The organism is Halobacterium sp. CBA1132 (assembly GCF_001485535.1).
Classification (GTDB): domain Archaea; phylum Halobacteriota; class Halobacteria; order Halobacteriales; family Halobacteriaceae; genus Halobacterium.
The window spans coordinates 1-228,187 of record NZ_BCMZ01000002.1 but is presented as its reverse complement, the minus strand read 5'-3'; the positions used below and the strand labels follow the sequence as shown (position 1 = coordinate 228,187).

The window sequence follows — 228,187 nt, the reverse complement described above, 5'->3', positions numbered from 1 at the left end:
ACGAAACATCCTCGTCGACGAGGTAATTGTCAGGCCAATACCGTCGCCACATCTGTGACTCCGTGGTTAGTTCACGGAGCTGAGCAACTTTGGTATCGGCGTTGGTTCTGCTACTCTCTTCATCACGTAATTGGGTGAACTGTACGACTCGGTTAGTCAGTGGACCAGTTGCCGGAGTCTCGCTCTGAGAGACAGAGTTATGACTCCTGACTCTGATATTGTTGCTTGCTGTCATTGCTGTGGCAGCACGATTCCTCCGGCGTCCCTGCGCCGGGGGAGTTCCCCAGAATCGTGCTAGTCCAGTGGACGAGCCATTGTGACTTTTATATCTGGGTCACAAAGCTCTCACGGAGTATTCGTGTCTTTGAACGCCTATACCGAACAAATAGGTCTACTATTTTAATCACCTACTAAATCATACTTCGCCATCATCGGTAGATAAAAATAATTTACTCTTTCAGCTACATTCACATTCACAAAACTGATCATGACTATGGTCTGCCAATATACTCTAATTTCATTATTCTATTGTTGCGATAGTAGCGGCAGAGGCACAGGCCGTACATATCCTGTGGACATCTACTTCTGCGCTTCCACCTGTTGTCGCCGGATTCTGTGGACGGGATTTAATCTGATCTGATGTCTCTACTATGTAGATCAAGTAGAGGTTGGCCTCCACTATCGTCAAGCCAGAGTATGATATGGTCGCTACCAGGCGGCGAATGTAGCGCCCCCTTGGAGTCTTCATCAGCTTCGAACAGACTATGCGGGTATTCCTTCTCCAGTAATGAGACGGTACACAGAGGCTGCCTCAGCCGACCCGTCAACATCTAAAACATCGAATAAATCTCTCGCAGAGATTCACTCTAAATCGCGCCGAGAGCCCACCAGATGTCAGCCGAAACTAGGTCGTTCGGGTCATGATTGAGACTTCCTTGAACGGCCTCACGCAACCGGCGATACCCAACTCTCTCGAAATTAACTCTTTCACGCCAGCACGGACTATGCAGTGCGGTCAATAGCTATTCTTTTTTCTCGGCGTACGACTCAAGGAATGTCGGCATCGCCTTGAGGATCTTGCGTTTTTTCGTGGCGGTGTATTGGTCGTAGATTGCCCTGCTGCCCCCACCTGTATCCCCACGCATATAGTCCGTCAATGACTCTGACTCTAGCTGGTCTTGATACCAAGTCGTAGCCCAATGTCGCCAATAATGTGGATTGATATTGTCGTCGTCATGGGGTCCGTACCAGCAGGTCAATTGGCACTCGTCATCGTCCATCTCGGTGAGCGTCTTCGACTTCCTTCGTATCATATCGCTAATCCCCGCCGCACTCAGTCGCGTATAGAAGGTGTCAAGAAACAACGGTTCATCTGGTGACTCCGGATCTGGCCTGATGGCGAGATACCAGATGAGTGCATCCCGAAGTTCACGATCTAGCGGATATTTTGCCGTTGTTGCTGTCTTATTCCCAGATTTCCGCCCCTCCTCCCTTGCTTTCTTGTCGGCACGAAAGAGGATGTGGTCGTCCCAATGACGCACGTCTGGATGCGGTGTCCAGTCGCATCCAGGATGATCGAGGTTGACATCCTCAATATCGAGGTTACTAATGCCGCCTGCTCGCCGGCTCAGCTTCGCCAGTAGCAGGTTGATTGTTGTCCATTTTGGATGCCCCCACGACCGGATGTAGATCCGTGCATCTTCGATAGGAATGATATAGGCATCACGACCGCTTGGACTGTCCAAAATGTTCTTGTTCAGAGTATTCAGAACGTATCCGAACGGGTCGTCCTTAACAGGTTCCGTCTCCCGGCGGCACCAAGCATAAGCTTGACTAAGAAATGCTGCCGTCGTCTGTTGGGTATCCGGAGAAAACTGTGCTTGGAGGTCGTGCAGGAACGCCTCTGCTTCATCCTCGGTAACCTCCCGGGGATTTATCATCTTGCCCGATGAGACGTTCTCAAGATCAATATCTGACCAGTGACACTCGTGTTTGTACTCTCCTTCAGTGGCAAGCCATCTCTCGAATCGCTTGATTGCATCACGACTAGTTTTCCTTGTTGACTCCTTACCATTATCGTGGTAGTTATCGTACCAGTACCAGAGGACACTCCCGTCTGGGTTTGCCTCGTCAGTAGTAACGGACATGGTCACCGACTCAAGTAGTAATTCCCGCGCCCATCAGTCTCAACCGCTGACTGGTCATTATTTGCCATTTCATGGAGCCGGTCAGCGAGAACGTTCTCAAACTCTAGGGTGAGCTGTTCGACAACTGCGTCAAACTCTTGCTTCTCTTGTGAAAGTTCGTTGAGGATGACTTTGTCATTGAGTGCTTTCGCAGCAGCCTCGACTGTCTCTACTTCCTCAAGATTCGACTGCCCCTCCCCGGACCGAGGGTCAAGGTCGGCAATCCGTGATTCCCCTACATGAATCATCGCTCTAAGGTACGTTGACTGACCGCTGTACTCATCGTCTTCGGCAGCACGTTTGGCCCGGTTTTTCATCTCGGGAGTTATTTTTATATCTATCCGCTCGCTCAATTTACTGTTTTGATCGTTATGTGTCATTAATAGGATCAACCAGGTTGAATTCTGCTATGGTACTCAAATGCGGTTGATGTCCCGCCAACTTGGTATCAATTCCACTGCTACTTAGATATGGTATCACGCTTAGGATACTCGTATGTATCCAAGTCAGAAAGTACTATGACGAAAAATTGTCGTTATTTGCTTGTATATATAATATCAGATTAGGAATGCGCAAGAATGCGCCGGGGTACGAAATAGTACTTTGCTGGGGTAACCAGGTTTTTCAAAGCAGAGTAGTTCATAATACCTCCAGGTCTCTATTGTAGTCTGTCCAAATTTACTTGAATCTAATTGCGTTAGCTTTTAACGGCCTCCTAATACAAATGGTGGATAATGGGAGAAGATGCTGGCATCGTCACCTTGAGCAACTCCGGTGCCGTAGTTATCCCCGTCGAGGTGCGGGAAGTCCTCGGAATCAAGAATCAGGAGGCATTAATTCGCCTTCCCGAAGTCGAGGTTGCTGAAAAAACCAAGGGTCACACTCCTAACCGAACCGAATCAGCTGGCGTCGTTCGCATCAGCGAGGATGGCGTCGCGGTAATTCCTGTTGAGGTTCGTGATCTTTTGGGAGTCGATAATACGAAGGCGTACCTCCGGCTGCGGGATATCTCGGTGGCGAAAAAACTAGATGAAGGTGACGTGTAGCTGACACTGGTTGCCGCAGGAATTCGGCGTCGCTGCCATAACCTCCTTCAAAGCCGAAATTTGTTGTGGGAACCGGGTTCTATATTCAATTTCTCAAGTCTGGTTGGTCGAGGCCGAAGCCGTCGCGTACGTCGTCGGGCGGTACTGTGAGTTGGACACCAGCGGGTCGGCGTTCTACCTCGCTGCGTGGGAGTCGGATAACCCCGAGGTCGTTCGCGAGCGGCTCGGACGGATCAGTTCCACAGCAGAAGAGCTCATCGACGTGCTCGAAAGCGAATCTTTGTCCCAATCTAGTTAACCAACAGAGTGATGGATTCCTTCCGCTCTGTTGGTTAAGTTTTTCAGCGCCCGCGGAGGGGCGGAGGCGCGTTCTGACCTCCGTCGAATGATGACTGAACCCTATCTCACGACGGTCCTCGAGGAAGCCGAGCACGTCGCCGAGCAGCACGATCAGGTCGCTCGAACGACAGACAACCAAGCCCAGGGGTACCTCCGATACGCCGTCCTCCGGGTCCTCGAAGGCGAGGCGGACCACCTCCCAGCAGACTGGACGCCGATCGATGGCGTGACAGTCGGCTACGGGAGCGACGAGGCGATGTACGACAGCTGGAGCTCCAGCGAAGACTGGTGGGTGACCGTCCCGCCGCAGGAAGCGTGTACCCGCTTCCGGGTGTTCTTCCCGGACGACCACCAGACAGTTCCCCGTGACATCGTCGACGTGATGGCTGCGCTGGGTGCCTGGCGCGTCTGGACTGGGTGCGCAGCCGCGTGCGGCTCCTACGACCATCGTGAGCGCCGCGAGGTCCACTACCTGTGGTCGGAAGGCCATCCGGTGGAGGAAGTGCTCCACGAGCGGCTCAGGGGGCCTGCGGAAGCCGTCGCTCCCGACGGTGGCCGAACGGGCGACGTTCGCGACCGACTGGTCGTCGACGAGAACGCACAGTCGGAGGACGACCTTGAGCCCCGCACGAAGCGTGCCGTTGCCGAAGCGATGGACGTCTCACTTCTCTCGAAAGGTGGCCGCTACGAGGTACAGTCTGCGTCCGGGAACCGGTACGAAGTCGACGTCATCGACGAATCGTGTACCTGTCCCGACTGGCAGCAACGTTCACCCGAAGGCGGCTGCAAGCACCTGCGCCGCGTCGATCACGAGATCAAACGGGGCCGCGTTCCCCGACCAGACGGCCGCCTTCCCTCCCCGTAGTCGTGGCCAGACTACTCCACGGGACGGACTGTGTCGCCATCCCGACGGACCCGGTCGAACGTTGAGAGATACGCGATCCGGTCGTGAACCTCCTCGTCATCCAGCTCCAGTTCCGCGGCCAGTTCGTCGACGGTCATCGGTTCATCGAGTGCCTGGAGGACTTCGAGCCCCCGGTAGTACCTATTCGTCAGTTCCTGAACGCGGGCCTCGATCGGCGTGGTCACTCCGTACCGCTCCTCGAGTTCGACCAGGGCCTCGTTCGCGAACGTGGCGAACTGATCGTCCCCCAGGCGTTCGATCTGGGCTTCGAGTTCAGCCCGGACGACGTCGCCTTCGTCTTGCCCGAACGGTGTACGAGCTGATCGTCGACGACACAGACATCAAAGCCCCGCCCGTCGACGCAGCTCTATTGAATCCCTATTAATCAGATACGGTTCCCAGTGAAACGACTGGTTGGTAGGTGTGCAAATCAATCGGAATTGGCTGGGGTTGTAGTTGAGACAGCCAACATCAGCTAGCTGTATTCAAAGTGCGGGTGCACGCTTTAAGGAAATCGTGACGGGCAACAGTCCGCCTGTTTGGACTGTTCGTATTCAGTGAACGCCGACTACAACGCGGCGAAGAATTTTGCTCGCAAACTGGTGTTACAACTACAGCGAGGTTAGAACCCTCACTGGGCGTGTTATATAGATCCGCCTAAAGCCGAGGTGCTGACTGTGAACGCTACTGGAGTGGCGTCCGATCAGTATGTGTCGGTAGAACGGGGGTCCACCGATAAGCCAACGGCTTCAGCAGTTGGTCGCTGACGGACCGATGCACCTCGAAGAGGAGATTGGTGGTCACTCAATTCCGGTTAGCGCTGAGGCTGTAAGTAGAGACAGGGATGTCCACACAGCCAGCGAAAACACGCTTGCAATCGGTGAGGCTGCACGAACCGTCATTGTCACTGCCGGTTCGACAGCATACGTCATCACAAGTCCACGGTACGCACTTAATGGACTGGCTGCGAGCGCTTCGCTCAGCCCTCGTTCAACGATCCAACCTTGCCCGACCCCAGCAATCACCACGAGGTCAAACCCGATGACGACTACAAGTAACAAGCCGACTGCCGACACGAGTCCACGACGTGCAGACCGAGCCACCGACGAAAGTAACAGCGTGATAGCAAGGATAACACCTGCGAACACCATCGTCAACGCGACGAATCGTGCGTAGTACACCGGCGAGTCTAACCCGCCTGATTGTGCGAGCACGTTCGGCGTCCCCCCCGAGAGTGGTACAACGAACCCTGCTACGAGCAGCGTCATGACGAGAATCCCGAGTGCGACTGCGAGTCGGCCACAATAGACGCCAAGCCCGTACCGAATGGGCGTTATCGGGAACGTATCGAGGACTTTCAGTTCACCCCGCAATCGGTCGCCGAGAATCGTTCGATATCCGAGCGCTACTACCAACACTGGGACCAAGACCTCGACCGGCGTGAGCAGCGCCAGTACGAGCGGCACGTAGCCGGCTTGCCCGCCGAGTACTGCAATCGCCACGATGAGTGCGAAGAACCCGACGGCAAGCAGCCAGACTGACCGCGACCGTGCGAGTGCTCGCAACTCCCGTTCGAAAACGGCGGTGAACTGCTGGGTAGCGTCACTCACGACCATCCCCTCCCTCGGCGGTGACCGTGCGGCCACGAACGGCGGCCTCGAATGCGTCCTCTAAGGTGGTTGTCTCCGTGTCCGCAAGCACTTCTTCTGGGGACCCAGCCGAGACGATGCTGCCATCGGACACCACGAGGATGTAATCGGCGTCTGCTGCGCGCGAAAGGTCGTGGGTCGTCAACACGACGGCTTGGTCGCGCTCGGTCAACCCCGCAATCACGTCGTACACGTGGCGAGTCATCTCCGGGTCGAGGCCGCTCGTCGGTTCGTCGAGAACGACTAGGTCTGGTGCCCCCAGGAGGCTCACCGCGATTCCCAGGAGGCGGCGCATACCTCCGGAGAGCGCATCCGTTCGGCGGTCGGCCGCGGCTTCGAGGCCGACCCGAGCGAGTGCGGCATCGACGTCGGTCTCTCCGGCGAGCAGTGCCGCGTAGAATGCGACCGTCTCCCGGACCGTCGCCGAGGGCTGGAACCGCGGGTCTTGGGGGAGATACCCGACGGGTCGCTCCCCGCCGGCGTAGAGTGTGAGTTCGCCCGCTGTCGGGCTCTCTACGCCCGTAACGAGTTCCGCGAGCGTCGTCTTCCCGGATCCATTCGGCCCGACAATCGCGGTGACCGCATCATCCGGTATCGAAAAGGAGAGTTCGTCGAGAACATCGATATCACCGAACGATTTCGAGAGTGCCGACGCCTCAACGACAGCCGAAGCCGACGTCTCAGTATCGTCGTCACCTTGGGTTTGCCCCCCACGATCACCCATTACGGATAGCGTTCCCGTGCCACGCGAAAAAGTGTACTGCCCCATCATTCTTTGCGGCTCCCCCCGTATCGCCGTCTATGGAATTCTGGCACGTGGCTGCTGCAGGCCTCCTCGTGCTCGCGGCAGTCGTCGGGCCATTCGCCGTGGGCGGTGGGAGCCAGCAGGCGGCTGCGGTCCCGATGTCAGATACGAAGTCAACGGGTGTTCCAGAAAGCGTCGTCGTTAGTGCCTACGAATCGACGATCGCGTTGCCGACTGGACAAGTCTCGTTCTCCCAGTTCAAATTCACCATCGGATACTACGGCATCACGTCGATGGTCGCAGGACTGCAGGAGAGCACGGAGCGAGAATTCGGGCGGCCGATGGCTGTGTACGTCTCGGATTTCTCCGGCACTGGCGTCTACGTCGGAGAGGATGGGTTGCTCAGAACACCGATGGACGCAGATACTGAGTGGATCCCAGCCAGTACAGCGTACTTCGTCGTCAACAGTACGGCCAGCATCCCGACGCGGGAGCAGGCGCTGGTGCCGTTCTCGAAGCGGAGTGATGCGACGGCGTTCGTTCAACAGTACGGTGGTCGGATCGAGCAGTGGGACGCCGTCCGACAGTTGGATGTCGGCGGTGCGGGCCGTAGTTCAGCGGAATGGGTGCGCACGAGTGAAGCACGGAGCGAGCGTGCGAACAGAACGGCCGCCCGTGCGCGGTCGCTACTCGAACGACCGGTTCCGACTACGGTAGAACCAAACGAGTCGCTGACCGCAGCGATCCGGCGTGCCGCGCCCAACACGACCATCCAACTGGCAGCCGGGAATCATTCTGTCTCCGATGTCACGGTGGACAAACCCCTGACGATTCGTGGCGATGGGGTCAACCAAACGCGCATCATCGGGGACGAAAACCGTAGTGTCGTCTACGTGAACGCATCACGCGTTGCGATTACGGATGTTTCGATGTCCGGCATCGGCACAGTGCGGACCCGCGACCGAGCGAACATTACGGGTGTTCCGGTCAGGAATGAGTCGTTCCGGGAACGCTACTGGACGACGCATGGCTACGGTGACGCGGGTATCGTCTTCGAGGAGTCCACCCGATCGCTGGTCTCTGACGTTCGAATACGAACGCGCGCAAATGGAGTTATCGCGCGGAATAGCCCGAATCTCACCGTTTCAAACCTCACGGTTCGGGGAACGCGAGACTGGGAGGATGGATTCCTCGGGGTCTCGATTCTCGGCGCGCCCGCACTGGTCCAGAACTCGACGTTTTACGGTGGGAAAGTCGGAGTCTTCGCCCACGACACGCAGTCGTTCACTGTTCGAGATTCCTCGATGGAGGGGATGATGATCGGCGTGTTCAGCGTGTTCGCGCAGGGCGCGTTCGCCGCTAACAACGATATCGAGGACACGTACGTCGGCGTCTACATCCACGACCGATCGAACCGAAACGTTGTGACAGGGAATATCGTCACGAACAGCAAGAACGGCGTTCTTGTGTTCGGGCGGTCGAGCTACGTCGCGGAGAATGTTGTGACGCATAACCAGCACGGCGTCGTCGTGCAAGGCCAATATTCAGTGTATGAGGAGAACGTCGCGGCGTTCAATCGGGTCGGCATTCGAGCGATGTCGCTATTTCCGACGAACCGCGTCACCGACAACGACATCGCGTATAACCGGCGGTACGCCGAGACCGCACGGTTCAACGTGTTACACGTCTGGAAGGGGAACTACTGGCGGGGCGCACCCGGTATCGACACCGACGGTGACGGCTCACTCTCACGGTCGTTCCGTGCGACAGGACCGGTCGGGATGGTCGCAGACGGTGGAGCTGGGGCACCGACGTTGGCACGAGCACCGGCACTCAAATTGATACGGCAATTACAGCAGACGATGCCGGGGATTCGGTTTGGGGGCATCGTGGATGAAGCGCCACGAGAAAATCCGGTCCGTCCAGCTGTATTGGCGCGGCTTGAAGACACCCAGAATTCGCCGGGCCAGTTCGACGATGAAGACGAGTGGGACTACACATTTTAATCTGGTCCGACCAGACTGATATGTGGCCCTACAGACCTTGCTGATGTCGATGCTTTTTCCGCGTCCAGTACGTCCGACGCGCTATTCGAGTGAATTATCTAACATATTCTTCGAGAAATACACCAAAAGTCGTTTAGTCTCTGTAGCAGTCTAGATTATCGTATCCCGAGGTGCCCGCGTTCAGATGGCCGTTCTCAGCCGTTGGCGGGGCCAAGCACGGTAGTATCCCACATGTCTAACACTCGTGTCACAATTACAAAGTCGATCGAAGCACATCCCGGCCTCCATTTTAACGAGCTTGTTCGACGCCTCGAGCTTGCTCCGGGCCAACTCCAGTATCACATCAAGCAACTGCAGTCCAGCGAGGATGTTATCGCAGAATCGATCTACGGGAAGACCCACTATTTTCCGCCCGAATACAATCAATGGGAGCGGACGGCACTGGCGCTGCTTCGCCGGGAAACAGCTGGAGAGATCGTTGCCTATCTCTTGACTGAAGGGGATACGCCGCCAGCAGCCGTTGCGGAGGAGCTTGATATTGCGCGCAGTACCTTGGAGTGGCATTTGGATCGCCTCGTCGAACAAGGCTTGGTCAAGAAACAGCGAGATATCTCGAACCGAGTGACCCTTACCGTCCGGAATGCTGATCGAACGGTCGAGTTACTCCGTGAGGCCGATCCGACGTTGGGCGAACGGATGGTTGATCGGTTTACCCGCTTGGTCGATAACCTCCTCGACGGGTGAGTTTGCTTGATGTCTCATTGGATTCCAAATCACTACTGGCCGGTGCTCGTAGTGGTGTTGGCGCTTGCGACGATCGGTACAGTCATTTTGTTCGGGATTGGGTTGAATGCGTACTTTCAGCGTCGATCTCGCCGGTATCTGCTCGTTGCGGCGGTCCTTGCTTTACTCGTCGGACGGACGATTGTCGGCATGGGGACGCTGCTCGGGTTCGTGCCGATGGTCTTCCACCACTTGATTGCGCACTCGATAGACCTCTTGACTGCGGCGACACTTCTGTATCTGGTTTACCAGTCGCCTCGTGACGCCTCGTAGTTGTTTGTGGTTCATTCCTCGAACCGATTCGAGTATTGTACCAGTGCCACTATATTATAGTAAGGGGCATATTCAGATGGAAGCCGGCCCCACGAAACTACGCCAGTCCATCTATGTCTCCACACTCACCCAACGAGCGCTGTCCAAACCACGAATCCCACCCACAGCAAACCACCCCGGAAGACGGCCGGACACCAATCACACGACGGCAATTCGTTGTTGGAGCAACCACGGCAGTAACTGCTGGTCTCGCCGGCTGCCTCAATAGTGGCAGAAACAACGATGCGCCGGCCCCAATTACAATTCCCACTACCGCCACGTGTGACGTCTGCGGAATGACGATCACACAGCAACCCGGGCCGACTGCTGAGATTTTCTACGCTGACGCACAGCCGAACGACCATGACAACCCTGCCCGCTTCGACAGCACATGGGAAGCGTTCCAGTTCGACTTCCAGCACGACAACTGGACGCGTGAGGCCTTCTACGTCACGGACTACTCGGCCGTCGATTACGACATCCAAACTGATGGCGGCCAACAACTACTCTCCACACACTACGAGAAAGAAGCGTTCGCTGATGCAACTGATATCACGTACGTTGTAGGCTCGTCAGTCGTCGGTGCGATGGGAGAAGATCTGATCGGATTCTCCGACCGAACAGATGCCGAGGCGTTCCGGGAGAAGTACGGCGGCGACCTTGCCACCTTCGACGACGTGACGCCGAGTCTCATCTCGTCGCTCGGGATGTAGTATGCTCGGACGTAGCCTACCGGCCGTACTCGTTGTCGTTCTCGTCCTGCTGAGTTACTCGCTTATTGTTCCGATAGGCGACGACACCGTTGAGCCCGCCCAGTCCGGGAACACGTTCGACCTCGGACTGACCGACGAAACCATTCGGGAGGTCGAGCAACGCGACCTGTCGATTCCCCGCGTCCAAGTATACTATTCAAGCTACGAGTACGTCGTCGGCTTCAACACCATCGAATCATTCCTCGTCGAGCAGAATCGATCGGGCCATCAACGACAGTTCGGGCAGCCAGTTGAAATCTTCGTCTCAGATTATGCAGGCACGAACGTCTCCCTCACCGAAGACGGCTACCTAACGGCATCCCGTCATGTCGGCCTCGTCGATGCCGAAAACACGTTTGTCGTCGTCGATAGCCGCGCTCGGCTCACCAACGGGCCGGTCGCCGTGCCGTTTGCCGACCGCGACGCTGCGGACAAGTTCGCCACCGAGTACGGCGGCGATGTCGTTCCGTGGGCAGACGTAGACGAGACCATGACTCCTGAGCAATCGCTCACCCGAGGCAACTTCCAGGCGGCCATGGATAATCGGTCCGCATGGGCAGACGCAACCGTCGCCACTGCCCGCAATCTCACCGACAGACCGACGTCTGTTGTCGTCGGCGAAGATGTATCGTCGCTAGCTGCCGCGATTGACGCTGCACCACCGAACACGACTGTTCGAGTGCCATCAGGAACGTACCGGACAGACGGACTTACGGTGAACAAGTCACTGACGATTCTGGGGGCAGGCCCAGACACTCGAATTCGCGGTGACGAGAACGGGACTGTCGTTCACGTCACCTCACCCCGGGTTGCGCTGGCGAACCTCAGTATTGACGGCGTCGGCGACGTCGGGAGCAGGCGAAGTATGTTGAATGCGTCCCGGCTCGAACAAGCCGGCTGGTCTGAGAATATCGAACTTGCGTATGGTCGCGGAGATGCTGCCGTACGGTTGGTTAATGCCTCCGCGTCAGTACTTACAGGGGTTCATATCGAGACGCCGTCGTCGGGTATCATCTCCCTCAATAGTAGCAACTCCGTCGTTCGTGATGTCGAACTGAACGTGACAGAGGGCGACGACGAGGGGTTCATGGGGTTAGTTGCGATGTACGGTCCGCTGGTCGTCGAGGACAGCCAGTTTGCAGGCGGCCGCGACGGCGTGTACACGCATCGCGCTGACGGGATCGTGGTCCGAAACAACACATTCCGGGACAGCCGCTTTGGCGTCCACGAAATGTACACTTCCCACTCGCTTGTTCGCAACAACACCGTCCGTGACACACGAATTGGAATCATCATCATGACACGACCGACAGGCAACATCGTCGTCGATAACGACGTCCGCGCGTCACAGGTTGGACTCTCAACTGCCGGGTCGAATTCCTACTACGCCGGCAACGTGCTGACTGACAACGTCCGTGGTATCGATGTTCTCGGCTTCCAGTCACTCGTTGAGCGCAACACGATTACCGACAACACCGTTGGGATTCGCAGCGGCCCGGGACTTCCGACGAATCTTGTCACCGCGAACGACATCGTCGGCAACGAGCAGGCAGCGACAGCTGGCCTTGGTCCACTTCGCGTGTGGACCGTCGATGGCGAAGGGAACTACTGGGGGCCGATGCCGGGGGTAGACGGAGACGCTGACGGCTACTACGAGCGGTCATTCCGCCCGAATAGCCCTATCGACGAACACCTCCACGACGCGCCAGGCGCATGGACGCTTGCACAGTCGCCTGCAATTACACTGGTCCGGAGCGTTCAGGACACCGTTCCGGGGCTGCGTTCAGCTGGCATCGTCGATACAGCGCCACGAGTCACGCCGGTACAGCCCAAGACACTGAACACTACGCAAGCGTCGAATAACGTGACGGGGGTGGCAACATGACCGAACAAAACGCCCGCGCCACGGACGAGCCACCACTTGCGTTCACGGACGCATCGTACGCGTTCGGAGACGTAACCGTCCTCCAAGAGGCATCCGTCGAACTCCAGTCAGGCGAGTTCACAGCACTCGTCGGACCGAACGGATCCGGGAAGACGACGCTCCTCGAATTGTTCGCAGGCTTGCGGTCACTCGACACCGGGACAGTCACGCGGCCAACAGCATCGGGCCGAACTGTCGCATATCTGCCCCAAACACCCGGCTTTCGGTCGGGGTTCACCGCCCGTGAGACGCTGGGCTTCTACACGGATCTCGTGGAGGAAAGTGCTAACCCTGACAGCCTGCTCGTTGAAGTCGGTCTCGATGACGCCGCTACCCGTGGTGTAGATGAACTGTCGGGAGGTATGACTCGCCTCCTGGGCATCGCGCAAGCGCTCATCGGTGACCCGCCTATCGTCATTCTCGACGAGCCGACCAGCGGTCTTGATCCAGATGTCGCCGACCATATCTTCGACGTGATCGAAAGCATCGCCAGTGATGGGCGACTCGTTATCACGGCGAGCCACGACCTCGCAGCTATTGAAGCGCGCGCTGACCGCGCGCTGTTCCTCTCAGACGGCGAGTTCGTTCTCGATGGTGATCCCGAGAGCATTCTGGAGGCGACTGATACAGAGACGCTACGTGAGGCGTTTGCGGCGGTGTTTCGCAGGAAAACTAGTGGTGTTACTCGTCCGGGTGCGAACGGAGGTGAGCGCTGATGCAGCGACGTGATTGCGTGTTCGCCATTATTGAGCGGGAACTCTGGACGCTCCTCCGCAACCGGGTAGTCATCGCTGTCGGCATCGGCTTTTTCGGTGTTATTGTGGGACTTAGTGGGGTTTCGATGGGGTCTCCCGGCGGATATGTATCGCTAACCTATGACTTGCTACTGCCGGTGGAGGTCTTGATCCCGACGCTTGCGTTTGCGTACGTCTATCGGTCTATTCGTGGTGATGATGAACGCGGGGAGTTAGATGTTATCCGAACGTACGACGTCTCACGACTGGAATACGTGGCAGGCGTCTTCATCGGACGGACCGCAGTCTTACTCGTCGTCGTGCTCACGACACTCGGTGTCGCTGGCGTTGTTGCTAGTCTGGGGGCAACCCCAGCCGTCGAATTCTTCGCGACGCACCAAGCAGGCGACACACCGGTTGTATACCTTCGATTCATGATGTTTGCTGCAGTCTACACTCTCGTTGCTTCCGGTATTGCGCTTACCGTGTCTGCAGCAACACGAACGAATCGAGAAGCGATCGCCGCCAGTGTTGGCATGCTGCTCGCCCTCGCAATTGCGCTCGACCTCGTCGTAGTCACACTCGTGTCGACGAACATCATCGACGCCGGATCAATTGCCGTTTTTACGGGCCTCAGCCCGGCAAGTGCGTTCCGTGGCCTCGTCCTGGAGATGGCAATTCAACCTGCGCTGGCGGTTAGCCCATCTGTTGCCACCGCTTCTCCACTTACAAGCGCCGTCAGCCTTCTCAGCTGGCTTGGAATGAGCATCGGTATTGCAACAGTCGCAACATGGACGGAAACAACCTGAGGAGCCTCCTCTCGGGTTTTCCGAGACCGCCATGATTGAACGCCTTCGTTCTCGGCCTGGCTTTCAACCCCATAATATCTTAACCAACATCCTGCATTTTTGCTCGAGAAGTTGGTTAAACCTGAGTAATCAATAACGTCTCGAGACCATACTCTTATATACGTATAGTTTACTGTGAGGTGATTTACTCATGGGTAAACTGCTTGGTGCCAGAACGTGTATCGTACTGTATGAGCACCGATCTGGGGACTGGTGAAGAGATGGAATCCCGGGAACTCGTCCATTTCGTCACCCAACAGACGCGGTTCGCGCTAATCAACAACATCCTCCAGCACCCCGAGCAACTCCCCTCGATGTACGAGCTTGAGGAGCTCAACCCCAGCGTCAGCGACGCAACCGTCTACAAGCACATCCAGAAGCTCATCGACGCCGGCATCGTCAAAGAAGTCGCCCTAAACGATGACCAGCGCCGACAGGGCTACCCCTGGAAGTTCTACGGACTCACCGAAAAGGGACGGGCATTCCTCGACGACCACAACCTGCTTGCCGCAGAGGAGACGCTCCAGCAGATCTACGACACCCTCTCAGACAAGCCTGAGAAGATGGTCAAATACGAGAACGCTCCCCGACCGGAAGAAGCGTAACTCCCGACAGTTCGCCCCAAATTAGCACTTAATCAGGATTCGATTTTGTAGTCAGCCGCCAGCTTTTGGAACTCGTCCCACTCCGGGAGTCGGTCGTCGTCGACCTCGCCGTGCGTCTCGAGGTAGCGGAGCAAGGCGTCGATATCGTCTTCGAGGCCATACTTCGCCGCCTGCTCTCGGAGGTCCGCCTCGTCGACGCTGACGTGGCTGAGCAGGAGGAGACAGTACGAGCGGTAGCGGCTGCCGTCGTCGATCAGCAGCGTGTGACAGCAGAGCTCCGCCGGCGAGACTGCGTCGAGGTCCTCGGAGTAGACGTAGTAGCGATGGCCGGTGAGCAGGAACTGGAGGTCGAAGGCCGTGAATCGAGCGAGGCCGGTTTCGTGGAACGGCTCCGCGTCGATCTCCGTCTCGGTCTGGGTGAGGAATTCGTCGTAGTCCTCCCAGAGAATCGTCCCCTTCGGGGCGACGGCTTCGAGGCGCTGGCGATGCAGCTGGTGTGTGAGTTCACGGGCGAACTCGTGAAGGCGGTCGAAATCGGCGTTGAACTCGTAGTGGCCGTCGACGGTCCCGACGAGACCACGGTCGCGAAACCGCTTGAGGACCCGGTTGACCGTGTTGCGGTAGTTGTTGCTCCGGTCAGCGATTTCGGAGACGGTTCGCGGCTGGTCGAGGTAGTACAGCACTTCGAGTGCCTTGCCCGTCAGCAGTTCGGGGAAGTCGATATGGGAGTGCTGGCGGACGAGGTCCCGGTAGAGTTCGACGGCGCGAGCATCCGACGGGATGACTCGTTTTCGGCGGCCGTCGCGTTCCGTGTAGACGAGTCCCTTTTCGACGAGGTCGGCGACGGCACGCGAGAGGTAGCTCTCGCTGTGGTTGAGCTTCGTCGCGAGTTCGGAGATCGTGTCGCCGCGGTCGACTGTGGCGAGGACCTCGAGTTCGATACGCCGGAGCACGGTGTAACATAGTACGAAACTTGTATATAAAGAAGTTTCGAGTAGTGTTACAGTCAGCAGGCACGAGAGTTGTCTCCATCGTATTAACCAACAAAACTATGGATTCGTGGGCTGTGTTGGTTAACACGAGAGTAGCCGATGTCCGACGAACCCCCGACCCCACCGGCGAACCTCCCGACGGAGATCGTCAACACGCTCAACGAGTCGAACCCGGAGCAGCTCCGAGACGTTGCGACGTACGCTGAAGCGCTCGCCGAGCACAAGGAACGAGAGGCCCGCCTCGAGGAGTCCACAGATCAAGAAGAAGGCGAAGAGCGACCGAGTGACCTCCCGGACGACGTCCCTGCTAAAGCGACGATCACGATCAAGGAGATCAACGACAATCGCTACTACTACTGGCAGTGGCGGGAGGGAGAGAAGATTCGTTCTCAGTACAAGGGCCCGGTCAACCCGGACGAGTAGTGGACTCTGCTATCATAATGGGAAACTTAGGTTGGTGCAATCAGATCGGTCGGATATCTTTCGGTGTTTCAGAGGCTATTCTCAGGGGTAGTCGAATGCCACTATACACTTAGAACACCAACGGTAACTTCACCTCCATTACCTATTCGAAATTCAAGTATCTCGGATATCATGTACTAAAATACCGGATGGGGCGAACCGTGGATATATACCTGCACAGTTGATTGGTCACATATAGCATGAACTCATGCGGATGTGTCTCCACGGAGGTGTTGGAAAACAGCCCCTGCCACCCAACTCTGGCAGCCTTTCCGACGCTACAAGCCGGTAACGGAGGGCAAAGATGACGCTCCTCGACGTTAACGACTTGGTGGTCCGTTACGACACCGAAGAAGGCCCCCGCCACAGCGTTAACGGTGTCTCGTTCACTATCGAGGACGGCGTCAACTACGCACTGTCGGGCGAATCAGCGTCAGGGAAGTCGACAACTGCGAAGGCAATTCTGGGGCTGCTACCCGACTGTGCAGCAATCGAATCCGGGGAGATCGAGTTCGAGGGACGGGACCTGCGGTCGATGACCGCGGCGGAGCGCCGCGACTTCCTCTGGGAGGAGATCGCGTTCATCCCGCAAACCGCCATCGATGCACTCGACCCTGTAATGACGGTCGGCGCGCAGATCCGGCAGGCTATCCAGACTCACCGCGACGTCTCCGAACAGCACGCTCATCGCCGGTCCCGTGAGCTATTCGAAACCGTCGGACTGGATCCCGAACGGATCGACGAGTACCCTCATCGCTTCTCTGGGGGCATGCGCCAGCGGGTCGTTATTGCAATGGCGCTCGCACTCGACCCGAAATTAATCATTGCCGACGAGCCGACGACCGGCCTCGATGTCGTTGTGCAAGATCAGATCATCGATAACATCCTCCAGATTCAGGAGGAGACGGACAGCTCGCTCCTCCTGATCACTCACGACCTGAGTGTCATCGCTGAAGCCTGCGACGAGATGTCCGTGCTCTACGGTGGCCAAGTCATGGAGCAAGGCCACGTGGATAACGTCCTGCTCAATCCATCGAATCCGTACACAATGGGGCTCAAGCAGGCCTATCCTGCACAGGACGCCGATAGCGACGAGCTAATCTCGATGTCCGGCGAACCGCCGATGCTTGACGAGGCCCCTACTGGGTGTGCGTTCAACTCACGATGCCCCTTTGCGGACGAAGAGTGTGAGACCACAGAGCCGCAGCTGGAGAAGCTTCCATATCGAAACCAGCGAGTTGCCTGCCACCACGCTGAACGTGCGACCCGAATGAGAAAACGGGCTGACGACCCATCAACGTGGGGAAGTCCTGAACACGAAGCAGGGGCCAGCAACAGCGAGGTCCTCCTTGAAGTTGAAGGATTGACCAAGTGGTACGAGAACAACAGTTCCCTCCTCGGCAGGCTTCCCCTGGAGGGGGGGTCACCGTCGATTACCGGGGTCGCAAATACACTTCGGAAAGCGTATGAACGCCAGGGAGATGTCCTCCGTGACGTCTTCGACAGCACAGAAACACGCGTTCGTGCCGTCGATGATGTGTCGTTCTCGGTCGCGCGTGGCGAAATCCTCGGTATCGTCGGTGAATCCGGTTGCGGGAAATCGACACTCGCAGAGACACTGGCACTTCTTGAGGAGCCCAGCGCGGGTACATTCACGTTCGACGGGCACTCTCACGACCACTATCAGGATGGGAACCTCCAGTCGTTCCGCGAGCGAGTTCAGGTCATCTTCCAGAATCCATACGACTCCCTGAACCCCCGCATGACGGTCAAACAACTCGTCAAGGAACCACTGACAATCCACGGATACCGCCTCGACGAACGGGAACAGGCCATCAAAGAAACGCTTGAACGCGTCGGCCTGGCGCCAGCCGAGCATTATCTAGACGCATACCCGGACGAACTCTCCGGCGGACAACGCCAGCGAGTGGCGCTTGCACGAGCGCTAGTTATCGACCCCGACCTGTTGATCTGTGATGAGCCCGCCTCGATGCTCGACGTCTCGCTGAAAGCAGATGTACTGAACCTCCTCCGGGAACTGGTCAACACAGAAGAGATCGGCGTCCTGTACATCTCCCACGACCTGCCCAGCCTCTCTTATATCGCCGATCGTCTGGCAATCATGTACCTCGGTCAGTTCGTGGAGCGGGGCGATACAGCACGAATCTTCACAAGCCCAAAACACCCGTACACGGAGGCGTTGCTGGAAGCAATTCCGGAGATGGACCCGCGCGGGACCCGTGATCGGGTCACCCTTGAGGGGAAGCCAGCTAGCCCCGCGACGAGAACGACTGGCTGTCGGTTTGCCTCACGCTGTCCGAAGTCCACTGACCGATGTTACAGCGAGGAGCCCACACTCGACACGTGGGTCGGAGAGAACCACGAAGCGGCGTGTTTCCACCCGAATGAGGACCCCCTCGACGAAAACCACGCACAGATCGACAATCCAATCGAAAACGACTGACGGGAGAGTTCACCGCTACAGCGTCGGTCGTTAGCGGGTCGCGCGAACCAGCAGTTTGAGGTTCGCGAATGACTCGATCCCATCGTCTGTGTCCGTGATTTCAAACGCCTCAGTTGCTTCGGGGGGCCGATCGGCGAAGGCAGCCTCGAGGCGTTTGCGCCGCTCAGTGGACAAGTCGACATTCGCGACCCATTCGTCGTAATCGAGCGTCTTCGTGACAACGCGTGAAGCCTCGACAGTCAGGCCTGCAGTCTCGAACCAGCGGAGCCAGTCGCCAACGCGATGCGAACGGACGTGCGTCGGATCACGGATTCGCTCGACGCGGTTGAGAAAGTCGTCGAGTACCTCGTCGTCGGGTGCGACGTTGTCCTCGAAGGCAAGCGTTCCACCAGGTTTGAGGACTCGAGCCACTTCCGCCACGAAATCCGTCGGTTCGGGGAAATGGTGTGCAGCGATACGGCACGTCACCGCGTCAAACGAATTTGTGGCGAACGGCAACCGTTCGGCATCACAAATAACGCCGATGTCACCGGGGAACGCTTGCGTCGCCGTGGCGACCATCGTCGGTGCAGCATCAGCCGCAACAACCTGATTGGCCCCGCCTTCAGCAAGTGCGCCGGCGGTGTGGCCCGCGCCCGTGGCGACATCTAATGCGCGATCAGCGGCGCCGACCCACTCAACCAGCTGGTCGAGGTCGTCTCCGACTCGGTGGACACGACTATCCAGATAGGCTGCGGCCTGTTCGTCGAACAGCGCGGCTGTTGACCGCTTCTGCTCGGTTCCGTCGTCCATATGTTCGCATTCAGCCAAGCTGTCAAAGCCATTCGGGTGGCGATAGGGTTTTTCTTGCTGCCTATGTGACTCCTACTCATGGTCCAGCGTTCGCTGTTATACTGTCCAGGTGACGAACCAGAGATGATGCGGAAGGCGGTTAATTCAGGGGCTGACGCGGTAATATTCGACCTCGAAGACGCTGTGGCGCCAGCAGCACGTGAGGACGCTCGTCAGGCTGTCCGCGAGACGATTGATGCACTGGACGATGCCACGCCCTCGATTAGCGTCCGGATCAATCCCGTGAACCGCGATGGATTACAAGATGTCAACAGTGTACTTCGGGATGGCGAGTCACTCCCTGACAGCGTCGTTCTCCCGAAAGTCGACCGCGCTGAAACGGTTGCGACGCTAACGAGCCACCTCACAGACGTAGGCGCAGCATCGGTCGATGTCATCCCACTGATTGAGACGGCCGCGGGACTGGTGGCTGCAGAAGAAATCGCGGCTGCACCAAGCGTCGTCGCTATCGCCTACGGCGACCAGGACTACACGGCCGATATTGGGGCAACTGTCACCGATGAGAAAACGGAGTCACTGTACGCTCGCCAGCGTGTCGTCGCTGCTGCAGGTGCGGCCGGTGTCAACGCACTGGACACCGTCTACACAGATATTGACGACACTGATGGGCTCCGCGAGCAGACCGGGACAGTCATGGAGTTCGGGTTCGATGGGAAACTGGCCATTCACCCCGATCAAGTCGACGTCATCAACGACGCGTTCACACCGGCCCCCGACGAGGTCGAGTGGGCTGAGAAAGTGATTACAGGCAAAGAGCGTGCCGACGAAGCCGACAGCGGTGTGTTCACCGTCGAGGGACAGATGATCGATCCGCCCCTTGTTGACCGCGCACGGACGATCCTCGATCGGGCCGACGCTGCAGGGGTTCGCTGACTCGCACACTCCTTGTCGTTGCTACTCCCATAGGTTGCTGAATCTGACTCCATAGGGCTATCCCACGTTTTCGCCGAATTGTTCGGCTCGACCGTGCGCAACGGCCAGACATTACCCCGGGTATAAAGCATGAATGTGATTGACCCGGTTCGGGAGTATGATATTACCCTCAAGAGGGGAACTCGATAGTATGTTGAGCGACGAAACGGATGATGCGGGGAGTCCGTCTACTGGGTCGGTGTCGATTCCTGAGCTGGATCCGCTGTTTGACCCCGAGTCGGTTGCGGTCGTCGGCGCAAGCCCTGACTCATTCTACTCCGGGAACCTCGTGGAGAACCTGCTTGAGTACGGGTTCGACGGGACGCTCTATCCGGTCAACCCCGGACGAGACGAAGTCTGGGACCGGGAATGTTATGACCACATCGCAGACGTCCCCGAGACAGTCGATCTAGCAGTTGTCAGCGTCCCACGAGAACACGTCGTAGATGTCGTTGAATCCGCAGGAAATCGGGGGGTCCCCGCCGCACTGGTTCTTACCGCGGGATTCGCCGAAGCCGACGACACGGGCGCCGATCTCGAAGCAGAGCTGGCCGCCACGGCGACCGAAACCGGGATTCAGGTCGTCGGGCCGAACTGTATCGGCGTCATGGCCAGCGAGGGCGCGACGCTGACAGCAACATGTTCGCGGGAACCACAACCTGGCGGGATTGGTCTCGTGAGCCAATCCGGCGCCCTAGCGTTTACGACGTTCTTCGAGCGCGCAGCCGACAGTGACGTCCACTTCAGCCACATCGTCTCGACCGGCAACGAGGTCGACCTTACGGCTGCTGACTACGTCGCCTATCTCGCTGAGCAAGACGATGTCGACGTCGTCTGTACGTATATCGAAGGAGTCGACGAACCCGAACGATTCTTGCGAGTCGCGGAACACGCCGTTCGGAACGGGACGCCGGTCCTTACGGTGAAAATCGGTGCCTCCGAACTAGCGGAGGCAGCGACGCTAAGTCACACCGGGTCGCTCACCGGCGATGACGACGGCTGGACAGCGGCATTCAATCAGGCGGGCGTCGAACGCGTCCCCGACATCCCCGACCTGCTGGCGCGCGCAAGCGCCCACACTGCGTACGACGACCCCGACGGGAACCGGGTCTGTATCGCCTCAACCAGTGGTGGGCTTGCGAGCCTGTTGGCCGATATGGCCGCCGAACGGAACCTCGCCCTTCCGGATATCGATGGCAAAGCTGAACAGCAGCTCCTGAACATCGAGGAGTTGCTGACGTACGGCGGGTTCAACAACCCTGCTGATATTCGCGGCTATGGCGCTCACGTTCTCCCTGAGATTGCCGATGCCGTGCTCGACGACGACGCGTTCGACGCCTACGTCTTCGCCATCGGGCTGCCCGGCGTCGACGAGCGTGCGGAGACCATCGCCGATGACCTAGCAACGATCACTTCTGAGGCTGACGACCCCGTCTACGTGCTCTGGACCGGACGCAAGGAACCCGATAAGCCGACGGAAACACCGCCGTACGCACGTCTCCGTGAATCGATGCCCGTTTATGAAGACCCCAGCCGCTGTCTGGATGCGCTCGCGTCGACGGTCGACTTTGTCACTGCACAGACCCACTTGACAAACCAGCCGTCACGGACTGATCTGGTCGTCGACGCGCGCGAGACCGCTATGAGCGTCGACGTGCCGCGTGGTCGAGTGCTCACATGGCAAGAATCCAAACGCTTGCTGGACAGCTACGACATTCCGGTCGTCGAAACCTATCTGGCAACCGATGTCGAGGAGGCGGTCGCAGCAGCTGAGGACGTCGGATTCCCGGTCGTGCTCAAAATCGACTCGCCGGCACTCCCCCACCGCACTGATGTCGGCGCCGTGCGGCTCGGCGTCGACTCGGCTGAAGCCGTCCGTGCTGCCTACGAAGACGTGATGGATGCTGCACTGGCATCCGTCGAGGAGGACGATATCGAGGGCGTGCTTGTCCAACCAATGGTCGACGACGGCGTTGAGGCGATTACGGGCATCGCGCCCGACGAGGTGTTTGGGTCGCTCGTCTCTGTCGGTCCAGGCGGTGTTCTCGTGGAGGCGCTCGATGAGAGTGCCACACTAGTGCCCCCATTCTCACGGGCTGATGCAAGAGCAGCCGTTGAAGAGACAGCGCTGGCGTCGCTCCTCCGGGACCGCCGTGAGGGTGACGCGCTATCTGTCGATGCTATCGTCGACTTCCTCACCCGTGTCGGTGAGTTGGCGGCCAGTGTCGACACAATCGCGGAGCTGGATCTCAACCCGGTCGTCGTCACCGAGAATGGGCCCGTGGCTGTGGACGCTCTCATCCGGACTCGTGAGTAGAGCATCAATGCAAGTCCCGACCGACTACCGGCGAACGTCGGACGCGAACGGACAGCTCTGCGTCTCGACCACCGACGGGCGAGACCACTTACTTGGATTATGACGAGCGATGATGTCACGATGGGACGACTCGGTTCGTTGTCTCGCTTCCGTCGCTACGACGCGCTGGCGCTGACCGCGCTCGTGTGGTTCCTCGGGAAATTCCTGCGATACGCGTTCCCGCCCCTGTTTGGACAGTTCGAAACGATATACGACGTCTCACGGACTGATCTCGGCCTGGCGTTCACGGGACTTATGCTCGTGTACGCCGCGATGCAGTTCCCATCGGGGTTCATCGCTGACAGGTCGGGTTCAGTAGACGTCATTACTGCCGGTGGCGTCGTAACTGGGATCGGCGGGCTCGCACTGGTGGTGAATGCGCCGTTCGCAGTGTTGGCGGGCGCGATGTTACTCGTCGGTGCCGGAACAGGGACCTACAAGACCGTCGCAATTGAGTTGCTATCGCGGATTTACCCCACGGAAACCGGACGATCGCTGGGTGTCTTCGATACGGTCGGTAGTCTCGCCGGCGTCGCAGCGCCTGCCGCAGTCGTGGCCGCGACCTCCTTGCCGGGGGTGTTCGGAGCCCCGTGGCGGACATTATTTTTGGTGGGTGGTCTCGCAGCCCTGGTGGTCGCTCTCGCGTTCCTCATCCGCGTGCCACGTCACCTAGAGCGAGAGCCCGCAGCCACTGAGAGTGACGGCTCGCCCCAGTTTCGAGAGTACGTCGACTTGTTCCGCCGGCCGAAGTTTTCGGCGTTCGTCATTGTTACGATTCTGTTCTCGTTCGTGTACAACGGTCTCGTGGCTTTCCTGCCACTGTATCTCATGGGCGCGGGAAACCTGCCATCGGTAACCGCTAATCTGTTGTTCAGCGGTCTTTTCGCGGTCAGTCTGGTCCAGCTGGTTACTGGAGAAGCGAGCGACCGTGTCGGCGTTTTACCCCTCGTTGTGGGGACTCTTGTCACTGCGACGGCGGGACTCGTCGCCCTCGTCGTGCTGTCGGGCACCACAGGGGCAATCGGCCTCGGAGCGTCGGTAATCGTGCTCGGCATCGGCGCTCACGGATATCGGCCAGTACGTGGCGCTTACCTAGTTACTGTGCTTCCAGAGAGTATCGCGAAGGGGTCTCTTGGAGTGGTCCGGACGCTGTTAGTCGCCGCAGGCGCTGTTGGGCCCGCAGCAGTGGGATACCTCTCCGATGTGCGTGGATTCCGAGTGGCGTTCGGTGTCCTGGCGGTGATACTCTGCATCGCGACTATACTGACGGTGATTCTGTGGGTGGTCGACTGATGGCGGAGAGCGCGATTTCCCCCATAGATACGCCGTGCGTAGTTCCATACACGAACCGTGCTGGCGAAACGTGGCCGGACTGTTTCGCCACGGCGAGCCTTGACCGACAAGCGATGCAGTCGAGGCCCGATGAAATCCAGCGCCCACATCGGGACATGGTCTTGCCGCTGATGGAGGACCATGTCCACTGTCATCCGGTGACGTCGGTATTCGGTGGGCGTTGCAGTCTGCAGCCCCGAAGAATCGTGCCGCACGAACGACCGACTGCTGCCAGACAATCATGACCGAAGACCAGACCACAACGACGTACGACATCGAACTGATTCCCGGCGACGGCATCGGACCGGAAGTCGTTGACGCGGCCCTCCCGCTTTTCCGGGATGTGGCCGACGACTACGGGTTCGAATTCGATATTATCCGGCGTGACTGGGGGACCGAGTATTACCTCGAACATGGGGAGATGATGCCTGAGGACGGACTCTCTCAGCTTGCCGACGCCGATTCGATTTTTCTGGGAGCCGTTGGCCACCCCGAGGTCCCCGACCACGTGACACTCCACGGTCTCTTGCTGCCTATCCGAAAAGGACTCGACCAATACGTCTGCAAGCGGCCGAACGTCCTTTTTGAAGGTATCGAGAGTCCACTCAAGGGATACGAAGCCGGCGAAATCGACTTCGTAGTCTACCGGGAAAACACGGAAGGCGAATACGCCGATATTGGAGGTCGCGAACACCGTTCCCTCAATCATGAGACGGCGATTCAGTCAGCGCTGTTTACCCGACGGGGAACAGAACGCATCGTTCGCGCGGCGTTCCAAGCGGCGGCCGAACGTGAGGGGCACCTCACTAGTATCACCAAATCCAACGCACAGGCCCACAGTATGGTGTTCTGGGATGATATCGTTGAGGAAGTGAGCGAGGAATATCCCGATGTGACTGTCGAGCGATTGCTGGTTGATGCGGCCTCGATGGACTTAATTCGGCGCCCTCACGAGTTCGATGTCCTCGTCGCCTCGAACCTTTTCGGAGACATCTTGACCGACATCGGCGCCCAAATCACCGGGAGTATGGGCCTCGCACCATCCGGAAATATCCATCCGGGTGACGAGTATCCGTCAATGTTCGAGCCCGTTCACGGGAGCGCGCCCGACATCGTCGGTGAGGGAGTTGCGAATCCGTTGGCATCCGTCCTTTCGTGGTCGATGCTACTCGAGGATGTCGGAGAAGTAACCGCCGCTAATGCACTTTGGAGCGCCGTCACCGACCAGCTGGCTGACCAGTCCGCTCCACGGACCCCAGACCTCGGCGGTGACGCGGGAACTGAGGCGGCCATCAAAGACCTGCAATCGCGCCTGTAATCCGGCGAAAGGTCTGCTGAAGTGGAAGTTTCCGGAATCGGCTGGTGGGCTCCCTCTGGATGCTGTAGAGGTCAGTCGGCGCCGGTTGACGAGATGGTTCTGTTGTATTTGTAATAATAATTGAATAGATTTATTGTACGTCGTGAGAACGGGAGCGATAGCGGTGAGCCAGGGTGATTCAATATTCTTCGCATCGAATTTGAGACGAAGCGGTCCGGGGTTGCTGACCTGCTCGCGTCAGAAATCCCGGAAATACGGCGTATCGAGTTCGAGAACGCCTTTTACGCCGCCGAAGGCGACTGGATCGAGTCACTACTAGTTATCTCGGAGAGCACGTTCGATCCGGAGGCAGCGCTGGCATCCCTTTCACGGGTCGAGCTATTCTACTCCGAGCGGGTCTCCGACGACCAAAGCGACCAGCAGGCATACCGGCTGACGGTGGTCGCTCACGAACCGTATCCATTCCTCCTGGGTCTGATTCTGCGAGAGAAGGCAATTCCGAATCGGTTAGTGCTCACTCCGGACTGCTTTAATGGTGTCGCCACGGTTGCTGAGTGGGACGATTTCCAGCGACTCGCCGATAAACTGCAAGAACAGTTCGGGGAATTCGAGCTCCTGAGCGTGAATCAGGTTGAGACGACGGGTGCGCCGCTAGGAAGTGGCCAGCTCGGCCGCGTGGTCAGAAACGAACTCACCCGCGATCAGCTAAACGTCCTCCAAACTGCCCACGAATTGGGATACTTTGAAACGCCACGTCAAGCGTCGGCAGACGACATCGCGACCGAACTTGGCATCGCCCAGTCGACGCTCAGTGAACGTCTACGACTCGCGGAAAACCAGTTGTTTGACCTGATCTTCTCCGGCGACCAAGACACGAACGAGACCGGTTGAGTTCGCCGGTGCTGTGGTAACTCGTCTCCAGTGACGGTACGAGCGTTTCGTCCATGCGCGCGGAATATTCCGGCATCTACTGCTGTTGGTGGCTACCATTACCGAGACGTGTGGCCGCCGGTTCGTTTGTCCTGACGGTGGCTTCGGTAGCCGCGAACCGGTCGTTCGCTTCGATTGACTCGCTGTTGGGGAGACTGTGTGGCTTGCCGAGCCCTGACTTGTGGGCGCGGGTTGTTGCCCACTATTCGGGTTGTTATCCGAACGATGGTGTGCCATGATACGTATTCCCATATAAAGAATGATGATGATTGTCGGATTTCGGGGCCAAGTTCAGGCAGGTATGGGAGAAAGAAGGGAGTGGAATGTCGCGAGAAAAACCGCTCGAAGTCACGAAAGGAGAGGTGTCGCGTCGGCGATTCATCAGCGTCGCGAGCGCAACGGGGATTTCGGCGTTAGCCGGCTGCGGTGGCAACGGCAACCAAAGTAGCAATGACCAGCCCAGTGGCGATGGTCGCTCCATCGAATCGCGGTTCTGGGAGGAGTGGCCTGTCGAGACGAAAGGTGTGTCAGCCAACGACGAGGCGGTCCAGTTCGAGTACACGGCGGTCGAGGGCCAGTCGGTCCCGTCGGTCACGACCCATTTCGCGCAGTCGGAGACGCCGTGGATGCGCGAGTTCGCCTTGACGGTCCAAGATTCGTTCAACTCCATCGGGGTGCCAACCAATCTCGTTAACGTCCAGCCAAGCACGCGCTACGGTGAGTTCTGGCGGGCCGACATCGGTCATCCGGCCCCGGTCGTGATGAACCTCCACGGGCCCGACCCCCAGCGCGGACTCGACCCGAATCCGTTCCTGATGCGTGCCCACCCGGAGACCGGGGGGAACTACTACAACTACAAGAACGACGAGATCACTGAGCTGCTTGACGAGCAGGCCCAGACGATTGGCGACCAGCAAGCACGGGCCGAAATCTGTCACGAAATCCAGCGCAAGCTCAGCGAGGACGCCTACATCATCGCCGCAAACTTCCCCGACGTCATCAACGTCGCCAACACGGCAAACTGGGAAGGGTACGTCCCCACGCCCGGTAACGGGACGACCCGGGACTCGTTCATCTGGACGCAGGTGAACCTTCAGCCGCGGGGCGACTCAACGACGTGGGTCAAAGGCGTTACCGCCGGCATGCAGGGGACGAATCTCCCCTGGTCGACCGGTGGGATGGAAGAGAAGCGCCTCTTGAACGTCTACGACGGGCTGTATGACGCCTCACCACAACTGGAGATTGTCCCCGGTTTGGCGACCGGCCACGAGGTTGTCGACGACACTACCGTCGAAATGGACCTCCGGGAGGGAGTGACGTGGCACGACGGCGAATCGTTCACTCCCGAGGACGTCAAGTTCAGCGTCGAACAGTACAAACAGCACACTGCGCCCCAGCAGGGCCCGTTCTACCGGACCATCGAGAGCGTCGAAGTGGTCTCGACCAGCGGCGGCGGCCGCGTGCGGTTCAACCTCACTGAGCCCGACGCCTCGTTCGTCACCCAGCGCGCTGTCCGCAGTGCCATCATTCCCAAGCACCGCTGGGAGGACGTCGACAATCCTTCCGAGTACAACCCCGACAACCCCATCGGGACCGGTCCGTTCCAGTTCGAGAACTGGTCGCAGGGCCAAGAGCTGCGCCTCTCGAAACACGACGACCACTGGCTGTGGGACGAGGACACGCGGCGGGAACTCGTCGGCGAGGAACACTTCGTCCCCGGCGACGGCATCGACGAGATGGTCGAGGTCAACGTCGGGAACGTCTCGACGCTTATCGGCGCGATGCAGTCTGGCGACATCGACGCTATCGGGATGACGGTCTCCAACCAGCAAGCTAACCGCGCGGCACAGGCCGACGGCGTCGAGAAACAGACCTCGCGGAACTACGTTCCCACAGACGTCCACCTCAATCACATCGTTCCGCTGTTCCGAGACAAGACGTTCCGTGTCGCACTGAGCCACGCCTTCGACAAACAGAGCTTCGTCGACAACGTCCTCTCCGGACAGGGACAGGCTATCGACGGCCAAAACCTACTCACTCCACTGATGACGCCCTTCTACGGGGAGACCGAGCCCTACGAATACAACCCCGAGCAGGCCAAGACGATGCTCGAGCAGGCGGGCTACACGTTCACCAGCAACGACATGCTCGTTTGGCCGGAAGGTGACGCCTGGGAGGCCTTCGACGAGCGCGTCGAGCACGGCCACGCAACGCGCTCCGAGCTTGACCAGCCCGACTTCTCGTAAGCACCATCGCACAACATGAGTTTTCGAAGATTCCTAATCAAACGGACGGCGATCGCCGCGCTATTGACCCTGGTGGCCGTCAGTATCATCTTCGCGACGCTGCGATTCCTGCCCAGCGACCCGTTCAGCGGGCTTGTCGCTTCCGGGTCACTAACACCGGAACAGGTAGCGGAGCTGCGCGCGATGTATGGCCTCGATGAGCCGATCTGGGTCCAGTACCTGAAATACATCCAGAACCTGTTCACGTTCCAGTTCGGGCTCTCGCTCACCCAACAGCGGCCGGTCTGGTCGATTCTCGGGCCTGCACTGACGAACACGCTGGTGTTGCTCCTGCCCGCATTGGTAACGACCGCAGTCGTAAGTTCCCTCGCCGGGATGTATGCCGGCTGGAACCGCGGATCGTGGTTCGAGAAAGTCGGCATCATCTCAACGACGTTCTTCCGCGCCACCCCGATTTTCGTCACCGGCATCCTCCTGTTAATCATCTTCTCCTACGGGTTAGGCTGGTTCCCAGCGTTCGGAATGCGGAGCCCAATCGCGAACCCGAAGGGATTGACGAACACGTACATTTCGATTGACTTCCTGAAGCACTACATCCTCCCGTTCACGGCCACGGTGCTGTTTTACAGCGGGGACTTCCTCATGCTCGCGCGGAACTCCGTCGTCGAGCGCAAGGGTTCGGAGTTCCTCAAGCTCCACCGGGCCAAGGGCCTGTCGGAGATGGAACAGCTAGCTCGTGCCGGGCGCAACTCGCTGCTCCCGCTCGTGACGTACTTCGCGCTCCGGACCGGGATGCTCTTCCAGGGCGTCATCACGCTTGAAGTGGTGTTCGCATGGCCGGGTATTGGTCGGGCGCTCGTCCAAGCGATCCTCAACCAGGACTACCCGACGGTGCAGGCCGCGGTGTTCATCATGGCGCTTGCTGTCATCGTGATGAACCTCGCAGCGGACATCGCCTACGCGAAACTGGATCCGACCGTCGAAGCAGGTGATGTCTAATGTTGGGATACGCACTTGACGTCGAAACCGCGAAAGATCGCCTTCGAGAAGAACTGTCGCGGGCTGGTAGTACTTTGAGAGTGGTTCTCGAAGACACTTCAGCCAAAATCGGCTTCGCCATCATCATGGCGTTCGTCTTTATTGGCTTGTTCGGCCCGTATCTGGCACCCCATCATCCCATCGAGCATACGATGCGCTCCGGTGGGTCGATGATGCGTCTCGAAAGCCCTACCGCGAAGGCACCGATGGGAACGACGTCCTACGGGAAGGACATCTTCAGCCAGTTCCTCGCGGGTGCACGCCCGACGCTAATTGTGGGGCTGTTCGGCGGCATCGGCACCGGCGTGCTGGGCTTCCTCGTGGGTCTCACGAGCGGGTACTTCGGTGGCCGTGTCGACGAGGTGCTGATGCGGCTGACCGACCTGACGTTCGCGCTCCCGTTCCTACCGATGGCGCTGGTCATCCTCTCGTTCGTCTCCCCGAACATCTGGCTAATCACCGCCGTGCTCGTCGTCTTCCTCTGGAAGATGCCCGCACGGGTCATCCGATCCGAGGTCATGACCGTCAAAGAGCGGACCTTCGTCAAATCCGCGCGAGCACGAGGCGCGGGGCACATGCGGACGATGTTCCTGCACGTTGCCCCGAACGTGCTCGGTATCGGGTTCCTCTACACCGCTTACGCGTTCGGTTGGTCGATTGTTGCTGGCGCGTCGCTGGCGTTCCTCGGCTTCGGTGACCCGACGATGACCTCCTGGGGGCGGATGCTCGAGCAGGTCTTCCGCGCAGGTGCGATGCGGGTTGCGTGGTGGTGGGTCCTCCCGCCAGCCCTCGGTATTGCAGCCGTTACGACCGCCGTCTTCCTAGTCGGCCGCGCGTTCGAGGAACTAGTCAATCCGGATCTGCAAACGGAGCAAGAATGACGCTACTCGAAGTCAACAACCTCAAGATCACGTACGAAACGTCGGAGAAGGACATCCACGCCGTCAACGATGTCTCCTTCTCCATCGGCGAACAGGACAACTACGGCCTCGTCGGCGAGTCCGGATGCGGAAAGTCGACCATCGCGAAGACCATTCTCGGTCTGCTGGACGACAACGGTGAAGTCCAAGCGGGCAGCGTCCAGTTTAAAGACCGCGAGCTGGTCGATCTGTCGGAGAAGGAGTGGCAGGACGTGCGGTGGGAAGAGATCTCCTACATCCCACAGAGTGCGATGGACTCACTGGACCCCGTGATGACCGTCGGTGCGCAGATCCGACAGGCTATCCGGAAACACAAGGACGTCTCCAAAGCAGAGGCCAACGAGCGTGTCGACGAGGTCTTCGAAATCGTCGGTCTGGACCCCGCGCGGACGAACGACTACCCCCACGAGTTCTCTGGCGGAATGCGTCAACGCGTCACCATTGCGATGGCGCTCGCCCTCGAGCCAGACCTCATCATCGCCGACGAGCCGACGACTGGCCTAGACGTTATCGTTCAGGACAAGATCATCGACAAGCTCCTAGAAATTCAGGACGAAGTCGATAGTTCGATGCTACTCATCACCCACGACGTAGGGGTCGTCGCCGAAACGTGTGACGAAGTGTCGGTTCTCTACGGGGGGAAGGTGATGGAACAGGGCGCGACCTACGACGTGTTCACGAACCCGACCAACCCCTACACGATGGGGCTACAGAACGCCTTCCCGGAGGTCGACGAATTCGACAAGCAGGCGATTTCTATCCCAGGTTCACTACCTGACCTGACGGAGGAGCCGACCGGGTGTGTGTTCCGCAACCGGTGCCCGTTCTCGACGGAAGAGTGCGAAGAGGGGCACCCGCCGTTGACCGCGAACGGCAGTCAGCTATCGGCCTGCTACTACCCCGAAGAAGCCGACGACATGCGTGAGGCAGCCACTGACCCCGAGACGTGGGGCATAGAGACGGAGCAAGACGACGAAACGTCCCGTGAGGCGGGGGATGTCATCCTCGAGACCGAGGACCTGGAAAAGTGGTTCAAACAGACCCAGTCCATCTTCGATGACCTGCGCGGCGCCGAGCCGGACTACGTCAAGGCCGTCAACGGTGTCGACCTCACAGTCCGTGAAGGTGAAATTCTCGGCGTTGCGGGAGAGTCAGGGTGTGGCAAGTCCACACTGGGCGAAGTCATCGCAGCACTTCAACCACGGACTGGCGGAGATATCTACGTCGACGGTACGCCTGTCGACGACCTGCTCGAGGAGAGCACCAAGAAGTTCCGCTCGCAGGTACAGTTCATCTTCCAGGACCCGTTTGACTCGCTGAACCCACGCCAGCGTGTCAAGGATGCCGTCTCCGAACCGCTCAAGATTCAGGGCCACGACAAGGAGACCATCGACCGACGGGTCCGAGAAACCGTCTCCGACGTTGGTCTCAACCCGCCCGAGAAATATCTCGACCAGGTGCCCGCTCAACTATCCGGTGGGGAGCGCCAGCGCGTTGCCATCGCGCAGGCGCTTGTATTGCAGCCGAAGCTTCTCATCTGCGACGAGCCCGCATCGATGCTAGACGTGTCGCTGAAGGCAAACATCTTGAATATCCTGCGAGAGATGGCTGACAAGCGCGACATCGGCATCGTCTACATCTCGCACGACCTCGCTAGTCTCACGCAGATCGCCAACCGGTTAGCGGTGATGTACCTCGGCCGCGTCATCGAGACCGGCGACACCCGCGAAGTTGTCGAAAGCCCCAAACACCCGTATGCAGCGTCGCTACTGGCTGCATCACCGAAAACAGACCCCAGCATCGATCGTCAGCGGGTGCTGTTACCGGGCGAACCACCCAACCCGGTCAACCTCCCTGAGGGGTGTAATTTCGCGCCGCGGTGCCCGAAAGCCAGCGAGGAATGCCGGACGACTAACCCCGAACGATCCGCGTTCAAAGACGACGACCACGAAGCAGCCTGCCACTTCCCGGTCGAGGACGTCGAGAGCGAACTACTGGCACAGTACGCTCGCAAACGCGCCGGGCAGGAGGTCCAAAGCGTTGATGGAGAGCCGGTTGAGGAGTCGGTCGAGGAGGCGTAATCGATGCTAGGCCCCACGATGGCAGAATCGTTGGTCGAGGTGGCGCCGCTGGCAGTCCGAGTCGGTGGCGTTGCCGTTCCGGATAGTGCCATCGCTATCGGTGGGGTCGTCCTTATCGGCTCTCTGACTGCGCTCTCCGCGTTCTTCTCCTCGTCGGAGATTGCGATGTTTTCGCTGGCTGACCACCGCGTGGAGGTCCTTATCAACGACCGGGTACCTGGGTCTCAGACGCTGAAGGCGTTGAAATCTGACCCGCACCGGTTGCTCGTGACGATCCTCGTAGGCAACAACCTCGTCAACATCGCGATGTCCTCGATCGCAACCGGCTTGCTGGTGATGCTCGGGTTTGGGCAGGGCCAATCGGTCGCCTTCGCGACCTTCGGTATTACTGCCCTGGTCTTACTGTTCGGCGAGAGTGCACCCAAATCCTACGCAGTTGAAAACACGGAATCCTGGGCACTACGCATCGCCAGACCCCTCAAAATCGCCGAGTACATCCTGCTCCCGCTGATCGTGGTCTTCGACTACCTCACGCGCGTTATAAACAAAGTTACGGGCGGGCGTTCGGCTATCGACACCTCCTACGTCACCCGCGAAGAGATTCAGCAGATGATTGAAACCGGCGAACGGGAGGGAGTGCTTGACGAGGGGGAGCATGAGATGTTCCAGCGAATCTTCCGATTCGACGACACCATCGCGAAGGAAGTGATGACGCCGCGACTCGACGTCACGGCGGTCAATCGAGACGACGACATCGACGAAGCGATCGCGACGTGTATCCGGAGTGGTCACCAGCGCCTCCCAGTATACGAAGGCAGTCTGGACAACGTCATCGGCGTAGTGACACTTTCGGACTTGGTGCGGGAGTGCCGGTACGGGGAAAGCGACCTCGAATCTCTCGACCATTTCGTCGAGGAGGTTCTCCAAGTACCGGAAAGCAAGAGTGTGGATGACCTGTTCGAGGAGATGCGCCGTGAGCCGATCGAGATGGCTATCGTCATCGATGAATTCGGCACCACTGAAGGAATCATCACAACTGAGGATCTCGTCGAGGAGATCGTTGGCGAGCTTCTCGGTGCCGAAGAGGAGGGGGAGATTACGGTCATCGACGAGACAAGTGTCAGTGCTCGTGGCGATGTGAATATTGAATCGGTTAACGACGCGCTCGGCATCGACCTCCCAGAAGGCGAGGAATTCGAAACAATTGCGGGATTCATCTTTAATCGAGCTGGACGGCTAGTTGAAGAGGGGGAGTCATTCAGCCACAATCACGTCGAATTCAGTGTCGAGCGGGTTGGTGGTAGCCGTATCAAGCGGGTTCGAATTACTGAACAGAGCGACCAATCATCTGCGGGCCAATCAGTTGAGTCAGTAAGTTGATGACACTGATTGCCTCGCACCGACCTACCAACGGAGAAAATACATGACGATACTCACAGCGGTTGGACAAGAACTGGAATCGAACGAGATACTCGAGCTCGGGTACGGCCTCGCGACGGCGTACGACGAGCAACTGCTAGTTCTCCACGTCATTCCAAAGGAGGACTTCAACGAACACAAGGCAGCGCTCAAAGGCACGCCGGCATCCGAGAGTTTCACCATCAGCCGCGAGGAGCAAAGCGCTGCCGAGATTGCCCGGCAGGCCGTCCACGAATCTCTCGACGAGTACGACTCCGATCGAGTCGAAACGCAGGGACGCATCGGCGACCCGACAGACAAAATCCTGGCAGAAGTCGAGCGCACTGACCCCCGGTACCTCGTTATCGGTGGCAAAGGAAAATCACCGGTTGGAAAGGTCATCTTCGGGAGTACCGCACAGAGCGTACTACTGAACGCCGCCTGTCCCGTTGTCCTAGCGAGCAGATAGCCAGAATATTAGCCTTTCCGCTGCTGCGTCGCTCGACACCACCGGTTGGGAACTGCTTTTCGGCCGAGCGCGGAACTCTACCGCAACCGAACTCACAGCCCCCAGCCGGCTTTGTGCGCGAGGGAGGGCGGAACGTCAGTTAGGCGACGCGGTTCCGGAGCGGGACTCCCGATTGATACTGGTCGAATATCTCTACAACCAAGTCCGCGAGGTCGTGGTGGTAGCGATTCGTTGACGACCCCTCGTGGGGAGAAATGATGACCTCCTCGAAGTCCCACAGCGGGGACGTCTCCGGAAGCGGTTCGGTATCGAACACGTCGAGGCCAGCGCCAGCGATAGCGTCGTTCTCTAACGCGCCGACGAGCGCGTTCTGGTCTACGACCGGTCCTCGAGCGACGTTAATTAGATAGGCGTCAGTGCGCATTTGCCGGAACTCCGCCGTCGAGAACAGTCCTTCTGTCTCCGGCGTCTTTGGAACCGCCGCGACGACAAATCGGGCCTCGCCGATAGCCTCGTGCAGGTCTGCCGGCGAGTAAATTGTCGAGACGTGCCGCACAGCCTCGTCAGACCGTCGAACACCGATCACGTCCATACCGATGCCGTCGGCATACTCTGCGACGCCCCGGCCGATGGTCCCGAGCCCGACGACACACACCGTTTCACCAGCAACAGTGAACGGCTGATCGTACGGCGGATCGTACCACTGCCGCTGATTCTGCTGGTCGCGGTACACGTGCATTCGACGCGCGAACATGAGCATATATCCGGCTACGAGCTCGCCGACTGTCGTCGCATGAATTCCCGTGCTATTCGTCAACGGCGTTCCGCTGCTCTCGTACGCGTCTGTATCGAATTCATCGTACCCAGCCCGGAGACAGTGGACCCAGCCCGCAGCGAGAAAACACTCGCGAGGACGATAGGAAGCGACAGCATCCGTCTCCTCGAGCTCTGCGTCGTCGTCAATCACCTCAACAGGAACCGGGAGGTGGTTCAGCGCATCGACAAACGAGCCGATGGGGACCTTTTCGTCGATGCTTTCGTGGACACAGAGGCGTTCCAACGGCTCGGTGTCGGACATAGTGGCTCCACACCGCGTCGGGTATTCAATCTTGTCACGCTCGAGTGGCCATGCTCGGGGACGATTTAGGGAGCTTGCCGAGCTGCTGGATGCAGCGTTCCGCCATCAGGCCCTGGTATCGAAAAATTCCGACACGGCGAGTAGAACGCCATTATACACAGCCCACGGATTGGTCGTTCATGTCATACGTGAACTCTATCTGTCGTGGGTGGAATGTGTCGTCCATGAAATTCGACCTCGACAGCTTCAGTGGCCGTGACTGGGAGGAGCCAACCGACGCCGAGCCGATCCGATTCGCCATGGTCGGGCTCGGCTGGTGGACGCGCGAGCAGGCGATTCCCGCCGTCGAAGACGCAGACTACTGCACGACGACGGCGCTGGTCAGTTCCAGCACGGAGAAGGCCGAGGACGTCGCGGCCGACTTGGAGGGCATCGAAGCGACGCTCACGTACGACGAGTACGCCGACGGCGAGGCGAGCGACGCGTACGACGCGGTGTACGTCTGCACGCCGAACGGGTTCCACCGCGAGCACGTCGAAGCCGCGGCCGCACAGGAGAAGGCGATCCTCTGCGAGAAGCCCTTGGAAGCGAGCGTCGAGGACGCGCAGGCGACCGTCGACGCCTGCCGCGAGGCGGACGTGCCGCTGATGGTCGCCTACCGGCTCCAGACCGAACCCGTCGCTCGCCGCGCCCGAGAGCTGATTCGAGAGGGCGCCATCGGCGACGTCGTCTCGGTGGTCGGGCACATGTCGGACACGATTCTCGACTCCGTCGACGAGACGAGCTGGCGCTTCGACCCGGAGCTGGCGGGCGGGACGACGCTCAACGACATCGGCGTCTACCCGCTGAACACGATTCGGTTCATCCTCGAGGAGGACCCGCAGGCGGTGTACGCCCGGACGGAGTCCGAGCAGCCCGCCTACGAGGGCACTGACGAACACGGGGCGTTCCAGCTTGAGTTCTCCGAGGGCACGCTCGCGTCGTGTACGGTCTCCCACAGCGCGGCGCTGTCGTCGAGTCTCCGGTTCGTCGGCACGGAGGGCGAACTGAGCATCGAAGGGCTGTTCTTCCCGAACACGCAGAAAGTGCTGCGGGTGTCCGGACCGGGCATCGAGGGCGAGTTCCGCCCGGAGCCGGTCGACCAGATGCGCGAGGAGTTCGACTACTTCGGCAATCGCCTCCTGCGCGGGCTCGATCCCGAACCGGACGGCGAACACAGCATGGTCGACATGCGCGCCATCCGCGCGCTCTACGAGTCCGCCGAGCGCGGCAGCCGCGTCGAACTGGACCACTAACGGTAGTTGCTAGCGCGGTTTCTTCATTCGATAGATACGGTGAAACGCGCGGTTAGTGGAGGAAACAATCTGACACGAAATACGCCGCCCCATCCACTAACTGGTAAGATCCCGATGTAAGATATAGAGCGTGTATGCAGCAGCTATCTGCTTCACCTTCTACCGTTTCCTTTGCACGAGAGTATCTGTTGCGATCCAAAGCCGCAAATCGGTATGGTAAAATTATCAAACTTTAAATCAATAAGAGAACATATTAGATTAGGATATCAAAATGGAAGACTACATTAAGGAGTCAGATTACCAACGTGGCTACGAAAAAGCTGCTCAAGCAGCTGAAATACTAGAAGCAGATATAGAGGAGGGAATAGCCGAAGATCCGAAGGATAGCCCGATGCACAAACCCTCACCTGAAACAGCAGAAAAACTACTTGAGCTTGTTACTGAAATAGAAGAGAGTATTTGGCTACCACCAGACTATAAACGTGACCCGGAGTCAGTCGATAGTTTCTCACCAGATGGGCGAGACTCAAGAGCAACCACCCACGGTAACGCTGTCCGAACCCTCTGCCATGTCGGAAACGAATTAGAAACGAGAGAACCCTCTGATATCAACGTGAGCAATAGTGGGCCAAGCGGCGGACTGATCAAGCGTATTAGGTACGTGCGAGATAGACTTGAGGCTCTCCGATAATGACCTCCAACAAGCTTGAAACCGGCGAAGTAGTTGAAATCAATGACAAACAACCTGCGATTGTTATCCACGGCGGTGATCCTACAGGTCGCACCGATACTGTCCCGGTGGTTGTGAGCGAGCGAGGTAGTCACCGTCGAATCAAAGCCCAGAATTGGGGTCCGATAGACGAAGGGATGGACCACGAAGCCAACTATATCGCCAAACCTCTCGATAAGGCCATCGCGGCAAACCGTTATGCGAGTCTATATGAACAAGCGGTCAAAGAAGCATCAGGTTCTATCGATACCAGCGAGCTTGAATACCAAGCTGAGAAAACGATTAAAGAAGTAGTCGAAGAAACATTCGGGAAATGCCCTGACTGTGGGAAATCGGTGATTAATTGGGCGAATACAACCTTCACCGGAGTTAGATTGTATGGCGAACTTAGCAAATTGGGGAATCCTGAGAAGATCATCCGTGGGAAAATTAAAGACTATATTGCAGAAGAGGCAGCTCAGAAAGTCACCGAAAGTATCCTCCAGAATATCTCAAACAAAGAGGGGCTCCTCGACCTGGAAAAGAACAAACATGGGGAGTACGTTCATGCATCCTGTTCTAGGGGAGGAGAGTCACCAGTGCATTATCCTACGGGCTCGATGATTCGTTCGATTGACGACTTCATATAGTCCGTCCCGACTCCTCCTCCAGTTTATTTTCATCTCGGTTAATAGCTGTTAATACCGTCCGAAGTTGATGCTACATATGCGCCCTACATCTTGCGCGTCGCTCTAAGCTTCATCTGAAACTGGTAGGGCTCACAGCGGTCAATACGTATCCCTACTTACCGATTCAGTCACTCCAGCTGCAGGGGCATCTCCGTGAATAAGAAACCGGTCGAGGGACTGCTGCTAGCCGAGACGCAACCGTTTCGCGGTCCGAGATGCGGAGGCCGCGACGACTTCAGCAATCGGCGACCGTCGATAGTTCGCGGGTTCGGTCGGCCCACGCTCGGAGTGCCGCGAGTGCCTCGCGCTCGCGCCGTGAGACCGGGTCGTCGGTGCCGAGCGACTCCCCGTCGTAGGCGTTCAGGACCGCACAGCGAGCCTGCTCGCAGTAGGTCGCGAGCCGACGCGGGGCGATGACGTCGGCTTGGAGGGGGATGGTCGCGTCGTTGACGAAGACGGCAGCGGGGTCGTCGGGCGCGGCGTCGAGGAGACGGGTCGCGCGGTCCGCGTTGTCTGCGGCGAGCGCGGCGGCCTCCGCGTCGGTCTCGCCCGCAGTTCGCGGTGCGTGCGCGTCCAGAACGCCGTGCCAAGCGTCGTCGGGGACCGGCGTGAAGCGGTCGAGGCGGCCGCCGAGCAGCGCCCCGTCCCGTTCGACTTCGGGCGCGAATTCGAGGACGACGACGCCGGCGGCGCCGTGCCGATCGGTCCACGCGTCGAGGGCGCGGGCGGTGCGTCGGGTTTTCCCGGCCTGCGAGGGGCCGACGAGGAGTGTCGACCCCTCGAGGGGGACGCAACAGTCACTCATTGGACGCGGCGGGGCCGGCCATCGACAGGCGAGCGTACTTCGCGACGAGCGCGACCGTCGCGGCGGTGAGGACGACGGCGAACGCGAGGATGGCCCCCGAGAGGGTGTCGACGCCGCCCGCGACCTGTTCGGCGACGAAGTTCGCGGCGAGCGCGCCGGTGACCGCCAGCAGCGCGAGGCCGCCGAGGTTCGTGAGCGTCGAGGGGGCCTCGGGGACCGCCGCGGAGTTCAGGAGGTAGAGCACGACTACGACGGCGAACGGCGTGCCGACAGTGCCGATGGCGAGCACGAGCGCCAGCTGGCTGAGGACCGGGCCGCCGATGAACACGCCCGGGGCGGACAAGAGTGCGGCGGCGACCAGCAGCCCCCGGTAGCGGTCGTCCTCGACGGTGGTACCCCACCCCAGCTTGTCCGCGACGAGGAACGGCGGGGCAATCGTATTCCCGCCGAGCGTCGAGACGGCGGCGCCGAGCAAGCCGAAGAGGAACAGCCACTCCGCGTACCGGCCGGCGAGCGGGCCGAGCGCGCGAGCGGCCTCGACGGCCGAGAGGTCCCCGGTGGTGAGGACGCTCGCCGTCACGAGGAACACCGCGACGCTGTAGACGCCGAACGCGACGAGCATCGACGCGCCGACGTCGAACGTCGCGAGGCCGTACTCCTCGACGGTCCACTCTCTGGCGCGCATCGTGTACGAGTGCATCGTGATCAGGGTGATGTGGACGGCGCCACCGAGGACGCCCGCGGCGACCAGCGCGCTGCCGGCTGGGAGCGCGGGGACGAGGCCACGCGCGGCGGCGCCGGCGTCGACGGGCACGACGAGCAGCGACGCGAGAAACGCGAGGACGACGCCGGCGACCAGCGCTTTCGCCACCGTTTCGAGGAAGCGATAGCCCCGGGTGGCGAGGCCGACCGCCAGAACGCCGGCCCAGACGACGCCCCAGAGGCGAGCGTCGACGCCGGTGATGGTCTCGGAGACGGTCGCCACCGTCTTCATGATGAGGAGTTGGGCCGCCCCAGCGGCGAGCACGACGTCCAAGACGAGCAGCCACGCCCAGCCGTCGCCGAGGTGGGCTTCGACGACCGCGACGATGCCGCGTTCAGTGAGCAGCCCCAGCCGCATCGCGAGGTACTGAGCGAACGCGCCCGCGACGGCCGACAGCACCACGACCCAGAACAGCGCGTAGCCGTACGCGCCACCGGCCGTGATGAGTGACGCCAGCGACGCCGGGCCCGCGGCGACTGCGCCGGCGACCCACGACGGCCCCATCCGTCCCAGCGACTCCCGCAGCGTCTGCACGGCCGCCACGCCACCCGTCCGGTCGCTCACCGGCGACCACCCCTGTAGTCGCGCGCGGGACCGGACATCTCGGAGGCGAAGGTCACAGCGACCACTCCTCCTGTCGCCAAGCGGCGTCCCAGAAGCGGTACTCGTAGCGCGCCGACGTTTCGAAGCGGTCGCGGTAGCGCTCGCGGTCCGCGTCCGTCGCGTCCGCGGCGATGTCGTCCATCAGCGCCTTGCACCACTCGGTCAGCTCGGTGAACTCCGCGCCCGCGTACATGTCCACCCACTCGGCGTACCGGTCGTCGTCTGGGGTGCCGCGCTCGGCGAGCCGCTTGCCGGTCTCGTTGAACCCCCACATGCAGGGGAGAAGCGCGGCGACCAGGTCGCCGAACGTGCCGGTCGCCGCGACCCGCACGAGGAAGTCGGTGTACGCCCGGGTCGTTGGGGACGGCTCGGTTGCCGCCAACTCCGCTTCCGAGACGTCGAACGCCGCGGCGTACTCGCGGTGGAGGTCCATCTCCGTGTTCAGCGTCGAGTCCAAGAGCTCCACGAACGTCCCCATTCGGTCGAGCGTGGGGGCTTTCGCCGCGCCGTGGGCGAACACTCGCGAGTATTCGATCAAGTAGACGTAGTCCTGCCTGACCCAGTACCGGAACGGCGCCTCGTCGAGCGTGCCGTCGCCGAGCGCTTCGACCATCGGGTGTGACGCGATAGCGTCCCAGATCGGGTCCGCGACCGCTTCCAGTTCGTCCGTGAATCTCATGTAGAGGCCTAATGAGGCACCCAGTGAAATATATACGCGGTACCACCGGGTAATACACCGGGCGTGGCGACCCAGCGCTCGCTCCACAGCACACCACCGCAGACGAACCCGAGAAAACCCACGAGGACAAGGACGCGCCCCGTCCGAGTGGGTCACTGCCGAGCGTTCGGGCCAGACGAGCGCCCGAGGGTAGGGTTGTAGCGGCCGGGCTACAGCTCGTCTCGCGAGTCAGGGCTTTCGGTTGGCTCAGACTGTGAAAGACCGGATTCGTCGTCGAGCGGTTCGATTGGAACGACCTGCGGGCCGTACTCCGTCTCAATGACGGTCGCCTCGATATCGAATACGTCCGCGAGGAGCGGTTTCGTGATGACCGCCTCGGGCGGGCCGCGGGCGTACACCGAGCCGTCCTTGAGCGCGACCACGTTGTCGGCGTACCGCGCCGCTTGCGCGATGTCGTGGAGGACGAGTACGACGGTCATCTGGCTGCCGTCGCGTAGCGTCTCCACGATCTGCATCACTTCGAGCTGGTGGTGGGGGTCGAGGAACGTCGTCGGCTCGTCTAGCAGCAACACGTCGGTGTCCTGGGCGAGCGCCATGGCGATCCAGACGAGTTGCGTCTGTCCGCCGCTGAGCGTGCCGACCTCGCGGTCTCGGAGGTGCTCGACGCCGGCCATCGCGATGGCCTCGTCGACGGCTCGCTCGTCGCTGTCGGTCTGGGATTCGAAGAACCCGCGATGGGGGTAGCGCCCGCGCTCGACGAGCTCTTCGACGCTGATGGTGTCGGGGGCGGTATTCTGCTGGGAGAGCCGACCGAGCCTCCGCGCGAGTTCCTTCGACTCGAAGGAGTCGATGCGCTGGCCGTCCAAGAGGACGCGGCCGTCGTCGGGCTCCAGTCGGTTCGCGAGCCCTTTCAGCAGCGTCGACTTGCCGCTGCCGTTCGGCCCGATGAGCGCCGTCACCTCACCCTCGGGGACAGCGAGCGTCTGGCTGTCGATGACCGGCTCGTCGGCACTCGGATAGCCGACGACGAGGCCGTCTGCGTCGAGGGCCGTCGGCGGCGCCGTCTCGTCTGCGTCAGCACCCCCGGAGTCGCGGCGCGGCACGGGCTCGCGTGGCCGCTCGTTGTCCTGCATCACACTTCACCCAAGTTCTCGGTCTTCCGCATCAAGTAGAGGAAGTATGGCCCGCCGACCAGTCCCGTGATGATGCCGACCGGGAGTTGGATGGGGTTGAGTGCGAGGCGCGCGCCGACGTCGGCACCGACCAGCAGCGCCGGCCCGAGGAACAGACACCCGAGCAAGAGCTGCCGCGAGTCGCTGCCAACGACGTTCCGGACCATGTGCGGAACGATGAGGCCGACGAAACCGATGAGGCCCGCGACTGCGATGGCCGCCGCTGTCGACAGCACGGCGATGCCGGCGACCGCGAACCGCATCTTCTCGACGGGCATACCGAGGGAATCCGCGGTCTCCTCTCCGAGCGCGAGTACGTCCAGTTCCTTGGTCACCACGAACGCGAGCGCGAGCGCCAGTAGCGTGAACGGGAGCGCGATGCGGACCTCCCCCCAGTCGGTGTTCAGCAGCGACCCGGAGAGCCACGCTTGTGCGGACATCACGGTGCTGAGGTCGTCGATGAAGAAGAACAGCGCGCGCTGGACGGACCCGAAGACGGTGCCGACGATGACGCCCGCCAGCACCAGTCGGACGGGGCTGGTGCCGTTCTTCCACGCGATGACGTACACCAGCAGGAAGGCCGCGCCGCCGCCGATTGCCGCCAGCACCGGCACGAGCGGGAGGAACTCGGAGAACGCCGTCAGGACGCCCAGTACGACGAGTCCGGCGCCGTCGCTGACGCCGAGGATGTAGGGGCTGGCGAGCTCGTTCCGCGTGATGATCTGGAAGATGGCGCCGGAGACGGCGAGGTTCGCGCCGACGAGCACGCCGACGAGGATGCGCGGCAGGCGGATGTTCCAGACGATGTGCTGTTGCTGGGTGAACCACTCGGGGTTGTCCGCGCCGAGCAGGAACGCCCGCCACGTTTCGAGGCTGAACAGGATTTCCGGGTCGAACACCGCGCCCCACGACTCCGAGAGGGCCAGCGGGAACGCACCGAAGCTCACCTGCAGGAGGGTCGCGCCGACCAGCACCGCGATGCTCCCGAGGACGACGCCCGCCAGCGCCGAGTCGGCGTACCAGCGGCTGGCTGCCGCTCGGCGGTCCGCGAGCCGGTCGAACAGTTCCGCCATCGGTCCTACAGGTCCCCGTTGACGATGTCGACGAGGCGCTGGCGGTCGAAGAGCTGCTCGCTCTCCGGGACGTCACCGACGGCGCCGGGCCACTCGCCGAACTCGTCGGGGTAGACCTGCTTCGCGACGGCCTCCGTGGAGAACATATCGACGATAGGGCCCATATACTGGCCGCCGCTCCGGATGACGTTACCGTTCTGGACGGCACTGAGCCGCTGGCCGTTCTCGTTGTTCTCGAACGGCTCGACGACGGTGTTGACGAACTCCTCGTGGGTCAGGGAGGTGAGCCCGCCGACGGCGCCGATGTAGTCGGGGTCGGCGCGGAACAGTTCCTCGTAGCCGACCGGGCCGTCCGGGTACTGGCCCTCGAAGGCGTCCCGCATGCCGAGGCGGTAGTAGGACTTGGTGTTGTTGCCAAGGCGGTGCAGCGGCGCGATGCGGAACCGGCCGGAGTCGGGGGCCACGCCGCGCCAGATGGCGGCGACCGTGGGGCGTTCGTCCGCCGGCGGGAGGCCGTCCTCGATGGTGCTCATGAGGTCGTCGTGCAGCGACTGCCACGCCTGAAACTGCTGTTGGCGCTGGAAGATCTTCGCGACCTTCTCGAAGGCCTCGTACATCGTGTACGGGTTCGGTTCGTCCTGCACAGCGGACTGGGGGGCGAAGCGGAGGGTCGTCCCGAGGAACGGCCCGGTCTGGGATTCGACGTCCTCGAAGTCGGAGTCGTCCCAGCTGACGTAGCGACCGATGTTGTTCCGCGAGATGAGCCAGACGTCGGCGTCGGCGGCGTAGAAGTTCTCCTTGTCGTAGCCGGACTCGGCGTCGCTGGCAATCTTGGTGACTTGACTCTCGTCGAACCCGAGGTCGAGGAGGTCGTAGAACTTCAACGGCGCGCGTTCGAGACCGGTGGTCGCTGTCGGGTGGATGCCGAGCGCCATCCCCATGTCGATGAAGGGGCTAGTGCCGACGCCGTACGTCTCGGGTATCGCGTCGAACGTGTAGGGGTCGTTGGGCTCCATCTCGACCGTGTACGGCGTCGGGTCCGACGCCGCCGCTTCGGAGTCCGCCGTCTCGCTGGCGGTCCCGGCGTCGCCCTCCGTGCTCGTCGGCTGGTCCGTGCCGTCCGCGTCGGTGGAGTTTCCGACGCAGCCGGCGAGACCGGCGGTGATGAGACTGGCGCTACTCGCGAGCAACTGGCGTCTGCGTGCCATGTCATTTAGGCACGCCTAAAGCGGCTTAGTGATTCCCGCTGTTCGATTCGACCCGCCGCGTACGCTGTTCACGGCGTGTTACAGGCAACCCGTCGTGTTCACTCCCGTCAAGTCGCGTCGCTCGTCCGGTCGGCGAGCGGTACCGCACGGTCGCGATACTCGGCGATTACCCGGTCGGCCCACGCGACGACGTCGGGATGCGAGCACGAGATGATGTCGAACCCGGTCTCGTGCTCCCGGTCGACGGTGAGAAACACCGTTTCGCCGTCGACGAGGTCGACGGTACAGGGGACGCGTTCGTCGAGACTGAAGTACACGATCGAATCGGTCTGAGACTGGATTTCCCGCCACTTCGCGCGCAGCGAGGGGTCCTCGACCATCGTGTCAGTGACGTTCGAGTCGAAGACGACGCACACCTCGGGGTCGGTCCCGTTCTGGATGGCCTGTTCGTACCCGTACATCGGGAGCGAGGTGAACGTCCCGACGAGTGACTCGCAGGAGGCTCCGCCCCTGATGGCGTTTGCGATGACGCGGGCGGCCGCGAGCGGGTCCTCGCTGTTCCCGTGGACGTGTTCGCCGTCGGCGAGACAGCGGAGGTCGAAGTCGAACCAGTCTGTGGGGAGCCGCGAAATCAGCCGGGGGTAGGTCTGCCCGACCGTTATCGTGTCCTGCAGCCGCACGAGGTCGCGGTGGACGGCTTCACCGAACGCGGACAGTTCGTACTCCCTGTCGAGGGTTCGTCGCCGGATGAGCTCCCGGTCTTCGAGGTCGCCGAGAATGCGGCTCAGGGTCACTCGGGTGGCGTCCAACTGGTCGCGCAGCGCCTCCCGGGAGCGGGCGCCGTCCGCCAGCAGGTTCAGGACGTGAAAGCGGTGTTCCGAGCGGGTGAGGAACGCCACGTACTCGACCGTGCTCTCGGCCAGCCGGTCCTCCCCCGCACCCCTCGTTTGCGTTCCCGGGTGTTCGACTGTCATGAGACGCCCATTATTTAGGCTAGCCTAAATCGCTTTTGCATCCGGCTCCGCGGCGTTTCTCAGCGGTGGAAAGGGAGTCGGCAGCACCGGCTTAACCAACAGAACTTTGAGAAGCGAGCGATGTTGGTTAAGACGAGAGCTGCCGATGTCCGACGAACCACCGACCCCGCCGGCGAGCCTTCCGACGGAACTCGTCGACGCGCTCGACGAAGCCGCGGCAGAGCAGCTTCAAGACACCGCTCGCTACGCCGAGGCGCTGGCCGAGCACCGAGAGCGAGAAGCTTGTCTGGACGAGGACGGCGACGAAGGCGAGATGGCGGAGCGCCCGAGCGAGCTTCCGGACGACGTCCCGGCCAAAGCGACGATCACAGTCAAGGAAATCAACGACAACCGCTACTACTACTGGCAGTGGCGGGAGGGGGAGAAGATTCGCTCCCGGTACAAAGGCCCGGTCGACTCGGACGAGTGAACCTCGAAAGCGGAAGACGCCACCCTACGTTTCCGTCGTAACTGGGACTCGGCGAGTAGAGAGCGGTCTATGCGTCGTGTTTCGGGGCGAACCCCGAACACCGCGCGCCGGACGATAGCGATGGTTGTGATACGTAGCACTCAACAGAGCCACTATCGTAAGTAGGCGCAGTGATTCAGGACGCCCTTACCGGTCTCTTCGGCGACCCATTCGCGGTGATGAACACAATCGGGCTGGTCGCGTTCGCCCTCGTCGGGTCATCGAAGGCGATTCGCGAGGAGTTCGACGTGTTCGGAATCGCCATCGTCGGGCTGGCGATGGCGTTCGTCGGTGGCGCGACTCGCGACTTGCTCGTCACGCGAGTGCCGCTCGTCCTGCAGTCCCCGATCGAGGTCGCGCTGGGGCTACTCGGCGTCGGGTTAGCGATTACGCTGAGCGTCGGCTTGGAGTCCCCCGACACCCATCCAGTCGTACTCATCGCGGACGCAATCGGGCTCGCTGCTTTCGCCACGACGGGTGCTATCGTCGCCACCGACGTGGGCGTCTCGGCGTTCGGCATCGTCGCAATCGCGACGATCAACGCCGTCGGCGGCGGGGCGTTCGCGGACATCCTCCTCGATCGAGCCCCGTTCATCCTCTTCGAGGACTTCTACGCGAGTTGCGCCGTCCTCGGAGGTGCGGCGTACTGGCTGACCGGCATAATCGGCGCGAGTGGCAGCACGGCCGCTGTCGCGTGTGCAGTAGTGACTGTGGGAACACGATTGGTCGCGGTCACGTACGATTGGCACCTCCCGACCGTCGAGGAGTTAGCACTACGTCGCGAGTGATGGGTCGGAGGAGCTACGGCCAGAGCCCGCGCGTTTCGTGGGCTTCCGCTATTCGTGAGAGCGCAACGATGTACGCCGCGTCGCGCCACGTCACGTCGCGCGTCTCGAATTCCTCTCGAACGTCCTGCCAGGCGGCCAGCATCTCCGTTTCCAGTTCGTTGTTGACGCGTTCGAGCGACCACGCGCGCCGATTGATATCCTGAAGCCACTCGAAGTAACTCACGGTGACTCCACCGGCGTTGGCCAAGATATCCGGGACGACAGGGACCTCTCGCTCGGCGAAGACCGCGCTCGCGGCGCTCGTCGTCGGCCCGTTAGCGCCCTCGATGATGATGTCGGCCATCACGTCGTCGGCATTCGCTTCCGTCAGGACGTTGCCGATTGCCGCCGGAATCACCACGTCGACGTCCAGTTCGAGTAGCTCGTCGTTGGTCACCGTCTCCGGGGCCTCGTGGGTCATCACGGCTTCGGGCTCCTCGTGGTGAGAGGGGATCGCGTGCGTATCGAGGCCGTTCGCGTCGTAGATGCCGCCGTTGACGTCGCTCACGGCGACGACGTTGGCGCCCCAACTGTCGAGCAGTTTCGCCGCGTTCGACCCGACGCTCCCGAATCCCTGCACGGCAATCGAGGTCTTTTTGATGTCTTTGTCGTAGTAGTCGATCGCTTCGCGGGCGATGATCGCGACGCTCCGGCCGGGCGCTGCATCACGACCCTTGCTGCCGCCAACGATCGGTGGTTTGCCGGTGACGACGCCAGGGATTGTTTCGCCTTCCTGCATCGAGTAGGCGTCCATCAGCCACGCCATCGTCTGCGGGTCCGTCCCCATGTCTGGTGCGGGGATGTCCGTCGTCGGACCGATAACTGAGCGGGTCTCGTCGGTGAAGCGACGCGTCAGCTGTTCCTTCTCGTCTTCGGTGAGATCTTTGGGGTTGACGGCGATGCCGCCTTTCGCGCCCCCGAAGGGGATGTCCATCACGGCGCACTTCCACGTCATCCACATCCCGAGCCCGACGCACTCCTCGCGCGTCACCTCGGGGTGATAGCGGAGGCCGCCTTTGAACGGGCCACGGACACTGTCGTGTTGTGCGCGATACCCGGTGTACACCTCCACGTCGCCGTTCTCTCGCTCGATTGGAACCGTGACTTCGTGGACTTTCTTGGGGTGTTTGAGTCGCTCGACGATGTTCGGGTCGATGTCGAGGTGGTCGGCGGCATGCTGGAGTTGTCGACGCGCCGTCTGCAGTGCCGACTCCGGTTCACTGGCTTCCTCGGGGGATTCGTCGTGGTGTGTTGATGTCGAGGACATGTTATTCGATTGGGGTGCGGCGGTTTCGCATGTTCCCAGCGCAGTCGGGGCACTGCCCTGGATTATCCTCCGATAGCACGACGTTTCCGCACTCGAAGCACTCGTACGGCGATTCCTCGGCTGAGTTCTGGTTGACGTCCCTCATGGATAGGTGAGCGTCCCGGCGGCGGGCTGCGGGGGCGCTACATATAGATAATGAGTGTATAAGGGAATACGCGGGAGTTGAGTACCGAACCGCTGGCCGTCAAGCGTCGTTTACTATTCAACAGCCCGTGGCACTGAACGGGGAAGCGCTGCTGGCGGGCAATTACCCGAAAGAGCGGGCGCGATTAGTCCGCACGTCGAAAGACCACCGGCGCGTGCTCGTCGATCAACGCCGCGAAGAGCTTCTGCTGGACGGTCCGGACGTGCTGGTAGAACGCCTGCGGTGAGATATCCAGCGACTCCGCGACGGCTTCCCCAGTCACCGTCCGCGGCGACTCGAAGAACCCGCTGTAGTACGCCGTCTCCAGGACTTCCAGCTGTCTGTCAGTCAGGCTGTCAAGCACTGACGCGTAAAAGCCGTGTTCGGACGCCTGCTCGCGCGTCTGCTTCGCCGTCAGCTCGACGTCGTCGAAGCGCTGGGTGACGAACTGCGTGACGTTTCTGGCCTCAGCGTTCCCGGGGACGTCGATGACGAACTCCGTTCCGGCCCGTAACGCCGTTGCACTCTGCAGGACCGCGCCGTGGTCGGCCAGTTCCGTCGCGAGGAACGGCTCGGTCAACTGGAGTCGCAACACACCCCCGGTGTCGCCACCGCGAATCCGCTGGGCGTCTTCGATAGTGCGGAGACCGGCCGCCACGTCGACGACCGCGTCTAGCGGGGCGTCCTCGACGGTGACGAACACGTAGTTTCCGCTAGCCGTCTGTTGGACGCCCCCCTCGTAGGCGACTGTGCAGTCGGCCGCGTGAGCGAGTTGTGCGAGCACGAACGACGGGTCGGCAACCGTGTACTCGACGCGAGTCATCGACGTGGTGAGCAGCGCTCGCTTGCGTTCGCTCGCGCTGATTGCAGAGGCGATCGTCTCACCGAGCTCCGCGAGCACGGTCTGAATCGTCTCGTCGAAGGCGTCGGGCGTCTCCGCGTACACCGTCAGAACGCCGTACGAGAGGTCGTTGTAGACGATCGGGATGCTCAACACGGACAGCAGATCGCGCGAAATCGCGTCCTTGCGCCACGGGGCCGCTCGGAGGTCCGCCGCGACGTTCGAGACAAGTGTCACCTCGCCAGTCGCCGCAGTCCGACCCGCCGGTTCGACGGCGTCAGCGGCGACCGGGAACGCCCCCGTATCGAGATACCCGTGGTCGGTTCCCGCCCACGCCTGGGGCGTCACGGTCTCCGTCGTGCTATCGAGGGCCCCGATCCAGGCGAACTGGAAGCGCCCGTCGGCGGTGAGGCGTTCACAGACCGTGTGGTCGATCTCCTCGCGGGTCTCCGACTGCACTAGCGCTTGGTCGATCTCCCGAATCGTCTCGTTGATCTGGTTGAGCGTGGTGAGTCGATCGTTCTGCCGCTGGAGTTCGCGGTCCTGCTCGCGGAGCTGGGACTCCCTGTCGACGCGGTCCAGCGCCGCCTCCGCCGTCGCCGCCAGCAAGTCCGCGAGTTCGCGCGTCACGTCGTCGAAGGCGCCGACGTCGGTCGACCCGGCGACGAACACGCCGTGGTTGCCGAGTGGGATGTACGCGACGCTCCGGAGGTCGGTCGCGGGGTTGGCGAGGCGGTCGGCGTCGTGGACATCTGCGAAAAATCGAGCTTCGTTCTCGACGAAGCTGTGACTGGTGAGGTCGCGGCCGTCCGCGTGAACGTCTGGCAGTGGGCCGTGGGCGTCGCGCATCGCCTGCGAGTGCGCGGTCGGCTGGAGGTGGTTGTCGTCGGCGTCGAAGAGATAGACGGCACTCGCATCGAGGTCGAGAACGTCGGGGGCGTCGTCGACGACGTGCTGGGCGATCTCCTGGTGTGTTTCGGCGTACAGGAAGTCCCGCGCGGTCTCCTGGAGGGTCGTGAGTGCGCGTTCGCGCTGTTTGCGCTTCGTGATGTCGCGACAGCTGTACAGCAGCGTGCCGTCCTGAATTGAGACTTCGCGAACGTTGACCAGCAGCGTATGCTCGCGGCCGGCTTTGTCTGTAGCCGTCGTCTCGATGTTTTTCAGGACGCCGTCGTCAGCGAGTTTCTCGCGGTCGAACAAGTCCTCGCCCAGCAGGGCTTCGATCGTTCCCAGCTCCCGAATCTCCTCGGCGGTGTATCCAAAGATGAAGTGGACGTTCGGGCAAACGTACGTGTATTCGCCGTCCTCGTCAGTCATGAGGACGGTGTCAGTCATATTGTTGAGCGTGACGCGGTGCAGTTCCTCGGACTGCCGGAGTTCCCGTTCGAGGTCGACGCGGTCGGTGATGTCGACGCTGTCGACGATGATCGAGACGAGGTCGCCGCGTTCGTCGGTGACCGGCTGGACGGACAGCTCCAGCACGCGTTCGCCAGTGACGCCGTTCTGCGTGACGACAGCGTGCCCGAACTCGCCGCGTTGCGCTGTCTCGACGAGGCGACGGATGTCAGCGCGCGTCTGGCTCTCGTCGGGCCACCACGGTAGCGTCCAGAAGTGATCCCCGACGACGACGTCGGCGTCCACGTCGATCATGGCGCGGGCTGTCTGGTTGACGCGCTCGAGTGCACCATCGCGGTCGAGGACCCACGTCGCTGATCTGGTGTCGTGGAACGCCGCGTCGAACTGCCGCGCACGGTCGCGCTGTGTCATCGCCCGTTGGGCGTCCCGTAGGGCCTGCTCGGTTCGCTGGAGAGCGTCGGTGATAGTGTCGTCGACCGGGTCGGTAACAGCGATGTAGTCAGTGACGTCGGCCTCAATCGCCGTGCTGGCTATCGTCTCACTCCCGTCGGCGGTTCCCAGAATGATCGGAAGCGTTGCAGTCGTCTCCCGAATGCTGCGAACGAGGTCGACCCCTGTTGTCTCGGGGAGCCTGTAATCAGTAACGACGCAGTCGATAGCCGTCTGTTGGAGCGTCGTTCGAGCGGCATGCGCCGTAGACACGCGGTGAACGGTCGCAGCAAGCTGTTCTTCGAGGGCATCGACGTACGCCGTTAGCCACGCGGTGTCGCCGACAACGGCGATCGTAGACGTTTCGAGGATGCCCGGGGATTTTGGGTTCATCTGTGGAACACTCAGCCCCATCACAGAGCGCGAGACCGGACGCGTGAGGCGGTGATGGTTGCACTATCCACCGCGGACGCAAAACCCCCGCCATTTACTATTCAACCCTCGTCGGTTCTTCACGTTTCAAAACCAATGGCGGGTAGGATCTCGGCGATGCTGTGACGCCGTTGCCACGGGTGATTGCCGGGACGTCGAGAGGCCGTGAGAGACCGCAGCACGAACACATCGATAGAGGTGTGTGGTGAAGCCGGAACACTTCGATAGAGGTGTGTCCCCGCGAACGGTCGTATTGACAGACTACTCACAACGATTCGGCGGGAATCGCCCAATTACGCCGGTCGAGTGAACAGACGAGCGGCGAGGCACATCCTCGTTCTTTACAGATAGAAGCGTTTTACCCGCCAATCACACTTCGATAGAGGTGTGTGGGATCGCGAGAGAACGGGGATTTAGCTCGTTCGGAGTCGCTCCCGCACTGACCCGCTGCGGTCGTGTGACGTTCGAACACGCCAATACACATCGATAGAGGGGTGTGCGCGGAAGCCGGGTGCCACCGCTCTATTCGAACTCGCGAACAATCGACCACGGAGCGAGCAGAACTGAGACAAATCCGACGGGACCGGGTCCGTTAGGCCTCGTGGCGGACCTGCGCTCTCACGACCGACTCGACTTCGTCCGTCGAGACCATCTCGATGCGGGAGTCCTCGCGCAGCGTCTCCAAGATGGTCTCCGGGCGCTCCCCGAACTGGAACTCGAGGAACATCCCCGAACTCGGGCCGTGGCTGCGGCGCTCGAAGTCCACCAGCGAGTACGTCGTCAGCTCCTTCATCTTGTTCACGTACGTCTCCTGATGGTACTGGTCGGCGTCGATGGACTCCGTGAGGTACTGGTAAACCTGATAGCCGGTCGTGCTGCGAGCGGTCCCGCCGTCCGTCTGCGCGGCGACTGACGCCGTCGCGTACAAGCAGAGCTTCTTCTGGGTGCTGATGCCGCGGACGACTTCGAGGACGCGGTTCTTCTCGACTTTGTCCTGAGCCATCCGGACGTGCTTCTCGCGGACCTCCGCGTCGCCCTCGCGCTCGGCGAGTTCGCCGGCCACCCGAATCAGGTCGATGGCCTTCCGTGCGTCGCCGTGAGTCTGCGCGGCGAACGCCGCCGCCAGCGGAATTACTTCCTCTTTGACGACGCCGTCGTGGAACGCGTCTTGGCGCCGGCGGAGAATCGACTGGAGCTGGTTGGCGTCGTAGTCGTCGAAGTGGACGTCCTCGGGAGTGAACGAGCTCAGCGCGCGGCTCCCCACCGATTCCATCATCTTCGTGTCGTTCGAGATCGCGACCACGGAGATGTAGGCGGTGAGGTCGTCGCTGGCGCCGGCCCGCGAGAGCTGGTAGAGCAGCCGGGAGAACGCGGGGTCCTGTTTGTCGCGGCGGCCGACGAGCATGTCCAGTTCGTCGAGGACGAAGACGACGGAGTCGAAGTTCTCGTTGACGATGCGGTAGAGCTCGTCCCACTTCTCCTTGGTCGCGACGCCGTGTTTCGGCACTTCGACCTCGACGCCGGCCTCGTCGGCGGCCTGCTGGGCGAGTTCGTAGACGGCCACGCCGAGCGTGTCCAGGTCCTGGCAGTTGACTTCGACGGTGCCGAACTGGATGTCCCGGGAGTCGCAGATGCGGCTGATGTTCTTGCAGACGGCTTTCGTGATGAGGGATTTGCCCGTGCCGGAGGGACCATACAGAAAGAGGTTCGGCGGGCGGTTGTCGCCGAGCGCGACGCGAAGCATCTTCGTGACTTCTTGGAGTTGTTCGTCGCGGCCGACGATGCGGTCCTCGGAGACGACGTAGTTCGGGTCGAGGAGCGAGCGGTCGCGGATGAGGCCTTCCTGTTCGTCGAACTCCAGCAGCATGTCCTCGATCGATTGAGAAGGGCTTTCGCTATCCTCGTCGGTGGCTGTGTCAGAAGCGCCTTCGGAAGCAGAAGACTCCGTGGAAAGATCCGTCTGTGTAGAGTCGTCTAGAGACTCCGGATCAAGAGGGGAGCCATCGGAGTCGTCGATACCCATGTACGACCCCATACAGAGCAAGAGTAAAAATGTTCCCCACCCCTATCGAAGTGTGATTCGGGTAGTGAGGTGTTTATTCCCGGATATAGCGCCAGTATAGCTCGTTACGACGGTTATTTCCAAACGCGCCTAACGAAGTGTTCCAAGAGCGTCCGTCGGCGAGCCCCTCGAGGAGTTGCTGAAGAGACACACCCCTCTATCGATGTGTTCGTGTGATTCGGCGTGGGGACAACTCGAAGGGATTCAGCCGATTTGAGACCAGCGACGAGACGTCCCATATACGCCGATATCCAGGGATTCCGTCGAGAAAAGAGCTGAGTCAGGAATATTGGGACTCCAGAAAGTGATTGTTCTTCTCTTCTTCTCTTCTAGCTTTCTAGAACAAACACACACACACCTCTATCGAAGTGTTCGAAGTCTTCTGCAACCGCTGTTATCTGTTGTCTTCTGCTGCACACAACTCTTGGCCGCCTCGTGTCGTTGAATCCGCCATGTATCGTCTCGTGAACCAGCTGAACCAGTCCAAAGGGCTCTGACATCCGCCAATATCCTCTTCTCGCTCGGTTTTTCGCTCGTACCACCCTGAACTGAACACATCGATAGAGGGGTGTCTGTCTATAACCGGTCTATCCCCTCGAGCCAGACCACTCCCAGCATTCTCTCTATCTACTTGGATTCCCATGAGGAACACATCGATAGAGGGGTCTCCATCCGTATTCCGACGATTCGTATTGAACCGCCCCGAACTTAACCAACAACTTCTGTATTATCGAGGTTCTGTTGGTTAAACCATCCTGCAGTAAGAGAGCGGTTCCGTGGGCAGTCCTTTCGTTGGTTAAGCAGCGCTACTTCCTCTCAGAACTCGCTTGCTATCGTCTACTCCTCTAGGTCGATATACTGATTCTCCCACTCACGGCGGGCTGCAATTTCTCGCTCGCCACGCCGCGTTACTGTGTAGACGTTTGTTCGCTGGTCGAGCTCCCCCTTGTCGACCAAACCTTTGTCGACGAGTGTATCGAGATTCGGATAGAGGCGGCCGTGGTGAATCTCGGACTCGTAGTACTCCTCGAGTTCGTCTTTTACAAGCGGTCTAGGAGAATGCCCCGGGGCTTGACCCCGGGGTTGAATCCGATAGGCAGGGGTACAAACCATTAAGTGGAAACATCGCTAATCAAGAGACAGCGATGGAGTACAGTCACCGCTACCCCGCATACCCAACACAAGAGGTAGCGGCTGAACTGGAACGTCACATCGACATTCATCGCCAAGCGTACAACTACACCCTGTACGAGTACGAGAACGTAGACGCTGATGACATCGGTTCCGCGTACAAACACCACTACCGACTTCCTGACTGGAAAGACGAGTTCCCCGTCTTCTCGGAAGTCAACTCGAAGGCTCTGCAACGAACCGTCACACGGTTCTACCAGAACCTCGACGGCCTTTCCGAGCAGAAACAGAACGGGAACAAGGTGGGGAAGCTCAAATGGAAGTCACCGAGGGGGTTCCAGAGTATGACGTACTCGCAGTCCGGCTTCGAACTCAAAAACACGAGTGGCCGACACGCGACACTCTGGCTCTCCAAAATCGGCGACATCAAAATACGCTACCACCGCGACATCTCCGACAAAGCGGACATCAAAGAAGTCACGTTCAAAAAAGAGACGACCGGTGACTGGTTCGTCTCATTCGGTCTCGAAACCGACGACGCTGACTTACCCGAGAAACCCGACGTAGACTCGCTCGACGCGAGTAACAGCGTCGGGATTGACCTCGGAATCCAGAACTACGTCCACACCAGCGACGGCAAGACGGTGGATTGGCTCGACCTCGAAGACGAATACGACCGACTCCAACGCGAGCAACGCAAACTCTCACGGAAGGAGCAAGGGTCGAACAACTACGAGAAACAGCGTCGGGAAGTGGCGAAGGTCAAGCGTCATATCAAACGGAAGGTGCTGGACTACCAGCACAAGATTACGACGTGGCTCGTCCGTGAGTACGACGCGGTGTTTGTCGAGGATTTGGACGTGAAGAGAATGTTGGAACAGTCGCACAACGCTCGCAACAAGCAGGACGCGGCGTGGCGACAGTTCATCACCCTCCTCGAATACAAAGCCGACCTGTACGGCTGTCACGTCAAGCAGATCGAAGCGCGAGGCACCACCAAGGAATGTGCGTCGTGTGGGGTGGAGACAGCGAAGTCCATCTGGGTACGGGAACACTCCTGTCCGTCGTGCGGATTCGAGACGGACAGGGACGCGAACGCGGCGATGAACGTCCTTCAACGCGGCTTTTCTGAACTAGGGCTGGGATGGCCCGAAGATACGCCCGTGGAGACTGCGCTCCCTACGGACACACCTGACTTTCAGCGTGTGTCTGCAAAGCGCGTCGTGGAAACGGGAAGCCTCGGGGCTTGACCCCGAGGCGATTCACTGCGAGCCCATGTGGTTCATCTAAGCCGGCGATGACGTAGAGGAGGTCTCGCTGAAATCCTGTGAGATCGTACATATTCCTTATCGAGTTTTTGAACTGAATGATTGTTATTCTTCCCCTCTAAATCTGTAGGCCCGATGTACGTATGTATTCTATCTATTCCTGAAGCGTTACTTGAACAAATTCTCGTCCTATCTTTGAGTTGGTAATCCTCCTGCTTCTCACTGAACCCCATCTCGATCCACTTCTGGACGAGAAAGTCCAGACATGCTCCCCTGATTTAACCAACACACTCTCGATTTCTCAATATTGTTGGTTAATCTTCATCGATGCACGCAGACAAACTCGTGTCTCGAGTCTCAGCGAGTTCCCGGTGGATCTCCGTTCGGTTCCATCCGAGCGGTGAAAGCACGCTCTCGACCGCTCTGACCAGTTGCGTCTCGTAGTACGAGGCGTCGTAGGTTTCGATGACCAACGAAACAGATTTTGGACGGGTTTGGTGCGTGAAGTAGAGGAACGCTGGGTTGAGAGGCTGTATCGGTAAGTTACTGCGGACATAGTGGGGTAGCCATCTCCATCGACAGAACAGCGGACATGGTGGAGTAACCGCTGTGACGTGTCCTACCGAACGAACTGTTGACTGGCTGGTCTGTCGAAATATTCCCAACCTATTCAGTTCACCGCGGTCAGCGCTCGGGTCGAGGTGCTGTCTCGTACCGTTTGATGTCCTCGGTCTTCTCTACGCGGTCGTATATCTCTCGAAGCGTATCTTGTGGCCGGAGGAGCTTGTGTTCCTCAAGGAATTGCCGGCCGCTCTCGCTAATCCCGAAGAACTTGTACGGACGATCATTTTTCCGACGGTCCTCGGGCAGAAGCACTTCCTCGATGACGCCGGCGTCGACGAGCTGCTGGAGGTGCTGGCGAATCGTCGTCCGGCTCTTGCTCGGGTTGACGTAGTCAAGTTCCTTTAGCGTCGGTAGTTCCGACGGATGCCCGAGGATGTCCTGGAGAAGCGCGAATCGCGTCTCCTGGGTGACGACGTTGAGTCGCTCCCGAACGGATTCGAGCTCGCTTGGCGGCTGGTCGGAGGGACTCATTACTTCGTTGTTTGAGTAGTGTGCAAAAGCGTTTCGCCTAAATACGAATCGGCTGTAAGCGAACGAGTCTATGATGAGGTCGCCACAGTGAACTACCCCACCCTACTCGCTCGCCACTACCGTGGATCGCTCCTTGAGGGCGGGGCTTCCTGTGTCAACGACGGCACTTGCAGGAACTACGTCCCGGTGACGGCGTCGCCGACGACGGACAGTTTCTCGTAGACGTCGTTGCTCGTTTCGGTCACCGGAACGCTGAGCCGGAGCGTCGACAACTCGCTTGCCGGCGTCGGATCGGCGCCGGTCTCCAGACAGTACCGGAACTCTCGCGAGAAGTCGACGTTGAAACAGGCGAGATCCCCGACTGGATAGTCTGACAACTGGCGTGCCTGCCGGGCGAGTGGGGTGACGCGGTCGATGTGGGAGACATCGACCGCGAGAACGGCCTCCTCGTCTCGTCGAAAGCCGGGGCGTCGCGCAACCATTTCGGTCGCGACGATGTCCGGGTGCTGGTCGTACACTGACTGGAGTGTCGTGAGGTCGAGGTCGGCCGCTGGGTCGCGAGCGGCGACGTAGAAGCGTGGGGTGTAGTCATCGCGCTTGGTCGCGACGGCGCCGTCGGCGGTTGCCTCCCACTCCAGGACGCGGCCGTCGTCCAGAAAGTCGATGGTAAATGGCATTTTCCAACTCCCCATTCTCCGGAAACACGGCGCTGTCTCATAGCCGATGGCGTGTCGATTCCGGATTTCGGAGAAGGGAGGGATTACTCCGCACGCCGCCGAAGTTCGTGGTTAGCGTCTGTCGGACTAATTTCCAGCTTGTTTCCAGGATGCCGGTTTGGCGTGACGGCACCAGCTCTCGATATATGTGAATCTGCACTGTAATCTGGCTCTGTTTGGCCGATGACAAGCAAAGGCCTATATATGCTTACTAGATTGTCATATGGTGAATGGAACGGGCGACTCGGGAACGTGAAACGGAATCGCGTGAGCAAGCACAAACGAACGACGAGACACAGCAGTGTCCGGAGTGCAACTCAGCCAACGTGATCACCGACCAGAGCGAACGAGTCTGTGAGGATTGCGGGCTTGTTCTTGAGGACGACCAAATTGATCACGGCCCGGAGTGGCGGGCGTTCAACTCCTCGGAGCGCGACGAGAAATCACGCGTGGGCGCGCCGACGACGAAGACGATGCACGATAAGGGGCTCACGACCCAGATCGACTGGAAGGACAAGGACGCCTACGGTCGCTCACTTGACGCGAAGAAACGCAACCAGATGCACCGCCTCCGCAAATGGCAGGAGCGCATCCGCACGAAGGACGCGGGCGAACGCAACCTCCAGTTCGCGCTGTCGGAGATCGACCGTATGGCCTCCGCGCTTGGCGTCCCACGGTCGGTGCGGGAGGTCGCATCGGTCATCTATCGGCGCGCGCTCAAGGAGGACCTCATCCGTGGGCGCTCTATTGAGGGCGTCGCGACTGCCTGTCTCTACGCCGCCTGCCGCCAGGAGGGCATCCCGCGAACCCTCGAGGAAGTGACGGAAGTCGCCCGCATCGACCAGAAGGAGATTGGACGGACGTATCGCTATGTCGCCCAGGAACTCTCCCTCGAAATTCAGCCAACCGACCCCAAGGAGTACCTCCCTCGTTTCGCGAGCGACCTCGACCTTTCTGAGGAAACCATCGCGAAGGCCCGCGAAATCATCGACACCTCCGCCGAACAAGGATTACTCTCCGGAAAATCACCATCCGGATTTGCCGCCGCCGCCATCTACGCGGCAAGCCTCCTCTGCAACGAGAAAAAGACCCAGCGCGAAGTCGCCGACATCGCGAACGTCACCGAAGTCACCATCCGCAACCGCTATCAAGAACAGATCGAAGCGATGGGCTTGGGCGTGTAACTCCTATTCGCGTCCACCCGAGAGACGTTCCCTGTGTTCAAGCGCGTCGTGGATCTACTGGCCCAAACCTCGATCAACCTCTAGTCCGTATTGCCCGCGATCGGCAACGCCGAGCAGTTCCTCGATAGCGACTATCGCTCGCTCGACGATAGCCGTCCTGCCTGAGCAATACATCGAACCCCTCACCAAGGCCAACGGCGATTCCGCACTAGCTTCGTTTCCTCTGTGGAACTAGGGACATCCCAACCTAAATGGCGAGTTTACGTCGAAGAGTGGATCGAAACGCTGTGGGAACGGCAGTAGGCAGCCAAGCGAACAAAATATTGTCCCACAGATTATTATGCTGCCTTCCCGTTGTTTGGTATATCATGTCCGAGGAGATGGCCCCGGCCGGTCGAATGATCCCTGATGGAGGGACCGAACACCGCGATGTAAACGATGTCGTGGAAGAAGAATGGATTGAGGAGACGACGCCGTTTGAACGAGTGTACGAAATCATCCGCACTACCTACAACCCTGCGTCCGCCGGCGAGATCGCCGACCGCGCCCGCGTCTCGGCAACCACGGCACGAAAGCACTTGCGAACGCTCGAAAGCGCTGGCGAAGTAACGACCTCCCAAGACGGGCAGACGACGTGTTACCGACGATCGGAAACAGCGATTGTCACCGAACATGCACAGTCGCTGCTCGCGGAACTGTCCCCGGAAGAGATCGCGTCCGGGGTTGCTGATATGAAGGCGCAGATACAGGAATGGCGTGAGGAGTATGGTGTTGATTCACCCGAAGAATTCGCCCGTGAACGAGACGTCGACGACGTCGATAGCGACTACGGTGCCCTCCTCACAGAATGGCAAACGACGCGACGCAACCTCGCACTCGCACAAGCAACACTCGCAATCGGTGAAGCAAGCAATACCGGCCACCTTACTGGCACAGATACCGACGATGAGAGCGATGACGATGCATCCGTCGTCGTATGACCGGCGACGAGACCTCTTCTGGACATTCTCACCCGGTCGAGCAATCCGAGATATTTGGACCGATTGACGCCGGAGCGTTGCGCGAGATTCGAGACCTGATCATGGAGCAGGAACCGCTGGCCGAGACAGCCTCACTAGACGACCCGCTGAATCCACAGACACTCTCGGTCGAGTTGTCTGATGGAGTCGGTGCAGCGTCAACTGCTCGGATCGACATCCGGTGGAGTCTCACCGAAAACTATGCGGTCCACTACACGGACGACCGGAATCAGAACTTCCGGTTCGATTGCCACCCGAAACCGGACGCGCCGAGACGACACTTCCATCCACCACCTGACGCTCCCAGTCGTCCCGTCGAGGAATCCTGTATTGCTGTGTCCGAGACCGGCCTTGTGACACGAGCGATTCTCCAACGATGGCGATACGCCTATACCAACGAGACGTTCGAGGGAATCAACGACGCTGAGAACCCGCCATAGCTCACTCTTAGACGATGGGCGTGTCTTCCTTATCCAACTGGCGGGGGACTCGTGTTTTCGAACGGGTACAACTAGCCCTCACACGATTGGTTCGAGCGATTTCATCGAGAAATCCGACTTCGAGCAATACCGTTCTGCAAGCTCCATCAACGCTCGAGTCCGTCGGATATCGGCGACGTTGTGAGTGATGAGTGGCTCGTAGGCGCCATCCTTCCATGCGGTGACTGCCTCGCTACTGTCGGTGAATGGATCCAGGTCGTTCAATCCGGCGCCGATCAGTTCCTCGTAGACGCCACTCAGTGTGTCTTCACTCGTATTGAAGCGTGTCTCGAAGACATCCATCATGTCGACGTATGGCAACGTGCCAAACGGCCAGTCGAGCCCGTGCGTACAGAGCCGTGTGCGAAGGAACGGGAGGTCGAATCCTCCGTTCCACCGCTCACCGTTGTATGCGACGAGCTTTGCATCTCGTTGGGTGAGTGTCGACGTGACGAACGTCGCTAGTTCGTTCAGGAGTTCCTGTTCGTTGTCATGGAGTGAGAGCTGTACCGGTGTCTGGAGGGCATCGCTGAGCCGATCTGCGAGGCCTGCTTCTGGTGTCGTCCCGGTATGGAGTAATACCCGCGACGAGACCGCTGAATCGAACCCAACTACTGTGAGTTCATCACCGGTCTGAAATCCCGTCGTTTCGATATCGAAGGCAATCGTCGTCAACTCCGTCATTCTACACCTCCAGTGGTACCTTCGGCGGACGATTGCTGCTGTTCGATCACAGTTTCAGAAAGCCGTTGCTCAAGCTCTGATAGGCGTTCCTCGTGGTCGTCGAGGCGGCCCTCCTGTTCGAGATCGATGCTGAGCAGCGCCGGCAGTAGCGGGTTCTGGTGGTTCAACAGGCCGCTCGCGTCGGCGTGCTTGCGGGCGTACTCGAATAGCCGGTCGAAGCGCGGCTGGTCGCGACGCCGCAGTGCCCGCCGGAACTCCGTCCATCGCTCTTCGATGGCCCGCAGCGCATCTCGGTAGGTTGGGTTCGTACGCCCCATCGCTATCGCCCTCCTGTACCGCTCGCCGTCCACGCATCGAGCAAGGGGTCCGCGGTGGCCGACACGGTCTCACCGTCAGCGGTGACGCTCGTCCCGACACCCTCCGGAGTCGGCGTCGACGGCGCCGGCGTCGTCGGTTCCACGCCGACCTGCGTGGCGCGTGCCGCGAGCAGCTGCCGCCAGTACGCGAACGTCGTCTGGTAGTACGCGCCGTCGTCGACGGGATAGACGAGCGTCTCGAAGTCTTTGCCGACGACCCGTGGCCCCATCCGCGTCTGCTCGCACTCCAGGTGGTGGTCGGCGACCGTCGCGACTGACTCGGTGAATTCGTTTCGTTCGTTTCGCGTAACGAGCACCGGGATGTCGTATCCGTCGGCGTAGGTCGCCAACCGGGCGAGGGTGCGGGCCTGGAGGGTTTTCGCGTGGGTTTCGCCGAGGGTATCGTCGGCGCGGTACTGGGCGTCGACGGCCGGCACGACGATGAGGGCGGGGGTGTGGGGCGACGTGTCCTCGTCACGACCTGGTGCCCCTCGACCGGCCACCCCGGCGTCGGTGGTGGACATCTGGATCGACTTGTTCACCGCTGCCGGGAGATCACAGACGGTGCCGTAGTGCTGGTAGGCAGTGAACCCGCGGGCGACGTGGATTCGGTTGAGCAACCGCTGGCTAGGGGCGATCTGGGCGAGTGTCGTCGTCGTCGCGTGGCCGTTTGCGTCGACCCAGAAGGCGGGCCCGTCGTGCAGGAGGAGGTGGTCGAGTACGAGCGACTGCAGGATTGGGACGCCGCGGCCTCCCTCGACGTCGAGCAGCGTGATGCCGTCGCCGAGTGACGGCAACAACATCCCGTCCGTAGCTGGATCGGCCTGGTCAGCGAGGGACCGATTGCGGTCAGCATCCCGTGTCGGTTGGTCTATTGTCAATCGGTTCGATGTTGCGTGTTCTCCCATACTCGACTAGTTGTCTACGTTCCCGATAAGCCGCGGCGTGGCGCTTCCGCGTTTCAGGGAAGGCACGAGACAGGTGGGAAACTTGTTCCCAGTCGTCGAGTTTCTGTGGATAGCTAATGGTTTCCGAGAACGTTTCCAGAACTGAGTTTCCCCGTATTGGAGAGTTAACCAACAAAACGAGTTTTTGCGTATTCTGTTGGTTAATATATTACAGTTTGTTTCGCTGCTCGGCCAGGAACGAAACGAGGCTGTCAACTGCGTCTGCTGGCAGTTCCTCTTGTTGAAAGACGCCCTTGAACGAGTCTTCGAACCCATCCTCTTCGAGTCGGTTCAGGACCATCTCGATCTGTCTATCGAGCTTCTCCGGGTCGCCCCGATGGACGTGTCGCTCGATGCGGTCGAAATCCGCACGCAAGCTAATCACGACGAGGTCACGGGTATCGGCCTTTCGCCCGCTGTGGAGTTTCATCGCGAAGAGCAGGGCTGGTTCCGGGATTCGCCCGTCGAGGTCTTCGGCGACGTCAAGTGATTCGATGGTACTGTGTTCGTGCAGATAGCGGTACGACCACTCTGCGTCCGTCTGTCGACATCCCATCGCATCCACGAGTGCTTCGAACTTGACGGTGTTCGCTCCGACGTCCTTTGTGTACTGAATCATTCGCCCGTTGTACTCGTTCGAGACGTCTTGCTCGAACTGTTTCTCGTATCCGAGGTCACGAAGGAGGATGTCGTAGTCGTCGAGTGCAGTGTCCGGAATCACGGTGTCGATATCGGTCGTGAACCGTGTTTGGAACGCGGATACTGCCCATCCGCCAACGAGAACATACGGCAGTTCGGCATCCTGGACCGCGCGATGCGTATCAATCAGCTCGGATTGTCGCTCGGGAAGACTCATTCCATCTGTTCGTTCGCACTCATGGCACTGTGATGTGCCGCATCGATGTCCCTGTCGTACTCGTCGGCGATGATCTCCAAGGCAGGCTCGTACGCTGGCCGATTCTCCATCATCTGGCTGACGGTCTCGTCCAACGGGATGACGGGGTTACCGTCGACCCACTCAGCGTCGATTTCGCCGGTCTTGGGGAACAACACGTAGTGAACGTTCCCGTCGATATCGCTGGCGTCCGGGCGCTCGTTGATCGTCGTGGCGACGCCAAACTGCTGGAAGAACGCAAGCCACCGTTCGACGTCACGGTCGTGCACGTCGATGAACACCGGATAGTCGTCGTGGCTCCGCGCAATCTGGAAGCCGCCGTGTGTCCAGACGTATGCTGCGTCAATTTCCGTGTACGCGAACTCCATTCCGGCGAAGTGTGGAATGACGTACGCGTCTTCCTGCGAGATGGTGTCGCGGCTGTACAACGCAGCCATCATCTCGGCGTACTGCTGGCGCATCTCGTGATCGACGATCTGGATTCCATTATCGGTATTAGCGATAACATTTGTGTCATCTAACCGCTCAACCCAGTCGTACACCCACGAGTACGAGACGTCGATCTTGCTCGCGATACGGTTGATAGAATCGCCGCGCTGAACTGCTAACACAATTTTCGCAGCTGTGGCATCCATTAACTCGTTCATTATTGAAATTGCGTCTTGCTCACGCTGGCGTTACCCGTTCTAGCTATCTCTAAAGAGATACCAATACATAGAATTTCCGCCTAGGTCGGCTACCTGCGGGATGTGCGTATGCGACCCTCATACGGTCACTGCATCGGTGACGCAGCCGCTGAATCGACGAGTGAGTACTCTCGGTCCCGACTCGTCCCCTCCGCCTCGACGAGATTGTATTGCTCCATTTTCGAGAGGTACGTCCGGACGGTCCGTTTCGTCCGTGGGTCGTCAACCTCCTCTGTGTAGCGTTCGTGAATCTCGCTTGGTCCGACCGGGCCGTGCTCGCGAACGATATCGTAGACTGCCCGCTGATGGGGCGTGAGCGAATCGAGGCTTCGCTGTTTGATCTGGGCACGGGCGTCGTCGGCCGAGTCGCGGAGGATGTCGTCAGTAATTTGTTCCTGATTTTCGCGGTCGGCCGTGCTGGCGGCCGTTCGAAGGATGCCGATTGCGAGGCGGGCGTCGCCGGCGGCCGCATCGGCGATCCGGTAGAGTTGGTCGTCGGTGATGACGTCCTCATCGAGTCCCCACTTTGCCCGCGCACTCAGAATGTCGTACAGCTGCTCGTCGTGGTACTTGTCCATCCGGACGTGCTCGCTGGAGCGCAGCCGGCTCACGAGGCGGTCGTCGACGCGGCTGAACAGCTCCTCTTCCTTGTTCGCGATGCAGATGATCGCGAACTGCGGGAGGCTGTGGAGGTCGTAGATGACGCTGGGGTCTTCGAGCTGGTCGACCTCGTCGAGGATGACGACCGTTCGCGGGCCGTCGTATTGTTGGAGGCGGTCGACGAGTTCGTCGTGGGGCGTCGACTGGCGGTGGATGTCGATGGTCGCGCCGAGATCGTCGAGAATCTGGTAGAGCGTGCGGAACCGGGTGTAGTTGCGCCAGCAATTCACATAGGTACTCTCAATATCTAGCGCTTCCTCACGAAGGCGTTCAGTGACGAATTTCGCGATGCAGGTTTTGCCGGCCCCGCTGGGTCCAGTTACGACAGCCGAATCGGCAGGTTTGCCGTTTGTGATGGGCTCGAGAACGCTGGAAAGATGATTGACCTCGGCGTCGCGATGCTCAATTTCTCGTGGTACGAAGCCGGCACGAAGGACGCGAGCATCGCGGATCATCGTTGCTTGATAGACCGGTTTTCTGGCTAGTACTAAAAACGTGATTGGGTTGTTTCCGGAGACGACTCAATTGGCCCTCTCTGACCTGTGGTAATTCCCGCGCAGTATCGTGGTTCGGTTTGTGGAAGACCCAGGTTTCCGGGAATTTCCGTAATTCGTTCATGAGCAGAGCGTGTGAAGTCCGAATTATCCAGTCAGCGACATTCACTCCAGCTAAACTAACCGATATTAGAGGTCGAGGTTGCCCTCCTCGTGATCAGGTTATCCATATCAACTAAGTGGTGTGGATGGTTCGAGATGAGATATGACTCTCCGCACCGACGGGAGGGGAACTTCCCTACCGTCGCTCGACTCGACATTTTCTCACGACGAGGTGTCGATGGCTCTCACTAGATGCGGACTTCTCGTGGATAGAGCAGAGATACTCGCTCGGCTGTACGCCCAACATCGAGACTGGACGGTCGTCGAACAGAAATGGATTGAAGAACGCTTCGACGAGCGCAGTACGCGTGGAAGTTCGAAGGGAATCTACCGCGCTCTCAGTTCCCGGTTCAAGACCGCTGGTAGCGAACTTCCATCGATCGTCCAACTACCTTCTGTCCTCGACCAGTGTGAGACGATGCGCGACAAAGCGCAAGTACTGTACTTCTACTTGCTGGAGGACGACCCTCTCGTGAAGTACACCGTTCACCGGTACGTCGACCGGATTCAGGAGTCCGGTGTCGACGGTTTGGATTTCGAGCAGGAGACGGTCGAGCGTCTCCTGAACGAGTTTCACTACGACGACGGAAGTGAGTTCGACTATGCAGAATCGACGACGCGTCGATGGGGAGAAGGGCTCCGATCGGTGATGCGAGAGATCGGTGTTCTCGACACACAGCAGGCGCTTAAAGGCCAAATCCCCAACCTCGGTATGACGCCTCTGCTCGTTGCGTCAGGTTACTCGTGGGAGGTTCACGGGGACGAATGGCTCTCTCAGCCGACTGGCTGGCTCTACCTATTTCAGTCGGAACAGTACTGGGACTCCTTGGCCGAACGAGTGAGTGACGATCCGAACTGGGAAGCGAGCGGGATTCACGGTGAGCTGAGACTCCAGCCGGTGGACGATACATACGACTGGGCCGAACCGTGGGAGGGAGAAGTATGACTGACGAGAACTGGTTCGCTGCCGATGTTGGGAGCGATTTCGAGGAGTCCGTCCGTATCGACCGCGAGGATGACGGTCGCGATCACCGACTGGAATCGATTGATACCTACCACGTGACGGAGGAGTCCGAAGACTTCATGTCCGACTTCTTCTCGCGCCTACTCGGCCGTTCCGAGGATATGCGGTCGGGCGCGAACTACTGGCTCTACGGGTACTATGGGAGCGGGAAGAGCCACCTCCTCAGCGTGCTTCGCGGCTTGCTGGATAGCGAATGGCTTCGAGAGCGCGAGGATGTCTGGGAACAGCTAACCGATGGTCGTGAGCTGGAGACACTCGAGTCCACGTGGTCATCGATACACGATGAGTACGAGGTCATCCCGATCTCGGTGAACCTCCTGAAGCATCAGGGCCAGAAGAAACTGAGCTTCAGCGAGATTGTCCTCCGCAGTGCTCACACGTCGGCACGGCTCACCGGTGCCGATGGGGGGCTCTCGTCGCAGCTCGACGTCGCATTCTTCGAGGACTGGTACCGGACGACCGACGCGTGGGATGACCGGACGACCAACACCCAAACAGCACTTCGGAGTACGGTTAATACCCCCGAGAAATACGATTGGGAAGACGTTCAGCAGTACAACGCTCTCGCGGACGCCGTTCTTCCCACGCTCTTCGAGCAGGAGACCGGCACGGTGGATGGTTTGGACGACCTGATGCCGTCGGATCTCGACCCACAAGCGATGGTCGAGCGTCTCGAACAGTTGCGGAGTGATCGCGAAGAGGAGCTCGGCCGTCCAGTCAAACTCGTACTACTGCTCGACGAGGTCAGCCTCTTCATCGGGACGGACTTCGACCGCCTCACCGAGCTGCAGACCCTCGCGGAGAGCGTCGATGAGACCGGTGACGGCGACATCCAACTGGTGGCGACGGCACAGGCCAAAATCGAGGACGTCCAGCCGCAGTTCGCGGCTCGTGGTGCCGACTTCAGCATCGTCAAGGATCGGTTTCCGCACCGGTTTGGCCTTCCGAGTCGACACGTCGGCGAAATATCGACCCAGCGGTTGCTCAAAAAGACGGTGGACGGGAAGGAGGATACGGAACGCGTCCTCGACCGAACCAGCAACGAGCCCGAGACGTTACTCGTGTACTCGGGCATCGAACAGAACACCGAACCACCGCTCGACAACATCGACCGTGAGCGCCTTGTCGAGTTCTATCCGTTCCTTCCGTATCAGCCACCGCTGTTCCTCGAGATCCTCTCGAACCTCCGGCAGGCAGCACACGACCCGGCGAAGTCGATCTTCTCGGGAACTGCACGGGCGATTCTGGCTCTCGTTCACGGACTCCTCCAAGAGTGGATAGAGGCTGGCGAGGAGACCAACGTCATTTCGCTGGTCGACTTCTACGACCTCATCGAACCCGAACTCGATGACATCACGCCACAGGACGTGGGGGTCATTGAGGAGATTGAGGAACAGCACGAAGCAGGCGAACTGGAGGAGATCGACGTGGATGTCGCGAAGGCGGTGTTGCTCCTCCAGCACATTCCGGATACGATTCCGATGTCCGAGCGGAATCTCGCAGTCGCCGTGTTGAGTGACCTCGACGGCCCGACTCAGTTCCAGATGGAGAACCGCGTCGAGGACTCGCTCCAACGGCTTCGAAAGTTCATCCGGCCGACGCACGACGAAACCGGGCCGAAGTACGCGTTCACTCATCCGGAGGAGCGCGAGATCATCGAAGCCTCCGAGGAAAACCTCGACAACCCGGACTGGCAGTCCATCATCGAAGCCGTGGACGGGTATCTCTGGGAGGACATCGTGCGCGACCTCTCACTCCCGACATCGGCTGAGTACCCAGACACCGGCGAGCAGTATCCGGTTCGCTACGAATTCAGTATCGACGGGATCGAACTCGATACAACCGTCGACGCTGAGGACGCCCTCGATGTCGAGGTCGCCGTCGAAGGGATTTCTCCCGCCGCAGCAGACATCAGCTACGACGGCGACCCGCTCGAATGGACGATCGGACAGGACGGACTCGACGATCTCCGTGATAGCCTCATCGAGTGGTGGTCGCTCAGAGATGCCGTCGGAGACCACACGCTCCCACAGTCCGTCGAGCGTGACCTCTCCGACCGCGCAGCTCGCGTCCAGAGCAAACTCGTCGAGGCGCTCAAGAGTGGGACATTCGACGTCAAGGATCGTGGCGATCAGATCGGGGGTATGGTTTCGGGAGTCGAGGAGTATCTCGACGTCAACTACCCCGACGACTTCCACCCCGTAATGCTGCAGGTCGGCGATGAGCACTTACAGGAGCTCCGTGGACTTTCCGCACAAGATCCGCTCCCTACGTGGGCCCAGCAGATCGATGTCGCGACAGAAGACCCCGAAACGCACGAGGGGTCGATCCAGAACAACGTGCGTGCATTCACCGGCCGACAGTTGAAGCAACGCGGCGGGAATCTCGCGATGGCGACGATCCTTGACGGAATCATCGAAAAGAAGCCGATCTACGAGGACGCTCGCCCCGCGCTGTGTGCGATTATCTGGGGCCTCTGCCGGAAGGGAGACTTCCTTCCTATCGACGAGACAGGTAACTCCCTCGAACTCGACGATGTAATCGACCTGAACAAACTGACGACGACGCGTCTGAAGATTGCGAAAGGTGACAGTGTAGGAAAGATCCTCCGCGAGGGAGGATTCATGGACTCGACGGAGACGATTCCGGACGGAATCGTCAGGCTCCAGTCCGCGAACGACACGCTCGCGGGTCGACTCGGTAGTCTCGTAGAAGACGTCAGACTGGTCGCCGAGAGTGACATCCAAACACGCGTCGTTCGCAACCTCCTCGAGTCGTTCGTGGAAGCGCTTGAAGCCGAGCAGCAGAGTGCGATCGACCGACGAGAGGCTGTCAAATCACGTGATACCGACTGGGAGGATGTCGTCGAAGCAACCAACGACGCTCGGGAGTGGTACGACGACGCCGAGGAAGTGTGGAGTTTGCGCCTCCCCGCGCTCACACGAATTGACTCGCAGTTGACTCTTGCCCAGCAGTCGTACGACTGGCTGACCGAAGAGGTCGAAACGGCCAGCCAGACGCTTCGCGAGAGCATCGGCGGTTACGAGGGTGAATGGTGGACACACGATGGCTGGGATCGGTTCAACGACGCTCAAACTACCTCGCCGGCCCTCGACGAGGCGATCGAGACCGCGTGGGACTCGTTCCGAACGGAAACCGGGGTCGATGCGTTCGTCGACGAGTTACAGGAGCATCCGTGGATTCAGCCCGCAAATGAGTTTGAGTCGAACGTTCGGCCGGCCTTCGAGAGCGAATACATCACACCCCTCCGTCGGGCCGCATCGTGGTACGACGATGTCTCGGACGCGGTATCGACGGTGACTGGCGGAACGACCAACACCGAGGCTGATGACTTCATTCGAGCAACGAACACACTGCTCGACAGCGAACCCCTCGCTGTGGTTGCCGGTAGCGACATCGACGAATTACGAGATACGTTCGAGGAGCTACAGGCACTCGTTGGGGATCAGTCTCCCACAGACATCACGGCGATCGGGGTTCTTCCGTCGGATCGCGAATCGCTGGACTCGGAACTGGAACGGCTCGTCGAACGCCATGATCTCAGTATCGAGCGGACTGAGACGGGGGTGATCATCCGATGACGACCAACCGTCCCTTCCACGACTTCACGGAGCGACTCGCACAGTTCGCCGACGGACGACGCGGCATCCGAAACCCGTTCGTAATCGTCCCCGTCCAGCCGAAGTACGAGCACCGGGTTGCCGAACGGCTCACCGAGTGGGCGGCGAACCCGCATCGTACCGAGGAGTTCCCAGATGACGGAACCGTCCAAGTCCTTCGACTGGACGAGCTGTTCGTCGAAACCGATGTCTTCGAACTCGCGGTTGACCTCGGCGAGAACAGCCAACCCGCGACGATCACTGAGACGATGCAAGACCGATTAGCGGAGGAACTCGTCGCAGTTATGGTCGAGAAAATCGATGCACCAGCCCAGCAGCGACACGTCGTTCTCCTCACGCACCTCGGGAGCCTCTACCCGTTCACGCGTGCGTCGGAACTGCTCGACGAACTCGACCGCCGCAACGTCCAGTCTACAATCGGCATTCCGTTCCCCGGAGACATCTATGGTGGCAATCTGAACTTCTTCGGCGAGGAATCACGCAACTACTACCCGGCCCACCAGATCGAAGGCCGAGTTAAGGGGGTGCATCTCCAATGAGCGACATACACATTCACGACATCTTCCAGCAGTCACCGACTCGCGAGCTCGAGGAAGTCCAGAAGGTCAACGCCAGAGCGCAGGCAGAAAACGACGTCCGCGAGTTCTACGAGACCGACAGCGCTCGCGATGTGCTCACCACGCTCGGGAACCTCGTCGACAAGTACCCACACGAAGAACCGCGCTTCCTCTACATCTCCGCGACGTTCGGGTCGGGGAAGACGCACCTCCTGAAACTCATCGGGTTCGCTGCCGACACCGAATCGGAGTTCGCCGACCTCGGAGAAGAGTTGGCAAATCGATGGCCGGGCTTCCAGTCGTTCCGACAGAGCGTCGCCAACTCTCACGTCGACCGCCTGAAACCCGTCTTCCTGAACCTCCTCAACCGGGACGCGTCACAGGAACCGCCACTCCCCTACCTCATTTACGAGGCAATCGGCCGCGAGCTCGGGTATCCCACCGACCCGAATTGGCTGCTCGAGTGGGCGTGGCAGCTCGACATGAACCACGGTGACTGCTGGGAGCGACTACAGGAAGTCGAGCACGACGGACAGACGTTCGAAGATGTGTACGACGAGCGGGCGTCACTGCGGAGCTGGCTCTACGAAGCCGTTCCGACACTCGATGACTCACCGTTCGCGTCTCAGGAGGAGGTCAAGCAGTCGATCGACGACGCCATCGAGGAAGTCGATCCCGACGAGTTCGACCCCGACGAACTCGTCGAGCGCGTCGAAACGGCCCAAGAGTCGCTGAGCACACCAGAGACCGAGACGGAGTTGCTGATCGGACTCGACGAGGTGGCGCTGTTCATCGGCGATGGCCGCCATCGCTACAGAGAGCTCCAAGAGACGATGGAAGCGCTGACGGAGTTGGGTGTCGGGCCCAACCCGCCAGTCATCGGGACTGGACAGTATCCGATCGAGCGTATCCACGGCGAGTTCGACGATACCAAAGTCACGGAGCAACCGTGGTACGGGGCTCAAGAACCGCTGGAGGGCGCCGACACCGAGATAATCGTTCGGAAGCGGTGGCTGCAGAAGGACGCCGAGGGTGGACAGGCCGTCGAGTCCGCTCTCCGGGAGATGCCCGACCTCACGCTCGACGCATACTCCGATATTGCCGGCGCCGACCCGGACGCAGTCGAGTCATACCCATTCCGCGAGTACGATCTCGGGTTGCTCCGGACGGTGATTCAGCAACTGATGCCACGTGGACGCGTGACCGAAGAAGAGTACGTGCAGGGTCGGGCGTTGCTCATCCTCGTCCGCTCGCTGTTCACGCGGTTCGAGTGGGGAGACAAGCAGGTCGGAGCGCTCGTCACGTGGGACGAGCTGTACGACCTGCTGGTCGAAGAGACAACCTACATCCCGCTCTGGGTGCAGGAGATGGTCGAGAACAAGCTCGTCCCCTCGGCTGGCGGCGACGAAGACGCGTTCTCGGTTCGCGTTGCGAAGGCGCTGTACCTGCTGAATCAGGTGCGTTCCGAAGTGCCGTCGACGCCGGCGAACCTCGCCCGGCTGATGGTCAAGTCGACTGACGAGTCGTTCGACTCCGTCCGAAGCGATGTCGAATCGGCGCTCTCCGACCTCCTCGAGGATCGGAAGGTGCTAACGGAGACGAACGACCGCGGTGACGAGGAGTACCTGCTGGTCTCCGAGGAACAGGAGGACATTCTGACGCGAGCGAAGACCCGTGCACAACAGATCCCGTCGCATCGGCTTTCGGCCAAGTTGGAGAACTCCCTTCGGGAGGGAAGCAACCTTCTGCTCTCTGAGGGCAGTCGACACGAGGTGGATCTCGAGGGGGAGCGCAAAGTCCCACTCCGGTTCGGCTACTCTGTTCTCGACCCTATCGAGCAAGCACCGACGCCGGAGTTTGACGCCGTGCGTGTGCGGCTGGTCGCGGGCCGCGACGAGGAGGTTGGCGATCAGGTTGATGCATGGCAGTCGACGAACGAAGGCCGGGACGGGGGCGAGCACGTCCTCATCGCCGTCGATCTACAGGGATCGACGATCAACCGCCTGCGGGACGTGATGGGCATGCAGGAGGTGCTGTCAGAGGAAACGGAAACGTATCCGGACTTGGAGTCCGACCACCGTGACGAACAGCGGGCGCTCGAATCGGCGATTCGCGAGCAACTCGAGGAAGCGGACGTCTACGTTCGGACGGGTGGGACGAGAGGACGATACGAGGACGTGTTCGAGCAGGTCGTGGAAACGCAAGTCCAGTCTGTGTTCAGTGGGACGCGTTTTGTCCTAACCAACGGAATCACGGAAGTCAAGGACGCCAAGCAGATGGCGAAGTTCTTCCGCGGCGTCGACGACTGGCCGCTTTCGAGCGAGGACGCAGTCACGCTCGGTGTGGATACCGACCGCGCCGAACTCGCCGACGGCTGGTGTCAAGAGTTCCTCGACGAGCACGAGGACACCCAATCGCTTCGTGCTGAGGACTTGCTTGCCCAAACTGTCCAGCGTGGAGGCACGTATTGCGGGACTCCGCAAGAATCGATTTCGGCCCTGCTGATCACACTTGCAACAGCAAACGAAATTGCGCTACGTAGAGACGACGAGTACATTACCGAGCCGAACGAGATCGGCCGAGCAGTCAGAAACAAGACGAATCTGACCGACGTACAGGTTCGCTTCGAGTCACTGGATGGAATCAATCCCGACCAGATTCGGGAAACCGTCGAGACGCTGATCGGTGAGGAGCCGGACGGAACCGATCCCGACGCGTGGCTCTCGGAGTTGGCTAACTGGGTGGACGAGAACAGCGTGCTGGTGAAACGCATCTTGCGAGGCGTCAGCAGAGAGTTCGGTGAAGGCGCTTCGCTGGACGAACTCGAAACGGCTCTCCAGCCCGCACTCGGAGGCGAATCTCTCGAAACAGACGACTTTGCGTCCGACGAGATCGCACAGCAGTCCGAGCGCTTCGCTCGGGCAAGAGGACTCTTCCGGTCGGTTGAGGATGGCGACTCTCTCTGGGAGCAGTTCAGCCAGCGAACGACGGAGATGCAGCGGCTCTACCCCGGTGCGGAAATCACGGGGGAGATGCAAGCGATCGTCGGTGGGGATAAAGTGCCTGATGCCGATCGGCTCCGAGCAACGATTGACGAAGCCGACGCTCACAGACGAACCGTCGTCCGCGAGCAGTACGAACGCATCACGGGAGAGTCGCCATCGGACGAGGAACCCGAGAGCGTAGTCTCCAGTCTCGCGACGTGGCTCTACGCTCACGATGGGAGCAGCAAGGAAACTGCTGACCGCGTCGCCGTCGAATTCGGCGGTGTAACCATCGACGATCTCTATGATCTCTTCGAGACGGCGTGGAACGGTGACTCGTTCTCAGAGGAAGACCTCGTCGACTCGACGGTCGTTCAGCAAGCGAAGCGATACGAACGGGCACGGCGACTCCTCGAAGCATCTGACGGCGAGGCATCGCTCTGGTCTCAACTTCGTGATGCGTCAAGCCGACTCGAGGAAGAGAGTCCGAATCATCCGGTCACAACCGACGTGAGCGAGATGCTCAGTCGATCTCAGCCGCCGAGCGTTGACGACGTAGAGCAACTTCTTGACGAGGCGGAGAACCCCTTCGAACTCTACGAACGACTTGAAGAACTCGCTAGCAAACTTCAGTCCGAGTATCCCGACCACGATCTCACTCAAGAGGTCATCGGTGCAGTAGAGGGATCGAGCACGCCGAGTGAGGAACGCATGAATGAACTGATCGAGGATGCCGAACAGTTACTCAACGGGCAGTTGCGGCGGATTCGGGAGACTATGGATGAACTACCGGATGGCTCTGTGATGGTGATCGAGTCGCTTGACTGACGATCTGGTGTTGCAAAACACCGAATTAATTTATATCCAATTCGCAATTACGCAACACTGGGCCGTAACCACCGTCGAACCGACGTGCCCGTCTAAATTCTCTCCCATCGTCTATTGGCGGCTCCAAAGAATTATCATGCGTCTGTGACTCTATCTCGACAACATGCTTAGAGTCGGGGACAAGGAAGATGTTTCCACGTTAGAAACGGTCTCCCTGAAGGAAGAGGGGTTTCGTGAGGATGACCTCCGCGAGTGGATTATCAATAGTCCCGAGAGCATCCTCGGAGAGGACTTTCGACTTGTTGGACGGGAAGTTTCTGTGAAGCAAATTGGGGATGGCATCGATCTTCTCGCCATTGACCGAGACGCCAACGTTGTCGCCATCGAACTCAAACGAGGCGCATTGAAGCCGAAGGTCGATTTTCAGGGACTAAAGTACGCCGCCTACACCTCGCACTGGGATTACTCCAAGCTCCGCGACCAGTTCGAGAAGTTCAAGTCGACGTCATGGGGTCGGACGCTCTACGAGGAGGAAACCACGTTTACCGAGGTACTCGACGAGTTCTGCAACGAGGACTACACGCTCAATCAGGATCAGCGAATCGTCTTCGTCGGAGAATCCGTCCGCGAGCGGCTGGACATCGTACTCCGGTGGCTCAGCGACAGATCGATCGACATCTCCGTCATCGAGTTCCAGCTCCTGAAGGATGGCGACCGGCTGTATCTCGATGCAGAGCAGACGATCCCGACGCCGGAGCACACCGTGACGGACGTGAGTCCGGACACCTCTGACGAACCGTGGAAGGAAGACGGACAGAGTTGGCACCTCAACGAGCGTTCAAACGAGGAAACAGCCGATCTGCTGGAAGACGTTACAGCCGCACTGCAGGAACTGGAGTTCCTCAATGGGCCGGAGTGGGGGCAGAAGCACTACGTCGCGTTCAACAAGGGACGAAAACGTCGTATCGCGATCCGGACGAAGCGGACGCTGTTCCACATCGACCTGTACGACGTCAATACGGCTTCGCTGGACGCTGCGGAGATTGCGGACGTACTCGGAATCGATGCTGAATCGGTTGCGGTTAAGCAGGATATGCGAGGAAGTGGTCGAAGCGGAGTGAGAATCACCTGTAAGCCGGATCAGGAGATCGATTTCGACGCGCTTGAATCACAGGCTCGGGAGATACTCGACAAGACTACTGAGTGAGAGAGGGCAGCAGACGGCGCAGCTCCACTCTTTTCGAATCTTGACCCAGCACTGGGTCGGCTTTCGCTGTGTCGGCCTTCTGTTCACGGAACATGCTTAGAATGCAGTACTGTGGCAGTTAGAATCCGCGATTATCGGCCAGTTCCAGAGCTTTAATCCCCATAATAAGCATCAGCGCGATAATCGAGAAGAACCCTGCAAGCTCAAAAAGCGCCATCGGGTTCTCTACGAACCACCAGAAGATTGGTTCGAGAAACTCGATCCCGTAGAAGTCCGCGAGTATCTTCGAGATCACGGCTCCGAAGACAGCTATCAACAGCAGATACAGGAAGTATCGAATCTTCCGAGGGCCGGCAAACTCACCAACCATACACCAGATTTGACATTTGGGTATAAATGCTCCGTGGAGGGATACCCCTGTCGGCTCATTTTCGAGTTCTGACCCTACCGCCGTCCCAGAGTATATGGACAATCTTCAAGACACCTCAATGGCTCTGCTTGTAACATCACTGACTCTCGCATGGACGAACAATCTACCCAGCCCCGCAAGGCCCAGCTCGACAAGGAAGAGCGCGAGCATCTTGAGGACGTCGTCACCGAGATGCGCGACCGCGTCGAGGCGAACGTTCGCTACCAGCTTGAGGACGAGTACGACCTTGACGAGAGGCCGGACGACGACGCGTCCCTGAGCGAAGAGCAGGAAGACCTCGTCGAGGCTATCGAACTCGAAGCCGCCGATGGTCACAGTTGGGACGAAGCCCACGAGCAGTACATCACGGGTGTCGGCTACACGATCGTCAATCGGCTGGCAGCGCTCCGCTGTATGGAGGTTCGGGACTTCATCGACGACGAGGTCACGGCTTTTCGCGACGACGGCCTCACGCCGGCTGCCGACCGGCTGGTTACGGAGGAGTTCATGCTCGAGGAGGAGGCCGTCCTCGAAGCCTATCGGAACGCATGTGACGACCTCGCTGAGGAAATCGAGATTCTCTTCGACCGCTCGACCGTCTACAGCCTGATCGACCCCGACGACGACACGTTCGAAGATCTTTGCGGAATGCTCGACAAGGTCTCCGACGAGGTCTGGCGAGGGGACGACGTACTGGGCTGGGTGTACGAGTACTACAACCGTCCTGTCGTCGAAGCGCTCGACGCGAAGAACACGCTCGAACCGGAAGACGTGGGGCCGGCGAACCAGTTCTACACGCCCCACTGGGTCGTCCGGATGCTCACCGACAACTCTCTCGGGAAGCTCTATCTCGAAGCCAAAGGACAGGAGTCGGCAGTACCGGAGCCGGAAGCGCTCAGCCCCGAGGAGCGCAAGGAACGCTTAGTCACGCCGGAGGACAGCCCGACCGTTCCCGAACTCTGTACGTACCTTATCCCAGACGAAGAGGCTGGCGACGCACCTGAGTTCGACCATCCTTCAGAACTGCGAGTCATCGATCCAGCCTGTGGAAGCGGGCACTTCCTCCTCTATGCGTTCGACGTGCTGGAGCGAATTTGGTGGGAAGAAGAAGACGGGCTCGACCGAGCGGAGATCCCCGCGAAAATCCTCAAACACAACCTCTACGGCGTCGACATCGACCTGCGCTCGTGTCAGCTCTCGGCGTTCAATCTGTATCTGAAGGCCCGGACGCGTGCCGAGGAGGAAGACGGCCAGTTCGAGATGCCCAACGTCGACATCGTCTGTGCGGACGCTCGCGTGGCAGAGGTCGAGGAAGGCGCAGAAGTGCTGGACGAGATCACTGGAGAGGGGACTGATCTGCGCGAGGCGCTGAGCGAGATCATCGATACGTTCCAGCACACAGAAGCCCTCGGGAGCCTGCTCGACGTAAGTGGGACGCTCGAGGAGGTGTTCGAGAGTGGGCAGACGGGCCTCTCGGATTGGGGTGATGGAACACACCAGTCTCTGAACTCATTCCTGAAAGCACTACGACAGGCAGTTGACGAACGTTCGTCTGATTCGTTTGGCGAACAGAACCTCAGAAGCTTCCTGAATCTATTGGTAGTGCTGAGCCAAGAGTACGATGTGGCGCTGATGAATCCTCCGTATGGCTCGGGAGGACGGATGCCGGATAACGTTCAGGAATATATCCGGGAAAGCGAGAGCTACAAATACACTACTGAATATTACATCAACTTCTTCGAAGCTTGTGATAGGCTGGCGAAGACCGATGGGCGGACAGGTATGCTCGTTCCGTGGTCGTTCATGTTCAACAAGTCCTTCCAAGACTTCCGAGAAGACTTCATCGGGGGACGTGGAGCCTTCGACTTCTTCTCTGAGTTTGGTTACGACATTCTTGACAATGCAACCGTTGGGACAGTAGGAACTGTTGTTAGATCCGAGACCAAAAGCGGCCAATCAGGGACTTTCATTCGATTGCCGGATGTAGAGAAGGGCGAAAAGGAATCGACATTTATTCAGGCATCTTTCGATAGCGAATACAGTGGAATTCAGCGTTTTTACTACCGCGACCTGCGCGAATTCGATACTGTCCCGGGCACACCACTATCATACTGGGTTCCGAAGGAGCTACGCTCCCTCTACGATTCAGCGGTTGTCCTCGATGCAGAAAATGGAGACGTAGATGCGGAAAGTCTTGGTTCAGCTAAGGTAGGCCTTCAGACAGGCAACGATGGCAGGTTTACGCACCGTTTCTGGGAGGACTTCCATTCTTCCGACTGGGTACCCTTTGCTAAGGGAGGTGCTGATTCTTGGCTACTGCCAAGGACTAAACGAACTCTACTTTGGGGCGCAGCAGGACAAGAGGTGAAAAGATACGGGGGATCATACCCACGTAACGAGGATAGCTACTTTACAGAATCTCTGACCTACACGGTCGCGAAGAGAAGTGGCCGCAGATTCGGATACCTCCACGAAGAATCAATCTTCGGTCACAAGGGCTCAGTCCTGATTCCGAAGAGGGCTACTTGGAACGCTCTCTCCTACACCAACAGTCACCTCTTCACCTATCTAATGCTTACACAAACCTCTGAGCGGATGTGGGAGGTCGGATTCGTTTCGAAAGTACCGTGGCGTAATGAGCTTGAGGATATTGACGAACTAGAGAAACTCTCACGGGAAGCTGTTGGTCAGCTCATCTCGAAACGTCAGTACGACTTCGTTTCCCCCTACTACGATGGGCCTGTCTTGCTTGACGTACTCGGTGTGAATGATCCACTATCTCAGTACGATCACCCTCACCGTGAACTTCGGAGTGAGCTTTCGGTCGATAACCCTTCACAAACGGTGTCCACGACAGCCTCCCTCAGGGAGGTCGGCATTGCCGCCGCTAAACACTTGGAGCAGGTCGAACAAGACCTCCAATCCTGCGCCGACGACATCGACGATGCTGTGTTCGAGTGCTTCGGTATTACTGATGAACAGCGCGAAACAATACTTCAAGAGATCGCTCTTAGAACGATCGAGGATCCTCGCGAACAGGAGGACTATGATCCTGATACCGTTACGGAGCCTTCAGAAGACTTCCCCGAGCAGGTCAAAGACCTCCTTCTACACTTCACGCTTCAAGCCATCGACGGCACCGATGACGGCATCATTCCCCTCTCTAAAATCGATGGTAAGGACGATCTCCTAACCAACATCGAGGCCGAGTTCGAACGCGTCTGGGGCGAACACGCAACTGACCGCCTCGCAGAGGTCGACGAGGTGCTTGGAAACCGGAGTGCGAGCGATGAGGCATATCCGAACCTCCGCGCGTGGCTCGAAGATGACCTGTTCGAGTACCACGTCTCGAAGTTCGATCGGACGCCGATCCTCTGGCGCTTCTCGACCGAACGACTCGTCTCCGACCCAGAGGGAGAGGGCTTCGGTTGCCTTGTCGACTACCACCAGTTAGACGCGAGTATCTTCGACCGCCTGCAGAACCAGTACCTCGAGCCGCGACGGACGCACCTCCGGGAACGAAGGGCGGCGGCAAACAGTCGCCGTAACGACGAATCGCTCTCGGCCTCCGAACGCGCCGACGCCGCCGAGGAGTACGAACGGTGCGAGAGCGGCCTCGAACAGCTCAGCGTGTTTGAAGAACAGCTGGGCGAACTTGCCGAATCCAACCCTCGCGAGTGGCCCGAAGAGAATCAGGAGCGCGCCGCCGAGGCAGCCGAACGCGTCGGGGAGTTCCGGGAGCGGACAGCGTCACGGCTTGACACCCTCGAAACGCTCGCCGATCTGGAGGACGTGGATATGGAAGACCTGTTCAGCCCCTCGTTCTACGAGACTGTACAGGAGAACAAAGACGAGTGGATCGACGCGCTCGACGACCTACAGGCTGCCTTCGAGGCCTACGCCGAGGACGGTTCCGAACCCGTCGAGGCTCATCTCTATGACCTCTTCGAGTACTACGACGATCTCGTCGGCTCCTCCCACTACGCGAGCAACGGGATTCTGTTCATGACGTACTACTTCGACCAGTTCGAGGACGCCGGACAGGCGCAGATCGGAGATGCCGGTGTCTCTGAACGTCAGCGGCTTCTCTCGGAACTCGCCGCCGACGTTGACGAGTACACGCAACTGGCCGAGGAGATTTCTGACGATTGCGACGAGGTCGCTGCAGACATCCCCAACGATTGGGAAGATCGGGCGCTCTCAGAGGTGACGACTACCGGCTACCAGCCAGTCCACAAGCACGGCGTCGCGATCAACATCATGCCGCTCGCGGAGAAGGACATCGTCCCGGAGGTCGTCGAGGACAAGGTGCTGTAAGTAGGAACGATGAGCAACGAAGTCGAATTTCCGATCGGGAAAGCGATTCTTTCGATGCTCTTCGGAGCATCGCTATTCCCGATCACCTACCCTGTCTCGTACTTTTTCGGTTACCTCGGCGTACTGAGTTGGGACTCCGTCGTGATGTGGGGATTTCTTGGCCCGATGTTCTTCATCGGCATTCCAGTCGTGCTGTATGATTTCCCCGAGCGGTTTGCGGAGAAGCTGACTGGTTACTGGCTAATTGTAGCTGGCATCGGATGGGTTACACTCATCATTACAATGCAATTTTTCAATTCGGACGTTCCAGAGTCACGCATGAATGTCTACGCTATGGGGGCGACGTTGCTCGTTGTTGTTTCAACTATCTCGATAGCAGCCTACCTTGACTACACCAACGCACCGGTAGAAGAGTATCTCGACGGTCTCCTTACCAACTGACTATGCAAGCTAAACAGACCCTCCCCGACGCCGCGAAAGATACCATCCGTAGCGAGTTTGACCGAGCCGAGTCGTCCGACCCGATCGTTCTCTGGTGGGACGACGGGAACTACCTCGAGGACATCATCGAGCAGGCCTGTAACGAACTCGGCGTTCACCTGAAGGTCGCCGAGGAGACGCCGCTGGAACTTCGTTCCGATCCAGCCGACGGCGAGCAGGTCTGGTACGTCCCACACGTCAAGGAACCCGAAGACGCCGAGGGCGACTACGACTGGTTCCGCGACGTCGAGCACACGGGTGGCGAGGTGGAGATGAGCATCGAAGACCTCACCGTCCACGCGTTCGAGCGCGGGCAACTCGATGCGTGGGAGCTGAAAACCGCGACGCAGGCGGATGATCCCGCAAAGCGCCGCGAGATCGCGCGGATCCTCCACGACCAGCTCACCGGCGGACAGCTCCCGACGCTCGAACAGCTCCGCACGCAGATCGTCACCGGCGGCTACACCGATCCCGTCGCGTTCGTGCTGGAAAACGGCTGGGGAGACATCGACGACAGCCCCGACACTATCGAGCAGATGCAGGACTTGCTGACCAGCGAGGGCGTCGACGCGGTCGCCAGCGAGGACGAACCCGTAGGGATCGTCGCGGCGACGCGTCGATGGGCCGTCGCCGAGTGGCTGATCCACGCCGGCGCCGACGCCGAACGCTTCCCGAGGGAGTTCCGCGCCGAGACGGCTGGCGATCACGACCTCCCCGAGATCAAGTCGCTTCTAAACAACACCACCTCGGCCAGCCTCCTTGCCGACCGTTACCTCGGCGAGGCGATCTGGCCCGACGTCGTCGCGGACGTCGACGACCCGTGGGAACTCGCGGACTGTATCGTCGACGCCGCGCTCGAACGTCGCCTCTGGGAGGAGTGGCACGCGTCCTTCGACGCTGGCGATTACGAGACGTGTCTCGAGCGCGCCGAGGAGCGGCACGACGCTCTGCTCGGGAGCGAGGACTTCCGCGGCACCTACCGCGGAGCCTACGGCCCGGACAGCCCGTGGACGCGGACGTGGGAGCAGGCCGCAGAGATCGCTCGCCTCGCGCACCAGCTCGAAACGTGGGACGAGAACGCCACCGACGACGTCGTCTCGCTGTACGCCGACCCGGACGACGGCACATGGCAGATCGACAACGCGGTGCTCAACCTCGTCGTCGCCGGAGAGCCCGAGACCGACCTTCCCGACGATCATCCCGCGACCGCTGCGCTTGATGACCTCCGGACGCAGCTCCAGTCAGAATACGTCGAGTACCTCGAAGACCTCGGCGACCTCGTCACCGATACCGTCGAAGCTGGCGCTCCGTTCGTCGACGAGGATCACTCCTACCAGTTCTTCACGAAGGAATCAGACGGCCTCGAAAGCGGCCAGACTATTGCGCTGTTCGTCATCGACGCCCTTCGGCTTGACCTCGCTCGTCGCCTCGCGGACGAATTGCGTGACTACGTGTCGACGCTCCCGTCCGATGCTCCCGAGTTCGCCATCGACGAAGATGTCTGGCTCGGAACGCTTCCCTCGGAGACCGAGTTCGGGAAGGCTGCACTCACGCCGGGAGAGATCCAGATGTTCGACGTCTCGCTGGTCGATGGCGAGTTACAGCCGCTGCGAAACAACCGTCGGGTGACGACCAACCGCCGCGAGTCGCTGTTGGGCAGCGACGGCTGGACAGTCACTCGCGAGGAGGAGGACGACGGCTGGCAGTCGACGCGTGTCGCCTACTTCAAGAACGACATCGACGACATCGGCGAGAAGGAACTCAGCGACCTCGAGGCGATGCTGGCGCGACGCGTCGACTCGCTCGCGGAGTTCATCGGCACGAAACTCAAACAGGGCGAGTGGGATCAGGCCTACGTGCTGACCGACCACGGGTTCGTCCTGCTCCCGGACAACGCGTCGCCGGAGAAGATCTCGCGGCCGACGGAAGCCTCCGACTCCGGGCGCCGATGGATCGCCGGGGAGGATGTGGACGAGGATTCGCCCGGCGTGCTACTTGACTCCAGTTCCCGACTGGGGTACCTCGACGCCAACGTCAGCGTCCTTGCGAGCCCACTCAAAAGGTTCAGAAAGCAAGGCCTCGGTGACGCGCGGTTTTACCACGGCGGACTTCTACCACAGGAGTTCGTGCTTGACTTTATCAGCATCACGCAGGGCTAATCTCTCACGAACTTCGCATCTATGTCATCACAGGAAATAGAAGAAGCGACCACCGCTATTCGGAGTTACATCATCGACTTTCTGACGACGCTCGACGATCAGATGGACGAGCCGCGGCTCAGTGAGATCGTCGAGGCAGACGGCACACTTCAGAGCAAGAATCTCGGCCAAACACCCGAGCGGTGTGTCGAAGATGCTCTCATCTGGCCGATTCTGGAGACGCTCGGCTACGAATACACACCAAGACCGTACTATCCCGTCGGTGATAGCGATGAGCAGCCGGATTTCCGTATCGACAATCTCTCTGATACTGTTATCGGAGAGAACAAATCGGTCAACAACTTCGAAACCGCGCAGGGTGACATCGAGGGCTACCTCGACTCACGCCGATACGAGTACGGGCTTTCGACTGACGGATTCCGATGGGGAATGTACGCTGTCGAAACGGGTGAACGCGGTCGAGCAGACCTCGTCACCGTCGTCGAAGAGCAGAATATCGCACCAGCGGTACGGCGGATCGCCCGTAATCAAGGATTAGTCAGTTACACCGAAGAGCTGCAGGAAAACGGCACCGTCGAAGGAGTGTTGGGAGACTTCTACCAGACGTTCAACCACTACGGTATCCGGCGAGCTATCGGCGGACTGACCGAATTTTACGACCTCTACTTGGAGGTGACTACCGGCGGCGGTGAATACAAGCATCTGGATGCTGCTCTGGTTGACGCAATCGAGCAGCCGCCAGACGCCTCAAAGTCGGAGAAACTGGCCTTCGCGACACTACTCGTTGATCGACTCGCCTTCGTGAAACTGCTGGCAGATCGCGGTATCCTCAACCGCGTCGCGCTCCACTCTCAGTGGAGCGAACATAATCAGGGGCTCAATCGATTCCGGGGTAGCTTCTACTCTCAATACCTCCAGCCGTTGTTCTACGATGCGCTTTCGACTCCAAAACAGCAGCGCGACGCCGAACTTCCAGAGATGTTCAGCGACGTACCGTACCTCGGCGGAAGACTGTTCGAGTCGATACTCCCGGCCGAGCGTGCCTTCGACGTTCCAGATTCGGTAATGAAGCTAGTTCTCACGCAATTCATCGAGAACGAGGAACGGACGTTGGTCAACGAAGCCGCCGCGGGTTCCATTCTGGAGACGTACACCGAGGAGTTTGAAAGTCGGGAACTGGCTGGACAGATACCGCAGTACTACGCCGACATCGTAGATGCCTACAGTGCAGAAATCGAATACGTTGAGTCGGAGATCGAACGTACCCTACGGTCGTTCGCCGCAACGGAGGCTCGATAATGCGCGGACTGACAATCTTGAAGACGGCGTGCGGTCTTGACACAGACATCACTCGATGACAAACTCTACCCAGTTCTCTCCGGGGCAGCGGGTGATTCTCAATGGAGCGCCGGCTGAAGTCATCAAAACCCAAACGGTCGGAGAGATCGAGTACCTAAGAGCATACATCGACGGCGAGGGCGCTAAGACGGTCTGTCTCGACGATGTCGAGATTCAACCCCATCGATCTGGAATCGAGGAGCTGTCCAACCACCGAATCGATGATCTTCATCCAGACCACGACGCGGTCTCGGCGCAGTGGTTCGACCTCCACACACAGGCGACGAAACTCAAGCTCGCCCACGAACAGGGGCAACTCCTGAGCATCTCGAACTCGCTCGTTCGACTGGAGCCCTACCAGCTCGAAGCCGTGAATTGGGTGATGCAGAAGCTCCGGCAGCGGGCGCTTATCGGCGACGACGTCGGCCTCGGGAAAACGATAGAGGCCGGACTCATCCTCAAGGAACTCGCCGCCCGGAATCGCGCCGACCGCGTCCTATTCGTCGTTCCCGCTCATCTCCAGAAAAAGTGGATTCGGGATATGGATCGCTTCTTCGACGTCGATCTCACCGTCGCAGACCGGGCATGGGTCGAAGGTGAGCGCCGACGGCTCGGGGAAGAGGCCAACATCTGGAACCAAGACCAGCAACAGCTCGTCACCAGCATGGCGTTCCTGCGACAGGACGAGTTCCAGCCCGCACTCCAGGACGCGTTCTGGGACGTCGTCGTGGTCGACGAGGCACACAAGGCCGCAAAGCGGGGCGACTCGCCCAGCAAGACGGCAAACATGGTTGATACCATCACGGGGAACTCCGACTCGCTGCTGCTTCTCAGCGCGACGCCGCACGACGGGAAGGGCGAAGCATTCCGCTCACTGGTCGAGTATATCGACCCGTTCCTCGTCGGCGAGAACCGGGAACTCTCTCAGGAGACAGTCGACCGCGTAATGATTCGTCGCGGGAAGACCGACATCTACGACGAAGATGGTGAACGCGTCTTCCCAGACCGGGAGGTCAACTCGGTCTCGGTCTCGATGACGCACGACGAGCGGCAGTTCTACCGGGCGGTCACCGACTACGTCAAAAACGTCTACAATCGCTCGGAGAAGCTGAACGAACCCGCGGTCGGGTTCGCGATGGCGCTCATGCAGAAACGGCTGGTGAGCAGCGTCGGCGCGATTCACGCGACACTCCGTCGACGACTGGACGATCTCCTTGACGAGGAGGCGGAAACGGATGGTCTTTCCGAGGAAGCGCGGGCCTACCTCGACGGCGAGGATTTAGACGAGGACGACAAGCAACACGCGGAAGACGAGGTCGCCGGCCTGACTGTCACCAGCACTGACGAACAGCTCCAAGAGGAGATCGATACCCTCCGCGATCTCGTCTCGCTGGCGGAGGATTTGCCGGTCGACTCCAAGGCCCAGAAGGTCAGGCGGTTCATCTCCCAACTCCTCGAGGAGCAACCGAACGAGAAACTCCTGCTATTCACGGAGTACCGAGATACGCTCGACTACCTCCTCGAATTCGTACAGGATGAGCCGTGGGCTGACGAGATTCTCGTGATTCACGGGGACGTGGATAAGGAGGAACGAGCGCGGATCGAAGACGAGTTCAATCACGGCCAGTCGCGGCTCCTGTTCGCGACCGACGCAGCGAGTGAGGGGATCGACCTCCAGCACAGCTGCCACATCATGGCCAACTACGAGCTTCCGTGGAACCCGAATCGGCTCGAGCAGCGGATCGGGCGCATCCACCGCTACGGGCAGGAGGAGGAGGTCAAGGTCTGGAACTTCCTCTTCGACAACACTCGCGAGAGCGAGATCTTCGAAATGCTGCAAACCAAGGTCGAGGAGATTCGCTCCCAACTCGGGAACACGGCAGACGTGCTGGGCATCCTCGACGACATCGACGTGGACTCGCTCATCATGGAGTCCATCGAGAACGACGAACCGCCGAGTGCGACCAAAGAGGAACTGGAGGAGATGATCGAGGAGCGTCAGCGAACGCTCGAGGAGTGGTACGAGCGAAGCCTCGTCGATACGAGCACGTTCGATGCCGAGAGTCGCCGGCAGATTCAGGAGGTCGTCGACGAGTCAGAGGATGTCTACGGGAGCGAGGGCGACATTCGCGAGTTCTTCGAGCGAGCAGTCGAAGCCTTCGGAGGCGAATTCGAGAAGCGCGGCACCAATCTCTATCAGGCTGAGTTGCCGGACGGGATTAATGCGCCCGGCCAAGATTCGACGTTCGGCCCATTCACGTTCGACCGCGACTTCGCGATGGATCACGAGGACATCACCTACCTCGCCCCCGACACGGACGTCCTGCAACGGCTCATGGCACGCGTGTTGGAGGACGAGCGCGGTGAGGTCGGACTCAAACTGCTTCCGTTCGTCGATACGCCGGGTATCACCTACAACTATCGCGTGGCGTTCGAGGACGGCATCGGCGACGTGATTCGCGAGGAGACCATTCCCGTCTTCGTGGATGCTGCGCAAGAGGACGCTCAGCAGGCGCTCGGTGAACGTGTTGTCGAGGGTGACTCGGTAGCAGCAAAGCCCGACGTCGACGACCTTCGGATAGTTCTCGACGCTCAATCCGATTTACGGACCGCTGCCGATCGGTATGTGAGCGTGCGGGTCAACGAGATCAAGAACCATCTTCAGGAGAAGCGCCACGAGGAGACCGATCAAGAGCTGGAGAACCTTGAGGAGTACGCACAGGCGGAACGAGAACGGATCGAGTCCTTCATCGACGAGTACGAGCGTAAAGCCGACGCCGGATCGGATATGGACATCGCGATCAGAGGCCAACAGGAGCGTCTTGAACAGCTCGAAGAGCGAATTGAGACACGTCGCCGTGAATTAGAGCGTCGAGAACAGATCATCTCACTGGCGCCCGAGGTTGAGAACTACTGTTTAACTCTCCCATTATGAGTATGTATAGAGCTTTAGCTAGTGCCGCTTCAAACGCGACGGGATAGATCCCCGCAGTGCAGCGTCTCCAATTTAATTCTGGCAGCCCAGGCTTGACACGCCAATAGAGTCACTTCGGAACTCCATTTACTGACGAAACTGTCTCGCCAAGAATGAAGTGAGATGGACCTTTTGTTGAGTAGTATTCGATGAATAATACGCTTCTAACTGGCTCCCAACATTCACGTTTAGAGCAAGCTGCTTTTGAACGGGCGGACCAGGTGGCTGATGACCTTCTTGGCTCTGTTCTGTATATAACCCGGAACGACGCTCGTCGAAGTTTGGTCGAGGACCGTTGGGCCGCGTCGCACGATCCACTCTGCCTTCGCGCTGAGACGCTTGATACGGTCGTTCGTGAGTGGTACGAGGACCTCCGGGGCCCGGTTCAACCCCTCTCTGGGCAGTTGAATCGCCGGCTTGCGGAGTACGCACTTGACAGAACGACAGCCGAAACAAATGGCGCTCTCGCCGGCGAACCGGCCTCAGCTGCCCTCGCGGATTCGTTCAGCAGCCGCTTCTCACTCTTTGATGACGCCGGCGTTGAGGATGCCGACGCACTGGTGGCGGAGTTCGAGGGCTCAGATCTCGATGACCGTATCGCAACAGCCACCGTCGACGCGTACCGACACTACCGGAATCTCCACGCTGACTACGTCGACGAGTGGGTCTGTACCCGGGGAGAAATGTTCGACGCCGTGGCGACGGCGGAGCAGTCACTATCGGCGTTCTCCCCGGAACTGGATGTCGTCGTCCTCTCCGGGTATCACGAGTTCCGTCCCGTCGAACGCCGCCTCATCGAACGCCTCGTCGACGAACTTCCGATGATCGCACTGCTGCCGCTCCACCAAGATGGCCGAAGCGGAGTCGACGCCGTTGCGGAGGACGCCTTGGAGGTCTATGAAGCACTTGACTTTGAGACAGTAGAACTCGATCCCGTCGACGAGTCAGGGCGGGCCTTCGGAACGATCACCGAGTCGCTCTACCGCCCGGACCCGGACACTGTCCCTGCTCCAGACGACCTCCAGTGGCGTGAACTCCCGACGCCCGAGCGCGAGATCCGCTTCGTCGCTCGCGAGCTCCGAGCCGAGTTGGCCGATGGCCGTGACCCCGACGACCTGGCTGTCGTCGTCCCGGGGACCGAGGCCTATTCGGGGTACGTCGAGGACACGTTCGATACGTTCGACATCCTGCACGTCACGACCGCCGCCTCACAGCTGAACCGGACGTTCACCGGGAGCATCGTACACGATCTCCTGAACCTCGCCGAACCCGAGCCCCGTGCTGAGGACCTCACGTCCCTGTTAGCGAATCCATTGGTCAACGTCGTCGATACCGAACAGGCCAACGCCGTCACGGCAGCTGCTCGCCGGCGCGACACGGTTTCTGTATCACCCCTGCTCGATGATGTCGACGACCAGGCGGCGGCACTGATCGAGGAGCTGCTGGCCACGCTGGAGACGCTCCGAACAGGCGACGTTGAGGACGCAACCGAGACGCTCCGACGACTGTTGGATGACCGATTCGACCTGGAGGGGGCGACGGAGGACTACGCCAGTGGCGCCGAGCAAGCCGTCGAACAGCGAGCTTACGACCTCGTAGACGAGGTTCTCTCCTCGTTCGAGTCGCTGGCGGCGGTCAATAGCGATCTCTCCCCGTTAGCACTGTTCACCCGTGCGTTCGATGGTGTGCCGATCCGGGTTCCGCAGCGCGCTGCCGGCGGCCACGTCGAAGTGATGGGGTTGCTCGACGCTCGGATGCGCTCGTTCGAGAAGGTGTTTCTCGTGGGACTGACGAGCGAGCACTTCCCGGTGACGCCGGAACGCCCGGCCTTCTTCGAGGAGATGACCGACGCCCACCCTCGGTTCGACACCGGCGACGAGCGCCTCCGGGGGCGCTACCTCTTCGCGACGCTCCTCGCGAACGTCGATGAACTCACGATCACCACACCAGAAACGGGCGATGACGAGTCCGCCGTCGTCCGGTCGCCGGTCCTCGACGGACTCCAGCGCGTGACCGGCATCGAACCCCAAGACGGGGTCGACGACCGCGTGGGCTCCCGCGAAGACCTCCAGCGCCACGTCGCTGCAACGGCCGACCGGCGTGCGGCAGTCAGCCGCGCCGGCGACCGAGGGGACCTCTCCCCCGAGCAGACCAAGCGCACGGATCGGGGACTCTACTGTGCGGACAACAGGGGAACGGCTGGCCTCTCCGAACACGACGGCGTGTTAGAACCTGAGACCGTCGCTGAGGTCTATCCTCCGTTGGAACGAGAACCCTACAGCGCGAGTCGGATCGAGCGATACGTCGAGTGTGGGTTCAAGTTCTACGCCGACGAAGTGCTCGGAATCGAGGATCCCGACGACGTCGAGGTCGTCCCTACGCCCCTCGAAACCGGGTCGTACGTTCACGATGTCCTCGAACGGTTCTTCGCGGCTCTACAGGACGAAACCGAAGATGGTGTCGACCTCACCGAGTTCGACCGGAACGACCTGGCGATACACCTTCGTGAGATTGCCGTCGAAGAACTCCGGGATGCTGACTTCGAGTACGACGGCCTGTTTTACGAACGGTGGAAGGCGGAGCTGTTCGCGGGTCTGGGTGACGGCGTGAGCGCTCCGCACGAGGCTGGGAGCAAACCCCACGACGCACCGGAACAGGGGTTGTTCGCTACGTTCCTCGACAACGAGCTCTCGCGGGACGGCGCTGACCGCCCACACTTGTTCGAGGCCCCGTTCGGCGAGGGACTTCCCGACTCGGATGCTGGGCCGTTCACAGTTGAGCGACCGGACGGCTCGACTGTCTCGATTCGGGGATACATCGACCGCGTTGACGTGAGCCAGGGTGGCGAACAACCGACGCTCACGCTCTACGACTACAAAACTGGTCGAGCACCGTATATGACGAAGACGACCGGCGGCACGAAGTTCCAACTCCCCATCTATCTGCTCGCTGCCGCCGAGGTCGTCGACGGTGATCTCTTCGAACAGGGCTCGCTCTCGGCGACGTACTATCAGGTGCGACCGCCAAACGACCTCAAGGTTCCACGCGGCGTCGAATCGAAGTTCGATTCAGAGGTCGAACTTCGACGGTTCCTGAACGATGTTGTTCCGGAATGGTTGGGTCAGATCGACGAGGCGATCGGCAACGGACGGTTCCACACGACGCTTCTGTCGGCCAGCGGAGCGAACTGCCGATACTGTGACTACCGTCGGGCCTGCGATGTCCGCCATCACCGCAAGCGGGAGTTCGTCGACGAGGTTCACAAGGACGACGCAGCGTATGTTCCGCTACGTGTTCGCGACGACGAGGACATCGAGGCGGTGATGAGCGATGACTGAGGACCCCGAGGAGATTCAGCTCACGGAGGAACAGGAGGATGCGCTCGTCCAGGGCCGGAACGTCGCGATCACTGCCGGCGCCGGGACGGGGAAGACGACAACGCTCACCGAGCGGTACGTGACGATACTGGCCGAGAACCCGTCGCTCACGCCGGAGAACATAGTCACGATTACTTTCACGCGAAAGGCTGCTGCCGAACTGACTGAGCGCGTTCGGGAGGAGGTGTACGACAGGCTCGAGGCTGTCGACTCACCAGAGGCCTACCACCGCTGGCGAAACGTTCTCGACGATCTGGAGGACGGCTATGTCCACACCATTCACGCGTTCTGTACCCGGCTCTTGCGAGAACGGGCCGTCGAGGCTCCGGTTCCGCTCGGCTTCGACGTGCTTGACGAAGACGGCGCCGCGACACTCCAACGCGAAGTTGTGACGGAGTTCCTCGAACGCAACCAGGACGATGACGACGTGGAGCTCCTTGCCCAGCTCTGGAGTCGCGACCAGTTGGTCGATACACTCGCTGGATTACTCGATGAACGCCCACAGAGCGAGTCCGTCCTCGAGGCGTGGCGTGACGCCGAGGTCGACGACTACGTCGATATCTGCTGGGAGGTCGTTTGTGATCTCGACGTTGCCGACGCTCGACAGACGCTGTTTGCGGACGGACTCCTTGAGCAGCTACGCACGGTCGCGGGCCGCGTCGACCGTGAGGGCGCTATCGCCGACGAGGACGGCCTTGGGGTCTACCGGACCTTCACCGAGGTCGCGACGACACTCCCTGCCAACCCCGAGGAAAGCGATCCCCGCGACTGTCAGCGGGCAATCCTCGAGCTGTACGAGGCCTGTGAGAAGAAGAACGGCGGCCTGTACAGCAGTTCGGGGTACGTCGTCGGTGACCGGGACGATTGGGGTGAGTACGGTGACGTCTACGACGACCTGAAGGACGCTATCGACGCGGTCATCGCGGCCGTCGAACCGCACGCGGATGCAGTCGAGACGACACCCGGTGAGCTCGAAGCAAACAGCGCCCATTACGCGCTGGCTCTGATGCGGGTCTTCGATGATGTCCTCGCCGCCTACGCCGACGAGAAAGAGCGTCGCGATACGCTCGACTTTCCCGACGTGATCGAGACAACCCTCGAGTTCTTGCGAGCGAACGATGCCGTCACGGAGCGGCTCCGAGAGCAGTTTGCGGCCGTGATGGTCGACGAGTTTCAGGACACGGACCCGCGCCAGTGGGAGCTAGTCAAGCTTCTCACGGGCGTTGACGAGCAGGCGGCGTCGAACGTCTTTCTGGTTGGCGACGAGAAACAGAGTATCTACGGCTTCCGTGGGGCCGACGTGACGACGTTCGGGGCGGCAAGAGCGGAACTCCAGGCCGTTAATGAAGCCCGTGGGGTCGACGATGTCCCGGACAGCGATGCCGAGAGTCCGACCGCGCTCGAACTCTCTGGGAATTTCCGGACGCTGGACGAGCCGTTGTCGTTCCTGAACGAGCTCTTCGAGTACCTGTTCCAGCCGGAGGGTGACAGCCACGAACCCTACGAAGCGCCACCGCAGGAGTTGACCACGCAACGCGACCGTGTCGAGGACATCGAGGGACTGACCGGGAGTGTCGAGTATCTTGCTGTCCCCGACGACGCCGATACGGCAGCGGAGCTCTTCGGCGACGACCATCCGGTCGCCGAAGGTGCGCTGGACCACACCATCGAGGCCGAGGCGCAAGCGCTCGCTGCTCGACTGACCCACCTGTTCGACGATCCGCCGCAAGTCCAAGACCCCGACACGGGTGCTCATCGCGACGCTACGCCGGACGAAACGGCAATCCTCCTCCGCCGGCGAACCCATCTGGATCGGTATCAGCGCGCACTCGAGGAGTACGACATCCCCTACACTGTCGTCGGTGGCGTCGGGTTCTACGATACCCCTGAGGTCCAGGCGCTCACGAACCTGCTTCGAGTACTCGGTGATCCACAGGACGACGTCTCCCTCTACGGGGTGCTTCGGTCGCCGCTGTTCGGATTCGCGGATGATCGCCTCGCACCGGCGGTCGCAGAAGCTGATTCAGTGTGGGACGCGCTCGCCGAGACGGACGATCCACAGCTCGCGGACGCGTTCGACCTCCTCACAACGTGGCGGACTCTCAGCGGCTGTGCGACGCCGTCCGAAGATGGCGTCCTCCCGTGGAACCGCCTGCTGTCCCGAGTGATCGACGACACCGGGTATCTGGCAAGTGTGAGTGCAGATGAACGCGGTCGACAGGCCGTCGCGAACGTCGAGAAGTTCCGCGACCAGGTCCGTACCTGGAGCGAGAACGGTGTTCACACAGCTGCCGGGTTGCTCCACCGGATCGACCGCCAAGCCGAGATCGACCCTCGTGAGGGGGAGGCAGATATTCCCGGTGACGCTGAGGGCGTCCGGATTATGACGATCCATTCCGCGAAGGGACTCGAGTTCCCGATCGTCACCGTCCCCGATCTCGGGAGTGATCTCAACTTCGGTCGGTCCGTCGACGACCATGGCTACGTTCGACTCGTGGATGGAACTGATGACGCGCCGCCGGTCCCGGCGGTCGGCGGGCCGAATCCGGGCGATGCGTTCTCCATCGAGAAGACGGCCGTCCACGAGTACGCCGACCGACGGTCGCGTCCACAGGAGCGGGCAGAGTCAAAACGCCTCCTCTACGTAGCGTGTACACGAACGCGGGATCACCTCCTTCTCTGCGGTACGCACGACATCGACGTCGACGAGTCCGATACAATCGAACTCGGCGAGCCTGCAGCCTTCGACGACGCAGACCGGTGGCGCGACTGGTTACAGCCAGCACTCCTCGACGGAGCACTCCTCGCCGAGGCGGTTCGTGACGGACAGGCCCGTGGTGAGATAGATGGAGCCAGCTATACTGTTCGTAGGCCGCCGCGCCCAGTAGACTGGGACACCGACGACGACGCTGTTGATTCAGCGCCGGAGATCTCGGTTCCTTCACCGCCGTCGTTATCGCCGGCGAAACGGATCGCGGCTACGACCCTCGTGAATGCGGTGGCGGATGCGTCTACGGACGGCCATAGTTACTCTCAACGTGAGGAGTCGGCGGGCCTGAGTCCAACGACGTTTGGGACGGTCGTCCACCGGATCAACGAACTTCGTCCTCCGAGAGACGAGTGGACTACCCTGATTCTCCGTTTGAGTCGGATGGCCGGTGAGGAGCCGACAGAATCAGATCTCCGTGATGCTGTCGATCACGCTGCTGATGCGGTCGAATTTGTGGACCAGGTTGAGGATAATTCCCAGCTTCAAGCGGTCTACGACGAGTATTCTGTTGTCGCTCGCATAGGTGAGTCGCGGATTGTCGGTGATATCGACCGGCTGCTCGTCACGCCAGACGCCTTCCACATTATCGACTACAAGACCAACGACCTCTCAGATTCGACGTCAGCTGAGCTCGCAGAGCACTATCGACCGCAGATGCTCGCGTACGCTCTCGCACTCCTCCAACATGACCGGAATCGTGACGTACGAGCTTCACTCCGGTTTACTGACGAGGGGATAGAGGAACGGTTCAATTGGGTGTCGGATCAGATGCCGGAAATTGAATCTGAACTACGGTTGATGATGGAACTAATCGAATAGCCCATAGTAATATAAAATTGATAGGATTGGCGGGCGCGATCACCGGATCATCGTTAAGTTTGCTACTGAATCCGTTCCAGTGGATGTTCTAACTTCCAGGAATCGTTGAGAACCTCGGTTTTAGTGTCGCAACCTCCCTGGGTGAGCAGGCCGATGTGGTAGAGGTGGTATGTCAACAACCCCACCCTACTTTGCTCACCCTGACGGGTTCGCTCGTGGAGGGTGGGGCTTGTCCATGAACTCGGCCTCAAACCCATCTGGGTGGGCGGTGAAACCGCCACTCAGCGTCACCGTTCCAGACTTCAGGGCAAGCTGACTGTCGCCCGTCCGCCGAGACGACTGTTGGCCTCGACGGACATACCGCATCCCGATGTTCTTCGCCGCGTTGTAGTCTGCATTCGCTTCCGACTCGCACTTCACGCACCGGAAGTCGTTACGCGACAGGCGATTCTCGTCTGCCGTGAACCCACACTCGGCACACCGCTTGGACGTGTACGCAGATCCGACTTGCTTCACCGCGATGCCTTCCGCTTCGGCTTTGTACTCCACTTGCTCGTACAGTTCGCGGAACGCCCACGTGTGCCCCCACGACGCCCCCGTTCGCTCGCGGATGTGCGTCAAGTCCTCGAACGCGATCACGTCGCACTCGAACCGGAATGCTTCGCCCACGATGGCATTCGACGCTCGGTGAAGTACGTCTCGAACGTAGCGAAGTTCGCGGCCACTCGCCTGTTCGAGTGTTCGGTGGGAGCTTCGCGTCCCGGTTTCTTGGAGTCCGGAACGCACTTTCTCGAACTCTCGGAGATTGTGAGAGAGTTCTCGTCCACTAATGAAGTGGGCTGTGCTGGTAACGGCGAGGTTTTCGATACCGAGGTCAACCCCGAGAACCGTTCCGTCCTCGGCGGTGTCTCGTTCGGCGTCGGTCTTGGGTCGTCTGAAACCAATGTGCAAGAAGTAGTCGCTGTCACGGGCAGTGAGAGTGCTTTCCGTGACTCGCCACTCATCCGAGTCAAGGTACTGTCGTTGGTATCCATCGTCGGCATCGGGTAGAGCAAGGCCACACCGAACGCGGTTCTCCGTCGTGGAGAGCGACACTGTATCGTCGTCAAACAGCGTCATAGTCCGGGTGTCGTACTTCACCGTGGGTGCGGTGAAGGTTGGCTTACTGACTTTCTTGCCGTCTGACTGTCGTTCGATACAGCCGGTGATGGCTTGTGCGGCTTGGTGGGTGGCGAGAACCGCGTGCTGACTACCGAGATCGGTGTGTTCGCGCACGTCGTCGTAGGCGAGAGGCTGCACGTCGCTTTTGGCGTTGCAGACATTCCACGCCTTGTCCGTGGCGAGTTGGCAACCACGCTTCCACTCGGAAATAGTGTCTTCGAGGAGGTTGCGTTGCTCGTCTGAGACTTCGAGACGAGTGATTGCCGTCCGACGCACGTAGTCGTCTGCCACAACTTCAATGTGAACCGCTTGCTACTTATAATCTGGTGTTTGTAACCTGTGCGAACGCGCTCCTCCCCTCCCTACTCACTCGCTTCGCTCGTTCCTTGAGGAAGGGGACTCCGCGCTACCCCTCAGTTGAGACGGCGATTCGCCAGCTGAAACACGACTTCCAGGGGCGTTGTGGATCGAGTAAGCGCGCGGTGCGGACGTTCTACTTCGGCGCGGCTCAGATGTTCTACAACTACTGGACAGCACTCAAATACGAACTCCCCTACCACTTCGGTGGCCGGGAGAACTTCCAACTCACTGCGACAGACGTGCTTCACGCGATTCGGGAGGCTGACGTCAAGCGTGCGCGCACTGGCAGCAAAAGGATCATCTGACCGCTCGCGAAGCCCCGGAGAATATATGCTCTTGTCGACGGGAAGATATGTTCGTGGCGAAGAATACGACGTGAGATGCGATATGGAACGCAGCGCTCCGCTACGCGAAGGACTGGGGGGCGTCCGACCTCGACGAGCGCAAGAACAAGCACGGCTTCACCGCCCGCGAGTTAATAGTGGAGCACGACCTCGAGGCTAGCGAGAAGACGGTGACGGATACGCTCTTGTCGATGGCCGACTACGGCTGGCTCAGAAAGACGTCCTCGGGGCGCGGCGGACACCCGACGACGTTCAGCAAATAGCTCGCGAAGCTCGAACGAAGATATCTCCCCGAGGACGTCGCGACCGCCGCGGCGCTGCTCGCCTCCTGGACGTCGACGGCCTCAAGGACCGATGGGCACCGACGTGAACAGACGACCGGCGCCGGACAGCTGTGGTCTACCCACGACCGTGCCGACCGCCGGCTCGAGCGCAACGTCCTAGACATCGTCCACGGTGACGATGGCGTCCAGGAGGGACGCGAGCGCCGGGCAAATCGGATATTTCCCGATTTCACGCGCATAGAGGGGTCTGCATCGTGGTTTCGAGGGCGCGAACCGGGGTGTTCTCGGCGTGAACGCGGATAATCGTCGATCCTTCTCGAGAATGTGGGTCATTCGTCGCGAAGATCGTCGTCGAGAACGTCGCCAGCGCGCTCTTCCAGGTTGGCGGGCTCGCCGAAGAGCTTCCACTTCACCGTCTCGACGAGCCCGGCCAACACGCGTCTTCGAGGCGCTCACATTGAGCGTGCGCGCACCGGTACGAAGAGAATCATCTGACAAACGCGGCGGACAACGTCAGCCCTGGAGTGGAGTGTGCAACAGGCCTCGGTAAAATCAGGGACTACTGCTAAAGACTACTCCCAGACTTCCTCGTATTGGCTGACTTCGAGGAAGTATTCGTCGTCGTCAACGAAGGGCCGGGGGACAAGCCCGTCGTCGAAATCACGGAGATGTCCGAGGTGAAGTGGGAGGTGGCCGTCTGCGGGATCGTCTGAGTGGCTTGTGGCGACGAGGCGACGGTTGACAAGGCGGAGTGTGCTCGTGTCACCGTTGGCTTCTGCACGTTGTTTCCAGGTGGCGATTGCTTGCTGGACCTCGGTGCGCTTTGCTTGTGTGACGTCGTTATGTGGGACGTTGACCCAGGTGTGGCCGTGTTCAGTGACGTAGAGTCGGCCGGGGTTCGGACGGTACTCGTTGTACGCAGCGATGAGTTCAGAGTGGTCGAAGATCGAGGAGAACCGATAGTCGCGCCACTTCCAGATGAGTTGGCCATCATGACTGACCGTCCACCGTTCGCCGTGTTTGAACGGGAACCCTCGCCAGATGTCGATTCCATCAGTAGGCGGGTCTGGGTCGATGTCTACGGAGCCGAAGTCAAGTGCCCCAGTGAGTTTGCCGAGATAGACTGGGATCCAGCCGGTTGAAACGGGGGCTTGGTCGACGTTTGAGTAGTTGCCGGCCTTAATCTTCGTTAAGACCTCTCCTTTAGCGGTGACTCGGAAACTCCCGTACCCATCTGCTTTCCCGGCGGTACTCATGGCCGCCCAGAGGTCAGCTGGTGGGTCAGCGAAGATCGAAAGATCACGCTGCTCCCACTTGAGGACGGCGTCGTCTCCGAAGTCGTCGTCGCTGACGAGACTGTATTTTGACCCGCGGTACGCAGATGGCCACGGTTGACCGGGCGCAACTGAGACCGCTTGACTGTCACTAATCGGGACCTTCGTGGGTGTCTGTTCGAATTGAAGCGTCATTCCGAGTCCTCTGTAAGTTCATCCGTAAAGCGATCGAATGCGTCAGCGTCACCGTCCTCACTGGGGTCTGCGTACAGGACGCCGTGCTCGCCACGTTCATCCGGGGCTGTATTCAGCGCTGAGCCTACATCGTCGTCGTCGGGTGCCGAGTCGGCTTCTGACGAGTGGCCACCGCTGGCTGTGTCTGGGCCATCCGTCGTCGGCGTGGTTTCCGCGGTGAAGTCTCGATCTAAGGTAGTTGCTGGTGCTTCAATCCTCGTCGGCTGCTGTTCCAACGGGTCAACGTCCTGAACATCAAATGGGAGCGGTGAGAGCCCGTCAAGGATGTCGTTGTATTCTTCGCCGGTGAGATCGCGGTATTCAAGGATTGTCCCCAGGACCTCGTGAGTAAGTTGGTTGTCGGTAAACCATTGGTCGAGTGTCGGCTGTTCGATGAGGGTGATTTCGTGGGTTGCCGCTAGGTCGTGGGCGGCATCGGTGAACGACGTGTTGGAGACAATGACGATCGTTGAGGCAGAGCGCCCCGTCGCAGGCGTCGTATTCCCTTCGACGACAGTGTGAACGATGTCCTCGCCTCGGGCGGTCTCTGGTTGAGTGGGGGCAGTTTTGATAGCGACGGTCGTGTGCTGGCGATTCCAGAACAGATCGACGTCGCAATCATCGACTGCCTGTGGCGTCTGGAACGTTCCCTCGTAGCGAGTGAGGGTTGCTCCAAGGATCCGCGCGAAATCATGCGCGCTCAGATACGCCATATCGGAGGCGGACACGATTCGTGCCGACGAATCTCGGAGTGAATCCGTGTCAACCGCTGGTTCCGTCGTCGCTGTATCCTCCGCAAGTTGGGTGCGGACGGTCTCAACGAGGGATGCGATCCGTTCACGGGGTACGTCAAGTTCGTTGGTTGCGAGGACGTCTACGATTAACTCGGTCGTGATCGCGTCGTATTCGCCTGCTCGTCGAATGGATTCGACGATTGAGCCCGGCTGATACCACTGTGGTTGCTGCTGTTGACTCATTTGAACACCCCGCGAAGTCGATCAATAACCCCTACCTTCCGCCGGTGCACGACCTCATGCGTCGATTTATCGATGACGACGATTTGATTGGATCTGAGCAGGTGTTTCCCGTATACGACGATGTACGTGTGATTCGATTCGGCGCGCACCGACCGGAACTCGTCGACGATCTCCTCCGGGATGAAGGCGGTGTTCTCCTCAATCGAACGGCACGTCTCGCAGCGGCCGTGTTTGAGTGAGATCGGCGTGTAGCGCTGTTCACAGAGTTCGCAGGTATCGGCGTGCTCGTCACAGATTGGTTCTCTGCGGATCGGTGCGATGGTGGTGTGGTCGTCACAGAGTTGCTCCATGCCAACCACACAGGTGGCGAGGTGGTCAGCGCACAGCAATTCGGGTGCGTCATCCGTGCGACTCACACAGTGCGAGCAGGAATCGAGGTGGTGCTCACAGAACAGTTCACCACCTTCCGCGCAGGGGACTACGTGGTCGCTACACCGATGCTCGCCACAAGCGGAACAGTTGACGAGGTCTGACTCGCAGACTAACCTGTCGCAGGCGGTACACGCTGTCGTGTGACTGGTAGCGAACGTCTGGTCGCAGTCAGTACACTGAACTGCGTCTGCTTCACAGACGAGTCCCTCGCATCCAGCGCAGTCAAGACGGTGGTCGGCGCAAAATGCCTCCCCACAGTCGTGACACCGGGCGGCGTGTTCGGGACAATAGCCGGTTGCAGCACAACTGGCACAGCTTATCGTATCGTCCGGGCAGGTGATGGCTCCGCAGTCACCACAAGCGGTTGCATGCGATGGACAAACGGCGTTGCCACAAACGTCGCACGTTTCGGCGTCTACCTCACAACACGGTTGCTCGCAGTGTACGCATTCGACAACGTCGTCGACACAGAATGTCTCCTCACAGTGCGTACAGGCACGGTGATGATCTGGACAGACCACTGCGTCACAGGTAGCGCAGGCGTTCCGGTGGGTCGCGCACGTTAGTTCGTCGCAGTAGTCGCAGGGACCGAGGTGGTCAGTACAGTAATTATCCTCGCAGTGCGGGCATTCTGTTGCGTGCGTGGTGCAGAGGGCATCACCACACTCCGTGCAGGTTGTTGTGTGGGTCTGGCAGTGTGGCTCGCCACACGTACTGCACGCGCTGCAGTGGTCCTCGCATGTCCAGCTGCGGCAGTCTGCGCACTGTGTGAGGTCGTCGTAGCAGAACTGCTTATCGCAGTCCCCGCATGAGGTTGTGTGGCTGTTACAGAAGCGCTCGCCACACTCTGCACAGGTCTCGGTGTGAGTCGGGCAGACGATGTCGTCGCAGGCGGGACACGTCGTGGCGTGCTCTGTGCCGATTGTGTCTTCACAGAGATCGCAGACCTCCGTGTGATCTCTGCAGTGCCAGCCGTCACAGTGCGCACACTCGGTGGCGTGGTCAGTACAGATCGTGTCGTCGCAGGTCTCGCACAGGCGACTATGGGAGTCACATACCGGGTTATCGCCGATTGCACAGGCCGTGATGTGGTCGTCGCAAGCGTCGCTCCCGCAGACGTGACACGATTGGACGTTCGTCGTTCGATAGTGGCCGTCACAGTGCGAACAGTAGCTGGCGTGATCGGGACACAGGTCGGCGCCGATATCGAGTCCCAGAACCCGGTCACTGGGGCAGAACGCACCGTCACAGACGGCACACGACCCCAAATGATCGTCACACGTGGGTTCAGCACAGGCATCGCAGTCAGCTACGTGATCAAGGCAGTGTAGCGCACCATCCTCGGTACAGGCGGTGAGGTGGTCGTCACAGTGGAATTGATCATCGGTCCCGCAGTGACCGCCACAGAGCGTACATACTAGCTGGTCATCGGTCCCGCAGTGCATTCGGTGGGTCGCACAGACGCTGCGGTCACAGCTACTGCAGGATTCATGGCAGTCCGGGCACTCAATAGCGCCACAGTACTCACAGGTAGGGAACGCATCGGCGTTCGCACTACAGACAACCACGCCGCAGCCGCCACATTCACGCCGACAGGGCTGACAGATTACGTGGCCGTCGTCGCAGACAACCGGTGACCCGATGTCCTCGAAGGCTTGCCCACAGTCCGAACAGGTGAACGAGCCGAAGGTGTTTGTCGCCGGCGTATACGCGATCGTCGTTTCACCGACGCGGTCTCCATCCCGAACTTTGACCGACAGTTCGCCGACATCGTACGTGAGAATCGTCGTGCCGACGGCGACAACGTCAATATCGACGGCGTGCCGCGATCGCGTCTTCGAGAGCTGTTCCTGTTCTTCTGCACGAAGCGTTTCTTTCTGCTCGGCGACCACAGACTCGAGCTCCTCAAGCTCTTGTTTCGCGTCGCGTTTATTCGAGCGGTACTCCTTTCGAGTCTTATCGTATTGAGCGCTCCGGGCTTTCTGCCGCCACTTCCGGATTTCTTGGCGCTTCTCCTCAAGCTCCTCGTCGAGTTCCTCGCGGCGTTGCTCGTAGAGCTCTCGGATTTCGGCTTCACGCTCGCTTGCTGCCGCATTCGCTTCAGATTCGAGTTCCGTGATGTCCGGCTGCACCCGTTCTTGGAGCGCTTCAACCGCCGTGTCGTAGAGCTGTTCAACCCTCGCTTCCGCGATCTCAGCCTCGTTATTTGGCGGTGATTCAGTATCCGTCGCCAGTGTTTCGAAGTGCGCGACGAATCGATCCGTAAGCGCAGGGAGCTGTGTCCCGCTGTCGACGTCAAGTGTGATGGTTTCGAAACGTTCCCGGTGATAGGATTGCACGCCATCCATCTGAATATGGAAATGGAACGCGACTGCGTCTTCGACGTCAACAGTATCAAATCCGTCTGTCGTGAGCTCAGTATCGAGTGCTTCGAAGATGGCCGGGGTCTGCATCTGGAGGTTCGCTGGCCCAAGGTGTAGGTATCCGACCTGGTCGCCATCGCGTGCTGTCTCCAGCAGGGAGTTGAAGAACGTCGTGCCAGGGCGAACGACGATATCGCCGGATTCAGAGTCTGCATCCTCGGCATCGAAGACAAGCGTTGTCTCCGGTTGCGCTGTTGGAGTGCTCTCCCCCTCGACGCCAGCTGCGATCGCATCAAGCGTATCATTTCCCGTCCCATCAGATGAGTCGGGATTGGTACTCGTGGACCCGGTCGAGAGGCTTGACGGAAGCGTTACTGTCCAGCGGTCCGGCATAGACCGGTCCACAGAGCCACCGTTTTTCTCGATAACAGCTTCGGTGAGTCGCTTGATGCTCACGCGATTCAGGACGCTCGTATCAATCGAGCTCACGAGTCATCACTTCCGAACTCGAAGCTGTCGAAGACGCCTTTGTTGAACTCGCTCATCTTCTGGGCTGCTTCCTTGTTCTCCTCGAGGTCGACAGCCATCTCCTCGAAGTTATTCTCGAGTTCTACGCGGTCGTCGGCGGTACGGACGCGGTCGAAGACTTCTCGTTCGAAGTCAGCGCCGGATTTCTCCATCCGAGACAGGATCTCCCGGAGTCCACCGATCGACTGTGTGAAGAGGTTGATTTTCCCGTAGAGTTTGTCTAAGACGTGTTCTTCGACGGTCCCAGTTAGTGCGAGGTTGAACACGTGGACGTCGCGGTCTTGTCCGATCCGGTCGATACGGCCGATTCGCTGTTCGACCTTCATCGGATTCCAGGGAAGATCGTAGTTCACCATCACGTTACAGAACTGCATGTTCCGCCCTTCACTGATTGAGTCTGTAGCGACGAGGACGCCGCCCTCTGATTCGAAATCAGAGACAATGGCCTCCTTCTCGGTACTCGAACAATCCCCGTTCACCACGTGGACTGGTTGGTCGAGTTTGCGTACGCTTTCAGCGACTTCCTGCTGGGTCTGTCGGAACTGCGTGAACACGACAATGCGCGTCGTTTCGAGTTGATCGTGAATCGTCGTGACGACCTCACGGAGCCGTTGTTGTTTGGTGGTGTCCGCGATTTCATTCGCCGCCTGTTTGATCTCGCGGAGTTGCTCGCGTTCACGCTTCGAGACGGTTGTCGAGCCCTCGCCGTTGAGCCATTTGTTGACCGTCCCGAGGACTGCGCTCGGGCTGCTCACAACTTCCTTCTGGAGGAGCAGGAGCACGAGGTGTTTCGCGTCGTCACTGGAGTAGTTTGATTGGACGTAGTTCGTGACAGTGCCGTACAGTTCCTGTTCGGCGGCCGTGGGATCGAACGTGTTCGTGCGGACTTCCCGGTTCGTGAAATCGATGTCCGTCTCTTCACGCCGGTTCCGAATCATCACGCGATCGAGCTTCCGTTGGAGAGCGTCGGCGTTCTTAATCTGTGTGCCGTCGCCATCGGCCACGTATCGTTCTTCGAATTCACTCGGTGTGCCGAGCAAGCCTGGCCGAATGAGGTTAATAATATTGTAGAGATCGGTGATGTCGTTCTGGATCGGAGTTGCGGTAGCGAAAAAGGCCTCCTCGTATTCGATTTGCTCGATGAGAGAGTACCGGTTTGTGTCCTCGTTGCGGACGTAATGCGCCTCGTCGAGGACGAGCGCGTCCCAGCGGCGACTCAAAACATCCTCAATGTACCGACTGCTTTTCGCAGTGTCGACGCTGGCGACAATTCTGTTGTGGGCGTCGAAGCCTTGGAATTCGTCGTCGTAGTTGCAGACGAAGTCGAGGTCGAACTTCTCGTCAAGTTCTTGTTGCCACTGTGGGGCGAGCTGGGCGGGTGTGAGAACGAGGAAGCTGTCTCGCGTATCCCGTAAGTCGAGTTCTTTGAGCACCATCCCGATTTCGATGGTCTTCCCGAGTCCGACTTCGTCGGCGAACAGTAGTCCACGGCCCATGTTTGTGATTGCGCGGTGGGCGGCGGAGAGCTGGTGGTCGAGGAGTTTGACCTTATCTTTGAGCTCCTCGACGGCGAGCAGTTCCTGTTCGCTTTGCGTGGCTCCGAAGCGGTGGGCTTGGAGCGCTTGAATGTGAGCGGTCGCGTCGGACTGCGTCGAAGCGTCGAGAGAAGGTGGGTCGTCGATTGACCAGTTCGCGGTAACGTCAGATCCGGATTGGTCCCCCGTTGCCATCCTGCTATTCGAGTGTCTTTCGCCCAAGTTATAATTGTCGCTCCCGGACATCTACCCGGATTATATGGTTCCACGACGGAGGCGTCTGAAAGCTGTCAGGCGAAAATCCCAACACACTCTTTATGTCCCATCTCTGAATTGAACATAGACGACAACCGAGGTCCCCAAATGAACGCTACGTCCAGTCCCGGCGACGAGTGGTCGAGCTACTATCGCGGCTACCGCCTGCAGACAAATCCAAACGGCGATGTCTGGTGGCAAGTCTACAATGGGACCGAACGCCTCTACGTCGAACCAACACCCGACGAACTCGTCGAAGACCTCCTCTCTCTCAAACGACTCGGCGGGCGCGTCCGCGTCACAGAGGCTGGTGCAGTCATCACCCGCATCGAGGATGGTGATGACTACGAAGACCTCTACGTCGGGGACCTCTCACTATCAGGGAAACTCATCCCAGAAGATCAGACCGAATTCAGCGTCGACATCCGGCCCGAAGGCCTTTCGTCTGGCGACCTCTGGCCCAGCGTCTACGACGGCTCAAAGTTCTCCTTCAGCGAAGACCGCATCTGGTGGCAACACCCACAAACGCACAAACGCCACCCCGTCAAAACAGAGCTCCCGGACGACGTGATGACGACACTCCAACGCCTCAAACCATCCGGTGGTTCCTTCCGCGTCACCCCCTGGAATGATGTCATCACACTCGTCGAAGACCCCCCCAATCCTGAAGCTACGCGAGAGCAACTCCACAACCTCCCACGAGTAATCAAGAACATCATCGTGCTTCGACGAGAACACGGCGTCGAACGCCTCCCCGTCTATGTCGGGTCGCTCGATACCGTTCCGCTCGAGGTGAGTGAACCGCGGTCTCTCACCGATGCGCTGTCCGCAGACGAGCGCGCACAGCTAGATTCGTGGTCCGGATCACTCGGGCCAACGGAAGAAATTGATCCGGACGAACATCGGATCGACGACGCGACCAAGACCCATACACCGGACGATCCAGAGGACTGGTGACTATTAGTGGGTCGACGCTTTCCGCCACCGCTGTTCGGAGTTGAACGCACGAAGCGGCGCAGCGAAGCCTTCGTTGCACTCGCGATTGATTCGGATGGGGGCTTACCAAAATCACAGTTCGTCGAGCAAGCCCGTGAGCGACTACAGAAACCCGACGAGGAAGGCCGCTATTCAGCCGCCTATATGCGGCGGATCGTCTCGACGTACGTTCAACTCGGTGTCCTCCGCCAACAATCAGACGGAACGATCACCGTCTGGCAATTCGGCCACGATTGGCACGCCGACGAAATCGACTTCAAGACTTTCCTCTGGTATGGGATCAAGCGCGCATGGGTGATCGATGGCGGCTTCCCGGAGGGGATCGATGGCCTTCGAGCGATCCACCGCATTCTGGTGCACAGTGACGGCCCACTCGAGCGCGGAGAAATCGAACAGCACCTCGTCGACGAGCACGAGTACGAGTTCAACGACCAGAAGATCCGTGGCTTCCCAACACTGCTCGCGAACCTCGGGGCCGCACGGCAAACCGATGCTGGATATGTCGCCACGACCCCAACGGACCGATGGCAAGACCGGCTCCGGAACGCTGACTTGCTCCCGACGTTCGAACGATGGCTCAAGCAAGAAGGAGCCAACGTAGACCCGCCTTCGGACACGGTGAAACGAGACCTGGCGAAATACTACATTTACCGGGAATCTGGCGGACATGGCCGGCACCGCCAGCTCTTCGATACGTTCCGACGGGATTACCTCAAGAAGACGGCCTACGAAAACGACGTCTCACAGCCGACGATCCGTCGTGCCGAGAAGTACGTTGAGGCCGAAAACAAGCGTGGACAGCTACGTGACCAGATTCGCGAGCAATTCCCGTCATTCACCGGTGATAGCTTGTCTGGCCTGTCGACGAGCGTCCTTGAGCGAATTGCGGGTGCGGCTGACGAAGCAGAAGCTTATCGGGTGAAATCCTCTGCAGGTGCCGGCCTGTCCCGGGCTGACTTCGAACGCTGGGCCGGCGCGGATCGCCCCAGCTATTCGTTCCCCGACCACTTCGACCTCTATGACTGGCAACAGGAAGCCGCCCAACAGTGGCTCACTCCATCCGACGCGGCTGCAAGCCGTACGCCGGAGCAAGGGATCGCGAGAGTGGTGACTGGCGCTGGGAAAACGGTGATGGCGCTTGAGGTGCTTCGTCGCTGGCTCAACGACCACCCCGAGGGCGTTGTGACGATTCTCGTCCCGACGAAGGTCCTCATGCACCAGTGGTTAGAGGAACTCGTCGAGAAACTGAACGTCCCAGCCGATGACGTCGGCTGGGCTGGCGGCGGTCACAAAGACCGCTTCGAGAACGACCATCGAATTCTCGTCAGCATCGTCAACTCCGCCGTGAAAGACGACTTCCTCGGGGACACGCTCGCCGCTGCGAACGTAGAGGAGCACCTCTTAGTGGCCGACGAATGCCACCGCTATACGGGAGACACCTTCTCGAACGTCTTCGAGTATCCTCGCACAGCGTCGCTCGGCCTTTCCGCAACACCACTGTCCGACCCGGGAGAAGACGACCACTCGGAAAGCGACGAACTCCTCTTGTCTGAACTCGGCGACATCTACTACGAACTCACCTACGACGAGGGAATCGCCCGAAATCTGATCCCCGAATTCAAAGTCCGGTACGTCGGGTTTGATCTAACGGATGCGGAACGGACGACCTACAATCGGCTTAGCGAGAAGGTCAGCGACGCAGTTTCTGACATTGAGATGCGGTACGGGAATCGGATTTACGATCTGAACGGCAGTTTTTCGCAGAAGCTGCAGACGATCGCTAACTCAGTTGATGGGCCAACGCCGGCGGTCTCGGACTTCTTCCGGTACACGCAGGAACGACGCGAATTGGTGGCAGACGCAATCGGCCGGCAAGCGATCTCGTTGTCGCTGCTGCGAGAGACGGTCTCCGAGTCACGGAAAGCAATCGTCTTCCAGGAACGAATCAAGCAACTCGAACGAATGGTCGCGTCAGCAGAATCACGCGGCCGGAACTATCGAACAGGCGACATCTCAACGGAGTACGGAGACCGCCAGCACCTCTACGAAAAATACCCCGGCCTCGAAAAAGCTGACCAAGCGCTAGAAGACCTGTTCTTCGACGCGGACTATCGCCCAGTGATGTATCACTCCGGGCACCGAAGCGACGCCTGGAACGACTTCGCAGTAGAGTGGTTCGACGACGACGGATTCGCCAACGTCATGCTCAGCGTCAAAGCACTGATCGAGGGAGTAGACGTCCCGAATGCCGACGTCGGCATCGTACGCGTGTCATCTGGCAGCGTCCGACAACGCATCCAGACACTCGGCCGCGTCCTTCGTACTGGAGATGACCCCACCAATACCTCCGAGCTATTCGTCCTCTACGCGCGAGATACAGTTGACGAGAAGATATTCAGCGACTACGACTGGGACGAACAACTCTCGACGGCAGACGTCTCACACTTAGTATGGGATCCAGACGGCGACTGGGAAGCCGGCGATTGGGACCCCGACACACCGTTCTGGGACTGCGTCCGCGACCCAACAGACGAAGAACTGCCAGAACCAAACACACGCCGTCCGGTTCCGGATACAGCTGACCTCTCAGTCGGTGACCAGTATCCGGGTCCACGGGATGGCTACCGATTCAGCGTTGACGCCGACGGCCAGCCGTTCGAGAAAACGGCAGACGGCCGCCAGTATATTCGCCACCAGATAGCAGAAGACATCGCCGCAACGGTACACGAACAGAAGGGCGGCGGCACCGTCATCGTCAACGACGCCAATCACGCACTGATGATGAACAACGGCAAAGCAGTATTCCTCGGCATCGTCGACCCCAACGAATTCGAATACACAACCGCCGATGCTGATTCGGTACTTGGTACCGTCGACAACAGCGAACTCGACGAACTCCTCTAATCTTTTCCTTGTGATTCTCCAGTAACTTGTCCAGAGATTCCCTGGAGTTACGCTCCTCAGATAGGAAGTCGATATAGTGGTGAGATGCCACGCTTCGGCGTATCCCTCACCTTTCTGCTTCAGATGTTTGTACTCAACCTTCTCGCGAAGCTCCGCGAAAAACGAGCGAGGGGTGTTTCGAGGTCGCTGGCGGCGCTGGCGACGAGTGGGAGGTTGTCGGTGAATTTATAGTCGTCGTCGTAGTTATCGAAACGCTCCTTGTTCTAGGTGTGGTGGTTAAGGGCGCTAACTGGGAACAGTTGTATGTCTGTGGCTGGTTATTGATTTCAACGGCAGTACTTTGAGCGACGATGAGTGTTACAGGATCTGATTTACGTGGGATGTTGCTGAGGGAGTTTGTGCCGGGGGTGGTGGTGCTGGGTGTGTTCGCGGTGGTTGCGAGAGTTGTTGGGGCGAGGGTGCCGTTTGTGACGCCGCTTGTGCTGGCTGTTGGCCTCGGATTGGCGGTGGGGAATTCTGTGTCACTTCCAGCGCGAGTGCGAGCTGGCGTTCAGACGTATGATTGGTGGCTTGCGGCGGGGATTGTGCTGATGGGTGCTCGCATCTCCTTTGGAACGCTGTTGGACAACGGCGTGGTCTTACTCGGAGTGACGATTGGGGCGGTCGCGGTAACGGTTGTGCTTGTGGAGGTGTTGAGCCGGTTGGTTTTCGATATTCCCGGTGAGCTTGGGTCGTTGTTGGCTGCTGGCGCCGGTATCTGTGGTGTCTCCGCGGTTGTTGGGGTGGCTGGGAGTATCCGCGCTGAGGAGGAGCATATCGCGTATGCGGCTGCGACCGTCCTCCTGTTTGATGTCGTGACACTGTTCGTCTACCCAGCACTCGGCGGGGTGCTTGGGTTGAGCGACCAAGTATTCGGCATCTGGGCTGGGGTGACGATGTTCAGTACGGGCCCGGTGACTGCGGCCGGGTTCACGATGTCGGAAACTGCTGGGGAGTGGGCGACGGTGACGAAACTGACGCGGAATATCTTCCTCGGCGTGCTCGTCGGGGGGTACTCGCTCGTCTACGCTGACGCCGGCAAGTACGATGGGTTCTCGATGCGGGCGCTCTGGGAGTCGTTCCCGAAATTTGTCCTCGGATTTCTGGCGGTGATGGTACTGACCTCGACCTCGTTGGTTTCGGCGCCGATCGTTGAGGGAGTGAGTGCTGTCTACCGGTGGTTGTTCTTGGTTGCGTTTGCGGGGCTTGGACTTAGCATCGATATTGGGGCGTTCCGGAAGACGGGCGTGCAGCCGGTTGCGATTCTGGCAACCACGCTGGTGTTGGTTAGCACTGCGACCTTAGCCCTTCTCAGATTCTTGCTGTGAAGCCGTGCTTGGCAGGGGGTTCTGTGGGGTCGCGGTAGTGACGGGGGCGTTATTGTGGAGTGGCGGCAGCGGGGAATCGTGGTATGGGTGTGGTTGACACCACCTTCATTTGTAATTATTTTAATGGTAGTTGTATGACGTGGGTGCCAGCAATCATCCTCTTTGGTAGCACGATCTTCCCAATCGGCTACTACCTCAGCTCACCCAACCGAACGCAAACCGGACGCACCGGCGCCATCAGCACCCTCATCCCCCTCATCCCCCTCATCGGACTCCTCCTCGGCACCGCACTACTACTCGGGAGTCTCGGACCACTCACCGCAAACCCGCTACGCCTCGCAGTCAGTATCGCCGGTGTCCTCGAAGTGCTGGTCGTCGTTGGGTTCCTCACCCCACGCGTCATCGGCGCCACACTCGGCGAATACATCGCCAACACACCCCTCAATCGAGGCGGCCGGTAAGTACAGACCGACGGGTGGGTTCCGCCAGGAGTGCCGACGCCGAACCCATTCTGAGATGGGCGATTCGATTGGTCGTGCGTAGCGCCTCTCAAACAGCGAGGTGGGACGCGATTTTGTCTTCGTCTTCCAGACTGGCTCGCCCGACTTCGTCGACGATACGGCCACGTTTCATCGCGTAACACCGGTCCGCCATGTCCTGGATTGCACCGAGGTTTTGTTCGACGAAGAGAATCGTCGTCCCAAGATCGTCGTTGAGTTCCCGGAGGTTCTCACTGATCTCCCCCACGATAGACGGCTGGACGCCCTCGCTGTGCTCGTCGAGTAATAGTAAATCCGGATTGCCAACCAACGCTCGCGCGATTGCGAGCATCTGCTGTTGGCCGCCACTCATCGTTCCCGCTTCCTGGGTGGCGCGTTCTTCCAGTATGGGGAAGTACTCGTAGACCTCGTCGTAGAGGTCTCCCTTGCTATCCTCATTGATCGTCTCTCCGACGAGGAGGTTTTCCTCGACAGTCAGGTCCGGGAAGACATCTCGTCCCTGTGGGATGTAGCCGATGCCCCTGCGTGCGCGCTCGTCAGCGGATACTCCGTCGAGATCTTCGTCCCTGTAGCTGACGACGCCGGACCGCGGTTCCAGTAGTCCGATGAGTGTCTTCATCAGCGTGGACTTTCCTGCGCCGTTCTTTCCCATTACGCCGACAATCTCGCCTTCCTCGACGGAGAGATCGACGTCGCGGAGTACGAGCGTCGTATCATAGGCGACGGAGAGGGCCTCACATGAGAGGAGTGTCACGACTACTCACCCTCCAAGTAGATACGGCGAACTTCATCGTCGGCGCGTATCTCCTCGATGGACCCCTCGCGGAAGACCTGTCCTTGATGAAGGACGGTGACCTCGTCGGTGATGTTCGCGACGAAGTCGATGTTGTGCTCGATAACGATGAACGCGATACCGTCGGCGTTCAAGCCGGTGACGAGGTCCGCGACTTCCGACCGCTCCTCGACGGAGAGGCCGGCGACGGGTTCGTCGAGCAACAACAAGTCGGGATCGAGCGCCGCGGCCATTCCAATTTCGAGGCGACCCTGCTGTCCGTGCGAAAGCTCTCCCGCAGGAGTGTCTGCGCGGTCCGCGAGGTCGACGCGTTCGAGAGCGGTCCGAATAGCTGCATCGAGGTCCGTATCGTGGATGCGTTGTACGGACAACCGCATGTTCTCGAAGGCGGTGAGCTCCTCGAAAACCGACGGCACCTGAAACTTCATCCCGATGCCGAGGTCGACCCGACGGTGCGGCCTGAGGTCGGTGATGTCTTCGCCATCGTAGTAAATCGACCCGCTCGTCGCATCATGCCGACCGGTGATGAGTTTCAACAGCGTTGATTTCCCGGCGCCATTCGGGCCGATGAGGCAGCGAAGCTCTCCTTCACCGACGGAGAAGTCGACGTCGTCGATGGCTGTGAATCCACCGAAGCGCTTCGTGAGGTCGTCGGTCTCTAGGAGCGTGTCGGTCTTTGGCCCGGTCGCCGCCACTGCAGGGGGTTCGCGGACACCACCGGGTAGCGATTCGTCAGTCGTCGTATCAGTATCAGTAGTTGTCATTCGGGTGTACTCTCCACGGAGTCGCTGGTCGTCTGGAAGCGGTTCCGCGCGGCGAGAACGACGTTCTTGACGCGTGGGACGACGCCTTCTGGGACGAACAGAATGGCGATCAGTAGGATGACACCGACAACAATCATCGCGTACTGGCTCCCCGAAGCGGAGAGTTGCTGGCGGAACCACTCGAGGCCAACCGTCGCGACGACGGCACCGAGAAGCGAGCGCCGGCCACCGACAGTCACCCAGACGACGGGGATCGACGCGAACGTGATGCCGAAGACGGTCGGACTGATGTAGTTCCCCCAAGACGCGTATAGGACGCCGGAAAGCCCGGCGATTGCGCCACCGAGGCCGAAGACCAGTAGTTTGATGCGGCGGACGTCGTAGCCGAGCATCGCGGTGCGGTCTTCGTCTTCGCGGGCGGCCACCATCGCGTAGCCGAAGCGACCGTTCACGAGCGCGCGCAAACCGAGATAGACGACCAATAGTACGACGAGCGTGAACCAGTAGAACGCCGCGTCGTCGAGTGCAATCGCGGTCCCCCCAACGCCGAACGTGAGGTTCGGAATCGCGGGAATCCCGTTGAAACCGCCGAGCTGGACGGTTCCGATCGTCCACTCGCTCCCCGCGGTTTGCGCCATGAAGGTGTTGAGGACGAGCGTGACGACGAGGGTGAGGATGGTGACATAGACGTTGCGAACATCGCCGTAGAACATGAAGTAGCCGAGGACGAACGCGGCGATAGTTGCTAGGATGACGGCGACGGGCAACGCGAGCATCGTCGTGAGTGCGCTCGATAGATTCAGGCTGATGAGCCCGAACGAGTACCCCGCGACACCGAAGAACGCCACTTGCCCGAAGCTCAAGATGCCGGTATACCCCCACACAACGGAAAGGGAGAGTGCAAGAATCGCGTAGACGAGGTACAGCGCGGCACTGGAGGCTGCGTAGGTACCGAAGCCGATGGGGTACCCGAATAGGCCGACGAGTACGACGGCGAACCCGATCCAGAACGGGCGCGAGTTGCCAATGGTGTTGGGTCCTTCGAAGGGCTCGACAAGCCGGTCGAAGAACGATCCGACCCCCATTTCACTCCCCCTCCAACCGGTCGCGGATGTCGTTTGCGAGTCCGGTCAGCCCGTCTCCGAGGATGCGAATCGCGACGATAGCCGTAAGTAACATCGCGATTTGCCCGAAGAACGTGCCGTAGAGGTTCGTGAACAGGCTGTTGATGACGCCGAGCAGGCCGCCAGAGAGCGTTGTTCCCAGGAGAACGGACGGGCCACCAATAACGACGGAGATGAATGCTTCGACGAGGAAGCTCGACCCCATCCCCGGCACGACGGTGAGCGTCGGCGCGTATAGCGCGCCGGTGAGGCCGGCCAGTCCGGAGCCGACGACGAACGTCGACGTGTACATCCGTTCGGTGTTCACGCCGAGTGCCTGCGCAGTATCGGGGTTCTGAATGGTTGCGCGAGCGCGGATTCCGAACTCCGTGCGGGTGAACACGAGATACAGCCCTAGGAGGACGAGGAGTGCGATGACGGCGAGTAACACCCGATAGGTGGAGTAGGAGTACGGTCCGTACTGGATGTATCCCAGCGGCGTCGACACCTGTGGGATAGAGTTCCCGAACAGAATGCGAGCACCCTGTGTGAGGATGAGACCGAGCGCCCACGTCGCCACCATCGAATCGAGCAACCGGTCGTAGAGATGTTGAACGACGGTCCGTTCGATGACGAATCCCATGACTGCCGTGACAAGAACCCCAAGAGCCATAGCAAGCGGGAGAGGGAGTCCCGCGTTCGCGGTCAACGTTGTTCCGTACGCGCCGACCATAATAAATTCGCCGTGGCCGAGGTTGATGACGCCCATCATGCCGAAGATGACCGCTAGTCCAACTGCTGCGAGGACGATGAACGCGAAGCTGTCCGCGACCTGGAACAACAGGTTCAGCGGATTCATTGCGTGGTATCTGCCTCGTCGTAGTAGTCCGCGGGCGTGTATTGAGTGGTCATTTCGTTCTCCGTGAGGTCGCACCCGACGGTCTCCGAGAGGAACTGTTCGGGAATCTTCCGTTCGTCCTCGACGGTGATGTTGTGTTCCTCGTCACACCGGAACACCCGCATGTTGTGCGTCATGTGGTGAACGGGCCCCTGTAGTGAGATGTCACCCTCCGGCGCCGAGATATCCATGCCATTCTCCAACTCCTCGATAATATCGGCCTGATTTGTCGACCCAACAGCCTCCGCGGCTTGGGCGTACATTTTGATCGAGAAGTAGTTGTTCACTGCCTCCTCGTTGATGTAGTCGGCGTCGGGGAACTTCTCGTAGAAACGCTCCACGAATTCCTGGTTGCGGTCAGTTGGCACTTCCTCCATGTAGTTGAACCCGCCGTAGACGTTTGCCATTGCGGGTGCATCGAGGCGCTTGTGCTGGTACCCTTGGGCCATCACCGTCGACGTACCCATAGGGATATCGAGGCCAGCGGAAGTGCGCTGGCTCCAGAACGACGTGTGGTTCGCACCGACGAGCAGCGCCATCACGAAGTCGGGGTCGGCTTCCTGAATGTTGTTGATAGTGGACCCGAAGTCCGTGACCGACAGTGGAATAAATTCCTCACCAATAACGTTTGCGTCGTTTTCATCGGCGAGGACACGCACCCAGTCTGCGGAGAGCTGACCGAAGTTGTAGTCCGCAGCAATGGTGTAAATGTCCGACCCGAAGTTCTCGACCATGTAGGGGAGGACACTCCCGAGCTGTTGACGGGCCGTCGCACCCATGCAGAACGTGTAGGAGTCACAAACGCCGCCCTCGTACTGGGTTGTGTAGAAGTACAGCTGCTCGTTCTGGTCGATGATCGGACGAATCGTCTCTCTGGTGGCCGACGAGTAACCGGCCCAGAGGGCGTCGACGTTCTCCTCGTTGATTGCTTGCCGAGTGAGCTGCTGGTAGCGTTGGTTGTCGGACTGCGGGTCGGGAGTGAACGTTTCAATCTCGTTTCCGAGAATGCCCCCCTCCTCGTTGAGCTCCTCGATGGCGAGCATACTCGCCTGGTACTTCGGCGTCCCGTTGAGCGCGAAGTTGCCTGACCGGTCCTCGATAATGCCGAGCTTGAGGGTATCCGATCCGGATCCACCGCTCGTGAGACAGCCGCCAAGGGCAGTTGCAGCGACAGTTCCACCGGCTGCGAGGAACGAACGCCGGGATGACGACGCATGGTCGTCCATCAGTTGTTACCTCCGTTAGTAGACCGATTGTAATTCAGTTTGAGAGATAATGCACTGGTAATTGAGCTAATCTGGCCGTAGCGTGGACATCCGTTCATATCTATCGACATGCCCGAACATCGTAGATTGATTGAAAAAGGTTTCCTACTTACGCAATAAAATTGTGAATTAACACTTGAGTATATAAGGTAATTGTCTAACACGTCCCTTCCGGAAACTCCACTAAATTATTCGGAGTGAACATCTGTATCTGTCACAGATGAGGTACGAAGAAGATGAAAACACAGTTCGAAAACGGAAAGTGGGCACCGAAGCTGGACGCTGGAATTGTGGGAGTTAACCGAACAGGGGGATGACACCGCCCAGCAGCGAGCCGGCGAGAGTGACAACGAGGACGCCGGTTAGCGCCTGTGCACCGCCGTAAACGCGAGTATTCAACTCACTCGTTTTCCCGAAGATAGCACCTGCACCAGCTCCCAGCGCGCTCATCGTCACAGTAATCGCGATAGCGTACGTAGTAACGGCGATCAGAACTAGCTCTGCCCCGGTCGAGAATAGCGTCGACGAGAACACGATCATCGACAGCGGTGGAGAGAGCGTGAACAGTGCTCCGACGAAGCCAGTCTTGAGGTAGGCAAGTACAGTGTGGTCATGGCTGTGTGCGCTGTCGCCGTGGCTGTCCTCACTGCGGAATGGAATATGTGCGTGCAAGTGAGTGTGTGTTTCGCCATCGTGCTCGTGAGAGTGGCTGTGCGCGTAGAAGAGCCGCTTAAGGCCGCCGAACGCGAGTACCACCCCGAGAATCCCCAAGAGGACACCGACACCAAGTGTGCCAATCGTGTCGAAGACAGCAGGGAACTCGGTGCGGCCGAGCACCACGTACCCGATGGCGAGCCAGCAGACGACCAGCGCGACGTGGCCGAGACTGAAGCACGCGCCAACGAGCGCGGAGAGTTTCGCGTCGCCGTATCGGCTCGTCAACGACGCAATCCCCGCTACGTGGTCGGGTTCGACGGCGTGCGTAACACCCAATACGCCTGCCGTCGCTACGGCGCTGAACAGTGTTACACTCATCGCCGTCCTTCACTCGATTCAGTCTGTTCCCGGCGAATTAGCTGGTGCATCGCAGCAGTTGTTTACGATAGGTGGTGTAGTCGGTTGGTAACTGGGCAAATATTGTCTCAGGGATTCACTTTTACTCTGGATGACCTAACAGATTCGTGTATGCTTGACAAAATGGCGCAGAAGACACCAATCGAAGGAAGTCTGTCATCGGTGATGCAGTGACCGACGAACTCATCCCCGGCGAAATCCGGTCTGGCGAGGGAACGATAACGCTCAACGAAGGGCGTGACACGACTGAAGTGACGGTCGGTAACACCGGCGACCGTCCCGTACAGGTCGGGTCGCACTTCCACTTCTTCGAAGCGAACGCCGCCCTCGAGTTCGACCGTGAAGCCGCGTACGGCATGCGGCTGAACATCCCGGCTGGCACTGCCGTTCGCTTTGAGCCGGGCGACGAACAGACGGTCGACCTCGTCGCAATCGGCGGGAAGCGGCGTGCACACGGGATGAACGGGCTTGTGAACGGAAGCGTCGATGGCGACCCCAGTGAGGCGCTCCAGCGAGCGCGTGAAGCTGGCTTCCGCGATACGGGCAACGACCCCGATGCGGGGGACGACACATGACTCGTGACATCGACCGGGAGAACTACGCCGAACTGTATGGGCCGACCGAGGGCGACAAGGTCCGACTGGGTGACACTGAGCTATTCGCAAAAGTCGAACAGGACTTTCGGACGCACGGCGACGAAGCTGTCTTCGGTGGCGGGAAGACGCTCCGTGACGGCCTCGGGATGGCGCCCGGCGTCACCCAAAAAGAAGGCGCACTCGACTGGGTCATCACGAACGCAACAGTCATCGACCCCGTCCTCGGCGTCGTCGCTGGTGACATCGGTATCCGGAACGGCGAAATCGTCGGCATCGGCAAAGCCGGGAACCCCGACACGATGGACGGCGTGGACATGGTCGTCGGGCCGTCGACGGACGCGTACCCTGCCGAGGGAAAAATTGCGACCGCCGGTGGACTCGACATCCACATTCACTGGAACTCCGCCCAACTCCACGAACACGCGCTTGCATCGGGTCTGACGACGATGCTCGGCGGTGGTTACGGCGGTGGTGCAGCGACAACTACGACTGGCCCCGAGAACATCAAGCGGTTCCTCCAGGCAGCCGACGAGTGGCCGGTCAATGTTGGTTTCTACGGTAAGGGGAACGCCTCCGACCCGGAGCCACTACGCGAGCAGGTTGCTGCCGGTGCTTGTGGGCTCAAGCTTCACGAGGACTGGGGGTCGACGCCAGAGGCGATCGACACTGCGCTCGCCGTGGCTGAGGACGAAGACGTGCAGGTCTGCATGCACACAGACACGCTCAATGAGGCGGGCTTCCTCGAAAACACGTTCGAGGCGGTCGACGGCCGGACGATGCACCTCTTCCACATTGAGGGCGCGGGCGGAGGGCACGCTCCCGACATCATGGAGATGGTCGGCGAACCCAACATGCTCCCCTCGTCGACGAACCCCTCGATGCCGTACACCGACAACACGTTCGACGAGCACCTCGACATGGTGATGGTGTGCCATCACTTGAACCCGGACGTTCCCGAGGACGTGGCGTTCGCAGAGTCCCGCGTTCGCTCGGAGACCATCGCCGCCGAGGACGTGCTCCACGACATGGGTGCAATCTCGATGATGACCTCTGACGCCCAAGCGATGGGGCGCGTTGCCGAGGTCATCTCGCGGACGTGGCAGACGGCCTCGAAGATGAAAGCCCAGCGCGGCCCGCTGCCCGAAGACGAGGGGACCGGTGCCGACAACCACCGCATCAAACGCTACCTCGCCAAGTACACCATCAACCCCGCCATCTCGTCGGGTATCGACGAGTACGTCGGCACGCTCGAACCAGGGAAACTCGCGGACATCGTCCTGTGGGACCCCGCGTTCTTCGGCGTGAAACCCGCGATGACGTTCAAGGGCGGATTCCCGGTCCACTCCGAGATGGGGGAGTCCAACGGCTCGCTGATGACCTGCGAACCGATCAAGCAGCGTGAACGCGCCGGGGCGAAAGGCACCGCCAAATACGGGCTCTCGCTGTCGTTCGTCTCACCCGCTGCAGCCGAGGCCGACGTCGGGGAAGCGTACGGTCTCCAGAAAGAGGTCGTGCCCATCGAGGGGACGCGCACGCCCTCGAAGAGCGACATGCTACACAACGACTACTGTCCCGACGACATCGAAGTCGACGCCGAAACGTTCGAGGTGACGGTCGACGGTGAACACGTGACCTGCGAACCGTCCTCAGAACTCCCACTCGCACAGCGGTACATGCTCTAATCGATGAAGCTCACACCCAAAGAGGAGGAACGTCTCACGGTCTTCACTGCCGCAGAGGTCGCACGGCGCCGCAAGGAACGCGGCGTCCTGTTGAACCACCCCGAAACAGTCGCGTACATCAGCGACTGGTGCATCGAGCGCGCCAGGGAGGGACAGTCCGTCGCGGAGATCCGCTCGGCAGCGACGCAGCTACTGGGCCGCGACGACGTGATGGACGGCGTCCCAGAGATGATCGACATGATTCAGGTGGAACCAGTCTTCCCCGACGGCACCAAACTCGTTACCGTTCACGACCCGATTCGTTCCGATAGTGTCGAAGACACGGACGGTGGCGTAGAGGGCGACGCATGAGTTTGACACATCGCGACATCGCAACTGTCGGCATTGGTGGACCTGTCGGGTCTGGGAAGACATCTCTGCTTACAGAGATCGTCCCGCAGCTGCGGGAGGCGGGCTTGGACGTCGGCGTCATTGCGAACGATATTCTCACGCAAGAGGACGCTGAACGCCTCCGCGATCGATTCGACGGTGTCGTTCCCGAGGACTTGGTCGCTGGCGTCGAAACCGGCGCATGCCCGCATACGGGTATCCGCGAGGATCCCTCGATGAACCTCCAGCAGATCGACGCGTTCCTTGACGACCACCCGGAGCTGGACCTCGTTCTCATTGAGAGCGGTGGGGACAATCTCGCCGCGACGTTCAACCCTGAGCTTGCAGATTACTCGCTGTACGTCATTAGCGTCGCTGAGGGCGATGATATCCCCCGGAAGCGCGGCCCTGGTGTCGTCGACTGCGACCTGCTGGTCATCAATAAAACTGACCTCGCTCCACACGTCGATGCCGACCTCGACGTTATGGAGCGCGACGCCCGCGACGTTCGCGACGGGCCGTTCGTCTTCACCGACTGTAAGGCCGAGAAGGGGCTCGATGAAGTTCTCGACCACGTTCGGGACGGGGTGTTGTTCGCCTGATGGCGGCCGACGCCCCACATCCATCGTTCGAGGGGTACGCCGCCGAGGCGGTCCCACAGGCCGCTGTCGGGTCGCCCGGGAAAGACGGCGTCCTGAAATTGTGCTTCGAACAGTCGGCCCGTGGGACCGCGCTCGTCGAGGACTACGCGACAGTTCCGTTCCACATCTCGGGCACGCTCGCTCACGATCCCCACCCGGACGTGGCGACGGTCTTCGTGCAGTCTCCAACTGGTGGCGTCGCGCAAGGAGATCGCCACGATATCGATGTCGCTATCGGATCGAACGCGCTCGCGCACGTCTCAACACAGAGTTCGACGAAAGTCCAGTCGATGCAGCACAACTACGCGGCAGCGAACACGACGCTGACCGTGGGCCCAGGGGGCCACCTCGACTATGTGCCGGAGCCGACCATCCTTCACGCCGACTCGCGCTACCACGTCGACCTCACGCTGGACGTGGCGCGTGACGCGACCGCTATCGTCTCCGACGTGGTCGTCCCCGGTCGGCTCGCGCGCGGCGAACGGTTCGAGTTCGAGCGATACCTGTCACGCGTCCGCGCTGATGGTCCCGACGGATTACTGTTCGAGGATACGACACACCTCACACCTGAAGATACAGCAGCGAAGTCACCCGGTGTGCTCGGAGAGTTCGACGTCTACGGATCGCTATTTGCTATTGCACCTGACCGCGACACCGACACACTGAGCGACACGCTTCATGCAGCGGTCGCTGACTGTCAGGCTCGCGCGGCTGCAACTGCGCTCCCGAACGAGGCCGGCGTCGTCGTTCGTGCACTCGGCAATCGTGCCGAGACGACCCAGGCAGCGCTTCACAGCGCCTGGGATCAGGCCCGAGAAACGCTCGTGGACGCTCCCGCACCATCGGGGAGGAAGTACTGATGCTTGTTGCCGACCAGTACCTCGGCCATCGCGACGACCCCGATGTCGGGACGCGACTCGCCGCGGGGAACCCCCATCGCGTAGTGCTGTCAGACACCGATCGGCGCCGCTCTCGCGTCCGTACCGAGACAGTCGACGGCAGCGATCTCGGCATCGTCGTCTCGCGGGAGCTCGGTGACGGCGACGTACTCGAAACCGAGGATGGCGCTTTGGTCGTTGTGGAGCTGGCGGCTATCGACGCACTTGTCGTCGATTTCAGCGATGCCGACGTTTCCGCGACCGCTGCGCTCGCGTTCGGTCACGCTGCGGGGAATCGACACTGGAATCTCGCCGTGCGGAACGGCGAAGCCCTGTTCCCCGTTCCGGACACCCGGGAACGGATGCTCGACGCGCTCGCCGGTGAACTACCGGATGGCGTGACCACTCGCTTCGAGCGCGTTCCGCCGACAACGTTCGACGACGCGGACGCGCCAGACCACGAACACGGCCACACCCGTGACGACGCTGGACATGCCCATTCTCATGGCGAGGGTAAACATGATCACGACCATGGAGCGCGGACTGCCAAGGGGAACCACAATGAGTGACGACGCGACCTTAGAGGCGTTCCGTCTCGCGGACTCGTTCCTCCCTGTCGGAACGAATTCACTCTCCTATGGGTTAGAGCAGTTCGTCCAAGATGACCGCGTTGAGGATATTGAAGACCTTCGGGTACTGCTCGAGACGTACCTTCGAAACCAGATCGGGACTGCCGATCTGGTCGCACTTCGAGCGGCACATGCTGCTGCACGGAAGGGCAACGTGGAAGACATCTGCAAGGCGGATCATCGTCTTGAAGCTGTGACGCTGGCCGCTGAATTCCGCGCTAGTGCCGAGCAATCTGGCGCCCGGCTTCTTCAACTCCAGCGGGACCTCCGTTCGGACCCATTACTGGACAGCTATGCCGATCAAGTCCATGACGGAGCGGCAGCTGGCTCGTACGCTGTCGTGCTAGGCGCCGTCGCTGGCACTGCTGGAATCCCGGAACGGGAAGCGTGTCTGTTGTGCTGTCATGGATTCGTTACCGGGCTACTCGGGGCCGCTCAGCGCCTGCTCTCTGTCGGTCACACGGACACGCAGCGGACGCTCGATGACCTGCAGCCAGTGATATCTGACGCAGTCTCCACCAGCGACACACTACCCCTGGACGGGATGACATCGTTCGCGCCACTCATTGATTTGCTTTCGGCCGAGCACGAACGTGCCGACCGTCGTTTATTCCTGAGCTAGCCCCTACCGGTTGAGTCAGCTACCCACGGCTGAAGCCGTGGGCTTGTCGGTGGACCTCGACACCGATTTCCTCGGAAAGGACGCGCTCCTCAAAGCACGCGAGACCGGTATCGAGGAGGAAATCGCCCCCGTCACGCTCGATGAATCCGGCACCGTCGTCGATGCAGGTCACCCGGTCCTCGTCGACGACGAAGTCGTTGCCTACACCTGTCGCGCCGACTACGACTACAGCATCAACGCAGGCATCGCGTGCGCGTACCTCCCCACCGAGTACACTGACGTCGGCCAATCCGCCGAAATTGAGTACGGGGGCGGACGGTCGCGTCGTAGCGTCCGCTCTAGCCCGCTCTTCGACTCCTAACGCGACAAAACGATGCGGTAGCGGGGGCACTCGCTCAAGTGGTCGTCTACTGGTACAGCGGGACGACGGCAGACGCGGATGTCGGCCACGTTGGTCCGAGGACAATACTTCATGGGATTGGTCACCGACGGAAAGCCTGCTTCACGGAACTACTCCCGACTGCGGGATTGTTTAACCAACAGAATGGCAATAGTGGCGATGTTGGTTAAAGGTGAGACGGTTCAGTTGAAGTGAACCACTCGGTCAGTACAGACGAACTGGCTGCGGCGTGTGACGAGGTCGGGGACTAGAGTGCGATGTCATAGTTTGGAACGTAGGTTTCCTTGGCGTGGGTGGTTTCTGGTCCTTCGGCGACGAGGCCCGGAGACGAGGTGTTGGTATTGAATCGGTTCGGATTTGGGGTAAGTGAATTTAGGATTTCTGCGAAGGTCGTGCCGTCCCGCCCAGTGATGTGTATGAATCCGCCATATTGGCGTTGGTCGCGTGGAACTGTATCTGGGTCCGGGAAGGCGTCTCGAATACAGGTGACGCGCTCGCGAAGGTATTCTGCAGCCTTGTGCTGGGAGTACTGGCAGTCTCCGTAGTACTGTTCTTGTTGGTGGTCGTCGAAATCTGCCTCGATGTGTTTGACGGACTCGTACCGGACTGCGTCGGCGCTGATGTCCCCCGTGAGGAAGCTGAGATTCACCGTGAAACAGTCCGGATATCGCAGGACCACCAAGCAGAAGATTTGCTCGTCGACCGTGTAGCGTTCCTGGAGTCGATAATAGCACTCGAGGTAGTACGCTGCGAGTGCGCCGATCCAGTCGTCACGCTCACCGTCGAGGTACGCGGTTGCGACATCGTAGTAGTCTTCGCCCGCAATCTGTTGTAAGCGATGTTTGAAGCTCTGTCTCATGTCAGCCAGTTCGTCCTCGTATACCTCTGTTAACGGGACATCTGGGTCATCAAGCAGCGTGCTCTTCCGATCGCCAGCAGCTGCAATTCTCTCCATGTTCTCGTGGAGAGACCGTTCTGCTTGCACGTCTGGCAGTGGAATTCGAACTGCCTGTCGGTGCAGGAGCTTCATCCCGGTATCCAGACGGTCACTCCAGTCACGCATAGTTCAGTATCTGACAACACTATGTATCACGAGATATTGAACTCGGCGGTGGCGTTGGTATTTTCGCAGCCACATCGAGCGGTTGATTTACAACTCCTTCACCATCACAGTGTCCGCAGGTTATCTAAGCCTATTGAGTTGAATCAAACTTAACCAACAATCTGAGCGGAGCTTCCTCTATTGTTGGTTAACTTTCTGTGATTGACTAACAGCTCAGCTCTCCCAACCACTTACCCGTCTGGCGTAGCAACCGACAATCATCCCTAGATGGACCTCGGAGAATCGCTGCATCACGAATCAGATGGCGACCAAGAGCTTCCACCGATGCAGTGCGATGCGTGCGAGTTAGCACTTCAGTCTCCAGAGCGGCATACGCTGTCGTTCCTGCTTCTCGACCAGCTTACAGCCCCACTTATCGGCTGTGACGACCATCTCCAGCAGTTCACGTCAATCTGTGGATACACAACAGAGGCATCCGCTGAACTCCTCAACCACCGGCCTGCTGGCGGCGTGAGTTGTCCTAGTTGTGGCCTCGCAGCACATATGCCACACCAGCCGCTCGTTCAGGTTGAAGACGGTGCTGTCGCGATTCTCACTTGTCCGGAGCATCAATCCGAGATCATCAATCGATTCCATACTGGCCTCGACACACAGCAACAGCTGACAGCTCAACTTGACACGGCGGCACACCTCGACATCTCATAGTGAGATTGTTCACTCACCTGCTAGCGTTTCTAGGTCTTCAGAGACACGTCCGCAGAGCTCCGCCGCTGATGCATAGTCCTCGTCATCAAGTGCTAGCAGAAATGCGAGGAGGTCATCACGGAGCGTGGGACTCACGTTATCGACGTTCTCCAAATCAATCGATGCGATTTTCGTGAGCTCATCGATTTGGACGAGCGATGCAGAGTCTTCATCAGCCATACTGTTCAGAACTACCGTCACACTGACCCACGGTAGTCTTTCCGCTATTCTCCCTCCTCTTTAAGCCACATCTCGCAGCTCTTTAGCTGAATCGAGGCGCTAAGCCCCCTTCCTCAGCGAGCCCCGACCGAACGGGAGGCGCGAGCAGGGAGGGGATACAGCGCCGCACAGTTCTCATACACGATTCGGTAGCAGACCCACAGACACACGCAATCAACATGTTTTTGCAGTAGGGTAGCATATTATTGGTTGAACCCAATGGAGTACGGCCTCGACTCGGGAGCGCATTCGACGTATTCCCTGCACTACCACCTGATACTCACCACGAAGTATCGGCGCGGAGTGCTCACCGAGGAGCGAACCCAATTCATTCGCGGGGTCATCAGCGGGTTCACGGACAACTACGGCGTCGAACTGACGAACCTCGACGGCGAGGACGACCACGTCCACATCCTGTTCCGAGCGAAACCCACCACGGACCTCGTGAAGTTCATCAACACGGTCAAGGGCGCGACCGCCCGCCGTATCCGCAACGAGTACGCGGACGAACTGAAGACCGAACTGTGGGGAGACTCGTTCTGGAACGACTCGTACTGCCTCATCTCGACCGGGCAGGTGTCGCTGGATGTGCTGAAACAGTACGTAGAGGACCAACGCGAGTAGAATGTACTACGCCTACAAGTACCGTCTCAAGCCGTCTAATGCCCACCGCGAGGAGTTGGACCGCCACCGCGATATTTGTCGGCAACTGTACAACCACACGCTCTACCGCCTCAACGAGTACCAAGATGAACACGGCGAACTGCCGTCGATGACCACCCTGCGGTCGGAGCTACCCGACCTCAAGAAGTGGTGGGACGGCCTCTCGGACGTGTACTCGAAGGTTCTCCAAACCGTCGTGGAACGCCTCTTCGACAATCTCAAAGGACTCTCCAAACTCAAGGAGAACGGCTACGGCGTCGGGCAACTCAAGTGGAAGCCGCCACGGGAGTTCCGCAGTTTCACGTACAGTCAGTCTGGCTTCAAGCTCGACAAGAAGGGCGGTCAGACTGTCCTGTCACTCTCGAAACTCGCGGACATACCGATACGGCTCCATCGCGCCATCCCCGACGACGCCACCGTGAAACAGGTCACGGTCAAGAAGGAACCGACGGGCGAGTGGTTCGCCACGTTCGGCGTTCAGAAACCGTCGATGACGGTTTCTGCAGCCCATCAGAAGCCGAAGGCTTCTGAGGACGTCGAAATGGACCGTGAACCGCCCGAACCGCCTGAGAATCCCGAGCGGTGCGTCGGCATTGACGTGGGGATACTCACGTACGCCCACGATACCGACGGGACCGCCGTCGGGTCGCTCGACCTCTCCGCCGAACGGGAACGACTGGAACGCGAACAGCGGTCTCTCTCACGGAAAGAACACGGGTCAAACAACTACGAGAAACAACGGCGGCGGGTCGCGGAGTGTCACGCCGATCTCCGACGGAAGCGCCGCGACTTCTTGCACAAGCTCTCGAACTACTACGCTCGGGAGTACGACCTCGTAGCGGTCGAAGACCTGAACGTGAAAGGGATGCTCGAATCACCGTCGAACAGTCGCAACACGGCGTCTGCCGCGTGGCGAACGTTCCTCACGTTACTCGAATACAAGTGCGAACGGGAAGGAACGCACTTCGTCGCCGTGAATCCGAGAGGAACGACCAAGGAGTGCGCGTCGTGCGGCGTCTCGACCGACAAGCCGTTGTGGGTCCGTGAACACTCCTGTCCCGCCTGCGGGTTTGAGGCGGACAGGGACGCGAACGCGGCGTGGAACATCCTTTCTCGCGGCCTCGAAGATGTAGGAGTGGGACACTCCGAACGAACGCCTGTGGAGACTGCGCTCCCTGTGGATACGTCCGTATCTGCAAAGCGCGTCGTGGAAGCAGGAAGCCCTCCCCTCAAGGAGCGAACGGCGTCAGCCGTCAGCGAGTAGGGTAGGGTAGTTCACAACGCCCAATTGCCAGATGCTGTCCTGGGTGAAACGACCCCTAAGTGGGTGTGTGAAGCTCAGTCTCTGAAGGAAACCGTCTTACTCGCGGGAGGGCGAGAACCGTCTGGATGTATCTCGTTACGTTTCGCCTCAATCCAGGGGAGTACGACGAGGAGTTTCACGAGCTAAACGACGCGATACAGGCGGCTGCTGAGGACACAGGCGGCTATCTCGGCAAGCGTACGTGGCATGCTCCAGAGAGTGAGGAGGTTCTCGTCGCGTACTACTGGGAGTCGTTAGACGCGCTTGAGACGTTTGGAGCATATTCAGAACACAAAGAGGCGAAACAGCGGTGGACAGAGTGGTACGATGCCTACGAGGTCACCGTCACGGAAGTCATCGAATCATATGGAAGTGGATTTGGTGACGACGCAGACCCACCTGTGTAGTGTATTACCTGTAATTAGCGACAGCCGCCAGAATCTGATCGCCGGTCGGATTTCAATAAAGCTGATCTCCCCTGTTTTATGGAACCTTTCGAACTTGCTCGAACGGTTCCCTCTTTCTGCTACAGAGTAAGGTTCGTGACTGATATCACTCCTCGAAGGTCATCCCGTAGCCCCACTCTTCGAGGTGCTCCTCGACCTCGTCGAGATGGTCCAGCCCGGCCTTCATCAGCGCCTCCCGGAGGTCAGTGAGCGAGACGTCGTCGTCGAAGCGGTCTTCGAGTTCTCGCTGGGCGTCGCGTTCACCGCTCTTGGTCTCACTCTGTAGGAATAGCGGCACGCGTTCACGACCATCCTGAACGCCATCTCTCCGGAACTTATACGGAATCTGCATCGCCCGCTGCTGTCGCGCTGACTCCGTCGACTCAGAGTCTGTCGTCTCGGACTCGGTCGTGGTCGTGTCGGATGAACTCGATTTCTCGATGTCCGTACTCTCTTCTCCGGATGCGAAGGGGTCCTCGCCAGCTCCTTCTTTCATGCCCGTCATGCGGAGAGCACCTCGTGGTCGAGGTCACCGGGTTCCGGTGGGTTCGGCGCTTCGAGTCCGACTTGCTCCTCCAGGTGGCGGGCAATCCGGTCGAACTGGGCGAGCGTCTCGATTTCGTAGTCGCGTCGGCGGTCCCGGTGGTTGCGGACGTACTCGAACGCCGAACACTGCTGCATCCAACAGCCCTCCATCAGTGACGCCCGCTCGCCAATAACCTCGGGGATCGGGTAGTCGATTTCGTCGAGAATCGTCCGCTGATCGCGCGTATTCTTGAAGCCGACCGGGACCGCCGCAAGCACGCCAACCTCGACGTCGAGCTGATCCTCGAGTCCGGCGACAAGCGATTCGAGACCTTCGACGGCGGCTCGCCCCTTCGCGCTCGGCTCGACGGGGATCACGAGCGAGCGGGTGGCGTGAATCGCGTTGTAGAGGTGTGGGCCTTCGGTCGCGGGCGGGTCACAGATGAGGACGTCGTACTCGTCGGGCACGCCGGCTTCCTGGAGGACGCGCAGCAGTTGCGCGTGCATTCCGAATGCTTCCCCCATCGCTTCGGCTTGGTCTTTCTCGCGCTGGAGGTACTCCGCGAGGTCCGAGAGCATGTTGTGCTCCGGGATGATGTCGACGCCTTCGACGGTCCGTACGAGGTCGTCGAAGTCGCCGCTCGGGCGCCGAATCATGTGGCGGACGATATTGTCGACCGATTCGGTCCGGTCTGTGTCGACACCGAAGAGTCGAGAGAGGTCACCATCCTGCGGGTCGAGTGGGGCGACGAGCGGTTTTAGCCCAGCTCGGGCGTGCGCGACTGCGAGGTTTGCGGCTGTCGTCGTCTTGCCGACCCCGCCTGCCTCGCTGTACGTCGAGTACGCTAACATACTCTCTTCATAGACACCACTCATCTTGAAAGTTCGGTACGTTCATTCATTACTGTAATTCGTTACGTGGTGTAGTGAACATCAATAGTGAACACCACTAGTGAACATTAAAAATGAACGCAACTAATGAATGTATACTGTGGGTGAAACTACTAGTGAGTGGTAATGAATGTACCTGGTTGCAGTTACAAGCGAAGTCGAAGATCCCGTCGGGGTGATCGTACTATCTCACTTCCGGCTCAGTCACTGGTTCGGCGAACGCGACCGACTCTCGCACGTCAGTAATCTCGACGTCTGCCTTATCGCCGGGCTGAGTCCCGGGCACGACAACGACAAACCCTCGTTCGACCTTCGCGATTCCATCGCCCTGGTCGCCTAGTGTATCGATGGTTACTGAGCGGACTTCGCCTTCTTCTACCGGTGGCGTCTCATTCTGGTTCCCACTTCGGTGACGCTCACCGTTTGATGCAGATTGCGCGTTGGTCGTTTCTTCCTGAACGTCGTTCGTTGAGGCAAGCAGCGCCACCCGACAGATGTCCCCTGGTGAAAGCGAGCTGTCCTCGACAAGTTCTTCTGGAATTGAAATCGTGTACTGATCCCCCTGCTTTTCGAGTGTTGTTTCGTGAACCGCCTCGGGGTCAAGCCCCGAGGCTTCCCGTGGGTTAATCGGACACCCCCACGATACCATCGGTCTGATAGCCTCAAACGGTGTCGTGGGTCACGGTCGGGGCGTCCACGGCCCCCGATGCCTGCCGTCGCACCGTCCGCACAGTGGGAAGGCTGTTGAGAGCAGGCACAGTCCAATCCTGATGCTTCTTGATGCCTTTCATGGCGATGTTGACGCTTGCACCACGGTCACTGTGGTCTTGATGCCCACAGTCTCGACATTTGAACCGCTTCTTGTTGCGGTTCGCACGCTCGGCGTGCCCGCACAGCGAACACCGTTGACTCGTCTTGTATGGGTCAATCCAACCAGTCGGGATGCCCTCGAACGACGCCTTGTACGACGTGTAGTATTGCAGAGCGCGGAACGGCAAGTGGTGCAAGCGTCGGTTCATCCGCGTGCCGTAGTCGATACTGTCGCGCATCTCTTTGAGGTCTTCAAAGACGATGCACGCCTTCTCGAACTGCCGGCTCCACTCCACGATGTGACGGCTCACCTTGTGGAGTCGGTCGCGGACGAACCGTTCCTCGCGCCCGTCCAGCGTCTCGTGGATACTGTCTTTCCCCGCGTTCTGCACGCGCTTGCGCATCGTGAAGTAGTGGTGGCGCTCGAACTTGATTTCGGGAAAGTCGATAACCAACGAGTCCTCGACGCCACTCTCGGAGAGTGCGGTGAGAGCCACGTTGTCCTCGTTCACGTCCACGCCGCCGACCGTTCGTGAGTCCTGCTTGTCTCGAACGGTCTGCTCGGTGTTGGTGACATTAACGTGCAATTCGGGGTTGTCGTTGTGGAACAGGGCTTCCGCCGCCCCAATCTTCCACTCGTCGCTTTCGAGTGCGGTTTTGAGAACGTCGAGGTGGGCGTCGTCGCCTTCGAGAACGCCCGTGACGTGCTTGTAGGGTTTCGCGCTGATGCGGAACGCCACGTCACCATCGTCGGTGAGCGACAGGTTGTACCCTTCCTCGTAGTTCGCACGAAGCGGGTACGTTCCGCCCTTGGTGTGGCTGGGTTGGCCGAAGCCGTCGTACTCGTAGTAGTTCTCCATCGCATCGAGCGCCTTCGCAACGACACGCTGTGTCGTGTTCTTCACGAGGTCAGCGTCGTCGGCTACCCTGTCGGGAATGGCATCCCAGTCCACGCCTTCTTTGGCGAGTCGGATGGTTTCGTTGTACGCCCACCGTGCTTCAAGTGTGGCGTCGTACAGCAGGCCCTCGTTATCACTCTGGATGTCGAGTTGGACGTCCAGCGTCTTGACGAGAGCCTGTGCGTCAACCATTCGCTCCAGTACTAGTGTAGTAATGCGATTATCTTGAATGCCAGCCATCCACAGTGAAAGTGGAACACCCACCTGAGCTTACGGCCTTCACCCTCGGGGTCAAGCCCCGAGGCACTCGGCCTGCTCCGCCTGTAGAGAAGGCGTAGTGTATCCGGAATCTCTGCCATTACCGGCTGTACGTGGGGCTGACTAAAGGGAATTTGATTGTCTAGGCGCTCTCCGATCCTTCCCGCCGCCCCAATAATTTGATATAGCAGAATACAATTTATGATAGTTCTATCATCCGCTATTTACCTCTTAGATGGCTTGAGGGTGCCAATATCGGTGAAATTCGTCTATGCATAGATTGGTCGTGATTACCCCAATAATCACGACCAGTTTGAAGTACCCCGACGCCGTCGGTGAAGCACGAATGCTGCAACCCCCTCACAACGGCGCTTCCCCCGGGTAGAGCCGACAAGACCGGGCTCCGAGTTTGCTCTGACTCTCCTCAGCCGGGGTCGAGGCGATGGCGAAGAAACGCACTCGATATAGAACTAATGACCTCAACCTATATTAAGACAAAGCGCGAACGGTGTTGTATGTCCGAAGACGAACCGAACTCCGAGGGCCTAATGGAACGCCAAACCACGGGCGAAGACCGCGTGAGGATGACCGCCCGGCAGCTTTCGGAGCCTCAGACGGCCAACTGGATCGCCTCGGAAGCGGGCTGGTCACACGAGCCGACCAAACGCGTCCTCGATCGGCTCGTCGACGATGGCATCCTCCACCGTGACGAAAGCGGTACTCACACCACGTATTACCCAGATTATCGCCGCCAAGCGATGCAGGAGGCGATGCGGCTTCGAGACAGCGGGCACACTGTCGAGGAGCTTACGGACCGTCTCGCCGATATGAAGACGCAGATTCGCGACTGGGAGGGCGAATTCGGCGTCGAGTCACCGAATCAGCTTCGCGGAACGCTCGCTGACGAGTCCCTTGACGGTGACGAGGAAGACCGTCGCCGTGAGATTGCCCGCGAGTGGGAGCACCTTCAGCGTCGTATCCAGATCGTTGGCTTTGCCATCCGCGAATGGGACTTCCTCGCTCCGACGACAGAGTCTGCCGAGGCCAGCAGCTAACGGATGTCGGTCCCGCATCCAGGTGGTGACCCGAACGCGAACCTCTACGCCCAATTGAAGCGGGACGTCCTCGACCGTGTCCCCCAGATCACGGCCGTCGAGTACGTTCCTGACGATATCGAGGCCAAGCAGCTGCGGGCGGTTTTTGATCCAGCCCGCCTTAATCCCCCAACGGGCCCTGATTCGCCGGAACTGACCGTCAAGTGGTATCGACAGGACCCTCACGACTGGTTCCGTATCAACTACACCGATCCGAACACGGGCTTTCACGCCGGCTGGCACCAGGACGAGGACCATCCCGATCTCGGACGGGCGCATTTCCAGTACTCTGCCGCCAATACGGAGGACCGCTGGGGGATCACATTTGAATACGAGACTCCTTCCCTGATCCTCTGGGAAATCGTCGAAACGCTCTTCGAGGACGTCCGTCCGACTTACCAGTACGCGAACGAGGAACGATGACACCTCGAGAACGCACTAATCAGTCACTCGCGAGTTCCTTCGAGCGCTACCTCCAGGACAAGGGGAAAGGCCGCGGCGGCGACGGTGGGAACTATCGACGTAACGCTGCACGCGAGCTCGAACGGTTCGCCGAGTGGGCCGCCGGCGACCGCGGCGCCGACGACTGGACCGGGATCGTCTCCGACGACGTCGACCGCGAGCCGACCTTCGACGATCTCGACGAACGCGTGTTCCGGGAGTACGCCCGACATCTCGGTGGAGATCGGGGACTCAAGCAGAACACGGTACAAACCTATTACCGCTATATCTCTGCCTGGTGTGGCTGGTGCGTCAACGAGGGATATCTCGAGGCGCATTACGCGCAGCGGGCCAGTGCGATGGCGCCGCTGCCGGAGGACGACGGCCGCAAGCCCGGCGACCAGCAGGCCTGGACGTCCGAGCAGCGCCACGCCCTCACCCGCCACGTCGACGAACGGGCCCGCTACGCCGTCGAGGCGTACACGACACTCCCGGAGGGTACTGACCCCCTCGACAAGCAGCGAGGACGCTACGCGGCGCTGAAGGCGGCTCGTGACCGGGCGCTGGTGTTCGTCCTCGCGTACACCGCCGTCCGCGTCGGCGAACTCCTCCGCGATCCGAACGACCCGCGCCGGCGCGGCGTCCGCTGGGAGGACCTCTCCCTCGACGACGGCAGTATGGACGTCTACCGGAAGAAACAGCAATGGGACGCCGCGAGTCTCCCCGACCCGGTGATCTCGCCGCTGCGGAGCTACCGCCAGCTGATGGACCCACCGACGGGGCGCTGGCCGGTGTTTCCCACGTTCGACCAACGGACGCTCGCAGAGCTCGTTCGGGAAGAGCTAGGCGAACGAGGGGAACGTTCAGAAGCAATTACTGAGTGCCGTAACGAATACGCCCGCGACCTCCTGCTGGCGCTCGATGAGGACATTCGGCCGCCGTCGATCACGACGGACGGCGCACGGTCAATTCTTCAACGGCTCTCGGAGACCGCAGAGATCGATATCGACCATCCGAAACACGATTATCTTGCCCCGCACGGTGGTCGTCGTGGTATGGGGGAGGTGCTTGTCCGCGCGTTCGGGTACACGGTGGCGGCCCGGTATCTCGATAACTCAGAGGAGATGGTGAGAGAGCGGTATTCACATATCGAGGCCGGAGAACTCGGTGATGTCGCTACTGAGGCGCTCGAGGAGATCGATAGTATACCGTAGTAACATATTTCGAGTGTGAGGGGTAGACCGTCGCGTTCACACCGCGTCGACGGTGAACAGCGAGTCGTCGCTGAGGACGACCTGTACCCGGCGGTGCCAGGCGTCAGCAAAGGCCTCCCGTTGCTGGTCGCTTGCCGATCCGTCGAGAATCCCCTGGAGGTTCCCGATCGCGGGTCCACCGCCAGGAACGTCGCTGACGTGGTAGGCCACTTCGACGGTCTCGTCCGTGTCGGTTCGCCGGAACCGGAACGTCGGGTCCGCCGTGTCCGGGTCGAACGCGTCGAAGACGAGGAGGTCGCGGCGGCCGCCATAGCCGCCGGCGAGCCCGCTGAATCCGTCATCGCCGGTCGCGCCAGTCACGTACGAGATGATGCGGCTCATCACGCCGTACGCGGCATCGTCCTGCGGGCCGGCCGTCTGGACCTCGATTTTGCTCCGGACTGGATAGTCGTCGGGATACAGGGCGTCGAGCCCGAGCTGGACGATCCGGTAGGCGCCCGAGGCTGTCGGACAGGAGTGGCCCGCTTCTTTCACCGCGTCCCGGTAGGTGACGACGAACGGTTCGCCCGGTTCGAGGACGCCGAGGGCCTCCGCGACGGGGTCGCGGATTTCGATCGGGTCGACGTCGTAGTCGACCTGCCAATTGGTTCTCGTCTGGGTCGTGTCAGTCGCAGTCGAATTCGATGTCATGAGTTGTGGTTGTGATCGTGTCTCGTGGTCAGTAGCGGAGCAGTCGCATCCCGTTGAGGATGACGAGGAGGACGCTGGCCTCGTGGACCAGCATTCCCGACGCGAGGGTGACGTAGCTGGTGAGCACGCCCGCGAGGAGGACGGTCACGGTCAACACTGCCAGCCCGACGTTCTCGAGGACGTTCCAGCGCGTCGCCTTGCTGAGTTTGACCGCGTACGGGATTCGTTCGAGGTCGTCGGCCATCAACGCCATGTCAGCCGTCTCGATGGCGGTGTCCGTCCCCGCAGCACCCATCGCGATGCCGACGTCGGCGGTCGCCAGCGATGGCGCGTCGTTGATGCCGTCGCCGACCATCGCGACGACGTGGCCGTCGGCCTGGTAGCTCTCGATGACGGACTGCTTGTCCTCGGGGAGGAGTTCGGCACGGTACTCGTCGATACCGACCTCCTCGGCAACGGCAGCGGCCGTCCGCTCGTTGTCGCCGGTGAGCATCACCGTCTCGATGCCAGCGTCTTGGAGCGCCGCGACGACCCCAGAAGCGGCCTCCCGGAGCTCGTCCCGCATCGCAATCGCGCCGATGATGTCCCCGTCCCGAACGACGTGGACGACTGTCTCGCCGCGCCCCTCACGCTCGCGGACGTAGTCGGCGACCCGGCTGGGGACGTCAATGTCGCGGTCGGCCAGCAGTGCGCGGTTGCCGACAACAACTTCCTGGCCATCGGCGTGGGCGATGACGCCCTTGCCAGCGACTACGTCGAAGTCATCCGGATCGGGGACCGACCTGCGCCCCGCGTCCGTATCGTCCGCTTGGGCGACCGTCGTTCCGCCGTCCGTCGCGGCGGTCGGATCCTCGCGGGCCGCGTCGACGATGGCGTCAGCGAGGTGGTGTTCGCTCTTCTTCTCGGCGGTCGCCGCGAGTGAGAGGACCTCGTCATCAGCAACGCCGAACCCCTCAACATCGGCGACGGTGGTCTCGCCCTTCGTGAGGGTGCCGGTCTTGTCGAAGGCGACAAGGTCGATCTTGCCGGCGCGTTCGAGGTGTTCGCCGCCCTTCATCAGCACGCCAGACCGAGCGGCGTTGCCGATGGCCGAGACGATGCTGACCGGTGGCCCGATGACCAGCGCGCCGGGACAGCCGATGACCAACAGGGTCAGCGACAGGATCGCGTTCTGCGTGACGGCGTACGCACCGATAGCGAGCACGATGACGGCCGGCGTGTAATACTTCGCGAACCGGTCGATGAGACTCTCGGTCGGCGACTGAGCCTCTTGGGCCTCCTCGACACGGCGGATGATCCGTTCGAGCGTCGTATCCGAGCCCGCACCCGTCGTTCGGATCTCCAGTGCGCCTTCTTGATTGACCGTCCCGGCGTAGACCTCGTCGCCGTCGGCCTTGTGGACGGGCGCGCTCTCGCCGGTGACTGGTGCTTGGTTGACGGCGCTCTCGCCGTCGACGACGGTGCCGTCAACCGGAATCTTCCCGCCCGGCTTTACGACGACGACTTCGCCCTCTTCGACCTCGCGGGCGGGGACTTCTTGGAGTTCCCCGTCGCGACGGACGGTCGCCGTGTCGGGCGTCATCTCCAACAGCTCCTGGAGGGCAGTCCGGGTCTTCCGCATCGTCCGTCCCTCGAGGTAGCTGCCGAGGCTGAACAGGAAGACGACGGCGGCGGCCTCCCAGTACTCCCCGATGATGATGGCCCCAATGGCGGCTAGCGTCACCAGCGTCTTGATTCCGAGCGTCCGGTTGGTGACCTCGTGGTAGGCGGTTTTGGCGATGTCGTAGCCACCCACGAGCGTCGCCAGGACGAGGATGGCGGCGCTGGCCGTATTAAAACTCGTGAGGTAGCCCAGACTCCAGCCACCGCCGTAGAGGAGACCGCTCGTCGCCGTGACGATGGCCTTCCGGTGTTTCCGGTAGTACTGCGTGATCGATTGTTTGTTCATGGTGTTAGGCGGGCTGGGGCGTGTACCCCTGGTTTTCAATGGTCTGTGCGAAGGTGTCGGGGTCGCCGACGCTGGCGTCGTACTCGATCTCGACGCGGCCGGTCGCGTAGTGGACTTCGACGTGCTGGACGCCGTCGACGTTCGACAGGGCGCGTTCGACGGTGCTCGCACAGGTGGGGCAGTCGAAGTCGAGGACGCGGAATTGGGTTGTGTCGCTCATTACAGTTTGAGGTAGTGCCCGTACCCCAATAAGTATTTTTTAGATGATATGTTTGAATACTTATACAGGTCGTTGGAACAGTCAAACGGGTCGTCTAGGGCTTTCGCTATCGCTGGTCCATCCTGTACTCGATACCTCGACAGACACCTACCCGACTCCTGCCCCGCTACCTTTTCCCGCGTGCTCGCGCTCAGTTCTCGTATGAGTGATTTCGATACTGACCACCGTCTCGACGACATCGCGGTGCGAGACACTCGGGTTTCGGATGCCATCGACGAGCCGATGCGGGCGATGATCCTCGATATTCTGGCCGAGGAGGCCCTGACCGCGACCGAGGTCCACGAACGCCTCGACGTTCGCGGCGTCGACCGGACGGAGAACACGGTTCGCCACCACATCAACGAGCTCCGGGACGCCGGCCTCGTCGACGTCGTTCGCTTCGAGGAGGGTCGTGGTGGGACGACGAAGTACTACCACGCAAACACGATCGTTCTCTCGTACTCACTACCAGATTCGGCCGCCGCCGCCGTCGAAGAGATGATCGACGCTGTCCAGCCCCAGATCACGGACGCGCTCACTACGCTCACCGACGAGTACGACGACGCTATTGAGGAGATCGTCGCGGATATGCAGCCCTGCGAGCACTGCCGGACCCAGAAGTACGAAACGTATGTGCTTCTGACTGTCCTCCGACGTGCGTTCGTTCGTGCTCACAGAGACTCCTGAGCGAGAAAACTCGGGACTATTGGGATTTCATCAGATACGACACGACACGAAACCACCGGTCGTTGAAGGCTGCGAATTGATCACTCAATTTCTAACTGACTGCTCCCACCGTCCTCCCTATTGTCGTTCTCATCCCATTCGAGTTCGAACTCGATACTCAATTCACCGGGTCCGTCCGTTGGTCCCTCGCGCTCGGCTTTGACCTCGAACGTCGGGCGCGCTGGTGGTTCCATTGTCACGGACTCGGAACCGGATTTGAGTGTGACTGCGTCCCCTTGTTCGAGTTTATCAGCGACGCTACGGAGATACGACGCGATTTCTTCTCGAGTCTGGCCACTCTCTGATTTGAACAGGACTTCTTCAGGCATACTGAACGATACGCTGCCTGTACCGATAAGTGAATCCCCTAAATCACCCTCGCTTGAGCCAGAATCATCATACACCAATGTTATCAACAGAGCTGAAACCAACCTCCGGTCACAGTTCCTCAGGTTGCCGTACCGTTGTCCGTCGGTATCCCTCGTACAAAGCTGGTAATCCGAGGGGGAGTGCGAGGAGTCCAAATCCGAGAAGGGCATACTCATCTGCGTCCTGATGTCGCATGGCGAGGAGCGTCGCGACGATGCCGAGAAGCGCAATTACGTAGGCTGTATTACTCCAGACCACGTCATATGAGGAGCAGTACAGCCAGCAGACGAACGTGTAGGAGGGGGCATTCCAGGTCGGTGGATGGAGTTTCGGCCAGAAGAATCGACAGTACGTCGTCCAGCCGAGCATCGCCAGCGTGGGAAGTCCCGCGAGCCATGTCGTCGAGCCGAATGGCGTCCGAGCACCGAATCGTCTGTAGCCAGCAAGGAACAACGCCGGAAATCCGAGGATCCACAGCCAGATGCCGATAGTGTATGACACGGGCCAGTGCTCGATCCGTGGTTGCTCGAAGGGAAGTCGGAGCGATTCCGGCAGCGTCGCCCAAGGGAATGAGGGATCAGGGACTGGACTTGTTACGAATGCGATCAGACAGAGTCCCGTCCCGACGAGTAGTCCGTAGAGGCCCAACGTTGTATATCGGCTGAGCCAGGCCGGGAGCGACGGGTGCACCGTTGTGGTATGGCGATCGGGTGTGCCCGTCATTCCTCGAATCAGTCTTCCTGTGACTCCGTGTCGCGTTCGAGTGCTTCGCGTCGCTGTTCGTATTCCTCGTCGGTCAGCTCTCCGCGGGCGTAGGCGACCCGGAGCTCCTCGAAGGCTTGGTCTGAGCTACTCTCACTTCCCGTAATCGCACGATAGATGAGGTAGCCACCGCCGACGAGGGCAGCGAGGAACAGTAACTGCATCACGATGCCGACGATGAACATCCAGCCAGGCATCGTCCCGTCACCCCACATGTGACCGCCCCACATCCCGCCCATCATTGGGCCGAACCCCATCATCCCGAAGCCCATGAAGAACAGCGGGACGATGAATACGGCACCGATGATAACGAGGAGGAGCGTAACAAGTCGCGTGTCGTCTGAATTTGTCGGCATATTGTAATCCCTCCGTGAGTTTGGGTCTCAAGTAATACTACGTCCTTACTATTCAATGCGGTTGTGCCTTCGACCTGCGTGTTCTACCCACCGCTAATCTTTTGAATTCACACTCTCAACGGCTCTAACCTGAACTATCTGAAGGAAAACTGCAAAAGATGATCCGTACGATGATACATCTATGCAGGTGACGATGGTCGAGGGCATCTTCGAAGCCCTCCGAATCGGTGTAGGATTCCTCTGGACGGCGGCGTGGGCGATCATTATGGGTCTCACGATCACGAGTCTGGTCCAAGTCTATGTCTCCAAGGAGCGAATGGCACAGGTGTTGGGCGACGGTGATCTGAGCGGGCTCACCAAGGCGACTGCGTTCGGTGCGGCGAGCAGCGGCTGCAGTTTCGGCGCTGTCGCCATCGGGAAGGGCCTGTTCAAGAAGGGAGCGCACGCGGTCAACTTTCTCGCGTTCATGTTCGCGTCGACGAATCTGATCGTCGAACTCGGGCTGATGATTCTGATTCTGCTCGGCTGGGAGTTCCTCTTGGCGGAACTGCTGGGCGGTCTCATCCTCATCGCCGTGATGGCGGTGATCGTCCACCTCACGCTCCCCGAGAATCTCTTTGCCGAAGTTCGAGAAACGCTCAACGAGCGCGACCGTGAGGCGGGCGTCACCGAAGACCCGACCTGCGGGATGGAAGGCAAAGACGAATACACGCTCACGACCGACGGCGGTGAGACGCTCAAATTCTGCTCGGAGGGCTGTATGGAGACCTACCGTCAGGAGACGTCGAGTCGCGGCGGGTGGCGTGACGAGTTGCTGTCGTGGGGTGGCTGGTACAAAATCGGGAATCAGTACCGCAAGGAGTGGTCGATGATCTGGAAGGACATCGTCGCTGGCTTCCTTATTTCTGGGTTCGTCATCGTTTTCGTCCCGCAGTGGGTGTGGAACACGCTGTTCATTCAGGGCGACGGCCTGCTCGTGACTGCCGAGAACGCGATTATGGGTGTCACCATCGCCGTCCTCAGTTTCGTTGGCAGTATGGGTAACGTCCCGTTCGCCGTCGCGCTGTGGGGCGGTGGCGTCAGCTTCGCCGGGATCATCGCGTTCGTCTACGCTGACCTCATCACGATTCCCGTGCTGAACGTCTACCGGAAGTACTACGGCTGGAAGATCATGCTGTACATCCTCGGCGTCTTTTTCATGACGATGGCGTTCACCGGCTTCCTCATGGAGCTGCTGTTCGACGCGCTGGGAATCGTTCCGGATCTGGCGGGCGGCGAGACGGCGACGGAGCAGACGTACTTCAAACTCAACTACACGTTCTATCTCAACCTCATCGCGTTCGCGCTCTCCGGGTTCCTGCTGTATGTTTATCGTCGCGGTCTCGGTGCGCCCGGCCAGTACCGCGACCCCGTCTGTGGGATGCGGACTGACGACAGCGAGCCATCGGCGGCGCACGACGGTGAGACGTACTACTTCTGCTCGCAGACCTGCAAGGAGACCTTCGGGGAAAACCCGGACGAATACGCCACCGGGCATCCGATGGTGATGGAGGGACACGACCACTGACGGACAGCTCGTTGATGGTTCACAGTCTCGATTGAGTACGTCAGTCGTGCTTGGACACATCCGCTGACGCGGCCATACTGAACACGCTACCGTGACTCTTGAGCAGAGAGAATTGGAAGCCGAATTTATGTTACCCGCCTTTGAATTCTGACTGAATGTACGACCGAATTCTCCTGTCGACCGATGGAACTGTTGCGTCTGAAGATGCTGAAACGCATGCACTCGAGCTCGCAGCCGCTCACAACGCAGTCCTCCATGTGCTCTACGTCGTTGACGAGGATGTCGTAACTGCGTACAGCGGGGACGAGTACGTCGACGAAGCCGAAGGTCCCGAACACGGCCTCGAAGAACACGGCGAGGAGACGCTTTCCGAACTCCGACGTCGAGCCGCAGAAACCGATGTCGATGTCGAGACGGCAATGCAACATGGCCGCCCCGCTGAGACCATCGTGGACCACGCAGACGACTGTGACGCCGATCTCCTCGTGCTCGGTACCAAACGCCGGCCCGACGAATATCGTGCGTTGCTCGGAAGTGTCACCGACCGCGTCCTTCGGCTGACGACGCGTCCGGCAACCGTCGTGAAAACAGAAGTCAGCGAGTAGGAAACGACCGTCCGTTACCGTCCATCATCTGGTGTGAGACGGGCGCGACGGCGGTCAAACTCCTCGCCGTCGATCTCGCCACGGGCGTACCGCTTTTGGAGGACGGCGAGTGCGCAATCCTCAGCGGGGCCGTTCGATTGCGACCGCGTTCCCAGCCAGTAGATGAAACCGAGGGGGACGGCGACGAGGAGTGCCATCCACAGGAGCCCGAACAGCATCATCCCCCAGCCCCAGCTACCCCATCCGGCCATGTGGCCGTCGTTCCACATCCCGTCGTGCCACCCCCACATCATTGCATCTGGGACAGTCGCGTGTGTTAGCGCCATTCCGGCGACGACGGCCAGAGCCAGCGCTCCGACGACGATGAGTCCCAGAGAACGAATCCCGCGTGCTTGAATTGGATTTTGCATTGTTGTACTCCCAAAGGTCTCGGCGTGGTTAGCCGAGGATGTATTCGAGGGCGGGGTAGCGCTCGACGAGCGTCTCGCCGCCGACGTCGTAGTTCTCGATGTACTGGTCGAGGCCCAGGATGCGGCCCGCGGCGAACGCGGCGACCGCGAGGAACACGAGCATGTACGCGAAGTCCCCGTTGATGAACCCGTGACCCATATCCCAGTTCCCGAAGTAGAACATGAGCATCATGAGCGCGCCGAAGAACGCCGCGAGGCGGACGAACGCGCCGACGAGCAGGCCGAGGCCGATGAACAGCTCGCCCCACGGCACGGCGACGTTCGCGAACTCGACGAACCACGGCGTGCTACCCATCCACGCGAACATCCCCGCGAGCGGGTTGCCGTTCGTCGCCGCGACGTTCGTGAGGTAACCGCCCGCGGCGAACTCGCCGGTGATCTTCGTGAACCCGGAGTACGCGAACGCGTAGCCCATCATGAGACGGAGCGCGAGCACGAACCACGCACTGAGACTGTGAACTTTCCCGCCGACGGTCAGACCGCCGACTCTGCTCTCGAGCTGATTCATGTCGGAGTCGAGTGTGGACATAGTTATTGCACCTTCAACTATCAGTACGGAGGCAGAGACGATATAACGGCGAGCCGGCGTTCTGAGTCAGAAAATCGGCGGGCTATATTACGCTCCTGTCGCGAGTAGAGACGTGTGACCGAGGAGTCCGACCCGTCGGAAATCTTCGCTACACTCGACGACGAGTACGCTCGCGACATCCTCGTGGCGACGAAGACCGACCGACTGTCTGCGAAGGAACTCAGCGAGGAATGTGACATGTCACGCCCGACCGTCTCGCGCCGTGTCACCCGCCTCGTCGAGCAGGGCCTCCTCGAAGAGTATACGCACGTCGACCCCGGAGGACGGCACTACAGCGAGTACGAGGCTCGTCTCGAACGTATTGAAGTCCTCCTCCAGGCAGAGGGCTTCGATGTCCAGGTCGATGTCCGGGCGGACCCCGCCGACCGGATTACGACCATCTTCGAGGAGATGCGGGGAGACTGACTTATGGAACACACGCTATTCGTCATCGGCAAACTGTTCACGACCGCGTTAGCACTGGTCATCGCATATCAGGCCTATCGCGGGTACCAACGACATCACACGCAGTTACTCCTGTACGTCGCCGCGGGCTTCGCGCTGGTCGGTCTTGGTGGCCTCCTTGAAGGCGTTCTCTTCGAACTCCTCCAAGTGTCGATTTTCGAAGCAGGATTCGTCGCAGCACTCGTCACCGCCGCCGGGATGCTGTCGATCCTCTACGCTCTGTATGCCCCAAACCCCTGAGGATTCGGGACGTTCATTCGAGAAGCGGCCTCTGGGCGTTGTTCCTCATTCGAAGTCGCTATTGTTTGGATTCCCCTTATTCTCGCCAGTGTAGGGTCGTAGCGGGAATTATGCCCATACCAGTCGTACAGTATCGTATGATTCGAACACTCGTGGGTGTCCTTGGCGCTCTCTCAGCGCTGTTCCCGGACAAAATCGTCAAGCTCTTCGAGAAACTCGCGATTGCGAATCCAAGCGAGGGAACGGTGAGAGGGTGGGTCGGCCCAGCTATCCGGTCTGAGGGCGTTCTGATAGCTGCGATTTCCCTCCTCAATGGGCGAGCATACGCGTGGCTGATGAATCTTACCGGTGTGTTCGGCGCTATCGTCTTCCTGTTTCCCGATCTGTATCGAAGATTTGCCACCGCGTTCCTATACGAGCGTCCGGAGTCGATCGAATGGAACGAGCGATTCCGCTCGGGTATTCGGGCTATCGGCGCACTATACGTCTTTTTAGCGGCGAAGACGTATCTGGAGCGCCACAACGATACCTGGGTCTTCCCGCCATCGTCAATTGCTGAATCTGAGATTTGGTTCGTTGCCGCTGCATGTATCGCTTGGAATCTAAAGTTTGACCCCCAAGAGACCTGTATAATCGAAGGGGAAATCCGCTAAAGAGAGGGAGCCGTATGTACCTCTGTATGACGACGACCATCACCGTGGAAGGAATGTCGTGCGGTCACTGTGAGCAGACGGTCGAAGAGGCCCTTGAAGAGGTCACTGGCGTAACTTCCGTGACCGTCGACAGGGAGAGTGAACAGGCAAGTGTCGACGGCGAGGCAGAGGTCACGGCCCTCGTGGCGGCCGTCGAAGATGCGGGATACACCGCTCACGCCTGAGTATCGTGCGCTGCGGATAGCACAAGTCGCTTCGAGACGACGACTAACTGTTGTCTTCGGAGCTTGTCTACGCTGGTCTTGCTGTACGGTTTCAGGGCCGAAGATTCAGGAAGCCGGCGGAACCACCTCAATAGAGAACATGACTCATGGACGACCACAAAGATACAACTGAGAATTCCCCGGGAGGAGAGGACCAGCCGGACACCACCAGTCACCAGCACGAACACGGTGAGCAAGATGAAGCGGTCGCGGAATCTGACGAAGAAGGGGTAGAACAGGAGCTACTGGAGGAGGAGGCTCACCCTGCTGCGGCAGGTGAGATGGCGTCCCACGAACAGCACGAACACGCCGGCCACGAGGGCGACGGGCACGGCCACGATTCCCACGAGGGACACGGCGAGGGCCATGGCGGGATGCACGAAGGCCACGAGCAGATGTTCCGCCGGCGTTTCTTCATTTCGACGCTCCTGTCGATCCCCGTCCTCCTGTACAGCGAAATGCTACAGGAGTGGCTCGGCTTCTCCGTCCCTGTATTCCCGGGGAGCGAGTGGATCAACCCCGTCTTCGCGGTGATCGTCTTCGCGTACGGTGGGATTCCGTTCCTCAAGATGGCACTTCCGGAGCTGAAAGACCGTGCGCCGGGGATGATGACGCTCATCTCGATGGCGATCACCGTCGCGTTTGTCTACAGTCTCGCGAGCGTGGTCTTCCCGACGCAGTCTGCGTTTTTCTGGGAACTCGTCACGCTGATCGACATCATGCTGCTCGGCCACTGGATCGAGATGCGGTCAGTCCGGCGGGCCTCCAGCGCAGTCGACGAACTGGCAAAGCTGATGCCCGACACCGCAGAGCGAATTACTGATGATGGAGAGACCGAGGAGGTTCCCGTCAGTGAACTCTCTGAGGGCGATCTTGTGCTCGTCCGGCCGGGCGCAAGTGTCCCTGCTGACGGCACCGTCGAGGAGGGTGACTCCGACGTCAACGAGTCGATGATCACCGGCGAGTCCAAGCCCGTCTCGAAAGAGCCTGGCGACGAGGTCATCGGCGGCACCATCAACGGCGACGGCAGTCTCCGTGTTCGCGTCGGTGCGACGGGCGAGGAGACGACGCTCGCGGGCATCATGCGCCTGGTCGAGGAAGCTCAACAGAGCAAGTCCAAGACGCAGGTACTGGCCGACCGGGCGGCCGGCTGGCTGTTCTATGTCGCGCTCGGGGCGGCAGTCGTGACCGCAATCGCGTGGACGGTCGCGGTCTCGTTCGACGCGACCGTCATCGAGCGAGTCGTAACGGTGCTCGTCATCGCCTGCCCACACGCCCTCGGGCTCGCCATCCCGCTGGTCGTCGCGATCAACACCTCACTTGCAGCGCGCAACGGGATGCTCGTTCGCGACCGCATCGCGATGGAGGATGCGCGGAATCTGGACGCGATCATCTTCGACAAGACAGGGACGCTCACCGAGGGCGAACACGGCGTCGTGGATATGGCGACCGTCGACGGCGTCGACGAGGACGACGCGCTCGGGCTGGCGGCAGCCGTCGAGAGTGACTCCGAACACATGATCGCCCGAGCGATCCGTGAGGCCGCCGACGAGCGAGATGTAACTACTCCTGACGCGACAGCCTTCGAGGCGATCAAAGGACAAGGGGTCCGGGCGACCGTCAACGGAAACGAGGTGTACGTCGGCGGGCCGAACCTGTTGACCCAGCTCGATAGCGAGATCCCCGACCACCTCCAGCGCTTCGCTGACGAGGCCGGACAGAACGCCCAGACAGTGGTGTATCTCGTTCGTGACGGAGAGCTGACCGCCGCCTTCGCGATGGCCGACGTGATCCGCGAGGAGAGTTTCCGCGTCGTCGACGCCCTCCACGATCTGGGGATCGAGGTGGCGATGTTGACTGGGGACTCCCAGGACGTCGCCAACGCCGTCGCCGACGAACTGGGCATCGACACAGTGTTCGCGGAGGTCCTCCCCGAAGACAAAGACGAGAAAGTCCAGGAACTCCAGGACCAGGGGAAGCTCGTGGGGATGGTCGGCGACGGTGTGAACGACGCGCCGGCGCTGACGCGAGCCGACGTCGGCATTGCGATCGGGAGTGGTACTGACGTCGCGGTCCAGTCGGCCGACGTCATCCTCGTCCAGAACAACCCCATGGATGTCGTTCGACTGGTCAAGCTGAGCAAGGCGAGCTACCGAAAGATGCAGGAGAACATCGTCTGGGCGGCCGGCTATAACGTGTTCGCGATTCCGCTCGCAGCAGGCGTGTTGGCACCGATCGGGATTCTGCTGTCCCCCGCTGTGGGTGCGCTCTTGATGTCGTTGAGTACAGTCATCGTGGCCATCAACGCTCAGCTGCTCCGCCGCGTGGACCTGTCCATCCCCGAGCTTCCAAGCGGGACACCAGCGACTGACGCACAACCTGCAGACTGAAACGCTCCCGATCGCTTCGGAGCTTCTTTCAATTGAGTTCGGTTAATGGACAGCAAATGGCGACACTGCGTGATTTCGGTGGGTATCGCTATGCGATCACCGATTCCACAGTTTTCCCGAGGGGTACGTAATTTGGTATACACAGACGCTTCCTCTGATGGGCGACATTGCTGCGTCAGCACTAGGTTTATACCGTTAGACGGACTTCTTTCCAATATGAGCCTCGAAGAGACGGTTGACTACCTCGCCGAGGAACTCGACCTCGAGCGAAGTGAACACGTCCGTGAGGTTGGTCAGTCGGTCGCCGAGCTTCGCGACTGATCAAAACATTTCTCTGAAGTCCCGTTCGACCAGTCCGTTCTCCAGATACGTGGTAAGCTAGCCCACGGCTAAAGCCGTGGGCGTTCAGCGTGGACTCCCGCTCTGGCCGACACTGTCGGCAGGAGAATCATACGCCCCGTTCGCGTTCAGCGTCCCGCTGTTCAAGCGCACGCCTACGGGTGCGCCTCCACCGGAGCCAGTTTGGGTCCGACGGAGATACCGCAGTCCAATATTCTTCGCGGCGTTGTAGTCAGCGTGGTTCTCGTAGCCACACTTCAGACACTCGAACAACTCACTCTCACGATTATCCGGGTGCGTAAACCCACACGTCGAACACCGCCGAGAGGTATTCTCCGGGTCAACCTGCTCTACGTCGATGCCGTACTCGGCGGCCTTGTACTGGACGTATTCGTAGAGGCGGTTGAACGCCCACTTGTGTCCCCACGACGCCCCAGTGCGGTCACGGATGTCCGTCAGGTCTTCGAACGCTATCACCGAACACTCGTACTCGCGGGCTTCAGCTACCAACTCGTTCGATATACGGTGGAGCGTGATCTTGAATCGGCCTTTCTCTTTCCGTCCAACGGATTGGATGTTCTCATGCGCCCATCGCGTCCCGCACTGCTGGAGATTGCCACGGCGGTTCTCGTATTCGCGCCGCCAGTGGTCGAACTCATCACCAGTCCAGAACGTGCCCGTCGAGGCGACGGCCAGATTGTTCACGCCGAGGTCTACCCCGAGAACCGTTCTGTTCTCGGTGGCATCCTGTTCCGGCGTGTCGGACTCCACCTCCATTTTGCAGTGGATGTGAAGCATCCAGCTGCCGTTCGAGTAGTGCAGTTCGGCTCCCGTGGTTTCGTACTCGTCCGAGAAGATGTATTCCGCGTGGGGCGTCTCTCGCTCGTTGTCGGGGAGCACGTAGTCGGCTTCGATGCGACCGTCAACAGTCGCCAGCGACACGGACTCGTCGTGGAAGGTGGCGGTGCGATGGTCGTAGACGACGTGTGGGCTGGTGAAATACGGCCTCGACGCTTTCTTGCCGTTTTTCCACTTCTCGACCACGCTCTTGCAGGCGTCAGCAGCCTTGTTTCGGGCGGCTTGGACGTGATTGCTGTGCAACGCCGTTTCGTCGCGCACGTCTTCGTAGGTGTCGTCGTGGAGCGTGGTTTTGCTCGTCGTGACGTATTCGCCCTCGAACGCGTGGCGTGTGACGTAGTTGGCGGCCCACAGAAACTCGTCGACGGTGTCTTCGAGGAGTGCGGCGTCGTCACTGTCCACGTCAAGCTTGACCGGGACAGTACGCCGCTTCTCCATACATCATATGTAGTTTTGGTGGTTCAAAAGTATTGGGGGTCGACCCCGTCGTCGTCGGTGGGTTGTCGCACGGAGTGTACGCGCTTCCTCCCACCCCTGAAGGGGTGGGTTTCCCCGCTGTTACGCTATGAACTCTTGTTTCGTTGGTCCTTGACGGTCGAGTAGATCGTCCCGTCCTGCTCGTTCGAGAACTGCCTGCGCGAAGTCCGTACAGTGGGATTCGTGCTGCCCAGCGTACTCTGAGAGGGCTTCTCGCCAGTGCATATCAAGCTCGAATTCGGCTAATCGGATTTGAATCCCGTCTTTCCGTTCGACGAGGTCGACATCCAGGTCTTCGAGTTGCTTGAAACGGAGGTTGTTCCGGCGGACCGTGATGAGCCGCTTGGAGTCGACGATGTAGGGGTCGACCCACTCTCGCCAGGTATCGTCGTCGACGTGTGTTCGTGGCATCGCAAAATCCGAGTCCACACTCTCAATACAGAACTGCAGCATAGCGATGCCAGTTCGATGATTCGCATTCGGGAGGGAATGTCGGAGAATCAAATTCGACATCACCTCTCCAGCGACGGTCGGAAGTGGGGCTCCCCAGGAGACGTGATCGAGTGCCTGCTGGATTTTTTGCGGTTCGAACTCCTTGTAGAGCCGAAACTCATCCTCCTCTCGAACATCGACAGCTGCTTCGAGCAACTCCACTAATCGGAATGCGACAACTTGCCCAGCACGAGGAAGGTCACGAATACGGTCGCTCAACCATTCCTGATCGAAGTCGATGTCATGGGCTGATTCGATCTCTGAATCGCCTTCGTAGAGGACATAGACCGGTGTTTCGAAGGGGTACCCGATGAGTTTTGTCGACTCGTCGGATTGCTCTCGCTGAGACAGGATTTCTGCCACCGATGCCGAGCTATATTTGAGTGAGAAATTCTCGGCCTGTGGGTGGTGATAGAAGACGAGCCGAGCCATCTTACTGTGTATTCGTGGGAAGTGGGTAAAGCAGTCCCGCTTTTATAATGATCCTACGACGTAGCGGGTACGTTCACGTCTTCTAAATACTGACTTTCCCACTCACGTCGCGCCTCGATCTCCCGTAATCCGCGTTGCGTGACCGTGTATACGTTCGTCCGTTTGTCAAGTTCTCCCTTCTCCAGCAGTCCTTTGTTGACGAGATCGTCAAGATTCGGATAGAGGCGGCCGTGGTTGATCTCCTGCTCGTAATAGTCGTCGAGTTCGTCCTTGATTGCGAGCCCGTGTGGTTCCTCGAGTCCGGCGGTTACGTACAAGATATCCCGCTGGAACCCAGTTAGATCGTGCATCTGCCTGTTCCTTATTTTTGAGGGGTGGCATATGTTCTCTCTGGTACTCAGAGACGAATTCGGCGTGACTGGCCAGGAAGACTACGTGAGAACTTCGAACCTTTATATGGTGGACAGGAGAAATCCGCGATGGAATGTCTGACCTAATCGTCAAAGCAGCCGTGAAGGACGCACTCTCGGACCACAACGTCTCGGCAGATTTCTACGACGCCCTCAACGAAGAGGTCGCCGAACTACTCGACGACGCCGCAGAGCGTGCCGAGGCTAACGACCGGAAGACGGTCCAGCCCCACGATCTGTAGGCCTGCGTAACGCAGCCCACCCCGGCACTCGAACGTAGCTTTTTGAGGTTCCTGTTCAGAAGTTAGGAAACGGAGATGGCGGACGCACCGGATATCGAACGGCAGGCGGTCGAACCCGACGCGAAAGAGGTCCTTAGCGTGCCCCAGCTGAACGACAGGATTGCGTCGGTCGTCCAGGATACCCCTGCCCTCAACGGGGTCCGCTGTATCGGCGAAGTCACTGACCTCCACCAGAACAGCACGGCGCTCTACTTCACGCTCACCGACGGCGACGCCGAGCTCCCCTGTATGGTCTTGGAAAACCTGTACTGAGACATGGACGCGGAATTTAAACACGGAAGCGAGGTTATTCCGTTCTACGACAGTCCTCGATATCTGCGATGAGGGCTTCTGCTTGTGTTTCTGCCGGTTCGGAGTTCCCCTCCGGGGCATCTGCTTTTCCATCTGGATCGAAGGTCGGGAGTTCCTGTTCCCAGCCCTTCTCGGCGTAGCTGTCGTCGGGTGCTGACTCGAAGAATTGAACGAGTGAATCGAGCGATTCGAGCCGTCGCTTTAGCTCACTGGCTCGGCTTGGGTCAACGTAATAGACGTTGTCTACTCGTTCGATAAGCCCGTGCTTGAAGAGACGAGCCATCGTGTTCGACACGGCGGTCTTGTTGAGGGCTGTTCGATCTGCGATTTCGCGTGGGGTGAAGCCGTATTCGCGGTGTGCGACAAGGAAGCTGAGAGCGCGGTACTCGTTTGTGTCCGGCTTGATCGGGAACGGGTCGTCACTCGTGAGTTCGTCAACCGGAACGGGCATCCGTACCAATATCTGTCGGCGGACGATAATACGGTTTTCGCAGATGGATATGCCTCAGCAGATCTCCGAAGAACATTTCAGAGAATTTCGCTCCTAGCCAGTAGAAGTATAATTCGACACTCACTGTCCAATCCTGTAGAGAGTTAATGACCAGCAGCGGGATGGACATCGTCATCCCGATCGTTCTCGATCGGTTCGTAGTCGGCGTCGTTGCCGACTGGCTTGAACCCGGGGACGTAGCTGAAGCGTTTCCCTGGCTCGCTGCGGAACATCAACGGGAACATGCCACGATGCTCGCGAGCGCGGTACTGTGGCTCCCATTCTCGGAATTCCATCGTTGGTTTGGCAATCTGTGGGGCAGGCAGCTCTGCACGCTCTAAGTCTGGTAGCTCAAGCACGCGCACTTCGAGTTCGCGCGCCAGTTTCTCGGTCCGAGGCGTCAGCTCGGTCGTGTGACAGAGCACCGGCATCGCACGACAGGCAAACGCCACGGTACACAACCGGAAGAGAGCCGTCGGTGTGATTGGGTCGTCTGTCCAGTCTTTACACTGGGCGACAATCCAGTCGCTTGGCTGCTGCTGTTTCTCCCGCCGTGTAGCGACGACATCAATCTCCATACTATAGAGGTGTTGGCGTGTCGCTGCACGGTATCCCCAGCGCCCCAGTGCACGCTCGAGTTGATACTCCAGCCACCGCCCATCACCATTCCCACGCCCCCCGACGTGCGGGTCAACGTTGTCGAGGTTGATGTCCTCTATGTCGGCGAGAACGGTCGTGTTTAGTTAAGGCTGAAAAGTGAGGCGGAAGTGATTTTCAGCTGGTTCATGGCAGAAATCACCCGCCTCAGTGGCTGTAGCGACTGGCTTGAGTTAGATTTTGTGGAGCGAGAGCGGACACCGAGCGAGCTGATGCGTCTTGGTATTCGACTCCATCTGGCTGGACTCTCACTTTCGAATACCGTCAAAGAACTTGAGAAGTTCGGTGTCAAACGCTCGCGGAAAGCCATCCATGACTGGGTGCAGAAAGCTGATCTACAGCCCGCCAGCGACGCTAGTCCGGATCAGGTTGCGGTTGACGAAACGGTGATCCGCATCGACGGCCAGCAGTACTGGCTGTACGCTGCCGTCAATCCTAATTCGAACAGATTCCTGCACGTACGGCTGTTTCCGACGACAACAACGGCGTTGACTGAACGGTTTCTGCAGGAGTTACGCGAGAAACACGACGTTGAAGACGCAGTGTTTCTGGTTGATCACGCCCAGCATCTCAAAACAGCACTCCAACGAGTCGGGCTTCGATTCCAGACCGTTCGTCATGGGAATCGGAATGCTGTCGAACGTGTTTTTAGAGAGATAAAACGTCGAACTTCCTCGTTCAGTAATAGTTTCAGCCACGTCGAGCCAACAACAGCGGAATCGTGGTTGCAAGCCTTCGCCGTCTGGTGGAACTCGCTAAACTAAACACGATGGCGAGAACCGGACTGTCTTCGGGAACCGCTGGCAGGATATCTCGGAGGGCTGTAGCGTACTCGAGGGCTGTTGTGAACTTCTCGGCGGGTGTTTCGTCGTAGTGGTGGGCTGCCGGCTGTACAGCACGGAGTGAGCGAACTAGCCAGCACAACTGCCGTTCGATGTTGATGACTGCAGCCGCGTAGTCATCCCATGAAGCGAGAGTTAGATCTTCTGCTGAGTCAACATCTCGGTCTGGCTCGGGCAGAATCCGTTCGGCTTCAGTGATCGGCTGGCTCGCGAGGAAGAGGAGCCGGCAGGCGAACATCCGTTGGTCAGTGGGAAGCGAATGATCGCGCTCGAGTGTTTCACGGAGTGCCTCGATTGTCTTCGTCAGCAGGCTCAGGCGGTCATCGTATCCCTCTGGAGTGGGCTCATCCGTCGTCATCGGTGAGTGGACTCGGCGTAAAGTGCTGGCGCGTCAGCGAAGTCTCCGAGAGCGACTGGACGGTCGGCTGCCCCTGCTGCTGGAGGTGATGAGAGAGTTCCGCTTCGTCGGTGACGGTGTACCACTGGTGACTATCGGCTCCTCGATACCGGAGTTCGTCCTCGACAGCTACGAGAACTCCTTGTTCAGTCATCCTGGCCGTATCGAAGACGAGAACGTTTGGGTCTGGGTTCGTCCAGGTGCCGCGAATCAAGGCGAGAAGCGTGTCGAGTGTTGGCGGATCAACGGGGTCTGGGTAGCGTGGTTCCGCGGGGGCGCTGATCGCAACATCACGGATGGTGTCGCGACGACAGGTGCGCCAGCCGGCGCCGGTCCACTCGAGTTCACGCCGCGTCCAGCTATCGGCGTCGCCGTCGGGCTCAAGAACGAGCCGCCGCGGTGGAGACGTAGTTGGAGTCCACTGGAGGACACACGAGCCGCCATCTGGGAGTGGGTTGTCGTCTGTTCGACGGTGCTGGTCTAAGAGCGCAGCGTCGATCTGCGAGCGTGCACGTCGGAGTGTAGTGGTTGGGTCTGCGACTGGCGTGGCTGCTGTCTCATCCGCAGTATCGACCGCCTCGAACAGCCTGTGAAAGCTGGCGTCGATGTCTCGAAGCGTCGCGAGTGCTGGCTGCTGGGCGTCCGTCATGCGGAGTCCTCCGATTCTGGCTTGTAGCACGCTGTTTGGAGTCGGCGGATGTATTCGGCGAGCGGCTCGGTTGCATCCGTTGCAGTTGCAGTCTTCGAACGGCCATCATAGTCGATGGCACCGCACTCAGCGAGCGTCTCAAGATGTGATTGGGTGAGCGTGATGTAGACGGACGTCCGCTCGTCACTGCCGACTTTGCTGGGGTCGACTGAATTTTCGATGGCCGCGATTTCGAAAGCGAGTTCGTTAGCGGTGAGCTCGCCGCTGGTGCGTGACAACGATAACAAGACGCGGCGCCGACGACTATTCGAGATTGCGTTGAACGCGACGTCGGGATCCATCGGGATGGCGAGCGACGCCGTGTCGCCGGTTGTATCGTCCATTCAGACCGCCCTCGCAATAGGTGTGGTTCGTCGATGCGCCTGTCGGATTCTCGACGAGGTGTCGTCGAGGCCGTGTAGGTGCCATGGTAGATACTGCGGTATCGGTTCGCGTAGCTGGATACCTGTGGGACTGCTGTCGTCGTCGGGTGTGGCAGTTCGCTGGCGTGCGAATTGTACGGCGTGGTGTGTCAGTGGGTCGTGTTCAAGAGTGGCGCTCTGTGAGACAGAGTTATCACTCCTGACCCTGGTAATTTGGCTTGCTGTCATCGGTGTGGCAGCACGATTCCTCCGGCGTGCCTGCGCCGGGGGATTCCGCGAGAATCGTGCTATTTCGGTGTAAGAACGATTGTGACTTTTATATCGCTGTCACAAACCCTGGATCGCGTATTTGCGTCTTTGAACGTCTGTACCGCAAGGATCGCCGTGTAGTGTTATCGACCCATTAATTCACACTCCACTACTATCGGTAGTTAAAACAATTCTCTGATAACCGCAACTTATTCTAGTGACTTGCTCACGGCTTGGCGATATTCAACTCCATCGTGCCGCCATCGCAACCATACCGGTAGAGATACGAGCTGTGCATATCCTGTGGACTACCACTTGCATACTTACAGCTGTCATCGCTGCACGTGACTTGCTCTTTGACGATTGGTTCCTTGCCAAACTCCTCAGAATTGTCGACACGCTTGGTCATTTCGGGGAAGTTAGCCTCTCCAATCGGCTGTTCGTGATACTCGATACGGTCCCTCACGTGGGGGAGAACCGGTTCCCACAGTGAACGCAGAACTCGCTCTCAGCTGACGGCTCGAAGTCCGTCCGTCGATGCTTGCTCGTCAAGCCGGGTGCTCCGTGCGGGTTCTGGTGAACCCGGTCAACCTCCCCTGCACCGAGGCCGACGATCTCCAGATTCTCGTGGGGCTTCTCGTCGACGGCGACCACTCGGTCGTGCGGGACAGCCGGATGCTCGATGATGCTCACCCCAGCCCGATGATAATCGTAGTCGTTCCCCGACATCAACGTCGCCGTCCGCCCGACCTGGACGACTCGCCCACCGTCACCACGCACGAGGTCGGTGATACTCCGCTTCAACGCCGTGTCGATGTGCGTCACGTCCGACCCGCCGCTCGCTTCCTCTTGGGGCGTGCGGATGTTCCGCTGGAACGCCGAATGCGGAACATCGAGCACGATCACGTCGAAGACGCCCGTCCCGAAGCGGGCATCGATGTTCCACGGCGTCTCGACTACATCAGCCGGCGCGGGGTCCGCCGGAGTGTCGATGTCCACGCAATCGTATCGACACGTCGTGGTCCGCTCGATGGACAGCGAGACGCGGGGTTCGTCCTCGAAGATGTGGAGGACTCGGTCGGTCGGACGGATCTGCGATCCGACAGCGCCGGCGAGTGCGTCCTCGAAGCTGGTGTCATGAGCGGCCTGTTCGTATCGCATTTCGATGGTGTTCCCGCCGTTCCCACCAGTGGAGATATCGCCGGCGTCGATCTCGCTTGCACCAGCGTTCTGCGTGACCGTCTCTGTGACCGCGACCGGCGACACCTGCTCGGTCGGGCTGGTCGGCTTTCGAGCCGCGACACCGAGGTAGTCGTTCTGGGAACCGAGCTTGTTGAATAGTCCGACGCTGACGGTCTCGTACCCGAACTCACGCGGCATCGCGGCCGTCGAATACCCGAACTGGACGAACACACCACCGGGCGCGAGGAGCTGATCGAACAGTTCCTTCACCGCTCGACCGTAGAAGAAGAACTCCTCGTCAGAGATATCCAGCCCGTACTTCGAACGGGCTTGGTGCGGTGTATACGGGGGGTCGTAGACGATCGCGTCGAACGATTCGTCCTCGACGTAACCGGGTAACTCGCGGAAATCGATGTGGAGGTCGGCGTTCGCGTCCTCGTCGACGTCTACCCGGAGGACCTCCGCGTCGACGTCAAGAGCCGCCACGCCAGCACACGGATTCAACACCTGTTCCGCGCCCTCAAGATGGGATTCCGTCCAGTGACGGAGCTTGTCCGACTGGAACGTCGACCCCTCGGTCGTATCGGTCCAGAAACTGACCGCAGGCGTGGTCTGTGGGCGCTGCTGCTCGTGTTCGACTTGAGTTCCTTCGGTGGACATAGCTGGTCAGAATCCGCCGAGTGTGGTCTGCTGTTCAACGTAGAGGAGGACCAGCTGTGCCGACGCTTCCAACGGGACTTGCTCGTCAACGACGCAGAAAATCTCTGAGCCGGCTTCGGCCGCATCCTCCAAGACCGACTCGAGAGACTCCTGATTCGCTGGCGTCCACTTCCCGTGGAAGTGCTGGCACGGCTCGTCACGGGCGCTGAATTTGTCTTGGACCGTCGGGGTTCGCTTCCCCTGGCGGTCCCCGGTATTCCAGTACTGGAAGTCACAGTCCGACAGCGGGCATGGCAGCCGCGCTCCAGACTGCACTGTTTGTACGGGAGTGTCGGCTATCCGGCCGGGAATCTCTGAAACCGCCTGTTCCATACTCATACTCTCTACTCCCCACCGAGAGATAGAAACCACCCATCCACCCCCTCCACCAATCTCTCTGTGAGGAATACACCAGACGGAAACGAGGGCTGGCCGTAATTCGATGATTCTGGTTATCTACTCGCTGCCGTTCTGTGCTTCAGGGAGGATCTCGTCGAGGCGCGCGTTTTCCCACCACGCAATCCCGAATGGGGCGTACGAACAGTTGAAGCAGTACACACTATTTCGAGGGACAATCGAGCCGACATGCAGGAAGATGTTCGAGCTGTAATTTCAGTTGTTGGTAATACGATTTCTTTATTGAGTTCAGATCTGTCAGAGTCGCTTCTTACAGAATACAGGCTATCGTCTAATTATTAAAGTTATCACTTGTTTCGTTGTTCTGGATTGGGTCGAAGCGTTTGGATGGTCAATAGTCTCTGTTGGAATCCCAATAGATAAATCAGCAATCAGCGATGTCTAGAGTGACATCTAGAGAGTATGATTGAGGACGTACGAGATCGAACACAAAATCTCATTACGGGGGCGTGCCAGGCAGACGGCCCTGTTCTTATAGAAGCGCCACCTGCCAGTGGAAAGACGTATAACGCAGTTCGATTAGCCATGCAAGGATATAGTGTTCTATATCTTGCGGGCCGAACAGATCTCTATGATCAAGCCGAAAGAGAGGTAGAGCAACTCAAAAACGAAGAGGGAGCGGGTGATATTACTGTCGGAACAATCCCAAGCCCGAGTCGGGATTGTGAGACGTTTCAAGGCACTAATTCTGGGGATACACAAAAGGCAAAACGTCTGTACGCCAAAGGCGTGTCCGCCAAGGAACTTCACACAGGCCGAAATAATGTCTCGATGCCGTGCCACACAGATGGTTCATCATGTGAGTATATCAATAATATCAACCACCTAAATGGTGGATCTGATAATATTGATATTTTGGTAGGGAACCATCAGCACGCCTATAATCCGAGGTATCTGCATAATCGTATCGTTATCTTCGACGAATTTAACCCAGATCCATTTATTGAACGGTTCCCGTCAAGTAACTCAAAGATATCCGATAAGCCGAGCGAACTTATCTCGGAGTTCATACAAGCAGTCGATGAACTGCCACCGAATAATATAACAGACCTGATCGAAGCGAGAGCCCGTAAAGATGAGGAGTACGAGGAGACCTTAGAATGGTTCTTGGAAAGAGGGGCTGATGAACAGACGGTCAAGAAAGTTCTCGATATCAATTCCTCCCAATATAATACTGCACACAAACTCTCTGCCTTCCTCACATGCGCTCTGCTGGTGATGGAGAACGTAGGTCCAGATATGGAACTTGCGTATGAGCCAGAGTTATGGGGGAAACTCGGTGTTAGTTCTGAGATCCGGTGTGTTCGCGATCGGAGTTCGGGAGAGATTCTCGTCCTAGAGCCACCGCCGTTGGAGACAGCAAAACAGGTGATTGGGTTAGATGCAGTTCCAGTTAAACGACTATGGAATATTGTCTTCGGCTGTGATTTCGATAAGGAACAAGTTCTAGAGCGAGATCGTATCGATCGGTATCTAACAGAGGGGTTAGGGATAGAGGTCATTCAGGTTGCTGAGAGTCGTCATCCATACTCTAGCGGAAGACTCTCTCGGCGAGATCAGCAACGATTGGCGCTCGTTCGAAATGTCGAAGGCCGGAAATTCCCGATTATTTCACGGAAGCGTGCTCTCAATAACTACCAATCAAGAGATTGGTTCGGAAAATGTGTTGAGTCGGTTGAGAACGGAGACGACAAATATCGAGCACAGAACTACGGATCTGTTCTCAGCTCAAATCGGTTCAAGGATGAGTCACTCGGATTTATTTCCGGAAACCCATATCCCGGGGATCAAGTAGTGAAACGGTGGTGTGCACTTTGTGGTGAGCCAACACAACCGGAGCGTAGCAACGGCGAGGACGGTGGAAATACACTCCAGTTTAGCACCGATCTCGGTGAAACGATTTACCACCATTTTACCCATGATTTAGTTTTTCAGGCTATCCTTCGATTCGGTCGAACTCCAGGAGAATCGACGGATGCGAGTACTGTCTATGTCAATACAAGCGCGTCACCGGAGTGGCTAACTCCTCGGCAGCTGACTATCGACGATTGGTATAATGCCACCAAGCGAGTAGCAGTTATTGAGGATCTCATCAGAGCTTCTAACGCTGGCGACCGGCAGAGTTGGCAGACGATTAAGACACTACACGAATCTGTTAACGCGCGGCTTGAAGTAACTGAAAGTGGACCAGATAGTGTCGATAAGGAATGGGTTCGGGATGTTCTGCACGATGAGAAACTGGCAAGTTGTATTGAACAAGATCCCGGCGGTGGTTGGCACGGGGCAGACTGCTTCAGGTGGAATGGAGACGAGGCGTTGCAGCAGACTGTAGGTATTTTCGAACCAGCGGACCACCTCCTCGTAACCGACACCCACGCGATGTTCTTGAAAATCGCTAAAAACGGCCAAATAGTATCATAGAAGTTATTAGTTGTTGGCAATACGACTTCTTTACTCAGTGTGGAAGGCAGCATAATGCCGCCCATGCTTAATTACTCGATTGTTACTGGATAAACTTCTTTATTATCATTACTGTTATGTAAATTCTTGCTGTAGATCTCCTTTCTCCACTTCTACAGCAGTCCGTCTCCTCCCTAATTCATGTTCCTTGGTACCATTCCATTTCAGGCCAACTTTCAGCCTATTAACCAGGCTGTGCCGTCTACAATTAGACACATAGTAGCGTAGTAGAGCAAATCGCTGACTGCCGTCTCCCCACCTCGGAGAAATGAACACCGAGTGTTGGTTCTGGAGTAGGGAATTGAGTGGGCAAAGCGCAGACGAATTCTCGTCGGGAAGATTGTATATCAGTTGTTGGTAATACGATTTCTTGATTCAGCGTGGAAGGCGGCATAATGCCGTTTCACGTGTAATTACTCGATGATTGCTGAATGAAATTCTGTGTTTCAACTATTGATATCGCCCGGGTGGTGTGGGGTTCGAATGGATGGTCGGAGGTGAATAATACCTATTGGTGGAGCAGCCGTCGTAGAGATGAGTTTATATCGCGCAACTGGGTGAGCGCTCTGGGATGAGAGAGAACACGACAGGGTGGAAGTTGGGTTGGTGCTGGAGCGCTCATAGACCGATCATCGCCAACCGGTCTTGATTCTCATTCCATGCAGTACAGCAGCCACTTCCACGGACGCCTGAGATGTCCCGTTCTTCAAACAACCGTAGCTGGTTGAATGGCGGCCGACCGCTGTGTATCGAGTAACGAACAGACAGTAGTCATACCAGATATGATAGACGAACTCGGCGACGACGTATTTGTACGAATTCAGTCCGACCTCTTAGTGGTCGGTGACAGTATCATGACCGACAGACATCACGCCTCAAGCGGGAATTACGATGACGACGACCCGCAGAACCAGATCGGCGGCATCATCCCAGCGTTCCCGTTGTCGGGCTGGCTCCGTCACGGGATAGAGGAAACCGTTCAGGAGTACGGCGGCACTGCCTGCCATCCTGGGGAGGGCAACGCAAACTTCATGAAAGAGGGCGTCTACGACCGCGACCTCGACGCCGGCTATCATGAGAAAGGCGCGTGTACCGATGAACCGAAGGAAGACGCCGGCTGCATCGTCTTCGATCTCTTCGGCGGCTTCGGTGGCATCCCCGGCAAGGTGATGCGGCGGCCGATCAAGTTCAACCCCGTCAGATCCAGCGTAGACTATACGCGCGGCCAAGCTGAGGGCCACTATCGACGGTTGAACCGAAATATCGTCTCGCGGAATCGAGAAGATAACCGTGAACCACTACGGAACGTCAAAGTCGATGCGGTCGCCAATCTCGACGGCTGCTGGCAACTCACGTTCCGCGAACAAAAGCCGGAGTTCATCGGCTTACTCGCGGAGAGCATCGACTTCCTCAATGCTCACAAGACGGACTTCATGCATCAGCTGGGCGGTGCCCGGAACTTCGGCGCGGGGATCGTCGACTGCGAGCTCATCAACCCACGCTACGATGAGCGCGAACTGAAGCGCGTCTTCGACCGTGGAAAAGGCAACACGAACGCGATGGACGAGAAAGACGACCAGTGGACCGAGGAGTACCGCCCGGCGTTCGTAGAAGCACTAGAAGACCGCATCGCAGAGGGACCGTAAATGGTCGAAAACGCCAGGCTCAGCGACTTCCAGACTGGCGACGGCGGCAAGGACGAGATGGTTGCAGTCTACCGCCACGACGCTCACAAACTGAATGGCCAGCCGCATAACTACGCGCCTGAGACGTTCGCAGGCGTTTCCGTGAACCAGACGGTTCCTTACGGCGCGGACGGTGATGCGTCGGCGCTGAGCCGGCCCAGCGGCCAGCCTGAGCAGACCGTCGACAACCACGAGACGCTCTACCGGCTATCACTGATCGAGGGCGAGAGTCGATACGACCCACAGGAGTTCACACGCAACGGCGTCGAGAGCGCCGTGAGAGAACTCCTGACCGAAGAAGACCCAGAGACGATGCATCGGGCGTGGCTGGACAGCAACGTCGTCTCTGCGTTCGCGGAGAGTGTCTACTACCCATACACGAGTCTGAAGTACCACACGCTACTCGTGGCGGCGCTCCTCGACAACTACCGCGACGGCCACAAGTTCAGTGATCTCCGGCTGGTCGTCGATGACGCTGACGAGATCGTCCCCCACCGGACGGTCTACGCGGGCGAGGAGTCCACGCTACGGATCGGCGTCGACGCTCGAGGCCAGCCGTCGGCCCGCCTCGGGAGTCGGCCGTGGCGGTCGTGGGCATCGGCGTGGAACCGCCTGGAAGCGCACCCGCTTGACGCCGGCCACGACAAGTACAGCATGGTGCTCGACGCGAATCTCCGACGGATCGGCGCGTGGTCGACCGCCCTCCAGTACATCGAGGACTTCGAGAACTGGAGCTACCGGCCGAACAAACCGGATGACGAAATCGCATAACCACATGATAATCCAGCAAGTCCACTGGGAGCTGGAGATGGATTACATCGGCCACCCCTACTACGTCTCGGGGAACGCCATCCTCCACGCACTCGGCCAGCACGTTCCGCACGACGTCCACCAGCATCTTCACGCCAGCCACGGGATGTTCGTCCCCGGCCAGTTCGGGAGGTATCCCGAGGAACACTCGCAGAACGGAACCCGGCCATACCTCGGGAGCAGCCTCCCGGACGTCGAGAGCTACGATGACCTGTTCCTCATGCGGAACCCGGCCCATCACTGGCTTCTCGAAAGCCGCCCACGAGATGCGCTGAACACGCATGACATTCGCCCGCAGAGCGGGCATCCGGCGCTGTCCCATGAGACAATCATGGGGAAGCCGGAGAGCGCTCACAACCAACAGCAGACGACGAAGTGGTACATCAACGCCTACCTGCACGCCGATGACCCCGATGCGCTCCCGCTGGGCGAGGACGTGCTTAACGGCCTCCAGTTCGGGGGCAAACGGAACTACGGCTACGGCGTCACGCGACTGAAGGGCACGCAGGTTGTCGACCTCGACGACCTGGACTACTCCCGACTCGAGGACGGCGAGGCCTTCCTCGTAGGGATGACGACGCCGTTCGTGCTGGAGTCGGAGTACCCCAGCGCCGCCGACCAAGACGTCCCGTGGTGGTGGAAGGAGAGTCGACGGGATCTCCGTGAGCGAGCGGAGAAGATCCTCGAGCAACGGGAGGTCTACAAGCTCCAGACCGTCGACCACGGGCAGGTCGTGAAGTACGAGGGCGACCGCCCCATTGAGACCGCGAAGAGCGGTATCCTTCGGGTTGGCACTCACTCGAAGTACGGCTTCGGAGAGCTACGAGTGAAGCCGCTCAGCCCCTAGTCAGAATAATATAAGGAATTAGAAAATAATAGCGAACCAACGGAGTGAGAAATCCGGACGGTGGCAGGCGAATTGGTAACGAAACATCACGCGATTCCGTGAATAAAGACATCACATTCACAACAATTACTGCTTCACGTCGGCGTTCTTCGGCTCGAGCTTCCCGTCCTCGTCAGGGGCGATGGGACCGAAGAGGTCCTGTGGCATCGTCGCCTTGTCGACGTCTAGGCTCCGGTAGCCACGGTTTGTCTTGAAGCAGAGATACTTCATCAGGTAATTCTTCCCGCTGCCACGCGGCCCGACGATTCGCACTGGGACGTTCCGACCGAGCTTCTTCGCGACCAGTTCGTCGATCGGCATCTTCAGGTCCCGTTCCAGAGGCACGGTCGGTGGAACGACCTCACCGTCGTCGTCGGTCGGGAGCGCCGAGTGGCCGGCGTCCGGGTGCGTGTCCGGCTTCGGCACGAGGTCGTACCCGATGTCTTCCAACACGGGGAAGCCCGTGTTCACCGGGTCGTCGGCGTTGTGGCCGACATCGCTGACGTAGTTCGCCTCTGGGTCATCGGGGCTGAGGGTCGGATCTGTGACCGCGAGCGGCTCACCGACGGTCTGGGTCTGTTCCTCGACTTCGCGCACGACCGCTCCAGCGTGGCCGAGCTCGTCCTTCCGGGCTTCGTGACGCTGAATCTGCTGTTCAGCGATCTCGTTGCCAGCGGGGATGTGTTGCTGGGCCTCGCTCACGAACTGTTGGGCCTCGTGTTCGTTGTAGATGTGGACGTCGTCTTCGACCTGCCGTTGCGCCTGCTTGACCTTCGCAGCCCGGAGTGTCGCGGAGTCAGTGTTTGCTTCGACTTCATTCGGGTCCGCTTGGATGAGGTCGCGCTTCGTCACGATGTCTTGGTGCTGGAGGTCGACGATTTCGGAGTCTGTCAGTCCCGTGAGGCCGTCGAAGTCTGCGGTCTCCGCACGAGCGTCGAGTTCCGTATTGATTGCGTTGGCAACCGCATTCGGGTCGGCTTCTGCGAGGTCTTTGTAGGACTCGTAGCCAGCGCCGTGGAGCGCCTCCTCGACCGTCGCATCGACGCCGTCGATTGTGATGAAATTAGCGCCACTGTGAGCGAGGTCGCCGAATCGCTCTGCGATCACCTGCGGTTCCACACCGACCGGGTCGACGCTTTGGATCACCTTCTCGTTGTGCTGGTCGCGAGCGAGCGTGTAGATGCCTATTGTGTCGCCGGATTCGATGAGAGTCTTGGCGTCGTCTTCGGTCATGTCGGCGACGTCGCTGACCGAGTACAGGACCGAGGAGAGCGGGACCGCCCCACCGTTCTCGCGGATCTTCCGGCGGGCGAAGTGCGAGAGAAGCTGCTGGCCGCTAGGGGCGTCCTGGTCGGTATCCGTACTCGACATTAGGCCTCACCTCCACTGTTCGGGAGGCGCTGCTGGACACGACGCTCGATCTGCTGGGCGTCCGTTGCGTCGATCTGGTTCTCCGTGACGCCGGCGAGGTCCATCACGTCCTCGAGGGATTCGGCGAGCGTCGTCTGCTCGTTGTCGAGGTCCACGCCGTCATCGTCCTTGTCGGCTTCCAGCCGGAACTGCTCTTTCGCCGTCGTAATCATCGTCGCTGGATGTCGGAGAATTTCCCCAGCGAGCTCCTGGTACTCGCGGTAGGTCTTTCCCGCCCGGTTCCCGTCGAAGTTGTCGAGAATGGCGAGCTTGAGTGACAGCTGGAGGTTCCACAGCGTCGGCTGATGGGATGGCTTCGCGAGCGCCGTGGCGCGGTCAGCGGCCGCCTCGATGTAGTCCTCGTTCTGGACGCCGATGTAGGAGTAGAACTCCTCGACGTTGAACGGGAGGTCCATGAAGTCGATTGCGACGAGTCGCGCTCGCTTGATCTCCTGATTCACCGTCTTACAGAGGTCGTCGAGGGTGGAGAGCACCGTCTCGTGCCAGTCGATCGCGTCCTCCATGAGGTTCCCCGTGTGCTTCCGGGCGAGGTCCGCCTCGGGATGGGGGAGCGGAATCATCGTATCGACCTCGGGAATGTAGATGACGGGCGTGACGGAGAGTTTCTGGCGGCCACGGAAGTCGTACTTCAGCTGGTCGCCGTAATAGATGGTGGTCGGCTCGCCGTCCTCGATGTCGCCCTCGTTGAAGTCCTCGCCGCTGGCGATGGTGAGTTCGCCGTTCTCGAGGTCGATGTCGGTATCGTCAGCCGGGTCGATTTCGTACGCTTTCGACGGGTAGATGGTCGTGAGGGTGACGGACCCACCCCAGTCGTAGTGACGAATCCAGCCGAAAGCGTTCTCAGCGCCGTGCTTCTGGCACGCTGCAATCTTCCGCTTGAAGAACTCGCGCATGTCGCCCGGCGAATACCGACTGGACGCGATCTGCCAGCGGAATCGAACGTCGAACCCGAGCGTGCGAAGCGCGAGCCGCCGCCGGTCGATGATGTCCTTGTGCGTCTCCACGCCGACGAGCGCCTCCGGGTCGGCCTGCTGGACCATCGTCTCCAGGTCCATCCCCGTCCGACGCTCGAGGTCTTCGATGTCGAGGCCGTGGACGTTCCGAATCGCATCGAGGTTGACGTCGACGGACTCGCCTTCACTTGGCGACACGAATTCGTTGTCCGCCCAGAGCTCGCCCTCGCCGGCGTTGGGTAGCACGGAGAGCGCAGTCTTGAACGACCGCTGTTCGTCATCGTCGACGTACCGCCGCCCGCGTGCGTTAATCGCCTCGGGATACTCAGCGTCGACGTTCTCGTTGACACCGAGGAACGGAACCGTGCCGAGAAATCCCGCTACGTCAAGCCCTGTAGGATTCGCCTCGGGAGCCTCTCAAATGAGAACTGGTGGGTTGGGTGTGCTTCGTCAGCTGTCGCGAGACGCCTCCGAGCAGTCGTGTGCTTGAATCCGCTCTGGTAATCCGACTCGCCCACAGACCGGGCACTCGACGAGCGGCGTCGGCGGGAGGTCACGACACTTCCGTAACCCGGCCTCCAGATGCGCACGGACGACGGCTGACTCACAGCGAGTGAGTGCTTGTGCGAGGTGCATCTCGAGTGCTTCGCGCGTGGTCTGTCCCTGTTCGGAACGCGTCCGCCTCGTCATCGTGGGCCTCGAAACAGCACTGGTTGGGTCAGGAGTTGATACAACTTGGTGGCGGTGTGTTGCCACTGGGGAAGATATTGCATATGACTCAGAGGCGGGAGACAATGGGGCGACCACGCCAGAACAACACCGTGCTGGGTCGTGGCCGTCACATCCCTTTTCAATCCCACCTCACCCCATTTCGGGAGTTACAAACTTCCTGTCTCGAACCGAATCCTCTCAATCTCTCTTAACGACTTCATGACCAACATCAGCTCTTATCCTTGCTCTTCGCTGCTGACTGTGGATAATATAGCAGACTAAACACCTATTGTGAATTTCTTCCGTCGCCAGCAAAATGGGGAATCGGCGGCCTCACGGCTGGGATGGTAGCTACAGTGTTGCTCACTATCGACGGAATTTCTCCGCCGGCATCCGCCTCGGAGCCTCGTAGTTGGTGGTTCCGAGTGAACCATGTACTCCAGATTCCTTTGGCAGCCGATCGGAATTCGGGTGTCCGCCCCCTAATTAGAGCGGACAGCCCGAACCGCGATGACGGCCTGATCGCTTGTTAGGCGACCTACATGGGTTGCAACCTTTGATATCTTCCACCTGCCGCATACGACAGATGGCTTCTCCATGCTACCAGAGCTTACTTGTTCAATACTGAGCCCCATCATCGGATAAAGGCTCGCAAAATTTCTTTAAAAGGCAGTTCGACGCCTTTGAACGCCGTAGCAACTATCCTTAACCAACACCACCGGCTAATACCGGCACAGTGTTGGTTAACGCAGGGGTTAGATCCACTCCCTTGCCCCACCCACCGCCCGACTCCTCGAGTGAGTGTATCCTGGCGACCGGTGGGCTCGAACGGCCGTCGCGACGGGTTTTATCGGGCCACTGTTCGTCGAGAGCGAGTATGGTCGTCGTCGAGGAGGTCACCAAACTGAGCGAGCGCCGTACCCAAACCTCGTCCGAGGTATTTCCGGATGATTCGTTGGCGTCGATTCGGGAAGCCGTCGAGGCCGTCCCAGCAAGTGTCTTCGACGGCTCGACGAAGCATACAGAGGTCGGTGGGTTCGATGCCGCGATCGCCGACCGGCTCTCGCAGTACGAGTACGAAGGGGACGCCGCCGGCGGCTTCAACCCGAACTGTAAGCTTTGGTCGCATCAGGGGTTTAACTACAGCGTCGACCTCTACGACGCCGACGCCCGCATCGCCATCGAGGTCGAGAAGAGCGAGCGGAAGAACGTCAGCGACGATCTCCTGAAGTTCCAGAAGGGGTACCGCACCAAGAAGGACGGCCGGCCGAAGATCGAGTTCGGCTGTCTGGTGGTGCCGGTGAACTATCTTGGCCGGCATAACCTGTACCAGCACAGTCTGACCAAGCTCGACTTTATGAAGGGCGTCCTGTTCATCGACGACGTCGCCGTCATCGGCTATCGAGACCCGCGACCGGACTAGACGCTGTCACTCCTGACTGTTTGTCGGCGTCCCCAGAACGCGGAGCGTTCTGGTGTGCGCACGAGAACGCTGTTTCTCGTGCACGCCGGGAGGCGTGCAGCGCGCGACAGCGTGCGCTGCGTGACTCACCATGCCTGGTCTCGATCCGCACGACGACACGAGTCGCGACTACGAACAGTTCGAGAAAGAACAGCTCGCCCTGGACCGTGACGCCACCAGCGTCGACACGGCGGACGTCGACGACAGGACGGCCCAGCGCCTGGTCAGCGACCTCGTCGACGCGGACGTCGTCACTCCGGTTCCCGAGGACCAAGTTCTGGTTCACGAGCCGAGCGGCACCACGTTCGACTCATCGACGCAGCTGGCCGTCTTCCACCGTGGCTGGACGGCCGGCCGCGACGCCGACACGGAGGGCGAGTGATGCAGCAGACCCTCGTCGGCTGCGCTTTTTGCGACGCGCCGCCCGGTACGGAGACTGGCGAGGCCCACACCTGGGGGCAAGACGAACGGGTCACCCACCCGATCTGCGTCGACTGCGCTATTCAGGAGCGCCCTGATTCCAACGACCTCGACCACCATGCCTACGACGGCTGTGGACGCATCGTCGATACGCTGCCGGCACTCACGTCCTTCCACGTCGAACTCGGCCACCTCGACGGAACAGTACACCTCTGTGTCCGCTGTAGTCCTGGTGGGCCCGCGACGTACTGGACGCGCGACCTCGAAGAGCATCTCGTTGCTGACATAAACTCCGAATAGGCCTGCCCCAGTGCGCTCCACTGGTTCAGTACGTCCGGAAAATAGATTCGGGGATATGCATCCAGCCCTACGAGGGAACTCAATCCGGTTGTCGAGATCCCGAAAGGGCTCAGTCCAACATGGCCTCGATATCCCATTCGGTCTTCTCGTTGCGGACCTGAATTTGCTCCCAGGCTTCCTCGGCACTACAGTCCGCTTCGACGCCTCGTTCGTAGAGCCCAGCAGCATCCTCACGCATGGTATTCAATTTCATCTCCGGTGTCCGGAGATAAGAGTATGCGGCCATTTTCGCAGGCGGTTAGTCCGACTCATCAGACTCTGTGTTTCCAAGGTCTGTGGATTCGAATTCCTCTTCCCACTGCGGACGGGCCGGCCCCGGCACTTCCGTCGCGAGAGTCCGAAGTTCCTGCTCCGAAAACCAGGGGAAACAGCGGTCGTGGAGTTCGTATTTCCGAAACAGATTCAGGTGGACCCAACTGTAGGATGCGATTTCTCCGAGAGCATCCCGGTCACGGTCGCGAAGCGCATCAACGACCTCCTGTTCGGTGATATCGATATCAAAGGTTTGCGCTTCACTGACGAGTGCTTTCAGCTCTCGTCGTTTCGTCTCATCGTCAGCGTCTGGTGCATAGTATATCTGAATGGCAGCGTCGATCACGTCCGCCTTCGACTCAAGGGCATCTCGCGTCAAGCCCGTATAATCCCGGGGGAACATCCAACCTTTCTCGAAGTAGGGACGCTGATCGAGCAGCCCCAATTCGGGGCTTTCACCGCCACTCTCCTTCTCGTAGACGCCAACGAGGTGGTCCGCGAACTCGGCGAGCGCGTGAAACTTGATGAGGAACGACGGCACGACACGCGTGTCTGGATCAGCGGTGTCACCGATGAGTGTGGCTTCAGCGTCGATGGGTTTGCTGAGTTCGTACGCCATCGCTCGGAGCCGAACCTCGTAGTCGCCGCGATAACTGCCGAACACAAGATAGGTCGTGATGCCCGCCTGGGTGAACGCGGGCACAGCCTCGTTGATGAACCGGGCAACCTCTGATCGATCCGGTCGCGGAACCGCAACGCCGTGAAGTGCCCGATCCACGGCGGCTTTCACGCGTCGCCAGCGGTCCTTTCGCGTCTCCTCAGTCACAGTGGGTGCTTCTCAGGCAACGGTGTTAGGTCTTGCTAACTACGTCGGGATTTCCTCTCTAAATCGTCATGGTACACCCGAACAGTTACAATCGTTCAGGAAGTAGAACTTCATATGAGCGAACGGACGGACACGCCGGCACCGGCAGACGCACACGCTGATACGGTATTCGACGTCGGTAGTGCTGACGCCTATGAGAAACAGCGGCGCGTCCACCGGTTTCTCTCGCAGGAGACACGAAACCACATTATCCAGGTGCTCCTCGGCCATCCGTCACACCTCGCCTCGATCACGGAGCTTGACTACTTCATCCCGAAGAGCCGGTCAACGATTCGCGAACAGCTCGACAACCTCGCGGATCGAAACATCGTCTCGAAGTACCATCACGAGCCGAACGAAGGTGAACGCGGCCTGCCGACAGACTTCTGGGGACCTACCGAATTCGGCGTCGAACTGCTCTACGAGTACAAATATCTCCGTGGGGTCCCAATCATGCGGTCGCTCCACGACCACACGGCGTTGACTGAACAGGTCGAACGCCACCTCAATGCTGCGCGCCCCGACCTCCCGGAGGCGGTCACAGATGCGCTCGAATTCGACGAGATCGACGTTACAGAGTCGGAATCCGCTGAAGATAGGAGAGCGGCGCTCCAAGAAGGGTCGTTGTTTACTGATGAGACTCCCAAAGAGGAGCGTAGTGAATCCCCAATTGACGATCTCTTCTAGGGGGATACGCGAACTATGCTTCACAAAACTCGGTAGTGCGAACTACAATGCTGGATTCAGAAGAATTTGAAGAAAACCAGCGCGGGAATACAGAGCAACGGCGTACCATGATCAAGCAGTGGGCGGAATACATCCGGACCCACGGTGACGAGGAGTGGTCACGCCAGCAAAACAAACTCATCAACTCCCAGCTGCAGTCGGTGAACGATCTCGCTGAAACTGGTGACACCGATCCGGTCCAATTTGCAAATGTCCGAGATCGACTACAAGACCCAGAATCGGGAACCTAGGTCTCGCTCTTTCGCTCAGAGAACCATATCTTGACAGCCCTGGCGGTATTCTGGAAGACCATGCAGTGTCCGGAATGTGGATCTGACATCACGATAGAGGTTGGGCCAGAGCGGCCACTCTCAATGTCGCTCGTAGAGGCTGTGATTGCTGCTGACGAAGACGACCAAATCGCCTGTTCGCAAAACTGCTGGAACTGTGGCTGGCAGGAGAAGCGCTCGATCCGTATCCAGGCCATCGAGAGAACCGACGGCGATGAGCAGGCCGCCAAACGCGCGTCGCTCATCGACGAGATCGTGAGTGAGGCAAAGGGCATCGAACGTATCACGATGCTCGAGGATGTGCTCGCAGAGGTCCGTCGCCAGCGCCGTCTGGAACCGAACACGTCGAATGCCTCTACTGACGCCACCTTTGATGATAAGCCCGATTCATGACTGTTGATGAGGCGTTCTACGACGTACGGGAGCGAACCGAGAATCCCGCCCACGCGTCCGTCGAAGACGTCTGTGAACTCGTTCGCAAGCGAGCCCAGGATCCCCGTGACGATCACATGAATGCGCATTTCGACGAGGCCATGGCAGATATCGTCGAAAGACACGGGATAGAAACTGTTCAAACCGTGATCCGCCGTATCCTCGTCGAGCACTACCCGTTCCGCACTGCGACAGTTGACCTCGAAATGCGCAACGTCGATGGTGTCTGGATCGGCACCGCAGCCACCGGATACCTCCGAGAGCTAAACTCGGAACAAGACAGCTGAGGCCTCTCCACTGAAAGCCCTCGGCCGCTCGACGTCCCGCGACCACGTGAGACTGCGTCTCGCTTGCTCCCGTTCGCTCCGCTCACGGGAACCCCGCTGCGCGCCTCGTTCCTGCGGTGCTTGCGGGGTCGGGAGACGACCGAGACGGCCTCGCCCTTTCTGAGTCCACCGGGCTGTCGGCTAGTTCATCGAGCGCCGGATTCGGTTGAACGAGGTTTCTCTATGGCCCGCCCCGCTTGCCGCATGCCGCCCTCCGCGTCGTTCGCGACCGACCATTCCGGGCGTGTGGGCGCTCTCCGCACCGCCCGCGCCCGTTCCGGGCTAAAATGAATCTGGTCTCGACGCCAGCGGGTAAGCGCGAGGGGTTGCGCGGCGTGGCTGCTCACCACCTACTGATTGATCTTTAGCTGAGGACACAGCGGAAATAGACATACGATATCAATTCTGCCGCAGAACCCGAACGAACTAATAGAATGATATCGGAGCCAGTTTAGAGGCTATTCGACTCGACGAGAGTCCCAGTCGCAGTCGGAATTACTCGCCCACCGACCTCTACCTGAATCGAATCTGCAGTTGTCTGCCCACGTAGATACAGTAGTGAGGGTCGGTTCACTTCATATCCTTGTTCGACACGTACGTCGATCTCAGACGTGTCGAAGTACTGGTGCTCAGTAAGGTATGCAGCGAGACACCCATTCGAAGCACCAGTCGCAGGATCCTCAGGGATACCGAAAAACTCTGCAAACACTCGGACGTTGAGCTCGTTTTCTGGTTCGTATGTCTCCGGAGCGAACACGAGGAGATTCCGTACTCCGTACTGATCAACCAATCCACGAGATTCACCGCGTCGACAGCACTGTCATAGCCGTTGTGAGCGGCAGCCGTCAGTACGATGTTCGTGTTGACCTCGCCACCGACGGGTTTACCCCGTGGTGCGATTGTCCGTACGACGGGCCGGGAGCGTGCAAGCACGTCGTCGCCGTGTTGCTTCGGTGTGTCGACGACCCACCGCCAAACGAAGGCGATCGACTCGACGCCGCACTCGACGGCGTCGACGCCGACGAACTCCGCGCGTTCCTGCGTGACGAACTCGTGGCCGATGCGAATCTCCGCGATCGGTTTCTCGCCCGCGTCGGCGAGCCGACGAGACAGTCGGTCGACGAGCTTCGCACCGCGATCGATCGGCGGTTCGAAGAGACGAATCCCGAGTACCACGTCGTCTTCGAGCCGATCGACTTCACGCAGTGGTTCGATCTCGCGAACGAGTACCGCGAACAGGGGCGGGACGCGTCGGCGGCGACCGTCTACCGGGCACTCGTCGAGTCGCTCGACGACAACATGGAGCGCGTCGACGGCGCGTACGACCACTTCTCGCGTGCGTTCAGTCGGGCAATCGACGAGTATGTCGACTGTGTCGCGACCGCAGAACGGGACGCTGATGCGGTCACTGACGCCGTCGCATTCCTCGAGGAGCGGGCGACATCGGGAACGCCGTTCCTCGCGGAACACTTCGAAAAGGCAGCAGTCGAGCTTCGAGAGAAGCTTGGCGAGCAGTCCTGCGAGTAGTTGTGTCCCCTTCGATGACACCCGTATGTTCGAAGATCACGAGAATTAGTTTGCGGCGCGGTCAGCCACATTGATCCGCTGTTCGCGAGCGGCTTCGACATCCGAGTAGAGCGCCAGCGCGTGCTTGATGAGGCGACGGTCTTCCAGATTCTCCTCCCAGCGCGTGATCACGTCACGGCGTTCGTGAAGCTCGTCACTTGAGAGGTCGCCGTCGGCAAGCGACTGTTCGAGCTCCTCCCACGTCTCGACGTCGTAGGTCGCCTGCCACGCCTCGATCTCCTCGGTGATTGCGGCCAATTCGCTCCGCAGCTCCTCGCGGGTGTTTTCCTCGATGAGCGTCCGGATCTCTTCGAAGAGCAGGCGCGTGTAGTCCGGTAGATAGCGCGTGGTTTCGCCGGCCTCAACGCGGCGCAGCTGGCCTTGGTTGACGAGATCTTGGAGTTCCTCGTTAGTCGTACTCCAGGCGGCGTCAGCCTGCTCGCTGATCCAGTTGACCGACCGCGGTTCGCGAAGCGTCTCGGCGACCGCCCGAATGCGTTCGCGGGCGGTCATCGACTCACTCCACGACTGAACGCCGTCCTGCGGGGATTCGGACATACTTGGCACCGCTAGTCCTGATTGCGATACGGAAGCGTTGTCACGTCGAACGCATCGTAGTGCCGGTCGTAGGTGAGGATGTGATCGACCCCTGAGGCGTCCATATGGGCTGCAACAGTGAAATCGGTGAGTGACGCATCCAGATCCGTCCACTCGACGAACGTTGCTTTGGCGTCATCGAAAACGTCCTCGGAGACGGATTCGAACTGGTAGAGCGTACTCTCGTCGAGCGTCGTCAGGAACGAGGCTGCGTTCCGCATTGACGCTTGCTTTTTCAGCCGTGTGGCAGCCTCGTCGACGATGTGATCGTTGACGATGAGGCGACGATAGGGGAGGTCACCGTCGCGGACAAAGGTCATGAACGCCCGCGAGACTGCGTGCATCCGATCTTGTGGGTTGAATAATGCGTACAGGAACTTCGGCCCGACGACGACCTGATGGCGGACGTGCCCTGGGCGAAAATGCTCGGGCGTGATCGTCCCGATCGGGGTTTCGACTGGTTCAGCCATCCGAATTCAGGATTGCGCGGACGGGTCGTCGGCGAGCGTGAACGATTCGTCGCTGCCGTCCCACTCCTCGACGAGATCGTCTTCCTCGCGGGCATCCGTCGCCGCCGACGCTGGAAGGGACTCGTCATCAAGGTCGTCGAGGACGGTGAACGCCGGGTCGTTTGGGTCAGCTTGCTGCTGGCGTTCGATCCACTCGAGAAGCGCCTCGTGGCCGGCTTCCTTGAGCGAGAGGCCGTGCTCTCGAGCGAACTCCCGGAAGCGTTCGTATTCGTCCTCGTTCAGTTCAGTTTGCACGTGCTTGGTGTCGTTGCTGCTCATAGGGACCCCAGTTGCTACTCTCATCTACTTGTTCATGAAGTATAAGATGTTCGCATGAGATAGTTCATGGCCCATATTCAAACGGGAGACAGGGCGGACTACTGGCCCTGACGTTGAAATACGAATCCGGGACAAACCACACCAACCGATGCGTGATCGCCATCTGGATTTCGAGGAACTACGGCCGACCGGCGAGGCGTCCCACATTCCGGACACGAGGCTGGACGACGGCTGTGAGAGTGAGGAGCTCTGGATCGTACCCGCTGACGTCCACTTCTGAATGCCTCGCATCACCAACTGGCGACGCGAGAGTCGCCGCCAGCGTTTTAACCAACAACTCTATCGATTCGGTTGTAGTGTTGGTTAAGACTTGACGACAGCTACGTTCTGGCCCTACTCACCCGCCTACACCGTCGACGGCGTCCTCGACGCGTCGGCACCGATCGATCGGGCGTGCGTCTCCCGCCGAGTTTGTCACCCCCCGAAGAGGGGTGCGGGGCGCGCCGAATCGGCGTGACCTCAATCAGGTGAGACCGATGACGACGAGTGAACCCTACGAGCGTGCGTTCGACGAAGACATCCAGCGTGGTACAACTGAGCCGTGTCCCGAGTGTGGGGGCCCGGTGCGAACGAATTCAGCCGAAACAGTTTGTGCAGATTGCGGACTCATCATCGACGAGCAGTCGATCGACCGTGGACCGGAGTGGCACCGCGACGACGCCGATACAGCAAAGCGAACGGGTGCACCACTCACCCCAGCACGGCACGACCGCGGCCTATCGACGGTGATCGGCAGCGGACAGGACGCAACGGGTACCGACCTGTCGGGCCAGAAGCGTCGACGCCTCGCGCGGATGCGTCGCGAGCAGTCCCGTGCGCGCTGGCGGTCCAAACAGGAGCGCAACCTCGGGCACGGCCTCACGGAGATCCGGCGGATCGCGAGCGCACTCGGGCTCGCGGATTCCGTACGTGACCAGGCGTGCCAGCTGTTCCGGACGGCACAGAACGAACGACTCCTCAAAGGGCGGTCCATCGAGGCGATGGCGGCCGCGAGCGTCTTCGGCGCCTGCCGGTGCAACGGGGAGTCGTGGCTCATCGACGATGTGGCGCCGATGGCGCAGGTCGGACAGAACCGCGTCGAGAACGCCTACACGGTGCTCAACGAAGAGTTGGGGCTGCCGACCCCACCAGTCAGCCTGGACCAGTTCGTCCCGCGACTCGCGTCCGACCTCGGCTGCACGGACGTTGTTCGACGCCGGGCAGAGGAGCTCGTTGTGCAGGCCGTCGACGCCGGCATCACGACCGGCGTGCATCCATCCGGATTCGCCGCCGCCTGCCTGTACATGGCGGCGTGTGTCCACGACGCGCCGTTGACGCAAGCCGATGCCGCGGCGGCCGCCGGGGTGACCGTCGAGACGATCAGGAGCCATCGCGATCGGCTGCTCTCCATCGTAGAATAGAGAGCTCGTATAGCCGTTAGGTTGCCCGTCAAGCCCATATATGAGTGTGGTAAAGTAATGGGTAGAGAAAGTATGAGTGAATCAGAGTCTGAAAAAGTCGTCTCGGTATCCTCTCGCGGACAGGCGACGATCCCGAAAGAGTTTCGCGAGGAACTAGGGATCGATACTCCCGGCCGGGTAAAGTTCGTTCGCACCGACGAAGGGGAGGTCATCGTTCGTCCCATTCAGTCGGCCACGGACCTTCGCGGCATCTTGGCGGGAAAGACCGACGACCAAGGGAACTCGGCAGTCGAACGGCTGCGTGAGGAACGAAAACAGGACAAAGCTAGTGACGAGGAGCTGCAGGAGCGGTATGTCGGTCGCGATACTGAGGATACGAAATGACAGCAGCACGTGAGCATCCCGACACTATCGTTTTCGACACGGAACCGCTAGTTGCGTACTTCTGTGATGAGCCGGGTAGTGACACCGTCGAAACCTACATCGAAGCGGTAGAAGGATCGGCTGATGGCTATATCTCCGCGATCAACCTCGCTGAGGTCCATTATGTCGTCCGCGCTATCGACAGTGAAGCCCGTGCCGACGCCATCGTCAACGTCCTTGAAGAAACCGGGATACGGCAAGTCGATACCGAGGAGACGTGGCCCAGTGCAGCCGACTTCAAATTGCGCTACTCGCCAGCACTTGGCGATGCGTTCGCGCTCGCAACCGCGAACCAAGTCAGCGGCATGCTACTCGTCGGTGCCGATGACGATTATGACGACGTTGACGACGTACCGATTACGCGCTTCCGACCGGAATCAGCGTAGCAACCAACCTGATCGACGCAGACATCGTAAAGGCCCCGGGTTCGCGTGGCGTGTCTGTCGGCGCTGGGAGGCGTGCGGCGCGCGACAGTAAGCGCGGCGTGACTCACCATGCTCCTGCCGACAGTGACGGAACAGTGATCCGTGATGCCGCGGTCTCGACGACGCGATTGTCGCCGCGGCGCCGACGAGCATGGCGACCGGCGTCTATCTGGCGTTGATGCCGCTGACCGTCGGTCGCCTTGCAACCGTCCCCGACGGCGAACTCGCGGACATCAGGCCGAACGATCGGCCGATCGCGACTACGAACTCCGCGTTCGAGCAGATACCGAACCGGGAGAACGGGGCGCTCACGGAGTTCGTTTAGACCGAGCAGTACGAGTTCGGTGAGTTCGTTTTGGCTCGTTCTATTCGTTCACCTCGTTTCGATTCCGGAAGCGGCGGAGCCCCGGTACGTCGTCGACCGGGGTCAGAACAGGCCGGGAACCAGAACGTACGTCAGCAGCATCCCGAACAGGCCGGCGAAGACAGCGAACAGCGCCATCGGGATGATCGCTTTCCGCAGGAGGTCGCCTTCACGCCCAGTGATTCCAACGACACCACAGATAGCGGCCACGTTCAACACCGAGACCATGTTTCCGAGGCCGCCGCCGACGTTCTGCAGGCTGACGGCGATCACCCGGGAGACGCCGACCGTCTCGGCGGCGTTGTACTGGAGTACGCTGAAGAGGATGTTTGAGGACGTGTTGCTCCCCGTCATGAACGAGCCGATAGCGCCGATCCACGGCGAGATGAGCGGGAGCAGGCCGCCGGCGCCCATCGCGAGCGCGCGGCTGAGTGCCTCCATCATGCCGAGGAGGTCGGCGGTGTTCGTCTGCGACTGAATCATTATCTGCGTCATCGAGACGGCGATAATGAGCGTGAGGGCGGCCGGAGCGATCTGCTGGATCGACCGTCGCCACGCTTCCCCCATCTGTGTGGTGTCCATCTTGTGAAGGAAGCCAGTGAGGATCGCGATGGGGATGAACGGCATCGTTCCGGGGAGATAGAGGTACTGAAGAGTGTATCCGAGTTCAGTACCGAGGATCGAGTCGAGTCCGACGGAAAAACTCTGGATCCAGTCGAGGACGGCGACGCCGGCGACCGTGAGGTCCGGCCACCGCGTGACGAGCAGTGCGAGCGCAACGAGCAGGTACGGGGTCCACGCCAACAGCACAGACATCTCCTTTTTGGGTTGGTCACGGGACACCTCGTCAAGATCGAGGCCGCCGAGCCACGTGTCGCTCCATGTCGATTCCTCGGGGAAGTCCCACTGGTCATCAGGGATGAGGATATCGTTTTTTGCGAGCAGGAGACCGATGCCGAGCACCACGAACCCTGCGGCGATATCGGGGAGTGCAGGCCCGACGAACCACGCGATTACCAGCTGTGTGCCACCAGTGACGACGCCGAGCAGGAGCGCGAACGGCGCGATGGGGAGAGTGCTACGCACGGCGGTTCCGATGCTGCGTTCACCGTCACCGTTCCCGAACCAGTACGTCAGGAAGAACACGCCGAGCAGTCCCCAGAACACGTACGTCACTCCCGTGACGACGCCAGTCCATGCGGAGACCATCGAGAGGAACTCGGATACACTCACCGACCCGGACAGCGCTGGGTCGATGACGGCACCGGTGCCGCCGATGACAGGCGTGCCGGCGGCACCGAACGGCGGGTTCGGGGCGTTGAAATAAAGCCCGAACACCGCAGCGGCCAACGGGGGGAATCCGAGGCCGATGAACAGCGGTGCGGCGAGTGCTCCCGGTGTCCCGAACCCGGCTGCACCTTCGATGATGGTCATGAACCCGAGACCGATGAGCAGCACCTGGATGCGCCGGTCTTCTTCGATCTGCCCGAAGTACCACCTGATCGTAGCAATGGCGCCACTCCCCTCGAGGTAGTTCATCAGGAGGATCGCCCCGAAGACGATGAGGATGATGTCGACGGCCTGCAGCGCGCCGTAGACGGCCGAGGCCACCAACCAGGTGGGCTCCATACTCCAGTACGTGAGTCCGATTCCGGCCGCGAGCAGCCACCCGACACCCATTGCGCGGGCAGCGGACCACCGGAGCCCAGCGAGCAGTACGAACGCGACGCCGATCGGGACGACGCCGACGAGAGCCAGTATGAGAACATTAGGCATGGTTGGAACTCTCCACTATTGGGCCATCGCATAACCATCCATATGTAACTTACTTTCTGTATGATATGTACCTGCAAATACGGCCGGATCGGGCGATTATCCATAACGAAAGAAAATCATGGTCGGGCCGGAGAGGAAACACCCATTAACTGTTGGTACAATTTTTTGGGACATGTCAGCCGAGCCAATTGCGACCTTCGAGTCGTCACTCGACGAAGTCGGCGTCGAACTCGTGCGAACCACGGCCGACGAGTTCGCGTCGACGCTTTCACCCCTGCTCGACGCGCCCACAGTCGGCACCTCACTCCCCTTCGAGACCGTCTCGCTGCCGGACAGCGTCGAGACCGATCCGTCGATCGCGGACCTCGAGGCCGCGGCGACCGGCGTCACTGCTGCCGGCTACGGCATCGCCGACTACGGTTCGGTGATCATCCAGGGCGGTACCGACGGTGAGGAGCCGGTGAGTCTCTACGCGGACGAACACGTCGCCGTCGTCGCCGCCAGCGACGTACTCCCGGACATGGACGCGACGTTCGACCAGCTCGCCGAGGACATCCGGAACGGCGTCGGACAGTCCATCATCGCGACGGGGCCGAGCGCAACCGCAGACATGGGCGCGCTCGTGACGGGCGCTCACGGCCCGATGGATGTGACGGTCGTACTTCTGGAGGGCAAGTAGATGAGCGCCGACACCCGCCGGCAGAAGGCCGAGCGCATCCGCCATCTCCTCGACACCGAGGGCGACGCCGTCCACGAGAACACCCAGGTCTTCAACGAGGGCCGGTACGAGTCCACCGCGAATCTCGATGACTACGACGAGTTGAAAAACGAGGCTCGTGCCATCAAGGAAGACGCCATCGAACGCCTCCCTGAACTGATCGACCAGGTCACCGAGGCCGTCGAAGCCAACGGCGGCAGCGTCTACGTCGCCGACGACGCCGCCGACGCGAACCGATACATGGAGGAGGTCGTCGACGGCCGCGACGTGGTGAAGTCAAAGTCGATGACCAGTGAGGAGATCGAGGTCAACGAGTCGCTTGAGGCACGCGGCGGGGACGTCTGGGAGACCGACCTCGCAGAGTTCGTCCTCCAGGTCGCCGACGAGGCCCCCTCACACATCGTCGCCCCGGCGATCCACAAGTCCCGCGAGGAGATCGCAACCCTGTTCAACGAGGTGTTCGACCCCGAGGAACCCTTGGAGACTGCCGAGGAGCTGACGCGATTCGCTCGTGAGTACCTCGGCGAGAAGATCCTGGACGCCGAGGTCGGGATGACGGGCGCGAACTTCGTTACCGCGGACACCGGCACGCTCGCGCTCGTCACGAGTGAGGGGAACGCCCGCAAGTGCGTGCAAGCGACGGACACCCACGTCGCAGTCGCGGGTGTCGAGAAACTCGTCCCGAGTGTCGAGGATCTCCAGCCGTTCGTCGAACTGATCGGGCGGTCCGGGACCGGCCAGGACATCACCTCCTACGTCTCGCTGTTCACCCCGCCGAGTGACTCCCCCACGTTCGGCGGGAACGAACTCGAATCCGGCGACGACCGCGAGTTCCACCTCGTGCTCATCGACAACGGGCGGATGGAGATGCGCGAGGACGATCAGCTCCGTGAGACGCTGTACTGCATCCGGTGTTCGGCGTGTGCGAACTCCTGTGCGAACTTCCAGCACGTCGGCGGCCACGCCTTCGGTGGCGAGACGTACTCCGGCGGCATCGCCACCGGCTGGGAGGCCGGCGTCCACGGCGAGGACAGCGCCGCCGAGTTCAACGACCTCTGTACGGGTTGTAGTCGGTGTGTGAACCAGTGTCCGGTGAACATCGACATCCCGTGGATCAACACGGTCGTCCGAGACCGCATCAATCGCGGGAAGGACGGCGACCTCGACTTCCTCGTGGAGGGGCTCACCCCGGACGAGGAGCCTGGTGGGGTCGACCTCCAGAAACGGCTGTTCGGGAACTTCGACACGCTGGCGAAACTCGGGTCGGCGTTCGCACCGCTCTCGAACTGGGCCGCACGGACCGGTCCCGCGCGCTCGCTGCTGGAGCGAACTCTCGGCGTCGACAGCCGCCGCGAACTCCCGGAGTTCGAACGTGAATCACTCGTGGAGTGGTTCGAGAAGCGGGGGCCACGCGTCGGTCGCGACGAGGCACGCCGACAGGTCGCGCTCTACCCCGACGCGTACACGAACTACGTGCGCACGGAGCGCGGGAAGGCTGCCGTCCGCGTCCTCGAGGCGCTCGACATCCGCGTCGACGTTCCGCCCGCAGGCGAGAGCGGGCGCGCCCCGCTCTCACAGGGGATGGTGTCGACGGCCCAGTCCAACGCCAACGCCGTCTACGACGCGATCGCGCCCGCCATCGCGGCAGGTCACGACGTCGTCGTCATCGAGCCGTCAGATCTCGCGATGTTCCACCGCGAGTACGAACGGCTCCTTCCGGAAGACGACTACGCCGCGCTGCAGGAGCACAGCTACGAACTCATGGAGTACGTCTACGGCCTGCTAGAGAACGGGGCGGACATCGATGTACTCCCTGGCGGCGGCGACGAGCGGATCGCTTACCACAGCCACTGTCAGCAGCGGACGCTCGATCTCGAACCGTACACGGTGGCGGTGCTCGAAGACTGCGGGTTCGACGTGACGACCTCGGACGTGGAGTGTTGTGGAATGGCTGGAAGCTTCGGCTACAAGTCCGAGTACTACGAGCTCAGCGTGGACGTTGGCGAGACACTCGTCGATCAATTCACCACGGAAGACACCGCGGACCGTACTGTCGTCGCCAGCGGGACGTCGTGTCTCGAGCAACTCGACGCACTCCTCACGCGCCGGCCCGCACATCCGGTACGGCTACTCGATACACAGTAGTCCGGCCCGGATGAGAGGTCGCTATAGGGTGTTCCGGCGGCAGTAGTCTTCCCTTCCAGAGCTGTTCGGTCGGGGAGAGCGGGATGATTAGTGTGCTGTCACACTAACCGTTTCGCGCGGTAGCCTTCGTTTCTGGCAGGAGTAGGAACCGGAGCGACGCTGAAAGCAAGATGTCGGGGAAGCAAGCGAACATTCCTGCATGGACCTGCCAAGAACTCAACGGATGTGCTTTCTTCGACGCCCCGCCCGGTACCGAGACTGGCGAGGCCCATACCTAGGGACAGGACGAACGGGTCAGCCATCCGATCTGTGTCGACTGTGCGATCCAGACGGAGCCGGATCCCGACGAGTGCGATCACGTCGCCTGTGACGGCTGTGGGCTGGTTGTCGACACGCTCGCAGCGCTCACGCGATTCCGGGTGGAACTCGGGCACCTAGAAGGCCCGTTGCAGTTGTGCGCCCACTGTAGCCCAGGCGGGCTCGCGACGTACTGGACGCGTGATCTCGAGGAGCATCTCGTCGCGACGCCGGCAGAGTGACCCAAACACTCTTTACTGTTTCGCTGTAAACTGTAATCAAGAACGAATCGTGTCACGCACCTCAAACCGCGCGGACGGGGACATCGTCCAGGATTTCCTCTCGGTCGCCGATCTCCTCGAGGAGCCACAGCTGGCCCAGCTGTACGCGTACCTCGCTCGGGAGGGGGAGGCGACCGTCCAGGACGTGATGGACGACCTCGAGCTCGCACAGGGAACCGCCTACAGCTACGTCAACCGGCTCGTCGACGCCGGCGTCGTCGACGTCACCGACGACGAGCAGCCGCGCCGGTACGCCGCCCGTGAGATCGACCTGACCGTGACGACGGCCGCCGGTGACCGCGAGTACACGATCACGCCGGCGCTCATCGACGCCGTCGGCCGCCGCGAGACGGACGCCGACATCGACACCTACATCGACCGCCACGGCGTCGCCGGCCTCGCGACCGCGCTCACCTACGCCGTCGCTCGGGAGCGTGGGGAAGTGACCCATCGGCTGATGGCCGAGGACCTCGACATCTCCCCGCTGGCTGCGGAGATGATCCTCCAGGCGCTCCGGCCCGTCGTCCACGAGCACTACGACATCGAGGAAGCTGGGGCAGGACTCGACGAGTTGGACATCGACGACGGCGACGACACTAGCGACGCGTGAGCCGGCTCCACATCGCCGACACTGGCCTGTTCGTCGCGATGGGACAGCCCTCGAACAGCCGCTACCAGGCTGTTCGCCGATTCGCTCGCCGGAACGACGTCACCTTCGTCCTGCCCGAACGGGTGTACGAGGAGTTGACCATCGAGGACCCCGACGTTGAAGCGCCACCTGTCGACGCCGCGATCGACGAGGGCTGGGCGACGGTTGCGGCGCCGCTGGAGTTCTCCGAGCCTGTCGTCTCGCGGGTGATGGACGGGGTCCAGCGGTACATCGCGAACGCCGATGACCGACCCGCCGACGAGGTCGAACGCGCGGACGCTGCCCTCGCTGCGCTAGCTGCCCAGCACCTCAGCGCGGGAACGGCGACCGAGGTGTACATCTACACGACCGATATCGCGGCCGGCGAAGGGGCCGAAACCGTGCTCGCGAGTGAGGGGTACGGTGACTCGGTGACGTTCGTGAACGGCTTCCGGTTCATCGAAGACCTGGTCGCCGGCGACAGCTGACGCTATTCGGGGTCGAGGTCACGAGCGTCGAGGTCGCCGGCGAGATACTGCTCGCCCTCTCGTGTGATGTCGTAGACACCGTTGCCGAGGTGGACGAGGAGTCCATATTCGACGAGTGTCTTGCAGCGGGCGTTGATGTGTTGCCGGGAGAACCGGACGCGGTCGCTATCAGCCATTTCCTTGGGGGTATCAGGGCCGTCCTCAGAGAGATGCTCCAGAATGCGGTCATCGGCGCGAGACATCCAGTCGGCGTCAAAGCGCATAATCGCTTCTGGTTGCGCCGACACTATCCCGAACGCGCTAAGTCAAATAGAGGAGCGTATCGCTTCTATGGTTGACTCCTAACGTTTTAAACGTCTGTCACCCAAAGCCCCGAGTGTTCAGATGCATTCCCCTCCAGCGGACAGTTCGGGCGGACCGAATGACCTCGTCGTCGAGATCATCGAGACACTGGAGACATGCGGGCTCGAAGACGACGGCTATCAACTCCACGATTACGTGGACATCGATGCGCTCGAACAGTTGCTTGCCTCATCCGATGGGGACATCGCCGTCCAGTTTACTGTCGAAGGGATTCCACTCGAGGTCTCACCGGACGGTGTCGACGTCATCGTCGAGGATGAGTCCGGGTGCGTCAACGAATAACGACGTTCGTTGCGGAGACAGGGAGTGCTCTAGAAAGCCCTCGGCCGCTCGACGTCCCGCGACCGCCGCTGCGCGCCTCGTGCCTGCGGTGCTTGCGGGGTCGGGGGACGGTCGAGGCGACCTCGCCCTTTCTGAGTCCGCCAGGAGGCGGGTTGCTCCAGAGTCGATTTCGCATAGTAAGATTTCGGTCTTCAGCTGGGTCTACCACCAACAACTAACTCCAGCAACTGAGATATCCCCTCAGTATGCCAAATGGAGGGCACCAACGACGGGCAGATGAGGAGGAACTGATTGACGCCGTCGAAGATGAGGGGTGGGAGTATTACGCTGATCCCCCAGACTGGATCGTCGAGAGCGCGACAGCAGATGGCGTCGACCAGTCTGCTGGGTTTGACGCTGATCGGGAAGTCTATCAGGGAGACAACTATGTTTATCTCGCAGTTTCATCTGTTCATGGGCGGGACATTCACGTGTTCTCACAGAAGAAATCGGAGTACTACGAAACCACCTCCGAAGAGGGAGTGTGTCCTAACTGTCAGGCGTATGTCCGTCGCTACGACGAGGATGACTATCTCACGTGCCATCGCTGCGGGTGGCAGTATAAACCGTTGAAAGAGCGGCTTCGAAATCTCTTCTGACCGATTCTGATTCAGGTGTGTATGTAGCGGCCCGCCCCGCTCGCCGCTGCCGCCCTCCGCGTCGCTCGCGACCGACCATTCCGGGCGTGCGGGCGCTCTCCGCACCGCCCGCGCCCGTTCCGGGCTAAAGTGCATGTGCCCTCGACGCCAGCGGGTAAGCGCGAGGGGTTGCGCGGCGTCGCTGCTCACCCCCACGCTTACTCCGCTGGTCGCTTGCTCCGGACGGGTCGCTGGAAGACTCACTCCGTTCGTCTTCCAAGCCCTGCCTCGCTGCGCTCGGCAGGACGGCGCGCGGTGCTGGTTGGGGCCACCTCATGCAGGCGCGCTCTCGCTCGCGCCCGGTAGGGCGCTCGCGAAGGCGCGAGCGAGAGCGCGCAGATGGTTCTGTCGGTCGTTGTCGTCGGAAAACCGCGATGTAGGAGCATCGCGGTGTCGGCGCGTGAGCGCCTTCGGAATCTGGTGTGATTCCAATGTCTAGTAACAACGCTAGCGGAAAGGTCGTTTCGGTCGATGAACAGGCATTCGAGAAAGCGGGCGGTCAGGCGGTCGATGAAGACGGCTTCCCGGTCGTCGACGAGACGCCGGAGTTCGAGGCCGCGGTCGAGCAGGAGACGCAGGCGAAGGTGGATGCGAACCACCCGGACGGGATCGCGGACACGAGCGAGGACCGGATTCACGGTGTCACCCTCGAACAGGAGGAGCGCATTCGGGCGCGGGAAGCCGAACTGGAGCGCATCAGTGCCCAGGCCGAGCTGGGAACGCAGGACGGTCGCGAGCAGCGCACGCGGGAGGTCGTCAGCGAGCAGTGTGGTCGTGACGAGCCGGCGCCGGCGGAGCGCACGGATCCCCGGGAGAAGCTGACGCAGGAGGAACTCGCGGCGGTCAACGAGCAGGCGATGCGGATCAGCGACGAGGTGCAGGGCGGCTGGTCGAGAGCGGTCGTCGCGAAACAGCTGGCCGAGAAGGTGCAGCGCGGGCGGGACGTCACGAAGGCGGTGCTGGAGACCCTCGAGGAACTGAAGGTGGCGCCGGGGGCAATCGTGCCCATCGCGGACGTGCCGGACGTCCCGGTCGGTGAGGTGACGGTCGAAGGAACAATCGAGACCCTCTGGGAGCCTTCCTCAACGAGCATCCAGCAAGTCGGGCTGATAGCGGATGATAGCGGGAAAATCAAGTTCACCTGCTGGGAGAAATCCGGGCAGACGGTGGTGCGTGAAGGTCAGACAGTGCGGTTCCGGGCAGCAGCCAAGAACTGGTACGAAGGTCGGTGCTCAATCGCGCTGACCGGGTGGTCGCGGATCGAGTTCCCGGAGCGCGGTCGGTGGTGGGAAGAATAGGCAGTCGACCTACCCTCTTTTTTGTTGTGTGCCGGACCAACCCAGACCCCACCGCCCCACCCACCGCTCCGTGCTCGCTTCGCTGCGCGCGCAGCCACGACCTCGTTCACCAATCCAACATTTATCCGGCAAACCGAGGGAAGGGGTGTGCGACTCGGGGGAGTTGATCGGGCCCCCAGAAGGGTGTGGGCGTACGAGCGCTCCGAGTAAGACAGATGGCCGGTGAAGATGAGCTAACCTGCGATGTCTGTGGAAAGTCCTTCGACACCAAGGACGCGCTGGGCGGCCACAACAGTAGCCACAGCCGCCGCATCTCAGACACCCAGTTACTGGCCGAGGTCGACCGTCTCGTAGACGAGCTGGGCCGTTCCCCAACAGCCACAGAGATGAATGAGCTAGGGGCGTATTCAGCTGGAACGTACAAAAATAGATTCGGCAGCTGGGCAGAGGCACTCCAGGAAGCGGGATACGAACCGGTGAAACAACACCGAGTGTCCAAAGACGCACTCCTCGACGAAATCAGACGGCTCGCAACGGAGGATGGGACGCCGCCAACAGCGGCCGACATGCGCTCGGAGGGCGAGTTCACGGTCACAATCACACAGAATCGCCTCGGGAGCTGGAACGAGGCGCTCGAGGCAGCAGGCTACGACCCCAATCATCGGCATCGGATCTCGGATGCGGAATTACTCGAAGAGATCCATCGGCTTGCCGACGAATTAGGAAAGGTCCCAACAGCGCAGGAGATGAAAGACCATGGGGAGTTCTCGCATCGACCCTACTTTACTCGCTGGGAGGGCTGGCAAGCTGCGATCCGAGCCGCTGGCTACGAACCGGTCGGCCGTCCAGCCGGCCCAGACCATCACAACTGGAAGGAACAGCCAGTCCACGAGTGGCGCGAGTACGGGGACAACTGGGACGAGCAACGACGAAAAACGCTGGAACGCGACAACTACACCTGTCAAACGCCAGGCTGTGAGTGGACGGAGGAGGCGCATCGCGAGACATTCACGAGAGGACTCCACGTACATCATATCCGACCGCTAAGCGCCTTCGGCGACAACGAGAGTGAGGTGGATTTCGAGCGAGCCAACCGGCTGGATAACCTCGTTACGGTGTGCGCCGAGCACCATCATCTCTGGGAGCGGGCATCTCCGCTCCGACTCGATACGCGATGAGTCTCACAACCGGCGGCCATTCAACGAGTTTCTGATTGAATGGCGAAAAGGTGAGCGGTGGCCTGGTGATTTACTACTGCCAGACCAGCCCAGGCCCTGCCGCCCCACCCTCCGCTCCGTGCTCGCTCCCTACGGTCGCTGCGCGCGCAGCCACGACCTTGCTCACCTGTCTAACTTTCGCCCGATATCCGCGAGACAGCGTGCGCACGGCTGAACCCTTCGATACGTTGCCCGTTACTCAAATTCGAGTTGCTTCCATTCCATCCCAGTAGGGGCATCGGGTGGCTCGAGGGGGCTTGAGTGCAGATCCGCTCTAATTGTTGGCTTGTTGTACGCCCGCGGCGCAACGTCATTTGGTCCATCGGGGTAGAACAGTGACGCGAGCAATTGGATATGCCCGCGTCCGACACAGAGTTCGCACTGCCCGCCGCCGTACATACTGATATCCTGCTCTGCACAGTACTCGATAGTCTCGAGAAGCGACCGGACGGTTCCGAACCGCGACGGGGCGATGGAACACCAGTCCGGCTCGAACGGCGTGCCACGGAGGTTGGCTGTGCTGTGGACCGACGCACCCAACGAGAGACTATCTGAGTACGCCGCGAGCAGGTCGTGTACATCGTCGGAGACGACAGGATCTGCCACGATGGCATCGGAAAACGTCTCGAAAACCTGGCGATAGAGCTGGGGGTTCGGTCCTTGATTGTCATCATTTCCGTCGGACTGTTCGCTTAAATCGAGTACGCGAACTGCGTCGGTCTCCGCGAGTCTCGCGAGAGTGTCCGCGGTCCACCCATCGGTCGGTTTAAGCGCAAACTCGCAAGTGGGGTTAACCGCGAGTATCTCTTCGACCTGAGTCGTGTCCCCATCCGGGACCGGAGTACTGACGACGAATCGAACCGGTGAGCGCTCCCGACCGAATCGGGATGCCAGTGTCGTGTCGTTTTGCTTGAGCGCGAGGTCGAGTGCGGCACTCTCGACTGCCCAGCGTCGATACGCCCGCGAGACTTCGCGCTCGGGTGGCTTCGTCGGAAAGAGGTCGACAGCTTCGAGCGATTGTGAGAACTCATCGAACGTATACTCACCCGCAAAATCGAACGGCAGTGTATCTGGCAACGCCTCATGATCGACGGCTTCGTGGGTGACATCTTCGCCGGCGCCGAACTCATCTTCCGCCAACAGGACGAACGTCGAGGTGACGCGAGTCGCCTCGCCTGCCATCTCTCGACGACGACTGGTTCGGTCCGAACCCGATATTGTCAACGGGAGGTCCGCGATGCAATCGTACAGCGTCATATCTCAGTCCAGTGGGTACACGCAGGGGTCGGATCAGCTCCCATGCTATCATGGTTGGATAACCTCCCGGATGAACGTGACGAGCGGCCGTGGTGGGTCTGCTGTTTCATGTATCAGACCCTCGTGTCGGTAGTCATCTCGGGGTCCGTCCGGAGAACCCAACGCAAGCGGAACGCTTGTGCCAGTTCATAGAACCACAGGATGACGAGGGCGGTGTATCCGGGGCCGAAGAGATACGCCGACCACGACTGATCCTGGTAGAAGAAGCCGACGCCAACCACCAAGATTGCGATGTTCCACACCCAGACCATCCACGTCGAGATCACCGTCGGGATGACTCCATCTGGGAGGGGATCAGACGCGTCAACGGAGGTACTGCCCCCCAACCCCCCTTCGCTCAGGGCAGGGAGATTCCGAAAGTAGAGCAGCAAGCCGGCGAGTGCGATTGGGAGCGCCCATCCTACGAAGAAGAAGTGGAGCGCGCCGTCTTCGATATACGCCGGATCCACCCACTCGACGCCGAAGAGTACGAACGGTGCGAATCCCGCCGGCCCGAGCATCCAGAACTGGGCTACCAGAACTGACAACGCGATACCCGATCGGGAGTCTGTCGATCGATACGTCTGGACGAGGTTGTACAGGTACAGTGCAAATCCCGTTGCGAAGAGGACCAACCCGGTCGCCGTGACTGTCCGCCCCATCCCGACCCAGGGGCCGGTAATCAGCGGAAAGATGCCGGCGACGAAGAACCACGCCGAGTAGTCCCGTAACCTCTCACTGTAGAGATCGGTACCAAGCAGGCGGGGAAAGAGGTCGTAGAGCGTGCCGATGGCCGCGAGCCCGAGAAAGCCCCACGCGTTAGCGTGGACGTGAGCTTCGCGCAAGCCGAGCCAGCCGCCGGGAACCTGCCAGACGTGGGCGAACAGGCCGTACGCGTACGTGATCCCCCACAGGAACACGAAGACTGACACCAGATACAGTCCAGTCGTCGCGTTCCACGCCCGATCGCTTTGCATAACCATCCGCAACATCACTATCAGCAACCCGGCGACGAGGAGCCAGATCGCGATGAGTCCGCCATCGAACGCCCACGTGTGACCCCATCCACGCCCGTACCACAGCAGGAGAAATCCACCGTTCAATCCGATGAAGTTCAGCCAGTCGTAGTACTTCGAGGGCAGTGGACGCTCGAGTTTTCGAGCCGTAAGCTGGGGGAGCTTTCCGAATAGGAGCTGCGTGAAGCCGCCGATCGTCACGAAGTGAATGTGACTCCACGAAACCCAGCCGACCCGCGGGACGAGATTGAACTGCTCGAGGCCGTGATAGACAGCTAATACGAGACCGGCGAGTAGGAACAGCGAACCTGCGAGGTGAAAGGGAGTGAACCGAATCGGGTGGCGTGCCATAGTTACACATACGGAGGCAGGCCCGAAAGGGATTCCTACGGATATCATAGAGTATATCGAATATATTCGTACTCACTTGGCGCCTCGGGGTCGAATACGCTGAGACAATTCAGAGACTACACTTTTCCAACGATATCCTTCCCTCAATCCATCTATTAGCTATGTCGATGGCCAGTGATTCACGTATCATATGTCCGACCCGGCTACCGGGAAGTGGAACATCGGAATCGGCCTCGGAGTAATGGTCTTGTTCATGCTCTACGGGTTCTTTCTGATCTATATGCGTGACTTCGCCCCGGGCCGTGAGGCATGGATTGCGGGATCAAATGTGAGCCCGCACTTCGAGGCGCGCCTTGCACACGCCCACGGGAACCTGTTCTCGCTCCTCAATATTGTCTTCGGGGCACTGCTTCTGTGGTTGCCCGTAGGTCAGGGTCGCGCTCGTTGGATTTCGCTCTTGGCACTCGTCGGACTTCTCATGCCCATCGGTATCCTCTCGGAGATCTATCTCAATCTACCACCAGTACTGGTTCTGGTCGGGGCAGCTTCGATTGTCGTGGCGACGGCGCTGTTCGCACTGGAACTCGTACGGATGGACATCGACCCGTCGATGTCCCTGTAATTTGAGGATGTAGCGAAAATATTCGAGGTAGAGTATAATTGCTCGCAGTATGTTTACTACCCATGGGACAAACAGTTAGCAGCTACACCGAGACAGACTCACTTACCACAACCCACTGGCTTGCAATATTGCTCGTCCTGATAACCGGAGTTATCCACGTGTACGCCGGATTTGTCGAAGGACGGATTCCCGTTTCACTCGCAGGAGTCGGGTTCCTCGGTGCCGCCGTATTGTTCCTCTTAGACTATCGACGATCTCTTCTCTATATAGTTGGGATCATCTATACGACAGTTCAGTTCCCACTCTGGTACGTAGCGAATGCCAGCGAATTCACGACGCTCGGGTATGTGGATAAAATACTCCAAGGGGCGCTCATCGTCGTGCTCACGTACCTCTACTGGAGAGCACGAAAGACTACCAAAAAGGATCGTGAAGCAACTGCCGCTTGAGTACTCGAACCGGTTACATTCCCGCCCATTTCGTGTTGGACGATATTGTGCCCGTTACGCTCCCTGACGAGGGAGATCAGTCGTCTTGATACTCCTTTTCGAAGCCCCGGAATTCGGTTCGGTGGGCTTCCTCATCGGCGAGAATTGTCACGGCGAGATCTTCGGTGACCGGATCGTCAGCGTCCTCAGCAGCATCGATGATCGACCGGTATGTCTCGATAGCGTCCTCTTCAGCGTCGAGGACACCTCGGATTACAGAAAGCACGTCGGTCGAATCCTCGGGTGGTTGCAGCGAGTCCTGCCGAGCGGTAAACTCTGCCGAGCTGGGCGGTCGGGCATCCAATTGCTTGAGACGGTTGCCAAGTTGCTGGGCGTGGGTCAGTTCCTCTTGGATGTCTTGCTGGAGGCTCTGCTTGATCTCTTCGGCACGAACTCCGTCCAGAACGATCGCGTTCGTCTGGTAGTTCATTACTGTCTCCATCTCGTCCCCGTAGGCCTTCTGAAGCAGGTCGATGACGCGGTCTGAAGTCATACGAGTTACACTACCAGCGAAGTGCCGATATATCCACCGCCGCACCTGTTCGCTCCAACCGTGCTTGAAGAGTACGTAACACAGATTGCGTCCTCTTCGACCAGGTTTCCCCTTTTCAGTAGTCGAGGTACAGTATGTCGCAGACGGTATTCGAGAGGTAGATTAACAAGTCTCGGGACGCATATCTGCAACCTCGGCTGTGTGTTCCTGATTGGGCTGCGGACGAAGAAGAGACCATCGCACAGGTAAACGACATTCGGAAGAACAACAGGAGAAAACCCTGCCGGCCAAGAGCGTAATCCGCGAGCGACTGGAAACCGTTGACGTCGAGTGATACTGCCGGACTCAGTCCCCTTTGAGCCAAGCACGGCGAAGACGTGCGACTTCTTTGGGAGTGATATCGTCACGCTCGATTGCGACCTCGATGTCCGCGGCCGTGACTGCACCACGCTCAAGCACGCGTTGGAAGATATCCTCAACGACAGTGGCCGTCTCGTCTCCACCGACCGACCATCGGCAGTCACTGCTTTCGACGGTCCCCTCAAACGTGACTACATCGCCATCCGCTGCTTCCGCGGGGAGTTCGACCGTGTACTCGAGGCTCGCGTCGACCACCGAATCAGCGGTGTTCCAGTACACTGTGATGGTTCCGTCATCCCAGTCTACGGCAACTGGTTCGGGGGAGAGGTCGATATTGCCGATCTCGCCATCGACTGATTCCCTGAGTATCATCCGATCGCGAACGTTCCGGAGCGAGACAGTCACTGGAACCACCTGGTCGGGTGAGAGGTAGGAGCGGTGAACCGTTCGCGTCACGTCAGCCTTGCCTTCAGCTGTGCTATCGGGTGATTCTGTCGCCGTACCGGTGGTAGATTCCCCCAGTCCAGAATCTCGATTCACCACCCGTGCCCAGACGACGAGCAAGCTCGGGAGGACGAACACGCTGGCGAGGAACGCGAACACGATCGTCAGGGCGGTGATAAGGCCGAACGACTGCAGGAACGGGAGGATCGCGACGAGCAGCACAGCGAACCCGCTGGCGGTCGTCGCCGCACTCGAGAGTAACGCACCGCCGGTCCCGGTGACGGTCTCGTGGAGCGCCGCGGCAACCGTCTCAGCCCCGGCTAGCTCCTGGTTGAATCGCTCGCTGATGTGGAGACTGTAGTCGACGCCGAGCCCGATCGTGAGCCCAGTAATCATGCCGGTGACGATGTTGAACGGGATGTCCAGCAGCGCCATCGTCCCGAGTACCCACGTCAGGGTGAAAGTGACGGGGACGATCGTGACGACGCCGAGTGACGCGCTCCCCTCGGTGAGCCGGTAAGCGACCGCGAGGACGACGACGACCGACAGCAGCGCGACGACGAGACTCAGGAGCGCCGTCTCCGCGAGCTGGTCGGCCGTGATCTGGTTAACGATCACGTCGCCGGTCGCGATGACGGAAACGCCCTCCCCGTCGGCGTCGTCGGCAAGCCACCCCATCTGGTCGTGGACGACGTCGTCGTCGACGCCACTGTCGACGGTCACGACCATCCGGACAGCCCGATACTCGCCGTCCTCCCTGTGGACGACGTCGGTTGCTTCCTCGGGTGCCACCCGATACAGTTCGTCGTAGACGGCAGTCACGTTCTCGTCAGGGACGCCGTCGCCGTCGGTGTCGGCTGCCGCTAGCGTCCGGTTGAACGACGCGTTGTCCGCCGCGACGCGGTCCATCACCGTGATCGGGTCGGTCACCGCGGGCTCTCCGTCGGCGTACGTCTCCGTCGCCGACATGTCGCTCGCGTTCGTGCGTGCGGCGTCGAGCCGGTCGAGTGTCGCGGGATCAGTCACGTCGCCCCTGACGAGTATCGTGGCTGTGGTGTCCTGTCTGACGAAGTCACGGTCGAGCGTGTCGATCGCCCTCTCTGCCGTGTACGTCCCGGGCGCGATCGGGTCGGGGAGGTCTTTCACCCAGTCGTCGGGGTCCTCAGCGAGGAAATCCGACTGCTCGAAGCTCGCGTCGATACCTGTCGCCCCGTACGCACCCGTCGCGCTGACGAGGAGCGCGACGGCGATGACGACGTAGGGGGCCTTCGTCGCGAGCGTCGCCCCCGTATCCAGGAGGCGATTGACCGGCCCGCTCCCGGTTCCGATAGCCGGTTTCAGGCGGTCGATCCCACGGCGTTCGAGGAGCTCGTCGAGTTCGACTTTCAGCGCCGGAACGAGCAGGCCGAAGACGAGCAGCGTGGCCACGATGCCGATAGCGCTGACGACGCCGAGTTCGCGGAACACCCCGAGCGGGCTCGTAAGGTTCGAGAGAAAGCCGATGACGGTCGTCGTGGTGACGTAGACGAGTGCGACGCCAACGCTCCCGAGTGCGACAGCCATCGCGCGACTGGGCGACGTCTCGCTCGACTCTCGAGCCTCCCGATAACGCATCACGACGTGGAGGCCGTAGTCGATGGAGAGCCCGATCAGTAGGACGAGGACGACGATGAACGGCTGGCTGAACGCGATGTCGAACCACCCCATCGCACCGAACGTCCACACGAGCACGAGCGCGATCCCCAGGAGACCGAGCAGGATGTCCAGCAGGTCCCGGTAGACGACCACGAGAACGAGCAAGACGAACGCGATCGCCAGTGGGCCGACCAGGAGGACGCTGTCGATCATCGAGTCCGTGATCTCCGTCGAGACGACACCGTCACCGTAGACCAGGACGGCCATCGAGTCGTCGTCCGGCGCCAGGTCCGTCATCGTGGCCTGTGCGTCCTCGATCTCCTCGGGTGCGTCACCGGGTGCGAACGATCCGCCTGCGGACTCATGGGTCACGACGAGCAGCGTCGCGTTCGTCTCCGTCGATCCCGGCTCGTAGTAGTCGGGCATGAAGGCAAGCGCGCGTGCCGACCGGTCCGATTCACTGGAAAGTACGTCCGCGACGAGGGCCTCGACTTCGGAGTCGTTTAGCGACCGGAGTTCCTCGATCTGCTCCTCGAGAGCGGGGTCCAGGCTCTCCAGCTCGTTTCTGTCCTCGGCAAGCGTTGCGTACTCGTCCGCGAGAATCCGTTTCGTGACGTTCCCCGTACTCTCACCCGTCTCGTTTTGTGCGCGTCGCTCCTCGACAGTGTCCGCGAACAGCCGGTAGTCCGCCTCCGTGAGGTTCACTGACGTGTTGGCGTCGACGGCCTCGAACGCGGGGCGAACGCTAGCGTTGGGGTTGTTCTCGAGCGAATCGAGGGTTTCTGCCAAGCTCGTCTCCGTCCTCGTTAGTTCACGTTCGCGGGTCTGGAGTTCGGCGGCCCGGTCTTCCCGGATCGAGGTGGTCGCGACGAGGTTCGCGACGCTTCGCGTGGAGTCGTTCTCGACGAGGGTCCCGTTGACTGTTTCGTTGGTCCTGAGTGCGCGTTCGTATTCGAGAATGGAAACGAGGGTCTCCTTATCGAGGACGTTGTCGTCCCGGACGATGACCTGTGCTGAGGTCGTATCCGTCGACCCGCTCGAGAAGTTCGCGTCCACGTAATCGAGCGCATCGGCTTCGTCGGCGTCGGTCTGGAACTGGTCGAGAGACGTCGATCGGTCGACCATCGGCACTCCGGCGGCGACCACCGCGGACGCGACGACCATGACCGCAATAACGAGCCGAGCATTGTCTGTTATCCACTCGCTCACGTCGAACATTACTGAACATACACCCCCAGTTTCGACGGCGTGGACGAGGCACGATCTACTGTAACTGCCCGGTTGTTCGTGACGCAGGCCAGCGGCCTAGCGACAGAAATCTGGACATCGGGAAATTTCGCTCCCGGGCTGCTAGCCACGCGTTCGCGGAATTCAGACATTACATGTCCGTACACGCCTCGGCTGGTTAGTGATCAGTGCGAGAAATTGAGTCCTACCCTAACATATTCGTATATCTTGCTATAATGAGCGAAATAGTAGGTAAGCTACAGACGATGCCACACGCGAAACTTTCCATAGATATCCCCGACCATACCTGGATTGGAGATCTCTCGACTGCTCATCCGGAGGTGGTGTTTCAAGTCGTCACGAGTATTCCTGGCGAAGGGACCGGTATCGGGCTTGTCAGGCTCAAGACCGCTGACCCACTTCCACTCATTACCGACATTCAATCCCGTGATGACATCGAGGACCTCGAACTACTCTGGAAGCACGAAGACGAGGCGCTCCTCCAAATAAAGACGGTGAACCCACTTCCACTTCTCCCAGTCCTGCGAGCCGGTGTTCCACTCAGAATGCCCTTCGATATTCAGAACGGTGTCGCTACGTGGGAGGTGACGACATCGACGAGGCGGCTCTCGAGTCTCGGCGACCACCTCGAGGATTTAGGCATCGGCTTCACGATCGAATCTGTTCGCGAAATCGACGCGAGCCAAGCAGACCAGTTGCTCACGGACCGACAGCAAGAGGTGCTTCTGGCTGCTGTCGAAGCAGGCTACTACCGGACACCACGGGAATCGACATTAGGCGAGGTGGCTGAGGCACTCGACATCGCGAACGCGACGTGTAGCGACGTGTTGCACCGAGCAGAGGGCCACATCATCCACTGGTTCGTCGAGGAGCATATGGAAGTGTGATAGCCCGACGGCGAAATCGTGGCCGACTGTCGTACCGTGGTTGACGCCGTGTCTAGACGGGTTCTACAGTGAACAGCGAGTCGTCCGCCAGGACGACTTGGACGCGGCGATGCCATTCGTCAGCGAAGGCCTCCCGTTGCTGGTCACTGGCTGACCCATCGAGGATCCCCTGTAGTTTCCCGATTGCCGGTCCCCCGTCAGGGACGTCGCCGACGTGGAACGTTACGGCGACGGTATCGTCCGTATCGGTTTGTCGGAAACGGAACGTCGGGTCCGGCGACTCCGAGTCGAACGCGTCGAAACGCAGGAGATCACGGCGCCCACCGTAGCCGCCGGCGAGTCCACCGAAGCCGTCGTCTTCGGTCGCACCGGTCACGAACGAGATGATGCGACTCATCACGCCGTACGCGGCATCGTCTCGCGGACCGGCTGCCTGCACCTCGATCTCGCTCCGGACCGGATGCTCGTCGGCGTACAGCGCGTCGAGGCCGAGCTGGACGATCCGGTAAGCGCCCGAGGCTGTCGGGCAGGAGTGTCCCGCCTCTTTCACCGCGTCTCTGTAGGTGATGACGAACGGATCGCCCGGTTCAAGGACGCCGAGAGCTTCCGCGACAGGGTCGCGAATCTCGATCGGGGCAACGTCGTAGTTGACCTGCCAGTTCGTGCTATGCTCGGTTCCGTCGGTCGCAGTCGAATCTGTTGTCATGCGTGTAATGGACTTCGTGTCCAGTAGTCAGTAGCGAAGCAGTCGCATCCCGTTGAGGATGACTGCGAGGACGCTAGCTTCGTGGACCAGCATCCCAGCGGCGAGAGTGACGTAGCTGGTCAGCACGCCCGCGAGGAGGACGATTACGGTCAGCACCGCGAGCCCGACGTTCTCGAGGACGTTCCAGCGCGTCGCTTTGCTCAGTTTGACCGCGTAGGGGATGCGTTCGAGGTCGTCGGCCATCAGCGCCATGTCGGCGGTCTCGATGGCGGTGTCCGTCCCGGCGGCACCCATCGCGATGCCGACGTCGGCAGTCGCTAACGATGGTGCGTCGTTGATACCGTCGCCGACCATTGCGACGACGTGGCCGTCGGTCTGAAGCTCCTCGATAGTGGTCTGCTTATCCTCGGGGAGCAACTCGGCGCGGTAGTCGTCGATGCCGACCTCCTCGGCGACGGCGGCGGCCGTCCGCTCGTTGTCGCCCGTGAGCATCACCGTCTCGATGCCGGCGTCCTGAAGCGCCGCAACGACGCCTGGAGCGGCCTCCCGGAGTTCGTCCCGCAGCGCGATTGCGCCGATGATGTCCCCATCTCGGATGACGTGGACGACCGTTTCGCCCCGCTCCTCACGCTCGCGGACGTAGTCGGCGATCCGACTGGGGACGTCGATGTCGCGGTCGTCCAGCAGTGCGCGGTTGCCGACGACAACTTCGTGGCCATCGGTATGGGCGATAACGCCCTTACCAGCGACCACGTCGAAATCGTCCGGATCGGGAATCGACTGGAGGCTGGCGTCCGTATCGTCCGCCTGGGTGACCGTCGCCCCACCGTCCGTCGCAGCAGTCGGGCGCTCGCGGGCCGTGTCGACGATGGCGTCGGCGAGGTGGTGTTCGCTCTTCTTCTCGGCGGTCGCCGCGAGCGAGAGGACCTCGTCATCAGCAGCGCCGAACCCCTCGACGTCGGCGACGGTGCTCTCGCCCTTCGTGAGCGTCCCCGTTTTGTCGAAGGCGACGAGGTCGATCTTGCCAGCGCGTTCGAGGTGTTCGCCACCCTTCATCAGGACGCCCGAACGGGCGGCGTTGCCGATGGCCGAGACGATGCTGACCGGCGGCCCGATGACTAGCGCGCCCGGACAGCCGATGACCAGCAGGGTCAGCGACAGGATCGCGTTCTGCGTGATTGCATACGCGCCAATTGCTAACGCGATGACGGCCGGGGTGTAGTACTTCGCGAACCGGTCGATGAGACTCTCCGTGGGCGACTGTGCCTCCTGGGCCTCCTCGACGCGTCGGATGATCCGTTCGAGCGTCGTGTCCGAGCCCGCACCCGTTGTCCGGACTTCCAGTGCGCCTTCCTGGTTGACTGTCCCGGCGTACACCTCGTCGCCGTCGGCCTTGTGGACGGGTGCGCTCTCGCCGGTGACCGGCGCCTGGTTGACGGCGCTTTCGCCGTCGACGACCTCGCCATCGACCGGAATCTTCCCGCCCGGCTTCACGACGACGACCTCCCCCTCTTCGACCTCACGGGCGGGAACCTCTTGGAGTTCCCCGTCGCGACGGACGGTCGCCGTGTCGGGGGTCATCTCCAGCAGCTCTTGGAGTGCCGTCCGGGTCTTCCGCATCGTTCGCCCCTCGAGGTAGCTGCCGAGGCTGAACAGGAAGACGACGGCTGCGGCCTCCCAGTACTCTCCGATGACGATGGCACCGATAGCGGCCAGCGTCACCAGCGTCTTGATGCCGAGTGTCCGGTTGGTGACCTCGTGGTAGGCGGTCTTGGCAATGTCGTAGCCACCCACGATCGTCGCTAGGACGAGGATGGCGGCACCCGTTGTGTCGAAACCCGTGAGGTAGCCGAGACTCCAGCCACCGCCGTACAGCAGACCGCTCGTCGTCGTGACGATGGCCTTCCGGTGTTTCCGGTAGTACTGCGTAATCGATTGTGTGTTCATGAAGTTAGGCGGGCTGGGGCGTGTACCCCTGGTTTTCGATGGTCTGTGCGAAGGTCTCGGGCTCAGCGACGCCGTCGTCGTACTCGATCTCGACGCGACCGGTCGCGTAGTGGACTTCGACGTGCTGGACGCCGTCGACGTTCGACAGGGCGCGTTCGACGGTACTCGCACAGGTCGGGCAGTCGAAGTCGAGGACGCGGAACTGGGTTGTGTCGCTCATTACAGTTTGAGGTAGTGCCCGTACCTCAATAACTATTTTTTAGATGATATGTTTGAATACGGATATCGGTGGTTGGAGCAGTCAAACGGGTCGTCTAGGGCTTTCGGTCTCACGAACCCAGGGAGCTGAGTTCAAAACAGCGTCCCGCTAGCTTTTCCCGCCTGCTCACGCTCAATTCTCGTATGAGTAGTTCCGGCACCGACCACCGAATTGAGGATATCGCGGTGCGAGACACACGGGTCTCGGACGCCATCGACGAACCGATGCGGGCGATGATCCTCGATATTCTCTCTGAGGAGGCGCTGACCGCAACCGAGGTTCACGACTGTCTCGGGAGCCGTGGCATCGACCGTACGGAGAACACGGTCCGCCACCACATCAACGAGTTACGTGACGCTGGCCTCGTCGATGTAGTTCGCTTCGAGGAGGGGCGCGGCGGGACGACAAAGTACTACCACGCAAATACGATCGTCCTCTCGTACTCGCTTCCGGACTCAGCCGATTCCATCATTGAGGAGATGATCGATAACGTTCAGCCCCAAATTATGGACGCCCTCGCTACACTCACAGACGAGTACGACGACGAAATCGAGGACATTGTCACGAATATGCAGCCCTGCGAGCATTGCCGCACCCAAAAGTACGAAACGTACGTTCTTCTGACTGTCTTGCGACGTGCATTCGTTCGTGCTTACCGAGAGTGACACTCAAAACTATCAACAGCTATCACGAGCGCGCCAGAAATCTGGCCGGTAGTGGTACTTGCAATTCAGTGTGCTCGACAAACGCGGTAGATGGCCCATGCTGCGGGGAGCACAGCAAACAGCGGAAGGTGAATCCAACGGAGCCGGTGGGTAACCGATTCCTCTATTGTGATTTGAGCGTTGGTCGATAGTAATCGTCACTCAATTTGGATCGCCACTCCGGACCAGTGAGATTTCGTGAGGAGTCCAGTCTCATAGACGCCGATAAGAAACGCAAAAGTACTTTCAATGACACCTTCGAAGCGGAATTCACGGATAACCTCAGAGCACACCGCCCTTGTATTCCGACTGAAGACAGTTAACACCTGAACCTGAAACAGTTCCTTGACAGCGTCACAAATTAATTGATTTTCATGGAGGTGTCTAGCACGGCATCGGTCGTCGATACAAGTTCTGGGCACCCATTCTAGCTGTACTGCTAGGCTCAATTTCTTCCACGCCAGAGGCGGGCACTTCAGTCCCGCGTAGAGTCTATTTACCCCTCAATGGGTGAGGGGCTCGCCGTACTGGCGAGTTCCCTGAACACGGTGAAAACCATGGCAACTAGAGACATCTACGAAACTGGCTTCGACGAAGAGGTCCAGACGGACTCGAACACCAATCAGTGTCCCGAGTGCGACGGCCGGGTCACCACGAACGCGGTCGAAACGGTCTGCGAGGACTGTGGCCTGGTCATCGACGAACAGCGCATCGATCACGGGCCGGAGTGGCGGGCGTACGACGACGAGGAGCGCGAGCGAACGGGCGCCCCACTCACTGCGGCCCGCCACGATCGCGGCCTGTCGACGGAAATCGGTCGCGGCACCGACGCGAAGGGGAACGAGATCTCCGGGCAGAAGCGACGGCGACTCGCACGGATGCGCCGTGAGCAGACTCGGGGTCGCTGGCGGTCGAAAGCGGAACGGAATCTCGCCCACGGGCTGGGCGAGGTGCGTCGGTTGGCGAGTGCCCTCGAGCTCTCCGATTCGGTCCGTGACCAGGCGTGCCAACTCTTCCGGAGCGCCCAGACCGAGGATCTGCTTCGTGGCAGATCCATCGAGGCCATCGCCGCGGCCAGCGTCTACGGGGCCTGCCGGTGCAACGGCCGCTCGCGGTTGGTGGACGACATCAGCGAGATGGCCCGCGTCGCGGAGTCGCGGGTCACGAACGCATACAAAACGCTGAACGAAGGGCTGGGCCTCCCCGCTGAACCCGTCTCCCCCAGCATGTTCGTGCCGCGCCTCGCCTCGGATCTCGAGTGTCCGGACGAGATCCGACAGCGGGCCCGAACCCTCGCGGAGCAGGCCGAGGAGCGCGGCGTCACGACGGGCGTCCATCCGGCCGGGTTCGCAGCGGCCTGCCTCTACAAGGCGGGACAGGAACTGGGACAATGGGTGACGCAAAGCGATGTCGCGGAGACAGGGAACGTCACGCCAACCACGGTTCGGACGCATCACGAGACGTTAGAGGAGCATGTAGCCTGACAACGCTCCTGCACAGCCACTGGCGTTAGATAGTTTTCTCAGGAAACTATTTGTTCATAGCGCGCATAGGACCCAGTATGACCGAGACGTGGGACGACGTCAACGAGCAGGTCAAAGCGGACTGGAAAGACGACACCACACCGTTTGAACGTGTGTACGAAATCGTCGAACAGACCCACGACGGGCAGTCGGCTGCCGAGATCGCCGATCGAGCGCTCGTGAGTGAGCCGACGGCGCGTCGCCACTGCAAGACCCTCGTGAACACCGGGTTCGCCGAGACGGAACAGGACGGCCAAACAACGCTGTACAAGCGCAACAGCGACCGGATCTTGATGTCCCGGATCCGCGAGCTCCGTGAGGAAATCGATCGGCCCGAGTTACTCGACAGCATCCAGGAGATGAAGGCCGAGATCCGGCGCTACGAGGACCGCTACGACGTGGTGTCACCCGAAGAGCTCAGCCAGCAACTCGACGCCGACGAGACGGGGGGCTGGGACGACCTCACTGCATGGCGAACGACGCGACAGAATCTCGCGGTCGCCCAAGCTGCACTCGCCTACGACGAGGCCAGCCACCAGCTCGCCGTATGAACGACGACGACCGTGCGGGCGAGTTCGGGCCGATCTATCTCCCGGCGCTGCAGCGGATCCGAGATCTCTGGCTCGAGCTTGAGCCGCTCGTCGACGAAACAGGGTACGACGACGTCGTCGCACCCACGGAGCTACAGATTAGTCTCAACGACGGGCTCGCCGATGCCGAGAGCGCTCGGCTCGATATCCAGTGGAGCGAACTCGGGATGTACTCGTTTCACTACGTCGATAGCGACGACGTCAACTGGCGCTTCGATCGCCACCCGAACACCCACTCTCCCGAGATTCATTTCCATTCGCCGCCCGAGGCCACGACGACGGCCGCCGAGCCGTCCTGTATCGACGTAACCGAGGTGTCACTCGTGACGCGTGCCGTTCACGCGATGTGGCGCGCAGCGTACGAGAAGCGGGATCTGGATCGACTGAATAGCGCAGCAAATCCACCATAGGAATGCCCACTGGACGTGACCGCCCGGAGAACTTGGATGAGTTATCCGCCAACGAGGCACCGCGGTATCTTATCCGGTTCCTTGGCCGCCAGGATCTCGACGAGCACGAGGAGATCTACGACGACCTCGCCACTGAATAAGGCTGTAGAATCGTCGTCCACGTACAGCACTCGAGTTTGCCGGCTCTGTAGAAACACTACTCAGTTGATGGGGTTCCACCGTCATTTGCTCAGTACAGCCGGCCACCAACATCATCAGGACCCAACAGAGTAGTTGGGATAATGCCCGTCAGTTCGTGCCCTGAGTGTGGCTCGACAGCGCACACGACCGGGAAAGGAACAGTAGACGGGGAGGATGTCACTTCTGGGAATGCACGGACTGCGAACATGAGTGGTCGGACACAATCCTATAACTCGAAACGCGCACAGTGCGCAGTCCTACCGACCGGCGATGGCCGCAACTTGGATAACGAACCAAGATGCGTTCAACAGCCCCCGTTTTCCGTGGAGCGGGTTGGCCTGCTACGTTCGTTTCTCACGGACGCCATCACGGCCACGAGTGATATCCTCGCAGTTCGGGCACACCTGCGGTTCGTCGACCGAATCCGGCGTGAATACACGAACGTAGACCTCCGTGACATGGCTGCCGCAGTTCTGGCATTCCGCCATACCAGTAGCAGCCAGACCATCGACCATAGGCTTTCTGACGGCGACGACACGAACGATTAGAGATAGCAAACAGCGTCCGCGACCGTTCCAGACGCTGTATCGCTCAATCGGGGAACGCCGTTACGCAACCTTCTCCGTTTCGAGCCACTCTTTGAGCTCCCAGAAACAATCCGAGCACAGACGTCCTTTCAGTGTCTCGACGGAATCCGACGGATGCTCGATTCGGTACCGTTGGTGGCGTTCCTGAGATGAGTCAAGTTCCGTCCCACACTTATCACAGTACTCAACCATACCAAGGGGTTGTCGCTGACGAGGGGAATATTTGGGGGCCCCATTCGTTCGGCAGTGGTCAGCGGTGGTGGGTTACCGACTGATAACGAATATTGGTGCGTGTGTTTCGTGCCTGAGATGCTCAGGGATTGTCCCACGAAAAACTCGTTTGAACAGTGACCGTTCGGACGCTCCGATGACAAGGAGTTCATGCGCGACGCTTTCCGTTGCGATTGCCGATGCGACATCGTCGCTACGACGGAGCGTTGTCACAACTGAACTGTCAGCTACACGCTCAGCGTACGTCTCTAGTCGCCGGTTGGCTGCCTGTCGTTGATTATCGGTTGCGGCTTCTGGAATGACTGTCAGCAGCGTAATTGACGCGGCCCACTCCGAGGCGATACTGCTGGCGAGCGTCACAGCAGCATCGCTATTCGGGCCGCCCGCGATAGGGACAAGAATCGAGTTGATCGCCTTATTTGTCCCGGGGCCGTAGTGGGTGATTGTCACGTCGTCAAGGGATTCAACGTCAGTGAAACCGAATTCTTGGCGAGCAATTGCGTCCCCAGTAGAGGCCATACGCCGCTTGTGGCGACGTGGTGGCGTACTGACTTCACGTAGACTGACCGGGTGGATACTCGTAGCGTTGGACGGCGGAGCGTTGGTTGGGAATGCTGGCATTACTCGTGGGTTGGGACTGTTGGATTTGATTACTCGCCAGAAGAGATCTGGCGACGGCTTTTGTCGCCCACGATGAGCGATAGATAGTTCAACTAAACCTACGCGCTCACCGGTATAACTGTTTCCCGGTCCCGTATCCCCATCTCAGCCCAGTCTACGGACGGTTGTCCCAGCTATTGGCCTTGAGGAGCTAGCGTGTAATTCTCGCTAAGTACAGGGTACTCACTTATCGATCAGTGCAGCAGATTATTCTTCGAGTTTGTCTGTTACCGCCTCAAAGAGCCGGTCTGTCCACGCTGGGAAGACGAGAGCAGCGAGGGTTCCGACGACGACACCAACAACAATACCCTGTGTGATATCTTGGAGAACTGTCGTTCCGAGTGCCGCTCCGAACGTCACTCCAACCAGTATTGCGAAGACGACCCGTTCTCCGTCAGTGTCGTCGGAATCCTCTGACATCTGTATCGGACATATCTCCGGGCGGCAAAAATAACTGGGGCAGCGTTGTGTGAGCTGAAATGACTGTTCGGTTCGCACGCTAACTTATCGGCTGTTTCACCCACTCCGTCCGAAGGAATTTACGTCAGTCATTCCGATTCCGGGCACATGGGAAGCTACGCGACACCGCCGGACTGGGCCGAATCCGGCGACGAGTCCGACGACACAGCAGCCAAACTCGGTGACGGCCTCTCGGGGCGGCTGGCAGACGTCGATATCGACTCCGTGGAAGCGGTTCGGCACGTGCGTTGAGAAGCGTCAGTCCTCGTCGGTCGGTTCGAGTGGGACTCGTTCGACCTCGACGTCTTCGTAGTCTCTCTCGGAGGAGAGTACGTCCATCCCTCGGGTTTCCGCAGTCGCCGCGTGGAACGCGTCGAACGGCGTCATTCCCTCGTCGTAGTAGTTGACGGCTTTCAGCACTACCTGTCTCTCTTCTTCGTCCCGCACGGGGACGAGTTCAAGCAGGTTTGCCACCAGCGGCACGTAGTCGAACTCGTAGCGTTCCCGGGCGAGGAGGAGTTCGAGATACGAGAACGGTGACGTTTCGACGTCGTACTCGCCGAGGGCGTCCTCTGCGGAGCCCTGTAACCAATCGGATTCTTTGGCGAGGGCGAGCAGGAAGTCCGTCTCGACGTACACCGTCATCTGTCGCCGCCGGCTTCCTCAGCCTCGTCTCTCGCTGCTTCCTCGATGTCCGCTTGGATCTCCTCGACGGATGCATCGTGAAGTTCGCCTGCGGCCTCGCGGACAGCGGCGAGTGGGTCGTCCGCGACCGGTATCAGTTCGATTCTGTCCTCGTACATGACGATATGGTACTTCTGGCCGTACTTCTCCCGTACCTCCTTCGGGATGTACAGCCGTCCTTGGCCATCCGTCTCTGCTGACATAGATGAAGGCACGTTACCATAGACAGAGAATCTTACCACTAGAGAGTTCTTGATGGCCCCGAACAAATCGTTTCAGTAGTGTGTATGGTGGATTTTAGCAAGTTGAACAAAGTGGAACAGCGCGAGAATAGATAGCCGAATTTGGGCGTTTCAGGGCGTATACTTCGCCCCGACGAGAGAAATTCTCTTCCGGCAGTTGCTCTATCCTTCCGGACTCGATGAGCAGCCAGAAGATTCGATGTTAGTCTGCTGCTTGGGCCACGACCACCGTTTCAAGCAATCCAAATTCAGCAGCGATGACCAGATTTTGCTAAGTACGGGTGCAGAGCTTACCGTTCTGCTAGCTGCGCAAGCTCGTCGTAGACCTGCCCGAAGTTGTCGTACTCACCAGCCTGATCGTTCCAGACCTCATTAATTATGAAATCGTCTTCAACTTCGTAGACTGCCAGGTTCCCGTCAAAGAATCCATTATAATTGTCATTCTCAACGCCTAAATCGATGACATAATTACCTTCCTTCATTTCTAGTGTCTGTGCTAGGTTAGCAAAATCCCAGAGATCCTGGAAATCAGCATCATTGTTATTGTACTCTAAGGTTGTACGAGTCAACTGCTCCATCAACCCGGTCGTAACTGTGTACTCTCCTGTTTGTCGGTACTCTTCGCCTAATGTTACATCTATTCTATTACTGCCGTCAGCAATTCCGGTCATGGCTCCAGCTGCTAATCCTTTTGCGTGTCCAAATCCGTCTACGTCTCCTCGTTTCCATTCGTCGGTGTGGAACAACAACGGATGGTGGTGGTCGCCTTCCGTGATGAACGGCCAGTCCTGCACCGGCGTATGGAAGTGCGCCGATGATTGGCTGTGGGCGCTCACTCTGGCGTCGAAGCTTCGGATTGTATCATCGTCTGGACTATACATGAGTCCACTAGGGACGACACCACCTTGATTCGGTGTCTCCCACGCGAGAACGTCAAAATCGTGGTAGCGCTTGAACGCTTCCCGGGTTACAGCCGCGTGTTCAGGTACGTTAATCGGATTGCCAATAGTGAGGATTAAGCCGTGGCCGAGGTCAAGGGCTTCTTCAACAGTATCTGCGTTCAACCACTTCTCAGTGGAGTAGCTTTGCGGGGCCTCTGTATCATTATAGTGGAAATTCTCCCCGTGTTTCTCCTCTGCATAGAGGTCTTCTTCGACGAACGCTTCGACCCACCGCTCCAAGGGATTCTGGGAGTACTGCGTGAGGATGTCAAAGTTACTGTCGCGGTACAGTTTCAACGCCTCGAAGTCAATTTCGTGGTTATCGCGCTCGGAGTCCGTCGAATACTCGAAGGCGGGATGCTCTTCGACGACGTCGCCGACCGACGCCTCGACGTACTGGCCAAGCTCCTCGCGCAGCAAGTCGTTGCGGCCGGGCTGCATGTCCCAGCGGTAGTTCGCTGGCCGGTCGATGTCCGGCTGGTCGTCCGTCGTCTGTTCTGCGTCGGTCGTTTGTTCTGCGTCGGTGGTCGTCGCCGAGCCGTCAGTCGTCGTGCGAGGCGTCGTCGTTGAATCGTCGCTGGCACAGCCAGCCAGTCCAGCGACGAGGCCCGCTGTGACGCCAGTTCGGAGGAACGTCCGCCGTCTCATTAACTACCCATCATTTCCCAACCGACGGTGATAGAACTACTGGAAAACCCAACCAGCCCAGATATTGCACGGGAAGCCCCACGAAACGCGTTCAGTTCGCCCACGCAGTTTGTGGCCGATGCAGAACAGTCTCGGTCGCAACGAACAGCCCAGAACTCGCTTCCAGGGGGAGCAACACAAACGACGAAGTAGAATCAGCAGATCGTTTTCTCGTGACGTATCGGCCCAGATGCGTTCGTCACACTGCATGACGAAATTCATACACGGACTAGCCCATCAAGCACGCAGAACCCGCCGTTATCCGGCGATTTGTGGCCAGAAGCAGTTAGCGGGCGCGAAGGGCACCAGTAATACACTGTGACGGAACCCGGATATCGCCCCGACAGCCAATTCCGCAGCGGACCCGCTCCGAGAGCAGATCAGGGGGAGTAGACACCCAAGCACACCACAACTCTTTTGCACATACTGCAAGTATTTCTCTATTATGCAAAATAAGGCGCGTGTGCTACTGGACTACCCCCTCCCCGAAGAGCGGGTCTTCCGGTATCAGGCAATGCAAGACATCCTCCACCATCTCGTGAACAATCCGTTCGAGGAATTCACGCAAAAGGAGCTAGCGACGATCACTGGAGCCGACATCTCGTCGGTCTCTCGGTCAGTCAATCTCCTCGAACAACTCGGCACCATCACCGTCTCCGAGGAAACGCCCGCGAAAATCGCAATCGACCAGGACCATCTCACCGCATCCGACCCGCTCCTGACAATCCCACAGGAGGAGTTCCGGAAACCCGTACAGACGTTTCTTGAGGAGGTCTCCGACGACATCGACGCCTCCGAGGAGGTGGACGAGCTCGTCGGTGTGGTGCTGTTCGGGAGCGTCGCACGCGGGACTGCCGACCGGAGCAGCGACATCGACCTGCTCGTGCTCGTCGATGGCGACGCGACGTACGCACGACGGGTCACCTCGAAACTCGCCAGGGACCTCGAAACCCGAGCGTTCGACGGCGACCGCTACCAGTTCGAGGTCCTCGTCGAAACACCCGAATCAGCGGCCTCCCGCGGCGACGACCTTCGGGAGATTTTCGACGACGGTATCGTCGTCGAACGAACCGATGCGTTAGCAGACGTTCGGGCAGCAGTCTACCAGGACGACGGAGAGGTGACGGAGTGATGCCACTCACGCTTGACGACGTCGAGTCAGAGCTCTCTGAGGCTGAAGCCGCATTTCGGCACGGCAATCAAGAGCCGGAAGCAGGGCTTGACGTGTCTGATGCTGGCTCCGTGCAGTTACGAAAAGCGTGCCGATCACTCTCCGGAGCCGGCCAGCTCATGGCTGACGGATATTACACGCTGACGATCGAAGCCGCCTTCACGTCCATCGAGAAGACGTTGTTGTTCTGGTTGATCGACGAGGGGCACCAGGACCCAGCGAACCCGCCACAATCACACACGACGGCGATCAACCGGAGCGCTGACGTCGGATTCATCAGCCCTGAGCTCGCCGCCAGGCTGGACGCACTCTGGACGGATAATCGCGCACAGACGTACTACCAGGACGGGATGGCGACACGAGCGCGAGCCGCGACGATGCTCGCGCTCGCAAACCGCATTCACAAGCAAGTCGCTCACTTGGCCGGCCAACACCACGAGTGCATCTGCTGACCAGCAGAAACGACTCCAGCAATTCACTGTCCGCGGAGGGATTGCTAAGTACAGACTGACGCTCTATCAATATTTAACATGGCTCCTTTCCATCATTTTTCTGTGCCGAAGTCTGATGCCGATATCAACCGTCTCGGGACGCAGATGATGGTTCTGGGGACACAGGTCAGTTTACTTGGTCTCGCTATTGCTCACTACTTCAATCCAGTTATCGGGCTCACGGTTTTCGCGTCCGGATTCCTCGGAACTATTGGTGTATTCATGGATACTGAGTAGGCGAGTTCGCTCAATCCGCATACTCACTTACGGGTTGTTTCACCCTACATAATATCTGATCAATGGGATTTCAACAGCGGCAAATTGGTCACTCCATGGCCAGGCGATCTATGCGACAAGTATTGATCTGTGATGTTCCCGAGACTGGGTCTGTACTGACCGACCTAGGCCCGAACCTAGTAGCCGTTGAGGGTTTCAACAAAGGAACGAATTTCCACCCGCCGTACTTTAAGTAATTTGTCCGACGAGTACCCCGTATGAGCACGCTGGCGGACACAATCCAAATCGAGAACGTTGTTGCATCCAGTGATCTCGGCCAAGAACTCGCCCTCGACCAACTCGCAGTGGATCTCGACGGCGCCGACTACAACCCCGAGGACTTCCCTGGAATCGTCTACCGCCTCCAGGAGCCGAAATCAGCCACGCTGATCTTCCGGTCAGGGAAAGTCGTCTGCACTGGTGCGAAAAGCGTCGATGACGTCCACGAAGCCCTCGACATCGTCTTCGATGACCTCCGCGAGTTAGGGATCGACGTCGACAGTAATCCGCCGATCGAGGTGCAGAACATCGTTTCTAGTGCCAGTCTCGAGCAGTCGCTGAACTTGAACGCGATTGCGATCGGGCTTGGCTTAGAGCAAATCGAGTACGAACCTGAACAGTTCCCCGGGCTCGTCTATCGGCTCGATGACCCCGACGTCGTCGTGCTCCTCTTTGGCAGCGGGAAGCTCGTCATTACTGGTGGAACAGAAACGGACGAAGCCCAGCAAGCACTCATGCACGTGCAGGACCGGCTTTCCGAACTCGGCCTCCTCGATTAATCCGGCCACATGGAGATTGGGGAGACTCGCTTTCCAGCGAATCGCCGCTACCGCCGACGAGAACTGCTGTCGTCCCTCAGCTGTTCGCGGGCGGCTTCGACGTCCGAGTAGAGTTCCAGCGCGTGCTTGATGAGGCGGCGATCCCCCTCGTTCTCCTCCCAGCGCGTGATTACGTCGCGGCGTTCGCGGAGCTCGGCACTTGTGAGATCACCGTCGGCGAGCGACTGTTCGAGGGCCTCCCACGTCTCGACGTCGTGGGTCGCCTGCCACTCCTCGATCTCCTCGGTGATCGCCGCTAGTTCGTTGCGTAGCTCCTCGCGCGTGTTCTCCTCGATGAGCGTGCGGATTTCCTCGAAGAGCAGTCGGGTGTAGTCCGGCTGGTAGCGTGTCGTCTCGCCGGCCTCGACGCGGCGCAGCTGTCCCTGGTCGACGAGATTCTGGAGCTCCTCGTTGGTTGTACTCCAGGCGGCGTCAGCCTGCTCGCTGATCCAGTTGACGGATCGCGGTTCGCGAAGCGTCTCAACGACTGCCCGAATACGGTCGCGGGCGCTCATCGCCTCACCCCACGACTGGACCCCATTCCGCGAGGATTCGGGCATGCTTGGCACCTCTAGTCCTGATTACGATACGGAAGTGTTGTCACGTCGAACGCATCGTAGTGCCGGTCGTAGGTGAGGATATGATCGACCTCTAAGGCCTGCATATGCGCTGCAACAGTAAAATCAGTAAGTGACGCATCCAGGTCGGTCCACTCGATAAACGTCGATTTCGCGTCCTCGAAAGCGTCCTCGGGGACGGATTCGGACTGATACAGCGTGCTCTCGTCGATGGTCGTCAGGAACGTGGCTGCGTTTCGCATCGACGCTTGCTTTTTCAGCCGGGTTGCAGCCTCGTCGACGATGTGATCGTTGACGATGAGACGACGATAGGGGAGGTCACCGTCGCGGACAAAGGCCATGAACGCCCGCGAGACTGCGTGCATCTGATCTTGGGGGTTGAATAATGCGTACAGGAACTTCGGGCCGACGACGACCTGATGGCGGACGTGCCCTGGGCGAAAATGCTCGGCTGTGACCGTGCCGATTGGGGTCTCGACTGGCTCTGCCATCAGCGGTCAGGGCTCCGCGGATGGATCGTCGGCGAGCGTGAACGATTCGTCACTGCCGTGCCACTCGTCGACGAGATCGTCTTCCTCGCGAGCATCCGTCGCCGCCGACGCTGGAAGGGACTCGTCATCAAGGTCGTCGAGGACGGTGAACGCCGGGTCGTTTGGGTCAGCTTGCTGCTGGCGTTCGATCCACTCGAGAAGCGCCTCGTGGCCGGCTTCCTTGAGCGAGAGGCCGTGCTCTCGAGCGAACTCCCGGAAGCGTTCGTATTCGTCCTCATTCAGCTCCGTTTGCACGTGCTTCGTGTCGTTACTGCTCATGCGGATCCCCGCTACTACTTCCATCTACTTGCTCATGAAGTATAAGATGTTCGCATGACTTATTTCATGCCTCATGCTCAAGTGGAAGACAAGGCGGACTACTGGCCCTGAAATTGAAATACAAACCCGAAACAACCCACGGTCCAATCGATGCATGATCGCTATCTAGACCTCGAGGAACTGCGGCCGACCGGCGAGGCGTCCCACATTCCGGACACGAGACTGGACGACGGGTGTGAAGGAGACCCCCGACGGCAACGCGTCGCGACGAGTTCTGGTGGCTACCCTGATGCGCCGACGGCCGCCGATGGCGAGTGTCGGTCCTGTGGGGCGTCAGTCCCAGACGGCCAGACGAAATGCCGGTTCTGTCTCACGAACCATCTCGATGTGACGCCACTAGCACGAACGAGACAGCGTCGACGAGGAATACCGATAAGCGAGGAGAGAGCTCCCGGCTTTAGCCAGAGTATGAATTCGACAATTGGAGCAACAACTATGGGTTACGCTATACCTGGATACTCAGCTCTCCAATTCATCTAATCCCGCCTCAAGCACTACGGTATAGGCTTCCGAGAGGTCCAGATCGTTCGCTTCTGCGTAGTCTTTGACTCGGCCACCGAGAGTATGTGAAATATCGATATTGGGTCGCATGGACGTAAAGTCTTTAAGACTAAAAGTATAATAATCTGTTGTCGTGAAGCGTACCAACAGGTTCGTCGTGCGTCCGCTTTCCGACGATGGAGAGCAACTGCTACGTGACTTGTTGGACGCTTCCGCTGCTCTTTGGAACGAGGTCAACTACGAACGCCTAATGCGGTACAACGGCGAGGACGGCTTCAAGGGTGACGTCTGGGACGCCGATACAGGCCGACTCGAAGGCAAATACAAAGGCGTGCTCGGTGCGTCCACTGCCCAACAGGTCATTCGGAAGAACAGCGAAGCATGGCGCGGGTTCTTCCGCCTGAAAAACCAGTACCACGACGAGTCGAACACATCAGTTACCGAACACCCGGAACCGCCGGGCTTCCGTGGGAACGAGGACGAGGGACGCCAACTCAAGACCGTTATTCGCAACACGTCGTACACCGTCGAATGGGGCAACCGCTCACGGCTTGAGATACTGGTTGGGAGCAAGTTGAAAGACCGATACGACCACACCGGGCGGCTGCGGCTGGAAATCGCTGGCGACCCGAATTGGCCCAACTACCAGAAGCAGGGCCGGTTGGACCTGTGGTACGATGAGACTGATTGCACCTTCCGAGCTTCGCAACCTGTGACTATTACTGATGCACGGGCGACTCCACTGGCCGCAGAGAAGGCCGCTTTGGATATTGGTGCAAACAATCTCGTCGCCTGTACCACCACGACCGGCGACCAATACCTGTACGAAGGTCGGGACCTGTTCAACCGCTTCCGTGAGACAACGCGAGAAATCGCCCGGTTACAGTCCAAGCTACAGGACGGCCAACACAGTAGCGAGCGTATCCGGCGGCTGTATCGGAAGCGAACCCGCCGCCGCGACCACGCACAGGAAGCGTTGTGTCGTGACCTAATCGAACGGCTGTACGAGGACGGCGTAGACACGGTGTATATCGGTGGACTGACCGACGTGCTGGGCACACACTGGTCGGTCGAAACCAACGCCAAGATCCACAACTTCTGGGCGTTCAAGCAGTTTACTGAGCGGCTAACATGTACTGCTGAGGAATACGGTATCTCGGTGGAAGTCCGGTCGGAAGCGTGGACCAGCCAAGAGTGTCCGCAGTGCGGTTCAACAGACCGAACGAAACGACATCAGGACACACTAACGTGTCCATGTGGATTCGAGGGGCACGCCGACCTCACAGCGTCAGAGACGTTCTTGAAGCGGCACACAGAAAAGGCAGTCAGGCCGATGGCACGGCCCGTGCGGTTCGAGTGGGACGACCACAACTGGTCGGGGACACCACACCCTCACGAAAGTCCCAAAGAACAGCGCACAGACCCGAGTACCGTCCACCGTGACGGGAATGTTGCCTCCGGCGAGTCGTAGACCGGCTGAGACTCCCACGGAGGAAACCCCGGCATTCACGCCCGGGAGGATGTCAAACGCTCATCTACGATCTCGACGAGGCGCCGGCGCGCCAGCTGGCCGAGTAATGGCCCTTACTCCCCGACGCGGTACAGGTGTCGTCAGAGGAGGGAGAGCGGCTTCTCAGTGCCGCCCGTGACCGGACTGAGTGGCACGGGCAGGAAGCGTCGGAGCGTCCGGATCAGGGCCCGACGCGGCTCTACGACCAGCGTGGGGACGGCATCCGCGACGCGTCGCGTCTCGACGCGGTCCTCGACGACGCCGACGACGCGGTATGGCTGGTTCCAGCGATGGCGCTGACCGAATCCGCTGGCGAAGCTGGGGCTGATCGCCAGGCGTCGTCGGTATCGACGACGCAGGAACTCGACTGTCAAAACTGTGGACAGGCGACCGACCATCGGTTCAAGAGCTACGAGTCGGTCCCGGATGAGGCGTGGTCGGGGCAACCGATCTGGGAGTGCCGGGTGTGTGGCTCGGCTCGCTACGGCCCCAGTCTCGAGTAGCGCCAGTGCTGAGCGTCGATTAACCAACAGTCTGGGAGTAGCGTCGAGGTTCGTTGGTTAAGGTCGTGATATCTTGCAAGCCCGACGCCGGTCTCGATGGCGAGTCTTTCCGCGCCGGCGAGCGGTGAGGCGCTTCCGATGGAGCAAGAGTTCAAACAGGGCTACCGGATGCATCGTGTACTCAGCAATCTCAACCAACTCGATGTCGACCGATTGACCGACGCGGATCGAGAGCGAGTCGAGACCGCGAGAGACCTCCTGGAAGAGGTGAGCCTTCTCACGCGGCCGGGCGACGGAGCCGGGGCGGACGCCCACGCAGACTCCTAACTGCGTTTCCAGTTGTGCTCAGGAGATCGCCTAGCGTCGTTTTATCCACCCTGCCAGCCGGTTAGAACCCCCCAATCCCGAGTACCATTAGGATTCGTACCCCTAGAGCGCCTAAACTTACGGCAACACATCCAACCATGTACCGTAAATCGAAATATTCGTTATTAGAGTGGTAGTACCAGATACCGATCAATCCGACTAGAGACACGATGCCTACGATGGTCTGCATACTCACAGCCTCATAACCAACAAAAGACCAGATTGCTAAACCCCCCCAAATGGTCATCAATAACCGGAATATCAGATCTAGCCGATCCTGTGCCCATCCCTCCTTCTTCTTCGCTATTCTGATGTAGGAATCCTTTCGTCCTTCTAACTCCTCGAAGTCAAAAATCTGCTCGCTAAATCGTCGAATCTCAGCTTCATACATCTCATAATCTTTCTCAACCTCCTTCCGCAGTTCGGACAGGTCTTCAATCCGATCTTGAATTAGCGGGAAATAGAAGCCGACCAGTACAGCGAGGATGAACAGGCTGAATGGTGGTACGTAGGTGACGTTGTTCCAGCGTAGAACGAGAAAGAGATTCGCTATGATTGTACCGATGAGCGTGAACAACAGAGTCTGAATCTGGCGGGATAGCTGAGTGGCCGCGTCAGAAACCCGGTTCGTCAGCCCGGTCATAAAGGAATGAATTTGCTGAATCGCGTCGCTCAGGTCGTCGAAGTTCTTCTCGATAGCATCAACCTGCAAATCCCTGTAGTAGTCCCTTACCTCGTCAACGTGGTTCGGCAAGTCGAGTAAATCATCGCAGGTGTTAGCAATTGCAAGTCGCCAAAAATCCCGGAACGCCGCCTTATCCTCATGTTCCGCATAGATCTCGTATGCAGATACGAGTCCTTCGATTGCGGATGAATCGTAGTCTTGACTCACTTCATGAGGATTGACCTGTTTTGTAAAGGTTGTCGGCTCTGAAGTGACTATGAACTTAATCAAGCCGTTTCTGGATTCAACTGCCGAAGAGAACACCCCGAAAACGCTGTACACGAGTACAGGACGGAATCCAGAAATCAGGTCAATGACCGAGATTACAGCTGCTGGAGGAACCGGAGATAGATCGTCGTGCCAAACGGTGCTCTCTCGGGCACACTGCATAGCCTCCTGATACTTGTCACGACCATCAGCAAGTTCCTCGCCCCCCAGTTCGTTGATATCCTCTAAGGATGTTACAACCGAGGCACCGAAAATAGGAGTGACAGAGCTTTCAAAGACGAATATAGGCAGTTTCTCGAACGCAAAAAATGCATCAATTACATCAGTAATCGACTTGGTCTCGATCCACTGGCCAAGAGTATCTGGATCAGGCCAGAGGAACACGGAAATCTCGCCCTGAAGGACGCTTGGAAACGTCGATACCAGCTCTTCCTCAATAGCCGATTTGTCTACAATACCTGTGAGTGTAACGCTTTGGCCGTCATCGTTGTGAAGACCGTTAACAAGTGTATAAGCGAACTCAGCTGCTCGCTCAATATCTGAATCACGGTAGTTGTTGAAACCGCGCTCAGCTCTGTCGTGGTCGGTAGATAAGTCTAATTCGGTGAGTTCCTCAAATCCATCACTATGTGTCATGACCCCTGTCCCACTTTTCCCAAAGAGCCGGATTGTGGGGGAACTACATCGGAGTTCGAAATCCGTAAACCACTCAGGATGGTTGTGAACGGCCTTTACTACGCTAATAAAATCGTTTCTGTCAAGATCGGAGGCTGTAACGGTAAACCCGATGTCGGCTAACGTTGTTTCTACCTCTCCCTCGGACTCAAGGGCCTGTACCTGTTGCAATACTTCAGTAACTTCAGCAGACATACTCAGTTAGAAGAGGTCGCTGGGGTGCGGCAAATCGTCAATTTCATCGAACACGCTGCGTTTATTTCTCCCGGACCCGACCGTCATCTGTGGTTGTGTTCCCGATAGAACGACATAGTACGTATTACCTTCTTTCGCCAATTGCACGTTTTCTTGTTGCTGAAATTCACTCAGTGGAATTTGGAAGGAGGTATTCGCGATCTCTACCGAAACCGTTGCCTCCTGTCCGACCTCGGTGTCGAACTCTTCTGCGACAAATTCGGTGAAGTCATCCAACGAATCGAACTCTCCATCCCCTTCGTCCATCCGCTGACCAAGGGAGTTCTCTACGAGTTCGTCAGGGTGTTTCTCTTCTTCGAGTCGGAGAAATCGCCACCAGTATTTCGCGTAGTGTTGACTGCCATCCCGTTGATATACGCGCGCTCGATCAGAGTCCGCCTCATCCTCAAATTCATCATAAAAGGGGTAGATGATGCTCTTGTCTGTTTCTTCCCGGATAATTCGCTCGTGCTCGACGAACATTTCGTCGGTATCGATTTCGTGTGCATCAGGGAGGAACGGGGTCTTAATCACCGCCACAAATTCGCGGTCGTGTTCTTCGAACGGTGCGACTATGATTAGGTCAGAACGAGATTGGATTTCGGTGATATACCAGTCAGCAATATGTTTGCTATACTTCTCAAGATCCCCGTCGTTTCTGACTTCCTCGAGTACATCGAGAACTGATTCCCCATCATCGGATCGCTCCACTTCGGCTTCAGCGCTGAACCGGTGGTTCCTGGCACTCTTAGATTCTCCGTATTTCTTTCCAAGTGCCGTATCGATGAGCTCCTCACAGATACGGGAGGCCTCGGCGCCGGCGTCATCGTTAAAATCCTCGTTTTCGAGGACGCCTACCGTTGAAGGATCAGGGTTACCGTCACCTTCCGTTTTGACACAGCTATAAACGCCGATACCCGTTACCTCAACCATAGTACGATTTTCTAGGAAATTGTATTATATCTTGTGTGAACGTCCTGCTTGCTTCCCATCACACCTAATCTGGGTAAGGCGAGAGTTCTTGCAAGAACTCGATACTCAGACGGCCGGGTTCACGAAGTGTTGCTTCTCCGTACTGGCGAAGCGGTACATCGATCGCGACGGCGAAGTCCTCCACGCGGACCTCAGTTCCCCCGACCCGATCGACGAGTAGCGTTGTTCGTCCCCCGGGAGGGGTGCGGGGCGATCCAGTCGCGCTCGCCCCGTGAGGTGATTGCTCGATGGAACACCGCGCACTCGTTGCGTACGAACGCACAGACGGACAGTACACGCTCCACTACAGCCATTGGGGCGCAGCGAACTTGAAGCTCAAGCACCGAATCTCGGCTGAGTCGCCGTTCGGTGGCGACGACACCGACTCCAAGTGGGCGAAACAGCTGCTGGCGGAACTGGCCGATGGCCTCGAGGCAGATGCCGTCGACGGCTACCTCGCCGGCGAGGATCGACCGTCGACGGTCGTCGAGCCGAAACCCCGCGCCACCGGGCTCACCCTCGACGAGATCGTCGCTGACCACCTCGACTACCTCCACCACGAGGCGTTCTTCGTGGTGTCGACGACGTTCGAGGTGACCGCCTATCGGACGCTGTGGTTCGGCCTGCAGTACGATTCGGAGACAGTCGAACAGGGAGAGACGGTCGGGAACGGTGCGCTCGCGACGGTGCGTTGGTACGACGGCGAGCCGGTCGGCGACGGCACCCTCCAGGGACAGTTCGCGGCCCTCAAAGACGTCGTTGGCGACATGCTCGACAAAGGCGTCTTCACACCGTCGACGGCGAGACAGTACCTGAAACGGAAGCTGGCCGCGCGAGTCGGAGACCGACAGGAGCTGCTCATTCCGACCGGAGAGTCACCCTTCGAGACAGCGAGTCTCGGCAAGCCGTAACACCAATCCCTTAGTGGATATCGGGGGACGTCTAAGTATGTCAAATCAGTCTGAAGATGACGTTCGTGTTTGGCTTGTCGAACGGACGTACTCCGATGACGAGCAGAACCTGATCATCCTCACCTACGCAACACCCGATGGAGAACAGTACTATCGGAAGGAACGCGCACTCACGTCCTTCACCGACGTCCGAGATACGACAGCAGCAGTGGATGCTGAACCCGGCAATCTTGGCATGGTCGATGACCCCGACCTCCAGGAGCAATACGCGGCCGAAGCACAGCGAATGCAGGAAGTTCACGATCCTGACGACGTAATCTGAGGTCTACTGGTCGACAACGCTGCAGGCCATGGGTTATGTCGTAGCAGGCCTTAGACGGGGTATGCGCGAACTCGTCTTCGCTCTCGAATACGAGCCCGGCTGCAACAGGGTGGCGGACGCCCTCGCCGACCACCCCGACGCTCGCGTTCGCTCGCTCTCGCTGCACGCCACTGCCGAGCGTCTCTGGCGGGTCGACCATGCCACCGGTACGCCTGAGGCGCTCAACGCCATCGAGGACGCCTTTCTCAACGGCGACTACTACGCTGACTGTCTCGCCACCGAGGACTGCAACGCCACACAGACCACCCGCGTCCTCGACCGCACGGACGACGCGCTCATCCTCTACTCAGATTGGGAGCGCACTCCGACCTGCGCCTCAGTCCCCCACATCGCTCGCGACCACCTCGGCGACGGCGTGCTGTTCGAGACTCGTCACGAGGGCCGCCACTACACGTGGCGACTCATCCACTCCGGCGATGGCGACGTGGCGGCGTTCTTCGACGCTCTCAAAGTCGCCGTCGGGGAGTGCGCCCAGATGGAGATGCTCCGCACAGCGGACACAACATCAGCTAGGGGAAGCGACGGAACACCAAGTGGATTGCCTCCAGCCCAAGAGGCTGCTCTCCAGGCCGCCGTCGAACACGGCTACTACGAATCACCCCGCGAGGTCGATGTTGGAGAACTCGCAGAGCATCTCGACGTGCCACGGTCAACACTCACCTACCGACTCCGTCGGGCGGAAGAACATTTGGCGAAGCAACATGTCGCCGGCGAGCGGGTAGCGGAAGAACGGCTGGCATCCCACTGAGGGCCGTAGTTGGAATATTCCAACAAAGACATATCGAACTCCCGCTCCTACCGTGACGTGATGACAGAGAATCCGGACGCAGCAGGAGGAACGAGCGGCGGCGGACAGCGACGTGAGCTGACCGCCCGCCTCGCCGTTCCCGAGATGGACTGTCCCTCTTGCGCCCAAAAGGTGAACAAGAGCCTCCAGCGTGTCGACGGCATTACTGACGTCACGCTCCAGCCGACCACCGGCACGGCCAACGTCACGTACGACCCTGATCGAACTAGCGAAGCAGACGTGGTCAAGGCAATTGAAGGCGCGGGCTACGAGGTCGTCGGGGGCTCGGACACCGAGGGCGATGATGAGGACAACCAAGCGACCGATGGCGTCGACATCGCGCCACCATCGGAGGTCTGGACGAGTCCTCGCGCGAAGAAGACGTGGCTCGGCGCGGCGTTCGTCACGCTCGGTCTCATCTTTGAGTTCCTCCTCACCGGACAGAACGCCACGGTGGCGAGCGTCCTCGAGTACCCGCTCCACATCGCAGATGTCCTGTTCCTCGGCGCCGTCGCGGCCAGTGGCATCCCGGTCGTCCGTAGCGGGTACTACTCCGCGAAGAACCGAAGCCTCGACATCGACCTGCTGATGGGGACGGCGATCATCGCGGCGACCGGTATCGGCTACTTCGTCGAGGCGGCGACGCTGGCCGTCCTGTTCAGCATCGCCGAGCTGCTCGAGGACTACGCGATGGACAGGGCACGGGACTCCCTGCGCGAGCTGATGGAACTCTCGCCCGACGAGGCGACCGTCCTTCGCGACGGTGAGGAAGTGACCGTTCCCGCCGAGGAGGTCGACGTTGGCGAGACCGTCGTCGTCCGCCCCGGCGACAAGATTCCGCTCGACGGAACGGTTATCGAAGGCGGGAGTGCAGTCGACCAGTCGCCGATCACGGGCGAGAGCGTCCCCGTCGACAAGCAGACGGGCGATGAGGTCTACGCCGGCGCGATCAACGAAGAGGGGTACCTCGAGGTAGAGGTCACCTCAACCGCTGGCGATTCGACGCTCTCGCGCATCATCGAGATGGTCCAGGGCGCACAGGCGAAGAAGACCGAGTCTGAGCAGTTCGTCGACCGCTTCTCCGGCTACTACACACCCCTCGTCGTCGTGCTGGCAATCCTGACCGCCGCAATCCCGCCGCTGGTCATCGCCGACCCCATCTCGGTCGACCTGGCCGGGTACGGGTTCACCTTCGCGAGCGACTGGCAGACGTGGTTCATCCGGGGGCTCACCCTGCTGGTGATCGCCTGTCCCTGTGCGTTCGTCATCTCGACGCCCGTCTCGGTGGTGTCGGGAATTACGAGCGCCGCGAAGAACGGCGTCCTGATCAAGGGCGGCAACTACCTCGAGGCGATGGGCGAAGTCGATGCCGTCGCGCTCGACAAGACGGGGACGCTCACGAAGGGCGAACTCGCCGTCACCGATGTCGTCCCGGTCGGTGACACCACGGAGGACGATCTGCTCCGTCGCGCCGCCGGACTGGAGCGTCGCAGTGAGCACCCCATCGCTGCGGCCATTCTCGCCCGTGCTGAGGAGACGGGCGTGGGTAATCTGCCCGATGCGACGAGTTTCGAGAGCCTCACGGGGAAGGGCATCCGGGGCGAGATCGACGGCAAGACGTACTATGCGGGCAAGCCCGCGCTCTTCGAGGAGCTGGGCTTCGACCTCGCTCGAGCACGCCGCGAGACGGACGGCGGCGTCGTAGCGGAAGAGTCGTCAGAGTCCGACGACGGGGCGTTTGCCGAGAATGCACTCTCCGCGCTGGAGCGGGAGGGCAAGACGGTCGTCATCGTCGGGACGGAGTCGGAACTGCTGGGTGCGATCGCCATCGCCGACGAGGTTCGCCCGGCCTCGAAGCGGGCTGTCGAACGCCTGCACGAGCTGGGCGTCGAGCGCGTGGTGATGCTGACCGGCGACAACGAGGGCACCGCCCGCGCCATCGCCGAGCAGGTCGGTGTCGATGAGTATCGCGCCGAACTCCTGCCCGACGAGAAGGTCGACGCAGTCGAAGAGTTACAGGCGGAGTACGGGGAGGTTGCGATGGTCGGCGACGGCATCAATGACGCCCCCGCGCTCGCCACTGCGGAGGTCGGCATCGCGATGGGCGCGGCGGGCACCGACACCGCCCTCGAAACGGCTGATATTGCGTTGATGGGCGACGACATCGGGAAACTCCCGTACCTGTACGATCTGTCGCATACGGCCAACGGTGTGATCCGGCAAAACATCTGGGCCAGCCTCGGCGTGAAGCTCCTACTCGCGCTAGGCGTGCCGCTGGGCCTGGTCAGCGTTGCGCTGGCAGTCGTTGTCGGAGATATGGGGATGAGCCTCGGCGTCACCGGGAACGCGATGCGGTTGTCCCGGATTGAGCCCGATCGAATCATCGACGCCTGATTCTGCGGCGGGAAGTGCGGGCAGGACGCTCTTTTTTCGGGACTTACCTCCGCTACATCGAGACAAGTTGTGGTTTGTCTGGGGCAGAAAGGACTGAGCCCCACCGTGGGCTCGTGATTTGATGCCCGAGAATCCAGACGACGATCCATTCCACGATTGCGAGTTAGGTCCTGACGCAGTCCTCGGGACGCGCACCTTCCACGATGTCCTGTTCACCGACGACACGGAGACGCCGATGAACGTGGTAACCGGTGAGACGCCCGCCCATTCGCAGGCGACCGTCAAGGAGGCAAAGGAGTTCGCTGCGAGTGTTGACACCGACACGCCACAGATCGCACTTCCGGCGTCAGTCGAAACGCAAATCGAGACGCAGAGTAAGCCCTACACGTCGGCTGCGTTCTTCCACTTCAAGGCGACAGGCTCGCTCGAACGCCACCGCGCCTACCACGCCGCCTACGAGGCGGACGCGTTCGCGGTCGACTTCGAGGCCGACTACGCGTCGGGCGATCTAACCATCACAGTCGACCGAGCGAACGAGTCCTAAAAATCGACCGCTAGATCAGGTTTTTCGAGCGCCGGCGATGGGTGCCGGCGCAGCTGGAGCGAGCGAGCAATCACTCCCGGTGCGTCGGCGTTTCGAGGTGTTCGAGATGCACATGGTAATTTACGCTCTGGTAGAAGAATCGACCCACGACGACGCACTGGCCACCGGAAATTCGGTGTTCGACCGCCTGGTCGGCGCGGACCCACACGCCAGCGCCGTCTTCGATTACTATGTGACCTTCGACGGGGAGGACACGTCCGTTGCGGGGAAGGCACGATGGGGGGAGTTGCCGACGGCAGCCCCCGTCGACTCCGATGACGGCGAAGACCTCCTCGAGCGTGGCTGGGAGGCGACGAAGGAAGAGTTCGAGCGCAATCTCGACCGGGTGAAAGAGGCCATCGAAGAGCTCTCAGACGAGGAGATCATGCGCGACGAAGATCTCGCTCGGCACGCCTTCCATCAGGTCGGTGCGTACGATGGCCCGACGATCTTCCTGTACACCGAACACGGAACCGGCATTCGCCACCGTGGACAGCTGGATCGACTCCTCGAGGAGAGTGAAGAGCTCTGGATCGTACCCGCTGACGTCCACTTCTGAATAATGCCTCCCATCACCAACTGGCGACGCGAGAGCCGCTCGCCGACACTCGCGTATCGGAACACCGAGACCGGCGCTCGGGCTGTCATGCACAGAGCGCCAGACTCCTACCGGTACAAGTGGCGCGGAGCCATCCTTGTCGACGGCTACCCGGTGTGGTCGCGAGGGTATGAGACGAAGGACGCGACGTCGTTCCGTGACGAGCTTCGGGAGCGGCCGGCTCCGGACCTCAGCTGCCCGGAGTGTCCGAACGACGACGTTCGCGTCGGCGAGAAGTCAGCAGACGGGGCGAAAGTCCAGCGATGTTACGACTGCCCCGACTGTGGGTACGAAGCCCCCTCACGCATCGTCTACGGCGCTGAGCGGTGAGGGAGTGAGCGCTGGGCGCTGTTTTTCGGCCGGGTACGAGGTGGTGGCCCGGGACGACCGGGTGAGTCAACCAATGAGCCTCGAAGTACTAGATCGACACAGTGAGGCACTGTTCGAGTTCCTCTGGTGTCCCGTCTGCGGGCAGGAGGTCTTCACGCACATCCCCTTCGAGGGGGTGTTCTGCAAGAACTGCAACACCCAGGTCGAACTCCAGGAATCCCGAGAGACACGCGGCTACGAGGAAGCCGTACTCGCCTGCTTCGATACAGCCACGACCTGGAACCTCCACGTCGACGAGAAACTGCGCCGCGACCTACCTGATGGGTCGGCGCGCGTGAAGATCCTCGGCGCACCGGGCGCCTACAAGGTCGACTGGTGGAGTCCGGAGCCAGGTGAGGATTGGGAGCCTGTCGATTGTGGCGGGTTTGATGATGTCGAGGAGCCAGACGAGGTGTCTCATCTCGCTTAGCGGCCTTGATGGAATCCACAGGAGGTGGCGATTCTCAGCAACCCGGATGAATACAGGACGCGTCTCTTCCACGTTATGCTAAATGCTCTATTTGTCCATCTGTAGATTAAGTAGCCATCTCAGTCGATTAATATCATAAGCATTCAACCTTATATAGAATTCAAACCAATGCCCTGCCCCTACTGTGAACAAACACTTGTCTACCACGAGGAAAAAGACATCCTCTACTGCCCGAAATGCCTCCAACTCCCTGTCGCTGACTTAGACTGGATCAAACAGCAAGCCGCTGAGATTCAACAACAGTACCTCAACCACGATGAATTACTCCTGCTCTTGGAGGAATACGGCACGTTCCGAGTGATTGGAACACTCACATTTGAACTTAATAAGGGAGCCGCCGGTATGATTGCCGACAACCGACTGTCTGTGACAAAGTTCTTTCACTCACTCCCGGTTATAAAAGCAGTATATGAGAATACAGACCGATTTAATGACCACTTTGATCCACAAAACGCTCACGTACAGGAAGAGCTCCACGAGAGGGTCGAAGCATTTCTCAACGACGCAACCGGGCTAATCACAGTCCTAAACCAGGTCCAAGAGGAGTTTAGTATTCCAATCGAGTTGACGCCCATTCACGGATCGTGGAAAGATTTTTTTGCAGATTTTCAGTTCCCTCATTCCGAATACTGGCTTTGTTCGGAACGGTGTCTGAGAGCCAATATCGGAGCAAGAGAGGAAATCCGAGAGGATTTCATGTTGAAGGAGGTGGTTTTCCGGTCATTCGATCGACCAGACAAAGACGAGATAGATAGCGTCCGAGACTGGGTAGATCACTGGTATGGTCTTCAGGTAAGTCTCGGATTCACCTCAGCACTTGACGAGACTGTGAGTGACGCGTTCACTACCGACTTCCCCGATTCGGTAACGATATTCGACTTGGAAGAACTCCTCGATAAAATGACAGAGGCCGTCCAATCGACAATTGCAGAAGCTGATCCGGGTGATTTCCGGGCAATTAGTATTCCCGAACACAAGTTTGATGATATAGGTAAAGGAGTGTTCGGGGATTCGTGGGAAGATGTTAAACCCTCAATCACGCTCAGCCCGGAAAACACAGATGCTCACCCGCTGTTTTTTAAGATATCCGGGACAAAAGCGATGGAGGTCAGGGGTGGTCGTAGGACCCGGAAAGTCCCTCATAAGCGCATTATCTACCCTGATCAGTTCTCTCAACTGGTCAAAATGCAATTGTTCCCCTTCCTCGAGAACGGAGATTTAGAAACGAGCACGAGAGCTCTTGCTGCGTTGACTGAAAGACGTGGTGAGAGTTTCGAGAGGTACGTATACGAATTCCTGGCTGAAACGACCTGTGCCGCATATCACAGCTGTAAAACATCGAAACAGAGCGGGAAAGAGATTGATACAGTCTTCAGGAAAGATGGGACAGTATATTTCGTCGAATCGAAGTTCATGCTTCCGAAACTCAATATGCAAACGCAGGAAGGGATTGAGAACGTAAATCAGGCGTTCAACGAGAAAATCTTCAAGCAAGGAACTAATCGTGGGGGGAAGCCATTTCCAGAGAAGGTTGAAGCATGGCGAAATTTAGATGCCAGTGCTAAAATTTCCCACCAAGTAACCCGTGATGAGTCCGACCGGAGGCAGATTCAGGTTCCCGAAGAATGGATCGAGGGCGAATTTGAGTTGCTCGTTGTGTCTAACTTTACGCCGTCGTACTTGGAAAAACAGGGAGTACGTTTCCTTACTGACTTAGAATTGTATCAATGGATCGAGAATGATGAGGATATTTTCTATAGCGTTCTGACAGGCGGTGTATAGGCCCGGTAGGGTTGACTGGCTCAATACAGTTTTCCATTAATGAAGTCCAAGACCTAGCTTCCTGATTTAGCAGCCCTGTTCTATCAGACATATATAACCTAAGTTGCATCACCATAGTAAGCCGACCGCAGAATCGGTTTTGTGATGTTGTTTTGCGCCGTAAAGGGTGACGGCGCGTGTGCGCCGGCAATGTTCGATGATGTCAACACGAAGTACTTCTACGATTCGTCGAACGAGTGGACCAAGACAGTGAGCCACATCGAACCCGCTCAGATGATGCCTCCGAAGACGAGCAGTCCGACCACGAGCAGCAGCGTCGCAACCACGCTCCCCCCGGCCAGTATCTTGTTCTCCATCGCCTTCTCGTGAAGCGGCATGTCGGCGTACTCCTCGCGGAACGCTTCGAGGTTCTCCTCGTCGTAGAAGTACCTCGTCTTCAGCGCGAACCGTTCCGTCACCGCACACACCGTACAGACCGGCTCGCCTTCCAGCCGCTCCGTTTTGATGTGGCTGGAGCAGGCGATTGCCCCGCAGTTCGGACAGTAGGTGTACGTCTCGTCGACGCCGCTCGTGTCACAGTGGACGCACTGATGGATGCCATCCTCGGCGGTTACTCGTGACGGGCCTGCCGCGTAATACTCGTAGGGGTAGGTGTACGCCTGGAGTTCGGTCGTCTGGCGAACCTCGGGGAGATACACCGGTTCGATCGACTGAACGGAGATGTCCGAGCGGTTCGGCTCACAGGTCTTGTTGTACGTGACGTTGTTGTCGCCGGTGTAGGTGACCGTCGTCGTGTGATGCTGCTGGAGCCGCTCGACGGCCCACTCCTTGTACTCGGTTTGGGTCTGCCCGAACCGGCGCTCCTCGACGTCATCGAACACCTCCGCGAACTGCTCGGTATCGAGGTCGACCGTCGCGTGAAGGTTCTCGGTGACCAGCGTTGCGGCGTCTTCGTTGACGATCTTCGGCTGCCCGCGTTCGGCGTGGGCAACGAATCGGGTCCGGTCGTTGATCCGGTGGATGACGCCCACCGACGTCTCGAAGACGGCGTTCGTGTCCGCGGTGACAGCGACCACCGGGCGGAACGTCACCGACGAGTGGGGTTCTGGGAGGTCGGCGGCCTCGATGTTCTCAATGTCGCGGAACGCCTCGATGACGGGCGCGTCGACGTCGGCAGCCGGGTCGTGCGGGCGGAGCGTCTCGTCGCAGAGAATCTCGATGCGCCCGTTGTAGAGGTCGAGGCCGATCTCGTCGGCGATCTCTCGGAGGTCTTCGCCGTCGAGCAACTCGATTGGATGTGGGTCGTCGTTCTGCTGGAGGCGGTCGGCGTACTCCTGAGCGGGATTCGTGAACCGGCCGGTCGTGACGACCATTCCGCGTTTCGGGCCGTCGAAGTCGAACGTCGCGATCGCCGAGTGGAGCTTCTGGACGACCGGCCGCCCGACCGTCCCCGTGTGCTTGCACTCGACGATGATCGCGCGCCGGGTGCCGTCGACGACCTCCTCCATGATGACGTCGCGACCCTCGTCAGCCGTGCGGTCGGCCTGGCGGACGTTCTCGTAGCCGAGGTTCCGGAACACGTCCTCCATCACGTCCTCGAACTCGAACCCCGAGAGATCGTCCAGTACAGCCATCCTCAATTATGTGGACAGTACGTTGCAACTGCCAAATACGTTGCCGAACGCTACGCCGTCCTGTTTGTTGAACCCCTGAGAGGGGTGCGGGGGTCACCGAACCGCCCGCGAGCAACGAATGAACGGGAATGTACCTGTAGCAAGTTCGGACTCGGTTCCAGAAGCATCGTCCGGTCAGTCTCACCGAGACACAGTCGAATACGTCGGCTTCCGTGTCGACGGCCAAGCCGTCGTCCTGAACCTCTCGGAGCATCGGCGACTCTCCCTCGAGCGCAGTCTGGACCTCGTCAACCACAGTCCGAATAACCAACCGAAGGTACTTACGTGATACAAGCGTATCACAGCATATGAGCACTGATAGCGACGCCGGCGGTGACGGTGAAATGGAGAAGATCAACGTCCGAGTGCCACAGTCGCTGCTGGCACAGGTCGACGACGTCTGGGAGGAGCGTGGCTACGCGAACAAATCCGAGTTCATCCGCGACGCGCTTCGAGACGCTGTCAACCCGCCAACGCAGCTGTCCGAGGAAGCACTGGAGCATCTGGCTGAGAGTCGCGAGCAGCGGGAGCAGGGCGAAACGGTGTCGCAGGAGGACGTGAAGGACCGGCTGGGCATCGATGACTGAGGTTGAGTGGACACCGAAAGCACTCGATTTACTGGAGGGACTCGAATCTGAAGCGCAAGAGCGGTTGGTGAAGAAACTCGACGAGGCGAAAGACTGGACGTCCCACCGCCTCGAAAAGCTCACCGGCTACCCGTACTATAAGCTCCGCGCCGGCGACTACCGAGCGATCATCACATGGGACCGAGACGAGGATGTCCTCATCGTCGAGGCGGTTGGGCATCGACGGAATATCTACGATCGCCACCTCCCGCCGTAACACCCGCTGCCTACGGAGCAATTCAGTGGTGACGAACCGCGTCTGAAATTCAAGTACGGTTCCGGTCGGTAGTGTTTATTGCCCCCGAGAGGGGTGCGGGGGAGTTCACTCCCCTTACCGAACTATGACCGATTCAGAGTACCCCTGGCGAGACGAATCGCTCCTCTACGAACTCTACTGGGAACAGGAGTTGAGCACGGTCAAGATTGCGGACAAACTGGGCTGTACACAGCAGACGGTCTCGAAGTGGATGCAGCGATTCGACATCCCTCGTCGGGACGCACGGGAGGCAGCCCCGAACCGTCGACGGCATCCCGCAGTCTTCACCGACCGTGGCTACGTCATCTGCGCGTCGAACTATCGAGGGACGACGGACTCCGTCGGGATTCACCGACTCGTAATGGTGGCAGAACGCGGATTCGACACTGTCGCGAACAAGCACGTTCATCATAAAAATGGCGTCCGGTGGGACAACAGGCCAGAGAACCTCGAGCTACTCAGTCGCTCCAAACACGCCGAACGACACGGCTTCGGGTCCGAGATTAAACCAACCGACCACGAGAGGGACGTCTCTGATCGCGACCGGGACGAACGGGGGCGATTCAAATGACGACTGCATACGTCGGCCGGCGTCGGCAAGGAGACCTCGTTGTTACCCGCCTTCCTGACGATGAGGAGCTCACTCCCGACCGAAGTCTCGATATTGTCAATCACAGTCCGAGTGGTTTCGAGATCGGGTATAGTGGTAGCGGGCCCGCCCAGCTCGCGTGCGCACTCCTGCTCGACTACTACGACGATGAGCAGTTCGCCCGTGAGCACTACATCGCGTTCCGGAATCAGGTGGTCTCGCAGCTGGAGTGCGACGGTTCAGCGGCGTGCTGGCACCTCACCGGCGAGAAGATCGACGCCGCGATGGCGACCCTTACCGACGACGTCGTCGCGCTCCCCGACGGTGGACGGCCGTCACCGACGCTCCCCGAGAACTGGCGACCCGTCTCTCGCCCGGACCGGCGGGTCTTCCAGCGCGCTGATCGCGACCACTACATCGTACTCGGGGATGGAAGCGACGAGTGGCTGGTGGTTCTCTGCAGCCAGGGCGACCGTGCATATCCTGCCCCGCTCGCACATCGGACGGTTGCCGAAGAGGCTGACGTGGAACGGGTAATCCGGGAACTCGCCGAAGAAAGCAACGGCCTCATCGAGCCCCGGGAGGGGGAGCACTGATGGAGACACTTCGGCTGGCGCGAGCCACCCACCAGCTCCTCGAACGAGGTGTCGAGGCGCTCGAGAAAATCGGGCGCGAACTGGAGCGATACAACGACCGGGAGGAGTGATTCGTGACCCAAGCACAGTTATTACCGCCAGAATTACCAGACTGCTCTGGTAATCAGATAATAATCAGATATGGATATCCCCACGGACCGTTCCGAATACCTACCCGGTTTTCCTTTCAAAGCGACACGGGCTATCCTCGTCGTCCTCGGACTATGTCTGCTCGTCTATTCAGTCCCCGTTACGGGGACGTTTGACCAAGTTGATCCTGTAACGCGCTCAACGTCAGTACCGCTTGAATATACGACTACAGGAGGAGAAACCGAGTACGGGACTTTCGATATCCAAATCACGACTCCGACAACTGGCGTCGCTACAAACGGAAGTGTCCGGATACGGATGCAGACCGGGTGGGGGAATCCATATGCCAACACAGAGAGCCCGCCAAGAGCACCGCTTGAAGTCGCCGTTATCGCCGCACCGACATCATGGCGACCCGAACGGGCGGCCAGAGAGGGGACAGTCCTCTTTGCGAACACTTCCACATACGAGCAGGGCGAATACGCGACGTTCGAACGAGTACTACACTTGCCAGCGTCAATCGCACCGAAAGGGGTCGGACCTACGGAGGCGACATTATACTATTACGCGGCGTCAAACGCTGGAACCAATCGTTTTGAGATACTTCGAACCTACACAGTATATCGACCGTTCTGGGAACGGCCACGGGCATGGGGACTGCTCGCTGCAATAGTTCTCCTAGGTGCAACACTACCGACGTTCAACCAGTCGGTTCGTAACCGTCTCGCCGAACCGGTGCAACGCTACGCTGATCGACAATGGCGCCAGGATCTCCTTTCCAAAGCACAGAGACTCGACGACAAGTTCGACACAGAGACTACAGCCAGCGCGGGATCACCAGTTGAACAGGCTATTCAAGCAGCTCCGCGTGAGAATCTTCAGGATTGGAGTCAGAGGCTGGAACAGTTCGCAGTACTGGACCAGACGCTCTCAAGACTTCCTTTCGAGGAGTTACCGGTTGCAAGGACAAAGGTTCGGTCACTCGCAGCCCAGACGTGGAGTGACAACGATCCCGCAACCGCGAGCGATCTAAATGACGTGCTTACGGGGATTGATATTGGCTTTGAAGTTAGAATTCGTGGCCAAAGCTACGATGGGGCCAAGCTGCTTGACCAAACCCTTGCTGACTTTCCGTCCTCGGAAGATGACCAGCTTGAACAGGCTGCTGCAGAGATAAATCGATTCGAGGACGCCCGAGCAACCGTCGAACAGTGGAGTCAGCCCAGTAGTAGTCCGGCAGACTCGGCGAAAAGTAAGCTGGCTGTTCGTGTCGATAGCCAAGTGGTTGAGCCAACAGCGATCTGGGAACGTCTTGATACCATCTTGACTGAAGGAACTCTCGATCAATTCTGCGAGCAAGCAAAGGCGGTTGAAGATTTCGCAGCTAAGACCGAACCACTACGAAGCAACAGTGGGTCGTCTCATCCCTTATCAGCTGGCCAAGCACAGGATACAACGATCGAGGACGCCTGTAATGCGGTTCGGGAGGGCGAACTAGATGCCATCGAGAAGGCGATGGTGAAGACAGAGGCATGGGTCGCCGAGCAGGAAGTGGCACAGATGTTCGCAACTACGGACTTGTCTCACAGTTCTATCGACCCGACTGATGTCCAGAATCAGGTTGACCAAGCCCGCGCCACTAACGACTACACTCGCATCAAATCAATCAGGGATGAAGTAATGGCCCAGCTTGACTCGACGTGGCAGCCATCGGATCTGCTTTCATTAACGCCAACGCAGTTTGAAGAGGTTCTGGGACAGCTTTATCAAAAGAATGGATACGACGTCCAGGTCACACAGCAATCGGGAGATAGAGGAATTGACGCTATTGCACGCAACGGCCAGCGAACAATCGCTATTCAGGCCAAACGCTACGATCCTAACGGGGCCGGGAACGTGTCTGGTCCAGAGGTCCGAAACGCAATCGGTGCGACAGTACAAGAAGGCGCAGATGTCTGCGTGGTCGCAACATCGTCTGGATTTACGCAGGACGCAAGGCGGGCTGCTATGGAAACAAAAGGTGTAGAGGTACAGCTACTGTCTGGACGGGATGTAATCGAAAAGCTCTCGAAGAGTCAAATTCCAAATCCGACCTAAGTTCGTTTTCCGAAAGGCAAGAACATCCGATCGAGTCTATTGTCCCAGATTCTATAGTAACATCCGGAGGCAGAAGGCGCCGATAGGTTACAAGCATCACCAGCGGGCGAGAACGGGGGCTCTCAAACATCGAGCGCGTCAGCGACAATCTGCAGGAGAAGGTCGACCAGTTCGAAGAGCGGGAGGACGCGCTCCGGGAGCGGTTCCAAGAGGCGATGGCCTGACGCCGCGTCGGTGATGTAGTCGTCTGTTCTGTTTTTCTCGCCCTGGAAGGGTGGAGGGCTATCGAGATGGAACAGTCCACGATTAGTGACGGAAGTGACGACGAATTCCCACCTGAGAAGCGTCTTGAAGCACCGAATTACCGATTGATCAAGGCCGGTATCGCGACAATCCCGGATATGGAAACCCTCCAAGAGTGTGTTGCCTATGAGAACGCCCACCAGAATCGGACGCAGATCCTGCGCCGGCTCAAGTGGAAGGCTGAAGAGCTTCGTGAGGATGAAGAGTAAGTTCTGTTCTTAACCAACACACTCCGCGGAAGTT

The 228,187-nt window shown here is 59.5% G+C and carries 218 protein-coding genes and 10 pseudogenes; 135 read left to right on the top strand and 93 right to left on the bottom strand.

Annotation, left to right across the window (positions count from 1 at the left end):
* Positions 1–1,022 precede the first annotated feature (1,022 nt).
* Both AVZ66_RS16400 and AVZ66_RS14595 read right to left on the bottom strand, forming a co-directional pair.
* Positions 1,023–2,153, bottom strand: a complete 1,131-nt coding sequence (locus tag AVZ66_RS16400; RefSeq protein WP_157575704.1) for a hypothetical protein — start codon at positions 2,151–2,153, stop codon at positions 1,023–1,025.
* A complete protein-coding gene (locus AVZ66_RS14595) occupies positions 2,150–2,566 on the bottom strand; it encodes a hypothetical protein (RefSeq protein WP_157575703.1) in 417 nt (138 codons plus the stop codon). Before AVZ66_RS14595 ends, AVZ66_RS16400 begins: the two co-directional genes overlap by 4 nt.
* 354 nt (positions 2,567–2,920) lie before the next feature.
* On the opposite strand from AVZ66_RS14595, the gene AVZ66_RS14590 reads away from it, so the two are divergent.
* The 3 genes and pseudogenes from AVZ66_RS14590 to AVZ66_RS14580 all read left to right on the top strand — a co-directional run bounded on the left by AVZ66_RS14590 (position 2,921) and on the right by AVZ66_RS14580 (position 4,436).
* Positions 2,921–3,232 carry an AbrB/MazE/SpoVT family DNA-binding domain-containing protein gene (locus AVZ66_RS14590; protein ID WP_058984888.1) on the top strand — a complete coding sequence of 104 codons (312 nt, stop codon included), beginning with the start codon at positions 2,921–2,923 and terminating at the stop codon, positions 3,230–3,232.
* A 106-nt stretch (positions 3,233–3,338) separates the two neighbouring features.
* A pseudogene (locus AVZ66_RS14585) lies at positions 3,339–3,530 on the top strand (DUF955 domain-containing protein); the annotation flags it as partial.
* A gap of 90 nt (positions 3,531–3,620) precedes the next feature.
* Positions 3,621–4,436 (top strand): hypothetical protein, encoded by an 816-nt coding sequence (locus AVZ66_RS14580; protein ID WP_058984961.1) that lies wholly within the window; start codon positions 3,621–3,623, stop codon positions 4,434–4,436.
* Between the two features lie 11 nt (positions 4,437–4,447).
* Here AVZ66_RS14580 and AVZ66_RS15855 read toward each other — a convergent pair.
* The 3 genes and pseudogenes from AVZ66_RS15855 to AVZ66_RS14565 form a co-directional block, all read right to left on the bottom strand.
* Positions 4,448–4,765, bottom strand: a pseudogene (locus AVZ66_RS15855) (hypothetical protein); the annotation flags it as partial.
* A 510-nt stretch (positions 4,766–5,275) separates the two neighbouring features.
* Complete coding sequence (locus AVZ66_RS14570) at positions 5,276–6,085, bottom strand: ABC transporter permease (protein ID WP_157575702.1); 810 nt, start codon at positions 6,083–6,085, stop codon at positions 5,276–5,278.
* Positions 6,078–6,848: an ABC transporter ATP-binding protein gene (locus AVZ66_RS14565; protein WP_058984885.1), complete on the bottom strand. Its 771-nt coding sequence runs from the start codon at positions 6,846–6,848 to the stop codon at positions 6,078–6,080. The genes AVZ66_RS14570 and AVZ66_RS14565 overlap by 8 nt, the downstream gene beginning before the upstream one ends.
* Positions 6,849–6,961: 113 nt before the next feature.
* Between AVZ66_RS14565 and AVZ66_RS14560 the strand changes: the two genes are divergently transcribed.
* The 8 genes from AVZ66_RS14560 (at position 6,962) to AVZ66_RS14525 (ending at position 14,833) form a co-directional block, all read left to right on the top strand.
* Complete coding sequence (locus AVZ66_RS14560) at positions 6,962–8,875, top strand: NosD domain-containing protein (protein ID WP_197407809.1); 1,914 nt, start codon at positions 6,962–6,964, stop codon at positions 8,873–8,875.
* 231 nt (positions 8,876–9,106) lie between these two features.
* Positions 9,107–9,619, top strand: a complete 513-nt coding sequence (locus AVZ66_RS14555) for a winged helix-turn-helix transcriptional regulator (RefSeq protein WP_058984883.1) — start codon at positions 9,107–9,109, stop codon at positions 9,617–9,619.
* Positions 9,620–9,628: 9 nt separating this feature from the next.
* Positions 9,629–9,931: a hypothetical protein gene (locus AVZ66_RS14550; RefSeq protein ID WP_058984882.1), complete on the top strand. Its 303-nt coding sequence runs from the start codon at positions 9,629–9,631 to the stop codon at positions 9,929–9,931.
* Between the two features lie 113 nt (positions 9,932–10,044).
* Positions 10,045–10,683, top strand: a complete 639-nt coding sequence (locus AVZ66_RS14545; RefSeq protein WP_082678896.1) for a nitrous oxide reductase accessory protein NosL — start codon at positions 10,045–10,047, stop codon at positions 10,681–10,683.
* A gap of 1 nt (position 10,684) precedes the next feature.
* Positions 10,685–12,607 (top strand): NosD domain-containing protein, encoded by a 1,923-nt coding sequence (locus AVZ66_RS14540; protein ID WP_058984881.1) that lies wholly within the window; start codon positions 10,685–10,687, stop codon positions 12,605–12,607.
* Positions 12,604–13,362, top strand: a complete 759-nt coding sequence (locus tag AVZ66_RS14535) for an ABC transporter ATP-binding protein (protein WP_058984880.1) — start codon at positions 12,604–12,606, stop codon at positions 13,360–13,362. Before AVZ66_RS14540 ends, AVZ66_RS14535 begins: the two co-directional genes overlap by 4 nt.
* Before the next feature lie 17 nt (positions 13,363–13,379).
* A complete protein-coding gene (locus AVZ66_RS14530; RefSeq protein ID WP_197407808.1) occupies positions 13,380–14,189 on the top strand; it encodes an ABC transporter permease in 810 nt (269 codons plus the stop codon).
* 230 nt (positions 14,190–14,419) lie between these two features.
* Entirely contained in the window at positions 14,420–14,833 is a 414-nt protein-coding gene (locus AVZ66_RS14525) for a helix-turn-helix transcriptional regulator (protein WP_058984878.1), read from the top strand.
* 32 nt (positions 14,834–14,865) lie between these two features.
* On the opposite strand, the gene AVZ66_RS14520 is transcribed toward AVZ66_RS14525, so the two are convergent.
* Positions 14,866–15,786: a helix-turn-helix domain-containing protein gene (locus AVZ66_RS14520; RefSeq protein ID WP_058984877.1), complete on the bottom strand. Its 921-nt coding sequence runs from the start codon at positions 15,784–15,786 to the stop codon at positions 14,866–14,868.
* A 138-nt stretch (positions 15,787–15,924) separates the two neighbouring features.
* Between AVZ66_RS14520 and AVZ66_RS14515 the strand changes: the two genes are divergently transcribed.
* Together AVZ66_RS14515 and AVZ66_RS14510 are read left to right on the top strand one after the other, a co-directional pair.
* Positions 15,925–16,248 carry a hypothetical protein gene (locus AVZ66_RS14515; RefSeq protein WP_058984876.1) on the top strand — a complete coding sequence of 108 codons (324 nt, stop codon included), beginning with the start codon at positions 15,925–15,927 and terminating at the stop codon, positions 16,246–16,248.
* Between the two features lie 343 nt (positions 16,249–16,591).
* Positions 16,592–18,751 carry an ABC transporter ATP-binding protein gene (locus AVZ66_RS14510; RefSeq protein ID WP_058984875.1) on the top strand — a complete coding sequence of 720 codons (2,160 nt, stop codon included), beginning with the start codon at positions 16,592–16,594 and terminating at the stop codon, positions 18,749–18,751.
* A 30-nt stretch (positions 18,752–18,781) separates the two neighbouring features.
* Here the strand turns inward: AVZ66_RS14510 and AVZ66_RS14505 are convergent, their stop codons facing one another.
* Positions 18,782–19,543, bottom strand: a complete 762-nt coding sequence (locus tag AVZ66_RS14505; protein WP_058984874.1) for a class I SAM-dependent methyltransferase — start codon at positions 19,541–19,543, stop codon at positions 18,782–18,784.
* Positions 19,544–19,621: 78 nt separating this feature from the next.
* Here AVZ66_RS14505 and AVZ66_RS14500 point away from each other — a divergent pair, with 78 nt between their 5' ends.
* The 11 genes from AVZ66_RS14500 (at position 19,622) to AVZ66_RS14450 (ending at position 34,603) form a co-directional block, all read left to right on the top strand.
* Entirely contained in the window at positions 19,622–20,476 is an 855-nt protein-coding gene (locus tag AVZ66_RS14500) for a CoA ester lyase (RefSeq protein ID WP_058984873.1), read from the top strand.
* 190 nt (positions 20,477–20,666) lie between these two features.
* Positions 20,667–22,832 carry an acetate--CoA ligase family protein gene (locus AVZ66_RS14495; protein ID WP_058984872.1) on the top strand — a complete coding sequence of 722 codons (2,166 nt, stop codon included), beginning with the start codon at positions 20,667–20,669 and terminating at the stop codon, positions 22,830–22,832.
* Between the two features lie 99 nt (positions 22,833–22,931).
* Positions 22,932–24,164, top strand: coding sequence for an MFS transporter (locus AVZ66_RS14490; protein WP_157575700.1), 1,233 nt, complete (start codon positions 22,932–22,934; stop codon positions 24,162–24,164).
* Positions 24,165–24,444: 280 nt separating this feature from the next.
* The gene (locus AVZ66_RS14485; protein ID WP_058984871.1) at positions 24,445–25,521 is read left to right on the top strand and encodes an isocitrate/isopropylmalate dehydrogenase family protein; all 1,077 of its coding nucleotides are present in this window, start codon (positions 24,445–24,447) and stop codon (positions 25,519–25,521) included.
* A 228-nt stretch (positions 25,522–25,749) separates the two neighbouring features.
* A complete protein-coding gene (locus AVZ66_RS17185; RefSeq protein ID WP_058984870.1) occupies positions 25,750–26,412 on the top strand; it encodes a helix-turn-helix domain-containing protein in 663 nt (220 codons plus the stop codon).
* A 563-nt stretch (positions 26,413–26,975) separates the two neighbouring features.
* Positions 26,976–28,697, top strand: coding sequence for an ABC transporter substrate-binding protein (locus AVZ66_RS14475; protein WP_231727196.1), 1,722 nt, complete (start codon positions 26,976–26,978; stop codon positions 28,695–28,697).
* Between the two features lie 15 nt (positions 28,698–28,712).
* A complete protein-coding gene (locus tag AVZ66_RS14470; RefSeq protein WP_058984869.1) occupies positions 28,713–29,696 on the top strand; it encodes an ABC transporter permease in 984 nt (327 codons plus the stop codon).
* On the top strand, positions 29,696–30,616 hold the full coding sequence (locus AVZ66_RS14465; protein WP_157575699.1) for an ABC transporter permease: 921 nt from the start codon (positions 29,696–29,698) through the stop codon (positions 30,614–30,616). The genes AVZ66_RS14470 and AVZ66_RS14465 overlap by 1 nt, the downstream gene beginning before the upstream one ends.
* Entirely contained in the window at positions 30,613–32,736 is a 2,124-nt protein-coding gene (locus tag AVZ66_RS14460; RefSeq protein WP_058984868.1) for an ABC transporter ATP-binding protein, read from the top strand. The genes AVZ66_RS14465 and AVZ66_RS14460 overlap by 4 nt, the downstream gene beginning before the upstream one ends.
* Before the next feature lie 3 nt (positions 32,737–32,739).
* On the top strand, positions 32,740–34,116 hold the full coding sequence (locus AVZ66_RS14455; RefSeq protein ID WP_058984867.1) for a hemolysin family protein: 1,377 nt from the start codon (positions 32,740–32,742) through the stop codon (positions 34,114–34,116).
* A gap of 43 nt (positions 34,117–34,159) precedes the next feature.
* Complete coding sequence (locus AVZ66_RS14450; protein WP_058984866.1) at positions 34,160–34,603, top strand: universal stress protein; 444 nt, start codon at positions 34,160–34,162, stop codon at positions 34,601–34,603.
* A gap of 139 nt (positions 34,604–34,742) precedes the next feature.
* Here the strand turns inward: AVZ66_RS14450 and ddh are convergent, their stop codons facing one another.
* Entirely contained in the window at positions 34,743–35,681 is a 939-nt protein-coding gene (gene ddh / locus AVZ66_RS14445) for a D-2-hydroxyacid dehydrogenase (RefSeq protein ID WP_058984865.1), read from the bottom strand.
* A gap of 224 nt (positions 35,682–35,905) precedes the next feature.
* On the opposite strand from ddh, the gene gfo6 reads away from it, so the two are divergent.
* The 3 genes from gfo6 to AVZ66_RS16390 all read left to right on the top strand — a co-directional run bounded on the left by gfo6 (position 35,906) and on the right by AVZ66_RS16390 (position 38,335).
* The gene (gene gfo6 / locus AVZ66_RS14440) at positions 35,906–36,976 is read left to right on the top strand and encodes a D-xylose 1-dehydrogenase Gfo6 (protein WP_058984864.1); all 1,071 of its coding nucleotides are present in this window, start codon (positions 35,906–35,908) and stop codon (positions 36,974–36,976) included.
* Between the two features lie 271 nt (positions 36,977–37,247).
* Positions 37,248–37,667 carry a hypothetical protein gene (locus AVZ66_RS16395; RefSeq protein WP_157575698.1) on the top strand — a complete coding sequence of 140 codons (420 nt, stop codon included), beginning with the start codon at positions 37,248–37,250 and terminating at the stop codon, positions 37,665–37,667.
* Positions 37,667–38,335, top strand: coding sequence for a hypothetical protein (locus AVZ66_RS16390; RefSeq protein ID WP_157575697.1), 669 nt, complete (start codon positions 37,667–37,669; stop codon positions 38,333–38,335). Before AVZ66_RS16395 ends, AVZ66_RS16390 begins: the two co-directional genes overlap by 1 nt.
* 274 nt (positions 38,336–38,609) lie before the next feature.
* Here AVZ66_RS16390 and AVZ66_RS14435 read toward each other — a convergent pair whose 3' ends face one another.
* The 7 genes from AVZ66_RS14435 to AVZ66_RS14405 all read right to left on the bottom strand — a co-directional run bounded on the left by AVZ66_RS14435 (position 38,610) and on the right by AVZ66_RS14405 (position 45,651).
* Entirely contained in the window at positions 38,610–39,179 is a 570-nt protein-coding gene (locus AVZ66_RS14435) for a hypothetical protein (RefSeq protein WP_058984863.1), read from the bottom strand.
* Positions 39,172–40,446 carry a divalent metal cation transporter gene (locus AVZ66_RS14430; RefSeq protein ID WP_082678907.1) on the bottom strand — a complete coding sequence of 425 codons (1,275 nt, stop codon included), beginning with the start codon at positions 40,444–40,446 and terminating at the stop codon, positions 39,172–39,174. Before AVZ66_RS14430 ends, AVZ66_RS14435 begins: the two co-directional genes overlap by 8 nt.
* Positions 40,447–40,558: 112 nt before the next feature.
* Positions 40,559–41,224: a thiaminase II gene (gene tenA, locus AVZ66_RS14425; RefSeq protein WP_058984861.1), complete on the bottom strand. Its 666-nt coding sequence runs from the start codon at positions 41,222–41,224 to the stop codon at positions 40,559–40,561.
* A 209-nt stretch (positions 41,225–41,433) separates the two neighbouring features.
* Positions 41,434–42,357 (bottom strand): ABC transporter ATP-binding protein, encoded by a 924-nt coding sequence (locus AVZ66_RS14420; protein WP_058984860.1) that lies wholly within the window; start codon positions 42,355–42,357, stop codon positions 41,434–41,436.
* Positions 42,357–43,469, bottom strand: coding sequence for an iron ABC transporter permease (locus AVZ66_RS14415; protein WP_058984859.1), 1,113 nt, complete (start codon positions 43,467–43,469; stop codon positions 42,357–42,359). The genes AVZ66_RS14420 and AVZ66_RS14415 overlap by 1 nt, the downstream gene beginning before the upstream one ends.
* A 5-nt stretch (positions 43,470–43,474) precedes the next feature.
* On the bottom strand, positions 43,475–44,677 hold the full coding sequence (locus tag AVZ66_RS14410; protein ID WP_058984858.1) for an ABC transporter substrate-binding protein: 1,203 nt from the start codon (positions 44,675–44,677) through the stop codon (positions 43,475–43,477).
* Positions 44,678–44,784: 107 nt separating this feature from the next.
* Positions 44,785–45,651, bottom strand: coding sequence for a winged helix-turn-helix domain-containing protein (locus AVZ66_RS14405; protein WP_058984857.1), 867 nt, complete (start codon positions 45,649–45,651; stop codon positions 44,785–44,787).
* A 145-nt stretch (positions 45,652–45,796) separates the two neighbouring features.
* Here AVZ66_RS14405 and AVZ66_RS14400 point away from each other — a divergent pair, with 145 nt between their 5' ends.
* Entirely contained in the window at positions 45,797–46,120 is a 324-nt protein-coding gene (locus AVZ66_RS14400) for a hypothetical protein (protein ID WP_058984856.1), read from the top strand.
* Between the two features lie 170 nt (positions 46,121–46,290).
* Positions 46,291–46,947, top strand: a complete 657-nt coding sequence (locus AVZ66_RS14395; protein WP_058984855.1) for a TRIC cation channel family protein — start codon at positions 46,291–46,293, stop codon at positions 46,945–46,947.
* 13 nt (positions 46,948–46,960) lie between these two features.
* Here AVZ66_RS14395 and gdhB read toward each other — a convergent pair whose 3' ends face one another.
* The 5 genes and pseudogenes from gdhB to AVZ66_RS15850 form a co-directional block, all read right to left on the bottom strand.
* Complete coding sequence (gdhB, locus tag AVZ66_RS14390; RefSeq protein ID WP_058984854.1) at positions 46,961–48,253, bottom strand: glutamate dehydrogenase GdhB; 1,293 nt, start codon at positions 48,251–48,253, stop codon at positions 46,961–46,963.
* Position 48,254: 1 nt separating this feature from the next.
* Positions 48,255–48,398: a rubrerythrin-like domain-containing protein gene (locus AVZ66_RS16385; protein ID WP_157575696.1), complete on the bottom strand. Its 144-nt coding sequence runs from the start codon at positions 48,396–48,398 to the stop codon at positions 48,255–48,257.
* Positions 48,399–48,582: 184 nt separating this feature from the next.
* A complete protein-coding gene (locus tag AVZ66_RS14385) occupies positions 48,583–51,456 on the bottom strand; it encodes a bacterio-opsin activator domain-containing protein (RefSeq protein WP_058984853.1) in 2,874 nt (957 codons plus the stop codon).
* A gap of 631 nt (positions 51,457–52,087) precedes the next feature.
* Positions 52,088–53,518 carry an orc1/cdc6 family replication initiation protein gene (locus AVZ66_RS14380; RefSeq protein ID WP_082678894.1) on the bottom strand — a complete coding sequence of 477 codons (1,431 nt, stop codon included), beginning with the start codon at positions 53,516–53,518 and terminating at the stop codon, positions 52,088–52,090.
* Between the two features lie 876 nt (positions 53,519–54,394).
* Positions 54,395–54,601, bottom strand: a pseudogene (locus tag AVZ66_RS15850) (helix-turn-helix transcriptional regulator); the annotation flags it as partial.
* 101 nt (positions 54,602–54,702) lie between these two features.
* Here AVZ66_RS15850 and AVZ66_RS14375 point away from each other — a divergent pair.
* Complete coding sequence (locus tag AVZ66_RS14375; RefSeq protein WP_058984851.1) at positions 54,703–55,938, top strand: RNA-guided endonuclease TnpB family protein; 1,236 nt, start codon at positions 54,703–54,705, stop codon at positions 55,936–55,938.
* Between the two features lie 13 nt (positions 55,939–55,951).
* On the opposite strand, the pseudogene AVZ66_RS15845 reads toward AVZ66_RS14375, so the two are convergent.
* The 3 genes and pseudogenes from AVZ66_RS15845 to AVZ66_RS14365 all read right to left on the bottom strand — a co-directional run.
* Positions 55,952–56,029 (bottom strand): annotated as a pseudogene (locus AVZ66_RS15845) (PadR family transcriptional regulator); the annotation flags it as partial.
* 611 nt (positions 56,030–56,640) lie between these two features.
* Entirely contained in the window at positions 56,641–57,051 is a 411-nt protein-coding gene (locus tag AVZ66_RS14370; protein WP_058984850.1) for a helix-turn-helix domain-containing protein, read from the bottom strand.
* Between the two features lie 179 nt (positions 57,052–57,230).
* Positions 57,231–57,728: pseudogene (locus AVZ66_RS14365) on the bottom strand (DNA polymerase I); the annotation flags it as partial.
* A gap of 269 nt (positions 57,729–57,997) precedes the next feature.
* On the opposite strand from AVZ66_RS14365, the gene AVZ66_RS14360 reads away from it, so the two are divergent.
* The 3 genes from AVZ66_RS14360 (at position 57,998) to AVZ66_RS15835 (ending at position 60,410) form a co-directional block, all read left to right on the top strand.
* On the top strand, positions 57,998–58,951 hold the full coding sequence (locus tag AVZ66_RS14360; RefSeq protein ID WP_058984848.1) for a transcription initiation factor IIB family protein: 954 nt from the start codon (positions 57,998–58,000) through the stop codon (positions 58,949–58,951).
* Between the two features lie 368 nt (positions 58,952–59,319).
* Positions 59,320–59,931 (top strand): winged helix-turn-helix domain-containing protein, encoded by a 612-nt coding sequence (locus AVZ66_RS14355; protein WP_197407807.1) that lies wholly within the window; start codon positions 59,320–59,322, stop codon positions 59,929–59,931.
* A complete protein-coding gene (locus AVZ66_RS15835) occupies positions 59,928–60,410 on the top strand; it encodes a hypothetical protein (protein WP_082678891.1) in 483 nt (160 codons plus the stop codon). Before AVZ66_RS14355 ends, AVZ66_RS15835 begins: the two co-directional genes overlap by 4 nt.
* 78 nt (positions 60,411–60,488) lie before the next feature.
* Here AVZ66_RS15835 and AVZ66_RS14350 read toward each other — a convergent pair whose 3' ends face one another.
* From AVZ66_RS14350 to AVZ66_RS14325, 6 genes are all read right to left on the bottom strand, one after another.
* Positions 60,489–61,133 carry a ribonuclease H-like domain-containing protein gene (locus AVZ66_RS14350; protein ID WP_058984847.1) on the bottom strand — a complete coding sequence of 215 codons (645 nt, stop codon included), beginning with the start codon at positions 61,131–61,133 and terminating at the stop codon, positions 60,489–60,491.
* A complete protein-coding gene (locus tag AVZ66_RS14345; protein WP_058984846.1) occupies positions 61,130–61,450 on the bottom strand; it encodes a hypothetical protein in 321 nt (106 codons plus the stop codon). Before AVZ66_RS14345 ends, AVZ66_RS14350 begins: the two co-directional genes overlap by 4 nt.
* A 2-nt stretch (positions 61,451–61,452) precedes the next feature.
* On the bottom strand, positions 61,453–62,292 hold the full coding sequence (locus tag AVZ66_RS14340; RefSeq protein ID WP_058984845.1) for a hypothetical protein: 840 nt from the start codon (positions 62,290–62,292) through the stop codon (positions 61,453–61,455).
* Between the two features lie 313 nt (positions 62,293–62,605).
* Positions 62,606–63,292: a hypothetical protein gene (locus AVZ66_RS14335; protein WP_058984844.1), complete on the bottom strand. Its 687-nt coding sequence runs from the start codon at positions 63,290–63,292 to the stop codon at positions 62,606–62,608.
* The gene (locus AVZ66_RS14330) at positions 63,289–63,966 is read right to left on the bottom strand and encodes a helix-turn-helix domain-containing protein (RefSeq protein ID WP_082678906.1); all 678 of its coding nucleotides are present in this window, start codon (positions 63,964–63,966) and stop codon (positions 63,289–63,291) included. The genes AVZ66_RS14335 and AVZ66_RS14330 overlap by 4 nt, the downstream gene beginning before the upstream one ends.
* A gap of 137 nt (positions 63,967–64,103) precedes the next feature.
* Complete coding sequence (locus AVZ66_RS14325; RefSeq protein ID WP_058984842.1) at positions 64,104–65,132, bottom strand: Cdc6/Cdc18 family protein; 1,029 nt, start codon at positions 65,130–65,132, stop codon at positions 64,104–64,106.
* Positions 65,133–65,436: 304 nt separating this feature from the next.
* Between AVZ66_RS14325 and AVZ66_RS14320 the strand changes: the two genes are divergently transcribed.
* The 5 genes from AVZ66_RS14320 (at position 65,437) to AVZ66_RS14300 (ending at position 75,574) form a co-directional block, all read left to right on the top strand.
* The gene (locus tag AVZ66_RS14320) at positions 65,437–66,279 is read left to right on the top strand and encodes a BrxA family protein (protein ID WP_058984841.1); all 843 of its coding nucleotides are present in this window, start codon (positions 65,437–65,439) and stop codon (positions 66,277–66,279) included.
* Positions 66,276–69,959, top strand: a complete 3,684-nt coding sequence (locus AVZ66_RS14315) for a hypothetical protein (RefSeq protein WP_058984840.1) — start codon at positions 66,276–66,278, stop codon at positions 69,957–69,959. The genes AVZ66_RS14320 and AVZ66_RS14315 overlap by 4 nt, the downstream gene beginning before the upstream one ends.
* Positions 69,956–70,537: a BREX protein BrxB domain-containing protein gene (locus tag AVZ66_RS14310; protein WP_058984839.1), complete on the top strand. Its 582-nt coding sequence runs from the start codon at positions 69,956–69,958 to the stop codon at positions 70,535–70,537. Before AVZ66_RS14315 ends, AVZ66_RS14310 begins: the two co-directional genes overlap by 4 nt.
* Positions 70,534–74,367 (top strand): hypothetical protein, encoded by a 3,834-nt coding sequence (locus tag AVZ66_RS14305; RefSeq protein ID WP_058984838.1) that lies wholly within the window; start codon positions 70,534–70,536, stop codon positions 74,365–74,367. Before AVZ66_RS14310 ends, AVZ66_RS14305 begins: the two co-directional genes overlap by 4 nt.
* Positions 74,368–74,530: 163 nt before the next feature.
* Positions 74,531–75,574 carry an endonuclease NucS domain-containing protein gene (locus AVZ66_RS14300; RefSeq protein WP_058984837.1) on the top strand — a complete coding sequence of 348 codons (1,044 nt, stop codon included), beginning with the start codon at positions 74,531–74,533 and terminating at the stop codon, positions 75,572–75,574.
* Between the two features lie 118 nt (positions 75,575–75,692).
* On the opposite strand, the gene AVZ66_RS14295 is transcribed toward AVZ66_RS14300, so the two are convergent.
* A complete protein-coding gene (locus tag AVZ66_RS14295) occupies positions 75,693–75,944 on the bottom strand; it encodes a hypothetical protein (RefSeq protein WP_058984836.1) in 252 nt (83 codons plus the stop codon).
* Positions 75,945–76,094: 150 nt separating this feature from the next.
* Here AVZ66_RS14295 and pglX point away from each other — a divergent pair, with 150 nt between their 5' ends.
* The 7 genes from pglX to AVZ66_RS14260 all read left to right on the top strand — a co-directional run bounded on the left by pglX (position 76,095) and on the right by AVZ66_RS14260 (position 94,217).
* Positions 76,095–80,300, top strand: coding sequence for a BREX-5 system adenine-specific DNA-methyltransferase PglX (pglX, locus tag AVZ66_RS14290; protein WP_058984835.1), 4,206 nt, complete (start codon positions 76,095–76,097; stop codon positions 80,298–80,300).
* Positions 80,301–80,309: 9 nt separating this feature from the next.
* Entirely contained in the window at positions 80,310–80,741 is a 432-nt protein-coding gene (locus AVZ66_RS14285) for a hypothetical protein (RefSeq protein ID WP_058984834.1), read from the top strand.
* 2 nt (positions 80,742–80,743) lie between these two features.
* Complete coding sequence (gene pglZ / locus AVZ66_RS14280; RefSeq protein WP_058984833.1) at positions 80,744–82,939, top strand: BREX-5 system phosphatase PglZ; 2,196 nt, start codon at positions 80,744–80,746, stop codon at positions 82,937–82,939.
* Between the two features lie 21 nt (positions 82,940–82,960).
* On the top strand, positions 82,961–84,238 hold the full coding sequence (locus AVZ66_RS14275) for a hypothetical protein (RefSeq protein ID WP_058984832.1): 1,278 nt from the start codon (positions 82,961–82,963) through the stop codon (positions 84,236–84,238).
* A gap of 55 nt (positions 84,239–84,293) precedes the next feature.
* Positions 84,294–87,212, top strand: a complete 2,919-nt coding sequence (locus AVZ66_RS14270; RefSeq protein WP_058984831.1) for a helicase-related protein — start codon at positions 84,294–84,296, stop codon at positions 87,210–87,212.
* Positions 87,213–87,532: 320 nt separating this feature from the next.
* Positions 87,533–90,589: a PD-(D/E)XK nuclease family protein gene (locus AVZ66_RS14265; RefSeq protein WP_058984830.1), complete on the top strand. Its 3,057-nt coding sequence runs from the start codon at positions 87,533–87,535 to the stop codon at positions 90,587–90,589.
* Positions 90,582–94,217, top strand: coding sequence for an exodeoxyribonuclease V subunit beta (locus tag AVZ66_RS14260; RefSeq protein WP_058984829.1), 3,636 nt, complete (start codon positions 90,582–90,584; stop codon positions 94,215–94,217). Before AVZ66_RS14265 ends, AVZ66_RS14260 begins: the two co-directional genes overlap by 8 nt.
* A gap of 195 nt (positions 94,218–94,412) precedes the next feature.
* On the opposite strand, the gene AVZ66_RS14255 is transcribed toward AVZ66_RS14260, so the two are convergent.
* On the bottom strand, positions 94,413–95,669 hold the full coding sequence (locus AVZ66_RS14255; RefSeq protein ID WP_058984828.1) for an RNA-guided endonuclease TnpB family protein: 1,257 nt from the start codon (positions 95,667–95,669) through the stop codon (positions 94,413–94,415).
* A gap of 191 nt (positions 95,670–95,860) precedes the next feature.
* On the opposite strand from AVZ66_RS14255, the gene AVZ66_RS16380 reads away from it, so the two are divergent.
* Entirely contained in the window at positions 95,861–96,043 is a 183-nt protein-coding gene (locus tag AVZ66_RS16380) for a hypothetical protein (protein ID WP_157575695.1), read from the top strand.
* Between the two features lie 176 nt (positions 96,044–96,219).
* Complete coding sequence (locus AVZ66_RS17105; protein ID WP_269432496.1) at positions 96,220–96,345, top strand: hypothetical protein; 126 nt, start codon at positions 96,220–96,222, stop codon at positions 96,343–96,345.
* 593 nt (positions 96,346–96,938) lie between these two features.
* On the opposite strand, the gene AVZ66_RS14245 is transcribed toward AVZ66_RS17105, so the two are convergent.
* The 4 genes from AVZ66_RS14245 to AVZ66_RS14220 are packed head-to-tail and all read right to left on the bottom strand — an operon-like array spanning position 96,939 to position 103,904.
* A complete protein-coding gene (locus tag AVZ66_RS14245) occupies positions 96,939–97,835 on the bottom strand; it encodes a hypothetical protein (protein WP_058984826.1) in 897 nt (298 codons plus the stop codon).
* Positions 97,832–98,851 (bottom strand): restriction endonuclease, encoded by a 1,020-nt coding sequence (locus AVZ66_RS14240; RefSeq protein WP_058984825.1) that lies wholly within the window; start codon positions 98,849–98,851, stop codon positions 97,832–97,834. Before AVZ66_RS14240 ends, AVZ66_RS14245 begins: the two co-directional genes overlap by 4 nt.
* On the bottom strand, positions 98,848–102,135 hold the full coding sequence (locus AVZ66_RS16375; protein ID WP_157575694.1) for a hypothetical protein: 3,288 nt from the start codon (positions 102,133–102,135) through the stop codon (positions 98,848–98,850). The genes AVZ66_RS14240 and AVZ66_RS16375 overlap by 4 nt, the downstream gene beginning before the upstream one ends.
* Complete coding sequence (locus tag AVZ66_RS14220; protein WP_058984821.1) at positions 102,132–103,904, bottom strand: DEAD/DEAH box helicase; 1,773 nt, start codon at positions 103,902–103,904, stop codon at positions 102,132–102,134. The genes AVZ66_RS16375 and AVZ66_RS14220 overlap by 4 nt, the downstream gene beginning before the upstream one ends.
* Before the next feature lie 168 nt (positions 103,905–104,072).
* Here AVZ66_RS14220 and AVZ66_RS14215 point away from each other — a divergent pair, with 168 nt between their 5' ends.
* The 4 genes from AVZ66_RS14215 to AVZ66_RS14200 all read left to right on the top strand — a co-directional run bounded on the left by AVZ66_RS14215 (position 104,073) and on the right by AVZ66_RS14200 (position 109,692).
* The gene (locus tag AVZ66_RS14215) at positions 104,073–104,921 is read left to right on the top strand and encodes a hypothetical protein (protein WP_058984820.1); all 849 of its coding nucleotides are present in this window, start codon (positions 104,073–104,075) and stop codon (positions 104,919–104,921) included.
* 183 nt (positions 104,922–105,104) lie between these two features.
* Positions 105,105–107,864 (top strand): DEAD/DEAH box helicase, encoded by a 2,760-nt coding sequence (locus AVZ66_RS14210; RefSeq protein ID WP_231727190.1) that lies wholly within the window; start codon positions 105,105–105,107, stop codon positions 107,862–107,864.
* 350 nt (positions 107,865–108,214) lie between these two features.
* Positions 108,215–109,231, top strand: a complete 1,017-nt coding sequence (locus AVZ66_RS14205) for a YeiH family protein (protein WP_197407806.1) — start codon at positions 108,215–108,217, stop codon at positions 109,229–109,231.
* Positions 109,232–109,365: 134 nt separating this feature from the next.
* On the top strand, positions 109,366–109,692 hold the full coding sequence (locus AVZ66_RS14200; RefSeq protein WP_058984817.1) for a hypothetical protein: 327 nt from the start codon (positions 109,366–109,368) through the stop codon (positions 109,690–109,692).
* An 88-nt stretch (positions 109,693–109,780) separates the two neighbouring features.
* Here the strand turns inward: AVZ66_RS14200 and AVZ66_RS14195 are convergent, their stop codons facing one another.
* From AVZ66_RS14195 to AVZ66_RS14170, 6 genes are all read right to left on the bottom strand, one after another.
* Positions 109,781–110,485 (bottom strand): ABC transporter ATP-binding protein, encoded by a 705-nt coding sequence (locus tag AVZ66_RS14195; protein WP_058984816.1) that lies wholly within the window; start codon positions 110,483–110,485, stop codon positions 109,781–109,783.
* Positions 110,486–110,487: 2 nt separating this feature from the next.
* Entirely contained in the window at positions 110,488–111,288 is an 801-nt protein-coding gene (locus AVZ66_RS14190; RefSeq protein ID WP_058984815.1) for an ABC transporter ATP-binding protein, read from the bottom strand.
* Positions 111,285–112,373 carry an urea ABC transporter permease gene (locus AVZ66_RS14185; RefSeq protein WP_058984814.1) on the bottom strand — a complete coding sequence of 363 codons (1,089 nt, stop codon included), beginning with the start codon at positions 112,371–112,373 and terminating at the stop codon, positions 111,285–111,287. Before AVZ66_RS14185 ends, AVZ66_RS14190 begins: the two co-directional genes overlap by 4 nt.
* 1 nt (position 112,374) lies before the next feature.
* A complete protein-coding gene (gene urtB / locus AVZ66_RS14180; protein ID WP_058984813.1) occupies positions 112,375–113,250 on the bottom strand; it encodes an urea ABC transporter, permease protein UrtB in 876 nt (291 codons plus the stop codon).
* Positions 113,247–114,515 (bottom strand): urea ABC transporter substrate-binding protein, encoded by a 1,269-nt coding sequence (locus AVZ66_RS14175; RefSeq protein WP_058984812.1) that lies wholly within the window; start codon positions 114,513–114,515, stop codon positions 113,247–113,249. Before AVZ66_RS14175 ends, urtB begins: the two co-directional genes overlap by 4 nt.
* A 336-nt stretch (positions 114,516–114,851) precedes the next feature.
* Positions 114,852–115,589, bottom strand: a complete 738-nt coding sequence (locus AVZ66_RS14170; RefSeq protein WP_058984811.1) for a hypothetical protein — start codon at positions 115,587–115,589, stop codon at positions 114,852–114,854.
* Positions 115,590–115,798: 209 nt separating this feature from the next.
* On the opposite strand from AVZ66_RS14170, the gene AVZ66_RS14165 reads away from it, so the two are divergent.
* Genes AVZ66_RS14165 through AVZ66_RS16370 form a run of 8 tightly spaced genes read left to right on the top strand, consistent with a single transcriptional unit; the run spans position 115,799 to position 121,406 of the window.
* Positions 115,799–116,203, top strand: coding sequence for an urease subunit beta (locus tag AVZ66_RS14165; RefSeq protein ID WP_058984810.1), 405 nt, complete (start codon positions 115,799–115,801; stop codon positions 116,201–116,203).
* A complete protein-coding gene (gene ureC / locus AVZ66_RS14160) occupies positions 116,200–117,906 on the top strand; it encodes an urease subunit alpha (protein ID WP_058984809.1) in 1,707 nt (568 codons plus the stop codon). Before AVZ66_RS14165 ends, ureC begins: the two co-directional genes overlap by 4 nt.
* 3 nt (positions 117,907–117,909) lie before the next feature.
* Positions 117,910–118,257 carry an urease subunit gamma gene (locus AVZ66_RS14155; RefSeq protein ID WP_058984808.1) on the top strand — a complete coding sequence of 116 codons (348 nt, stop codon included), beginning with the start codon at positions 117,910–117,912 and terminating at the stop codon, positions 118,255–118,257.
* Positions 118,254–118,877 (top strand): urease accessory protein UreG, encoded by a 624-nt coding sequence (gene ureG, locus AVZ66_RS14150; protein WP_082678890.1) that lies wholly within the window; start codon positions 118,254–118,256, stop codon positions 118,875–118,877. The genes AVZ66_RS14155 and ureG overlap by 4 nt, the downstream gene beginning before the upstream one ends.
* The gene (locus AVZ66_RS14145; protein ID WP_058984807.1) at positions 118,877–119,776 is read left to right on the top strand and encodes an urease accessory protein UreD; all 900 of its coding nucleotides are present in this window, start codon (positions 118,877–118,879) and stop codon (positions 119,774–119,776) included. Before ureG ends, AVZ66_RS14145 begins: the two co-directional genes overlap by 1 nt.
* The gene (locus tag AVZ66_RS15830) at positions 119,776–120,363 is read left to right on the top strand and encodes an urease accessory protein UreE (protein WP_082678889.1); all 588 of its coding nucleotides are present in this window, start codon (positions 119,776–119,778) and stop codon (positions 120,361–120,363) included. The genes AVZ66_RS14145 and AVZ66_RS15830 overlap by 1 nt, the downstream gene beginning before the upstream one ends.
* Entirely contained in the window at positions 120,356–121,045 is a 690-nt protein-coding gene (locus AVZ66_RS14135; RefSeq protein ID WP_058984954.1) for an urease accessory protein UreF, read from the top strand. Before AVZ66_RS15830 ends, AVZ66_RS14135 begins: the two co-directional genes overlap by 8 nt.
* A gap of 49 nt (positions 121,046–121,094) precedes the next feature.
* Positions 121,095–121,406, top strand: a complete 312-nt coding sequence (locus AVZ66_RS16370; RefSeq protein WP_231727189.1) for a glycine cleavage T C-terminal barrel domain-containing protein — start codon at positions 121,095–121,097, stop codon at positions 121,404–121,406.
* A 286-nt stretch (positions 121,407–121,692) separates the two neighbouring features.
* On the opposite strand, the gene AVZ66_RS16930 is transcribed toward AVZ66_RS16370, so the two are convergent.
* A complete protein-coding gene (locus AVZ66_RS16930; RefSeq protein WP_058984804.1) occupies positions 121,693–122,508 on the bottom strand; it encodes a hypothetical protein in 816 nt (271 codons plus the stop codon).
* A 267-nt stretch (positions 122,509–122,775) separates the two neighbouring features.
* On the opposite strand from AVZ66_RS16930, the gene AVZ66_RS15825 reads away from it, so the two are divergent.
* Positions 122,776–123,213: a hypothetical protein gene (locus AVZ66_RS15825; RefSeq protein ID WP_082678887.1), complete on the top strand. Its 438-nt coding sequence runs from the start codon at positions 122,776–122,778 to the stop codon at positions 123,211–123,213.
* A gap of 9 nt (positions 123,214–123,222) precedes the next feature.
* Here AVZ66_RS15825 and AVZ66_RS14120 read toward each other — a convergent pair whose 3' ends face one another.
* Positions 123,223–123,432, bottom strand: coding sequence for a hypothetical protein (locus AVZ66_RS14120; protein ID WP_058984803.1), 210 nt, complete (start codon positions 123,430–123,432; stop codon positions 123,223–123,225).
* Positions 123,433–123,690: 258 nt separating this feature from the next.
* Here AVZ66_RS14120 and tnpA point away from each other — a divergent pair, with 258 nt between their 5' ends.
* From tnpA to AVZ66_RS14105, 3 genes are all read left to right on the top strand, one after another.
* Positions 123,691–124,095 (top strand): IS200/IS605 family transposase, encoded by a 405-nt coding sequence (gene tnpA, locus AVZ66_RS14115; protein WP_058983877.1) that lies wholly within the window; start codon positions 123,691–123,693, stop codon positions 124,093–124,095.
* Between the two features lies 1 nt (position 124,096).
* Positions 124,097–125,398 (top strand): RNA-guided endonuclease TnpB family protein, encoded by a 1,302-nt coding sequence (locus AVZ66_RS14110; RefSeq protein ID WP_058984802.1) that lies wholly within the window; start codon positions 124,097–124,099, stop codon positions 125,396–125,398.
* Between the two features lie 125 nt (positions 125,399–125,523).
* Positions 125,524–125,844 (top strand): antibiotic biosynthesis monooxygenase, encoded by a 321-nt coding sequence (locus AVZ66_RS14105; RefSeq protein ID WP_058984801.1) that lies wholly within the window; start codon positions 125,524–125,526, stop codon positions 125,842–125,844.
* 145 nt (positions 125,845–125,989) lie between these two features.
* On the opposite strand, the gene AVZ66_RS14100 is transcribed toward AVZ66_RS14105, so the two are convergent.
* The 4 genes from AVZ66_RS14100 to AVZ66_RS14090 form a co-directional block, all read right to left on the bottom strand.
* Positions 125,990–126,388, bottom strand: coding sequence for a hypothetical protein (locus AVZ66_RS14100; protein WP_058984800.1), 399 nt, complete (start codon positions 126,386–126,388; stop codon positions 125,990–125,992).
* A complete protein-coding gene (locus tag AVZ66_RS14095; RefSeq protein ID WP_058984799.1) occupies positions 126,385–127,260 on the bottom strand; it encodes a ParA family protein in 876 nt (291 codons plus the stop codon). Before AVZ66_RS14095 ends, AVZ66_RS14100 begins: the two co-directional genes overlap by 4 nt.
* Before the next feature lie 223 nt (positions 127,261–127,483).
* Entirely contained in the window at positions 127,484–127,948 is a 465-nt protein-coding gene (locus AVZ66_RS15820; RefSeq protein ID WP_082678886.1) for a TRAM domain-containing protein, read from the bottom strand.
* A gap of 13 nt (positions 127,949–127,961) precedes the next feature.
* Positions 127,962–129,200 (bottom strand): RNA-guided endonuclease TnpB family protein, encoded by a 1,239-nt coding sequence (locus tag AVZ66_RS14090; protein WP_058984798.1) that lies wholly within the window; start codon positions 129,198–129,200, stop codon positions 127,962–127,964.
* Positions 129,201–129,739: 539 nt separating this feature from the next.
* On the opposite strand from AVZ66_RS14090, the gene AVZ66_RS14085 reads away from it, so the two are divergent.
* From AVZ66_RS14085 to AVZ66_RS14075, 3 genes are read left to right on the top strand one after another with little or no spacing between them, the layout of a single operon-like run.
* Positions 129,740–130,321, top strand: a complete 582-nt coding sequence (locus AVZ66_RS14085; protein WP_058984797.1) for a hypothetical protein — start codon at positions 129,740–129,742, stop codon at positions 130,319–130,321.
* A gap of 3 nt (positions 130,322–130,324) precedes the next feature.
* The gene (locus AVZ66_RS14080) at positions 130,325–130,783 is read left to right on the top strand and encodes a hypothetical protein (RefSeq protein ID WP_058984796.1); all 459 of its coding nucleotides are present in this window, start codon (positions 130,325–130,327) and stop codon (positions 130,781–130,783) included.
* A complete protein-coding gene (locus AVZ66_RS14075) occupies positions 130,780–132,015 on the top strand; it encodes a phage integrase SAM-like domain-containing protein (RefSeq protein WP_058984795.1) in 1,236 nt (411 codons plus the stop codon). The genes AVZ66_RS14080 and AVZ66_RS14075 overlap by 4 nt, the downstream gene beginning before the upstream one ends.
* 36 nt (positions 132,016–132,051) lie before the next feature.
* Here the strand turns inward: AVZ66_RS14075 and AVZ66_RS14070 are convergent, their stop codons facing one another.
* From AVZ66_RS14070 to AVZ66_RS14060, 3 genes are read right to left on the bottom strand one after another with little or no spacing between them, the layout of a single operon-like run.
* Entirely contained in the window at positions 132,052–132,705 is a 654-nt protein-coding gene (locus tag AVZ66_RS14070; RefSeq protein WP_058984794.1) for a hypothetical protein, read from the bottom strand.
* Positions 132,706–132,733: 28 nt separating this feature from the next.
* Positions 132,734–134,653, bottom strand: coding sequence for a cation-translocating P-type ATPase (locus AVZ66_RS14065; RefSeq protein ID WP_058984793.1), 1,920 nt, complete (start codon positions 134,651–134,653; stop codon positions 132,734–132,736).
* A gap of 4 nt (positions 134,654–134,657) precedes the next feature.
* Positions 134,658–134,873: a heavy-metal-associated domain-containing protein gene (locus AVZ66_RS14060; protein WP_058984792.1), complete on the bottom strand. Its 216-nt coding sequence runs from the start codon at positions 134,871–134,873 to the stop codon at positions 134,658–134,660.
* Between the two features lie 201 nt (positions 134,874–135,074).
* Between AVZ66_RS14060 and AVZ66_RS14055 the strand changes: the two genes are divergently transcribed.
* The gene (locus AVZ66_RS14055; protein ID WP_058984791.1) at positions 135,075–135,599 is read left to right on the top strand and encodes a helix-turn-helix domain-containing protein; all 525 of its coding nucleotides are present in this window, start codon (positions 135,075–135,077) and stop codon (positions 135,597–135,599) included.
* A gap of 80 nt (positions 135,600–135,679) precedes the next feature.
* Here the strand turns inward: AVZ66_RS14055 and AVZ66_RS14050 are convergent, their stop codons facing one another.
* The 3 genes from AVZ66_RS14050 to AVZ66_RS14045 form a co-directional block, all read right to left on the bottom strand.
* Positions 135,680–135,967, bottom strand: coding sequence for an amphi-Trp domain-containing protein (locus AVZ66_RS14050; RefSeq protein WP_049986819.1), 288 nt, complete (start codon positions 135,965–135,967; stop codon positions 135,680–135,682).
* A 109-nt stretch (positions 135,968–136,076) separates the two neighbouring features.
* Positions 136,077–136,508, bottom strand: a complete 432-nt coding sequence (locus AVZ66_RS15815) for a hypothetical protein (RefSeq protein ID WP_231727187.1) — start codon at positions 136,506–136,508, stop codon at positions 136,077–136,079.
* A 230-nt stretch (positions 136,509–136,738) separates the two neighbouring features.
* Positions 136,739–137,125, bottom strand: coding sequence for an SHOCT domain-containing protein (locus tag AVZ66_RS14045; protein ID WP_058984790.1), 387 nt, complete (start codon positions 137,123–137,125; stop codon positions 136,739–136,741).
* A gap of 181 nt (positions 137,126–137,306) precedes the next feature.
* On the opposite strand from AVZ66_RS14045, the gene AVZ66_RS14040 reads away from it, so the two are divergent.
* Positions 137,307–138,692: a permease gene (locus tag AVZ66_RS14040; protein WP_058984789.1), complete on the top strand. Its 1,386-nt coding sequence runs from the start codon at positions 137,307–137,309 to the stop codon at positions 138,690–138,692.
* A 155-nt stretch (positions 138,693–138,847) separates the two neighbouring features.
* Entirely contained in the window at positions 138,848–139,297 is a 450-nt protein-coding gene (locus AVZ66_RS14035) for a universal stress protein (protein WP_008364394.1), read from the top strand.
* A 14-nt stretch (positions 139,298–139,311) separates the two neighbouring features.
* Here the strand turns inward: AVZ66_RS14035 and AVZ66_RS14030 are convergent, their stop codons facing one another.
* A complete protein-coding gene (locus tag AVZ66_RS14030; RefSeq protein ID WP_058984788.1) occupies positions 139,312–139,707 on the bottom strand; it encodes an SHOCT domain-containing protein in 396 nt (131 codons plus the stop codon).
* 28 nt (positions 139,708–139,735) lie between these two features.
* Entirely contained in the window at positions 139,736–140,296 is a 561-nt protein-coding gene (locus tag AVZ66_RS14025; RefSeq protein WP_058984787.1) for a DoxX family protein, read from the bottom strand.
* Between the two features lie 114 nt (positions 140,297–140,410).
* Here AVZ66_RS14025 and AVZ66_RS14020 point away from each other — a divergent pair, with 114 nt between their 5' ends.
* The 5 genes and pseudogenes from AVZ66_RS14020 to AVZ66_RS14000 all read left to right on the top strand — a co-directional run bounded on the left by AVZ66_RS14020 (position 140,411) and on the right by AVZ66_RS14000 (position 144,346).
* Complete coding sequence (locus tag AVZ66_RS14020) at positions 140,411–140,761, top strand: winged helix-turn-helix domain-containing protein (protein ID WP_058984786.1); 351 nt, start codon at positions 140,411–140,413, stop codon at positions 140,759–140,761.
* A 3-nt stretch (positions 140,762–140,764) separates the two neighbouring features.
* Complete coding sequence (locus tag AVZ66_RS14015) at positions 140,765–141,040, top strand: hypothetical protein (protein WP_004515576.1); 276 nt, start codon at positions 140,765–140,767, stop codon at positions 141,038–141,040.
* Between the two features lie 137 nt (positions 141,041–141,177).
* Positions 141,178–141,570: pseudogene (locus AVZ66_RS14010) on the top strand (hypothetical protein); the annotation flags it as partial.
* Positions 141,571–141,719: 149 nt separating this feature from the next.
* Entirely contained in the window at positions 141,720–141,917 is a 198-nt protein-coding gene (locus tag AVZ66_RS14005) for a heavy-metal-associated domain-containing protein (RefSeq protein WP_006183483.1), read from the top strand.
* A gap of 146 nt (positions 141,918–142,063) precedes the next feature.
* Positions 142,064–144,346: a copper-translocating P-type ATPase gene (locus AVZ66_RS14000; protein WP_058984785.1), complete on the top strand. Its 2,283-nt coding sequence runs from the start codon at positions 142,064–142,066 to the stop codon at positions 144,344–144,346.
* Between the two features lie 405 nt (positions 144,347–144,751).
* On the opposite strand, the gene AVZ66_RS13995 is transcribed toward AVZ66_RS14000, so the two are convergent.
* The 3 genes from AVZ66_RS13995 to AVZ66_RS13985 form a co-directional block, all read right to left on the bottom strand.
* A complete protein-coding gene (locus tag AVZ66_RS13995) occupies positions 144,752–145,981 on the bottom strand; it encodes an RNA-guided endonuclease TnpB family protein (RefSeq protein ID WP_058984784.1) in 1,230 nt (409 codons plus the stop codon).
* Positions 145,982–146,101: 120 nt separating this feature from the next.
* Positions 146,102–146,944: a hypothetical protein gene (locus AVZ66_RS13990; protein WP_058984783.1), complete on the bottom strand. Its 843-nt coding sequence runs from the start codon at positions 146,942–146,944 to the stop codon at positions 146,102–146,104.
* A gap of 53 nt (positions 146,945–146,997) precedes the next feature.
* Positions 146,998–147,294: a helix-turn-helix transcriptional regulator gene (locus AVZ66_RS13985; protein WP_058984782.1), complete on the bottom strand. Its 297-nt coding sequence runs from the start codon at positions 147,292–147,294 to the stop codon at positions 146,998–147,000.
* 134 nt (positions 147,295–147,428) lie between these two features.
* On the opposite strand from AVZ66_RS13985, the gene AVZ66_RS13980 reads away from it, so the two are divergent.
* Together AVZ66_RS13980 and AVZ66_RS13975 are read left to right on the top strand one after the other, a co-directional pair.
* On the top strand, positions 147,429–147,596 hold the full coding sequence (locus AVZ66_RS13980; protein ID WP_058984781.1) for a hypothetical protein: 168 nt from the start codon (positions 147,429–147,431) through the stop codon (positions 147,594–147,596).
* Positions 147,597–147,671: 75 nt separating this feature from the next.
* Entirely contained in the window at positions 147,672–147,908 is a 237-nt protein-coding gene (locus tag AVZ66_RS13975) for an exodeoxyribonuclease VII large subunit (RefSeq protein ID WP_058984780.1), read from the top strand.
* 34 nt (positions 147,909–147,942) lie between these two features.
* Here the strand turns inward: AVZ66_RS13975 and AVZ66_RS13970 are convergent, their stop codons facing one another.
* On the bottom strand, positions 147,943–148,398 hold the full coding sequence (locus tag AVZ66_RS13970) for a helix-turn-helix domain-containing protein (RefSeq protein ID WP_058984779.1): 456 nt from the start codon (positions 148,396–148,398) through the stop codon (positions 147,943–147,945).
* 143 nt (positions 148,399–148,541) lie between these two features.
* The gene (locus tag AVZ66_RS13965) at positions 148,542–149,015 is read right to left on the bottom strand and encodes a hypothetical protein (RefSeq protein ID WP_231727185.1); all 474 of its coding nucleotides are present in this window, start codon (positions 149,013–149,015) and stop codon (positions 148,542–148,544) included.
* A gap of 207 nt (positions 149,016–149,222) precedes the next feature.
* Between AVZ66_RS13965 and AVZ66_RS15810 the strand changes: the two genes are divergently transcribed.
* Positions 149,223–149,858, top strand: a complete 636-nt coding sequence (locus AVZ66_RS15810) for an IS6 family transposase (RefSeq protein WP_082678852.1) — start codon at positions 149,223–149,225, stop codon at positions 149,856–149,858.
* On the opposite strand, the gene AVZ66_RS16365 is transcribed toward AVZ66_RS15810, so the two are convergent.
* The 5 genes from AVZ66_RS16365 to AVZ66_RS13935 form a co-directional block, all read right to left on the bottom strand.
* Positions 149,785–150,294, bottom strand: coding sequence for a hypothetical protein (locus AVZ66_RS16365; protein WP_058984777.1), 510 nt, complete (start codon positions 150,292–150,294; stop codon positions 149,785–149,787). The genes AVZ66_RS15810 and AVZ66_RS16365 overlap by 74 nt on opposite strands.
* Complete coding sequence (locus AVZ66_RS13955) at positions 150,281–150,982, bottom strand: hypothetical protein (protein WP_058984776.1); 702 nt, start codon at positions 150,980–150,982, stop codon at positions 150,281–150,283. Before AVZ66_RS13955 ends, AVZ66_RS16365 begins: the two co-directional genes overlap by 14 nt.
* Positions 150,979–151,365 carry a hypothetical protein gene (locus AVZ66_RS13950; RefSeq protein ID WP_231727183.1) on the bottom strand — a complete coding sequence of 129 codons (387 nt, stop codon included), beginning with the start codon at positions 151,363–151,365 and terminating at the stop codon, positions 150,979–150,981. The genes AVZ66_RS13955 and AVZ66_RS13950 overlap by 4 nt, the downstream gene beginning before the upstream one ends.
* 750 nt (positions 151,366–152,115) lie before the next feature.
* Positions 152,116–153,495, bottom strand: coding sequence for a class I SAM-dependent methyltransferase (locus AVZ66_RS13940; RefSeq protein WP_058984774.1), 1,380 nt, complete (start codon positions 153,493–153,495; stop codon positions 152,116–152,118).
* A gap of 6 nt (positions 153,496–153,501) precedes the next feature.
* Positions 153,502–153,867, bottom strand: a complete 366-nt coding sequence (locus AVZ66_RS13935; RefSeq protein ID WP_157575693.1) for a hypothetical protein — start codon at positions 153,865–153,867, stop codon at positions 153,502–153,504.
* Between the two features lie 486 nt (positions 153,868–154,353).
* Here AVZ66_RS13935 and AVZ66_RS16360 point away from each other — a divergent pair, with 486 nt between their 5' ends.
* From AVZ66_RS16360 to AVZ66_RS13915, 4 genes are all read left to right on the top strand, one after another.
* Positions 154,354–156,372 carry a hypothetical protein gene (locus AVZ66_RS16360; protein ID WP_157575692.1) on the top strand — a complete coding sequence of 673 codons (2,019 nt, stop codon included), beginning with the start codon at positions 154,354–154,356 and terminating at the stop codon, positions 156,370–156,372.
* 821 nt (positions 156,373–157,193) lie between these two features.
* On the top strand, positions 157,194–158,057 hold the full coding sequence (locus tag AVZ66_RS13925) for a hypothetical protein (RefSeq protein WP_058984771.1): 864 nt from the start codon (positions 157,194–157,196) through the stop codon (positions 158,055–158,057).
* A complete protein-coding gene (locus AVZ66_RS13920) occupies positions 158,058–158,867 on the top strand; it encodes a hypothetical protein (protein ID WP_058984770.1) in 810 nt (269 codons plus the stop codon). It begins immediately after the preceding gene.
* Positions 158,851–159,753, top strand: a complete 903-nt coding sequence (locus AVZ66_RS13915; RefSeq protein ID WP_058984769.1) for a hypothetical protein — start codon at positions 158,851–158,853, stop codon at positions 159,751–159,753. Before AVZ66_RS13920 ends, AVZ66_RS13915 begins: the two co-directional genes overlap by 17 nt.
* Before the next feature lie 126 nt (positions 159,754–159,879).
* Here the strand turns inward: AVZ66_RS13915 and AVZ66_RS13910 are convergent, their stop codons facing one another.
* Positions 159,880–161,163: a hypothetical protein gene (locus AVZ66_RS13910; RefSeq protein ID WP_058984768.1), complete on the bottom strand. Its 1,284-nt coding sequence runs from the start codon at positions 161,161–161,163 to the stop codon at positions 159,880–159,882.
* Positions 161,163–162,374: a hypothetical protein gene (locus tag AVZ66_RS13905; RefSeq protein ID WP_157575691.1), complete on the bottom strand. Its 1,212-nt coding sequence runs from the start codon at positions 162,372–162,374 to the stop codon at positions 161,163–161,165. Before AVZ66_RS13905 ends, AVZ66_RS13910 begins: the two co-directional genes overlap by 1 nt.
* A gap of 1,390 nt (positions 162,375–163,764) precedes the next feature.
* Here AVZ66_RS13905 and AVZ66_RS13900 point away from each other — a divergent pair.
* The 3 genes from AVZ66_RS13900 (at position 163,765) to AVZ66_RS13890 (ending at position 165,069) form a co-directional block, all read left to right on the top strand.
* Positions 163,765–164,310, top strand: coding sequence for a hypothetical protein (locus AVZ66_RS13900; RefSeq protein WP_010904232.1), 546 nt, complete (start codon positions 163,765–163,767; stop codon positions 164,308–164,310).
* Positions 164,311–164,440: 130 nt separating this feature from the next.
* Complete coding sequence (locus AVZ66_RS13895) at positions 164,441–164,731, top strand: hypothetical protein (protein WP_010904231.1); 291 nt, start codon at positions 164,441–164,443, stop codon at positions 164,729–164,731.
* The gene (locus tag AVZ66_RS13890; protein ID WP_010904230.1) at positions 164,731–165,069 is read left to right on the top strand and encodes a hypothetical protein; all 339 of its coding nucleotides are present in this window, start codon (positions 164,731–164,733) and stop codon (positions 165,067–165,069) included. The genes AVZ66_RS13895 and AVZ66_RS13890 overlap by 1 nt, the downstream gene beginning before the upstream one ends.
* A 109-nt stretch (positions 165,070–165,178) precedes the next feature.
* Here AVZ66_RS13890 and AVZ66_RS16745 read toward each other — a convergent pair whose 3' ends face one another.
* Together AVZ66_RS16745 and AVZ66_RS13885 are read right to left on the bottom strand one after the other, a co-directional pair.
* On the bottom strand, positions 165,179–165,322 hold the full coding sequence (locus AVZ66_RS16745) for a hypothetical protein (protein WP_176580057.1): 144 nt from the start codon (positions 165,320–165,322) through the stop codon (positions 165,179–165,181).
* Between the two features lie 45 nt (positions 165,323–165,367).
* Entirely contained in the window at positions 165,368–166,207 is an 840-nt protein-coding gene (locus tag AVZ66_RS13885) for a hypothetical protein (protein ID WP_070807669.1), read from the bottom strand.
* Between the two features lie 114 nt (positions 166,208–166,321).
* Here AVZ66_RS13885 and AVZ66_RS13880 point away from each other — a divergent pair, with 114 nt between their 5' ends.
* The 4 genes from AVZ66_RS13880 to AVZ66_RS13865 all read left to right on the top strand — a co-directional run bounded on the left by AVZ66_RS13880 (position 166,322) and on the right by AVZ66_RS13865 (position 167,981).
* Positions 166,322–166,933, top strand: a complete 612-nt coding sequence (locus AVZ66_RS13880; protein WP_010904228.1) for a hypothetical protein — start codon at positions 166,322–166,324, stop codon at positions 166,931–166,933.
* Positions 166,934–166,980: 47 nt separating this feature from the next.
* A complete protein-coding gene (locus AVZ66_RS13875) occupies positions 166,981–167,223 on the top strand; it encodes a hypothetical protein (RefSeq protein ID WP_010904227.1) in 243 nt (80 codons plus the stop codon).
* Positions 167,224–167,346: 123 nt separating this feature from the next.
* The gene (locus tag AVZ66_RS13870) at positions 167,347–167,655 is read left to right on the top strand and encodes a hypothetical protein (protein ID WP_230890072.1); all 309 of its coding nucleotides are present in this window, start codon (positions 167,347–167,349) and stop codon (positions 167,653–167,655) included.
* The gene (locus AVZ66_RS13865; RefSeq protein WP_058984766.1) at positions 167,652–167,981 is read left to right on the top strand and encodes a hypothetical protein; all 330 of its coding nucleotides are present in this window, start codon (positions 167,652–167,654) and stop codon (positions 167,979–167,981) included. The genes AVZ66_RS13870 and AVZ66_RS13865 overlap by 4 nt, the downstream gene beginning before the upstream one ends.
* A gap of 490 nt (positions 167,982–168,471) precedes the next feature.
* On the opposite strand, the gene AVZ66_RS15800 is transcribed toward AVZ66_RS13865, so the two are convergent.
* Positions 168,472–168,729 (bottom strand): PhzF family phenazine biosynthesis protein, encoded by a 258-nt coding sequence (locus AVZ66_RS15800; protein WP_231727213.1) that lies wholly within the window; start codon positions 168,727–168,729, stop codon positions 168,472–168,474.
* A gap of 29 nt (positions 168,730–168,758) precedes the next feature.
* Between AVZ66_RS15800 and AVZ66_RS17180 the strand changes: the two genes are divergently transcribed.
* The gene (locus tag AVZ66_RS17180; protein WP_058984765.1) at positions 168,759–169,547 is read left to right on the top strand and encodes an SWIM zinc finger domain-containing protein; all 789 of its coding nucleotides are present in this window, start codon (positions 168,759–168,761) and stop codon (positions 169,545–169,547) included.
* 45 nt (positions 169,548–169,592) lie between these two features.
* Here the strand turns inward: AVZ66_RS17180 and AVZ66_RS13855 are convergent, their stop codons facing one another.
* The 3 genes from AVZ66_RS13855 to AVZ66_RS13845 are packed head-to-tail and all read right to left on the bottom strand — an operon-like array spanning position 169,593 to position 170,971.
* A complete protein-coding gene (locus AVZ66_RS13855; protein WP_010904216.1) occupies positions 169,593–170,144 on the bottom strand; it encodes a hypothetical protein in 552 nt (183 codons plus the stop codon).
* A gap of 11 nt (positions 170,145–170,155) precedes the next feature.
* Positions 170,156–170,653 (bottom strand): type II toxin-antitoxin system VapC family toxin, encoded by a 498-nt coding sequence (locus tag AVZ66_RS13850; RefSeq protein WP_229732376.1) that lies wholly within the window; start codon positions 170,651–170,653, stop codon positions 170,156–170,158.
* 6 nt (positions 170,654–170,659) lie between these two features.
* Positions 170,660–170,971, bottom strand: a complete 312-nt coding sequence (locus tag AVZ66_RS13845) for a hypothetical protein (RefSeq protein ID WP_058984764.1) — start codon at positions 170,969–170,971, stop codon at positions 170,660–170,662.
* A gap of 148 nt (positions 170,972–171,119) precedes the next feature.
* On the opposite strand from AVZ66_RS13845, the gene AVZ66_RS17100 reads away from it, so the two are divergent.
* The 5 genes from AVZ66_RS17100 to AVZ66_RS16740 all read left to right on the top strand — a co-directional run bounded on the left by AVZ66_RS17100 (position 171,120) and on the right by AVZ66_RS16740 (position 173,604).
* Positions 171,120–171,251: a hypothetical protein gene (locus AVZ66_RS17100; RefSeq protein ID WP_012289749.1), complete on the top strand. Its 132-nt coding sequence runs from the start codon at positions 171,120–171,122 to the stop codon at positions 171,249–171,251.
* A 256-nt stretch (positions 171,252–171,507) separates the two neighbouring features.
* Positions 171,508–172,431 carry a transcription initiation factor IIB family protein gene (locus tag AVZ66_RS13840; RefSeq protein WP_058984763.1) on the top strand — a complete coding sequence of 308 codons (924 nt, stop codon included), beginning with the start codon at positions 171,508–171,510 and terminating at the stop codon, positions 172,429–172,431.
* 72 nt (positions 172,432–172,503) lie between these two features.
* Positions 172,504–172,815: an AbrB/MazE/SpoVT family DNA-binding domain-containing protein gene (locus AVZ66_RS13835; protein ID WP_010904211.1), complete on the top strand. Its 312-nt coding sequence runs from the start codon at positions 172,504–172,506 to the stop codon at positions 172,813–172,815.
* Entirely contained in the window at positions 172,812–173,240 is a 429-nt protein-coding gene (locus tag AVZ66_RS13830; protein ID WP_012289748.1) for a PIN domain-containing protein, read from the top strand. Before AVZ66_RS13835 ends, AVZ66_RS13830 begins: the two co-directional genes overlap by 4 nt.
* 190 nt (positions 173,241–173,430) lie before the next feature.
* Positions 173,431–173,604: a hypothetical protein gene (locus AVZ66_RS16740; protein WP_010904209.1), complete on the top strand. Its 174-nt coding sequence runs from the start codon at positions 173,431–173,433 to the stop codon at positions 173,602–173,604.
* Positions 173,605–173,706: 102 nt separating this feature from the next.
* Here AVZ66_RS16740 and AVZ66_RS13825 read toward each other — a convergent pair whose 3' ends face one another.
* On the bottom strand, positions 173,707–175,419 hold the full coding sequence (locus AVZ66_RS13825; RefSeq protein WP_012289747.1) for an L-lactate permease: 1,713 nt from the start codon (positions 175,417–175,419) through the stop codon (positions 173,707–173,709).
* A gap of 172 nt (positions 175,420–175,591) precedes the next feature.
* On the opposite strand from AVZ66_RS13825, the gene AVZ66_RS13820 reads away from it, so the two are divergent.
* The 5 genes and pseudogenes from AVZ66_RS13820 (at position 175,592) to AVZ66_RS13805 (ending at position 179,976) form a co-directional block, all read left to right on the top strand.
* Positions 175,592–176,098, top strand: coding sequence for a lactate utilization protein C (locus tag AVZ66_RS13820; protein ID WP_012289746.1), 507 nt, complete (start codon positions 175,592–175,594; stop codon positions 176,096–176,098).
* Entirely contained in the window at positions 176,099–178,282 is a 2,184-nt protein-coding gene (locus AVZ66_RS13815; protein ID WP_010904206.1) for an LUD domain-containing protein, read from the top strand.
* A 170-nt stretch (positions 178,283–178,452) separates the two neighbouring features.
* Positions 178,453–178,821: pseudogene (locus AVZ66_RS17175) on the top strand (hypothetical protein).
* Positions 178,822–178,870: 49 nt separating this feature from the next.
* Entirely contained in the window at positions 178,871–179,470 is a 600-nt protein-coding gene (locus AVZ66_RS13810; RefSeq protein ID WP_058984762.1) for a helix-turn-helix domain-containing protein, read from the top strand.
* Entirely contained in the window at positions 179,467–179,976 is a 510-nt protein-coding gene (locus AVZ66_RS13805; RefSeq protein ID WP_058984761.1) for a hypothetical protein, read from the top strand. Before AVZ66_RS13810 ends, AVZ66_RS13805 begins: the two co-directional genes overlap by 4 nt.
* A 2-nt stretch (positions 179,977–179,978) precedes the next feature.
* Here AVZ66_RS13805 and AVZ66_RS13800 read toward each other — a convergent pair whose 3' ends face one another.
* Positions 179,979–180,239 carry a winged helix-turn-helix domain-containing protein gene (locus AVZ66_RS13800; RefSeq protein WP_008526012.1) on the bottom strand — a complete coding sequence of 87 codons (261 nt, stop codon included), beginning with the start codon at positions 180,237–180,239 and terminating at the stop codon, positions 179,979–179,981.
* A gap of 121 nt (positions 180,240–180,360) precedes the next feature.
* On the opposite strand from AVZ66_RS13800, the gene AVZ66_RS13795 reads away from it, so the two are divergent.
* The 4 genes from AVZ66_RS13795 (at position 180,361) to AVZ66_RS13780 (ending at position 183,774) form a co-directional block, all read left to right on the top strand.
* Positions 180,361–180,621 carry a HalOD1 output domain-containing protein gene (locus AVZ66_RS13795; protein ID WP_058984760.1) on the top strand — a complete coding sequence of 87 codons (261 nt, stop codon included), beginning with the start codon at positions 180,361–180,363 and terminating at the stop codon, positions 180,619–180,621.
* A 245-nt stretch (positions 180,622–180,866) separates the two neighbouring features.
* Positions 180,867–181,259, top strand: a complete 393-nt coding sequence (locus AVZ66_RS13790; RefSeq protein ID WP_058984759.1) for a hypothetical protein — start codon at positions 180,867–180,869, stop codon at positions 181,257–181,259.
* A gap of 470 nt (positions 181,260–181,729) precedes the next feature.
* Positions 181,730–182,596: a hypothetical protein gene (locus AVZ66_RS13785; RefSeq protein WP_058984758.1), complete on the top strand. Its 867-nt coding sequence runs from the start codon at positions 181,730–181,732 to the stop codon at positions 182,594–182,596.
* 215 nt (positions 182,597–182,811) lie between these two features.
* The gene (locus AVZ66_RS13780) at positions 182,812–183,774 is read left to right on the top strand and encodes a homing endonuclease associated repeat-containing protein (protein ID WP_082678884.1); all 963 of its coding nucleotides are present in this window, start codon (positions 182,812–182,814) and stop codon (positions 183,772–183,774) included.
* Positions 183,775–184,008: 234 nt separating this feature from the next.
* Here AVZ66_RS13780 and AVZ66_RS13775 read toward each other — a convergent pair whose 3' ends face one another.
* Both AVZ66_RS13775 and AVZ66_RS13770 read right to left on the bottom strand, forming a co-directional pair.
* A complete protein-coding gene (locus AVZ66_RS13775; RefSeq protein WP_197407805.1) occupies positions 184,009–184,995 on the bottom strand; it encodes a hypothetical protein in 987 nt (328 codons plus the stop codon).
* A 188-nt stretch (positions 184,996–185,183) separates the two neighbouring features.
* On the bottom strand, positions 185,184–186,476 hold the full coding sequence (locus AVZ66_RS13770) for a hypothetical protein (protein ID WP_058984756.1): 1,293 nt from the start codon (positions 186,474–186,476) through the stop codon (positions 185,184–185,186).
* Positions 186,477–186,666: 190 nt separating this feature from the next.
* Here AVZ66_RS13770 and AVZ66_RS13765 point away from each other — a divergent pair, with 190 nt between their 5' ends.
* Together AVZ66_RS13765 and AVZ66_RS13760 are read left to right on the top strand one after the other, a co-directional pair.
* Entirely contained in the window at positions 186,667–187,098 is a 432-nt protein-coding gene (locus AVZ66_RS13765; RefSeq protein WP_058984755.1) for a hypothetical protein, read from the top strand.
* A gap of 62 nt (positions 187,099–187,160) precedes the next feature.
* Positions 187,161–187,547 (top strand): hypothetical protein, encoded by a 387-nt coding sequence (locus tag AVZ66_RS13760; RefSeq protein WP_058984754.1) that lies wholly within the window; start codon positions 187,161–187,163, stop codon positions 187,545–187,547.
* A 76-nt stretch (positions 187,548–187,623) separates the two neighbouring features.
* Here AVZ66_RS13760 and AVZ66_RS13755 read toward each other — a convergent pair whose 3' ends face one another.
* Both AVZ66_RS13755 and AVZ66_RS13750 read right to left on the bottom strand, forming a co-directional pair.
* On the bottom strand, positions 187,624–188,079 hold the full coding sequence (locus AVZ66_RS13755) for a ferritin-like domain-containing protein (RefSeq protein WP_058984753.1): 456 nt from the start codon (positions 188,077–188,079) through the stop codon (positions 187,624–187,626).
* Positions 188,080–188,424: 345 nt separating this feature from the next.
* Positions 188,425–191,736, bottom strand: coding sequence for an RND family transporter (locus AVZ66_RS13750; RefSeq protein WP_197407804.1), 3,312 nt, complete (start codon positions 191,734–191,736; stop codon positions 188,425–188,427).
* A 245-nt stretch (positions 191,737–191,981) separates the two neighbouring features.
* On the opposite strand from AVZ66_RS13750, the gene AVZ66_RS13745 reads away from it, so the two are divergent.
* Positions 191,982–192,653 carry a helix-turn-helix domain-containing protein gene (locus AVZ66_RS13745; RefSeq protein ID WP_197407803.1) on the top strand — a complete coding sequence of 224 codons (672 nt, stop codon included), beginning with the start codon at positions 191,982–191,984 and terminating at the stop codon, positions 192,651–192,653.
* Between the two features lie 52 nt (positions 192,654–192,705).
* On the opposite strand, the gene AVZ66_RS13740 is transcribed toward AVZ66_RS13745, so the two are convergent.
* Genes AVZ66_RS13740 through AVZ66_RS13730 form a run of 3 tightly spaced genes read right to left on the bottom strand, consistent with a single transcriptional unit; the run spans position 192,706 to position 195,526 of the window.
* Positions 192,706–193,359, bottom strand: a complete 654-nt coding sequence (locus AVZ66_RS13740) for a hypothetical protein (RefSeq protein ID WP_058984752.1) — start codon at positions 193,357–193,359, stop codon at positions 192,706–192,708.
* Between the two features lie 27 nt (positions 193,360–193,386).
* Positions 193,387–195,306 carry a cation-translocating P-type ATPase gene (locus AVZ66_RS13735; RefSeq protein ID WP_058984751.1) on the bottom strand — a complete coding sequence of 640 codons (1,920 nt, stop codon included), beginning with the start codon at positions 195,304–195,306 and terminating at the stop codon, positions 193,387–193,389.
* 4 nt (positions 195,307–195,310) lie between these two features.
* Entirely contained in the window at positions 195,311–195,526 is a 216-nt protein-coding gene (locus tag AVZ66_RS13730; RefSeq protein ID WP_058984750.1) for a heavy-metal-associated domain-containing protein, read from the bottom strand.
* A gap of 182 nt (positions 195,527–195,708) precedes the next feature.
* Between AVZ66_RS13730 and AVZ66_RS13725 the strand changes: the two genes are divergently transcribed.
* The 4 genes from AVZ66_RS13725 to AVZ66_RS13710 all read left to right on the top strand — a co-directional run bounded on the left by AVZ66_RS13725 (position 195,709) and on the right by AVZ66_RS13710 (position 198,792).
* Positions 195,709–196,230 carry a helix-turn-helix domain-containing protein gene (locus tag AVZ66_RS13725; protein WP_058984749.1) on the top strand — a complete coding sequence of 174 codons (522 nt, stop codon included), beginning with the start codon at positions 195,709–195,711 and terminating at the stop codon, positions 196,228–196,230.
* A 596-nt stretch (positions 196,231–196,826) separates the two neighbouring features.
* Positions 196,827–197,753, top strand: coding sequence for a transcription initiation factor IIB family protein (locus tag AVZ66_RS13720; protein WP_058984950.1), 927 nt, complete (start codon positions 196,827–196,829; stop codon positions 197,751–197,753).
* A gap of 77 nt (positions 197,754–197,830) precedes the next feature.
* The gene (locus AVZ66_RS13715; protein ID WP_058984748.1) at positions 197,831–198,343 is read left to right on the top strand and encodes a winged helix-turn-helix domain-containing protein; all 513 of its coding nucleotides are present in this window, start codon (positions 197,831–197,833) and stop codon (positions 198,341–198,343) included.
* On the top strand, positions 198,340–198,792 hold the full coding sequence (locus AVZ66_RS13710; protein ID WP_058984747.1) for a hypothetical protein: 453 nt from the start codon (positions 198,340–198,342) through the stop codon (positions 198,790–198,792). The genes AVZ66_RS13715 and AVZ66_RS13710 overlap by 4 nt, the downstream gene beginning before the upstream one ends.
* A 1,031-nt stretch (positions 198,793–199,823) precedes the next feature.
* On the opposite strand, the gene AVZ66_RS17170 is transcribed toward AVZ66_RS13710, so the two are convergent.
* Both AVZ66_RS17170 and AVZ66_RS13700 read right to left on the bottom strand, forming a co-directional pair.
* Positions 199,824–200,309 carry a universal stress protein gene (locus AVZ66_RS17170; protein ID WP_197407802.1) on the bottom strand — a complete coding sequence of 162 codons (486 nt, stop codon included), beginning with the start codon at positions 200,307–200,309 and terminating at the stop codon, positions 199,824–199,826.
* A 348-nt stretch (positions 200,310–200,657) separates the two neighbouring features.
* On the bottom strand, positions 200,658–200,870 hold the full coding sequence (locus AVZ66_RS13700) for a hypothetical protein (RefSeq protein ID WP_058984745.1): 213 nt from the start codon (positions 200,868–200,870) through the stop codon (positions 200,658–200,660).
* 147 nt (positions 200,871–201,017) lie between these two features.
* Between AVZ66_RS13700 and AVZ66_RS16735 the strand changes: the two genes are divergently transcribed.
* A complete protein-coding gene (locus AVZ66_RS16735; RefSeq protein ID WP_197407801.1) occupies positions 201,018–201,161 on the top strand; it encodes a hypothetical protein in 144 nt (47 codons plus the stop codon).
* Between the two features lie 6 nt (positions 201,162–201,167).
* Here the strand turns inward: AVZ66_RS16735 and AVZ66_RS13695 are convergent, their stop codons facing one another.
* The 3 genes from AVZ66_RS13695 to AVZ66_RS13685 all read right to left on the bottom strand — a co-directional run bounded on the left by AVZ66_RS13695 (position 201,168) and on the right by AVZ66_RS13685 (position 203,424).
* A complete protein-coding gene (locus tag AVZ66_RS13695) occupies positions 201,168–201,554 on the bottom strand; it encodes a PIN domain-containing protein (protein ID WP_058984744.1) in 387 nt (128 codons plus the stop codon).
* Complete coding sequence (locus AVZ66_RS13690) at positions 201,551–201,796, bottom strand: AbrB/MazE/SpoVT family DNA-binding domain-containing protein (protein ID WP_058984743.1); 246 nt, start codon at positions 201,794–201,796, stop codon at positions 201,551–201,553. Before AVZ66_RS13690 ends, AVZ66_RS13695 begins: the two co-directional genes overlap by 4 nt.
* 329 nt (positions 201,797–202,125) lie before the next feature.
* Positions 202,126–203,424 carry a twin-arginine translocation signal domain-containing protein gene (locus AVZ66_RS13685; RefSeq protein ID WP_058984742.1) on the bottom strand — a complete coding sequence of 433 codons (1,299 nt, stop codon included), beginning with the start codon at positions 203,422–203,424 and terminating at the stop codon, positions 202,126–202,128.
* A 502-nt stretch (positions 203,425–203,926) separates the two neighbouring features.
* On the opposite strand from AVZ66_RS13685, the gene AVZ66_RS13680 reads away from it, so the two are divergent.
* The 4 genes from AVZ66_RS13680 (at position 203,927) to AVZ66_RS13670 (ending at position 206,180) form a co-directional block, all read left to right on the top strand.
* Positions 203,927–204,595 (top strand): nucleotidyltransferase domain-containing protein, encoded by a 669-nt coding sequence (locus AVZ66_RS13680; protein WP_231727175.1) that lies wholly within the window; start codon positions 203,927–203,929, stop codon positions 204,593–204,595.
* Between the two features lie 158 nt (positions 204,596–204,753).
* Entirely contained in the window at positions 204,754–205,086 is a 333-nt protein-coding gene (locus AVZ66_RS13675; RefSeq protein WP_197407800.1) for a hypothetical protein, read from the top strand.
* 102 nt (positions 205,087–205,188) lie between these two features.
* The gene (locus tag AVZ66_RS16355) at positions 205,189–205,362 is read left to right on the top strand and encodes a hypothetical protein (RefSeq protein WP_157499955.1); all 174 of its coding nucleotides are present in this window, start codon (positions 205,189–205,191) and stop codon (positions 205,360–205,362) included.
* A gap of 257 nt (positions 205,363–205,619) precedes the next feature.
* A complete protein-coding gene (locus AVZ66_RS13670) occupies positions 205,620–206,180 on the top strand; it encodes a TATA-box-binding protein (RefSeq protein WP_058984739.1) in 561 nt (186 codons plus the stop codon).
* A 47-nt stretch (positions 206,181–206,227) separates the two neighbouring features.
* On the opposite strand, the gene AVZ66_RS13665 is transcribed toward AVZ66_RS13670, so the two are convergent.
* From AVZ66_RS13665 to AVZ66_RS13655, 3 genes are read right to left on the bottom strand one after another with little or no spacing between them, the layout of a single operon-like run.
* Positions 206,228–206,779: a hypothetical protein gene (locus AVZ66_RS13665; RefSeq protein ID WP_058984738.1), complete on the bottom strand. Its 552-nt coding sequence runs from the start codon at positions 206,777–206,779 to the stop codon at positions 206,228–206,230.
* Between the two features lie 11 nt (positions 206,780–206,790).
* The gene (locus AVZ66_RS13660) at positions 206,791–207,288 is read right to left on the bottom strand and encodes a type II toxin-antitoxin system VapC family toxin (protein ID WP_231727173.1); all 498 of its coding nucleotides are present in this window, start codon (positions 207,286–207,288) and stop codon (positions 206,791–206,793) included.
* A 6-nt stretch (positions 207,289–207,294) separates the two neighbouring features.
* Positions 207,295–207,606 (bottom strand): hypothetical protein, encoded by a 312-nt coding sequence (locus AVZ66_RS13655; RefSeq protein ID WP_058984737.1) that lies wholly within the window; start codon positions 207,604–207,606, stop codon positions 207,295–207,297.
* 150 nt (positions 207,607–207,756) lie between these two features.
* Here AVZ66_RS13655 and AVZ66_RS17165 point away from each other — a divergent pair.
* The 4 genes and pseudogenes from AVZ66_RS17165 to AVZ66_RS13640 form a co-directional block, all read left to right on the top strand.
* Positions 207,757–208,028, top strand: a pseudogene (locus AVZ66_RS17165) (hypothetical protein); the annotation flags it as partial.
* Between the two features lie 272 nt (positions 208,029–208,300).
* A complete protein-coding gene (locus AVZ66_RS13650) occupies positions 208,301–209,638 on the top strand; it encodes an IS200/IS605 family transposase (protein ID WP_058984736.1) in 1,338 nt (445 codons plus the stop codon).
* Between the two features lie 56 nt (positions 209,639–209,694).
* Positions 209,695–210,180 (top strand): annotated as a pseudogene (locus AVZ66_RS13645) (hypothetical protein); the annotation flags it as partial.
* 138 nt (positions 210,181–210,318) lie between these two features.
* A complete protein-coding gene (locus tag AVZ66_RS13640) occupies positions 210,319–210,507 on the top strand; it encodes a hypothetical protein (RefSeq protein ID WP_058984948.1) in 189 nt (62 codons plus the stop codon).
* 61 nt (positions 210,508–210,568) lie between these two features.
* Here the strand turns inward: AVZ66_RS13640 and AVZ66_RS13635 are convergent, their stop codons facing one another.
* Positions 210,569–212,368, bottom strand: a complete 1,800-nt coding sequence (locus AVZ66_RS13635; protein WP_058984735.1) for a hypothetical protein — start codon at positions 212,366–212,368, stop codon at positions 210,569–210,571.
* Between the two features lie 6 nt (positions 212,369–212,374).
* Positions 212,375–213,340 (bottom strand): hypothetical protein, encoded by a 966-nt coding sequence (locus AVZ66_RS13630; RefSeq protein ID WP_058984734.1) that lies wholly within the window; start codon positions 213,338–213,340, stop codon positions 212,375–212,377.
* Between the two features lie 287 nt (positions 213,341–213,627).
* Here AVZ66_RS13630 and AVZ66_RS13620 point away from each other — a divergent pair, with 287 nt between their 5' ends.
* From AVZ66_RS13620 to AVZ66_RS13580, 9 genes are all read left to right on the top strand, one after another.
* On the top strand, positions 213,628–214,290 hold the full coding sequence (locus tag AVZ66_RS13620; protein WP_058984732.1) for a DUF6735 family protein: 663 nt from the start codon (positions 213,628–213,630) through the stop codon (positions 214,288–214,290).
* Between the two features lie 37 nt (positions 214,291–214,327).
* A complete protein-coding gene (locus tag AVZ66_RS13615; protein WP_006183450.1) occupies positions 214,328–214,612 on the top strand; it encodes a hypothetical protein in 285 nt (94 codons plus the stop codon).
* Between the two features lie 61 nt (positions 214,613–214,673).
* Complete coding sequence (locus tag AVZ66_RS13610) at positions 214,674–215,420, top strand: helix-turn-helix domain-containing protein (RefSeq protein WP_050051691.1); 747 nt, start codon at positions 214,674–214,676, stop codon at positions 215,418–215,420.
* A gap of 60 nt (positions 215,421–215,480) precedes the next feature.
* Positions 215,481–217,853 carry a cation-translocating P-type ATPase gene (locus AVZ66_RS13605; RefSeq protein ID WP_197407799.1) on the top strand — a complete coding sequence of 791 codons (2,373 nt, stop codon included), beginning with the start codon at positions 215,481–215,483 and terminating at the stop codon, positions 217,851–217,853.
* Positions 217,854–217,974: 121 nt separating this feature from the next.
* A complete protein-coding gene (locus AVZ66_RS13600) occupies positions 217,975–218,397 on the top strand; it encodes a hypothetical protein (protein WP_020221063.1) in 423 nt (140 codons plus the stop codon).
* Positions 218,398–218,503: 106 nt separating this feature from the next.
* Complete coding sequence (locus AVZ66_RS13595; protein WP_058984947.1) at positions 218,504–218,995, top strand: hypothetical protein; 492 nt, start codon at positions 218,504–218,506, stop codon at positions 218,993–218,995.
* Between the two features lie 3 nt (positions 218,996–218,998).
* Positions 218,999–219,364 carry a hypothetical protein gene (locus AVZ66_RS13590; protein WP_058984730.1) on the top strand — a complete coding sequence of 122 codons (366 nt, stop codon included), beginning with the start codon at positions 218,999–219,001 and terminating at the stop codon, positions 219,362–219,364.
* A gap of 73 nt (positions 219,365–219,437) precedes the next feature.
* Complete coding sequence (locus AVZ66_RS13585; RefSeq protein WP_058984946.1) at positions 219,438–219,833, top strand: hypothetical protein; 396 nt, start codon at positions 219,438–219,440, stop codon at positions 219,831–219,833.
* A 168-nt stretch (positions 219,834–220,001) separates the two neighbouring features.
* On the top strand, positions 220,002–221,675 hold the full coding sequence (locus AVZ66_RS13580; protein WP_058984729.1) for a hypothetical protein: 1,674 nt from the start codon (positions 220,002–220,004) through the stop codon (positions 221,673–221,675).
* 269 nt (positions 221,676–221,944) lie between these two features.
* Here the strand turns inward: AVZ66_RS13580 and AVZ66_RS13575 are convergent, their stop codons facing one another.
* Positions 221,945–223,309, bottom strand: coding sequence for a restriction endonuclease (locus AVZ66_RS13575; RefSeq protein WP_058984728.1), 1,365 nt, complete (start codon positions 223,307–223,309; stop codon positions 221,945–221,947).
* A 118-nt stretch (positions 223,310–223,427) separates the two neighbouring features.
* Here AVZ66_RS13575 and AVZ66_RS17160 point away from each other — a divergent pair.
* From AVZ66_RS17160 to AVZ66_RS13550, 7 genes and pseudogenes are all read left to right on the top strand, one after another.
* Positions 223,428–223,613: pseudogene (locus AVZ66_RS17160) on the top strand (hypothetical protein); the annotation flags it as partial.
* Between the two features lie 43 nt (positions 223,614–223,656).
* Positions 223,657–223,935: a ribbon-helix-helix domain-containing protein gene (locus AVZ66_RS13570; RefSeq protein WP_058984727.1), complete on the top strand. Its 279-nt coding sequence runs from the start codon at positions 223,657–223,659 to the stop codon at positions 223,933–223,935.
* Positions 223,928–224,191, top strand: a complete 264-nt coding sequence (locus AVZ66_RS13565; protein WP_058984726.1) for a type II toxin-antitoxin system RelE/ParE family toxin — start codon at positions 223,928–223,930, stop codon at positions 224,189–224,191. Before AVZ66_RS13570 ends, AVZ66_RS13565 begins: the two co-directional genes overlap by 8 nt.
* A 124-nt stretch (positions 224,192–224,315) precedes the next feature.
* On the top strand, positions 224,316–224,801 hold the full coding sequence (locus tag AVZ66_RS15770; RefSeq protein WP_082678880.1) for an HNH endonuclease signature motif containing protein: 486 nt from the start codon (positions 224,316–224,318) through the stop codon (positions 224,799–224,801).
* A complete protein-coding gene (locus tag AVZ66_RS13555) occupies positions 224,798–225,415 on the top strand; it encodes a DUF6166 domain-containing protein (RefSeq protein ID WP_058984725.1) in 618 nt (205 codons plus the stop codon). Before AVZ66_RS15770 ends, AVZ66_RS13555 begins: the two co-directional genes overlap by 4 nt.
* 864 nt (positions 225,416–226,279) lie before the next feature.
* A complete protein-coding gene (locus AVZ66_RS15765; RefSeq protein WP_197407798.1) occupies positions 226,280–227,641 on the top strand; it encodes a restriction endonuclease in 1,362 nt (453 codons plus the stop codon).
* Positions 227,642–227,931: 290 nt separating this feature from the next.
* The gene (locus AVZ66_RS13550) at positions 227,932–228,153 is read left to right on the top strand and encodes a hypothetical protein (protein ID WP_058984724.1); all 222 of its coding nucleotides are present in this window, start codon (positions 227,932–227,934) and stop codon (positions 228,151–228,153) included.
* Positions 228,154–228,187 lie beyond the last annotated feature (34 nt).

Excerpts from the sequence above, each read along its gene's own strand:
- AVZ66_RS14550 (WP_058984882.1), top strand. The coding sequence starts at position 9,629 with ATGTCTCATTGGATTCCAAATCACTACTGGCCGGTGCTCGTAGTGGTG.
- AVZ66_RS14240 (WP_058984825.1), bottom strand. The coding sequence starts at position 98,851 with ATGAGTCAACAGCAGCAACCACAGTGGTATCAGCCGGGCTCAATCGTC.
- AVZ66_RS16740 (WP_010904209.1), top strand. The coding sequence starts at position 173,431 with ATGGCGACCGGCGTCTATCTGGCGTTGATGCCGCTGACCGTCGGTCGC.
- AVZ66_RS15770 (WP_082678880.1), top strand. The coding sequence starts at position 224,316 with ATGACCGATTCAGAGTACCCCTGGCGAGACGAATCGCTCCTCTACGAA.
- AVZ66_RS14285 (WP_058984834.1), top strand. The coding sequence starts at position 80,310 with ATGAGCAACGAAGTCGAATTTCCGATCGGGAAAGCGATTCTTTCGATG.
- AVZ66_RS13695 (WP_058984744.1), bottom strand. The coding sequence starts at position 201,554 with ATGACGGTGTACGTCGAGACGGACTTCCTGCTCGCCCTCGCCAAAGAA.
- AVZ66_RS14065 (WP_058984793.1), bottom strand. The coding sequence starts at position 134,653 with ATGAACAAACAATCGATCACGCAGTACTACCGGAAACACCGGAAGGCC.
- AVZ66_RS14100 (WP_058984800.1), bottom strand. The coding sequence starts at position 126,388 with ATGACGGGCATGAAAGAAGGAGCTGGCGAGGACCCCTTCGCATCCGGA.
- AVZ66_RS14465 (WP_157575699.1), top strand. The coding sequence starts at position 29,696 with ATGTTGGGATACGCACTTGACGTCGAAACCGCGAAAGATCGCCTTCGA.
- AVZ66_RS14005 (WP_006183483.1), top strand. The coding sequence starts at position 141,720 with ATGACGACGACCATCACCGTGGAAGGAATGTCGTGCGGTCACTGTGAG.
- AVZ66_RS14410 (WP_058984858.1), bottom strand. The coding sequence starts at position 44,677 with ATGGCACGCAGACGCCAGTTGCTCGCGAGTAGCGCCAGTCTCATCACC.
- AVZ66_RS14060 (WP_058984792.1), bottom strand. The coding sequence starts at position 134,873 with ATGAGCGACACAACCCAATTCCGCGTCCTCGACTTCGACTGCCCCACC.
- AVZ66_RS14080 (WP_058984796.1), top strand. The coding sequence starts at position 130,325 with ATGTCGGTCCCGCATCCAGGTGGTGACCCGAACGCGAACCTCTACGCC.
- AVZ66_RS14245 (WP_058984826.1), bottom strand. The coding sequence starts at position 97,835 with ATGACGCTTCAATTCGAACAGACACCCACGAAGGTCCCGATTAGTGAC.
- AVZ66_RS14325 (WP_058984842.1), bottom strand. The coding sequence starts at position 65,132 with ATGATCCGCGATGCTCGCGTCCTTCGTGCCGGCTTCGTACCACGAGAA.
- AVZ66_RS13630 (WP_058984734.1), bottom strand. The coding sequence starts at position 213,340 with ATGGTTGAGGTAACGGGTATCGGCGTTTATAGCTGTGTCAAAACGGAA.
- AVZ66_RS14030 (WP_058984788.1), bottom strand. The coding sequence starts at position 139,707 with ATGCAAAATCCAATTCAAGCACGCGGGATTCGTTCTCTGGGACTCATC.
- AVZ66_RS14430 (WP_082678907.1), bottom strand. The coding sequence starts at position 40,446 with ATGGGGCCGTCGTGGGTCGCCGGCGCAGTCGCCGCGGGCCCGGCGTCG.
- AVZ66_RS13750 (WP_197407804.1), bottom strand. The coding sequence starts at position 191,736 with ATGTTCGACGTGAGCGAGTGGATAACAGACAATGCTCGGCTCGTTATT.
- AVZ66_RS13660 (WP_231727173.1), bottom strand. The coding sequence starts at position 207,288 with ATGGCAGAGCCAGTCGAGACCCCAATCGGCACGGTCACAGCCGAGCAT.
- AVZ66_RS13765 (WP_058984755.1), top strand. The coding sequence starts at position 186,667 with ATGTCCGACCCGGCTACCGGGAAGTGGAACATCGGAATCGGCCTCGGA.
- AVZ66_RS14190 (WP_058984815.1), bottom strand. The coding sequence starts at position 111,288 with ATGACAACTACTGATACTGATACGACGACTGACGAATCGCTACCCGGT.
- AVZ66_RS14135 (WP_058984954.1), top strand. The coding sequence starts at position 120,356 with ATGAGTGACGACGCGACCTTAGAGGCGTTCCGTCTCGCGGACTCGTTC.
- AVZ66_RS17100 (WP_012289749.1), top strand. The coding sequence starts at position 171,120 with ATGCGTGATCGCCATCTGGATTTCGAGGAACTACGGCCGACCGGCGAG.
- AVZ66_RS13785 (WP_058984758.1), top strand. The coding sequence starts at position 181,730 with ATGTCTAGTAACAACGCTAGCGGAAAGGTCGTTTCGGTCGATGAACAG.
- AVZ66_RS13640 (WP_058984948.1), top strand. The coding sequence starts at position 210,319 with ATGGAGCAAGAGTTCAAACAGGGCTACCGGATGCATCGTGTACTCAGC.
- AVZ66_RS16365 (WP_058984777.1), bottom strand. The coding sequence starts at position 150,294 with ATGACGACGGATGAGCCCACTCCAGAGGGATACGATGACCGCCTGAGC.
- AVZ66_RS13845 (WP_058984764.1), bottom strand. The coding sequence starts at position 170,971 with ATGAGCAGCAACGACACCAAGCACGTGCAAACTGAACTGAACGAGGAC.
- AVZ66_RS14300 (WP_058984837.1), top strand. The coding sequence starts at position 74,531 with ATGCTTAGAGTCGGGGACAAGGAAGATGTTTCCACGTTAGAAACGGTC.
- AVZ66_RS15825 (WP_082678887.1), top strand. The coding sequence starts at position 122,776 with ATGGACCTCGGAGAATCGCTGCATCACGAATCAGATGGCGACCAAGAG.
- AVZ66_RS14420 (WP_058984860.1), bottom strand. The coding sequence starts at position 42,357 with ATGCAGGACAACGAGCGGCCACGCGAGCCCGTGCCGCGCCGCGACTCC.
- AVZ66_RS13760 (WP_058984754.1), top strand. The coding sequence starts at position 187,161 with ATGGGACAAACAGTTAGCAGCTACACCGAGACAGACTCACTTACCACA.
- AVZ66_RS13635 (WP_058984735.1), bottom strand. The coding sequence starts at position 212,368 with ATGTCTGCTGAAGTTACTGAAGTATTGCAACAGGTACAGGCCCTTGAG.
- AVZ66_RS14040 (WP_058984789.1), top strand. The coding sequence starts at position 137,307 with ATGCAGGTGACGATGGTCGAGGGCATCTTCGAAGCCCTCCGAATCGGT.
- AVZ66_RS13690 (WP_058984743.1), bottom strand. The coding sequence starts at position 201,796 with ATGTCAGCAGAGACGGATGGCCAAGGACGGCTGTACATCCCGAAGGAG.
- AVZ66_RS14340 (WP_058984845.1), bottom strand. The coding sequence starts at position 62,292 with ATGTTGTTGCCGTCACTCGGCGACGGCATCACGCTGCTCGACGTCGAG.
- AVZ66_RS13670 (WP_058984739.1), top strand. The coding sequence starts at position 205,620 with ATGAGCACGCTGGCGGACACAATCCAAATCGAGAACGTTGTTGCATCC.
- AVZ66_RS13555 (WP_058984725.1), top strand. The coding sequence starts at position 224,798 with ATGACGACTGCATACGTCGGCCGGCGTCGGCAAGGAGACCTCGTTGTT.
- AVZ66_RS14210 (WP_231727190.1), top strand. The coding sequence starts at position 105,105 with ATGCGGCGGATCGTCTCGACGTACGTTCAACTCGGTGTCCTCCGCCAA.
- AVZ66_RS13710 (WP_058984747.1), top strand. The coding sequence starts at position 198,340 with ATGAACGACGACGACCGTGCGGGCGAGTTCGGGCCGATCTATCTCCCG.
- AVZ66_RS14145 (WP_058984807.1), top strand. The coding sequence starts at position 118,877 with ATGGCGGCCGACGCCCCACATCCATCGTTCGAGGGGTACGCCGCCGAG.
- AVZ66_RS13585 (WP_058984946.1), top strand. The coding sequence starts at position 219,438 with ATGAGCCTCGAAGTACTAGATCGACACAGTGAGGCACTGTTCGAGTTC.
- AVZ66_RS13700 (WP_058984745.1), bottom strand. The coding sequence starts at position 200,870 with ATGTCAGAGGATTCCGACGACACTGACGGAGAACGGGTCGTCTTCGCA.
- AVZ66_RS13850 (WP_229732376.1), bottom strand. The coding sequence starts at position 170,653 with ATGGCTGAACCAGTCGAAACCCCGATCGGGACGATCACGCCCGAGCAT.
- AVZ66_RS13935 (WP_157575693.1), bottom strand. The coding sequence starts at position 153,867 with ATGGAACAGGCGGTTTCAGAGATTCCCGGCCGGATAGCCGACACTCCC.
- AVZ66_RS13595 (WP_058984947.1), top strand. The coding sequence starts at position 218,504 with ATGCACATGGTAATTTACGCTCTGGTAGAAGAATCGACCCACGACGAC.
- ddh (WP_058984865.1), bottom strand. The coding sequence starts at position 35,681 with ATGTCCGACACCGAGCCGTTGGAACGCCTCTGTGTCCACGAAAGCATC.
- AVZ66_RS14385 (WP_058984853.1), bottom strand. The coding sequence starts at position 51,456 with ATGAACCCAAAATCCCCGGGCATCCTCGAAACGTCTACGATCGCCGTT.
- pglX (WP_058984835.1), top strand. The coding sequence starts at position 76,095 with ATGGACGAACAATCTACCCAGCCCCGCAAGGCCCAGCTCGACAAGGAA.
- AVZ66_RS14110 (WP_058984802.1), top strand. The coding sequence starts at position 124,097 with ATGTACTACGCCTACAAGTACCGTCTCAAGCCGTCTAATGCCCACCGC.
- AVZ66_RS13755 (WP_058984753.1), bottom strand. The coding sequence starts at position 188,079 with ATGACTTCAGACCGCGTCATCGACCTGCTTCAGAAGGCCTACGGGGAC.
- AVZ66_RS14055 (WP_058984791.1), top strand. The coding sequence starts at position 135,075 with ATGAGTGATTTCGATACTGACCACCGTCTCGACGACATCGCGGTGCGA.
- AVZ66_RS14275 (WP_058984832.1), top strand. The coding sequence starts at position 82,961 with ATGTCATCACAGGAAATAGAAGAAGCGACCACCGCTATTCGGAGTTAC.
- AVZ66_RS15810 (WP_082678852.1), top strand. The coding sequence starts at position 149,223 with ATGGCAGAAATCACCCGCCTCAGTGGCTGTAGCGACTGGCTTGAGTTA.
- AVZ66_RS14035 (WP_008364394.1), top strand. The coding sequence starts at position 138,848 with ATGTACGACCGAATTCTCCTGTCGACCGATGGAACTGTTGCGTCTGAA.
- AVZ66_RS13675 (WP_197407800.1), top strand. The coding sequence starts at position 204,754 with ATGGCTGACGGATATTACACGCTGACGATCGAAGCCGCCTTCACGTCC.
- AVZ66_RS16735 (WP_197407801.1), top strand. The coding sequence starts at position 201,018 with ATGGGAAGCTACGCGACACCGCCGGACTGGGCCGAATCCGGCGACGAG.
- AVZ66_RS13990 (WP_058984783.1), bottom strand. The coding sequence starts at position 146,944 with ATGGCTCGGCTCGTCTTCTATCACCACCCACAGGCCGAGAATTTCTCA.
- AVZ66_RS14405 (WP_058984857.1), bottom strand. The coding sequence starts at position 45,651 with ATGACAGTCGAACACCCGGGAACGCAAACGAGGGGTGCGGGGGAGGAC.
- AVZ66_RS14555 (WP_058984883.1), top strand. The coding sequence starts at position 9,107 with ATGTCTAACACTCGTGTCACAATTACAAAGTCGATCGAAGCACATCCC.
- AVZ66_RS16930 (WP_058984804.1), bottom strand. The coding sequence starts at position 122,508 with ATGCGTGACTGGAGTGACCGTCTGGATACCGGGATGAAGCTCCTGCAC.
- AVZ66_RS15820 (WP_082678886.1), bottom strand. The coding sequence starts at position 127,948 with ATGGTATCGTGGGGGTGTCCGATTAACCCACGGGAAGCCTCGGGGCTT.
- AVZ66_RS14270 (WP_058984831.1), top strand. The coding sequence starts at position 84,294 with ATGACAAACTCTACCCAGTTCTCTCCGGGGCAGCGGGTGATTCTCAAT.
- AVZ66_RS13800 (WP_008526012.1), bottom strand. The coding sequence starts at position 180,239 with ATGCGCTTTGACGCCGACTGGATGTCTCGCGCCGATGACCGCATTCTG.
- AVZ66_RS17180 (WP_058984765.1), top strand. The coding sequence starts at position 168,759 with ATGTCTCCGGAGCGAACACGAGGAGATTCCGTACTCCGTACTGATCAA.
- AVZ66_RS13795 (WP_058984760.1), top strand. The coding sequence starts at position 180,361 with ATGCATTCCCCTCCAGCGGACAGTTCGGGCGGACCGAATGACCTCGTC.
- AVZ66_RS14565 (WP_058984885.1), bottom strand. The coding sequence starts at position 6,848 with ATGGGTGATCGTGGGGGGCAAACCCAAGGTGACGACGATACTGAGACG.
- AVZ66_RS14305 (WP_058984838.1), top strand. The coding sequence starts at position 70,534 with ATGAGCGACATACACATTCACGACATCTTCCAGCAGTCACCGACTCGC.
- AVZ66_RS13880 (WP_010904228.1), top strand. The coding sequence starts at position 166,322 with ATGAGCGAACGGACGGACACGCCGGCACCGGCAGACGCACACGCTGAT.
- urtB (WP_058984813.1), bottom strand. The coding sequence starts at position 113,250 with ATGAATCCGCTGAACCTGTTGTTCCAGGTCGCGGACAGCTTCGCGTTC.
- AVZ66_RS14470 (WP_058984869.1), top strand. The coding sequence starts at position 28,713 with ATGAGTTTTCGAAGATTCCTAATCAAACGGACGGCGATCGCCGCGCTA.
- AVZ66_RS14295 (WP_058984836.1), bottom strand. The coding sequence starts at position 75,944 with ATGGTTGGTGAGTTTGCCGGCCCTCGGAAGATTCGATACTTCCTGTAT.
- AVZ66_RS13855 (WP_010904216.1), bottom strand. The coding sequence starts at position 170,144 with ATGTCCGAATCCCCGCAGGACGGCGTTCAGTCGTGGAGTGAGTCGATG.
- AVZ66_RS14500 (WP_058984873.1), top strand. The coding sequence starts at position 19,622 with ATGGTCCAGCGTTCGCTGTTATACTGTCCAGGTGACGAACCAGAGATG.
- AVZ66_RS13895 (WP_010904231.1), top strand. The coding sequence starts at position 164,441 with ATGCCTGGTCTCGATCCGCACGACGACACGAGTCGCGACTACGAACAG.
- AVZ66_RS13720 (WP_058984950.1), top strand. The coding sequence starts at position 196,827 with ATGGCAACTAGAGACATCTACGAAACTGGCTTCGACGAAGAGGTCCAG.
- AVZ66_RS13925 (WP_058984771.1), top strand. The coding sequence starts at position 157,194 with ATGATAGACGAACTCGGCGACGACGTATTTGTACGAATTCAGTCCGAC.
- AVZ66_RS14355 (WP_197407807.1), top strand. The coding sequence starts at position 59,320 with ATGTCCGAGGAGATGGCCCCGGCCGGTCGAATGATCCCTGATGGAGGG.
- AVZ66_RS14535 (WP_058984880.1), top strand. The coding sequence starts at position 12,604 with ATGACCGAACAAAACGCCCGCGCCACGGACGAGCCACCACTTGCGTTC.
- AVZ66_RS16395 (WP_157575698.1), top strand. The coding sequence starts at position 37,248 with ATGGAAGACTACATTAAGGAGTCAGATTACCAACGTGGCTACGAAAAA.
- AVZ66_RS13615 (WP_006183450.1), top strand. The coding sequence starts at position 214,328 with ATGTCAAATCAGTCTGAAGATGACGTTCGTGTTTGGCTTGTCGAACGG.
- AVZ66_RS16745 (WP_176580057.1), bottom strand. The coding sequence starts at position 165,322 with ATGAAATTGAATACCATGCGTGAGGATGCTGCTGGGCTCTACGAACGA.
- AVZ66_RS13840 (WP_058984763.1), top strand. The coding sequence starts at position 171,508 with ATGACGACGAGTGAACCCTACGAGCGTGCGTTCGACGAAGACATCCAG.
- AVZ66_RS14415 (WP_058984859.1), bottom strand. The coding sequence starts at position 43,469 with ATGGCGGAACTGTTCGACCGGCTCGCGGACCGCCGAGCGGCAGCCAGC.
- AVZ66_RS14375 (WP_058984851.1), top strand. The coding sequence starts at position 54,703 with ATGGAGTACAGTCACCGCTACCCCGCATACCCAACACAAGAGGTAGCG.
- AVZ66_RS13980 (WP_058984781.1), top strand. The coding sequence starts at position 147,429 with ATGTCTGACCTAATCGTCAAAGCAGCCGTGAAGGACGCACTCTCGGAC.
- AVZ66_RS13775 (WP_197407805.1), bottom strand. The coding sequence starts at position 184,995 with ATGGCAGGCGAGGCGACTCGCGTCACCTCGACGTTCGTCCTGTTGGCG.
- AVZ66_RS13865 (WP_058984766.1), top strand. The coding sequence starts at position 167,652 with ATGACTGTTGATGAGGCGTTCTACGACGTACGGGAGCGAACCGAGAAT.
- AVZ66_RS14315 (WP_058984840.1), top strand. The coding sequence starts at position 66,276 with ATGACTGACGAGAACTGGTTCGCTGCCGATGTTGGGAGCGATTTCGAG.
- AVZ66_RS13975 (WP_058984780.1), top strand. The coding sequence starts at position 147,672 with ATGGCGGACGCACCGGATATCGAACGGCAGGCGGTCGAACCCGACGCG.
- AVZ66_RS14435 (WP_058984863.1), bottom strand. The coding sequence starts at position 39,179 with ATGAGTGACTGTTGCGTCCCCCTCGAGGGGTCGACACTCCTCGTCGGC.
- AVZ66_RS13820 (WP_012289746.1), top strand. The coding sequence starts at position 175,592 with ATGTCAGCCGAGCCAATTGCGACCTTCGAGTCGTCACTCGACGAAGTC.
- AVZ66_RS14450 (WP_058984866.1), top strand. The coding sequence starts at position 34,160 with ATGACGATACTCACAGCGGTTGGACAAGAACTGGAATCGAACGAGATA.
- AVZ66_RS14350 (WP_058984847.1), bottom strand. The coding sequence starts at position 61,133 with ATGACGGAGTTGACGACGATTGCCTTCGATATCGAAACGACGGGATTT.
- AVZ66_RS14540 (WP_058984881.1), top strand. The coding sequence starts at position 10,685 with ATGCTCGGACGTAGCCTACCGGCCGTACTCGTTGTCGTTCTCGTCCTG.
- AVZ66_RS13830 (WP_012289748.1), top strand. The coding sequence starts at position 172,812 with ATGACAGCAGCACGTGAGCATCCCGACACTATCGTTTTCGACACGGAA.
- AVZ66_RS14545 (WP_082678896.1), top strand. The coding sequence starts at position 10,045 with ATGTCTCCACACTCACCCAACGAGCGCTGTCCAAACCACGAATCCCAC.
- AVZ66_RS14310 (WP_058984839.1), top strand. The coding sequence starts at position 69,956 with ATGACGACCAACCGTCCCTTCCACGACTTCACGGAGCGACTCGCACAG.
- AVZ66_RS13550 (WP_058984724.1), top strand. The coding sequence starts at position 227,932 with ATGGAACAGTCCACGATTAGTGACGGAAGTGACGACGAATTCCCACCT.
- AVZ66_RS14045 (WP_058984790.1), bottom strand. The coding sequence starts at position 137,125 with ATGCCGACAAATTCAGACGACACGCGACTTGTTACGCTCCTCCTCGTT.
- AVZ66_RS13655 (WP_058984737.1), bottom strand. The coding sequence starts at position 207,606 with ATGAGCAGTAACGACACGAAGCACGTGCAAACGGAGCTGAATGAGGAC.
- AVZ66_RS13715 (WP_058984748.1), top strand. The coding sequence starts at position 197,831 with ATGACCGAGACGTGGGACGACGTCAACGAGCAGGTCAAAGCGGACTGG.
- AVZ66_RS13870 (WP_230890072.1), top strand. The coding sequence starts at position 167,347 with ATGTCGCTCGTAGAGGCTGTGATTGCTGCTGACGAAGACGACCAAATC.
- AVZ66_RS14380 (WP_082678894.1), bottom strand. The coding sequence starts at position 53,518 with ATGGGTATCGACGACTCCGATGGCTCCCCTCTTGATCCGGAGTCTCTA.
- AVZ66_RS13770 (WP_058984756.1), bottom strand. The coding sequence starts at position 186,476 with ATGGCACGCCACCCGATTCGGTTCACTCCCTTTCACCTCGCAGGTTCG.
- AVZ66_RS13730 (WP_058984750.1), bottom strand. The coding sequence starts at position 195,526 with ATGAGCGACACAACCCAGTTCCGCGTCCTCGACTTCGACTGCCCGACC.
- AVZ66_RS14000 (WP_058984785.1), top strand. The coding sequence starts at position 142,064 with ATGGACGACCACAAAGATACAACTGAGAATTCCCCGGGAGGAGAGGAC.
- AVZ66_RS14205 (WP_197407806.1), top strand. The coding sequence starts at position 108,215 with ATGAGTGTTACAGGATCTGATTTACGTGGGATGTTGCTGAGGGAGTTT.
- AVZ66_RS14515 (WP_058984876.1), top strand. The coding sequence starts at position 15,925 with ATGTCCGACGAACCCCCGACCCCACCGGCGAACCTCCCGACGGAGATC.
- AVZ66_RS13790 (WP_058984759.1), top strand. The coding sequence starts at position 180,867 with ATGCCAAATGGAGGGCACCAACGACGGGCAGATGAGGAGGAACTGATT.
- AVZ66_RS14360 (WP_058984848.1), top strand. The coding sequence starts at position 57,998 with ATGGAACGGGCGACTCGGGAACGTGAAACGGAATCGCGTGAGCAAGCA.
- AVZ66_RS14485 (WP_058984871.1), top strand. The coding sequence starts at position 24,445 with ATGACCGAAGACCAGACCACAACGACGTACGACATCGAACTGATTCCC.
- gfo6 (WP_058984864.1), top strand. The coding sequence starts at position 35,906 with ATGAAATTCGACCTCGACAGCTTCAGTGGCCGTGACTGGGAGGAGCCA.
- AVZ66_RS13610 (WP_050051691.1), top strand. The coding sequence starts at position 214,674 with ATGCGCGAACTCGTCTTCGCTCTCGAATACGAGCCCGGCTGCAACAGG.
- AVZ66_RS14095 (WP_058984799.1), bottom strand. The coding sequence starts at position 127,260 with ATGTTAGCGTACTCGACGTACAGCGAGGCAGGCGGGGTCGGCAAGACG.
- AVZ66_RS13565 (WP_058984726.1), top strand. The coding sequence starts at position 223,928 with ATGACTGAGGTTGAGTGGACACCGAAAGCACTCGATTTACTGGAGGGA.
- AVZ66_RS14455 (WP_058984867.1), top strand. The coding sequence starts at position 32,740 with ATGCTAGGCCCCACGATGGCAGAATCGTTGGTCGAGGTGGCGCCGCTG.
- AVZ66_RS13725 (WP_058984749.1), top strand. The coding sequence starts at position 195,709 with ATGAGTAGTTCCGGCACCGACCACCGAATTGAGGATATCGCGGTGCGA.
- AVZ66_RS14200 (WP_058984817.1), top strand. The coding sequence starts at position 109,366 with ATGACGTGGGTGCCAGCAATCATCCTCTTTGGTAGCACGATCTTCCCA.
- AVZ66_RS14070 (WP_058984794.1), bottom strand. The coding sequence starts at position 132,705 with ATGACATCGAATTCGACTGCGACTGACACGACCCAGACGAGAACCAAT.
- AVZ66_RS13780 (WP_082678884.1), top strand. The coding sequence starts at position 182,812 with ATGGCCGGTGAAGATGAGCTAACCTGCGATGTCTGTGGAAAGTCCTTC.
- AVZ66_RS14175 (WP_058984812.1), bottom strand. The coding sequence starts at position 114,515 with ATGGACGACCATGCGTCGTCATCCCGGCGTTCGTTCCTCGCAGCCGGT.
- AVZ66_RS14525 (WP_058984878.1), top strand. The coding sequence starts at position 14,420 with ATGAGCACCGATCTGGGGACTGGTGAAGAGATGGAATCCCGGGAACTC.
- AVZ66_RS13950 (WP_231727183.1), bottom strand. The coding sequence starts at position 151,365 with ATGGACGATACAACCGGCGACACGGCGTCGCTCGCCATCCCGATGGAT.
- AVZ66_RS13940 (WP_058984774.1), bottom strand. The coding sequence starts at position 153,495 with ATGTCCACCGAAGGAACTCAAGTCGAACACGAGCAGCAGCGCCCACAG.
- AVZ66_RS14320 (WP_058984841.1), top strand. The coding sequence starts at position 65,437 with ATGACTCTCCGCACCGACGGGAGGGGAACTTCCCTACCGTCGCTCGAC.
- AVZ66_RS14590 (WP_058984888.1), top strand. The coding sequence starts at position 2,921 with ATGGGAGAAGATGCTGGCATCGTCACCTTGAGCAACTCCGGTGCCGTA.
- gdhB (WP_058984854.1), bottom strand. The coding sequence starts at position 48,253 with ATGTCCTCGACATCAACACACCACGACGAATCCCCCGAGGAAGCCAGT.
- AVZ66_RS17170 (WP_197407802.1), bottom strand. The coding sequence starts at position 200,309 with ATGGCCTCTACTGGGGACGCAATTGCTCGCCAAGAATTCGGTTTCACT.
- AVZ66_RS14595 (WP_157575703.1), bottom strand. The coding sequence starts at position 2,566 with ATGACACATAACGATCAAAACAGTAAATTGAGCGAGCGGATAGATATA.
- AVZ66_RS13875 (WP_010904227.1), top strand. The coding sequence starts at position 166,981 with ATGCTGGATTCAGAAGAATTTGAAGAAAACCAGCGCGGGAATACAGAG.
- AVZ66_RS13665 (WP_058984738.1), bottom strand. The coding sequence starts at position 206,779 with ATGCCCGAATCCTCGCGGAATGGGGTCCAGTCGTGGGGTGAGGCGATG.
- AVZ66_RS13900 (WP_010904232.1), top strand. The coding sequence starts at position 163,765 with ATGGTCGTCGTCGAGGAGGTCACCAAACTGAGCGAGCGCCGTACCCAA.
- AVZ66_RS13745 (WP_197407803.1), top strand. The coding sequence starts at position 191,982 with ATGAGCGAAATAGTAGGTAAGCTACAGACGATGCCACACGCGAAACTT.
- AVZ66_RS14170 (WP_058984811.1), bottom strand. The coding sequence starts at position 115,589 with ATGAGTGTAACACTGTTCAGCGCCGTAGCGACGGCAGGCGTATTGGGT.
- AVZ66_RS13915 (WP_058984769.1), top strand. The coding sequence starts at position 158,851 with ATGACGAAATCGCATAACCACATGATAATCCAGCAAGTCCACTGGGAG.
- ureC (WP_058984809.1), top strand. The coding sequence starts at position 116,200 with ATGACTCGTGACATCGACCGGGAGAACTACGCCGAACTGTATGGGCCG.
- AVZ66_RS14090 (WP_058984798.1), bottom strand. The coding sequence starts at position 129,200 with ATGGTTGACGCACAGGCTCTCGTCAAGACGCTGGACGTCCAACTCGAC.
- AVZ66_RS13575 (WP_058984728.1), bottom strand. The coding sequence starts at position 223,309 with ATGGCTGTACTGGACGATCTCTCGGGGTTCGAGTTCGAGGACGTGATG.
- AVZ66_RS13910 (WP_058984768.1), bottom strand. The coding sequence starts at position 161,163 with ATGTCGAGTACGGATACCGACCAGGACGCCCCTAGCGGCCAGCAGCTT.
- AVZ66_RS13590 (WP_058984730.1), top strand. The coding sequence starts at position 218,999 with ATGCCTCCCATCACCAACTGGCGACGCGAGAGCCGCTCGCCGACACTC.
- AVZ66_RS13835 (WP_010904211.1), top strand. The coding sequence starts at position 172,504 with ATGAGTGAATCAGAGTCTGAAAAAGTCGTCTCGGTATCCTCTCGCGGA.
- AVZ66_RS14260 (WP_058984829.1), top strand. The coding sequence starts at position 90,582 with ATGACTGAGGACCCCGAGGAGATTCAGCTCACGGAGGAACAGGAGGAT.
- AVZ66_RS14185 (WP_058984814.1), bottom strand. The coding sequence starts at position 112,373 with ATGGGGGTCGGATCGTTCTTCGACCGGCTTGTCGAGCCCTTCGAAGGA.
- AVZ66_RS13955 (WP_058984776.1), bottom strand. The coding sequence starts at position 150,982 with ATGACGGACGCCCAGCAGCCAGCACTCGCGACGCTTCGAGACATCGAC.
- AVZ66_RS13825 (WP_012289747.1), bottom strand. The coding sequence starts at position 175,419 with ATGCCTAATGTTCTCATACTGGCTCTCGTCGGCGTCGTCCCGATCGGC.
- AVZ66_RS15835 (WP_082678891.1), top strand. The coding sequence starts at position 59,928 with ATGACCGGCGACGAGACCTCTTCTGGACATTCTCACCCGGTCGAGCAA.
- AVZ66_RS14050 (WP_049986819.1), bottom strand. The coding sequence starts at position 135,967 with ATGCCTGAAGAAGTCCTGTTCAAATCAGAGAGTGGCCAGACTCGAGAA.
- AVZ66_RS14105 (WP_058984801.1), top strand. The coding sequence starts at position 125,524 with ATGTATCTCGTTACGTTTCGCCTCAATCCAGGGGAGTACGACGAGGAG.
- AVZ66_RS14345 (WP_058984846.1), bottom strand. The coding sequence starts at position 61,450 with ATGGGGCGTACGAACCCAACCTACCGAGATGCGCTGCGGGCCATCGAA.
- AVZ66_RS13815 (WP_010904206.1), top strand. The coding sequence starts at position 176,099 with ATGAGCGCCGACACCCGCCGGCAGAAGGCCGAGCGCATCCGCCATCTC.
- AVZ66_RS13890 (WP_010904230.1), top strand. The coding sequence starts at position 164,731 with ATGCAGCAGACCCTCGTCGGCTGCGCTTTTTGCGACGCGCCGCCCGGT.
- AVZ66_RS14015 (WP_004515576.1), top strand. The coding sequence starts at position 140,765 with ATGGAACACACGCTATTCGTCATCGGCAAACTGTTCACGACCGCGTTA.
- AVZ66_RS14085 (WP_058984797.1), top strand. The coding sequence starts at position 129,740 with ATGACCTCAACCTATATTAAGACAAAGCGCGAACGGTGTTGTATGTCC.
- AVZ66_RS14460 (WP_058984868.1), top strand. The coding sequence starts at position 30,613 with ATGACGCTACTCGAAGTCAACAACCTCAAGATCACGTACGAAACGTCG.
- AVZ66_RS14495 (WP_058984872.1), top strand. The coding sequence starts at position 20,667 with ATGTTGAGCGACGAAACGGATGATGCGGGGAGTCCGTCTACTGGGTCG.
- AVZ66_RS16360 (WP_157575692.1), top strand. The coding sequence starts at position 154,354 with ATGATTGAGGACGTACGAGATCGAACACAAAATCTCATTACGGGGGCG.
- AVZ66_RS14220 (WP_058984821.1), bottom strand. The coding sequence starts at position 103,904 with ATGGCAACGGGGGACCAATCCGGATCTGACGTTACCGCGAACTGGTCA.
- AVZ66_RS13735 (WP_058984751.1), bottom strand. The coding sequence starts at position 195,306 with ATGAACACACAATCGATTACGCAGTACTACCGGAAACACCGGAAGGCC.
- AVZ66_RS13685 (WP_058984742.1), bottom strand. The coding sequence starts at position 203,424 with ATGAGACGGCGGACGTTCCTCCGAACTGGCGTCACAGCGGGCCTCGTC.
- AVZ66_RS14370 (WP_058984850.1), bottom strand. The coding sequence starts at position 57,051 with ATGAGTCCCTCCGACCAGCCGCCAAGCGAGCTCGAATCCGTTCGGGAG.
- AVZ66_RS14400 (WP_058984856.1), top strand. The coding sequence starts at position 45,797 with ATGTCCGACGAACCACCGACCCCGCCGGCGAGCCTTCCGACGGAACTC.
- AVZ66_RS16390 (WP_157575697.1), top strand. The coding sequence starts at position 37,667 with ATGACCTCCAACAAGCTTGAAACCGGCGAAGTAGTTGAAATCAATGAC.
- AVZ66_RS14215 (WP_058984820.1), top strand. The coding sequence starts at position 104,073 with ATGAACGCTACGTCCAGTCCCGGCGACGAGTGGTCGAGCTACTATCGC.
- ureG (WP_082678890.1), top strand. The coding sequence starts at position 118,254 with ATGAGTTTGACACATCGCGACATCGCAACTGTCGGCATTGGTGGACCT.
- AVZ66_RS14490 (WP_157575700.1), top strand. The coding sequence starts at position 22,932 with ATGACGAGCGATGATGTCACGATGGGACGACTCGGTTCGTTGTCTCGC.
- AVZ66_RS14580 (WP_058984961.1), top strand. The coding sequence starts at position 3,621 with ATGACTGAACCCTATCTCACGACGGTCCTCGAGGAAGCCGAGCACGTC.
- tenA (WP_058984861.1), bottom strand. The coding sequence starts at position 41,224 with ATGAGATTCACGGACGAACTGGAAGCGGTCGCGGACCCGATCTGGGAC.
- AVZ66_RS13985 (WP_058984782.1), bottom strand. The coding sequence starts at position 147,294 with ATGCACGATCTAACTGGGTTCCAGCGGGATATCTTGTACGTAACCGCC.
- pglZ (WP_058984833.1), top strand. The coding sequence starts at position 80,744 with ATGCAAGCTAAACAGACCCTCCCCGACGCCGCGAAAGATACCATCCGT.
- AVZ66_RS14330 (WP_082678906.1), bottom strand. The coding sequence starts at position 63,966 with ATGGATGCCACAGCTGCGAAAATTGTGTTAGCAGTTCAGCGCGGCGAT.
- AVZ66_RS13620 (WP_058984732.1), top strand. The coding sequence starts at position 213,628 with ATGGAACACCGCGCACTCGTTGCGTACGAACGCACAGACGGACAGTAC.
- AVZ66_RS13580 (WP_058984729.1), top strand. The coding sequence starts at position 220,002 with ATGCCCTGCCCCTACTGTGAACAAACACTTGTCTACCACGAGGAAAAA.
- AVZ66_RS14510 (WP_058984875.1), top strand. The coding sequence starts at position 16,592 with ATGACGCTCCTCGACGTTAACGACTTGGTGGTCCGTTACGACACCGAA.
- AVZ66_RS14075 (WP_058984795.1), top strand. The coding sequence starts at position 130,780 with ATGACACCTCGAGAACGCACTAATCAGTCACTCGCGAGTTCCTTCGAG.
- AVZ66_RS15830 (WP_082678889.1), top strand. The coding sequence starts at position 119,776 with ATGCTTGTTGCCGACCAGTACCTCGGCCATCGCGACGACCCCGATGTC.
- AVZ66_RS16385 (WP_157575696.1), bottom strand. The coding sequence starts at position 48,398 with ATGAGGGACGTCAACCAGAACTCAGCCGAGGAATCGCCGTACGAGTGC.
- AVZ66_RS13970 (WP_058984779.1), bottom strand. The coding sequence starts at position 148,398 with ATGCCCGTTCCGGTTGACGAACTCACGAGTGACGACCCGTTCCCGATC.
- AVZ66_RS14505 (WP_058984874.1), bottom strand. The coding sequence starts at position 19,543 with ATGGACGACGGAACCGAGCAGAAGCGGTCAACAGCCGCGCTGTTCGAC.
- AVZ66_RS13570 (WP_058984727.1), top strand. The coding sequence starts at position 223,657 with ATGAGCACTGATAGCGACGCCGGCGGTGACGGTGAAATGGAGAAGATC.
- AVZ66_RS13600 (WP_020221063.1), top strand. The coding sequence starts at position 217,975 with ATGCCCGAGAATCCAGACGACGATCCATTCCACGATTGCGAGTTAGGT.
- AVZ66_RS13965 (WP_231727185.1), bottom strand. The coding sequence starts at position 149,015 with ATGGAGATTGATGTCGTCGCTACACGGCGGGAGAAACAGCAGCAGCCA.
- AVZ66_RS13920 (WP_058984770.1), top strand. The coding sequence starts at position 158,058 with ATGGTCGAAAACGCCAGGCTCAGCGACTTCCAGACTGGCGACGGCGGC.
- AVZ66_RS13995 (WP_058984784.1), bottom strand. The coding sequence starts at position 145,981 with ATGGAGAAGCGGCGTACTGTCCCGGTCAAGCTTGACGTGGACAGTGAC.
- AVZ66_RS14120 (WP_058984803.1), bottom strand. The coding sequence starts at position 123,432 with ATGGCTGATGAAGACTCTGCATCGCTCGTCCAAATCGATGAGCTCACG.
- AVZ66_RS13740 (WP_058984752.1), bottom strand. The coding sequence starts at position 193,359 with ATGACAACAGATTCGACTGCGACCGACGGAACCGAGCATAGCACGAAC.
- AVZ66_RS14155 (WP_058984808.1), top strand. The coding sequence starts at position 117,910 with ATGAAGCTCACACCCAAAGAGGAGGAACGTCTCACGGTCTTCACTGCC.
- AVZ66_RS14335 (WP_058984844.1), bottom strand. The coding sequence starts at position 63,292 with ATGAGTCTTCCCGAGCGACAATCCGAGCTGATTGATACGCATCGCGCG.
- tnpA (WP_058983877.1), top strand. The coding sequence starts at position 123,691 with ATGGAGTACGGCCTCGACTCGGGAGCGCATTCGACGTATTCCCTGCAC.
- AVZ66_RS13605 (WP_197407799.1), top strand. The coding sequence starts at position 215,481 with ATGACAGAGAATCCGGACGCAGCAGGAGGAACGAGCGGCGGCGGACAG.
- AVZ66_RS14025 (WP_058984787.1), bottom strand. The coding sequence starts at position 140,296 with ATGTCCACACTCGACTCCGACATGAATCAGCTCGAGAGCAGAGTCGGC.